184 protein-coding genes, 1 other RNA gene, 1 pseudogene and 2 other annotated features (2 of these 188 only partly in view) are annotated in these 230,686 nt (G+C 52.6%); of the genes and pseudogenes, 161 read left to right on the top strand and 25 right to left on the bottom strand.

Annotated elements, in window-relative coordinates:
* The 3 genes from AC0YNV_RS11755 to AC0YNV_RS11745 form a co-directional block, all read left to right on the top strand.
* A protein-coding gene (locus tag AC0YNV_RS11755) for a carbohydrate ABC transporter permease (RefSeq protein ID WP_379114043.1) crosses the window boundary here: on the top strand, positions 1 to 796 show its 3' portion. The gene continues 158 nt to the left of window position 1, outside the view; the window shows 796 of its 954 coding nt (coding positions 159–954); its start codon lies beyond the left edge, outside the window; the stop codon is at positions 794 to 796.
* 67 nt (positions 797 to 863) lie between these two features.
* Positions 864 to 2,462 (top strand): ABC transporter substrate-binding protein, encoded by a 1,599-nt coding sequence (locus AC0YNV_RS11750; protein ID WP_475768254.1) that lies wholly within the window; start codon positions 864 to 866, stop codon positions 2,460 to 2,462.
* 81 nt (positions 2,463 to 2,543) lie between these two features.
* Positions 2,544 to 3,455 (top strand): phytanoyl-CoA dioxygenase family protein, encoded by a 912-nt coding sequence (locus AC0YNV_RS11745; protein ID WP_475768253.1) that lies wholly within the window; start codon positions 2,544 to 2,546, stop codon positions 3,453 to 3,455.
* Between the two features lie 183 nt (positions 3,456 to 3,638).
* On the opposite strand, the gene AC0YNV_RS11740 is transcribed toward AC0YNV_RS11745, so the two are convergent.
* Positions 3,639 to 5,225 (bottom strand): MFS transporter, encoded by a 1,587-nt coding sequence (locus AC0YNV_RS11740; RefSeq protein WP_475768252.1) that lies wholly within the window; start codon positions 5,223 to 5,225, stop codon positions 3,639 to 3,641.
* The gene (locus tag AC0YNV_RS11735) at positions 5,222 to 5,647 is read right to left on the bottom strand and encodes an SRPBCC family protein (RefSeq protein ID WP_475768251.1); all 426 of its coding nucleotides are present in this window, start codon (positions 5,645 to 5,647) and stop codon (positions 5,222 to 5,224) included. Before AC0YNV_RS11735 ends, AC0YNV_RS11740 begins: the two co-directional genes overlap by 4 nt.
* 1,092 nt (positions 5,648 to 6,739) lie before the next feature.
* On the opposite strand from AC0YNV_RS11735, the gene AC0YNV_RS11730 reads away from it, so the two are divergent.
* Entirely contained in the window at positions 6,740 to 8,710 is a 1,971-nt protein-coding gene (locus tag AC0YNV_RS11730; RefSeq protein ID WP_475768250.1) for a 5'-nucleotidase C-terminal domain-containing protein, read from the top strand.
* 152 nt (positions 8,711 to 8,862) lie between these two features.
* On the opposite strand, the gene AC0YNV_RS11725 is transcribed toward AC0YNV_RS11730, so the two are convergent.
* Entirely contained in the window at positions 8,863 to 8,964 is a 102-nt protein-coding gene (locus tag AC0YNV_RS11725; RefSeq protein ID WP_475768422.1) for a CHRD domain-containing protein, read from the bottom strand.
* A gap of 499 nt (positions 8,965 to 9,463) precedes the next feature.
* Here AC0YNV_RS11725 and AC0YNV_RS11720 point away from each other — a divergent pair, with 499 nt between their 5' ends.
* On the top strand, positions 9,464 to 9,604 hold the full coding sequence (locus AC0YNV_RS11720; RefSeq protein WP_475768249.1) for a hypothetical protein: 141 nt from the start codon (positions 9,464 to 9,466) through the stop codon (positions 9,602 to 9,604).
* Between the two features lie 62 nt (positions 9,605 to 9,666).
* Positions 9,667 to 11,019: an esterase/lipase family protein gene (locus AC0YNV_RS11715; protein ID WP_475768248.1), complete on the top strand. Its 1,353-nt coding sequence runs from the start codon at positions 9,667 to 9,669 to the stop codon at positions 11,017 to 11,019.
* Between the two features lie 316 nt (positions 11,020 to 11,335).
* Here AC0YNV_RS11715 and AC0YNV_RS11710 read toward each other — a convergent pair whose 3' ends face one another.
* Entirely contained in the window at positions 11,336 to 11,896 is a 561-nt protein-coding gene (locus tag AC0YNV_RS11710) for a cupin domain-containing protein (RefSeq protein WP_475768247.1), read from the bottom strand.
* Positions 11,897 to 12,406: 510 nt separating this feature from the next.
* Here AC0YNV_RS11710 and AC0YNV_RS11705 point away from each other — a divergent pair.
* From AC0YNV_RS11705 to AC0YNV_RS11690, 4 genes are all read left to right on the top strand, one after another.
* A complete protein-coding gene (locus AC0YNV_RS11705; RefSeq protein WP_475768246.1) occupies positions 12,407 to 16,312 on the top strand; it encodes an S-layer homology domain-containing protein in 3,906 nt (1,301 codons plus the stop codon).
* Between the two features lie 34 nt (positions 16,313 to 16,346).
* Entirely contained in the window at positions 16,347 to 19,256 is a 2,910-nt protein-coding gene (locus tag AC0YNV_RS11700; RefSeq protein ID WP_475768245.1) for a golvesin C-terminal-like domain-containing protein, read from the top strand.
* A 64-nt stretch (positions 19,257 to 19,320) separates the two neighbouring features.
* Complete coding sequence (locus AC0YNV_RS11695; protein WP_475768244.1) at positions 19,321 to 20,313, top strand: SurA N-terminal domain-containing protein; 993 nt, start codon at positions 19,321 to 19,323, stop codon at positions 20,311 to 20,313.
* Positions 20,314 to 20,426: 113 nt separating this feature from the next.
* The gene (locus tag AC0YNV_RS11690) at positions 20,427 to 21,893 is read left to right on the top strand and encodes an RICIN domain-containing protein (RefSeq protein WP_475768243.1); all 1,467 of its coding nucleotides are present in this window, start codon (positions 20,427 to 20,429) and stop codon (positions 21,891 to 21,893) included.
* A 37-nt stretch (positions 21,894 to 21,930) separates the two neighbouring features.
* Here AC0YNV_RS11690 and AC0YNV_RS11685 read toward each other — a convergent pair whose 3' ends face one another.
* Positions 21,931 to 23,067 carry an ATP-binding protein gene (locus tag AC0YNV_RS11685; RefSeq protein ID WP_475768242.1) on the bottom strand — a complete coding sequence of 379 codons (1,137 nt, stop codon included), beginning with the start codon at positions 23,065 to 23,067 and terminating at the stop codon, positions 21,931 to 21,933.
* 651 nt (positions 23,068 to 23,718) lie between these two features.
* Between AC0YNV_RS11685 and AC0YNV_RS11680 the strand changes: the two genes are divergently transcribed.
* The 4 genes from AC0YNV_RS11680 (at position 23,719) to AC0YNV_RS11665 (ending at position 28,051) form a co-directional block, all read left to right on the top strand.
* A complete protein-coding gene (locus AC0YNV_RS11680; RefSeq protein ID WP_475768241.1) occupies positions 23,719 to 24,576 on the top strand; it encodes an AraC family transcriptional regulator in 858 nt (285 codons plus the stop codon).
* 257 nt (positions 24,577 to 24,833) lie between these two features.
* Complete coding sequence (locus AC0YNV_RS11675) at positions 24,834 to 26,177, top strand: ABC transporter substrate-binding protein (protein ID WP_475768240.1); 1,344 nt, start codon at positions 24,834 to 24,836, stop codon at positions 26,175 to 26,177.
* A 143-nt stretch (positions 26,178 to 26,320) separates the two neighbouring features.
* Positions 26,321 to 27,154: a carbohydrate ABC transporter permease gene (locus AC0YNV_RS11670; protein ID WP_475768239.1), complete on the top strand. Its 834-nt coding sequence runs from the start codon at positions 26,321 to 26,323 to the stop codon at positions 27,152 to 27,154.
* Between the two features lie 9 nt (positions 27,155 to 27,163).
* Positions 27,164 to 28,051, top strand: a complete 888-nt coding sequence (locus tag AC0YNV_RS11665) for a carbohydrate ABC transporter permease (protein ID WP_475768238.1) — start codon at positions 27,164 to 27,166, stop codon at positions 28,049 to 28,051.
* A gap of 142 nt (positions 28,052 to 28,193) precedes the next feature.
* Here the strand turns inward: AC0YNV_RS11665 and AC0YNV_RS11660 are convergent, their stop codons facing one another.
* The 5 genes from AC0YNV_RS11660 to AC0YNV_RS11640 all read right to left on the bottom strand — a co-directional run bounded on the left by AC0YNV_RS11660 (position 28,194) and on the right by AC0YNV_RS11640 (position 33,146).
* Positions 28,194 to 28,658 carry a RidA family protein gene (locus AC0YNV_RS11660; protein ID WP_475768237.1) on the bottom strand — a complete coding sequence of 155 codons (465 nt, stop codon included), beginning with the start codon at positions 28,656 to 28,658 and terminating at the stop codon, positions 28,194 to 28,196.
* Between the two features lie 20 nt (positions 28,659 to 28,678).
* Positions 28,679 to 30,289 carry an N-acyl-D-amino-acid deacylase family protein gene (locus AC0YNV_RS11655; RefSeq protein WP_475768236.1) on the bottom strand — a complete coding sequence of 537 codons (1,611 nt, stop codon included), beginning with the start codon at positions 30,287 to 30,289 and terminating at the stop codon, positions 28,679 to 28,681.
* Between the two features lie 32 nt (positions 30,290 to 30,321).
* On the bottom strand, positions 30,322 to 31,455 hold the full coding sequence (locus AC0YNV_RS11650; RefSeq protein WP_475768235.1) for an alanine racemase: 1,134 nt from the start codon (positions 31,453 to 31,455) through the stop codon (positions 30,322 to 30,324).
* On the bottom strand, positions 31,448 to 32,113 hold the full coding sequence (locus AC0YNV_RS11645) for a helix-turn-helix transcriptional regulator (RefSeq protein WP_475768234.1): 666 nt from the start codon (positions 32,111 to 32,113) through the stop codon (positions 31,448 to 31,450). The genes AC0YNV_RS11650 and AC0YNV_RS11645 overlap by 8 nt, the downstream gene beginning before the upstream one ends.
* 322 nt (positions 32,114 to 32,435) lie before the next feature.
* Complete coding sequence (locus tag AC0YNV_RS11640) at positions 32,436 to 33,146, bottom strand: FadR/GntR family transcriptional regulator (RefSeq protein ID WP_475768233.1); 711 nt, start codon at positions 33,144 to 33,146, stop codon at positions 32,436 to 32,438.
* Positions 33,147 to 33,329: 183 nt separating this feature from the next.
* On the opposite strand from AC0YNV_RS11640, the gene AC0YNV_RS11635 reads away from it, so the two are divergent.
* Both AC0YNV_RS11635 and AC0YNV_RS11630 read left to right on the top strand, forming a co-directional pair.
* Positions 33,330 to 34,187, top strand: a complete 858-nt coding sequence (locus tag AC0YNV_RS11635; protein ID WP_475768232.1) for an amidohydrolase family protein — start codon at positions 33,330 to 33,332, stop codon at positions 34,185 to 34,187.
* Positions 34,188 to 34,299: 112 nt separating this feature from the next.
* Positions 34,300 to 35,133, top strand: coding sequence for a sugar phosphate isomerase/epimerase family protein (locus tag AC0YNV_RS11630; RefSeq protein WP_475768231.1), 834 nt, complete (start codon positions 34,300 to 34,302; stop codon positions 35,131 to 35,133).
* 77 nt (positions 35,134 to 35,210) lie between these two features.
* Here AC0YNV_RS11630 and AC0YNV_RS11625 read toward each other — a convergent pair whose 3' ends face one another.
* A complete protein-coding gene (locus tag AC0YNV_RS11625) occupies positions 35,211 to 36,440 on the bottom strand; it encodes a hypothetical protein (protein ID WP_475768230.1) in 1,230 nt (409 codons plus the stop codon).
* 337 nt (positions 36,441 to 36,777) lie between these two features.
* On the opposite strand from AC0YNV_RS11625, the gene AC0YNV_RS11620 reads away from it, so the two are divergent.
* Both AC0YNV_RS11620 and AC0YNV_RS11615 read left to right on the top strand, forming a co-directional pair.
* On the top strand, positions 36,778 to 40,965 hold the full coding sequence (locus AC0YNV_RS11620; protein WP_475768229.1) for an immunoglobulin-like domain-containing protein: 4,188 nt from the start codon (positions 36,778 to 36,780) through the stop codon (positions 40,963 to 40,965).
* A 632-nt stretch (positions 40,966 to 41,597) separates the two neighbouring features.
* Positions 41,598 to 42,164, top strand: a complete 567-nt coding sequence (locus AC0YNV_RS11615) for a nitroreductase family protein (RefSeq protein ID WP_475768228.1) — start codon at positions 41,598 to 41,600, stop codon at positions 42,162 to 42,164.
* 246 nt (positions 42,165 to 42,410) lie between these two features.
* On the opposite strand, the gene AC0YNV_RS11610 is transcribed toward AC0YNV_RS11615, so the two are convergent.
* Complete coding sequence (locus tag AC0YNV_RS11610; RefSeq protein WP_475768227.1) at positions 42,411 to 45,584, bottom strand: beta-galactosidase; 3,174 nt, start codon at positions 45,582 to 45,584, stop codon at positions 42,411 to 42,413.
* A 144-nt stretch (positions 45,585 to 45,728) separates the two neighbouring features.
* Between AC0YNV_RS11610 and AC0YNV_RS11605 the strand changes: the two genes are divergently transcribed.
* From AC0YNV_RS11605 to leuS, 18 genes are all read left to right on the top strand, one after another.
* Entirely contained in the window at positions 45,729 to 46,856 is a 1,128-nt protein-coding gene (locus AC0YNV_RS11605; protein WP_475768226.1) for a LacI family DNA-binding transcriptional regulator, read from the top strand.
* A gap of 91 nt (positions 46,857 to 46,947) precedes the next feature.
* Positions 46,948 to 47,070 carry a hypothetical protein gene (locus tag AC0YNV_RS11600; protein WP_475768225.1) on the top strand — a complete coding sequence of 41 codons (123 nt, stop codon included), beginning with the start codon at positions 46,948 to 46,950 and terminating at the stop codon, positions 47,068 to 47,070.
* A gap of 305 nt (positions 47,071 to 47,375) precedes the next feature.
* The gene (gene spoVAC / locus AC0YNV_RS11595; protein WP_475768224.1) at positions 47,376 to 47,867 is read left to right on the top strand and encodes a stage V sporulation protein AC; all 492 of its coding nucleotides are present in this window, start codon (positions 47,376 to 47,378) and stop codon (positions 47,865 to 47,867) included.
* Between the two features lie 2 nt (positions 47,868 to 47,869).
* Entirely contained in the window at positions 47,870 to 48,880 is a 1,011-nt protein-coding gene (gene spoVAD / locus AC0YNV_RS11590) for a stage V sporulation protein AD (RefSeq protein WP_475768223.1), read from the top strand.
* A gap of 31 nt (positions 48,881 to 48,911) precedes the next feature.
* The gene (gene spoVAE, locus AC0YNV_RS11585) at positions 48,912 to 49,262 is read left to right on the top strand and encodes a stage V sporulation protein AE (protein WP_210037761.1); all 351 of its coding nucleotides are present in this window, start codon (positions 48,912 to 48,914) and stop codon (positions 49,260 to 49,262) included.
* Positions 49,263 to 49,581: 319 nt separating this feature from the next.
* Positions 49,582 to 50,538: an AAA family ATPase gene (locus AC0YNV_RS11580; RefSeq protein WP_475768222.1), complete on the top strand. Its 957-nt coding sequence runs from the start codon at positions 49,582 to 49,584 to the stop codon at positions 50,536 to 50,538.
* A 5-nt stretch (positions 50,539 to 50,543) separates the two neighbouring features.
* Entirely contained in the window at positions 50,544 to 51,806 is a 1,263-nt protein-coding gene (locus tag AC0YNV_RS11575; protein WP_475768221.1) for a DUF58 domain-containing protein, read from the top strand.
* The gene (locus AC0YNV_RS11570; RefSeq protein WP_475768220.1) at positions 51,803 to 54,028 is read left to right on the top strand and encodes a transglutaminase-like domain-containing protein; all 2,226 of its coding nucleotides are present in this window, start codon (positions 51,803 to 51,805) and stop codon (positions 54,026 to 54,028) included. Before AC0YNV_RS11575 ends, AC0YNV_RS11570 begins: the two co-directional genes overlap by 4 nt.
* Before the next feature lie 159 nt (positions 54,029 to 54,187).
* Positions 54,188 to 54,715, top strand: coding sequence for a YqeG family HAD IIIA-type phosphatase (locus AC0YNV_RS11565; protein WP_475768219.1), 528 nt, complete (start codon positions 54,188 to 54,190; stop codon positions 54,713 to 54,715).
* Positions 54,712 to 55,833 (top strand): ribosome biogenesis GTPase YqeH, encoded by a 1,122-nt coding sequence (gene yqeH / locus AC0YNV_RS11560; protein ID WP_475768218.1) that lies wholly within the window; start codon positions 54,712 to 54,714, stop codon positions 55,831 to 55,833. Before AC0YNV_RS11565 ends, yqeH begins: the two co-directional genes overlap by 4 nt.
* A gap of 19 nt (positions 55,834 to 55,852) precedes the next feature.
* A complete protein-coding gene (aroE, locus tag AC0YNV_RS11555; RefSeq protein ID WP_475768217.1) occupies positions 55,853 to 56,755 on the top strand; it encodes a shikimate dehydrogenase in 903 nt (300 codons plus the stop codon).
* A gap of 25 nt (positions 56,756 to 56,780) precedes the next feature.
* The gene (gene yhbY, locus AC0YNV_RS11550) at positions 56,781 to 57,080 is read left to right on the top strand and encodes a ribosome assembly RNA-binding protein YhbY (protein ID WP_210037755.1); all 300 of its coding nucleotides are present in this window, start codon (positions 56,781 to 56,783) and stop codon (positions 57,078 to 57,080) included.
* Between the two features lie 62 nt (positions 57,081 to 57,142).
* Positions 57,143 to 57,730: a nicotinate-nucleotide adenylyltransferase gene (gene nadD / locus AC0YNV_RS11545; protein ID WP_475768421.1), complete on the top strand. Its 588-nt coding sequence runs from the start codon at positions 57,143 to 57,145 to the stop codon at positions 57,728 to 57,730.
* On the top strand, positions 57,720 to 58,295 hold the full coding sequence (yqeK, locus tag AC0YNV_RS11540) for a bis(5'-nucleosyl)-tetraphosphatase (symmetrical) YqeK (protein WP_475768216.1): 576 nt from the start codon (positions 57,720 to 57,722) through the stop codon (positions 58,293 to 58,295). The genes nadD and yqeK overlap by 11 nt, the downstream gene beginning before the upstream one ends.
* Positions 58,292 to 58,639, top strand: coding sequence for a ribosome silencing factor (gene rsfS / locus AC0YNV_RS11535; RefSeq protein ID WP_210037753.1), 348 nt, complete (start codon positions 58,292 to 58,294; stop codon positions 58,637 to 58,639). Before yqeK ends, rsfS begins: the two co-directional genes overlap by 4 nt.
* Positions 58,636 to 59,538, top strand: a complete 903-nt coding sequence (locus AC0YNV_RS11530; protein WP_210037752.1) for a CvfB family protein — start codon at positions 58,636 to 58,638, stop codon at positions 59,536 to 59,538. The genes rsfS and AC0YNV_RS11530 overlap by 4 nt, the downstream gene beginning before the upstream one ends.
* Before the next feature lie 12 nt (positions 59,539 to 59,550).
* Complete coding sequence (locus tag AC0YNV_RS11525; RefSeq protein ID WP_475768215.1) at positions 59,551 to 60,324, top strand: class I SAM-dependent DNA methyltransferase; 774 nt, start codon at positions 59,551 to 59,553, stop codon at positions 60,322 to 60,324.
* Positions 60,325 to 60,390: 66 nt separating this feature from the next.
* Positions 60,391 to 60,633 (top strand) — a binding site (T-box leader).
* Between the two features lie 73 nt (positions 60,634 to 60,706).
* Positions 60,707 to 63,148 carry a leucine--tRNA ligase gene (leuS, locus tag AC0YNV_RS11520; RefSeq protein ID WP_475768214.1) on the top strand — a complete coding sequence of 814 codons (2,442 nt, stop codon included), beginning with the start codon at positions 60,707 to 60,709 and terminating at the stop codon, positions 63,146 to 63,148.
* 68 nt (positions 63,149 to 63,216) lie between these two features.
* Here leuS and comER read toward each other — a convergent pair whose 3' ends face one another.
* Positions 63,217 to 64,056: a late competence protein ComER gene (comER, locus tag AC0YNV_RS11515; protein ID WP_210037749.1), complete on the bottom strand. Its 840-nt coding sequence runs from the start codon at positions 64,054 to 64,056 to the stop codon at positions 63,217 to 63,219.
* Between the two features lie 128 nt (positions 64,057 to 64,184).
* On the opposite strand from comER, the gene AC0YNV_RS11510 reads away from it, so the two are divergent.
* The 13 genes from AC0YNV_RS11510 to holA all read left to right on the top strand — a co-directional run bounded on the left by AC0YNV_RS11510 (position 64,185) and on the right by holA (position 99,334).
* Entirely contained in the window at positions 64,185 to 64,844 is a 660-nt protein-coding gene (locus AC0YNV_RS11510) for a ComEA family DNA-binding protein (protein WP_475768213.1), read from the top strand.
* Between the two features lie 68 nt (positions 64,845 to 64,912).
* Positions 64,913 to 66,205, top strand: coding sequence for a homocysteine synthase (locus AC0YNV_RS11505; protein ID WP_475768212.1), 1,293 nt, complete (start codon positions 64,913 to 64,915; stop codon positions 66,203 to 66,205).
* A 35-nt stretch (positions 66,206 to 66,240) separates the two neighbouring features.
* Complete coding sequence (locus tag AC0YNV_RS11500; protein WP_475768211.1) at positions 66,241 to 66,771, top strand: deoxycytidylate deaminase; 531 nt, start codon at positions 66,241 to 66,243, stop codon at positions 66,769 to 66,771.
* Between the two features lie 101 nt (positions 66,772 to 66,872).
* Complete coding sequence (locus tag AC0YNV_RS11495; RefSeq protein ID WP_475768210.1) at positions 66,873 to 69,608, top strand: ComEC/Rec2 family competence protein; 2,736 nt, start codon at positions 66,873 to 66,875, stop codon at positions 69,606 to 69,608.
* 284 nt (positions 69,609 to 69,892) lie between these two features.
* Positions 69,893 to 71,020: a response regulator gene (locus AC0YNV_RS11490; protein ID WP_475768209.1), complete on the top strand. Its 1,128-nt coding sequence runs from the start codon at positions 69,893 to 69,895 to the stop codon at positions 71,018 to 71,020.
* Positions 71,021 to 71,175: 155 nt separating this feature from the next.
* A complete protein-coding gene (locus tag AC0YNV_RS11485; RefSeq protein WP_475768208.1) occupies positions 71,176 to 76,725 on the top strand; it encodes a hypothetical protein in 5,550 nt (1,849 codons plus the stop codon).
* Between the two features lie 112 nt (positions 76,726 to 76,837).
* A complete protein-coding gene (locus AC0YNV_RS11480) occupies positions 76,838 to 84,571 on the top strand; it encodes an S-layer homology domain-containing protein (protein WP_475768207.1) in 7,734 nt (2,577 codons plus the stop codon).
* A 117-nt stretch (positions 84,572 to 84,688) separates the two neighbouring features.
* Positions 84,689 to 94,075: a chitobiase/beta-hexosaminidase C-terminal domain-containing protein gene (locus AC0YNV_RS11475; protein ID WP_475768206.1), complete on the top strand. Its 9,387-nt coding sequence runs from the start codon at positions 84,689 to 84,691 to the stop codon at positions 94,073 to 94,075.
* Positions 94,076 to 94,100: 25 nt separating this feature from the next.
* A complete protein-coding gene (locus AC0YNV_RS11470; RefSeq protein ID WP_475768205.1) occupies positions 94,101 to 94,811 on the top strand; it encodes a S1 family peptidase in 711 nt (236 codons plus the stop codon).
* 321 nt (positions 94,812 to 95,132) lie between these two features.
* Positions 95,133 to 96,086 carry a D-2-hydroxyacid dehydrogenase gene (locus tag AC0YNV_RS11465; protein WP_475768204.1) on the top strand — a complete coding sequence of 318 codons (954 nt, stop codon included), beginning with the start codon at positions 95,133 to 95,135 and terminating at the stop codon, positions 96,084 to 96,086.
* A gap of 321 nt (positions 96,087 to 96,407) precedes the next feature.
* The gene (locus tag AC0YNV_RS11460) at positions 96,408 to 96,956 is read left to right on the top strand and encodes an RNA polymerase sigma factor (protein WP_210037738.1); all 549 of its coding nucleotides are present in this window, start codon (positions 96,408 to 96,410) and stop codon (positions 96,954 to 96,956) included.
* The gene (locus AC0YNV_RS11455) at positions 96,953 to 98,083 is read left to right on the top strand and encodes an anti-sigma factor family protein (RefSeq protein ID WP_475768203.1); all 1,131 of its coding nucleotides are present in this window, start codon (positions 96,953 to 96,955) and stop codon (positions 98,081 to 98,083) included. Before AC0YNV_RS11460 ends, AC0YNV_RS11455 begins: the two co-directional genes overlap by 4 nt.
* Before the next feature lie 228 nt (positions 98,084 to 98,311).
* Entirely contained in the window at positions 98,312 to 99,334 is a 1,023-nt protein-coding gene (holA, locus tag AC0YNV_RS11450; protein WP_475768202.1) for a DNA polymerase III subunit delta, read from the top strand.
* 140 nt (positions 99,335 to 99,474) lie between these two features.
* Here the strand turns inward: holA and rpsT are convergent, their stop codons facing one another.
* On the bottom strand, positions 99,475 to 99,747 hold the full coding sequence (gene rpsT / locus AC0YNV_RS11445) for a 30S ribosomal protein S20 (RefSeq protein ID WP_210037735.1): 273 nt from the start codon (positions 99,745 to 99,747) through the stop codon (positions 99,475 to 99,477).
* A 191-nt stretch (positions 99,748 to 99,938) separates the two neighbouring features.
* Between rpsT and gpr the strand changes: the two genes are divergently transcribed.
* The 18 genes from gpr (at position 99,939) to deoC (ending at position 118,204) form a co-directional block, all read left to right on the top strand.
* Entirely contained in the window at positions 99,939 to 100,943 is a 1,005-nt protein-coding gene (gpr, locus tag AC0YNV_RS11440; RefSeq protein ID WP_475768201.1) for a GPR endopeptidase, read from the top strand.
* Positions 100,944 to 101,138: 195 nt separating this feature from the next.
* Positions 101,139 to 102,488, top strand: a complete 1,350-nt coding sequence (gene spoIIP, locus AC0YNV_RS11435) for a stage II sporulation protein P (protein WP_475768200.1) — start codon at positions 101,139 to 101,141, stop codon at positions 102,486 to 102,488.
* Between the two features lie 29 nt (positions 102,489 to 102,517).
* Entirely contained in the window at positions 102,518 to 102,991 is a 474-nt protein-coding gene (locus AC0YNV_RS11430) for a hypothetical protein (protein ID WP_475768199.1), read from the top strand.
* A 67-nt stretch (positions 102,992 to 103,058) separates the two neighbouring features.
* Complete coding sequence (gene lepA, locus AC0YNV_RS11425) at positions 103,059 to 104,873, top strand: translation elongation factor 4 (RefSeq protein ID WP_475768198.1); 1,815 nt, start codon at positions 103,059 to 103,061, stop codon at positions 104,871 to 104,873.
* Positions 104,874 to 105,064: 191 nt separating this feature from the next.
* Positions 105,065 to 106,252 carry a radical SAM family heme chaperone HemW gene (hemW, locus tag AC0YNV_RS11420; RefSeq protein WP_475768197.1) on the top strand — a complete coding sequence of 396 codons (1,188 nt, stop codon included), beginning with the start codon at positions 105,065 to 105,067 and terminating at the stop codon, positions 106,250 to 106,252.
* A 227-nt stretch (positions 106,253 to 106,479) separates the two neighbouring features.
* Entirely contained in the window at positions 106,480 to 106,947 is a 468-nt protein-coding gene (locus tag AC0YNV_RS11415) for an N-acetyltransferase (RefSeq protein WP_475768196.1), read from the top strand.
* A 141-nt stretch (positions 106,948 to 107,088) separates the two neighbouring features.
* Complete coding sequence (gene hrcA / locus AC0YNV_RS11410) at positions 107,089 to 108,114, top strand: heat-inducible transcriptional repressor HrcA (protein WP_475768195.1); 1,026 nt, start codon at positions 107,089 to 107,091, stop codon at positions 108,112 to 108,114.
* A gap of 27 nt (positions 108,115 to 108,141) precedes the next feature.
* Positions 108,142 to 108,738, top strand: coding sequence for a nucleotide exchange factor GrpE (gene grpE, locus AC0YNV_RS11405; protein ID WP_475768194.1), 597 nt, complete (start codon positions 108,142 to 108,144; stop codon positions 108,736 to 108,738).
* 46 nt (positions 108,739 to 108,784) lie between these two features.
* Positions 108,785 to 110,629, top strand: a complete 1,845-nt coding sequence (gene dnaK, locus AC0YNV_RS11400) for a molecular chaperone DnaK (RefSeq protein ID WP_475768193.1) — start codon at positions 108,785 to 108,787, stop codon at positions 110,627 to 110,629.
* 253 nt (positions 110,630 to 110,882) lie between these two features.
* Complete coding sequence (gene dnaJ / locus AC0YNV_RS11395; RefSeq protein ID WP_475768192.1) at positions 110,883 to 112,010, top strand: molecular chaperone DnaJ; 1,128 nt, start codon at positions 110,883 to 110,885, stop codon at positions 112,008 to 112,010.
* Between the two features lie 111 nt (positions 112,011 to 112,121).
* Positions 112,122 to 112,277 (top strand): hypothetical protein, encoded by a 156-nt coding sequence (locus AC0YNV_RS11390; RefSeq protein WP_475768191.1) that lies wholly within the window; start codon positions 112,122 to 112,124, stop codon positions 112,275 to 112,277.
* Between the two features lie 10 nt (positions 112,278 to 112,287).
* Positions 112,288 to 112,482 carry a hypothetical protein gene (locus AC0YNV_RS11385; RefSeq protein ID WP_475768190.1) on the top strand — a complete coding sequence of 65 codons (195 nt, stop codon included), beginning with the start codon at positions 112,288 to 112,290 and terminating at the stop codon, positions 112,480 to 112,482.
* A gap of 188 nt (positions 112,483 to 112,670) precedes the next feature.
* Positions 112,671 to 113,654 (top strand): 50S ribosomal protein L11 methyltransferase, encoded by a 984-nt coding sequence (gene prmA, locus AC0YNV_RS11380; RefSeq protein ID WP_475768189.1) that lies wholly within the window; start codon positions 112,671 to 112,673, stop codon positions 113,652 to 113,654.
* Positions 113,655 to 113,728: 74 nt separating this feature from the next.
* Positions 113,729 to 114,448, top strand: coding sequence for a site-2 protease family protein (locus tag AC0YNV_RS11375; RefSeq protein WP_475768188.1), 720 nt, complete (start codon positions 113,729 to 113,731; stop codon positions 114,446 to 114,448).
* A 248-nt stretch (positions 114,449 to 114,696) separates the two neighbouring features.
* Positions 114,697 to 115,485, top strand: a complete 789-nt coding sequence (locus AC0YNV_RS11370) for a 16S rRNA (uracil(1498)-N(3))-methyltransferase (RefSeq protein ID WP_475768187.1) — start codon at positions 114,697 to 114,699, stop codon at positions 115,483 to 115,485.
* A gap of 4 nt (positions 115,486 to 115,489) precedes the next feature.
* The gene (mtaB, locus tag AC0YNV_RS11365; RefSeq protein WP_475768186.1) at positions 115,490 to 116,881 is read left to right on the top strand and encodes a tRNA (N(6)-L-threonylcarbamoyladenosine(37)-C(2))-methylthiotransferase MtaB; all 1,392 of its coding nucleotides are present in this window, start codon (positions 115,490 to 115,492) and stop codon (positions 116,879 to 116,881) included.
* Between the two features lie 161 nt (positions 116,882 to 117,042).
* The gene (locus AC0YNV_RS11360; protein WP_210037720.1) at positions 117,043 to 117,480 is read left to right on the top strand and encodes an NUDIX hydrolase; all 438 of its coding nucleotides are present in this window, start codon (positions 117,043 to 117,045) and stop codon (positions 117,478 to 117,480) included.
* On the top strand, positions 117,473 to 118,204 hold the full coding sequence (gene deoC, locus AC0YNV_RS11355; protein WP_475768185.1) for a deoxyribose-phosphate aldolase: 732 nt from the start codon (positions 117,473 to 117,475) through the stop codon (positions 118,202 to 118,204). Before AC0YNV_RS11360 ends, deoC begins: the two co-directional genes overlap by 8 nt.
* Here deoC and AC0YNV_RS11350 read toward each other — a convergent pair.
* Positions 118,131 to 119,135 carry a Na/Pi cotransporter family protein gene (locus tag AC0YNV_RS11350; protein ID WP_475768184.1) on the bottom strand — a complete coding sequence of 335 codons (1,005 nt, stop codon included), beginning with the start codon at positions 119,133 to 119,135 and terminating at the stop codon, positions 118,131 to 118,133. The two genes, deoC and AC0YNV_RS11350, sit on opposite strands and share 74 nt — an antisense overlap.
* 116 nt (positions 119,136 to 119,251) lie before the next feature.
* On the opposite strand from AC0YNV_RS11350, the gene AC0YNV_RS11345 reads away from it, so the two are divergent.
* From AC0YNV_RS11345 to AC0YNV_RS11320, 6 genes are all read left to right on the top strand, one after another.
* Entirely contained in the window at positions 119,252 to 120,667 is a 1,416-nt protein-coding gene (locus AC0YNV_RS11345) for a class I SAM-dependent rRNA methyltransferase (RefSeq protein ID WP_475768183.1), read from the top strand.
* A gap of 268 nt (positions 120,668 to 120,935) precedes the next feature.
* Complete coding sequence (gene addB / locus AC0YNV_RS11340; protein WP_475768182.1) at positions 120,936 to 124,514, top strand: helicase-exonuclease AddAB subunit AddB; 3,579 nt, start codon at positions 120,936 to 120,938, stop codon at positions 124,512 to 124,514.
* Positions 124,514 to 128,659, top strand: a complete 4,146-nt coding sequence (gene addA, locus AC0YNV_RS11335; RefSeq protein WP_475768181.1) for a helicase-exonuclease AddAB subunit AddA — start codon at positions 124,514 to 124,516, stop codon at positions 128,657 to 128,659. The genes addB and addA overlap by 1 nt, the downstream gene beginning before the upstream one ends.
* A 25-nt stretch (positions 128,660 to 128,684) precedes the next feature.
* Positions 128,685 to 129,911: a metallophosphoesterase family protein gene (locus AC0YNV_RS11330; RefSeq protein ID WP_475768180.1), complete on the top strand. Its 1,227-nt coding sequence runs from the start codon at positions 128,685 to 128,687 to the stop codon at positions 129,909 to 129,911.
* On the top strand, positions 129,908 to 133,399 hold the full coding sequence (locus AC0YNV_RS11325; RefSeq protein WP_475768179.1) for an AAA family ATPase: 3,492 nt from the start codon (positions 129,908 to 129,910) through the stop codon (positions 133,397 to 133,399). Before AC0YNV_RS11330 ends, AC0YNV_RS11325 begins: the two co-directional genes overlap by 4 nt.
* Positions 133,400 to 133,577: 178 nt before the next feature.
* On the top strand, positions 133,578 to 134,195 hold the full coding sequence (locus AC0YNV_RS11320; protein ID WP_475768178.1) for a hypothetical protein: 618 nt from the start codon (positions 133,578 to 133,580) through the stop codon (positions 134,193 to 134,195).
* A 153-nt stretch (positions 134,196 to 134,348) separates the two neighbouring features.
* Here AC0YNV_RS11320 and rpiA read toward each other — a convergent pair whose 3' ends face one another.
* Positions 134,349 to 135,011 carry a ribose-5-phosphate isomerase RpiA gene (rpiA, locus tag AC0YNV_RS11315; RefSeq protein WP_475768420.1) on the bottom strand — a complete coding sequence of 221 codons (663 nt, stop codon included), beginning with the start codon at positions 135,009 to 135,011 and terminating at the stop codon, positions 134,349 to 134,351.
* An 11-nt stretch (positions 135,012 to 135,022) separates the two neighbouring features.
* Positions 135,023 to 135,664 (bottom strand): hypothetical protein, encoded by a 642-nt coding sequence (locus AC0YNV_RS11310; protein WP_475768177.1) that lies wholly within the window; start codon positions 135,662 to 135,664, stop codon positions 135,023 to 135,025.
* 197 nt (positions 135,665 to 135,861) lie between these two features.
* Here AC0YNV_RS11310 and AC0YNV_RS11305 point away from each other — a divergent pair, with 197 nt between their 5' ends.
* The 28 genes from AC0YNV_RS11305 (at position 135,862) to rnpB (ending at position 161,621) form a co-directional block, all read left to right on the top strand.
* Positions 135,862 to 136,251 carry a hypothetical protein gene (locus AC0YNV_RS11305; protein WP_475768176.1) on the top strand — a complete coding sequence of 130 codons (390 nt, stop codon included), beginning with the start codon at positions 135,862 to 135,864 and terminating at the stop codon, positions 136,249 to 136,251.
* Between the two features lie 139 nt (positions 136,252 to 136,390).
* Positions 136,391 to 136,732: a histidine triad nucleotide-binding protein gene (locus tag AC0YNV_RS11300; protein ID WP_210037710.1), complete on the top strand. Its 342-nt coding sequence runs from the start codon at positions 136,391 to 136,393 to the stop codon at positions 136,730 to 136,732.
* Positions 136,733 to 136,894: 162 nt separating this feature from the next.
* On the top strand, positions 136,895 to 137,068 hold the full coding sequence (rpsU, locus tag AC0YNV_RS11295) for a 30S ribosomal protein S21 (RefSeq protein WP_188992903.1): 174 nt from the start codon (positions 136,895 to 136,897) through the stop codon (positions 137,066 to 137,068).
* A 16-nt stretch (positions 137,069 to 137,084) separates the two neighbouring features.
* A complete protein-coding gene (locus tag AC0YNV_RS11290) occupies positions 137,085 to 137,528 on the top strand; it encodes a GatB/YqeY domain-containing protein (RefSeq protein ID WP_475768175.1) in 444 nt (147 codons plus the stop codon).
* A 194-nt stretch (positions 137,529 to 137,722) separates the two neighbouring features.
* Entirely contained in the window at positions 137,723 to 139,075 is a 1,353-nt protein-coding gene (locus AC0YNV_RS11285; RefSeq protein ID WP_475768174.1) for an MATE family efflux transporter, read from the top strand.
* A 118-nt stretch (positions 139,076 to 139,193) separates the two neighbouring features.
* Entirely contained in the window at positions 139,194 to 140,579 is a 1,386-nt protein-coding gene (locus tag AC0YNV_RS11280; protein WP_475768173.1) for an NfeD family protein, read from the top strand.
* 17 nt (positions 140,580 to 140,596) lie between these two features.
* Entirely contained in the window at positions 140,597 to 141,592 is a 996-nt protein-coding gene (floA, locus tag AC0YNV_RS11275; protein WP_379114069.1) for a flotillin-like protein FloA, read from the top strand.
* Positions 141,593 to 141,646: 54 nt separating this feature from the next.
* Positions 141,647 to 142,153, top strand: coding sequence for a hypothetical protein (locus AC0YNV_RS11270; protein WP_475768172.1), 507 nt, complete (start codon positions 141,647 to 141,649; stop codon positions 142,151 to 142,153).
* Between the two features lie 179 nt (positions 142,154 to 142,332).
* Positions 142,333 to 142,611 carry a sporulation protein YqfC gene (gene yqfC, locus AC0YNV_RS11265; RefSeq protein WP_210037706.1) on the top strand — a complete coding sequence of 93 codons (279 nt, stop codon included), beginning with the start codon at positions 142,333 to 142,335 and terminating at the stop codon, positions 142,609 to 142,611.
* 31 nt (positions 142,612 to 142,642) lie between these two features.
* Positions 142,643 to 143,836 carry a sporulation protein YqfD gene (gene yqfD / locus AC0YNV_RS11260; protein ID WP_475768171.1) on the top strand — a complete coding sequence of 398 codons (1,194 nt, stop codon included), beginning with the start codon at positions 142,643 to 142,645 and terminating at the stop codon, positions 143,834 to 143,836.
* 6 nt (positions 143,837 to 143,842) lie between these two features.
* A complete protein-coding gene (locus AC0YNV_RS11255; RefSeq protein WP_210037704.1) occupies positions 143,843 to 144,814 on the top strand; it encodes a PhoH family protein in 972 nt (323 codons plus the stop codon).
* 124 nt (positions 144,815 to 144,938) lie between these two features.
* Complete coding sequence (locus tag AC0YNV_RS11250; protein ID WP_210037703.1) at positions 144,939 to 147,152, top strand: HD family phosphohydrolase; 2,214 nt, start codon at positions 144,939 to 144,941, stop codon at positions 147,150 to 147,152.
* Positions 147,149 to 147,646, top strand: coding sequence for an rRNA maturation RNase YbeY (gene ybeY, locus AC0YNV_RS11245; protein WP_475768170.1), 498 nt, complete (start codon positions 147,149 to 147,151; stop codon positions 147,644 to 147,646). The genes AC0YNV_RS11250 and ybeY overlap by 4 nt, the downstream gene beginning before the upstream one ends.
* Positions 147,646 to 148,008, top strand: a complete 363-nt coding sequence (locus AC0YNV_RS11240; RefSeq protein WP_475768169.1) for a diacylglycerol kinase — start codon at positions 147,646 to 147,648, stop codon at positions 148,006 to 148,008. Before ybeY ends, AC0YNV_RS11240 begins: the two co-directional genes overlap by 1 nt.
* Positions 148,009 to 148,033: 25 nt before the next feature.
* Entirely contained in the window at positions 148,034 to 148,459 is a 426-nt protein-coding gene (locus AC0YNV_RS11235) for a cytidine deaminase (protein ID WP_475768168.1), read from the top strand.
* Positions 148,460 to 148,486: 27 nt separating this feature from the next.
* Positions 148,487 to 149,404: a GTPase Era gene (era, locus tag AC0YNV_RS11230; protein WP_475768167.1), complete on the top strand. Its 918-nt coding sequence runs from the start codon at positions 148,487 to 148,489 to the stop codon at positions 149,402 to 149,404.
* A 125-nt stretch (positions 149,405 to 149,529) separates the two neighbouring features.
* A complete protein-coding gene (locus AC0YNV_RS11225) occupies positions 149,530 to 149,685 on the top strand; it encodes a YqzL family protein (RefSeq protein WP_475768166.1) in 156 nt (51 codons plus the stop codon).
* A gap of 34 nt (positions 149,686 to 149,719) precedes the next feature.
* Complete coding sequence (gene recO / locus AC0YNV_RS11220) at positions 149,720 to 150,466, top strand: DNA repair protein RecO (RefSeq protein ID WP_475768165.1); 747 nt, start codon at positions 149,720 to 149,722, stop codon at positions 150,464 to 150,466.
* Positions 150,467 to 150,799: 333 nt separating this feature from the next.
* Positions 150,800 to 151,687, top strand: coding sequence for a glycine--tRNA ligase subunit alpha (glyQ, locus tag AC0YNV_RS11215; RefSeq protein ID WP_475768164.1), 888 nt, complete (start codon positions 150,800 to 150,802; stop codon positions 151,685 to 151,687).
* A complete protein-coding gene (gene glyS / locus AC0YNV_RS11210) occupies positions 151,680 to 153,761 on the top strand; it encodes a glycine--tRNA ligase subunit beta (protein ID WP_475768163.1) in 2,082 nt (693 codons plus the stop codon). Before glyQ ends, glyS begins: the two co-directional genes overlap by 8 nt.
* Positions 153,762 to 153,821: 60 nt before the next feature.
* Complete coding sequence (locus AC0YNV_RS11205; protein WP_475768162.1) at positions 153,822 to 154,640, top strand: pyruvate, water dikinase regulatory protein; 819 nt, start codon at positions 153,822 to 153,824, stop codon at positions 154,638 to 154,640.
* 80 nt (positions 154,641 to 154,720) lie between these two features.
* Positions 154,721 to 155,188: a YaiI/YqxD family protein gene (locus AC0YNV_RS11200; RefSeq protein WP_379114071.1), complete on the top strand. Its 468-nt coding sequence runs from the start codon at positions 154,721 to 154,723 to the stop codon at positions 155,186 to 155,188.
* A 38-nt stretch (positions 155,189 to 155,226) separates the two neighbouring features.
* A complete protein-coding gene (gene dnaG / locus AC0YNV_RS11195) occupies positions 155,227 to 157,062 on the top strand; it encodes a DNA primase (protein WP_475768161.1) in 1,836 nt (611 codons plus the stop codon).
* Positions 157,063 to 157,095: 33 nt separating this feature from the next.
* On the top strand, positions 157,096 to 158,223 hold the full coding sequence (rpoD, locus tag AC0YNV_RS11190) for an RNA polymerase sigma factor RpoD (protein ID WP_210037692.1): 1,128 nt from the start codon (positions 157,096 to 157,098) through the stop codon (positions 158,221 to 158,223).
* A gap of 121 nt (positions 158,224 to 158,344) precedes the next feature.
* Positions 158,345 to 159,172: a hypothetical protein gene (locus AC0YNV_RS11185; protein WP_475768160.1), complete on the top strand. Its 828-nt coding sequence runs from the start codon at positions 158,345 to 158,347 to the stop codon at positions 159,170 to 159,172.
* Between the two features lies 1 nt (position 159,173).
* Positions 159,174 to 159,956, top strand: coding sequence for a tRNA (adenine(22)-N(1))-methyltransferase (locus tag AC0YNV_RS11180; protein ID WP_475768159.1), 783 nt, complete (start codon positions 159,174 to 159,176; stop codon positions 159,954 to 159,956).
* On the top strand, positions 159,932 to 161,053 hold the full coding sequence (locus AC0YNV_RS11175; RefSeq protein WP_475768158.1) for a Nif3-like dinuclear metal center hexameric protein: 1,122 nt from the start codon (positions 159,932 to 159,934) through the stop codon (positions 161,051 to 161,053). Before AC0YNV_RS11180 ends, AC0YNV_RS11175 begins: the two co-directional genes overlap by 25 nt.
* Before the next feature lie 131 nt (positions 161,054 to 161,184).
* Positions 161,185 to 161,621: RNase P RNA component class A (rnpB, locus tag AC0YNV_RS11170), an RNA gene on the top strand.
* A 91-nt stretch (positions 161,622 to 161,712) separates the two neighbouring features.
* On the opposite strand, the gene AC0YNV_RS11165 is transcribed toward rnpB, so the two are convergent.
* The gene (locus tag AC0YNV_RS11165) at positions 161,713 to 163,581 is read right to left on the bottom strand and encodes a S8 family peptidase (RefSeq protein WP_475768157.1); all 1,869 of its coding nucleotides are present in this window, start codon (positions 163,579 to 163,581) and stop codon (positions 161,713 to 161,715) included.
* Positions 163,582 to 163,771: 190 nt separating this feature from the next.
* Between AC0YNV_RS11165 and AC0YNV_RS11160 the strand changes: the two genes are divergently transcribed.
* From AC0YNV_RS11160 to thiI, 6 genes are all read left to right on the top strand, one after another.
* The gene (locus AC0YNV_RS11160) at positions 163,772 to 164,272 is read left to right on the top strand and encodes a YpuI family protein (protein WP_475768156.1); all 501 of its coding nucleotides are present in this window, start codon (positions 163,772 to 163,774) and stop codon (positions 164,270 to 164,272) included.
* Positions 164,273 to 164,325: 53 nt separating this feature from the next.
* Positions 164,326 to 164,538: a DUF1540 domain-containing protein gene (locus AC0YNV_RS11155; protein WP_210037686.1), complete on the top strand. Its 213-nt coding sequence runs from the start codon at positions 164,326 to 164,328 to the stop codon at positions 164,536 to 164,538.
* Between the two features lie 9 nt (positions 164,539 to 164,547).
* Complete coding sequence (locus AC0YNV_RS11150; RefSeq protein ID WP_475768155.1) at positions 164,548 to 164,934, top strand: DUF4190 domain-containing protein; 387 nt, start codon at positions 164,548 to 164,550, stop codon at positions 164,932 to 164,934.
* Positions 164,935 to 165,090: 156 nt separating this feature from the next.
* Complete coding sequence (locus AC0YNV_RS11145; RefSeq protein WP_475768154.1) at positions 165,091 to 165,804, top strand: lytic transglycosylase domain-containing protein; 714 nt, start codon at positions 165,091 to 165,093, stop codon at positions 165,802 to 165,804.
* A 119-nt stretch (positions 165,805 to 165,923) separates the two neighbouring features.
* Positions 165,924 to 167,087 (top strand): cysteine desulfurase family protein, encoded by a 1,164-nt coding sequence (locus AC0YNV_RS11140; protein ID WP_475768153.1) that lies wholly within the window; start codon positions 165,924 to 165,926, stop codon positions 167,085 to 167,087.
* Positions 167,084 to 168,304, top strand: coding sequence for a tRNA uracil 4-sulfurtransferase ThiI (gene thiI, locus AC0YNV_RS11135; protein ID WP_475768152.1), 1,221 nt, complete (start codon positions 167,084 to 167,086; stop codon positions 168,302 to 168,304). Before AC0YNV_RS11140 ends, thiI begins: the two co-directional genes overlap by 4 nt.
* A gap of 36 nt (positions 168,305 to 168,340) precedes the next feature.
* Here thiI and AC0YNV_RS11130 read toward each other — a convergent pair whose 3' ends face one another.
* Positions 168,341 to 169,045, bottom strand: a complete 705-nt coding sequence (locus AC0YNV_RS11130; protein ID WP_475768151.1) for a TerC family protein — start codon at positions 169,043 to 169,045, stop codon at positions 168,341 to 168,343.
* Positions 169,046 to 169,206: 161 nt separating this feature from the next.
* Between AC0YNV_RS11130 and AC0YNV_RS11125 the strand changes: the two genes are divergently transcribed.
* The 7 genes from AC0YNV_RS11125 to AC0YNV_RS11095 all read left to right on the top strand — a co-directional run bounded on the left by AC0YNV_RS11125 (position 169,207) and on the right by AC0YNV_RS11095 (position 174,722).
* Entirely contained in the window at positions 169,207 to 169,866 is a 660-nt protein-coding gene (locus AC0YNV_RS11125; protein ID WP_475768150.1) for a TerC family protein, read from the top strand.
* A 108-nt stretch (positions 169,867 to 169,974) separates the two neighbouring features.
* The gene (locus tag AC0YNV_RS11120) at positions 169,975 to 170,457 is read left to right on the top strand and encodes a hypothetical protein (protein ID WP_475768149.1); all 483 of its coding nucleotides are present in this window, start codon (positions 169,975 to 169,977) and stop codon (positions 170,455 to 170,457) included.
* Positions 170,458 to 170,526: 69 nt separating this feature from the next.
* On the top strand, positions 170,527 to 172,368 hold the full coding sequence (typA, locus tag AC0YNV_RS11115; protein WP_210037678.1) for a translational GTPase TypA: 1,842 nt from the start codon (positions 170,527 to 170,529) through the stop codon (positions 172,366 to 172,368).
* Positions 172,369 to 172,481: 113 nt separating this feature from the next.
* Positions 172,482 to 172,796 (top strand): YlaH-like family protein, encoded by a 315-nt coding sequence (locus AC0YNV_RS11110; RefSeq protein ID WP_475768148.1) that lies wholly within the window; start codon positions 172,482 to 172,484, stop codon positions 172,794 to 172,796.
* A 47-nt stretch (positions 172,797 to 172,843) separates the two neighbouring features.
* Positions 172,844 to 173,116: a hypothetical protein gene (locus AC0YNV_RS11105; RefSeq protein WP_210037676.1), complete on the top strand. Its 273-nt coding sequence runs from the start codon at positions 172,844 to 172,846 to the stop codon at positions 173,114 to 173,116.
* Positions 173,117 to 173,251: 135 nt separating this feature from the next.
* Positions 173,252 to 174,187, top strand: coding sequence for an LCP family protein (locus AC0YNV_RS11100; RefSeq protein ID WP_475768147.1), 936 nt, complete (start codon positions 173,252 to 173,254; stop codon positions 174,185 to 174,187).
* An 82-nt stretch (positions 174,188 to 174,269) separates the two neighbouring features.
* Positions 174,270 to 174,722 (top strand): pyridoxamine 5'-phosphate oxidase family protein, encoded by a 453-nt coding sequence (locus tag AC0YNV_RS11095; RefSeq protein ID WP_475768146.1) that lies wholly within the window; start codon positions 174,270 to 174,272, stop codon positions 174,720 to 174,722.
* A gap of 62 nt (positions 174,723 to 174,784) precedes the next feature.
* Here the strand turns inward: AC0YNV_RS11095 and AC0YNV_RS11090 are convergent, their stop codons facing one another.
* The gene (locus tag AC0YNV_RS11090; protein ID WP_475768145.1) at positions 174,785 to 175,330 is read right to left on the bottom strand and encodes a YhcN/YlaJ family sporulation lipoprotein; all 546 of its coding nucleotides are present in this window, start codon (positions 175,328 to 175,330) and stop codon (positions 174,785 to 174,787) included.
* Positions 175,331 to 175,442: 112 nt separating this feature from the next.
* Here AC0YNV_RS11090 and AC0YNV_RS11085 point away from each other — a divergent pair, with 112 nt between their 5' ends.
* Entirely contained in the window at positions 175,443 to 176,774 is a 1,332-nt protein-coding gene (locus AC0YNV_RS11085; RefSeq protein ID WP_210037672.1) for a PhoH family protein, read from the top strand.
* Between the two features lie 43 nt (positions 176,775 to 176,817).
* On the opposite strand, the gene AC0YNV_RS11080 is transcribed toward AC0YNV_RS11085, so the two are convergent.
* Positions 176,818 to 177,309, bottom strand: a complete 492-nt coding sequence (locus AC0YNV_RS11080; protein WP_475768144.1) for a hypothetical protein — start codon at positions 177,307 to 177,309, stop codon at positions 176,818 to 176,820.
* 127 nt (positions 177,310 to 177,436) lie between these two features.
* On the opposite strand from AC0YNV_RS11080, the gene AC0YNV_RS11075 reads away from it, so the two are divergent.
* The gene (locus AC0YNV_RS11075) at positions 177,437 to 178,714 is read left to right on the top strand and encodes a sugar ABC transporter substrate-binding protein (protein ID WP_475768143.1); all 1,278 of its coding nucleotides are present in this window, start codon (positions 177,437 to 177,439) and stop codon (positions 178,712 to 178,714) included.
* Positions 178,715 to 178,750: 36 nt separating this feature from the next.
* Here the strand turns inward: AC0YNV_RS11075 and AC0YNV_RS11070 are convergent, their stop codons facing one another.
* A complete protein-coding gene (locus tag AC0YNV_RS11070) occupies positions 178,751 to 179,839 on the bottom strand; it encodes a hypothetical protein (protein WP_475768142.1) in 1,089 nt (362 codons plus the stop codon).
* A 134-nt stretch (positions 179,840 to 179,973) separates the two neighbouring features.
* Between AC0YNV_RS11070 and AC0YNV_RS11065 the strand changes: the two genes are divergently transcribed.
* Entirely contained in the window at positions 179,974 to 181,158 is a 1,185-nt protein-coding gene (locus AC0YNV_RS11065; RefSeq protein WP_475768141.1) for a class I SAM-dependent methyltransferase, read from the top strand.
* Positions 181,159 to 181,245: 87 nt separating this feature from the next.
* On the opposite strand, the gene AC0YNV_RS11060 is transcribed toward AC0YNV_RS11065, so the two are convergent.
* Positions 181,246 to 181,482 carry a DUF2626 domain-containing protein gene (locus tag AC0YNV_RS11060; protein ID WP_210037667.1) on the bottom strand — a complete coding sequence of 79 codons (237 nt, stop codon included), beginning with the start codon at positions 181,480 to 181,482 and terminating at the stop codon, positions 181,246 to 181,248.
* Positions 181,483 to 181,752: 270 nt separating this feature from the next.
* On the opposite strand from AC0YNV_RS11060, the gene AC0YNV_RS11055 reads away from it, so the two are divergent.
* The 6 genes from AC0YNV_RS11055 to AC0YNV_RS11030 all read left to right on the top strand — a co-directional run bounded on the left by AC0YNV_RS11055 (position 181,753) and on the right by AC0YNV_RS11030 (position 188,931).
* Positions 181,753 to 182,400 carry an RsfA family transcriptional regulator gene (locus AC0YNV_RS11055; RefSeq protein ID WP_210037666.1) on the top strand — a complete coding sequence of 216 codons (648 nt, stop codon included), beginning with the start codon at positions 181,753 to 181,755 and terminating at the stop codon, positions 182,398 to 182,400.
* A 108-nt stretch (positions 182,401 to 182,508) separates the two neighbouring features.
* On the top strand, positions 182,509 to 183,462 hold the full coding sequence (locus tag AC0YNV_RS11050) for a ketopantoate reductase family protein (RefSeq protein WP_475768140.1): 954 nt from the start codon (positions 182,509 to 182,511) through the stop codon (positions 183,460 to 183,462).
* A 27-nt stretch (positions 183,463 to 183,489) separates the two neighbouring features.
* Entirely contained in the window at positions 183,490 to 183,879 is a 390-nt protein-coding gene (locus AC0YNV_RS11045) for a DUF3397 domain-containing protein (protein WP_379114073.1), read from the top strand.
* Between the two features lie 192 nt (positions 183,880 to 184,071).
* Positions 184,072 to 185,727, top strand: a complete 1,656-nt coding sequence (gene bshC / locus AC0YNV_RS11040; RefSeq protein ID WP_475768139.1) for a bacillithiol biosynthesis cysteine-adding enzyme BshC — start codon at positions 184,072 to 184,074, stop codon at positions 185,725 to 185,727.
* Positions 185,728 to 185,744: 17 nt separating this feature from the next.
* The gene (locus AC0YNV_RS11035) at positions 185,745 to 187,013 is read left to right on the top strand and encodes an adenosylhomocysteinase (protein WP_475768138.1); all 1,269 of its coding nucleotides are present in this window, start codon (positions 185,745 to 185,747) and stop codon (positions 187,011 to 187,013) included.
* Between the two features lie 844 nt (positions 187,014 to 187,857).
* Positions 187,858 to 188,931 carry a DUF4349 domain-containing protein gene (locus AC0YNV_RS11030; RefSeq protein WP_475768137.1) on the top strand — a complete coding sequence of 358 codons (1,074 nt, stop codon included), beginning with the start codon at positions 187,858 to 187,860 and terminating at the stop codon, positions 188,929 to 188,931.
* Between the two features lie 72 nt (positions 188,932 to 189,003).
* Here AC0YNV_RS11030 and AC0YNV_RS11025 read toward each other — a convergent pair whose 3' ends face one another.
* The gene (locus tag AC0YNV_RS11025; protein WP_210046582.1) at positions 189,004 to 189,249 is read right to left on the bottom strand and encodes a hypothetical protein; all 246 of its coding nucleotides are present in this window, start codon (positions 189,247 to 189,249) and stop codon (positions 189,004 to 189,006) included.
* A 238-nt stretch (positions 189,250 to 189,487) separates the two neighbouring features.
* Here AC0YNV_RS11025 and mraZ point away from each other — a divergent pair, with 238 nt between their 5' ends.
* From mraZ to AC0YNV_RS10865, 32 genes and pseudogenes are all read left to right on the top strand, one after another.
* On the top strand, positions 189,488 to 189,919 hold the full coding sequence (gene mraZ, locus AC0YNV_RS11020) for a division/cell wall cluster transcriptional repressor MraZ (RefSeq protein WP_475768136.1): 432 nt from the start codon (positions 189,488 to 189,490) through the stop codon (positions 189,917 to 189,919).
* Between the two features lie 72 nt (positions 189,920 to 189,991).
* Positions 189,992 to 190,924, top strand: a complete 933-nt coding sequence (gene rsmH / locus AC0YNV_RS11015) for a 16S rRNA (cytosine(1402)-N(4))-methyltransferase RsmH (RefSeq protein ID WP_210046581.1) — start codon at positions 189,992 to 189,994, stop codon at positions 190,922 to 190,924.
* A gap of 49 nt (positions 190,925 to 190,973) precedes the next feature.
* Positions 190,974 to 191,378: a septum formation initiator family protein gene (locus tag AC0YNV_RS11010; protein ID WP_210046580.1), complete on the top strand. Its 405-nt coding sequence runs from the start codon at positions 190,974 to 190,976 to the stop codon at positions 191,376 to 191,378.
* Between the two features lie 11 nt (positions 191,379 to 191,389).
* Entirely contained in the window at positions 191,390 to 193,585 is a 2,196-nt protein-coding gene (locus AC0YNV_RS11005) for a penicillin-binding transpeptidase domain-containing protein (protein ID WP_475768135.1), read from the top strand.
* A gap of 112 nt (positions 193,586 to 193,697) precedes the next feature.
* Positions 193,698 to 195,635, top strand: coding sequence for a stage V sporulation protein D (locus AC0YNV_RS11000; protein ID WP_210046578.1), 1,938 nt, complete (start codon positions 193,698 to 193,700; stop codon positions 195,633 to 195,635).
* A gap of 112 nt (positions 195,636 to 195,747) precedes the next feature.
* A complete protein-coding gene (locus AC0YNV_RS10995) occupies positions 195,748 to 197,235 on the top strand; it encodes a UDP-N-acetylmuramoyl-L-alanyl-D-glutamate--2,6-diaminopimelate ligase (RefSeq protein WP_475768134.1) in 1,488 nt (495 codons plus the stop codon).
* The gene (locus tag AC0YNV_RS10990) at positions 197,232 to 198,689 is read left to right on the top strand and encodes a UDP-N-acetylmuramoyl-tripeptide--D-alanyl-D-alanine ligase (RefSeq protein ID WP_475768133.1); all 1,458 of its coding nucleotides are present in this window, start codon (positions 197,232 to 197,234) and stop codon (positions 198,687 to 198,689) included. Before AC0YNV_RS10995 ends, AC0YNV_RS10990 begins: the two co-directional genes overlap by 4 nt.
* Before the next feature lie 12 nt (positions 198,690 to 198,701).
* Positions 198,702 to 199,658 carry a phospho-N-acetylmuramoyl-pentapeptide-transferase gene (mraY, locus tag AC0YNV_RS10985; protein WP_210046575.1) on the top strand — a complete coding sequence of 319 codons (957 nt, stop codon included), beginning with the start codon at positions 198,702 to 198,704 and terminating at the stop codon, positions 199,656 to 199,658.
* 507 nt (positions 199,659 to 200,165) lie between these two features.
* Positions 200,166 to 201,587 (top strand): UDP-N-acetylmuramoyl-L-alanine--D-glutamate ligase, encoded by a 1,422-nt coding sequence (gene murD, locus AC0YNV_RS10980; RefSeq protein ID WP_475768132.1) that lies wholly within the window; start codon positions 200,166 to 200,168, stop codon positions 201,585 to 201,587.
* Between the two features lie 45 nt (positions 201,588 to 201,632).
* Positions 201,633 to 202,730: a stage V sporulation protein E gene (gene spoVE / locus AC0YNV_RS10975; protein ID WP_475768131.1), complete on the top strand. Its 1,098-nt coding sequence runs from the start codon at positions 201,633 to 201,635 to the stop codon at positions 202,728 to 202,730.
* A gap of 7 nt (positions 202,731 to 202,737) precedes the next feature.
* Positions 202,738 to 203,847 carry an undecaprenyldiphospho-muramoylpentapeptide beta-N-acetylglucosaminyltransferase gene (gene murG / locus AC0YNV_RS10970; RefSeq protein WP_475768130.1) on the top strand — a complete coding sequence of 370 codons (1,110 nt, stop codon included), beginning with the start codon at positions 202,738 to 202,740 and terminating at the stop codon, positions 203,845 to 203,847.
* A 179-nt stretch (positions 203,848 to 204,026) separates the two neighbouring features.
* Positions 204,027 to 204,932, top strand: a complete 906-nt coding sequence (murB, locus tag AC0YNV_RS10965; protein WP_475768129.1) for a UDP-N-acetylmuramate dehydrogenase — start codon at positions 204,027 to 204,029, stop codon at positions 204,930 to 204,932.
* 15 nt (positions 204,933 to 204,947) lie between these two features.
* Positions 204,948 to 206,228 carry a UDP-N-acetylglucosamine 1-carboxyvinyltransferase gene (murA, locus tag AC0YNV_RS10960; RefSeq protein ID WP_475768128.1) on the top strand — a complete coding sequence of 427 codons (1,281 nt, stop codon included), beginning with the start codon at positions 204,948 to 204,950 and terminating at the stop codon, positions 206,226 to 206,228.
* Positions 206,229 to 206,315: 87 nt separating this feature from the next.
* Positions 206,316 to 207,080 (top strand): cell division protein FtsQ/DivIB, encoded by a 765-nt coding sequence (locus AC0YNV_RS10955; RefSeq protein ID WP_475768127.1) that lies wholly within the window; start codon positions 206,316 to 206,318, stop codon positions 207,078 to 207,080.
* Positions 207,081 to 207,325: 245 nt separating this feature from the next.
* The gene (ftsA, locus tag AC0YNV_RS10950) at positions 207,326 to 208,567 is read left to right on the top strand and encodes a cell division protein FtsA (protein WP_210046568.1); all 1,242 of its coding nucleotides are present in this window, start codon (positions 207,326 to 207,328) and stop codon (positions 208,565 to 208,567) included.
* Between the two features lie 17 nt (positions 208,568 to 208,584).
* Entirely contained in the window at positions 208,585 to 209,727 is a 1,143-nt protein-coding gene (ftsZ, locus tag AC0YNV_RS10945) for a cell division protein FtsZ (RefSeq protein WP_475768126.1), read from the top strand.
* A gap of 274 nt (positions 209,728 to 210,001) precedes the next feature.
* Complete coding sequence (spoIIGA, locus tag AC0YNV_RS10940; protein ID WP_475768419.1) at positions 210,002 to 210,952, top strand: sigma-E processing peptidase SpoIIGA; 951 nt, start codon at positions 210,002 to 210,004, stop codon at positions 210,950 to 210,952.
* Positions 210,931 to 211,653 carry an RNA polymerase sporulation sigma factor SigE gene (gene sigE / locus AC0YNV_RS10935; RefSeq protein ID WP_210046565.1) on the top strand — a complete coding sequence of 241 codons (723 nt, stop codon included), beginning with the start codon at positions 210,931 to 210,933 and terminating at the stop codon, positions 211,651 to 211,653. The genes spoIIGA and sigE overlap by 22 nt, the downstream gene beginning before the upstream one ends.
* Positions 211,654 to 212,072: 419 nt before the next feature.
* Positions 212,073 to 212,471 (top strand): GntR family transcriptional regulator, encoded by a 399-nt coding sequence (locus AC0YNV_RS10930; protein WP_475768125.1) that lies wholly within the window; start codon positions 212,073 to 212,075, stop codon positions 212,469 to 212,471.
* Positions 212,472 to 212,495: 24 nt separating this feature from the next.
* Positions 212,496 to 213,174 (top strand): annotated as a pseudogene (locus tag AC0YNV_RS10925) (ATP-binding cassette domain-containing protein).
* Positions 213,171 to 213,785 (top strand): hypothetical protein, encoded by a 615-nt coding sequence (locus AC0YNV_RS10920; protein ID WP_475768124.1) that lies wholly within the window; start codon positions 213,171 to 213,173, stop codon positions 213,783 to 213,785. The pseudogene AC0YNV_RS10925 and the gene AC0YNV_RS10920 overlap by 4 nt, the downstream one beginning before the upstream one ends.
* A 579-nt stretch (positions 213,786 to 214,364) precedes the next feature.
* Positions 214,365 to 214,700 (top strand): hypothetical protein, encoded by a 336-nt coding sequence (locus tag AC0YNV_RS10915; RefSeq protein WP_475768123.1) that lies wholly within the window; start codon positions 214,365 to 214,367, stop codon positions 214,698 to 214,700.
* Between the two features lie 156 nt (positions 214,701 to 214,856).
* A complete protein-coding gene (sigG, locus tag AC0YNV_RS10910) occupies positions 214,857 to 215,639 on the top strand; it encodes an RNA polymerase sporulation sigma factor SigG (RefSeq protein WP_188992832.1) in 783 nt (260 codons plus the stop codon).
* A 211-nt stretch (positions 215,640 to 215,850) separates the two neighbouring features.
* Positions 215,851 to 216,129 carry a PRC-barrel domain-containing protein gene (locus AC0YNV_RS10905; protein WP_210046560.1) on the top strand — a complete coding sequence of 93 codons (279 nt, stop codon included), beginning with the start codon at positions 215,851 to 215,853 and terminating at the stop codon, positions 216,127 to 216,129.
* 91 nt (positions 216,130 to 216,220) lie between these two features.
* Entirely contained in the window at positions 216,221 to 217,090 is an 870-nt protein-coding gene (gene pgeF / locus AC0YNV_RS10900) for a peptidoglycan editing factor PgeF (protein ID WP_475768122.1), read from the top strand.
* Entirely contained in the window at positions 217,087 to 217,809 is a 723-nt protein-coding gene (locus AC0YNV_RS10895) for a YggS family pyridoxal phosphate-dependent enzyme (RefSeq protein ID WP_475768121.1), read from the top strand. Before pgeF ends, AC0YNV_RS10895 begins: the two co-directional genes overlap by 4 nt.
* A 165-nt stretch (positions 217,810 to 217,974) precedes the next feature.
* Positions 217,975 to 218,427, top strand: coding sequence for a cell division protein SepF (locus tag AC0YNV_RS10890; RefSeq protein ID WP_210046558.1), 453 nt, complete (start codon positions 217,975 to 217,977; stop codon positions 218,425 to 218,427).
* A 34-nt stretch (positions 218,428 to 218,461) separates the two neighbouring features.
* Positions 218,462 to 218,707 (top strand): YggT family protein, encoded by a 246-nt coding sequence (locus AC0YNV_RS10885; protein ID WP_210046588.1) that lies wholly within the window; start codon positions 218,462 to 218,464, stop codon positions 218,705 to 218,707.
* Positions 218,704 to 219,486, top strand: coding sequence for a YlmH family RNA-binding protein (locus AC0YNV_RS10880; RefSeq protein ID WP_475768120.1), 783 nt, complete (start codon positions 218,704 to 218,706; stop codon positions 219,484 to 219,486). The genes AC0YNV_RS10885 and AC0YNV_RS10880 overlap by 4 nt, the downstream gene beginning before the upstream one ends.
* 141 nt (positions 219,487 to 219,627) lie before the next feature.
* Entirely contained in the window at positions 219,628 to 220,125 is a 498-nt protein-coding gene (locus AC0YNV_RS10875; RefSeq protein WP_210046556.1) for a DivIVA domain-containing protein, read from the top strand.
* A gap of 63 nt (positions 220,126 to 220,188) precedes the next feature.
* Positions 220,189 to 220,557 (top strand) — a binding site (T-box leader).
* 93 nt (positions 220,558 to 220,650) lie between these two features.
* Positions 220,651 to 223,746, top strand: a complete 3,096-nt coding sequence (ileS, locus tag AC0YNV_RS10870; RefSeq protein WP_475768119.1) for an isoleucine--tRNA ligase — start codon at positions 220,651 to 220,653, stop codon at positions 223,744 to 223,746.
* A gap of 198 nt (positions 223,747 to 223,944) precedes the next feature.
* Positions 223,945 to 224,229 (top strand): DUF5665 domain-containing protein, encoded by a 285-nt coding sequence (locus AC0YNV_RS10865; protein WP_379114353.1) that lies wholly within the window; start codon positions 223,945 to 223,947, stop codon positions 224,227 to 224,229.
* Between the two features lie 51 nt (positions 224,230 to 224,280).
* On the opposite strand, the gene AC0YNV_RS10860 is transcribed toward AC0YNV_RS10865, so the two are convergent.
* Positions 224,281 to 224,988: a TraR/DksA C4-type zinc finger protein gene (locus AC0YNV_RS10860; RefSeq protein WP_475768118.1), complete on the bottom strand. Its 708-nt coding sequence runs from the start codon at positions 224,986 to 224,988 to the stop codon at positions 224,281 to 224,283.
* A 185-nt stretch (positions 224,989 to 225,173) separates the two neighbouring features.
* Here AC0YNV_RS10860 and lspA point away from each other — a divergent pair, with 185 nt between their 5' ends.
* The 6 genes from lspA to AC0YNV_RS10830 form a co-directional block, all read left to right on the top strand.
* Positions 225,174 to 225,740 carry a signal peptidase II gene (lspA, locus tag AC0YNV_RS10855; RefSeq protein WP_475768418.1) on the top strand — a complete coding sequence of 189 codons (567 nt, stop codon included), beginning with the start codon at positions 225,174 to 225,176 and terminating at the stop codon, positions 225,738 to 225,740.
* Positions 225,706 to 226,659, top strand: coding sequence for an RluA family pseudouridine synthase (locus AC0YNV_RS10850; protein WP_475768117.1), 954 nt, complete (start codon positions 225,706 to 225,708; stop codon positions 226,657 to 226,659). Before lspA ends, AC0YNV_RS10850 begins: the two co-directional genes overlap by 35 nt.
* Positions 226,660 to 226,778: 119 nt before the next feature.
* A complete protein-coding gene (locus AC0YNV_RS10845) occupies positions 226,779 to 228,014 on the top strand; it encodes an LL-diaminopimelate aminotransferase (RefSeq protein WP_475768116.1) in 1,236 nt (411 codons plus the stop codon).
* Between the two features lie 281 nt (positions 228,015 to 228,295).
* Positions 228,296 to 228,862, top strand: coding sequence for a bifunctional pyr operon transcriptional regulator/uracil phosphoribosyltransferase PyrR (pyrR, locus tag AC0YNV_RS10840; RefSeq protein ID WP_475768417.1), 567 nt, complete (start codon positions 228,296 to 228,298; stop codon positions 228,860 to 228,862).
* An 18-nt stretch (positions 228,863 to 228,880) separates the two neighbouring features.
* Positions 228,881 to 229,780: an aspartate carbamoyltransferase catalytic subunit gene (locus AC0YNV_RS10835; protein ID WP_475768115.1), complete on the top strand. Its 900-nt coding sequence runs from the start codon at positions 228,881 to 228,883 to the stop codon at positions 229,778 to 229,780.
* A 52-nt stretch (positions 229,781 to 229,832) separates the two neighbouring features.
* Positions 229,833 to 230,686, top strand: partial view of a dihydroorotase gene (locus AC0YNV_RS10830; protein WP_475768114.1) — the 5' portion only. Its footprint extends 439 nt past the window's final position; only the first 854 of its 1,293 coding nucleotides appear in the window; its start codon is at positions 229,833 to 229,835; its stop codon lies beyond the right edge, outside the window.

Below are 230,686 nucleotides of genomic sequence, written 5' to 3'. Positions count from 1 at the left end.
CGTTTCGTTCTCTGATCAGAAGCAGGTGACGCTTCACGGCTACAACATTATTCCGAGGCAGTTCAGCCTGGATGCCTATTCTTATCTGCTGAACGATGCAACGCAAATCGTGCATGCCTATGGACTGTCTATCCTTGTCACGGTAATCGGGACGACACTTGGATTACTGATGACGGCGTTGTTCGCCTACCCGATCTCCAGACAGGATTTCGATTTCCGCACATTCTTCTCCTTCTTCCTCTTCTTTACGATGATCTTCGGAGGGGGACTCGTTCCCTGGTACATCGTGTTCACGAACTGGCTCGACATGAGAGACACGATATGGGCGCTGATCATTCCAGGCCTGCTGTTCAATGCCTTCTACGTGATCATCATGAGGACATTCTTCCAAACCTCCATCCACCCGTCGATCATCGAATCGGCCGGCATTGACGGGGCGGGAGAGCTTCGAATCTTCTTCCGGATCATTTTGCCGCTTTCCACGCCCGTAATGGCGACGATTGCGCTGTTTTATACGATCGGCTATTGGAACGACTGGTTTAATTCCCTGGTATTCATCCAGCAGGATAAACTGGTCAGCCTGCAGTACCTGATGTATAAAACGATGATGAACCTGCAGTTCCTGGTTTCGAACGCAGCGAATACCGGCAATGCGGGCGGAGCCATCGCCAAGCTCCCTGGTGAAACGGTGCGTATGGCGATGGCGATCATTGGTATGGGACCGATCGTACTGGCCTATCCGATATTCCAGAAGTATTTCGTCAAAGGGCTGACGATCGGGGCGGTCAAGGGATAAATGTTAATGATCGGCTGTATCCGGCTTTGCCGGTGAGCATAAATAACATCTACTAGGAGGATGAAACATGAACGCTTTGAAGAGGGTCAGGCTTACCGCTTTCGCATTAATGATTATGACCGTTTTGGTTCTCTCCGGGTGCGGCGGAAACAATGCCAACAACACGGCGCCGCCTGCGGACGATTCTAATGGAAGCGGGACCGAGCCGGCTGCGGCAAATGCAGCCAATGGCACCGATGCCGCAAACGCTCCTGCAGCAGCGGATTTGCCGGAGTATACGATTAAGATGTTCGTGCCGGGCGTACCACAAAAAGATATCGCGCTCATCAACGAGGAAGCCAGCAAATACTTGAAGGATAAAATCAATGCGAAGCTGGAAATGACCATTGTCGACTGGGGCAGCTGGCCGGACAAAATGAACCTGAAGTTCGCATCGAACGAAGCCTTCGATATTAACTGGGCAGCCTCATGGGATAACTACTTCTCGAGAGTCGAGAAAGGCTCGTACCTGCCGATTAACGATTTGATTGAAAAATACGGCCAGGACGCCAAGGCCATTCTTAATCCGGCCCTGCTCAAGGGCGGCTTGTACGACGGGAAAAACTATGGCCTGCCGGTTAATAAAGAAATCGCGTCCCAACGCGGCCTTCTTCTGAACAAGGCGCTTGTCGAGAAATATAAAATCGATATCAGCACCATCAAGACCTTGACCGACCTGGAGCCGTATCTGGACATCATCAAAAAGAACGAGCCGGGTATTACGCCTTATTTAATGAACAAAAGCGTCAATCCTATCGATAATACGGTCGCGTTCGGCAACGAAGCCGAACTAGTGCTGAACATGACGGATGGGGGCGCTGCGATCGACCGTGAAGCGGCAGGGGATGAGCTGAAGGTGTTTAATATTTACGCGGATCCCCGTTATAAAGAATCGCTTGAATTGATGCGCAAATGGTATCAGGCAGGCTATATTAACAAAGATGCAGCCACGCTTCAGGATTTCGACGGCGCAATCAAAGCCGGCCAATGGTTTGCCTTTACGGATCAGCTCAAGCCCGGCAAGGATGCGGAGAAGACCAATTCCCACGGCGTTCCGATGGTTCAGGTCGAGCTCACGCAGCCAATTATTTCAACCGGAGACGCGCTCGGTTCCATGATGACGATCTCTGCTACATCGAAGGATCCGGAGAGAGCCATGATGTTCCTGAACCTGCTCTATACCGACAAATACCTGGTCAATTTGCTCTCATTCGGGATCGAGGGCAAGCATTATGTCAAAAAATCAGACAACATCATTTCTTACCCGGAAGGAATAGACGGAACCACGTCGGGCTATAACCCGGGTACGCCATTCATGTTCGGAAATCAATTTAACGATTATCTGTTCGACAACGAAAATCCGGGAAAATGGAATGAGTTCGAGAGGTTCAATGGCGAAGCGGTAGAATCCAAGCTGCTGGGCTTCAATTTCAACATCGAACCGGTGAAAAACGAAATTTCCGCATTCCAGAATGCCGTGAAAGAATTCACGCCTGGTCTGCATACCGGCACGGTTGATCCGGAGGAAGTGCTTCCGAAATTCCTGGAAAAAATGAAATCGATCGGCATGGATAAGGTTTACGCGGAAGTGCAAAAGCAGTTGGATGAGTGGAAGGCATCCAAGTAAACTGGACGGAATAGCGGCCGGGCTAACGTGCAAATTGCGTTAGCCCTTCTTAAATCCAGGACAACAGGGAGACTGAAACCCATGAACAAAGTACTGATGGACTCACAAATTGAACAGTTTATGGAGCTTGGCTGGGTCAAAGTGGAGGAGGCATTCCCTACTGCGCTGGCGCTCGAATCGCAGGATTTCTTATGGGAGCAGTTAATAAGGTATGGCATCGATCGGGGTGATCCGGCAACATGGGATAAGCCGATCCTGTTTGTGCAGGAATCATTCCGCAGCCCGTCGTTCGACAGATGCAATTCGCAGCGGCTGGGCGGGGCTATCGAAGACTTGATCGGCGTCGGCCGATGGACGGAGAAGGTGCTTTGGAACGGCGACCCGAACCGGAATTACCCAACGTGGGGCTGGTGGCCGGTCAACTTCCGACTTGGAGGAGACAAAGAATGGGATGTGCCTGCGGCAGGCTGGCACTGGGACGGAGCGCATTTTCGCCATTACGTCGACGCATCGGAGCAGGGACTGCTCTGTTTATGCATATTTTCCGAGATTGGGAAGCACGGTGGCGGGACCTTGGTAGCGGAAGGATCGCATCAGGTCGTGGCCCGCTATTTGGCAAGCAAGACGGAGGGAGTCGAGTCGCAAGAGGGGATCGACGAGTGCAGCCTTCAGCATCCCTGGCTTGCCGCATTGACGGGTCAGGCCGGCGATGCTTTCCTGCCGGGGGAGGATCGGATTGGCAAGTTCATGGACCATGCATACATCGATGAGCACGGTACCCGTCTGAAGGTCATTGAAACGATTGCATCGCCGGGCGACGTTATTTTATGCCATCCGTTCCTGTATCACACCCCTTCGCAAAATCATAGCGGCATTACGCGGTTCATGTGCAATCGGACGACTCCATTGAAAGAGCGGATGAAGTTCGACCGAAACGATGGCACGGACTATTCACCTTTGGAAATCAGCGTCAAACGGGCCCTCAACCGATAAACATCGTAAAAAAGCACCCTCGCGGGTGTTTTTTTATTACAAGCAACGATTGTATTTTGATCGTTGCCAAGTTGCATGCATTCTGTGTGATGTTCAGGAAGAAGTCTGAGACACCGCGGCTGGGATTCGTTACCAATTCGTCAACGATTTTCGGTGGTTCGAATCTCTGACTATGCAGTGCAACTAACTTGATTCTTTGGCAGCACCTAATACTGTTTCTGGGATACTGCCGGTTTGGTTAGACGGAGTCTCCCCGATTGGTCGTACGTGCCGGAGCCGCGTCACGACAAGGATGATGATATCTAGCATAATAGCTCCGCTGGCTGCCGCAACAGCGTGCATCCCGCCGGTAAAAGCTTCGCGGGCGCCGGTGAGAAGTGCCGTACCGATCTGCTCGGGGAGGCCTTCCGCTACGGCCATGGCACCGGCCAAGCTGTCGCGGGATGCTTGTACTGCGGACGCCGGCAAGTCGGCAGGAATGGAGTCCGCGACTTGGTCGCGGTAAATGGCCGTGCTGATGCTGCCCAGGACCGCGATGCCCAGGGCGAAGGCGAATTCGCCACTGGTCTGCATCATGGCGGCCGCCGATCCCGCCTTCTCGGGCGGGGCCGAACCGATGATCAGGTCGCTTGAGAGGCTCGGCAGCGGGGCTGTGCCTAAGTTGAAGAAAATATATCCGATCACCAGAATCATGAGACCGGACTCAACTTGGGTCAGCAGCAGACAGCCAATTGTCGAGATCAAGAGACCCGTTCCGATAATGCGGGCTGGGCGGATTCGGCGCGCGATGAGCGGCGAGAGGAACATCCCGGCCATCGACGCAATTACACCGGGGAGCATGCACAACCCTGCCTGAAGCGGCGACAGCCCTTGCACGAATTGGAGGTACTGCGCGACGAAGAGCATGGTCGCGCCTGTCAGCGTGATGCCGAACATACCTCCCAGTGCGGCGCTGAAGCCGGGACTCGCGAACAGGCGAAGGTCCAGCAGGGGGTTCGTCAGCCTGCGCTGCCGCAATACGAACATAGTGCCAAGGACGGCACCCGTCAAAATGAACAGCAAAGGGACTATTTGCAGACCGTGCTTGGCGATTTCCTTGAGGCCGTATATGACCGGCAGGATGGAGCCCAGCGATAGCGCGACACTGGTCAAATCCAACCGACCGGGTTCAGGGTGACGGTACTCGGGCAGCAGCAGCGGCCCGGTTATGACCAGAAGCAACATGACCGGGACGCCAAGCAGGAATACCGCGCCCCACCAGAAGTGATCCAACATGATACCTCCGACTACCGGTCCAAGCGCCATGCCGCCCATGGAACACATTAACCATATGCCGACGGCTAGGGAGCGCTGCTTGTGGTCGCGAAACATGTTGCTTATCAAGGCCAGCGTAGATGGCGATACAGTCGCCCCGGCGATACCGAGTAATGCGCGTGCCAGAATAAGCATCTCAGCGCTTCGGGAGAATGCGGCCAATAACGAGGCTGCTACAAAGGCCATCCCGCCGTACAAAAGCAGTTTGCGGCGGCCGATCCGTTCACCCAGCGTGCCCATCGTGATCAAAAATCCTGCGAGCATGAAGCCGTAGATGTCGATGATCCACAACTGCCGGGCGCTGTCCGCGCCGAGATCGGCGCCAATGTGCGGCAGTGCGAGAATCATTACGGAAAGGTCGATCGAGACGAGAAGAGCGGGCAGGGCTAGTACCGCGAGCCCTGTCCATTCCCGAATGCCGGCATGCATCTCATTCCCATTCACAGCGTTCATCATTCGTTCTTCCACTGCTCGCCTAGCTTGTCCAACATAAATTTTGTCCCATGCTCGCGCTGTTCTGGCGTATCATGGCCATCGAAGAAGGCCCCTTGCTCGGTGTAGATGAGCTGTGCGCCGCTGCTCGCCGGCTTAATTTCCACCGTCGTCACGGAGACCGATATCCGTGTCTCTCCCTGGTCCAGGGTGTACGTATAAACGATACGACTGTTCTGAACGATCTCTTGATAGCCGGCGTCGAAAGTAAACGGGCCACTGCGGTTGATCTCCCGTCCGCCGACCCGGAAGTCGAACTCGTCGGCCTTCGGGTACCACTGGGCTTTAGCCGACGGGTCCGACCAAGCGGCGAATACCCGCTCCGGCGATGCGCTATAATTCCGCTCGATAACAAAGGTAGCGTACTTTACAGATCGTTCGTTCATAATTTATATTTCCTCCCTTGGTTGGCTCATTCGGAAGTTCACCGATGAAGTCTTGAACGGTCAACGCTTCATTATCCTGCATAAGGTTTGTTATGGCTGAAATGATTGCCGGCAACAACGGATTTGACCTGATACAGCGACAAGCCGAGCTTATTCAATGACAGAATATGCTGCAGGCGTGCAATATCGGATTCGTTGTTTCGACAAGTTCTTCATTTTCCACTTTCGTTTCATGATCATCCCCTTTTTTCGCGCGTGGTATTTACCGGTGTGTTTGATTATAAGACATTACGCTGCGTAAGCTTCAAGTGTTAAAATAAAGTTTCTGGAATAGACGGGAATCGAAGCCGGTTCGCATCTTCGGGTCTTCGGCTGCGACGCCACGATCGGTCATCTTCTTTTATTAACGCCGCATAGTCCGCAGCACTGTCCGAGCGCTCGCGCACTGCGCAGCCGTACGCTCAAGAAGGTGTTCTACGAAGAAAAAGGCGGCGAAAATAGTGTGTTCCTCGGCGCTCCGAGCGACATAGAAAAATAATTTTGTGTAGGAGGGCATGTCAAATTTAACGAAAAGCCATGTCAAAATCGCAGCACTGCGATCTTCCGCTTCATCAGAGGCCATCATTATGAGAAAAACTATTCATTCGATATTAAACCGGTTTCACTAAATGGCAAAAAAACTGGTATGGGAAATGAAGGAATATTCAAATTAACTTAATAAATCAGTAACATCACGATTATAAAACCGGTTTAATATGATTTTGTCTGATATTATCCACAAGTCATTATCAATACGATAGGAGGAGGTGACTTGATAACAATCAAGATGAGGCTAGAACTGGAGAGTTTCTAGAATACGGTTTCAAGCGTGTTCAGTCAAAACGTCCGGAATCTCTTGCGGGGAGAAGCATCCGGATACGAAAGCGCTTTATAACCATTAAACCGTGCGGCTGCAGCCATCGTGACTGAAGACTCATTATCGGTACTCAGGAAGGGTACCGAAGACTTCTGGCACGATATTTTCACTTAGCTGTAAACTTATACAGGAAAAAGCCTGCATTCTTCGGCTTCATAAGAAGGGATTGAGCGTACATGTCAAAACGTATTTTTCATTTTATATTATTGCTGTTAATTGCTACCGTTCTATTTGGTTGGGATGTACCGGTTCGGGCGGAATCGAAAATAGTGGATACCGTTTCTTTTTTGTATTTTAATGACGGACATGAAATCAGCCCCGTGTCAGATGATTTTGGAGACCGGGGCGGAGTTGCCCGGATCAAGACGCTGGTTGATAACGTCAAAAACGATAAAATCGTTGCATTCGGAGGAGACCTGGGCGGCGGTACTCTTTTCGGCGGAGTATTCAAAGGTTTTCCTATGGTTGAAGCCTTTAATGCGATTCCGATTGATCTGGCGAATTTCGGCCAGCATGATTTTGATGCAGGAACGGCGAATGCGCTCGAATTAATTAAGGCTTCCCGTTTCACTTGGATCTCGTCCAATCTTGTTGGCAAGGACGGGAAGCCTTTTGGCCAAGTACCGGAGTATAAAGTATTTGACAGACAGGGCATTCGAATAGGTGTCATTGGTTTGACCAGCGCCATGGATACGACAACCCAGGTCGAGAATGTCAGTCAGTTAAGCGTTATCGAGTCGGCCAAAAAAGCGGTTGGGATGATAAAACAAGTGGCGAAACCCGATCTCATCATTGCGCTGACCCAAGAACCGGTTATCGACGATAAATCCTTGCTTCAAGCCATTCCCGACATCAGGGTCGTTTTTACCGAGGAAGAAGCAGAAGAGAAGTCGTTCGTCCACGATGTCGACGGAGGGAAAAGGTTCATTTTCTCTCCCCAGGGAAACATGGGGTCAGTAATTCGATTGGACATTACCAAGGACTCCAATGGACAAGTGAAGCTGGCGCACGAGATAATGAAGGCGGACGAAACCGTCAAGGACGATGCGCCTTTGGCGGAAATGGCTAGAGAGTATCAATCCCGGCTGGATAAGGAATTGGGGAAAACGATTGCCGTAACGGAAACTGATCTGTCCTACGGGGACAACCATGAATCCCGTTTCCAGGAGACTGCCATCGGCGATTTGATCGCGGACGCCTACAAGGATTACTATAAAACCGACATCGCATTCGCAAACGGTGGCGGCATCCGCGCAAGCGCCCAAAAAGGAGATTTTACTTTAAAGGATGCCAAATCCATCTTGCCCTTCGGCAACAAAATCGTCGTGGCGGAGGTAAGTGGGGAAATGCTGCTCGCCGCCCTTGAGAATGGCGTTTCAGCAACGGAACAATTAGCAGGAGGCTTTCTGCAGGTCTCAGGCCTATCGTATTCGTATAGTCCCGATAAGCCAGTGGGACAGCGGATTGATAAAGCAGCGGTTAACGGTCTGCCCATAGACAAAGATACCCAATACAAGGTTGCAATGTCCAACTATATGTTCACGGGCGGCGACAAGTACACTATGTTTGGGGAAGCTAAAAGTATAGTAGCCGCAAATGAAGCTTTAACTGATGCGGAACTGCTTATCGCTTATGCGGAAAAGCTTGGCAAAATTAACATCAAAACCGACAACCGTATTCAGGTAAACGGGTTCGCAGATGTTACATACGGTCATTGGGCGGAAGAGGGCGTTTACGGATTGACTGGCAAAGGGCTCATGGAAGGTACAGCCGCAGGGCGTTTCGCACCCAGTGAAATCTTATCTCAAACGGAGTTTGCCGATCTTCTGAATAAAGCATTATCGATGGATTGCACAGCGGCATGGAATCAAGACGGCTTGAAGAGTCTGAATTCGGATTCGCCTCTGACCCGGGAAGAAATGGCCGTTATCATGAAATGGGTGTTGGAAGCCAAGGGCCAATCGGTTGCCAAAACGGAAACGACGGATTTTGCTGACAACGACCGGATATCGGAATGGGCTAAAGCTGCGGTCGCGGGTTTGGCCAAAGAAGGTCTTGTGACAGGAAGGTTGCAAAATTTGTTCGAGCCAAAGGAAGGCTTCACGCGTGCGGAAGCCGCCTATCTGCTATGGAGGTTGATTGAATAAAATAAGCCTAGGGTTGAAGGGCGTTATGGGAGGATGAGTCTCGTTAAGCGGTCTTGTGTCAAAAATTTGGGTGTTTAAGCGATTCTAGAATTGCAAAAAGCGCCGATCCATTGGAGAGGTGCTTTTTGGCATGTATGGAGAACAAGTAAGATTTACGAAAAAATTTGGCCGAGGATTTCTCCATCTGGATTTTGTATGGTGTGTACATTGACGTAGGCGCTGCCTCTTTCAAGTTCACGGACGAGATCACGGATTGTCTTTCCTTGAAGAGGACCGACTAAATCATTGCGACAGTGAGTTAACCATATACTTCGATTTCATAACTGGCAGCTCCTCTTTCCATTAAAGTAACTGGCAGTATACTGGAGCAATATTGGATGGACATCCTTTTTGCAATTAGTGATAAAGTTCTGTTGAAATATTGTTTATACCTATAGATGATATCTTTATTATATATTAGACCAATAATAGTCTGCAGCTGTATTATGTATTTATATTAAAGGTACGTACCGACGGAGCCTTGTCGAGAGACGAGAATCAACGTGTTGCGGATGTGGCAAACTCCGGGCTGCTGTTTGAGCTTGAGGACCGGATTGGATAGGTTGATATTGATGTCATCATCTATACGGGCTAAACGAATACTTAACCTTTTTCGACATTTGCTTCAATAGCATTCCATGCTCAAAGCAAGTAGTATAAAACATAGAGGACGAATTCTGCTTTCACTTTCCTGGTACAAGGGAGAGGCTGCTAATGACATTTTCAGGTCATTCCATTACGAATCCCCATAGCGGACAAAACATTCATTTCTATATTGACGGCAAGAGCCATATTTTAGAAGCAGGTGACAATCTGGATATTCCCGCAGGGGTGCCTCGTATGACAAGCAATTAATATTAAAATTTAGTCAGTTGCCGATCATACAGTTATAGATTCTGTTAAAATGGAGACCGTTTATGAAAAAACGACCAGTTGTCTTAATTCACGGTTACTCAAGTAAAGGCAACTCCTTTGAAACTTGGGTTAACAAGCTTTACAGCCGAGGATATGATAAGCAAACCATTCATGTGATCACCTATGAGACTCTAACTAACGAGGTGTCAATTCCCGACATTGCTGAAGGATTTGATCGAGCACTCCGTGAAAAAATTGGGTTAAATGGTGATGAAGAGTTCGATGCAATCGTTCATTCGACTGGGATGTTGGTCATCCGATCATGGCTTTCGGCATTTGTCAAACGGAGGGATCGTTTAAAACACCTTATCGGTTTAGCCCCAGCGAGCTTCGGGTCTCCTCTTGCCCACAAGGGTCGCAGTTGGTTGGGAGGTATTTTTGTTGGCCGAAAGGAACTGGGGCCAGACTTCCTGGAGGCAGGGAACCGCATCTTGGACAGCCTTGAGCTCGGTAGCCGTTTTTCGTGGGAATTGGCGGAGAAAGACTTGCTTGGAAACAAACCTTTTTACGGCCCCAATAACAATACGCCGTATGTCTTTATTTTCTGTGGAACAGAAGGATACCATGGCATAAAGAAGCTGGTTAGTGAGCCAGGTACAGACGGTACAGTCAGATGGGCGGGCTGCGCGTTAAATACGCGGAAGATCACCCTGGATCTAACAAGAAGCGGTGAGGAGAATGATCGGATTTTATTCTCGAATTGGAGCAATGTTGACATTCCGTTGATTCCCATCCAGGGAATTGACCATGGAACGATCATGAGTGAACCGTCGGACGAGCTTGTCGATTTCGTTCATCGAGCACTTGAGGTAGAGAGCGAGCAAGCACTAAACGAATGGTATGGCTATACTACAAGCCGAACCGGAAGCACGCTAGCTAATCTTGAGAAATGGCAGCAATTTGTGATCCGTGCTGTTGATGAACGAGGCGATCCGATTAATGACTATTACATCCGCCTTGAAGGTAGTCGCGAAAATGAAGAAGAACAGGAACTTCAGGCGTTTGACATGGACGTACATATTTATAGCAATGACCCCAGCCTACGGAGCTTTCATGTCAATCTGAGTGAATTAAAGGTTGAAACCCTAAAGAGTCTCCAACTGCGAATCATTGCATCTTCTGGAACTGCCATGGTTACCTACCGTGGATATGTCGGAGGAGCATCCGCGATCCCCGATTCAATTGATGAAGATGGTAATTGGCAAGCTTCTCTGAATCTATCCAGTTTGCTTAAAGATAGCAGGGTGAATTTTTTCCATCCGTACACAACTACACTCGTAGAAATACGGCTTAATCGAGAACCGCTTCCGCTTACTGGACCAAATAAAGTGTGTTGGTTCGACAAAATCCACTGAGTCGATGGAGGAATACCTCCGACAGTCTCGCAACCGTGATTGTCGGGTGATAATAACATGACTCACTAAATACCGTGGAAATCGCGGTATTTTTGTTTTATGGGATCATGCTCTTGTCAAGTTTCAATGACAATAACTTAATCCCATTCCCGACAAAACCCGAGAGAGAACGGAAAAGGAAGGCCAGAGGACGGTGCCTTTCAAGGTACCAGACGGTCAAATGGTAATTACTGCGTTCCCTTCGCCTGTTCGTTATAAAGCGCCAATCGCTCTACAAGATTTAGCTGTGAAATGACATATTCCTTGTTCCCCGATATCAAAACCGGTACCCGATCGCTTTGGCCAACCTCGCCAAGCCTCCCAATAATGCTTTTTGTACCCATTTGGGAGGTCCGGCGAGGTAACCGTCAATGCACTCCCAAGCGACCCCCAGCCACAACGGATTTCGAGGAATTCCTTTTGATGTCAGCTTGCCTTCGCACTCCAGCTTGTGAATCAGGACGAACATATTCCCGTGCAACCCCGGCGGGCGAATTTCATGAGTAGCTACCAGCTGGTGATCGCCGATATTCCAGAATTGATGAACCTGATTCGGATGAATCGTCAGTTGTCCGCCAGCCTCGAGAATGGTCTCCTTCCCATCCACAACGAATCGCATACGACCCTCCGCTACCAGGAACGATTCCGTAAGTACCGGGTGCCAGTGGGGGCCGTTCATTGCTCCCTGTTGCGTTACGCTATGTTCGATGATCAGAAAATCCCCCTTCTCGTCCGTTCCCTTTGCCAAAAAAGTGACAGTCCGACCATCGGGATGAACCAATGCTTTGCCTACTGTGATTTCCCTTTCCGCTAGCTTCCGTTCAGTGCTACCGCTCAATAGATTCCCTCCCTGTCACTTACTTATAAGGTTCAAACGTTATACCGCGCCCAGTAAAAAGTTCTATGGTCAGGATCAGGTTCCTGCCAGAGTCTAGCGAGTTTTCAAAAAAAATAAATGAAATGTCAAAAAGTGATTTGGACACACGAACGTGAGTTATGTACAGTGGAACGCGGAACTCTTTATCCTTAGGCAGAGCAAGTCGGTCCGAACACCGCTACCGTCATCGGAGCTTGGGAGCCAAACAAGGGAAATTGGAAAGATGTCACAAAAACGTTATGTCAATCATGTTACTGCATAGCGTGAAATTGTAAGCGCTCTTACAATTTAGAATGGATGCGCAGACATGTCAGGCTTCATTGACACATGGCGATACGCGGCTTTCTCCGAGTTGAACAAGAGGTTGTGGGAGGGATGGAAAGCGGGATATCCAAAAGGGTGGTTTACAAACAGCAGTTCTTTGAGCTTTACGAAGTGAAATTCATTTCAATACCGGGAGGAAAAATCTGGATGAGAAGCATGAAAACATTCGTCAAACTGATTTGCATCGTGGCATTGCTAACATTTCCGATCATGATGAAGCCGGCTGCAGCGGATGCGGATGCCGCCGATGCTGTTGAATTCGACAGCAATGGAAAATTCGTTGATGCATTGGATAATACCGATTATATGGTTTATCAATCGGGGATTTCGCAAACGGACGGCAGTATGACAGGTCCCGGAGAAGTGATATACAGTGCGGGAAGCAGTGATTTTCATTCGATTTCAATCGATACGACGTTTAATAAGTGGGCGCTGAATTATTCCGGTCATGACTTGGCGGTATATGAGACAGCGTATGACGCCGGCACAGACACGTTTGTCGATGGGAAGCAGGTTGTGATGGCCAGAGAGCTTAGTCCTGATCTCATGACCGGCAAGGATACCGTCAAAGCGACCTATATTTCCGGACCGATTACTCCGGGAACGAAATATTTGCGTGTCTTGCTGCCTCAAGCGGATTTCTTCGCGGATGTGCAGAATGCCGCCGATTATAAGGTTGACGGAATCACGCTGGAAAACAGTGCGGCGGCAGCGAAGACGGTTGATCTGACGATCGATAAACTTGCCGATTTCTCGCATTTTGCGAACGGAACGGATACAAGCAATTTAAGCATCAATGATTTAACGGCGGCAGTTAAAATATTGGATGCCCGTACATTTGCTTCCAACTATTTTATGGAAAGAGCGGATGGGACCAAAGCAGACTCATCCATGACTTATGCGTCTCCGGAAGGGAAAGAATTTCAGAGTGTTTATGTGGAAGGCTACTTTAATTTTGTTCCCTCGAAATTGTTCGAGGTTTGGATTTCAGAAGACGGCGTGAATTATACAAACGCTTCAGCAAGCAGCCATTATATAACGGTCCCCTTCCCGTATAACGGTGATTGGATCCCGACCGTGCTGAAGATAAGCGATTTGCCCGGAGGAACCCGGTATGTTCAGATCAGGCTTCCGGCATATACTTCCGGTGAGCTGTGGGGAATGAAGTACCCGAGAATGACCAGGCTCGTGCTTGGCTCTGGGGATCCAGGCGATGCGACCGATCCGACTGATCCAGACACCGGGAATCCGGTTGATCCGACCGGCCCGACAGATCCGGGAACCGGGAATCCAGGCGATCCTGCCGATCCGGGGACAGCCGATCCGAATGATCCGACCATACCCGCGGGCCCAAGCGGACCGGTCGGCGAGTATCCGGCTGAAACGGTCATCAGCTTTGCGGCAGCTCCCGTGGCAATCGACGGTGTTGTTGAAACTGGCGAGAATGGAAGCCTGACAGGAGATTGGCAGGGTGCGTTTTCCGAGAATATCGCAGGCCTGGTCGATGCCAACGGAGATGAGCACGGTGCGGATGTTTATTTGAAATATGACTATGACAATTTGTATGTAGGGGCCAAAATCAAAGATCCGACACCAATGAGAAATACCAACACCGGAAGCAATATCTGGAACGGGGACAATATGGAAATTTTCCTGGGTACGGATGATTTGGATTATGCCCTTTACCCGGACAAGAAACAGACGACAATTCCAAGCGACGTACAAATTGTGTTAAGCGGCGGTATAGACGATGGGCCCCAGTTTTATTTATACCAAAATGGCGTCTTTACCTACCCGAATATTACGATGGGCGTACATCAGGATGCAGATGGAAAAGGTTATACGATTGAGGCGGCCATTCCGCTCAGCGTACTCGGAATCGCCAATTCGTGGGATAGCAAGAAGGTAATTATGAACCCCGTATTGAATGACGGCGGGTATGATAAGCGGGGTCAATGGGGATGGACGACGAACGATGAAGCGTCCAAGAAGAGCAGAGGACAGTGGGGACTTGCGGCATTGGAGCCGGCAGACGCTCCGCAGGTTGAAATTTCCGCCAATGCTTCTGTTGAAATCAATACAAACGTGGTCACGGTTGCCGGTCAGACAGCCAATGTACAATCGCGGGACGTTACGATTCTGGTAACCGATGCGAATGAGAACATCGCCTACATCGACCAAACGCAGAGTGACGCGCAGGGCAATTACTCCTTTACTTTTCCGGTTAATACCGATGCTTTTGGCGCCGGAATTTATACGGCAACAGTCGGCGGGGAGGGAATCGTCCGCACGAATGCAGCCGCCTTTACTCTTGCTGCGGATACGGCAGCGCCTGCTGAAGTAACCAATATCGGAGTCAGCGCAGGCAATGGCAAGCTGGCCCTTACCTGGACGGATCCGGCGAATGCGGATTACGATTATGCGCTTGTCCGCGTGCTTGGACAATCCTCGGCACCTGTTATGGTAGCGAAAGGAGTGCAGCAGGTTGAAATCGGCAGCCTGACCAATGGCACTGAATATACCGCAGCCATTCAGACCGTGGATTTGTCGGGCAATATATCGCAAGGTATGGAAGCGAAGGGGACGCCTGTCATCCCGAGTACCCCAACGGCTGACACGGCAGCGCCTGCAGAAGTAACGAATACCGAAGTGAGCGCAGGCAGCGGCATGCTGACCCTTACCTGGACAGATCCGGCAGATGCGGATTACGATCATGCGGTGGTTCGCATGCAAGGTCAATCCGCTGCACCTGTCATCGTCACAAAAGGAGAACAACGGATTGAAATTGGCAGTCTGGCTAACGGCACCGAGTATACCGTTGCCATTCAGACAGTGGATTTGACCGGGAATATTTCACCAGGCATAGAAGTTAAGGGAACGCCTGTGAGTCCAAGTACACCATCAACAAGCTCCGGGAATGCATCCACTGCCCCTGAGACGGATAAGGATACCGTCATTGTTGATTTGAAGGACAAGAAGCCCGACCAGAATGGCCAGGTCACAGTAGAGCTGCCGAAGGACGCAGCAGTGTTGCAAATTGCCGCTGACCAGATTTCGATTGTGGGTAGCGGAGGGCTCCTCGTCAAAGCCGGGAATGCCGAGATTGCGATTCCGGCCGAAGTGCTGGCGGATGCTGCGAAGCTTGGCGATGGGAATGGTGCTTATATCGCCATTCATGTCGATCAGCACGCAAACGGCGATCAAACAGATGCAGCCGACAAGATGAGCTCGGACAATCTGAAGGTGAAACTGTTCGGCGACGGATTCAAGCTCCAGGTTTCGTTGGTGAACAAGGATGGAGTGTCCAAAGAATTGACTGGCTTCAGCAGGTCTGTAAGCATCGCAATGCCTGCTGCCGGCGGCGAATCGGATCCGGAGCTTCTCGGTGTTTATTTCTACAATGAACAAACGAAGCAGCTGGAGTATATAGGTGGACATATCGATGAAAACGGCCTGTTGACTTTCGATCTTGTGAAACCGGGCGTCTATCAGGCAGTGGAGTATGACAAATCATTCCTGGACGTACCTTCCGGTCATTGGGTAAACCGCGCTGTCAAGGTATTGTCGGCCAGGCATATTGTGAACGGTATGACTGAAAACGCCTTCAAGCCGAATCAGCAAATAACGAGAGCGGATTTTGCTGTGATGCTGGCGAATGTCCTGAGGCTCAAATCAGAGCAGCAAACAAGCTTTACGGATGTTGATCCGGGCAGCTATTATGCCGGCGCAGTTGCGGCTTTGTTCGAAGCGAAGCTGATCAGCGGACGCGGCGATAATCAATTCGATCCGACTGCGACCATTACGCGTGAGGAAATGATTTTGCTGATCGTTCATGCTTTTGAATTCAAAACAGGGAGTGCACTTGATACCGGCAGCGAACCATTTGCCGACAACTCGAGCATTTCCGTATGGGCTCAAGATGCAGTAAGCGCAGCGAAACAGGCAGGACTCATAAACGGCAGAGGAAGCAACGAGTTCGATCCGAAAGCCGGCAGCGCGCGTTCTGATACGGCGCAGCTCATCTACAACTTCTTGAAGCAAATGGAGCGCTAGCAAGGAAGTACGATTCGTTTTGGGAGGGTTACACATGAAGACTAACCAATTACTCAAGCCCATGCTCGTTATGGCTTTGGCCGCCATCTTGGCGGTCATGTCCATCACAAGCGGATTCGCAGGGAAACCGGCAGCGGCTGCAGGCAGCGGCACGATTTATTATGTGGATTCCGCAGCCGGAAACAACAGCAGCAGCGGTACGGACAAAAATTCACCTTGGAAAACGTTAAGCCATGTAAGCGAAAGCGCATCGTTATTCCGGCCAGGAGACCAGATATTGCTGAAAGCCGGCAGCGTCTGGAACGAACCGTTCGACGTCACCTTCTCCGGCTCTGACAATAACGGGATTACGATCGGCAAATACGGCGGAGACACTAAACCGGTCATTAACGGCGGTGGCGGAAATTATGCGGTACGTATTCAAAACCAGCAGAATGTGACGGTTCAGGATATTGAAATAACGAACTTCAACGCTAACGACTATGATGACTACAAAACGGACTATTACCGGCGTTCGGGCGTTTGGGTGCAGGCTTATCATAATGGTCCTATGAACAACATCCGGCTGGTAGGCCTTGATATCCACGACATTACGGGAATATCCGTGACAGGCGAGTCATGGGTTGAGGATACGGATGGCGAATCGGTCAATAAAAATTTCAATGCGGCCATAATGGTGAACGCATGGGAATGGGATGCCAATGTCCCGGCCGATAAGCATGGTTATTACAAAAATTTCACCGTGGAAAATTGCAATATCCACGATATCAAGACGATCGGTATCAATATGGACGGGTACATGAACGACCCGGATACGTACCATAAGAATGTCGTCATACGCGGCAATACCATTAACAAAACAGGATCCGACGGCATCATCATCGGCGTGGCCAATAATCCGCTTATTGAACACAACTCCGTTTACGATGTGGCCATCGATTCGGTGGACGGCAAATGGATCGCGGGCGTATGGGTCTGGAAAACAATCGGAGCAACGATCCAATATAACGAGGTTGCCCGTGTCCATTATCAGAACAGCTCGAACACAGATTCGAACGCTTTCGATGTGGATATCCAGGCGCAGGGCAATCATTTATTCCAATATAATTATTCCCACGACAATGCGGGCGGCTTCACGATGGACATGGGGCAGCTGCAGAACGGAACGACGACATACCGCTATAATATAAGCCAGAATGACGCTCATCACGGTTTTACGGGAAACACGCTGAATATTTCAGATCCTACTCTTTTCTACAATAACGTGATGTACAACGATAATGGAGATGGAATCGTAATCAAGGACAATTCCAAGGCTTCGTTTATCAACAATATTTTCTATACGTCCAAAGGCAATGCTCCATACCCGGCAGGGCCGAAGTTCTACAATAATGATTTCTACGGATCGGCGCCGCCAAGCCAGGGCGTGAACAATCTGACGGTTGATCCGAAGTTTGCCGATCCGGGCAAAAGCGGAGACGGAATGGCAATCGCTGCCGGATACAAGCTGCGGGCAGATTCGCCGCTCATCGGAGCGGGCAAAGCGATTGAAGGCAATGGCGGCAAGGACTTCCAGGGCAATCCGCTTTATAAGGGGTCTCCGGACATCGGAGCCTTTGAAGATCCGAACAGTACGATTTCCGATACGGCAGCGCCTGCGAAACCGTCGGGTCTTGCGGCAGCGGATAAGTCGGATACGGCAATAACACTGTCATGGGACTCGCTTGAAAACAATGTACCGCTCGATGGGGACATCTATGATGCTTCGACCGGTAAGAAGGTGGCATCTGTCATGATGAGCAACACGGCGGAATTGACGGGGCTTACCCCCGATACCAGCTATGCCTTCTATGTGGTTTCGAAGGATATGTCCGGCAATGCCTCGGCTGCCAGCGATCCGCTAACGGTCAAAACAACGATTCCCGCAATAATCGTTGATAATGCGGAAGCAAGCCTGACAGGAGCATGGGTACCGGGTAGCGCAAATGCCTCCTATCAGAACGACTATGTAACGATTGCGAAAGGAAGCGGCTCGAATACGGCAGCATGGACACCTGAGCTTGAAAAGGATGGCTACTACTCGGTTTATTACCAGCTGCCGAACGGATCGGCAAGCAGAGCAGCCAATGCTCCGTTCACGGTCAATTTCGATGGAGGCTCCAAAACGTATGCCGTGAATGAACGGCTTCCCGGAGGAAGCTGGGTACTGCTCGGAATCCATAAGTTCAAGGCCGGGACGACAGGAAATGTACGGCTGAGCGATAATGCCAATGGAGAAGTTGCGGCAGATGCGGTGAAGTTTCTGTTTAACGACGAATTTGGCACGGACAGCATAACCAGGGTAGCATTAACAACCGATAAGCTTCAGCTCAAGATCGGAGAAACGATGGGGCTCTCGGTTAAAGGAATGAATGGGGCGGGCAAAGCGCTGGATTTGATTTCCGAAGGCATGGCCGTTCAATTCACCAGCGACAATGCAGCCGTATCGATTTCCGGAGACGGCGTAATTACGGGAGTATCTCAAGGAACAGCAACGATTGGCGCGAGCGTTACGATCAACGGAGTCGCTTTTACAAGCAATCATGTGAAAGTTATCGTTGGACCGGGCTTCTCTGTCCAGGAGCCTTCCATTACGGACAGCAGCTGCTTGCCGCTCGCTTCATTCTCTTCGTTCGGACTGGTGACAGCTTCGACTTTTGCCGTTAATTCTACCGATAAACTGCAGAATGTCACATTAATTATGGCTGTGTATAACCGTAAGGGTCTGGTGAAAACCAGTATGCAAAATGTAGTTATCAAAAGCTATGACAACACAGAGCTGAATACCTCTCTGGTTATGCCGGAAGATGTATCCGGATGCTATTTGAAAGTGTTCGTATGGGATGGCAAAGATGAAATGCATCCTCTTGCGGCGCGAACCATTTATCCTGATTCTCTCAATTAAATCGATTCCTGGCGGCAGATTGAAAGAAAGCAATCCGCCGCCAGGAAAGGGGGAGGAGACCAGCATGTTAAGAAGCAACCGGCTTTACTTCCTTCTGATCCCCGTACTCGCCCTCTTGGCTTTTTTTCTATTGACCAACCATCAGCCGAAGCTTGCGGGAAGCTCTGTCGTTGCTGTCGTTAACGGCGAGCCGATCACGTACGGCGAGATGAAACAGGAAATGGACAGCCAGCGTGCGAGGGTGATCGGCACAAGCTCTGACGGGGAGGAACCATTGGAAAAATTAAAAAAAGAAGCATTATCAAACGCGGTTAACACGAAGGTTATGCAGATGACGGCTAAGGAAAAGGGCGTCGTTGCGGATATTTCCTACGAAGCCTTCTTAACAGGCCTGACCGCGGAAAATAAAAGAAGGGCGGCTGCGGTTAAAAGCAATCAAGCCGTCTTTGGACCCGAGCATTATGGCGAATCCGAATACTATCGTCTTATCCAATCCAATATAGCCGGGGAATTAAAAAAGATCTTGCAATCGGAGACGGTATTCTCCGATGAACAGCTGCAGCAATACTACGATTCCAATAAGGAACAATATAAGGTGCCGGACACGATCAGAATCAGAAAAGTTACCGTATCCGGCGTCGATGACGATGAGGGGAAAATTATGAAGGACATCCGTTCCAGGGTCGACAGCGGAATGAATATAGATGAGGCTTCCTCCGGCTACGGACAGTCCGCGCATGTTGAAGAACAGATTTTCGATGCCAAATCCGCACATAGCGACACCTTGGGCTATCCAATCTTGCTTTCAAAGGTACAGCCGCTGCTGCAGGGACAGCTTACGGGCGTATTTCAGGAAAACGGCAAGTATCTGTTTGCCCAATGTATAGAGCGGACGACCCCTGGCTACCTGGCATTCAAGGAGGTCAAGGAAGCGATTCGGAGTCATTTGGCAGGCCAGGTGTATGACCGGGAAATAGAGCGCCTGCTGCAGGATGCCAAGATTTCAATTAACGAGGACGTTTATGACCGCATTCGTGATCAAACGGTTCAGGGTTAATCGTGCATGATGGAGGGAGGTGACCGCACATGATTGATTTGTACAGCTCCGGTTAGTCGAATGATGTCAAATTGGCCCAAGATTCATACGAATACCCATTTAAAGGAGGCGTTATGATGAAGAAACGGTTTCTATCCTTTTTCTTATCTTTGGCTGTCATATGCTCTATTCTTTTCACATCCAATTTGACAACGGTAAGCGCGTCAGATCCCATCGTTTCCGGAAATGTCTATAAACTCATCAATCCGGCCAGCGGCAAAGCCCTGGACGTAAACGGGGCCGGGACGGCCAATGGAACCAATGTTCAAATCTACACCGACAACGGTTCCGTGTCGCAAAAGTGGCAAATCACCAGCAATGGGGACGGGATCTACAAGCTTGTCAATCCGAACAGCGGCAAAGCGCTCGACGTTAACGGCGAATTGACGGCTGATGGAACCAACGTTCAAATTTGGACCTCGAGCACGAGCGTGGCCCAGAAGTGGCAAATCACTAACAATGCCGACGGCTCTGTGAAGCTGATCAATCCGAACAGCGGCAAAGCGCTCGATGTAAACGGCGGGGGAACGGCCAATGGCACCAATGTTCAAATCTGGACCTCAAACACCTCGGCAGCGCAAAAGTGGCAGCTGGTCAATGTGACAGGTGCGGCGGAAACGATAGGAACAGGCAGTATGTCGGCGCCTGCGGTTGGCCCCGCACCTTCGTTCAGCGTGGGCGGAAGCGGGTTTGTTCTGGTTAAGAACTGGAATTTCGGCAGCAATGGCACAATTAAAAACATTTCGGATATGAACAGCGAGTTTTATTATCACGATCAATTCAATACGATCGGCAACGGCACGAATTACGGGGCCATAACGCTGGCCCCGGACGCGGCGAACGCGATTTCGGGTCAGCCGATCGAAGATCCGAACAACAAGGTCCGTCAGTTTACGACGGATTCCTTGAAAACGACCCTTGTTCCGTTAAACGGCGCCACGACGGTTTCCCCGACCCAGCATAATGTGGGCAACGGATCGTTCCAGCCGAAATTCACTTTGCCCGGCGGCGGTTCGCTGCTCGGCCGTGATATTCTGTGGGAGACCCGCGTCAAGTACGTTACGCCTAAATATTTCTGGTTTGCACTCTGGAACTCAGGAAACCAATGGGATGGCGGCGCAGAGCTGGATCTGCAGGAAAGCTTCGGCTACGATAATGGCGGCGGCAACACGAACTTCGACGGACGGTATTGGCATTCAGATCCTGTAGGCGGGACAGCCACGACAAATTATTCGAATTGGGGAACGGGAATGGCTTCTCATGGCATTACATCCTTTGATGCCACTCAATATCACACCTATACATTGGTCTATCGGGCGAATAACACCTACAGCCACTATATGGATGGTATCGAGATCCAGTCCGGCACGATCAATTGGACGCTCGGGGCCACTTCGAACGGAACGCCGATTGATTTCCATTTTTTGGTTGATGCGGGCTGGGGGCATACGGGAGTAGCGAGCGTGAATCATTCCATGCCCGCCTCCGAGCTCCTCGGCAAATATTACGAGTTTGATTACAGTCGTGTATATTTAAGATAAAACCGGCAGCGAGAACGAGACCTCACCAACCTTCCCTTCATACAGGGGAAGGTTTTTTTTCTAGCGGCTGGGCCAGGACAGGCAGTGTAATGGTAAATAACGTGCCTTCATTTACGATGCTTTTCACGGACAGCATGCCTCCGTGGTCCTGAATGATCTTGTAGCAGATGGACAGGCCAAGTCCGGTTCCCTCTTCTTTCGTCGTGTAGAAGGGATCAAATATTTTGGGAAGCTCGTCTTCAGGTATGCCTCTACCGGTATCCTGGAGTTCGATAACCGTAAATATCGGGTCCGTTCTTTTCACCTGGATATAAATATGACCCGGCTCGTCCATGGCTTCCAGAGCGTTTCGAACAAGATTGATCAGGACCTGCACGATCTTGTCCCGATCCATCATGACCAGGATGGTGTCATCCACGCTGTGAATACGGATGCTGTGTCCTTTCGAGAGAGTCTGCGATTCGGTTAAGTATTTGACTCTGTTCAGGCAGCCGGAGATGGTCTCCGGTTTCATATTGCTCATATGGGGCCGCGAGAATTGCAAAAATTCAGCCGTTAATTCATTCATTCTGGTTATTTCATTAGAGATGATATCCACCCATGGTTTAATGTTATACGACTGGGATTTCGATAAATCAATGAAGCCTTTAAGTGTTGTCAGCGGGTTCCTGATTTCATGAGCCATCCCGGCAGCAAGCTCACCTACCATTTTCAATTTCTCGTTTCTGAATAATTCCTCTTCGCGTTTCAGCCACAGCACTCTCTTGTTCTGAAAAAGACGATCCTCCGCTAATGAGATAATTTGCTGGGAGGACGAGCTCTCCTCGGGGAACATAGCCATGCTGTAGGTGATCTCGTAGCCAAGGCTCCGCGATTCCAATATCTCTCGTACCTCTCTTAAGGCATCTCCTGTTACCGGAATCGCCAGGGCGAAACGGTCTCCGGCATAACGCGAGATAGCCGCCGCATTTGAAAAGTAGGTTCGCAGGATAATGGATATCTTCGTCAATATCTCGTTGCCGCTGCTTATACTTTCTTTGTTGATGCTCTTAAAATCCTGAAAGTCCAATAACAGCAGGACAAAGCTTGCCTTCTTGTTTTCAACCAAATCGTTCACCGCGTTGATATAACCGTCATAATTGAGCAGCCCGGTCAGGGGGTCATGATTCGTCAAAAAGTTATTCCATTTTTGAAGACGTTTTTTCTCTGATTCAGATGCAAGAAGATACTGGATCACGAAGACGACCAATATGAAACCAATCAAATCATAGATGGAAACCAGGAGATTATATTCTGTCCACGGAAGGTAAGTCAGTCTTATGGAGGTATAAAGAAGTGAATATCCTACGGTGATGGATAAAGTATATTTAATATCCCGCCGGCTTCTGATTTCCAGAACAATCAAAATAAAGTACAGCAGCTGGCACCAATTGAGGTGGCTGCACCAATGAAAGAATGCGAGCGCTGTCACTTGTGAATACAGAACTGTTTTGGATTGATGATCAATGATCATGACAGATAAAAAAAGTACAGCAGAAAGAAGCAACAAGGCAGGGCTGGTTACTTTTCCCAAAATATAGGAGGATAACGTGAGTAAAGCAGTTAAAGCAGTTATCAATACATATCTGGCTTTTCTACTGAACATAGGACACTCCCAAAAGAAAGAATTCGATTCGAGTTCGACCAATCCAAAGCCCATTATATCCGATCCCAAATAAAATAAATGTCGAAATCGAGATGTTTTAAAGAATAATGGAATAATTGCCGGACAAGCCTGCATATCCATATGAAAAAGATTCACTGTCTAGTCGAAAGAGGTCCTTCTATGAAACCTATTTTCGAAAACAAGAACAATTATAATGACATTCCGATTGTTGTGACGACACAGCCAAATTTGAATAATTTGGCTCATTGGCATGCGGATGTGGAGTTTATCCTCGTCTTTGAAGGTCCCATCCAGATGGGCATCAATACCGAAAGCCGACTGCTTGAAGCAGGGGATATGGCGATTTGCATCAGCAATGACATTCATTACTTTGTGACGAAGAAATCCAGCTCGACATTGGTGATCAAATTCCTTCCGGAGCTGATCGACGGCAGCGGGTCATGGCAGAAGCATCATTTTGTGCCTCCCTTTATCCAAAAGAAGTTCGTAGACAAGAAAAACGGTCTGAAAAGCCGCGTCTATGAGGATATACTGGAGCTGTTCCGGGCATTGGTCCTTGAAAGGCAGCGGCAAAACGATTATTTTACGATCGTCATGAAAGGAAAGCTGCTTGAGCTTTGCGGCATGTTTCTGCGGCATTTGCCCAAGGAAGAAAGCGAATCCGCGCTGGCCCGAAGCTCCTCAGGCATCAGTCTTGTGCAAGCGGCTGTTGAATATATGGAACAAAACTATATGCGCAGCATATCCCTTGACGATATCTCGAAGACATTGAACGTCAGCCCCCACTATTTCTCGAGAATCTTCAATAAAACGATCGGCATGAATCTCAAGACCTATCAAAACCAGCTCAGGCTGAACAAAGCGGAGAGCATGATCCTCACGGAAAAAGCGGCAATAACGGACATTGCCTACGAGTGCGGCTTTAACAGTATCCGGACCTTTAACAGATGCTTCAGACTGGTAAAAGGATATACGCCGACGGATCTTCGCAAAACATCGTTTAGAGCTTCCCCCTGAGGGGAGCGGTGAAAAAACGGACTTACGCCAGGGGCAGCCAGCCCCTTTATTACTGTCCATGCACAAATAATGAGCAAAAAATGGCTATAAATCAGACAATGTGTGGCGAGCATTGATAATCGATCTCCCCTAATATAAGACGTGCAGACAAATAAAGGCAGGTGGTAATGTATCCGCTTACAAAATTTGACGGATCAAGGGGAGACAGCCCGATTCCAGGCTTCAGGGAAAAAGGTTAAAAGAGGAGGAACCTGTTTATGAAGAGAAATTGGCTTTTGACGCTCGCTTTCATACTGATCCTGGCTCTGGTTGCTGGCTGTGCAGGCAACGGGGGGAATGCCGGAGGAAGTTCTTCCGGTGAGGGAGCCACAGCGGATCAGCCTTTTGCAGGGCGGACATTAAGCTACTGGAGCCCGTTCAGCGGCGATTCCCAGCTTTGGGATAAGGAAAGAATCGCTGCTTTCACGAAAGAAACGGGAATCAAGGTGGACGTTCAGTTTATTGAACCGGATGGCGGGCTGTCGAACGGGAAGCTGCTGACAGCCATATCCGGAGGCACCGCACCCGATCTGGTGGAAACGAGCGCGCCGGCCAGAGGCTACAATTTTGCGGCGCAGGATTCTTTGATGCCCTGGGATGACTATCTCCCGGAAATCGGATTTGAGGACGGTTCGGTTATGCCTGGGTTCAAGGATCTGATGAAATACGACGGCAAGACTTATCTGGTGCCCCAGGATTCCAATGTTCTGCTTCTCTACTATAATACGAAGATGTTTGAGGAAGCGGGACTTGATCCGAACAAACCGCCCGCGACTTTAGCGGAACTTGACGAATATGCCGCGAAGCTGACGAAGGTGAGCGACGGGAAAATTGAACAGCTTGGATTTATTCCCTGGGTGGACAACGGCGGAGATGCGTTTACCTGGCTATGGATGTTCGGTTCCCCGATCTATGATCCGCCCGCCAAAAAGCTGGTGTTGTCGGATGACAAAAGTGTAGAAACCTTCAAATGGATGAACAGCTACGCACAAAAATACGATCCTGCCAAATTGAAGTCTTTTACATCCGGGTTCGGAGGCATGTTCTCGCCTGACCATCCTTTCATGACAGGCAAGATCGCCATGACCCTGACCGGCAACTGGTTCACCAACGCGCTCAAGATCTATGCCCCCGACGTCCAGTACAAAGTGGCGAAGATCCCGACGCCGCCGGGCGGCAGAGAAGGAGGATCGCCTCTGAATTCCAATGTATTCATGATACCGAAGGGCTCCAAGAACGTGGATCTTGCCGCGGAGTTCGTGAAGTTTGCGCTGAAGCCGGAAATCAACGGCAACAATTTCGATATCTGGAGATCCATACCGGTTACGGACGCGAAGTTTGACGAAGTCAGCTGGACCAAAAACAACGATGAGATCTACAAGGTTGAGCGCGAACTTGCGAATTCGCCGAATTCCGGCCATCCCGGACTTACGCCGGTATCCTCGCAGCTCGCGGATGAAATTGTCCAGCTCAGAGACAATGTGATCTATAACAATAAAGATCCGAAGCCTTTGCTCGAAGCTTTGCAGGATAAGCTGCAAAAGGAAATTGACAAGCAATAATACACCGCATGGAAACCTCCAGGCGGCCTTCCTGCCTGAAGGGAAGCAGCATCAATGAAGCCTGCCGGGTTCATTTCGGGCGTGCCTGCCTGAGATGAATCCGGCAAATCCAGGATGAAATTGGATTGGAGGTATGACTTCAATTGGGGAATATCGGGAGAAAAGCGGAATTATTGATTGTTTATGTATGTCTGATTCTTTTTGCGCTATGCTTCATTATTCCTTTCTTCTGGCTGATAGCGGAATCCCTCAAAGCTCCTTCCGAATTGTTCGAGGTGCCGACCAAATGGTGGCCGAAAACGCCGCAATGGGTTAATTTTTCCCTGGTTTTTACGTCATTTCCCTTCATGCTTTACCTGAAAAATACGATCATCATTCTGATTCCGAATATTATCGGTTCCGTCATATCCAACTCCCTGATCGCATACGGCTTTGCCAGACTGGACTGGAAGTACAGAGACCGTGTATTCGTATTGGTGCTGATCACGATGATTCTGCCGTTTCAGGTCACCATGATTCCGCTCTTTCTGATGTTTCAGCAGTTCAACTGGATCGGTACGTTTCTGCCTTTGATCGTTCCCAGCTTATTTGGCAATGCCTTCTTCATCTTTCTGCTGCGTCAATTTCTGCTCGGGATTCCGAAGGAATTATCGTACTCGGCCAAGATAGACGGCGCGAACGAGTTTCAAATTTATTGGAAAATTATTATGCCGCTCGCAAAGCCGGTTATCTCCACCGTGGTCATCTTTGCTTTCCTCGGGACATGGAATGACTTTATCGGCCCCTTGATTTTCTTGAGCGACAATAAATTATACACCTTATCGCTGGGCGCACAGCAGATCATGGGAACTTACGATCCCAAATGGAATATATTGATGGCTCTTGGCGTGACGATGACCCTGCCTGTACTGATCTTGTTCTTCCTGCTGCAGAAATATTTCATACAGGGTGTGGCCATGTCCGGAATCAAGGGTTAGGGGGAGACCATGAACAAAGGCCTGAATATCCGAAAAAGAGATTTCCGCAATGCCATGCTGTTCATTTCTCTGTGGATTATCGGCACGGCGGTATTTAAACTCTATCCGATTCTCATTTCGTTCTACTATTCGCTGACGGATTATTCCGTTGTGAATCCGCCGGAGTTTATCGGACTGGATAACTATACCGCTCTTTTCAATGATGCATTATTCTACAAGTCATTGACCAATACGCTGTATATGGTGGTCATCGGCACGTTCTTCACGACAATCATCGCGATCGCTCTGGCTATTATGCTGAACAACCGAAGGATCAAGGGGTTATCCTTTTTAAGAGTCATTTTCTTCATTCCTACTTTGGTGCCCGTGGTTATCGTGAGCATTCTGTGGATCTGGATTCTGCAGCCTGATAACGGGATTATCAATGTCATATTGGCTCAATTCGGGATCACCGGTCCCGGCTGGCTTGCCAGTCCGGTATGGGCCAAGCCGTCTTTCATTCTGATGATGATATGGGGCTCGGGCACCTCCATCATCATTTATCTGGCGGGGCTGCAGGAAATTCCGGATTCCTTGTACGAATCCGCCTCGATTGACGGAGCCGGTTTCTTCAGACGGACGATGTCCATTACGCTGCCGATCCTCTCGCCGGTCATCCTGTTCAATGTTGTCATGTCCGTCATCCACGTCTTTCAATGGTTCGCGGAGCCCTTGATTATGACGGCAGGCGGTCCAGATAATGCGACGCTGTTCTATTCGCTCAACCTGTACCGTGCGGCGTTCCAGTACTTCAAGATGGGGTATGCATCGGCGATGGCCTGGATTCTGCTGGTCATTGCAATGGCTATCATTCTGCTGCTGTTCAAGCTGAACAAGAAATATGGTCACTCCGAATAAAGAAAAAGCCTGCTCGCGCGAGCAGGTTTTTCTTAACCTTATCGTTTAAAAGGCCGGCGGCCGCCGGTTCTTCCTGTATAAAAATGTGTTCTGTACTTGTTCATGAAAGGACGGCGTTAGCCGCTGCTTCGTGCGGGGTATATTAATCCCGTACTTCCGCGATAATCTCGATTTCGACAGGCGTATGGAAAGGCAGGTCGCTTGTGCCGATAGCGGATCTTGCATGCTTGCCTCTCTCGCCAAATACATCAACCAGCAGATTGGATGCGCCGTTAATGACATAGGGCTGATCCGCGAAGCCGGGTGCGCTGTTGACAAAAGCTAGCATCTTGACGATTTTGACGACGCGGTCCAGGTCGCCCAGATAGCCTTTCATGACAGCCAGACAGTTGATGATCGTCTGGCGGGCGGCCTCCTGGCCCTGTTCAATGGTCAGATCCGTCCCCAGCTTGCCCTCGTACATCAGCTCGCCGTTGATCCGGCAGTCCTGGCCGGACAAATAAATCAGATTCCCCGTCTGATTGCAGGGAATATAAGTGAAACGCGGTTCTGGTGAAGGGGGGAGCACAATGCCAAGCTCAAGCAGACGCTGTTCGATGTTTGCCATTTTAACATACCTCCGTAATTTTAATGGGAATGATTGCAGCTGTGCTGTGCCCGGATGAATTGGCCTTCTCTGGCATGCGTATGCTGCTCACGGTCAAATGTCGGTTTGCCGTTCACGATAACCTGATTTATGCCGCCAGGGTACTGCCTGGGATTCTCAAAGGTGGCATGATCCTGAATCGTCTCCGGATCGAACACGGCCAGATCGGCCGCGTATCCGGGTACGATCAATCCGCGTTTGCCCAGCTTGAAGCGCTGGACAGGGAAAGACGTGAGCTTGCGTACCGCCTGCTCCAGCGTCAGAACCCGCTCTTCGCGCACGTATTTCGCGAATACCCGCGGAAATGTCCCGTAGAGCCGCGGATGAGGCTTGCCGGTTTCACAGGTCAAGCTGTCCGAGGCGATCAGCGACCGCTCATACCCGATAACCTGCTTGACATCATCGTCCGCCATATGGAAATAGACGATCGATATCCGTCCTTCTTCTTCAAGCAGCAGATCCAGCATGCAGTCCACCGGATGCTGGCCTCTCATTTCGCTTATCTCTTCGATATGCTTGCCTTCAAGCTCCCGGTTCTTGTCGGTATGTACGGCCGAGAGGTAGATGCTCTGCCAACCGGTTGAGCAGACGAGGTTATCCCAATCCTCCTGTTCGCTTCCCAACTCTTCCCGGATCCGTTTGCGCAATCCCGGGTCCCGGCAAACCTCAAGAGCGCTTGCTATACCGCCCTCTAGCGACCAGGGCGGAAGCACGGTCGTGAGTGACGTGGAGCCGGCGCTGTAAGGATATACATCGCAGGTGACGTCAAGGCCGCGGGCACGGGCCTGCTCGATCAGCTCCATGGCTTCCATGACCTTGCCCCAATTGCGTTTGCCCGCCGCTTTCAAATGGCTGATATGCAGGGAAACGCCTGTTTTCTCGGCGATCCAGATGACCTCCTTGACGGAAGGAATCAGATTGTTGCCTTCGCCGCGGATATGGGTCGAGAACAGACCGTTGTACTTGGGCAGAACGGAGCATAACTCGGCTATTTCTTCCTTGGATGTGTAGCTGCCGGGAGCATAGAGCAGTCCGATGGAGAAGCCGATCGCTCCTGCCTGAAGCCCTTCTTCCAGCAGCTTCTTCATAAGCTGCAGCTCCTGCGCCTTTGCATCGCGTTTGGCGAAGCCCATCACGGCAATGCGCAGCGCCCCATGCGCCACATATGTTGCCAGATTCTCGGAAGGGGAGGAATGGGCGAGCGTATCCATATACTGAGCCACGGTTTCCCACGGCCATTCCCATGAGGTTGAGCCCAGCACAGGCTGAACGTAGCTTTGCAGCAGCTCGGCATTCGGTCTGAACAGCGGGGCAGGGGCAAGCCCGCAGTTGCCGACCACCTCTGTCGTGACCCCCTGGCGGATTTTGATCTCGCTGAGCGGGTGATCCAGTATCATCAGATCGGAATGGCAGTGTCCGTCGATAAAGCCCGGTGAGATCACCTGCCGGTGAACATCGATCATCCTGTGCGCTTCCTGGTCAAGCTTTCCGATGGCGGCGATCAAGCCATCCTTGATTCCCACATCGCCCATATACCATGGATTGCCTGTGCCATCTACAATGCGGCCATTTTTCAAAATGAGATCAAGCATCTTTTAAGCCTCCTTATTTTGCGGATCTGACGCTATTCCAGCATTCCGCGCCCAAGCACGGCCATTTCCTCGAATTCCGGGCCGTTTTTAAAGAACACTTTATTATGCAGATTAACGGTGCTGCAAATATGGTTCGGGATAATCCTCAGCCGGCTGCCGATCTGAGGATTCGCCTTCTGCGCATCCGGTCCCAGGCGCAGCATGCCATGCTCCTCGGACAGCCGCTCCAGCACGGCATCATCCAGGCCTTCGACATGGCCGAAGCCCTGGAGCATAAGCGGCTCGACGCCGGGCTGCACATCGGTGGCAAATGTTTTGCTGCCGCCGTCAACGACGGCCAGATCAGCCGACGGCCTGCTGACGACTGTCACCCAGACGCTCCCGGCACAATCCTCAAGGCTGCATACGCCGAGGCGCGCCTGCATCCGGTCCTGGTACACATAGGTACCCGGCCGGATTTCGGTAACGCCCTTTACAGCTGCGGCGTACCTGCCTGTCGGCGTCGAGCCTACGCTCACATCGAGGATAGGGATGCCGCTTGCGCGCAGCCGCCCGGCCAAATCAGCCATCATGCGGCCTTCTTCCTCGCCTGCGGCCTGCAGATCAAGTGTTGGCTTCTGCTTGTGAATCGCTCCGCGGAAGGTGTAAATTCCCGTCAACCGCAGATGCTCCAGCTCATGAATACGGGCTGCCAGCTCCGGCGCCTGGTCGTACAGCACGCCGGTCCGCCGCAGACCGGTGTCGATTTCCAGTCTTACCTGCAGCGGATGCCCGCTGAGGCCGGCAGCTTCGTTCATCCGCTTGGCGCCCTCCAGGCTGTCCACGGCTGCGATCAGCGTGATCTGCCGGCTCAGCTGGATGGCGCGCCCGATTTTATCCGGCGTTACGAGAGGATAGGCAATGAAAATATTCGTGATCCCGTTTTGTGCCATGATCTCGGCCTCTGACACCTTTGCCACTGTTATGCCGACAGCTCCGGCATGCAGCTGCCGGTGAGCGACTTCGGGCAGCTTATGGGTTTTGGCGTGTGGCCGAAGCTGAACCCCGTGACTTCGGGCTGCTTCAGCCATAGCCTGAATATTGCGCTCCATAACGGCTTGTTCAATAACGATGCAAGGCGTCTGCGGCTGAATTGGCGACATGGACTTATCCGCTGACTCACTCATGCTGCTCCCCCTTTCCTTCCACTTGGGATTTGCTTTCTTCCAGATAGCTGTACAGCGTATATTTGGAAATGTTCAGATAGCCGCATATTTTCTCGCCGCTTTTCTTGACCAGAAAAGCGCCTTTCTGGTCCAATAGCTGAATCATCCTCATCTTGTCTTCCTTGGTCATGGCAGCCACCGGCCTGCCAACCTGCTCCTGCGCCTCCTGAAGCAGCGCGTCCAGAAGGTCGCTCACATTGCTGACGAACGATTCCTTCACATCGATTTGCTGTCCGCCGGTTGTTAATGAATCAAGCGTTCTTTTGGCGAGCATCAGATCCGTGACATCATAGTTGATGCAGATGGCGGCAATGATTTTGCCCTCGCGGTTCTTCTTGTAGATGGAAGTGGAGCGGAGGATGCGCCCATCCTTGGTTTGCGTCATGTAATTGAACCGGTTGCCGTTGACCTGACTGCCACGCAAAATCTCCAGTCCCAGATTCGTACCGGGATCGCCGATTTTTCTTCCGGTGATATGGCCGTTCTCAATGGCCACGATCGTGCTTTCGTAATCTCCGGTCAAATCATGCAGCACAACCTCGCATTGATCCCCGAATTGAGCGGCAATACCCTTGATCATATCGCTGTAAAATTCAAAGTCCTCGTGGATAGACTCCATCGTTCATCCCGGTCTCCTCCTGTAAAATATCCTTCTTTCGAAAATAGTAACACAAACCAAAATGATTTCAAACATAAATTTAGTTTGAATAACAAAAAGTTTGTTCTTGATAGTCGCCATACCTCACGAAGGACCGGGCGGAGCAAATGAAAAGGCAAGAGCACAGGCACCCATGATGCCTTCTCTTGCCTTTTGATGACCTTATAGCATGTATAAGTTTTATAAGTTTCACGCCTATAAATGTCTATGAGGTTTGAGGGAAGAAACGAACTGGGCCGCCAAAAGGACGGCGACAGCCGTTTCTTCTTAACGAGACGCAAGACTATGACTTCGCGATAATATTGTCATAGAAACGCCGTGAGTTCCGGAAGAACGCCTCGACCGATTCCTTCACGAGCGCCATATCCTTGGATTGGCAGGACTTCAAGAGAGCCGAGCGCATCTCCACGCTGTTCTCGATCGCGCCGGGAACCCGCAGCAGCCGCAGGCTGGTCTCCCGGCGGAGATGGATGATCGTCTGCATCAGCTTGGCATAGATGCGGTTGCCGCATATATCTCCCATATACAGATCGAAGGTATCCAGCCCGTCCAGAAAAACGGCGGGATCGGCTTTTTTAATGGATTTGGAGAGGGTCGTGAGGAGGCCCTGCAGGTAGGCGTAATCCTCTTCCTTGGCAAGCACGGCTGCAGCCAGATAGACCTCTGATTCTATGAGCTGCCTGGCGGCGTATACCTCATCCAGATTATGAATTTCGCTATGGAACAGCCAGATAATCGTTTCCGCGGGCAGGGGTACCATTTGCTCGTTAACGAAGCTGCCTTCGCCCGCTTTGATGGTAATCAGGCCGACCAGAGACAATGCCCGAAGAGCCTCGCGCACGCGGCCCCGCGTCACCTTGAATTTCTCGGCCAGATCTCTTTCGTTGGGCAGCTGCTCGCCGGGACGAAGCTGTCCGGTGGTGATAAGCCCTGCTATTTGCTCCATAATTTGCTCGGTTACGGTCACTTTCTTGACAGGATTCACTTCAAACATGCGGTAGCCTCCGATAGACCTGCTGGTGGAAATGTTCAGGGATAGGGTTATGGAGCCTACTATACAGAATTTTATTGAACTGCACAAGAACGTGTGATAAGGTCAATATTAGGTACTCTGGTACTACCAATAACCAACGGAATTAATGGACCCTAAACCCTTTAAAAAGGAGCGATTGCGGCAATGGAGCCACTCCCGGATAAGACGAAACCAAGGATTGACGCACATCAGCATTTTTGGAATTTGGAAAAGGTGGCCTACCCTTGGCTGAACGCAGGCTTTGGCCCGATTTACCGGACGATTGAAGCGCCGGAGCTTGAGCCGCTGCTGCGGGAGATCGGAATTGATCGAACCGTCATCGTTCAGGCAATGGACTCCTATGAGGATACGGATTATATGCTGGAGACGGCAGCGCAGTATGATTGGGTGGCAGGCGTGGTGGGCTGGGTTCCGCTGAACAAGCCCGATGAAGCTGCCAGGAGGCTGGAGCTGTATACCCGTAACCCGCTGTTCAAGGGGGTTCGCCACCTTATTCATGAAGAGAAGGATCCCGACTGGGTCGTACAGGATACGGTTGTTGAAGGGCTGAAGGTGCTTTCGGCATTCGGACTGACGTTCGATGTTGTAGCTGTGTTCCCGAACCATCTTAAGCATGTGCCGGCTCTTGCAGAGAAAGTCCCGGGTCTGAGAATGGTCATCGATCATCTGGCGAAGCCGCAGATCAAGGAACAGCGGATGGAGCCATGGGCTGGCGAGCTGAAAGCTGCTGCCGCATATCCGAATGTCTATGCCAAGGTATCCGGGCTTAACACCGCGGCTGCGGAGAACTGGTCGGCTTCCGATATCAAGCCCTATATTGATTATGCGATTGACTTGTTCGGGGCGGACCGCTTGATGTTCGGAAGCGACTGGCCGGTGGCGAATCTGGCAGGCGACTACGGCAGGGTATGGGCAGAGACTAATCTGGCGCTGCAGGACCGGCCGCAGGCCGAGAGGGACGCAATATTGGGAGGTACCGCTGTTTCCTTCTATAATCTGTAATCGGCCAGCGCAATTTTTCTTGGCGGTAGAGGTTGAAGCCTTCTATAAAACTGATATACTTATTGAGGATATAAGCAGCGCGATATTAATATCTTCATATGGAGGTGCAGGAATGCTTAGAGGTTTGACTTCTGCCGGTTTGGGAAAAGTGGAGAATGACGAACAGCTTATTAAATTGGCTTCGCAATACGGCTTTCAGGCTGTGGATGTGGATGCGCTGGGCCTGGTGGAACGTCATGGGGTTGAAGGCGCCCGCGAGCTGCTTAAGAGCCATAATGTTGTAATCGGTTCCATTGGACTTCCTGTGGACTGGAGAAACACGGATGAGAATTTTCAACAGGGATTGACGAAGCTGACACAAGCCGCTGCGGCCGCCGCATCACTGGGCTGTACAAACTGCTGTACGTATGTTCTCCCCGCCACGGATTACAAAGCAGCGCATTTCATGGCGCTGGCTACGCGCAGGATCCGTATCTGTGCGCAAATACTGGGCGCTTATGGTATCAGACTTGGTCTGGAGTTTGTCGGACCGCATCATCTGCGCACTGCATGGAAGAATCCGTTTATCTGGACCTTGCAGGAAACACTGGACTGGATTGATGCCATCGGCGAGCCGAATGTCGGCCTGCTCTTCGATTCTTACCACTGGTACACGAATGAGCTGACTGTTACGGATATTGAAGCGCTGCGCGCCGATCAGATCGTGCATGTCCATATTAATGACGCTCCGGATGTGCCGGTGTCGGAAGCGATGGATGGCGGACGGATCTATCCGGGCGAGGGTGTCATCGATTTGGGGGGCTTCCTGCGGGCGCTCCATAAAATCGGCTATCAGGGAGCGGTTTCCCAGGAAATCCTCGCCCCGGCGCCGATGGATTCGCCAGAGCAGCTTGCCAAGCGGTCTAAAGCCGGTTTTGACAAGGTGTTTCAGGCTGCGGATTTATAAGCATCAATTTATCCGTTAGCATTAAGTAAGCAATCAAGAGGGCGGGGGCATGACGCTCCCGCCTTCTTGGATGTTTTTTATTGAAGTTTAGCCACGCCAAACGCCATATGCTTCCAGAGGATAGCCTCTACTGCTTCCATTTGATGCGCTTCGCAATCGATAACAACAATAACCTCCGTACTTTTTCCTTTTATCGCTTGTGATTTTCTTTGATTAGATTTCTGTCGTTTTACTAGCAAATCGATCAGGACTCCAATCATGAAACCTGCTGCAGCCCCGATTAAACCCCATATAATTGGCCCCCAATGTAAAACAAATCCGATGGATGAGGCAATAACCGTCAGAGCTGTCGCGCATGCGGCACCAGTATCAATTAAGCTCGTACCGTCTGAGCGGTGGATGCTGTCCAGAAGTTTAGGTTTTTCTGCGGCTTTTTCCAAAGGAACCGCAAGTATGCTCCTTTTTTCAATTCCATGTTCTTCCAATGCCGTAAGCGCAAGCTCAAGATAGATGGAATGGTCAAAAGACGAAATGACCCGCATAGGACCATCCTTTCTTTTCTGATAATTGGATTTCAAAAACAGCTTCTGCTCTTTATCGAATACTTTGTTGTTTTCTACGGTGTTGGTGTAGGCGTCATATACAGCAAAGCCATAAATAGAGGGCATAAACAGGAGCCATTCGGGCTGCAAGACAGCGGTTGCTTTGCTGAATTCACCCATCAATGAATATTGCAGGCCTTCCAAAAAATGAGACATGTAAGCCGTGCTGATCCAGCCGGCGAGGACATAGAAGGCTGTGGCAATCCTGTGAATGTAAAGCTGTCCCATCCCTGGCATTAGAAGCGACCAAACAAATGCGGCCCAGGGAGTTCGTTTATCCAGATAGTTGATTTCCAGCCCGTTGATAATGAAGGATGGAAAATAGGCCTTTTCCCTATCCGCCAATGTGTAGTGGTGGTTTAAGTCAACCGTTGTCCGGTAACTGTCATAGATAGCAAATAAATACACCGGTGCATATAAGGACATCCATCTTACGTCAAGTATTTCCTTAGCCATGGCAAATTGGCCGGTAAAAGAAAATACCATCGCTTGATTGATTCCGGCTTTAAAATTGATTAATAATTCCCATCCGATCAAGACATAGCCCCTTAAATATTTGGACAAGAGGAGATGTCCAAAACCCGGAAAAGCCATGGACCACCATGCGATGACCCAAGGCGCCCGCAAATGAAGCTGTGTGGTTCCCAGCGAACTGACATAGGCAGTTTGACGACGAGGGTATTTGAAAACCGCTTTTTTAATCATATTTGCCTATCCCCGTTATCTTTTTCTAGCATTATTTACTTCTTTACAATCCATTAAACCTGTTGTGGGAAAAGGAAGCAATGGCCCGTCAATCGGAAAAATTATATTGTGATGCGCCGTAAGAAAATGATTGTAAACACCTGATTAGGTGTTACGATAGTATCGTGATAGCCCGCTCCTGAATCATTTATCCCACCTCAGAATCCCCCCCAACCTTAATACAGAATTAACTCTGATTCCCTACTTTGACAAAGCTTAATCAGCATGATCTGCATATGAATGGCGTGGAAGCCATTATGTCGAAAATTGATGTTGGAGAGGGAATGATCATGCAATCATGAAATCGATAAAAATAGGCAAGACATCCGCTGTTATTCTGCTTGCTGTCATGCAGTTTTGTTTTTTTGGTGCCGTTATCGCCGATTTCTCCCGGACGGCGCAAGCTGCCCCGACTCCTGCGCAGGCTGTTATGGTCGCTGCTGGAGATTCTCATTCATTAGCGCTGAAACTGGATGGTACCGTTGCTGCCTGGGGAGATAACAGCTTTGGTCAAACAACCGTGCCGGCGGGTCTGAACGGAGTGACCGCAATTGCCGCGGGATTGTTTCATTCGCTCGCGTTGAAAACGGACGGCACCGTCGTGGCCTGGGGGAATAATACTTACGGTCAAACGAATGTGCCGGCGGGGCTGAGCGGAGTGTCGGTGATCGCTGCGGGGGGTTCCCAATCGCTTGCTCTCAAGACAGACGGCACCGTCGTCGCTTGGGGAGACAACAGCTGCGGTCAAGCAACAGTGCCGGCAGACTTAAGCGGTGTGGTATCGATCGCCGTCGGAGGGCTGCATTCGCTTGCGCTCAAAACGGACGGCAGTGTCGTCGCCTGGGGAGATAACAATTTCGGCCAAACGGACATACCTCCGGACTTAAGCGGAGTCATATCGATCGCCGCAGGAGGAACCCATTCGCTTGCGCTCAAAGCGGATGGCACCGTTGTGGCCTGGGGAGCGGACAGTTTGGGTCAAACGGCTGTACCGTCCAATCTTGGCGGGACAGTCACGCTCACCGCAGGGAGAGTCTTTTCGCTTGCGCTCAAAACGGATGGCACAGTGGCGGCTTGGGGAGACAATGCGAATGGTCAATTGAACGCACCGGCGGATTTGTCTTTTCCTGACAAGGTGACCATGATCGCGGCAGGAAGCAGTCATTCGCTCGCATTGAAAGCGGACGGTACCGTCGCCGCCTGGGGATTGAATGCCAGCGGTCAGACTAATGTGTCTGCAGAGCTGTCTTCACCTGTGAAAAGGAGCAGGCTCGCAGCAGGATCCTACCACTCGCTCGCATTGAAGCCGGACGGTTCCGTTGTGGCCTGGGGAGATAATGAATATACCCAATCCACTGTACCGGATGGTCTGAATGGGGTGGTATCCGTCGCCGCGTCATCCAATTATTCGCTGGCGCTGAAAGCAGACGGCAGCATCAGGGTATGGGGATCCAGTTACTCTGACAACATACCGGCAGAACTGGCCCCGCCAGCTAAAAGTTATATGATAGCTGCGGGGGATTTCCATTCATTGGCGCTGAAGTCTGATGGCACCGTGGTCGCTTGGGGACTGGTTATTACAGAAGTACCGTCGGATTTGAAAGACGTCATATCGATTGCCGCAGGAAATGCATATTCGCTGGCACTGAAATCAGACGGCAAGGTTGTTGCCTGGGGCTATAATATGTACGGTCAAACAGATGTGCCGACGGGTCTGACAGATGTAGTGGCCGTTGCCGCAGGAAATTCCCACGCCATGGCGCTGAAATCAGACGGGACCGTCGCTTCTTGGGGACTAAATAATTATGGTCAAACGAGCATACCCGCGGGATTACAGGGCGTTATAGCGGTTGCTGCGGGAGTTGAGCATTCGCTCGCATTGAAATCGGATGGCACTGTAGCAGCCTGGGGCGGTGATGGCAGGGGTCAAACAGATGTGCCGGCAGGACTGAAGGGCGTCATTGCAATTGCCGCCGGCAGCTATCATTCGCTCGCATTGAAATCAGACGGCACTGTTGTTGTGTGGGGGGATGGCATAGCTGGTCAAACCGTTATTCCGGGTACGGGAGCGGCTTTGACGGCTTTAACGCTGCAGGAGGGCAATCTCAATCCGCCTTTCCAGACCGCAGTTGCCCAGTATACATACTCTTATATTGGAGCTTCCGTCGACAAAGTACATGTGGCAGCTGCTGTCAATATGCCGTCACAGGCGTCTCTCTATATCAATAACCGGCTGCAAGCCAGCGGCAGCGCAACCGCGGTAGAGGTGTCAGGACCATCGACGGTAATTCCGATCCGTATGGAACCTCTTCTGTTGCCAGGCAAAACGTATACAATCACGGTAATAAGAGATTCCGTGTACCCCGTTGTTCAATACGGTGAGAATGGAAGCTTGTCATCAGCAAAAACGGCCGCAACCCTGGTGACGGCAGCGGATGCGGAAAGCGGGCTGGACCCGGCCTCTCTGCAATACGTTTGGACGCAGAGCCCGGACGTGCCAGCCAGCGGGTGGACCTCTTTTGCGAGCGGGGATACGCTCATCCGGAACAGCGGAGACGGAAAATGGTATCTGCACATTCAGGCCAAAGACCTTGCCGGCAATCGTACCGACGAGGTATCGGATCCTTTTGTCCTGGACAATACTCCGCCGGTATTGACTCTAAATGGCAGCAATCCCATGAGCGTGCCGGTCGGGCATCCTTATGTTGAACCTGGTGCGATAGCTGAGGATAGGGTTGACGGGATTATTCCAGCAACCGCTATTGTAAAATCAGGACGCGTGGATACTGCAAGCATCGGCAATTATCAGATCCTGTATGAAGTAAGCGATCACGCGGGCAATCAGGCATCCGTGACACGCAATGTGAATGTATACGATGGAGACGCGCCTGCGGTCTATTTGAAGGGCCCGAATCCCATGGAAGCAGAAGTTTTCAGCACATTCACCGACCCTGGCGCAGCGGCGGTGGATCCTCAGGACGGAGCCCTTGAGCCAATCGTCACTGGAACGGTAAACACGCGGCAGCTGGGCACCTATACTCTCCTGTACAGTGCTGTCGACCAGGCCAATAATGCTGCGCCTACCGTGACGAGGTATGTGTATGTGAAGGATACATCGGCTCCCGTTATTACTTTAGAAGGGGATAGCGTGATGGTCGCGGGAGTCGGCAGCACCTATCAAGATCCTGGAGCAAGGGCTGAGGATTTGTATGAGGGAGATCTGTCTGCCTTGATCTCCATTCAGGGAGCGGTAGATTCCAGCCGACCCGGAACGTACAGCTTGAATTATAATGTCACGGATACGTCCAATAATGAAGCGCTCTTGGTGAGACGGTTGGTCTATGTCATACCTCCTCCCGTCATTACGCTGCTTGGTCAATCCGTAATTAAGCTGAAGGCGGGGGAGACCTTCACTGAACCTGGGGCTCTGGCGGCTGATGCCTACTACGGAGATATCTCGGACCGGATCACCGTCACCGGATCAGTAAATACACAAGCAGCCGGAACTTATATGCTGCGCTACAATGTTCAGGACCCGGCAGGAATAACGGCAGCTGAAGTTATACGAACCGTAACGGTTGAGAATCGAGTTTATTACAATTATCCGCCATCAATCGCTTCCGGCAATGCGGCATTGAAGGATATCAGCTTTGTCGTTGAAGGCAAGCAGCTTTTGTCATCTCCAGACGGGATGATCGAAACTACAGCAGAACAGATTGAGATTCACGCCTTGCCGGCAGATTCAGGAAGTACAATTTCCCTGCAAGGTGAAGCTCTGACAGGTCCCATAACCATTCAACTGTCCGAAGGCGATAATGTGCTTGTCATTTCGGTCAAAGCGCCGGATGGCACGGTGCAGTCCTACACCTACACCATTCATCGAACAGTCTACAAGGGAACCAACGAAGCATCATGCGCTTTTACGGATATCCATGGACATTGGGCAGCAGTACAAATCTGTGAGGCTGCATCGGCAGGAATCGCGCAAGGTGATCCTGATCTGAGGTTTCACGCCGATGACGCGGTAACCCGGGCAGAATTTGTAGTGATGCTTTATCGCATACTGGATGATTCAAGCTCGGAAACAACCGCCGAGTCAACCGCAGAGGTTTTTACGGATTCAGGCGATATCCCGGATTGGGCCCGGCAGGCTATTCATTATGGAGTCTCCCAAGGAATTGTGAAAGGGTACACCGATGGCGCCTTCCTGCCTAACCATACAATAAGCCGCAATGAACTGGCTGTCCTGGCTGCCCGATCGCTGCAATTGCAAATCGACATCTCCAGCCGCACATCATTTAGAGATGATTCCGATATTCCCATATGGGCAAAGCCCTATGTGCTGGCAAGTGTTCGGCAGGGGCTTCTTCAGGGCAGAAGCAGCAATCTGTTTATGCCCACTGACAAGACCACCCGCGCGGAGGCAGTGACCCTGCTTTTACGTATGCAGAAAGTCTTATCAGCTCTGTCGGCAGCTCCCTCGTAATGGCTGTTTAGAACAACCATTTATGGCTTTTTCGCATATTTCCGGTTTGCAGGGAGCCGACTCTAGTAGGCATATGCCATGGAGGGGCAAACGCACAGGCATGATACATGCCAGCCCCATACAATGCAGAGTAGTATAAAACGAAGGGAGTTTTGCAGGTGTCATACGGATATGGTAATCCAGTAGGCGGCGTAGGCGTAGGTAATTGTGGTCCGGTAGTAAGCCCAGTATCGACTGGATGCGGCGCAGGAATAGGCATTATCCTGGTACTTTTCATCTTGCTTGTCATCATCAGCCGTTCGATCCTTTTCTAGGAGAAACAGTGCTCCGGTAACGATATTCCACGCATAGAAATTAGCGCCAGCCCCTGTTCCGCAATATGTGGAACGGGGGCTTGTTTGCATATTGTTTCTTGGAAATAAAGAAGCACTGCTTTTTAGGAAGAGATTGGATGAGTGAATGCTGCCGAAGATCATGGCCGCTCTTAAAAGGAGGGCGAAATTGGTTCAATTTTAGATCCAATGGATTAATGAAGAGATATTTATTCCAATGTTCCGCTTCTGAAGGTTTACATAAAGCACTCAACTGCATTAGGATAAAGAGATCACATGGTACAAGAAGGAGAATCAGAAATGGATATTATTGAAGCGATTCATACCAGAAGAAGCATCGGCAGAGTGAAAGAAGATCCGATAGCCAAAGAACAGATCGAAACCATACTGGAGGCCGCTATTTGGGCGCCGAACCATAGATTGACGCAGCCTTGGCGGTTTTTTGTCATGTCGGGAGACGGCCGCAATCGGCTGGGGGACGCGTATGCGCGCATCGCTCTTGAAGCGGCGCAGGAGCCGGATTCGGAAGAGAACGTGAAGAAGGCGGAGTCCGCCAAGCAAAAAGCGTTCCGTTCCCCTGTCGTCATCGGGGTGGGAGTTGAGCCAAGCGACGCCAAGGGTGTGGTTGAGCTTGAGGAATACGGAGCGGTGTTTGCGGCTATCCAGAATATGCTCCTCGCTACCCACGCGCTGGGTCTGGGTGCGGTTTGGCGCACAGGCGACCCCTGCTTTCATCCCCTGATGAACGAGAGCTTCGGGATGCGCCCGCAGGACAAGATGCTTGGGTTCATTTTTCTGGGCGTACCGGATTTACAGCCGCAGGGACGACGGGAAAGCGCGGCGAGCAAGACAGAATGGATTGAGTAATTTTTCAGAAGAATAGGTACAGGAACAAATGACCCGAAAAAGGCGGGCTCTTGGAATAGAGCCGCTCTTCCGGGTCATTTGTTTTTCATATTGAGGTGTGGTTGTCATCCAGCGCGATGCCCCAGCGTGTGCCAGGAGCAACACTTTATTTTTACAAAGACGAGACTTGACGCTGTGCCAGCTGCTAATTTTACCTTCTATAAGATTCCCGAAGCGGACAAGCCACAAGCCGTGCCAATAACATAGTTAATTCTTCGTGTCGATCTGTACCTCTCGCGGGCGGTAGACAGTGGTAATCTGGCCGTTCAGGTTGGTCGCAAATAACACGGAGCGTTCCTGCTCCAGCGTAAAGGAGTAGCCTTTGCCGGATAAGGGATCACGCACCTCAATATCGGCATCCATGCCAAGCTCCGATACAAAAATATAAAGGGAGCCTTCCGCAAAGGCGAGCTTCCGTCCATATACGCCCGGCAGCTCACCGCCGCGCAGCCATTCGAGCTCTTTGTCCACGCCTGCAAGATTCAGCGCTTCATTGTACACGGCAACAAGCGGCTCAATCCGCTCGTTAAGCTCCAGCGGCAGCGGGCAGTAGAGGAGACGTCCGGCTCCAAGCTGGACATTATGGAGTTTGGCCGGTCCGCTCCATGCAGGATCGCTTTGTTTGTTGCTGTCGGCAATCCGGGCCCCGCCAAATGAGACCGGAAGAAGCGAGCCGCCAAGCTCCAGCAGCTCTTCACGCAGCAGATTGCTTGTCTGCGAGCTGTTCACCAGAGCGCCGAACTCATCTGGATGGCGACCGGCCGGCCGCCAGTATTCGTCGAGTCCGGCAGGGCCAGTGAAGAGCAGGGTGCCGCCGTTCGCACGAACATAAGCGGTGAGAGCATCCAACGCAGCTTGCGTGAAGTTATGCGGACTTGGCACGATGATAAGCTTGGGCTTGATCTCATCCAGCCGCTCCAGATGATATTCGCTAATGCCCAGAGCATGCACGTTCATCGCGTAGGATAAGGTCCTTACCAGCCGGGTTGTGGCATCATAAGACAGATTGCGGCTGGAGAAATCATTGGAGTAAGGGTAGACCAGCGCCACCTCTTCGAGTTTCCGGCCACGGAACAGATCGCGGATTTGTCCCATGAACGAGCCAAAATCATAGGAAACCGCCGCTTCCGGCTTTTCCGTTCCGTCTGCGCGAAGAGCGCCGATATGGGACTCATTGATATTGTTCATATAGAAATTGATATTCCAGATCCACTGCACAGCGCCGGCGCCGCCGGTCGAGAAGGCATAGGCGTATTTGCGCTCGAGAATATTGCGGAGCTCGGCTTCGCTGCGTTTGGCCCGGCCATCCGGGGTTTCCACGTACATGATGCCTGTCTCTTGAATAAGATTGGGCTTATCCGGCGCTTTGGCGAAAACACCGTCCCAGACCAGCGCGTCCATTTTCCACCAGGAGTGGACCGTCGTATAATCAACCTCTTCGGCATAGAAGAACGGAGACGGACGCTGCGCCCCAAGGCCCTCATCCTGGCCGACGGTGACCATCTGCCGGGGCTGAATGGAGCGGATGGTTTCAATCAGCTGGGCCGCCCAGCGGTTATGCATGTCCATCGTGAACAATGTATAGTCGAGCCATGGTCCGCCGCGCTTGGTCATAGTCTCGGTTGTTCCGAAATTGATCTCCTTCGGCTCAGGCAGCTTGACCGACTCGAAAGCGGGCAGCTCGGCTGGCGTCATGTTCCACCGTTCCTGAAGCAGCCGGATTGTACCATGGCGCTCGCGCAGCCATTCTATGAAATGGCTATGCTCGAAGGGATCGTGAGCGGAGCGGGGACCTTCGAAAATCCGCTTGGGATCGAACATCGATGGCTCATTAATCAGATCCCAATGCAAATGCCTGGACTGCGCATGGCGCGAGACGATCGCGGCAATGAAACGTTTCTGGGCTTCCACGCTGCGCGGATCCAGATAAGGGTTGACGCCTTCCCAGGTTTCCGGAGTGAAGGAGAAGAAGTTAAAGGTAACCTCCAGATCATGGCGCTTGGCAGTCAGAATAAACGCGTCTATAGCCCGCAGCACCTCCTCATATGGATGGCCGTCGACAAACATGATGCTGCGCCAGGCTGTCCATATGCCCGTACGGATCAGGTTGATTCCCGCCCGTTTCATCTGAGCCATATCGCGGTCCCATACGGCTGCGTTGGGCAAAAATAAATACTTGCGCGCAACATCGCTGGTCATATAGGTCATGCCGACAATAGGAAGCGGACGCCCGTCCTTGATAAAATAATCCCTGTCGCAGGTCAGGAAGTCGCCCGAAGCAAGCAGTTCCTGATCAAAGCCCCAGAACCCCTGGCGCAGAATCCGGCGCTCGCCGGATGGCGATACTGCTTCGCATTCAACCGCATAATACCCGGCTGCAAGCGTAATCGGCATAGGGATGCGCGCAATAGTCAGTTCGCGGCCAATGGCAACGGGTTGTTCCGTTTTCCAAATTTCTGTGAAGCGGTCGGACCCGTACTCAAATACCGGATTGGAATTTGCCGCAGCGCTTTCATTTGAGCGGAGCACACGAAGCTTGAAGGTCCATTCGGCCGTTTCGGCTTGATTATGCGGCTTGCGCGCCTCTTGGATCCGCTGGCCCTGGAGCATGAAGATGGCGCGTTCGCCAGGCTCATAGGAGCCGTAATTCGGCTTCAGCCACAGCTCGGTCACACCCTCAGCGGTGAATGCCGCCCATTTCGCAAGCGCATCTGTGCCGCCGTTCTCCCAGAAAGCGGTCTGCAGCGCCTGATTGATCAGCACCCAGCGCCCGCCGCTGAATATTCCCTTCGTATGCTCCAGCAGCACAGCCGGCGCCGCCAGTTCCCGGGCAAGACCATCGCCGCTAATTCCGCGGAGCAGCGGGTAGATATGGGCGTCCATAGGTCCGGCGGTGCCTCCCTCTGCAGGATGGTCATCCGAGCGGGTCACATGCAGGACAAGACCGAAAGTCGGCTCAAGAGTGAACAGCTTCACATTATCCGCAAATAGTGGAACATCGGCATTATGGGCCAGCTTTTCAATGCCGTCGACCGAAACAGACAGCACTTCATTAATATGCAGCTGCTGATGATAAGCGGTTTGCGCTGGTTCCTGCACCCACTCGCCGTTCTCCCGGTATACCGGTATTTTGAAAGGGGCTCCTCCGGCATGCAGCAGTCCTTTGCCTTGAGAGGCATGGCTGAAAATCGCTTTCCAGGCATCCTTGGGGAAATAAGCGCCGTGAATATGCACAAATGCATCGGCATCTGCCAGAGCTTCAGCCAATTGCCCGGCATCAGCCACGGCAAAAACCTCTTTCAGACGCGCAAGCTGCGATTCGCCGGGTCTCTGCCCTTCATAAGGAAATAATTCATCGTAAAAAAGTACAGTCTTGCTCATAAATGGTCACCATCCCGTTTCATCATTGTTATTAGAACAAAATTGTTAGCTTTGTTAGGTTGATCCCAACTCTGTTTGGCGCATACAATAGAGAGGAAGAGTCAAAAAGTCAACGCTTATATTTTTTGAAATGAGGTACCGAAGGTGGCCCAAAAGATATCCATGCAGCAAATAGCCGACCGTTTAGGTGTTTCCAAATATACGGTTTCTCAAGCATTATCGGGCAAACCGGGCGTGAGTGAAGCCACCCGGCGGGAAGTGACCGCGATGGCGGCGGCACTGGGTTACCGCATCCCCCCGCGCAATTCCAGGGAGCTGGATTCCCGCGTGGAGCAGACGGAGCAAGCCAATCAGAAGCAGCCCGCGGCAGCGAACGGGACCATACTGATCGGCATGAACGAGATCCATGCCAATGAGCCTTTGTTCTGGCAGCGGGTCAGAGAAGGCATTGCCGCAGGCTGCAGGGAGCATGGACTTCATCCGCACTATTTTATATTGGACAAGATTGTTGACCGTCCGGTTGATCTGACCGAGCTGGGAGAGCTCCGGATTGCCGGCGCCAGCGGATTTATTATTGCAGGCAAATGTCCCGCTTCGGTGCTGCTCCGGATAAGCCGGATTGGGCTGCCCATGGTGCTTGTCGACCATGAGGAAGCGGTTGTGGGGGCGGATGCGGTGCTGAACGACAATGTGGAGGCGGGACGGATGGCCTGCAGCCATTTGGCCACGCAGGGCTGCAAAACCATTGTTTTTATCGGACATGACCGTTTTGCCGTCAGCTTCCGGGAACGGTTCTGGGGCTGCCGGATCTCACTGGATGATCAGCAGAGACAGGGAATGAGGAAGCTGCCAAAAGGAGCAATGCAGGCTTCCTCACAATCACCAACTGGAGCAGGCATTCAACTGAAGAAGTGGACCATTCCTTACGGCGGATCTTCCTGGCAGCAGGTTCTGAACCGGCGAATTACGGCGGCAATCAGCAATAAAGAGCTGCCGGACGGGATTATTTGCGCCAACGATGATATTGCCCTTCATCTGCTGGAGCTGCTGCGTTTGCATGACATCAGCCTCCCTGATCAGTGCCGCGTGCTGGGAATTGATAATACCGCCGCAAGCCTGCAGGCTGCGGTGCCGTTAACGACGGTGGAGCTTGCGAAGGAACGGCTCGGGATGCGTGCGGTCGAGACCTTCATCCGCAGACGCCGGCACCCGGAAGCCCCCTATGAGAAGGTGATTCTCTCCGCCAGACTGATTGTCAGACACTCCGGCTGACTGTCCCGCATGTCTTGTCCGGAATCTTTATTGACGGCTAATGGAGCGGATAAGCTCCGGTTTGGGTGTTCTGTGCATAGGATAGAGTAAAATGTCTGTCTTAACAAAAAAGGAGTCTGTTATGCGGCAATCCAGACGAATTGTACTGCTGCTGGCGCTTGTCCTGTATGTCCTGCTTGTGCTTTTGCTGCTGTTCGCAATTTCTTTCTCATAGGCGCTGCATGCGATATTGGGAATAGCTGCCCTCCGGTTACGGCCGGAGAGTTTTACTAACCATATATTGTTTCACATCGGTCACCTGCTATAAGTTCAAAGGAAAGAACCGGCTGCGCCGCCAGAGGATGGCGCAGCCGGTTCTTGCTGTTTCCGGACCCTTTTTCTTGAAATATACTGGCATAACCTCTCCTGTCTTGACAAATACTACAAGCATCAGCGGCTGCTTCCTAACAGTGAAACGGATTGGATGGGAGTGCCGCCCGAGGTAAAGTGAAATACAGAAAAATGGTTACGGGGTGAACAATGACAACCAAGAGCGCAGAGAAAAGCAAATACAAAAAAATGACGATGTCCCCCCAGGAGTACCAGGCCTTTGCCAAGTCGCGCGAGCCGGCCCGGCCTGTTCTGAAAAATTGCTTGAAAGCATTTTTGGTGGGCGGCTGCTTATGTCTGATCGGTCAGGCGATTCAGGATTTCTTCGCTTATGCCTTCGACATGACACCGATTGAAGCAGGGAATCCAACGGTAGCCATCCTTATTTTGATCTCGGTTATCCTGACCTGCCTGGGTGTTTACGACAAGCTGGCACAGTGGGCTGGAGCTGGCTCCGCGGTCCCGGTTACCGGGTTCGCCAATTCCATGTGCTCGGCCGCGCTGGAGCACCGCAGCGAGGGCATGGTGCTGGGGGTAGGCGGGAATATGTTCAAAATTGCCGGCTCCGTTATCGTCTTTGGCACAGTCGCCGCTTTCTTCATCGGCATTATTTACTGGGTGTTCGGGATTGGAGGACACTGACCATGCTGCGAGGCAAGCAAACGTGGTGGTTTGACAAACGGCCGGTCATAATCGGTTCAGCCACAGTTGTCGGTCCCGATGAAGGGGATGGACCGCTGGCAGCAGACTTCGATCTGATTCATCCTGAGCTTGATATGCAGCAGAAAACTTGGGAGAAAGCGGAGCGCCTTCTGCTGGAGCAGGCTTCGGACTTTGCCCTGGAGCATGCAGGCATTGACAAGCAGCAGCTGCAGTTTTACGTCGGCGGCGATCTCATGAATCAAATCATCAGCAACAGCTTTGCCGCGCGGACCGTTGGAGCTCCCTATCTGGGGGTGTTCGGCGCCTGCTCCACCTCCATGGAATCGCTGGCCATCGCTTCATTGATCGTCAATTCCGGCTCCGGACAATATGTTCTGGCCGGCACCTGCAGCCATAACTGCACCGTCGAGAAGCAGTTCCGCTATCCCACGGAATACGGCTCGCAGAAACCGCCGACCGCCCAATATACCGTTACAGGCGCCGGAGCCGTGGTAGTGGCGGCCGAAGGGGAGGGGCCGGTAATCGAATGCGCCACAGTCGGCAAAATCGTCGATCTGGGCATTAAGGACCCGTTTAATATGGGAGCGGCCATGGCGCCTGCTGCGGTGGACACCATCCAGACCCATTTTAATGATACGGGCCGCGAGCCGGGCGATTATGATTTGATCGTTACTGGCGATCTGGCCTCGGTCGGATTTCCGATTGCCAGAGATCTGCTGAAGCGCGACGGAGTCCAGATGGAACAGACGGAATTCAATGATTGCGGCCTGATGATATATGACCTGGACAAGCAGCAGGTACAGGCTGGCGGAAGCGGGTGCGGGTGCTCCGCAGTCGTGACTTACGGCCATCTGCTGAAGCGCATGAAGCAGGGGGAGCTGCGCAGAATTCTCATGGTCGCCACCGGCGCGCTTTTGTCTCCCATTTCTTATCAGCAGGGGGAGAGCATTCCTTGCATCGCCCATGCCGTTTCAATCGAGCAGCCAAATTAACTTTAACATTCCGGAAGGAGCATAGATCATCATGATTTACTTGTGGGCGTTTATTATTGGAGGCGCAATATGCGTTATCGGACAGCTGATGTTTGATGTTGCCAAATTAACCCCGGCTCATACGATGGCGACACTGGTTGTCGTGGGTGCTGTAGTGGATGGCCTGGGCTGGTATGAGCCGCTCATTGATTTTGCCGGTGCGGGTGCGACTGTGCCTATAACTAGCTTCGGCAATGCGCTTGTGCACGGCGCGATTACAGAGCTTCACCGCGACGGATGGATCGGGGTGATTACCGGGATATTCGATGTGACGAGTGCGGGTATCTCTGCTGCGATCATCTTCTCTTTCCTCGCGGCGCTCGTGGCCAAGCCCAAGGGATAAATGGAAGAGACAGTTCAAAAATCTGTGTATTGGAGAGTCCCTGTGGGATTCTCCAATTTTTTTTGTTGGATATACAGCTATACGTTAGGATGTATCTTTTGTAAAATAATAACATGATGCATTTTTTATCAACAATCTTTAAAGTATTAGACAGGAATAACTTTTCTCTCATAAGCACGCTTGGAAGAAACTTGCTGCGCTTCCTAATGGGTACGCAACTAAATGCGGGAACTTCCGTATAAAGTTCGTACCGAGGCGTCTGCTGTTTCTTCTTCTATTTCCAATTCCGTTTCCATTTCATCATCCGGGAGGTTTTTCTATGGACAACCGTAGCGCTGACTTTACGTTATGCAATGAAATACGCCGCAATCTGGAAAATTGTATCCTGGGTAAAAAAGTAGAAATAGAACGTTTGATGGTGGCTCTGCTTGCTGGCGGGCATATTCTGCTTGAGGATGTGCCGGGCACCGGGAAAACCCAGCTTGTGAAAGCGCTCGCCAGAACGATCGGCGGCCATTTCAGGCGCATTCAATGCAACCCGGATTTGCTGCCGACCGATATTACAGGCGTCGCTATTTATCATCCTAGGGATGAAGCATTCATATTCCGGCCGGGTCCGGTGATGGCCAACCTCCTGCTCGTCGATGAGATCAACCGCGCGACGACAAAGACGCAGTCGGCCTTGCTTGAAGCCATGGAGGAGCGGCATGTGACGGTGGATGGCGAATCCTACGCCCTTCCGGTTCCTTTTGTCCTGATTGCTACCCAGAACCCGATAGAATTCGAAGGCACTTATACCCTTCCTGAGGCGCAGCTTGACCGTTTTATGATGAAGATTACGCTGGGTTATCCGGATGAAGCGACGGAGCGCCAGATGGTGCTCTCCCCGAACTCCTCTGCGCCTGCGGATTCCTTGTTCCCCATCGCCGATATCGAGCGTATCGCCCTCATAATGGGCAGCGTGAAGAAGGTGCATGTGGACGAGGCGGTAGCCGATTATCTGATCCGCATCGTGCGTGCAACCCGGGAGCATCAGGGCGTGCAGCTTGGCGCCAGCCCCCGCGCGGCGATTTCCCTGCTGGCTGCGGCCAAAGCCAACGCCTTCCTACAGGAACGGGATTATATCATTCCCGACGATATCAAGCAGCTTGCTTCGCCCGTACTGGCGCATCGGATGATGCTTCACACCGAATCGAGAGTGAATGGACTAACGGCGGAGGAAGTTATTGAGACAGTCGTTCGCGAAACGAACGTGCCCGTTCGGATGGAGCGATAACGCATATGCTGACAGCAAAAGCAACGATGTTCAGATGGCGGATGTTTGGCATCATCTATATCGGCGCCCTGCTGTTCCTGCTGTTTCAGGGCGGCAAAACATCCTTAATGCTCTTTTGTATCTTGAATGTACTGCTGCTTTATCTTGTGATGGGCAGGTGGAGCGGAATCGCTAATGTGACGGGCATGCGCCGTCTGTCCAATGCGGCGGGAGGCGTATCGCAATCCGAGCATACGCTGTCCGCGGGCGCAAGAATGGAAGTGCATATTTCCATCCGGGTTCCCGGCGTTTGGCCGATACCGTATATTCTGGTGCGCGACCGTCTTGTCCGCCAGAACGGCAGCTCGGTTCCGTTTGAAGCCTCGTTCGTGCCGAGCTACCGGAGAGCGGGGGAAATCACGTATACCACACCGCCGCTGGAGCGCGGCGTTTATCAGTTCGCGCCTACAGAGTGCTCGACCCGCGATATTTTCGGCTTGTTCGAGCATGTGGGTTCCTTTGAATCCTCCGTTCCCTTCAGCGTTTATCCGAGAATGGTATCCATCCGGCAGTGGCGTCAGCTCAAGCTGGGTGTAAAAGGACCCTATTCCACCTCTTCATCGCGTCTGTCGGCGAAGGAGACCACTCAGATCAACGGCGTCCGCGAATATATCTATGGCGACCGGCTCTCCCGTATTCACTGGAATGCTACGGCAAGAACCGGGCAATGGAAGTCGAAGGAGTTTGAACGCGAATCCCTGCCCAGAACCGTGTTTGTGCTGGACCGCTATTCAGGTTCATACGAGAACCAGGAGCAGTTCGAGACCGGCGTGTCCGTCATTGCTTCCCTGCTTGAATTCGGGTTTCGGCGGGCTACTGCAGTCGGTCTGGTATCCGCAGGGGAGAGTGTGGACAGCTTTGCGCCGCAATCGTCCTCGGATCACCGTCTGATGCTCATGAACCATCTCGTGAAGGTTCAGCCCGATGGAACGACTCCGTTATACCGGATGCTGAGACAGTCGTCGTCGTTGATCCCTGCGGGGTCTTTCGTGGTGATTGTAAGTCCGCAAGGCGGCGAAGAGGCGGTGCGTTCGATGGAATGGTTGAAGCGCAAGGGTACCGTGCCTGTATTGATCCATCTTAAGGGCTCGAGCAATGTTGTGGGGATAGGAGATTCCCTGGTCAAAGGCGCAGACTGGCTGCGGCTGCTGCAGCGGAGCGGCTACGCAGCGCATTCGCTTGGCGCTCTCCAGGAACTTCCCGGCGTCCTGGAAGGAGGGACCGCATGAATCCTTCCCGCGGATTTGTCAAATGGCTGACGGCCGATTTGTATTTGAAGCTGTCGGCTTTGTTTACCGGCATCATTATCTTTCAATGGATCAGCTGCCTGGGAGATTATTGGTGGGAAGAAACTTTCGCGGTCGTTAACGGGCTGCTCCTGACCACCTTTTTATTTGTCGCATTCCTTCCTTCAAAAATCATGTCAGGCCTGTTGCAGCTGCTTGCGATTTTGGTTCTCAATATTATATTTACGGATTTTCAGTGGGTCTCCTTTATCGGAGATAAACGAAAAGCAGCTGACTGGGCGGATTGGGCCGGTTCGCAGTTCGACCAGCTGTCGCCTATTTTGTGGATCAGCCTTGCAGTATGGGTGATCTTCCGGTTAATCCTTGTTTTCCGGATGAAGCGTATCGGCATTATTGGTATTGTCGGTTTGGCGCTTCTTTCCCTGACCATTATGGATTCATTATTTACGCCGATTTATTTGTGGGACGAGATCGCCTGGATCGTCTTTACGGGACTTGCCTGGCTTGTGGCCAGTCATTTTTCAGGCTTCAAGCAAAGCCATCCGGACAGCTGGCGCCATCTGCTGGATTACCCGCTCAGCCTGTTCCTGCCCGTCCTGCTTATTTTCGCGATCTTCATGGGCGCGGGGTTGTTCGTTCCGACAATCAAGCCGATTCTGACCGATCCCTATACAGCCTGGAAAGAGTCCAGAGGGGAAGCGGTTCCTTCTTTTGTGGGGGATAAGGGAGTCAGTTCCTCCGCACCGAAGAACACCGGCGACAGCCGCTCAGGCTACAGCCGCAATGATGATGAATTGGGCGGCGGCTTCAAATTCGATTATTCTCCCGTCATGACGGTTACTACCACCAAACGCAGCTATTGGCGCGGCGAAACGAAGGCTTTCTATAATGGAAGCGGCTGGGAGGAAGCGAGGGGAGAAAGACAGGAAGAATTGGTCGGCTCCATAGCGAAGGATGAGCAGCTGCAGCCGATCGGGCAGCCGGATTCCGTCCAGACGGACAAGGTGGAACAGACCTTCACCATGCTCCGCGATGACAAGTATCCCGTATTGTTTGGCGCGGGACCGATAGCAAGCGTGGTTTCCGTCAATGACGGCGAGGGCTCGCTGCCCCGTCTGAACTGGATGCCGCAGTCATGGGAGCTGAGATTACCCCAGAGGAATGCCAGCTATCCCAAAACCTACTCGATTGTCTCGGAAGTAACGCTGCTCGACGAACCGGCGCTGCGTGAGGGTAAGGCGGCCCGGGACGACAGCGAGATGAGTCCCATGTATACCCAGCTGCCTGAGGAGCTTCCGCAGCGTGTCCGGGATCTAGCGGCAACCATCACCAAGGATGCGTCAACGCCTTACGATAAAGCCAAGGCGATCGAGGCGTATCTGCAGCTGAACTATACGTATACGAATGAGCCTGATTTGACCAAGAAAGAGAGCAGCGATTTCGTGGATTCCTTTCTCTTTGAGTTACGGGAGGGCTATTGCGATTACTTCTCTACCGCGATGGCAGTGCTGACCCGCGCTTCCGGCATTCCGGCCAGATGGGTGAAAGGTTACGCTCCGGGGGCTATGGCGGTCGATCCCAGTATGATGGGGATGGAGGGCACACCGGGATTGGATCTTAATCCCGATGGCTCTGGCACCTATACGGTGCGCAATGCGGATGCCCATTCGTGGGTAGAGGTTTATTTTGACGGATACGGCTGGCTGCCATTCGAGCCGACGGCGGGCTTCCTGTATCCCTACCTGCTGCCTGAGGAAAAAGCGGCCCCGCTTCCCGAGGTTGAGCCCGAAGTACCTGCAGCCGTTGATGAGCCTGTGGCAGCGGAAAGCTTCAAAATGCCGGTCTGGGTCTACATTGCAGGCGCAGCCGTAATCGCTGCGTTGATCGTGCTTTTCCGTCTGCGTGCCATTCTTGCGGCTTTGCGCCGCTACCGCCGCGGTACGGGCACTATTAATGAGATGATTGTGAAAGAAACGAACCGATTGATCAAATACTGCCGTAAAAAAGGTCTTGACCGTCAGGCGAATGAAACGGTTCGTGAAACCATGACTCATTGGTCCGGGCGGTTGACCTTTCTGCAGTCCGAGTTCAAGGTTGTGCTGGGAACCTTTGAGAAAGCGATGTACAGCAGCCAGATGCTGACCCAGGAGGAAGCCGACCGTTTCGACAGCAATGTGAAGCTGATCCGTGAGCGTATCGGGTAAATAATGGATCAAATAACCGGACGGCATCGGCATGCCTTCCGGTTATTTGATTCTGCAAGGGGATGCCTGACGACGGCGGGCTGGAGAATCGTGCTTTGCAACAAATTCCCTTTGTATGGTATAGTTTTTCCTGATAGCGATAACAGGGGAGTCGAAAATATGTTTGAACGGCTGTTGCCGCATATGCGCGTCAATACCATTTACGATATCGATTTGCATGCCTTGAAGGAACAGGGCATTCTCGGGATCATAACCGATCTGGACAATACACTTGTTGGCGCCAAAGTGCCGCTCGCCACACCGGAGCTTGTCAAATGGCTTGATGTTGTGCGCGATTTGGGCTTTACGGTCGTCATCGTATCGAATAACCACCGCACCCGTGTCTCGAAATTCGCTGACCCGCTGCGCATTCCGTTTGTTCATGCCGCCCGCAAACCATCCAACAAGGCGTTTGTCAGAGCACTTACGGTAATGGAGCTGGCAGCCGAGCAAACGGCGGTCATTGGCGATCAGATGATGACAGATGTTCTCGGCGGCCGGCGGATGGGACTGTTCACGATTCTTGTCAGCCCGATATCGCCTGGCGATGAAGGGTTCATGACCCGGATCAACCGCAGGATCGAACGAGTGGCCCTGTCCCGTTTGCGCAAAAAAGGGCTGTGGCCCGAGGAGGAACGTAAGTCTTGACAAATGAGCAATTAGAGCTGGGCGCTTGTGCAGGCTGTGGAATCAAACTGCAAACGGATTCGGCCGACAAGCTTGGGTATATCCCGCAATCGGCGCTGGAGAGAGAGCCTTTAATCTGCCAGCGCTGCTTTCGTATCAAGAATTATAACGAGGCGGCTTCCGTCGCCATTGATCAGGACGACTTTCTAAGACTGCTCGGCGGTATTGCCGCAACCGACAGCCTGGTCGTTCATATTGTCGATTTATTTGACTTCGAAGGCAGTCTGATATCCGGGCTGCAGCGGTTTGTCGGCAATAATCCGGTGCTGCTTGTCGTCAATAAAGTGGATTTGCTGCCCAAAGGCATTAATATGAACAGACTGCTCAACTGGGTGCAAAGGCAAGCCAAGGCTCAGGGACTGCGGACAGTGGATATCGTTTTGTGCAGCGCGAAGCGCAACATCGGATTTGAACGTGTGGTTGAAGCGTTGGCCGAGCACCGCGGCGACCGGGATGTGTATGTCGTAGGCGCGACCAATGTCGGGAAATCCACGTTGATTAACCGGATCATCCGCGATTACAGCGATCTTGAGCGTGAGCTGACCACGTCCCGCTATCCGGGAACGACGCTTGATGCCGTGCATATTCCGCTTGATGACGGACATGACATCATTGATACTCCAGGCATCGTCTATAATCACCGGTTGACCGAAGTGGTTCCCCGCGGCGTGCTGCAGGCGCTGCTGCCGGACAAGCCGATCAAGCAGGTCGTTTATCAATTAAACGAACAGCAGACGCTGTTTATCGGGTCGCTGGCCCGATTTGATTTTGCCCAGGGTCCGAGACAATCGTTCACCTTGTACACCTCCAATGCGCTGCCGATTCACCGGACGAAGCTGGAGCGGGCCGATCAGCTGTTCGCCGATCATCGGGGAGAGATGCTCGCTCCGCCGACCAGAGAGCAGCTGGAGGAAATCCCGGCGTGGACACGGCATCGATTGACGATCAAACGCGGCTCCGATATGGATGTGGTAATCTCCGGTCTGGGCTGGATTCGTATCAATGATACGTCGGGAGCGATTCTCGATGTCTACGCCCCCAAAGGCATACGGGTTATGCTGCGAGAAGCGCTGATTTGAGAAGGAGTGGGCTAAGACAGTGAGTACAGCAGACAACTTTACGGGGATATCCGACCAGGCTGGAAATGTTGTGGACAGCCACACCAGCTTGTACAGTGTCATCGGCGATCCTATCCATCATTCCAAATCACCGGTCATGATGAACAGGGCCTTCCGGGAAACGGGCATTAACGGGATTTATACGGCTTTTCATATTAAGGACGCACAGCTGCCTGATTTTGTGGCTGGCGTGCGGGCGATGGGAATCAGAGGCGTGAATGTCACCATCCCTCACAAGCTTGCTGTCATGCCGCTGCTTGATGAGATTGACGAGAGCGCCCGGGCCATAGGGGCGGTAAATACAATCGTAAACCATGATGGCCGTCTTGTTGGCTACAATACCGACGGGATCGGATATGTCCGGTCCTTGAAGGAAGAAGCGGAGCCGAATTTGGCAGGGAAGCGGATACTGATCGTTGGCGCTGGCGGCGCGACAAGAGGGATCGTGTATGCCCTGGCCCGCGAAGGAGCGGCCAGCATTACGATCTCGAACCGCACGGTGCAGCGGGCGGAGGAGCTGGTCCTGGCCTTCGAAGGCCAAACAGACATTCTGCGGGCCATCGGCAGCGAAGCACTGCGGGAAGCATGCGGCGAAGCAGATATCATAATTAATACGACATCGCTCGGGATGCATCCGAAGATCGATGAGACGCCTGTCGATGCCAGCTGGCTTGTGCCCGGCGCCATCGCGAGCGATTTGATTTATAACCCGATGGCGACCCGCTTTCTGGCGGAGGCGAGGCAGCGGGGCTGCAGAATTCATGGGGGGCTCGGGATGTTTATCTATCAGGGGGCCTACGCCTTTGAATTCTGGACAGGCCGCAAGGCTCCTGTCGAGGCGATGCGTTCGGCCGTGCTTGATGCGTTCAGCGCGGGACGCTAATATGACGAAAGAAGGAACAATCAACATGCTTACAGGCAAACAGAAACGGCATTTGCGCGCACTTGCGCATCATTTGCAGCCCGTATTTCAGGTGGGCAAAGGCGGAATGAACGAAAATCTTGTCCGCCATGTGGAAGAAGCGATCGAGAAGCGCGAGCTACTCAAAATTTCAGTCCTGAACAATTCTGTCGAGGATCCAAAAGAAGTGGGCGAATGGCTGGCGGAGGAAGCGGAAGCGGAGCTCGTGCAGGTGATCGGCAAGACCATTGTTCTTTACAAGGAATCCAAAGACTATAAAACAATCGTACTGCCGAAAAACAGTTAATACGCGAACCTTGCGAGGGTCATAGGGATGGCGCATGGTAACGGAAGGGAGCGGACATCTTGATAAAAGTTGGTATAATGGGCGGAACATTCGATCCGATTCATTACGGGCATCTGCTCGCTGCGGAAACAGCGCGTGAGGCGTGCGGTCTTGACGAGGTATGGTTCATCCCTACTTTTCAGCCTCCGCTGAAAGACAATGAGCCGGGAGCAGAAGGGCCTTCCAGGCTTGAAATGGTATATCGGGCTATTGACTTTCAACCGCATTTCCGAGCCCTTGATATTGAGCTTGAGCGGGGCGGAACGAGCTATACCATTGATACGGTAGAGGCACTTCTGGAGCAGAATCCGGAGCGATCGTTCAGCATTATTATCGGATCGGATCGGATTAACGACCTTCCAAGCTGGCATCGTGCCAAGGAACTGGCGGAGCTGGTCAACTTCATCGGTGTGGAACGCCCGGGAGAAGCAATTGAGAAATCGCAGCTTCCGGATTACATTCTGGACCGGCTGCAAATAACGCAGATGCCGCTTATCGGACTTTCCTCGACGGATATCCGCAGGCGCAGGGCAGAAGGCTCATCCATCCGTTTCATGGTGCCGGAGAAGGTCCACTCTTTTATAAAAAGGAATGGTCTATATGAATCGTGATGACATGATAGCCGCTGTTCAGGCCGAGATGCCCGAGCGCCGCTGGAAGCATACGCTTGGCGTCATGGAGACATCCGTAGTGCTTGCCCGGCGCTTCGGGGAAGATCCGGAGCGGGCAGAGCTCGCCGCGATTTTGCATGATGTGGCGAAGTATTGGCAAACGTCGCGAATGGAAGCCATTATCCGCAAGGAGGGCCTTCCCCCCGATCTGCTCAAGTATGACAAAGAGCTGTGGCACGCGCCTGTTGGCGCCTACGTCGCCGAACATAACTTTGGCGTCACGGACCCCGAGGTGTTGGATGCTATTCGTTATCATACCTCGGGCCGGGAAGACATGACGCGGATGGACAAAATCGTCTGTCTGGCCGACTACATGGAGCCGGGAAGAGATTTTCCGGGAGTGGAGCGAATTCGCGAGCTGTCCGGACAGCATTTGGAGAAGGCGCTGATCGCCGGATTTGACTCCACCATCACTCATTTACTGGCCCAAGGGAAGCGGATTTACCCGCTCACCATAGCAGCACGCAACGATTTACTATTAAAAGCCAGGGAGGCTGAGCAATGACCATAAAACCAGAGAAACTTCTGCAGCTCGTAGTAGCAGCGGCCGAGGAGAAAAAAGCGCATCAGATCGTCGCTCTCAATTTGCAGAACATTTCGCTTGTGGCCGATTATTTTGTGATCTGCCACGGTAATTCGGATACGCAGGTACAGGCGATTACAACGGAAATACGCAAGCAGGCGGAGTCCAATGGCGCGCGTTTGCGCGGAATTGAGGGCATGGACTCGGGACGGTGGGTGCTCATCGATCTCGGAGATGTCGTTGTCCATGTTTTCCACCGGGAAGAACGTGAATATTACAATATTGAGCGGCTGTGGTCCGACGCGAAAGTTGTGGAGTTTGCATGAGTTTAATAGCCGGTACAATCCAGAAGTTCAGGGTGGCGCGCGAAGTGTCGCCCTACGGCTATTTTTTGAGCGATGGAGAATCGGAAGTGCTGCTTCACTATACCGAGCTTGTCGGTCACCGTCCGAAAGTGGACGATGAAGTTGAAGCCTTCATATTTTATGATACCGATGACCGGATCGCGGCAACGATGAAGCAGCCGTTCATTACGCTTGGCAAGGTCGCCCGTCTGGCGGTTGCGGATATCCATCCGCGTATCGGCGCTTTTCTGGAGATGGGACTCGGGCGGCAGCTGCTGCTTCCAATGTCCGAGCAGCCGGAGCTCAAGGAGCTGCGCCCCCAGCGCGGCGATGAAGTGCATGTGATCCTGGCCCATGACAAAATCGGCCGTCTCGTGGCAAAAGTGGCTTTTGAAGAAGAGCTTGCCGAGCTTGCTTTTTCCGCACCGGAGTCCTGGCGCAATACATGGGTGGAAGGCTTTGTCACCAAGACGCTGAAGATTGGTTCTTTTGTACTTATTGACGGCGGTGTTGTCGGTTTTGGCGTTATGGGCTTCATTCCTGCAGAGGAGCGGACCAAGCTGCTGCGGCTGGGCGAGCGTGTCCGGGCCAGAGTGACGTTCATCCGTGAAGACGGACGGGTCAATTTGTCGATGACTCCCCGCAAGGAAGTGGGCAGGCTGGAGGATTCGGAACGCATCCTTGCCTTTCTGCGGGAGCGGCCTGACGGCGCCATGCCGTATTCGGACGAAACATCGGCTGATATCATTAAACAGAAGTTTAATATAAGCAAGTCGGCTTTCAAGCGGGCGATTGGCAAGCTCATGAGGGAAGGGCTTGTTGTGCAGGACGGAAGCTGGACGACCCTGGTACAGGAAAAGCAGCCTGCAGAAGAAGAATAGAGGAGAGAAGCGATGCGTGCTTACCGGCAGTTTGCCACCGTTTACGACCGTCTCATGGAGGACATGCCCTATTCCGATTGGCTGCGGTTTGCAAGGGAGTGCTGGGACCGCTACGGCATCCCGCAAACCGTCGTCGATCTGGGCTGCGGCACGGGGAGTCTGGCGATTCCGCTCGCTCGCTCCGGTTTTCAGGTATTCGGTATCGATCTCTCGGCTGACATGCTCAGCATCGGGCGGAGCAAATGGGACGAAAGTCCGCAGCAGGCGATTCGGTCCTCTGCTGGCGCCATCCGCTGGCTGCAGCAGGATATGTGCAGCTGGGAGCTGCCGGAGCAGGTTGATGCCGTTATCTCCTTTTGCGACTGCATCAATTATTTGACGGAAATGGATTATGTGGAAGCCGCCTTCCGTGCCACCTATGAAGGACTTAAGCCCGGCGGCGTCTTTCTTTTCGATGTGCATCCGCCCAGGACTCTGCAGCGTTACGCGGATGAGCAGCCCTTCGTGCTTGATGACCGGGATATCGCCTACATCTGGACGAGCGATCTGGACAGCGAACGGGTGGAAATCGAGCATCATCTGACGATTTTTGTTCGTGAGTCGGATGAGCGGCCGTCCCATTACAACCGTTTTGAAGAGATTCATGTCCAGCGGGCTTATCAGCCGAAGTGGATTCTGGAGGCGCTGGCGAGAGCGGGGTTTGGCAGGGTGGAATCGTTCGCGGACTTTAGGCTGGCTGCGCCCGATGACCGTTCTGAGCGGCTCTTCTTCGCTGCGGTAAAATGAAGACTTATCCAGATGTGCTCTTGACATGCGTGGGGGTGCTTCTTTATAATCGAACTAATCATTTTAGGTTTGGCGTCGATAAGGAGCAGTAGTTTCCTTGAACTGGATTCAGAGAGCCGGCGGTTGGTGCAAGCCGGACCAGAGGGGTTATGAACTCGCCTTGGAGCCGCACGTGCAAGCAGGCATATTAGCTTATGGCCTGTCTAAGCGTGCCGTCCCGCCCGCGTTAAGGGTTCGAGTGAGCAGCGGCAAAGCATGCCTGTTGTTAACTAGGGTGGTACCACGGGAGATAATCCTCTCGTCCCTAGCGTTTACGCTGGGGGCGGGAGGTTTTTTTATGAAAAATATGCGAATAAGCAAATGAAACCGGGAGGCAATGGTAATGTCACAGGAACGTCCAGAGCAGCAAGGCTATAACCCACTGGTCATTGAGCCGAAATGGCAGATGTATTGGGATGAGCACAAGACTTTTCAAACGACTGAGGATCAGGGAAAACCGAAATTTTACGCGCTCGATATGTTTCCGTATCCATCCGGCTCAGGGCTGCATGTAGGCCATCCCGAAGGGTACACGGCTACCGATATCGTCTCCCGCTACAAACGGATGAAGGGCTATAATGTCCTCCACCCGATGGGCTGGGACGCGTTCGGACTGCCTGCGGAGCAGCATGCTCTGGATACGGGGGAGCATCCTCGGGAAATTACGGTCAAGAATATCAATAATTTCCGCAGACAAATCAAGTCGCTTGGCTTCTCGTATGATTGGGACCGCGAATTCAGCACCACCGATCCCGATTATTACAAATGGACGCAGTGGATATTCATTCAGCTGTTTAACAAGGGACTCGCTTATGTGGCGGAGGTTCCTGTTAACTGGTGTCCTGCGCTGGGCACAGTGCTTGCGAACGAAGAAGTCATCAACGGCCTGAGCGAACGGGGCAATCATCCCGTCATCCGCAAGCCGATGCGCCAATGGGTGCTGAAGATCACGGAATATGCGGAGAGGCTGCTTGAGGATCTGGAGGAACTGGACTGGACCGAAAGCATCAAGGACATGCAGCGCAACTGGATCGGCAAATCAAAGGGAGCAGAAGTGACCTTTGCCATCGATGGCTATGAGGAATCGCTGGTCGTGTTTACGACAAGGCCCGATACGCTTTTTGGCGCAACATACTGCGTGCTGGCGCCGGAGCACGAGCTTGTCGCTCAAATTACGACTGCGAAGCAGAAGGCTGCCGTGGAAGCTTACCAGGAGTCGGCCGCGCGCAAAAGCGATCTGGAACGCACAGATTTGGCCAAGGACAAAACGGGCGTATTTACAGGAGCCTATGCCATCAATCCGGTGAGCGGAGCCAAAACACCGATCTGGATCGCCGATTACGTTCTTGCTGGATACGGCACCGGGGCCATTATGGCAGTACCGGGCCATGATCAACGCGATTGGGAATTCGCCAAGCAGTTTGATCTGCCTATAGTGGAGGTTGTTCAGGGCGGGACGATCACCGGGGAAGCCTACGCCGGAGACGGTCCCCATGTGAATTCGCAATATTTGAACGGATTGAACAACGAAGAGGCTATCGCCCTGATGATCCGCAAGCTGGAGGAGAACGGCAAGGGCAAAGGCAAAATCACCTACCGCCTTCGCGACTGGCTGTTCAGCCGCCAGCGTTATTGGGGGGAGCCGATTCCGATTCTTCATCTGGAGGATGGCACGATGAAGCCGGTTCCGGATGATCAGCTGCCGTTGCTGCTGCCGGAAATCGATCAGATCAAGCCTTCCGGGACGGGCGAATCGCCTTTGGCGAATGTAACCGAATGGGTGGAGACGATTGATCCGGAAACGGGGATGAAGGCGCGCCGGGAAACCAATACGATGCCGCAATGGGCAGGCAGCTGCTGGTATTATCTGCGGTTTATTGATCCTCACAACCAGAATGAGCTTTGTTCCAAGGAGAAGCAGGCGCAGTGGCTGCCGGTGGATCTGTATATCGGCGGCGCGGAGCATGCCGTGCTTCATCTGCTTTATGCGCGCTTTTGGCATAAGGTGCTGTACGATCTGGGTATTGTGGATACGAAGGAGCCGTTCCATAAGCTGGTCAATCAAGGCATGATTCTTGGCATGAATAATGAGAAGATGAGCAAATCGCGGGGCAATGTCATCAATCCTGATGATATTGTCAATGAGTTCGGGGCAGATACGCTGCGGATGTATGAGATGTTCATGGGACCGCTTGAAGCTACGAAGCCATGGAATACCAACGGTGTGGAAGGGATGTATCGTTTCCTCAGCCGCGTATGGCGTATGGCGATCGGGGAAGACGGCGCTCTTCATGCGAAAATATCGGATGCAAAAACGTCGGATGCGTTCAAGCGCACCTGGCATCGCACGATCAAGAAGGTAACGGACGATTACGAGCATCTGCGCTTCAATACGGCGATCAGTCAACTGATGATATTCGTCAATGAGGCGTACAAGGCAGAATCGCTCCCCCGGGAAGCAGTCGAGCATTTTGTTCAGATGCTGTCTCCGCTCGCGCCGCATATCGCCGAAGAGCTGTGGTCAAAGCTGGGTCATACCGGTTCGGTCACTTATGTGGCTTGGCCAGCCTATGATGAGTCCTGGACGATTGATCAAGAGGTGGAAATTGTCGTACAGGTCAACGGAAAAATCCTCGATCGTCTCTCGATAGTGGCCGATACGGAGGAATCCGAGATGGAGAGCATCGCCAAGCAATCCGTTAAAGTGGCTGAGGCGCTTGAGGGCAAAACGATCCGCAAAGTAATTGCCGTCAAAGGCAAGCTTGTCAACATCGTAGCCAATTAAGGATCAGTCAAGGTAAGCAAAGCTGCCTGGTAAAAAGAGGTGAATGGCTTATTAACGCAAAGCATGCGTTATGGGCCATTCACCTCTTTGCCGTATAAGGAGAGAGCGACCCGCTCCAGATCTTCCTCGTATTTGGCATGTGTCGTCCGGATGACGGCATTGAATACACCGTCAAGCTCGCGGCTCAGCAGGGCAAGCGCCTGGGCGGTTATGCCGCCGGGAACGGCTACTCTTGCCTGAAGGGTTTCTGGCGACATGCCTCCTTCGGTGAGCAGCTGGCCGGTGCCATAGAGCATCGCGCTTGCCACAATCTCCGCCTCTTCCCGGGGGATTCCGGTTTCTTCAACCGCCGCGTTGATGAAGCTCTGCAGGACAAAGGCCATGAAGGCCGGACCGCAGCTGGAAATATCCGAGACGATCCGCGTATGCTTCTCATCAATGGCCAGAGGCGCGCTGATCATGGAGAAAAGGTTGTTCAGGCGGGCTTTATCCGCTTCATTCAGTCTATCGCCGTACATGCATAAGGTTGCGCCGCAGCATACATAATTCGTTATGCTGGGAATGACTTTCGCTATCTTGCAGGGGAGAGAATTTTCCAGCTGCTCAATCAGGACAGGGCTGGTAATCGAGATAACAATCTGGTCTTCCGACAGAATCCCGCGAATCTCCTCGATGACCCGTTTATATTCTAGCGGCTTGATGCACAAAAATATCAGATCCTGTCCGATGACGGCATCGCGGTTAAGGGGGACAGCGCGCAGGCCAAGGTGCCGGACGGCAAGCTTTTCCGCTTTGGCGAAGGTACGGTTGCTGGCGGTAATTTGTGACGGTTCAAGCGCGCCCGAACCGATAAACGAATCGATGAGCAAGCTTCCCATACTTCCGATTCCGATAAATCCAACATTCATCGTAACCCCTCCTTGGCACTTTGCTCTTACTACCCTATGCAAGGGGGCAAGGCCAACATAACCAAAAGTACGGCAAAGTTTTAGACATTATCGCCGGATAAATAAAGGACAGAGGTGACATCTACAATATGTACTCTGAAAAAAGAAGATCCGACTGGAATCGAAAATTTATGATGGCCGCCCTGCTTCTCCTGGGGGCCCTGCTGCTGGTCGCTGCGCTCTATCAGTCGGATTCCAGCGAGCCGCCAGGCTGGGTGGCTATGAACAGCCAGGTGAAAGAAGTGTTGAATCCGGCGGACAATGAGCCAGGACCTGCTGCGAAGGATAAGATAAAGAACGACGCTCCTGGCGCGGACCGGCAAAGCGGCGGGATGACGGTTCCAGCTTCAATAGATGCGGAAGAGGAGGGAGCCGCAAGCTCCACGGATGTCGCGGAGGACACCAAGATCTCAGGCGTAAGCAAGGCCAAGGAAGGAACCGGTGCCGGCTCGGAAGATATACCCTCAGACTCGGGGAAAGAGACAGACGCGAAGCAGGCGGCAGGAGGTGAGAAGGCTATCGAACCTCGGGGAGTCGGCCTGACCGAAGAGGGCAAAATCAACATTAATTTTGCTACGGCGCAGGAACTGGATGAGCTGCCCGGCATCGGGGAAGCCAAGGCGGGAACGATCGTTGCGGACAGGGAGAAGAATGGTCCGTTTCGCTCAGTTGACGATTTGCTCCGGGTCAAAGGAATCGGTCCCAAACTACTGGAAAAAATGAAACCTTCCATTGTTGTTGCGCCTTGATTGTGCGACAATGGGAAAAGCAGCGGCCAGAGCCGTTGCTGCTCAATTCCGGCGAGGAGGATTCTTACATGTCCGAACAACGCAAGCTTTCATTGGAAACGCTATCCGTCCACGGAGGCCAGGAAATCGATCCTGCGACCATGTCGCGGGCAGTACCGATTTATCAAACAACGTCTTATGGGTTCCGCGATACCGATCATGCTGCAGACTTGTTTGCGCTCAAGGAATTCGGCAATATCTACACCCGCATTATGAATCCGACAAGCGATGTGTTTGAGAAGCGTATTGCCGCTCTGGAAGGCGGGCCGGCCGCTCTAGCTGTCGCATCGGGTTCGGCGGCTATTACATATGCAATTCTGAACATAGCCGGCTCAGGAGATGAAATCGTTTCCGCGACCAGCTTGTACGGCGGGACTTATAATCTGTTTTCAACTACGCTTCCCAAGCTGGGCATCAAGGTCAATTTTGTCGATCCGCAGGATCCGAACAATTTCGAGGCCGCGATTACCGACAATACAAAAGCCCTTTTTGCGGAGAGCATTGGCAATCCGAAAGGTGATATTATTGATCTTGAAGCGGTCGCTGCCATTGCTCACAAGCATGGTATTCCGTTCATTGTCGACAACACGTTTCCAAGCCCGTTCTTGTGTCGTCCCCTTGAGCATGGCGCAGATATTGTGGTCCATTCCGCGACCAAGTTTATCGGAGGTCACGGGACGTCCATCGGCGGCGTCGTCGTGGATGGCGGTACCTTCGACTGGAAGGCAAGCGGAAAATTCCCCGGCTTGACCGAACCGGACCCCAGCTACCATGGCGTCATCTATACGGATGCCGTAGGGCCAATTGCATATATTATTAAAATGCGCGTCCAGCTGCTTCGCGATATGGGAGCTGCCATTTCGCCGTTCAACTCGTTCCTGCTGCTGCAGGGGCTGGAGACGCTGCATCTGCGGATGGAACGGCACAGCGCCAACGCTTTGGCTGTAGCTCAATTCCTCGAAGCTCACGATGCGGTGGAATGGGTCAACTATCCGGGGCTGCCGAGCCATGTCTCCTATGACCTTGGCCAGAAATATATGCCCAAAGGTCAAGGGGCGATCCTTACCTTCGGTATTAAAGGCGGGGCGGATGCCGGCAAAAAAGTGATTAATGCGGTATCGCTGTTCTCCCATTTGGCTAATGTGGGCGACTCGAAGTCGCTGATTATCCATCCGGCCAGCACAACCCATCAGCAGCTGTCGGAGAAGGAGCAGGAAGCGGCAGGCGTAGCGCCGGGAATGATCCGTCTTTCGATCGGAACTGAAGGCATCGACGATATTCTGCATGACCTGAGCCAGGCTTTGTCGGCCAGTCAGCAGTAGGATTAACAGGATAGGATAGGAGAGGAAAAATTACGATGGTTACGGATTCGCGCGAGAGCGCGCGCAAAGACTGGGATACTTACTTCATGGATATTGCCTACATGGTCTCCACGCGTTCACGTTGTTTGAGGCGGCATGTAGGGTCTGTGCTGGTGCAGGGGAAGAAGCTGCTCGGGACGGCATATAACGGAGCTCCCATGGGCGTGGCCGACTGTTCGGAGGCCGGCTGCATGATTGTGGAGGAGCTGGAGCTTCAAATTACGGACGGAGAAGAGCGGATGGTCAAAAAGCAGCGCTGTATCCGAACCATTCATGCGGAACAGAACCTGCTGCTCTTCACCGACCGGATCGACCGGGAAGGCTCTACCGTATATGTGACGGATCAGCCCTGCTGGACTTGTGCCAACATGCTTGCGAACAGCGGAATCAAGGAAATCGTCTACCATCGGAGTTACTTGAAGGACAGCGATAAAGTGATCGATCTGATGCGGCAAAAAGGCATTTTGTTCCGTGCATTGGCGGGATATGAGCCGCCGGAGCAGGCGAAGATGAATATCACATCCTGAGTATGGGATGCAATGAAGCATTTTGAGGAAGAACCTCTGTGAGCGCCTATTTGGGCGCTGCAGAGGTTCTTTTTTTTATTCGAAGGAAGGAGCGGCCCGAAATGAATATGAACAGTCGACCCTTGGTGTTTTTTACACTCTGCTGGGTACTTGGAAGTGCGGCTGGAGCAGGGCTGCTGTTTCCTGGCCTGCTGCTCGCAGGAGGGGCTCTTGCCGTCCTGCTGTTTGCACAGATACTGCTGCATCGTTCGACCTTGCTGCTGGCGGCCGCCTGCCTGATCGCCTTTGCCGGTGCAGCGGCAGAACGGGGTTGGTCGGACAAGCATAATGTCAGCGCGCTGCCATCACCCGATCAGGAGGCGGCGGCTCCCGGCACTTCCGCTGCGTACAGCGTGGAAGTCTCGGGAACGATTGTCTCGGCTGTCGAGGTGGACGGCGACCGCGCCCAATTTAAAACGCGCGTGCACGATGCCGCTGTGGCTGGCGAATCAGAGCCGCGCAATCTGAGCGAGCTTCTGCTTGTCAACGTCAAGCTTGCCGAGCAGCCGGATCAGGCCATTGCCGCGGGCTGGAGACGGGGGTCGCATATCGTGATCAATGGCGAAATCAGCGAGCCTGCTGCAGCGACCAATTTTGGCGGCTTCGATTACCGGAGCTATCTTCTCAGCCAGCGTATCCATTGGCTGCTTAAGGCAAACGGCATTTCATCCGTGCAAATAAGCCCCGGTCCGCGTCTGAGCAAGGCTTCTCTATTAAGTAGCATCGATGAGTTTCGCGGATCGCTCGGAAGCCGCATGGACGGGCTGTTCCCAGCGGATCAGGCCGGATATATGAAGGGACTGGTGCTGGGTATACGCGAGGACCTGGATCCGGAGCAGTTCCGGCAATTTTCCCAGCTGGGACTGACGCATATATTGGCGGTATCGGGTCTGCATGTAGCGGTATTCCTCTACGTCCTCGGGGGGATGCTGCGGCTGCTGCGATTGACCCGCGAGCGCATGCTGCTTATCATGATTGCCGCTGTCCCGTTCTATGTGCTTCTGGCGGGCGGCGCCCCCTCCATTATGCGGGCCGGAATCATGGCCATGCTGGGGTTGTTCGCGGCGCGGCTGAACAAGCTGAAGGACGGCCTGCACCTGTTGTCAGCCGCTGCGCTGCTGATGCTGGTTTGGGATCCCTATCTGCTTGAGGATGTTGGCTTTCAACTATCCTTTCTTGTTACAGCCGGACTCATTCTGGGCGTACAGCCTGTCAGGAAATTACTGCCCCGTGGCAAACGCTCGAAGGCGCTGTTTGATTTGATCGCTGTAACGGTGGTGGCCCAGGCTGTATCGTTTCCGCTCACTATCTATTATTTTAATCAGATCCACCTGCTTTCCTTGCTGGCAAACTTCATTCTGGTACCGTTCATCAGCTTCGTCGTTATGCCCCTTGGAGGCGCTGCGTTAGTTCTGGACAGTCTATGGCATGCAGGAGCAGCGTGGCTCGGTTCGGTTGCGTCAGTAGCCAACCGTTTGAGCTTTGGCGTTGTACTGCAGCTAAGCGGATTCCAGCAACTCCGCTTCATTATTGGTTCGCCGCCGTTTGGCTGGGTTCTTTATATGTACGCATCAATAGGATTGTGCCTGTCGTTGCTTCATCGTCGGGGCTTGCAGCCAATCTTCGGGAAGTCATCGGAGCAGCCTGACAACGATACCCAACCGATGGGCGGAAAGCAGTGGGTGGAAGAAGACGTTACCCAGCCTCTGGGTTCGCTTCTTCCGAACCGGGCGGAGGCTTCCCCTGGCGCATCGGGTTCCAGACAGCCTATCCAATCCACCGGTCGAATTATAATTCCCGTCCTGCTTTGCTTGGCGCTGATTGCTCCGATTCTGTGGGCCTATTATCCGAAATGGAACAATAACGATGCCTACGTCAGCTTTCTGGATGTGGGGCAGGGAGATTCTATTCTGATCCGGACAGCACATGGCAAGCATATTCTCATAGATGGAGGGGGATCGGTGAGCTTTCGGAAGAAGGGGGAGGAGTGGAAGGATCGCGACGATCCGTTCGAGGTAGGCCGCAAGGTCCTTGTTCCGCTGCTGCAAAAGCGCGGCGTGCAGCAGATAGATCTGCTGGTCATGACTCATCTGGACAGCGATCATATCAAGGGGCTGCGGGCTGTCGTAGACAATATTCCTGTCAAAGGGATGCTTTGGAACGGTACCTTCAAGCGCTCCGATGATGCGGTTTTCATGCTTGGCGCTGCCGTTGACAAGGGAATTCCGATGTACCGCAGCGAGGCCGGCCAAAGCTGGGAAATCGACGATGGAGCGACCATCTCCTTAATTGGAGGAAACAGGGATAGCGAATCCGACACTATTCCTCTGGTGGAGGAACAGAATGGGCAGAGCGTAGCGATGATCGTGGAGCTGTACGGAAGATCGTTTCTGCTGACCGGCGATGCCGATGCAGCGGAGGAGCGTGCGATTCTTGCCCGGATTTCTGAATCCGGGGGAGCTTTGCTCGAACAGCCGGCAAGCGCTGCTATCGGTGAACATGAAGAAAATCAAGCAATAAATAAAACAAAATCGAATGTCATCGACGTAATGAAAGTTTCCCATCACGGAAGTAAAACCTCTTCCACACCGGAGTGGCTTGCCTACTGGCAGCCTCATACTGCGGTCATTTCTGTCGGCAGGAACAATACGTATGGACATCCGAACGGCGAGGTCATGGAGCGTTTAACCGCTGCCGGAGCCGATGTGAAACGCACGGATCTGAGCGGCGAGATTGAGTATCGCATCACTGCGGACAGTCAGTTGTTCGCACGGCAGATGCTTGCTGGATGGCCTTAAAGGGAAATTATTTGGAGCCGTGTTTTTGGGCAATAGGAGGATATTGCCAATTATTGTCGAATAAATAAAGAAAAGCAGGCTCCGCGCAAGAACATTTCAAAAACCAGGTTAAGGATATGCCTGTAGATATTCATTAACCAGTGTCATCTGAAGATGCGCCTTAAGGCTGGACAGCTTATTGGATTCAATTTAATTGACCCGCGGGGCGGTGCAAAAATGCAGCCGTCTTTTTATGCGGTGCTTGCATATTGGGTGGAATTTCAAACTGAAAAGAGGCATCAATAATGTTAAGAGCAGTCATCGTGGATGATGAGCGACCGGCCATTCACCGCTTGCATCAAATACTCAATGTCCGGGAAGACGTGGAGATTGTCGGTGGATTTACCAAAGCCTCCGAAGCGCTCAAAGCATTTCCGGAGCTGAGGCCGGATGTGGCTTTTTTGGATATTGAAATGCCGGAAAGAAACGGTCTCGAACTGGCAGCGCTGCTGCTGGACATGCAGGAGGATCTGGAAATTATTTTTACCACAGCCTACAGCCAGTACGCCCTGGAGGCGTTCCGGGTCAATGCGATAGATTATTTGCTGAAGCCGGTCGATCCAGGCCTGCTCGAACGTACGATTCAGAGAATCTATAAGCGGAAGGAGAGGGGAAGCTCCCTGAACCGGGCGGCGGAGAGTGCACATGCGCGCATTCAATGCTTCGGCAGCTTCGCGGTGTTTGGAAGGAACGGGGAAACGGTCCGCTTCCCGACGATGAAGACGGAAGAGCTTCTTGCCTACTTTTTGACCCACCGCGACACGGATCTTTCCAAATGGGCGATATGCGAAGCCTTGTGGCCGGAGCAGGAACCGGAGAAGTCGGAGCAGAATTTGCACACTTCCGTATACCGGATGAAGAAGACCCTTCAGGAAAACGGTGTCCGCATCCATCTGGAATCAAGAAAAGGTGTGTATCGCTTTGAACTGCTTGATTCATGCGATTACAGGCAGTTGGTGGAACTCAGCAGCCAAAGCCTGACGCCGAGTGATCAGTCGCTGGATGATGCCGAGCGGATGCTGCTTCAATATCGCGGCACATTGTTCGGGGACAAGGATTACGCATGGTGCGAGTCGGAGAAGGAGCGTGTTCAGAAGATTTTCGCCGAGCTTGCCAAACAGCTGATCCGCATCTGGATGGACGCGAAAAACGTTGATCGTGCGCATGAACTGCTTCAATTCATGCTCGAACGGGTTCCATATGACGAGACGGCGCATGAATGGCTGCTGAGTATCTACGTTCTGCGAAAGGATCGAATTGCTTTCTTCACGCATTATAAAAAAATGGAGGATTGGCTGCTGAAGGAAGTGGGAATCGCCCCTTCCGCTTCGGTCAGAAAGCTTTATAAAAAAATAAAAACGGAAATGAAATAAACAGGCTCCGGGACGTGTGCGATGTACACGCTTCGGAGTCTGTTTGTTTTCGTTGGAACAACCAGTTTAATGTCGAAGCTTGTCAGCGTTTTGTGAGAATCCTGGAGTAATATAGGTAATTGGAATCAGATTTATAGCTGGGGGGTCATATGTTGATGTTGAATAGCCAAAAGTTGAGAAAATGGCTGGCGGTGACAGCGGTTTTTAGTCTGCTTTTCTCGCTGCTGCCGGTCTGGACTGCGCCGAAGGCGGAAGCCGCAGGCGATGATTTGGAGGTGACTTTTGGCGCAGGTACGCTTATCGGAAATTTATCGCATGAGGCGGATAATTCGTTTCTTAATTTTGCCAGTAATCAGCCGGGTTTCACCAAAAGTGACGGGATCAATATGGATCCTGCTAATGGGGATGTCTTCGTACATTCAGGAGAATCGGCCCAATTCATCATTAACGTAGCTGACAATCCTGCTCTAAAGGCAATTGCACAAAGCGGGCAGGCGCAAGCGATTGTGGGATGGGGCTCCCTTCACTGGACTGAAACATCAGGCGGCTGCGGCTTTTTGAGTCTTGAAAATTGCTTCCAGGGAACGAGAACGTGGATTTACGTGGACGGAACGGAAGTATTGTATGAAGAAGCATGGGACGGCGGGGTTTCGGCAAGAAGTGCTGTGGTGACGATAACTCCGACGACCGAGATTCGGATCGAGGTGAGCGGTGTCAGAGACGGCGTAGACGCTCCGTCGGGACCTAGAGGTTTATTTGTCAAGTTTCAGGATAAAGAACGTCCGGAGATGACGGATTACACGTTCACCGGCAATGGAGAGGAATGGCCCAACAACAAGATTAATCAGCAGGAGCTTTATGTCAAGAAGGGCGAAAATATTTCATTATCTTACAATTTCAGCGAGCCCGTACGCCCTACGACAGTCGTTGCGGCGAATGCGGATGCTTTTCTTAAGCATCCGCTGTTTGTCAATCCAGCCGGAACCGGTCTGCCGGCCTCAGGGCAAGCGCAGTATTCGACCAGCAAGACATACACGCAAAGTACTTTTTCAGCCAATCAAGGGGACCCGTATCAGTATTTCAAGTTTCCTCTTCATGACAGCATTGCGTATCAATATACGGGTACCCAGTACCATAACAGCGGCAATAATCCGCTTGAACCGAAAATTCTGATCGATCCGGACGACGATACGTCGGGAGATCCGCCGATAGACCAGCCTTTGGAGAAAAAGTTCAAGGATGCCGTGTTCGCAGACGCGGCCGGCAATGTGGCGGATATTTCGTTTCCCGGTACAGCCAACGGGGGCAGCAATAATTATCTGGACGGCAAAACAGTTGATCCGTTCGACTACAGCAAAGAAGGCTTCCGCGTCATAGTCGATGCGGTGCCGCCCAAGTACACGAAGGTGGGCAACGGCATACAGCCGCAAATTCTTACCGGCGTTAATCTTAATAATCATGATGCGTTCGATTTCACGCTGCAGCTCTCGGAGCCGGCCGTCGTGAACAGGCAATGGGACGTAACCAAGACGTTCCTGCTTTTGAATAACGGTATGAAAGCGACGTATACAGCAGGAGAAGGAACAGACAAGTGGACCTTCAGTCTCCAGATTCCGGACGGACAGGAAGTGGAAACACCGCTGCTCAAGGCGGTGGCCTTGACGAATGATAAGGCGCCGTTCAATCCCGCAACGAATGAACCGTCCGACACCAACGTGCTGTGGGATTATGCGGGTAATATGCTGATCCAGCCCATCAACTATGACGGCGTCTGGCCTGCGGATGTCAACGCCGATGACAGAGCCAATGTCAATTCGAAAATTGACTGGGCAGGATTGTCGATTGACAATACGCCGCCGGCGATCGGATATCATTTCGAGAACGGAGGAGCCGACAATCTGACGTACCGGAAGAACGGCAAGGTGACGATCGACGCTAACGATCCGCCGTTGATTGTGCCGGCGCTTGATCCCGTGCAGCCCGGAACGACCCGGCCGAGCAAGGGTATCTATCGTCCTTCGAATTTGACGGGATCGAATTCTCCGGCTGTCGGACTGGTCTATTATGCGTGGACGCGCAGCGAGACAGATCCCTTCAAAGACGCACCGGTTGAACCAATAATTGATCCATCCGATCCCGTATTTGATGATCCGTTCACAGCCGTCAAACGGTACGCCTTGTCTGGCAAACAGCCCAGAGAGGAGCTGTATCCGGGCAATGCGCAACTGGCGGAGCTTGATCTTGGCGTAGTCAACAACAAAACGAATCTGATCCCGCTTCCCCCGGAGGCGCTGACCGCCCCGAACAGCGGCGAATGGTATTTGCATGTCTGGACGGCGGATATGACCTGGGACTCGGCGAGAGAGCTGATGCAGGAAGAGAAGAAGGACAACTATATCCAGGACCATGCTCAAGAGTACAGCGACTGGCTGGACAAAGCGCCCGGCTCGGAGGCGGACAAAATCTTTTACGCCAACAACCAGGCGCTTGCGGCTGTCGGCAGCTATGGCGATCTGAGCGTCTGGCCCCTGGCCGACTTCAGAAATGACGATTCGAACTGGACGCATAATGTGACTGCCGTCAAGGTGGACAACCGTGCGCCGGATATTGCATTTGACGGCACCACCGGGAACGATACCTCTTCCGTTCAGGTCAAGGTGACGGTGAATGATCCCCACAGCGGAATCCAAACCAGCCAATATCAATGGGTGAAAGCAGGCGCTCAGCCTCAGGACATCGATTGGAAGGATCTCCCTGGCTCGGGAGGCAGGCTGACGCTGGCCACGTCGAATGACATTATTGAGGACGGCAGCTATGTCCTCTATGTGAAAGCATCGGATCATGCAGGCAACGGGCAGACCCTCATGAGCGAGACCGTGACGGTCAACTCCGCCAATGCCGTGACCGGCAGCTTCGATCCGGAGCCCGAAGCCAATGTGTACGTGAACAGCCAAGAGGTGCAGTTCCGTCTTGGCGGCTCGCTGCTGCAGCCCCTGAATGTTGCCTCTGCGACGTACTTGGACGATGAAGCCGGAAAGGGAGAGCAGACGGTCATTGACGCGACCTATTCGGATGGGGATGACGGAGCAGAGGATCAGACTTTAGCCGATCCGGCGGATGCTGCGGACGGCCCGCTTTTTGCCGGCTATGCCTTCAGCTCAAGTCCCGTTCATCCTGCCGATGACGGAGCGTTCGCGCCGCTAGCGGCTGTCGATCAAGCGGACGACGGCACTTTAAGCTATGTGATTCCGGCTGATCCGGCATTAAACGGAAAGCAGTATCTTTATATACTGGCGAAGATGGACCAGTCTGGTATGGAGAAGAAATACTACTTCTCCAAGGCCTATTATTTCGACAATCTGCCTCCGGAAGTGACGTTCAGCCGAACCGGCTCCGATTATCCGCGGCCCTCCCAGAGTGTGACGGTTGCGATCAATGAACTGTACACTCCGACAGGTGCAGGCGCGGCCTATCAATTTGTCAAGGACGGGGATGCGATACCGGATGAGAATTCGTCCGGATGGAAGGCATTGGATGGCGGAACGGCCGCTGTCGACAATCTGGGGCTGCAGCCGGGCGAAACGGCGCGTTACACGCTCTATGTCCTCGCCCGTGATGGAATCGGAAACGCCGGCATTACGCACACCGGCACATTCAATATATCCAGGGAGGCTGACGAAATTCCTCCGACCTCTGTGTCAGCAGGCTTGATCTACTTGTATGGCGACACGCTGGACGGCTACACCGCAATCGTGAAGCTGGGCCTTGGCGCAGAGGACAAAACGGGCTATGAATATTCCGTATCCCCGGACAATGGAGCCAGTTGGGTGAAATGGAGCCCTTACACGAATTTCGTCTCGTTGAAGGTGCCGACGGACAAGCTGGCGGCTCTGCAGCTCCAGGTCAAATTCCGCACGCCGGGCGGTATCGTCGGTGATCCGGTCAAGCTGGATACGTCGGGTGTCTCTACGCAGCAGCCGGTCTATGCATTGGCATCGCTGAGCACAACGCGGCCGGTGAAGCCAAGCGTAGGCGTCGACATTAACGTCACGGCTCCGCTTGGCATCAAAGTGGTGCCTGCGGCTGTGAATCCGTCCGCTCCGGTCCGGTCTGGCAATACATTCAAAGTCAACACAAGCGGCGTGTACGCCTTTGACCTTACCGACATTGCGGACGATACCCGTACGGGCACCTTGTATATTTCCGTCAGCAACATCGACGACATACTGCCTCATGGTGAGATTGAATATTTGAAGACAATTCCGACCAACGGCAATGTGACGGTTCAACTGGTCGACTTGTCCGAGCCGGCCAGAGTGCTCAATAACAACGGCAGGACGTCCTATACATTTACGGAGAACGGAAGCTTTACCTTCCAACTGATGGATGAGGCCGGCAACACCAATGACATTACGGCCAACGTTGAAAATATTCGTAAAGCGGTGCCGAAGGTCGAGGTCGTCCGCTCCTATACGTACGGGGAGAACGACAGCAAGAGCTACGGCACGATTAAGGACGGCAGCGGCAATGTGCTGTTTGCCTCCGGCGTCAACCTGACGGTGATCAAAGCAAGAGATGAGGCCGAGGATGTCATCGTGACTGCAGTGGACGGCAAGGATACGATCATGCTGCAGAAGAATGGTACGGTTTCCTTCATTGTCTCCGATCAGTACGGCAATACGGACGTCGTCAAAGAAGTGGTCGACAACATCATTCCGGACCCGCCGGCAGTTGATTCGATCACTTATACATTCGTGGATAACGCGGGCAATCCGCTGCCGCAAAATCAGATCAAGACCGTAAACGGCAAGCAGGCTGCCAGAGGGAATGTGAAGGTGACGCTAATTGGCAAAACGGCTTCTCCGAACCGGGTATTCCTCGGCATAGCTCCGACCAAAGCCGAAAACGGCAGCTATTCGAATGCCTTAAGCTCGGAGGACGGCAATTTCAGCTACTCGCGGACCTATTCCGCCAATGGAGTGACAACCGTTGCCCTGTCGGACATCGTAGGCAATGCGGTCAAGGTGCCTCTCGATATTCAGGGACTTGACAATACACCGCCGTCGATTGAACTGAATTTACCGGCTGTAGGCATCGTGAAGAAAAATCTGGATGCGCTTGGTCTGGTGAAGGACTCTGCTGCCGGCGGTTATATCGTTACCGCTGACAAGGCCAAGGAGCTGGGTCTCGGCGGATTCCTGGTGTCGGATAATCTGTCAGCGGAGGGCGCCATCCGCGTCATCGTCAGCGGACTGGATATGAGCAAGACGGGTGGCAGTCCGCAGCTTGTGACTTATACGGCTGTCGACGAAGTCGGCAACAAGGCGACCGCTACCCAATATGTGACGGTAGTCGAGGACGACGGCATGAGCATATTCGCCAACGGCCTGTTGATATCGGGTTCGTCCGCGACGACAGCCATTTTCGATCAGAGCACGCTTACGTTCAATATTACAAACTACAACGTTGTGAACGTTGGCGGACGCGATCAGGTCAATGAGAAAGGCACTTACGACCTGCTGTACCAGTCCGGATTGTACCGGGAAGGGCAGATGAAATATATCGCCACGGGCATTTCATACAGCGATTTGGTAAAAGGCAATTTCAAAGTGAGCTTCCCAAGTGCCGGCTGGTACACGATTATAGTCCGGAACCAGGAGCGGGAACGCGAGTTTGCGACCTTCTTCATCAGTAAGAAAGGCTAGCGCGAAGTCATATGGCTGATCGAAACAGATGCGGGCCTGAGTGGTGCCTCTTCCGGGGCGCCGCTTCCCGCGCGATACAAAAAAGAGACTTCACAAGAGGAGGCAGTTCGTTTTGAAGCTGTTTACCAAATTGCTTGCATGCGTGCTCGCGCTGCTGCTGTTCCTTTATTCGGGGAGCGGGATCTCGTCCGCTCTTGCGGAGGACATCAGCGCGCCCAAGGTGACGGAGCTGCAAAATGATTTTATTAAAATTACAGTCGACAATGCCTCCGGCCGGTTCGGCATCCGGACGGTGGACGGGCAGCCCATTCGCAAGAAGGACCAGAATGTAAGTCTGCTCTTTCAGGGTGATGATCCGGAAACTTCTTTTACGACCTTCAAGATTGACGGGACTCCTTATATATTCGGTAATCCATACAAATTCGGCATCGATTTCTTCTCTGAGACATCCAAGCCGAGCATTATCGAGAACAACGACGGCACCAAGCAGATTGAAACGGTCTGGACAATAAAAGGCGTTCAAATCAAACAGGTATTGATGCTGTATGCCGATCCATCCGACAAGCTCAATGCGGGCAACATCAACATCCGCTATGAGGTGCTTAACAACAGCGGTCATCAGGTGGAGCTGGGCACCCGCATCCTATTGGATACGATGGTGGGCGGCAATGACGGTCCCGCCTTCCAGATCGGCACGGCCTATGAGCAGCCGCTCACGGTCGAACGGGAACTGGTGCACAATCCGGAAGATAATGAACAGATTTCTCCGGAAGACAGAGCGTACTATAAACTTCCGCCGTATTGGGTTATGCGGGACAAGCTCGATCTGAGCAAGCCTACGGCGACTGACGTCATGGCCTACGGCTTCAACAACTTTGCCGAGCAGAACATCAATATTGTGGACAGGATGCAGGTCGGACATTGGAACGGTCTTGCCAATACGAAGTGGGATTATACTCCGGATGGCAATCTGGATTATACGACGGATACGAATGACTACGGAACTGCCGACTCCGCCGTAGCTTTCTATTGGGATCCGAATGTGATCGCCGACAAGGCGTCGCAATCGTTCGAAACCGTCTACGGTCTGGGCGAGCTTGTCGCTCCGGACAAGGTATTCTCCATCCGTTATCTGGATACGCCGCTGCAGCTGGCTACGAATGACGACGACAGCGCATATGTAAATGAAGGCGTCTTCGATATCAACGCGGAAGTGGAGAATCTGCCCGCGTTCAATATGGAACAATCGCAAATCGAGGTCATCATGGAACTTGACGACGGACTTGATTTCGTCAAGCTGGACGATCAGGGCAAAGTGGTGACAAACACGGACGGCAGCGCCCAGACGGAGCAGGGGCGCAGCAAGAAGCTGACCTTCAAGAAGACGGCCACGCCGGCGGAAGCGGAGCAGGGCATTATTCCGAAATACAAGCCTGGCGATACGGTAACCGCCACCTTCAAGGTGAAAGCCAAAGGCAAGCCCTGGCCGACAACCAGACAATACATGCTGACGGCTAGCAGTCCGGAAACGGATAAGACGCTTGCCGGGGAAGAAGACCAGGGCATCAAAGCGCAGTATGAGTCCAACAAAGCCAGCTTCATTCTGCTGCCGGCTGTCGGGGACGCGGTGCCGACAACGGCCTACGGCCTCTCCCCCAAAGAGAACTACGCAAGCGATGTGAAATATATTACGGTCAATATGACGAATATCGACGCGTATAATACCGGCAATGACTCGGCCGAACCGAACTTTGACCTGTTCCTGGAGAATGCGGCCAGCGGAGAGCGCTACAAGGTGCCGGTCAAAAGCTCGGTCATTCTGCAGCCGACGGACGACGGCTTCTCCGGCGATATGCGCATCACGTACCGGGGCGGCGATCAGGTAGACGACAATGGCGTGGCTATCGAGGACAAGAGCGGCCTCGGACCGGATCTGCCGCTTGGCGAATACCGGGTCCAAATTGACTACAAAGGCGACACCGGAGGCAATGCGGATATCGCTTCAATGTACAGCGTCTCGACGAAGCAGACATTTATTGTCACGGACAATGACGCGACCCGGATCCGGGAAGCGCAGCTCATGGCTGTCTACAAGCAAACGGTCGACTTAAGCTCCGTCCCCCTATCCATGGGTCAGGAGCAATTGGATGAGCTTAACGAGGCTTATCCGACGAATAAGTTTAAGAACCCCGGGGATCCGTTCAACGCTGTCCAGGCTTATACAACGGCGATGGGATTCCTGAAAATTGCGAGCCAAGCGGTGGATTCGGGCTTCGATATGGGTCCGTTTCTGGACACGGATTCATTGGCGGAGCTGCCGGCCTACGAATACAAGCTGTTTGATTCCGAGGAGGAATTCGAGGAATTCTTCGATTCGGAGGAGCATCCCGACCGTGAAATGCTTGTCAGCATCCGTGGAATGATCAAGGAGTCCGGCGGAAGCGACGACAAGCAGGTCGTGGTGGACACGAAGACCGAGCCGGCGATTATCAATGACGCCGTCGCCTACCAGGGCAAGGATATGGTGTTCGTGCGCGGCAAGCTGGATGCTTTTAATCTGTCCGGTCTTGCGGGCTATAATGACATGCCTTTCTTCGACACCTTGTTTGTAAAGGGAGATGGCACGCTCAGCGTGGCCAGCAGCGGTTTCGTGTTCCATAAGGGAGAATGGACGCTGGACTTCTATAACGGCTTCGAGAAATCCTTGGGCGACGGCTATTCACTTTTCCCTGAGGATTATCCGCAAAGCGGCGGCAATCCGATGGACTTAAGTCTGAACGGCGGCCTGCAGTGGGCGTCGGGAGCGCTTGGCGACCAGATCAATCCGCTGCGGCAGGTGACGGTCCCGCTCGTATATTTCAACAAGCACAGCCTGTTCGCAGTGCCGGGGTTTTCGTTTAGCGGGTTCGGCATCAAGTTTAACGACTTCGTGCTCAGACAGGGCGGCGTATCTTTCGGCGGGAGCATTTCCCTGAGCTTTATCAATGCCGAGGTTCGCAACGTTATCTTCAACGACAAAGGTTTTGTCGGAATCGATGCGGCGCTCAAGTTCAATCTCAATGAAGGAATTGGATTGATCGAGCCGGAGGACTCCGATGAGGAGGAAACCAGTGAAGCCGAGGATCCTGACGCGCCCGGAAACCCTGGTACGCCAGAAAATCCGGATACACCCGGAAGTCCAGGCGGTGGCGGGGGCAAAGAAGAAGAGGAAGAACCGGGCAGCCCTAGCGGCGAAATCGATATCGTGCATTTTGTACAGCCTGTGGAGGATGTATCGAATCAATACGGCATAAAATTCGACGCCCAATTGAAAAGCATGACGGAAATTTCCGCGGAACTCTCCTTCAAGCAGGTGGCAGACGGCCGCATCTTGCCCGATGTCATTGCATTCGGAACAACGCTGCCGGCGCCGGGCATTCCGATTGCCGGGGCGCTGAATTTGACTGCGCTGCGGGGAGCGGTGCGTGAACTGGCCGATACGATCGCGGGAGGAACGAAGGATGATCCGTTCCCGCTTACGCTGCAAGCCGGCGTAGGTTTGCGATTCGGGGTTGCGCCGGCTTACTTCTTCGGCGATATCGACATGACCTTGAAGCGTACGGGCATTAAGCTGGAAGGCACCATGGATTTTTCCGCGGTGGCCGAGCCCGAAGACGACCAGTTGATCAAGATGCTGACCATGGCGCTGATTGAAGCCCAGTGGACGAGTCCATGGTTCGTGCATATGGCGGCGGAAGTGGACATCGGCGGCTGGAATCTGATTGTGGGCAAGGTCGGGATTTTTGTCGGACAAAATCTCGAGAAGCACCGGATCGACTTCGAAGGCTATATCGGTGCCAAGGTACAGATACCCGAGGATGTGCCTGTTGTCGGCGGGATGCCGCTGTCAAGCGTATTCTTCGGTCTCAATAACGACAAGATCTGGGGCAGCATCGGTATCTTGTTTATTTCCCTGGGGATTACGTACTACTGGGGCGGCGGTGTCGAATTCGGCACCTCGGGTGAACAGCTTCCCGACGGCTTTGCCGATCTGCTGATCAATGATCCCGAGCGCGGACCGCGCCTGCTTGTTATCGGGCAGGGGATGAAGACGGTCGCAACCTCCTGGGTGGATGCCGAGAAAGAGACGCAGCAGATCACCTACCGGGACATTTCCGAAGGCGTACAGCTGCTGGATAACGGGTCGATGGACATCGGCGTCGGCGGGATTACGGTATCCAATAACGGACGCATTCACGAAATTCCGATGAGCGGCGTGAGCGGAAACGCCATTATCGAAATGGAGTATACCGATAAGGAAATGCCAGGCTTTACACTGAAGGACCCGAGCGGCAAGGCGTATCCGGTGGTTTTCGACAACACGAATACGAATCCTGACGCGAACGCCTTTACCCAGTATATTTCTGCGGCTTCGTCCAGCGACAAGGTGGATCACCGGAAGGCCTATATCATTCTTCCCGAGGATAAGGTCAAGAATGGCGGGAGCTGGACGCTTACCGCGCAATCGCCGGTCGAAACCCGTCTGATTAATGTACCGACGGTTCCGCAGCTGAAGCAGGTGAACCTGACGCAAAGCGGAGCAGACATGAATAAATTTACGGCAAGCTGGACTGTGGACAACGCCGAGACGGGCGACACGGTGGACCTCTATTTAACGGAGAATGCCGTATCCTCGAACACGGCCAAGCTGGCCAACGGGCAGGAGGTGCTCGATCCGGGCGATCCGGGAATGCTGATTGCCAAAGGACTGCCGGTTGGCAATAACGGCGGCAAGTCCGGCTCCGCGACAAGCGGCAAAACGGACATCGACGTCACCAAGGTGAACATGCTGGGCGGCGAGGAGGATATCCGCGGGCTGCTGCAGCAGGGCGATTATTACCTGCGTGCCGAGCTCAAGTCGGCATCCACCTTCGGCACCAAATCGTCGCCGGAGAAGATCAGTATCGTCGATCCGCTTGCGCCAAGCAAAGTAACCGATGTGGAGATCAAGCCTGCGGGCGATGGATACTTCTCGCTGTCTTTCAAGCCGGCGGCGAAGAAAGCCGGTCAGGAATCGTTCGAGCATGATTATGTGATCACTGCGCTGCAGGATCAGAACGGCAGCCTTGCGCCATATCTGAATTTTGGCGACATTCTGCTTACCGGCCAGGAGCTGGCCGATCACTGGAATGCGTCAACCGGTAAATACGAGGGCATTCTGCTCGGCGGCTGGTCCGCGACGACAACAGACAATACTGTCGATCAAAGCAGTCTGGAAGGCAAGGCACTGGATCCACAAGATGTTCAATACTCCGGATTGCAGGTCGGACAGAAATATGTAATCGGCGTCGAGGCCGTAGTCAAGCCTGACAAGGAAACGGACAAAAATGAAAACTATCATTATGCCGAGAGGGTCGACAGTGTGAATACGCTGCTTCCGGCGCCGGTCAAGCCGAAGCTCGAGCAAACCAAGGATTTCTCGGCGCCGACCGCCAGAATTGACATCACGACGAAAAATACGGCACAGCAGAGCATTGAGCTGTACTCCGATCTGCCGAATGTCGAAGTAGAGGCGATCAACGATGGCAAATCCGTCGGCAAGGTTGCGCTGCAAAAGGATGGCGAGGGCAGTCATGGGGTGCTGCAGCTTGATCCGTTCACAACGGACGGCACATATGCGGTTGAGTTGCGTGTGACCAACACGAAGACGCAGGACAGCTCCGTCAAGATGCTGTACCTGACCGTGGATACGATCGCTCCGATTTTGTATCTGAACGAGCCGATCACCGGAGACAGAACGATAGACGGAAAAATCCGTTTCTCCGGCCAGACGACCAAGGGTGACGCGCTGGAGGTGCTGGACGGCACGAACACTACTCCTCTTACCGTAGCAGAGGACGGCAAATTCTCAGGAGAAGTAGCTGTCAGCTCGGATGCTCCAACGGTAGAGCTGACGGTACAGGCTCACGACAAAGCGGGGAACTACAATCAAGCGGTCGTTGAAGTGACGAACGACAAATTCCAGGCTCCGACAGAGATCTCCATCCAGAAGGCGGGAGCGCAGCCGGGCGAGCGGGAGCTTGGCTTGAAGCCGGGCGACAAGCAGAAGCTGCAGGTCGTGCTGTGCATGCCGGAGGGCGAAGCAGCGGAAGGCAAGCCGTCATGCAAGGAGGTTACGGCCGCAAGCGATCGGGTCCGCTATACCCTTTTGCAGGGCGATTCGGTGACCTTGGCCGATGACGGAACGATCACTGCGGAAGAAACGGGGGCGAGCCTGATTCAGGCAAGCTACGAACTGGCTGACGGCGTCACGCTTGAAGCGATGCAGGCTGTTTCCGTGGAAGTGCCTGAACCGACGGGGCTCGGTCATTTGGAAGCTTCAACGTCTCCAATCGCTTTTGAGAGCGCCTTGACCGAAGTCAAGATAGACAATCCGGGAGAAATGCTTGGCTATCAGCTGGTTTACAACGTATTCTCGCAATCGGAGACTGCGAGGCAACCATCATTGAATGAGGATCTGAGCGATTGGGGCTTCCTTCCTGAAGACGGAGTGGTTGCTGCCCAGCCGGGCAATATCATAGTGGTGGCGAAGCGGACCTCTTCGGACAAAAAGGCCGTGGCGGCTTCAGCTAAGCTTACCGCCCAGGTATGGCAATCGGTAGGCGGATTTTTCGGCGGAGCGGGGGCTCCGGCCGTAGGTCCGAAAGATCCGGCACTCAGCCTGAACGACCAGCCGTTTGACGCGCAGCGGACAGACGACGGCAGGCTGACCGCCCGGATTACGACCAAGGATATAACAGACGATACGTCGGATATCCGGATTGTATCCAGGGATTCATCATTGAAGGGCTATACTTTCCAATTCGAGAAGGCGCTCGTGCAGCAGGCGGCGGATAAGGGACGGCAGATCATCATCGATGTTCCGGCAGGCCGCCTGACGCTGACGCCCGATATGCTGGCGGGAATGGACCAGGATCTGGAGGTTTCCATCGATCCGAACGATGCTGCTGCGCTTAAAGCGCTGGAACAAATTGCGGATGACTCGGATGCCTCCATGCTCGGATCAGGAGAAGGGATTTCGATCCGTACGAATCTTCCAGCAGCCAACTGGCATTCTTACGCCGCCGCCCGCATCGCGGTGCCGGGTGCAATCAAGCCTGAGGATATAACGGCGGTCATGCTGAGAAGCCCGGACGGGGCATGGACCACGCTGCCGTGGAAGCTGGAGCGGTCCGGCAATCAGGCCTATGTGAACGTGCAATTGACCGGAAGCGGCAGTCTGGTGTTCATGCGGAAAAGCGCATCGTTCACCGATGTGAAGGCCGGCTCATGGGCCAGGCAGTCGATTGATCAGGCAGCGTCCAAAATGTTTGTGATGGGCAGAGGCGCTGGGCGTTTCGAACCGGACAGCAATATTACGCGGGCGGAGTATCCGACGCTGCTGCTTAGGGCCGCAGGCATGATGAATAAACAAGCGGGGGCATCCTTTGCCGATGTCTGGAAGCAGGACTGGTATTACCAAAGCGTAGCCATTGCCGCGCAAATGGGTATTGTCACCGGAATGGGCGACGGTTCATATGGTCCGGGCGCGACCATTTCGAGGATTGAGGCGATGACCATGGCGGGCAGACTGTTGAACGCGCTCGGCCGCGGCGGCGATCTTACAGAGGAGAAAGCTGCGCAATTGCTCGGCACATTCGCGGACGGTCCATCCATTCCCGAGTGGGCCAAGCTGTCAGCAGCGCTTTGTATTCAGGAAGGCATCATTCTGGGCGAGAATCAACAAATCAACCCAACGGATAGATTGACACGGGCGCAGGCTGCGGCAATTGTGATGCGGCTCGATGCCCTGATAACCGGAAAATAATGACAGGCAGCACCGGCAACCGCTCGAACAGGTTGCCGGCTCCTTGCTGTTAAGAAGAGGGAACGTACAGGATGTCCGCTTTCAGGCGGGGCTTAACAAATTGAGGCGGTGACTTAAATGGCTGTAAAGCCGGGAACAAGAAGGTTTGCAATTGGATTGGCGTTGTTATTGGTGCTGGCCGGATTGGCCGGATGGAAGGCTTTCACGGCACAGGCAGGGGCGGAGTACTGGACGGATTATGCTGACACCGGCTGGTATGATCCGGACTATGCGACCTTTACGATTGATACGCCGGCAAAGCTTGCCGGTATTGCGAAGCTGGTCAATGGCGGATTGAGCGACGACGGTTACTCCATTGACGGTTTTAACGGCAGGGTGCTGGAGATCGCGGGCGATCTGAATGTATCCGCCTATACGTGGGTGCCAATCGGCACAGCGGATCATCCTTTCAGAGGAACGCTTATTGCAGCTGGCGGTGTTGTCAAGACAATCAGCGGGATGACGGTGGACAATGCCGAGTACGCGGGCTTCATTGGAAACATGGATGCCGCGACGGTAGGCGGATTAACGTTCACGGGCGGCGGCATCAATCTGACTTCCGTTACGCAAGCCGTCTATGCCGGCACGGCAGTCGGCAAAATGACGAACAACAGCACATTATACGATATCAATATTGCAACCGATATGCAGATATCGGTCGCTACGGTAACCGGCGTGACTTATGCCGGAGGCATCGTGGGCCAGAGTGAAGGCGTGGTCTCCAACGTGGAGAATCACGCCGCAGTCACCGCGTCCGGAGGGGATGTGTATGCCGGAGGAGTTGCAGGGCAAGTTTACGGGACCGGCCTGGAGCTCAAGAAAGTGTGGAATTACGGCATGGTTAACGCATCTTCCTCCGGCAATGAGGCGTACGCAGGAGGGATTGTCGGATATGCGCCCGTATCTGTCAACATGGGCGACGACAATACGACAATTCTGAATGCGGGCGCTGTGTCGTCCAGCGGCGGGCTGCGCAATTATGCCGGAGGCATCGTGGGCAGAGCAAGCTGGACGGCGAGCTTCTCGGAGGATACAGCAAACAGCGGGGCGGTGAGTATTTCAGCTCCATCGGCAAGCGGCTCTTACGCGGGCGGGCTGGCCGGTTCGCTGGATAGTTTGCTGGTTGGGCGCACCCATGCGTTTGCCTTCAACAATACGGGAGCCGTGACAAATAACGGAGGCTCCAACGTATACACGGGCGGAGTTGCCGGTTACATCGAGGGCGCTTTGGCCTGGGGCGAAAATCTTGCAAACAGTGCGGGCGTCACTGCGTCCGGAATGAGTCAGGTATACAGCGGCGGGCTGTTCGGCTCTGTGACGGGCGAGCTGAGCTTGTCGGGAACTGCCGTAAACGCCGGAGCCATCTCGGTATCCGGAGGAGCGCAGCCGGTTGGACCGGACAACGCATATACCGGCGGTCTGACCGGTTATGCCGGAAGCCGGCTTCTCTTCAACAATCCGGCTGAAAATGCTTATGCGAACAATGGGGCGATTACCGTAATCGGAGGGACGGGCGTGTACACGGGAGGCATTTCGTCCAACCGCGCTTATGCCAGAGCCCCGGGCGGGGGAATCACCGAAAACAGTGATAACGTGAGCAGCGCCGTCAATATTGCCGTTGCCGGTAATACCGGGCTGTACACGGGCGGATTCATCGGCATCGTGCAGGATGGAGTCGATAAAACAGTCTATAATGCAGCGTTTTCCGGGGGGATTACCGTCACAGCGGCAGCTTCCGACCAGACGAATCCCGTCAGTACAGGAGGGATTGTTGGTTACTTCGCCGATGGGGGCGGCATCGGGGCTCTGAGTCAGGATTCCTTCAGCGGCACGATCGTATCAACTGGCGGCGGAGCCGGTACGTATACGGGGGGAATTGCCGGCTACATGAACGGCGGCGCGATAAATAATGCGGCTTCCGGCAATAAGGCGGGCAGCTATGCCGCTATTACGGCTGATGGCGTTATTGGAGCGGTAGCCGGCCATATGGAAGGCACCGTCAATACCGCAGCGGTCAAGTATTTCAGCGGGACGGTGACAACCCATGACGGCTTCATTGGCGGAATAGCGGGTGCCGCCGGAGGCGTGATTACCGGAGCATCGGTTGGCGACGAAGCTGCAGCTGGCAGCGACAGCGTCAAGCTCGCTGCTGCAAACGGCATTGACCGGATGACCGCCGGCGGGGTAATCGGCCATAATACAGGTTCGCTTGCCATTACGGACAGCGGGGTCACCCGAATTGGCTTGCTCAGCGAGGCCGGAAGAAGCGGCTACTTTCTGGGGGCTGTCGCGGGCAGTCTGACTTCCGATGCGCATATCGGTACGGACGTGACGCCGGTTGCCGTTAAGCAGGTAGACATTCAGGTGAAGGCATCCGACAGCTTCGTTGGCGGCGCCGTAGGCAGGAATCAATCAGCCGATGTCTATCTGGATGCGGAGAATCTGAATATCGATGTTCCGGCATCCGGAGTCAAGGCTGGGGGAATTGCCGGCCTTCAGAATACCGTCGGGCTGGGTGATCAGGCGGGCAATAGCGATGCGTTAACGGTGCGGAACCTGACGGTATCGGCAGCAGGAGACGCGCTTGAGATCGGCGGACTTTTCGGAGAGAATGCCGCGGATACGCCTAAGGGGTTGGCGGACCATATCACAATTATCGCATTGGGATCAGACAACGAGCTTGGAGGAATTGCCGGCCGCAATACGGGCACCATCACCAATGTTCAGGTGAATGCCCTGCAGATTGAGTCGGGCGGAGAGCAGGTCGAAGCCGGTGGAATCGCCGGCCATTCACAGACGCCGGGCGGCCAGACGGATTTGGCCGGCATCCACCATGTTCGGGTTCTGGCAGGCGAGGAAGCGCTGATTAAGGCAACCGGCGTCAAGGCCATCATTGGAGGGATTGTCGGATCGGCGCAAAATACCGAAATCAGCGATTTCCAGGTGAACGGCGAGCTGCCTGATTACGCGATGATAACCGCCGAAGGCACCAACGCGCAGGCCGGAGGAATTGCCGGCCGCAGCGAGAACGGAGCCATCATTGGAGACGGAGAACTGACGAATGCGGACAATCTGGTCATTACCGGCACGACCTCGGCAGCTTCCTCCGTACTTGGCGGCCTTGTCGGAACCAATAACAAGACCAGGCTGGATCAGGTTTTTTCCGGCTCCGTCAATCTCATTGTGAGCAGTCCAGGCACAACAGTCGGCGGCATGGCCGGTTATAACCTCGCTACCGACGAGGCTGTCCTTGCAGACAATAATACGGCAGCGCTCAGCATCAAGGTGAATGATACCGGGATCTCCGCCATAGTCGGCGGAATCGTCGGCGTCAATGATAAGCGGGGCACAGATCCGGAGAACGATCCGGTTCACGCGGTCAGCACTATCCAGAACAGCCGCATGGTCGGCACAATATGGGTCAATGCGCCGGATTCGGTGACCGGCGGCATGGTTGGAGAGAATCGCAGCCTGATCGCCAACGCCAGCATTTCCGATAAAATCTCGGTTTCCTCCATTGGGGAATCCGGGATATTGGGCGGGATAGCCGGGGTGAATGCGGAGGGCGGAACCCTTTACTACACCTATTCCAACGCCAATCTTACGCTAAAAGGAAAGGATGCTTTCGCCGGCGGATTATCCGGCGAGAACCGGGGCGGCGTTATCGCCTCCTATGTCGATATCGATGTAACAGGAGATGCATACGGAACGAATGGCCATTCCGTTTATTTGGGCGGCCTGATCGGCCGGAACAGCGGAACGGTGGATAAATCCTATTCAGTATCCAAAGTAACGGCCAACGGCAGCTACACGATTGTCGGGGGGCTCGTTGGGGCGCATGCGGCCGGGATCATCAGCAACTCCTATACAGCAGGGGAAGTTGCGGCGAATGCCGATCATTCTTACGCCGGGGGGCTGGTAGGCAGATTGACGGACGGTACGGTCGAGACCGCTTATTCGGCAAGCCGGGTCACGGCAGGCGGCGGCGCGCTTGCGGGAGGTTTTGCAGGGCGCTATGACAATGCCAGCAAGGAACTGCTTTACAGGACGTATTATGTGAAGGATGTCGACAACGACATCAACGGGGATTTGCCGGATTTTGCCGAAGGCAACTATATCTGGCTGAATGTTTATGCACGGCTCAGCACCATCCTGTCAACCACGCTGCAAAACAGGGATTACTTTCCCGCGTTGTCCGGATGGGATTTTGACAGCACGTGGAGATACGGCTCGATGAATGCCGCGTACCAGTATCCGGAGTTGGTCCGTACAGCCAATACCGGAGGAGGAGCAGGCGGCGGGAACGATGTTAATGCCAATATCAACTGGTATTTGCGTGATACGGGAGCGATCAGCTTCGAGCTTAGGACCGAGGCGGAGCTGGCGGGACTGGCAGCGGTTGTGAACGGTACGATTCCAGGTGTCGCGCCGTTCTCATTCGAAGACCGCACAATCAGGATGCTGAACCCGATTCATATCCAGTCGAATCAATGGGTGCCGATCGGCATTGATGAAGACCATCCTTTCAATGGAACCTTTGACGGGGACAGCCAATTGATCGACGGGCTCAGCGCGCCGACCGATGATCAGTATGCCGGTTTGTTCGGCGTCATCGGAGAACAAGGCAAGGTGCGGAAGGTCATCCTCGAGCCATTGTCCGTGTCCGGTGAGCAATTTACAGGAGCGCTCGCGGGTCTGAATAGGGGCGAGGTCTCCGATGTGGAGATCAGGCTGTTGAACGGCACCGAAATCAGCGGCGGCACGGTCGGCGGCATTCTCGGCAAAAACACGGGAACGCTGGCACGACTCTCGCTTCGTATGGAAGGCGGCAGCCGGATCGAAGCCGTTGGAGCGAATTCGGTCGCCGGAGGATTGATTGGCGATAATTCCGCTGCGGTCACACCGGAGACGGTCAGCTTTACGCTTGTTGACGGCAGTGTGGGCAGCGGTGCAGAGAATGCGGTCATCGGCGGAATGATCGGGAAACAAGCCGGGGATGTAATCGGCATGGAATGGGATATGTCCGCGAACTTCCGCATCTCGTCGACAGGCGCAGGGGACACGCTTGGCGGAATGATCGGAGAGCATATATCCGGCAAAGCCGACAAGTTGTCACTTGCCTTGAAGAATGGCAGTCTGGAAGCGCTGGGCGCGGGATCCGTGCTCGGCGGCTTGATCGGCCAGTCGGCTGCCGATAGTCCAATCTCGAATATAACGCTGACCGGCATGCAGGACGGTCCGCAGTTGAAGGGCAGCGGCACCGTAGGCGGTATCGTTGGAGTCAAGAACGGCAAGGGCAGCCAGACCTATGATCTGGATCATGTCCAAGTCAGCGGTCTGACGCTTGCCGCTGACGGCGGGAACGCCCAGGTTACTGTGGGCGGGATTGCGGGCAGGCTTGCCAATGCCGCGGCGCGGCAGATTGAGGCGAGCGGCACGATCCGTGCTGCCGGAGACGGGGTTACGGCTGGCGGAATTGTCGGGCGGTCTGACGATTCGCTGCTGGACCAAGCGGATGCGCAGATGGCAATAGACGCAGCCGCGCAAACGGGCGGATCGGCGATCGGCGGCGCTGCCGGAATATTAGCGGCGAGCAATCCCGACAGGAGTCTTGATTTCGGCAAGGCTGCACCTTTTTATCCGGGGCTTTACAATACTTCCGTATCCGGAATCAGTATTGCGGCGAATGGAACGGATCAGCAAGCGGATTTGTTCGTGGGCGGCATCGTCGGCAGGAATGAGACTGCCTCCATTTATTATTCTCAGTCAAGGGCCTCTCTTGATGTCACCGGCGGCAAAAAGGCTGTCGTTGGCGGTATCGCGGGCTTCAGCGACGGCATCATTGTCAATGCTGCTGCCGGCAGCAAGATCGGTGCGGATTCCAGCAACGTCTATGAGGTTGGCGGGGCGGTCGGTCAGGCTGCAGGCGGTGAGATTCATTATGTGCGCGCTGTGTCAAAGGCAGGAGAGAAAATCACTATCGGCAGCGCCGTCACCAAACCGGGAATGGTGCCGTCGACATATGTTGGCGGATTGATCGGAATGGGCGACGACACCGCAATTACGGATTCATATGCCGATCTTCCTGTCGAAGCATTTTGCGATAATCCGGACACGACCATTTATGCAGGCGGCTTTGCCGGCCTTCTTGGCGGAGAGGGCTCAGGCTCGGGGACTGTAGACCGGGCTTACGCCAAGGGAGATACAAAAGTCCAGGGGATTACCGGTTCTTATGCCGGCGGTTTTGCGGGTTACGTAGACCGTTATACCATCATTGGCGCTTATGCGGACGGCGAGGTGGCCAATACCGGTTTTGATACGCAAAGCGGCGGCTTTGCCGGGGTTGTCGAGCGGAATGCGATCATCAGGCAAGCCTACGCCGTACAGGAACGGGTAGCGACGATAGGCGTCAATCACCCTGCAAGATCCTATGCAGGCGGCTTTGCCGGTTACAACGACGGCATAATCGAAGATGCTTTTGCCCGCGTACCGGCCTTTACGGTGGATGCGGAAGGAGCGAACGTCTTCAGCGGGGGATTCATTGGCTACAACTTCCGGAACGGGAAGGTGACATCCTCTGATTATCTGAGCACGCTGAACGGGGTTGGACGTAATCTGGGCACGGCAGAGGTAAATAAGGCGGATAAGGACCTTGCCGGCTCGTACGGTTATGAAAACTGGAATTTTGACCTCGAAGCCTCTTTCCTGAGCGGGTCGCAGCCCGCTGATTTCAAAATTCTCAACGCGGAGCAATTGAATGCCGCTGTGAGACTGTACAATGACGAAACCGCGCTTGCCTATTTCAGGCTGTTTAACCGGACAGCGACCGTCAAACCGGAGATGACCAAGCTTTCGCTTGGCGCGGACATTGTCATGGACGGTCATGACTGGGTGCCGTTTGGCATTTTTGACGGGCAGTTCGACGGACAAGGCAAATCAATTGCCGGCCTGACGGGAACGGCGGAGGGACGGTCCGCTTACGGCTTCGCAGCCGAGAACAACGGAACCATCGCCAATGTAAGCTTTGTCGATGGGAGTATCACAGGCGGTGAAAATACCGGACTTGTGGCCGGGATCAACCATGCGGGAGCGACGATCAGCGGAATCAAAGCGGGAGGAGCGGTCAAAGGCTCCGATCGCACCGGCGGTATAGCCGGTACAAATGCAGGCAATATGACCGGGATCGAGCTGACGTCCATGTCGGTGAGCGGCTCCGATTATACCGGTGGTATAGCCGGTACAAATGCAGGCAATATGACCGGGATCAAGCTGTCATCCATGTCGGTGAGCGGCTCCGAATATACCGGCGGTGCAGCCGGAACGAATGAAGGCAACATGACCGGGATCGAGCTGTCATCCATGTCGGTGAGCGGCGCCGATTATACCGGAGGCCTTGCCGGCATGAACAAAGGCATGATTGAAGACGCGGCTGTGAACGCGACGCTTGCGGCTGCGGGAGAGTTTGCAGGAGGAATCGCCGGTTCCAATGAGGGAACGATCAGCCAGGCTTATTCAAGCGGAAGCATGAACGGGCATTCCGCAGCTGTCTTAACGCGCGGGGGAATTGCCGGCTCCAACCTGATAACCGGTGAAATCAGCGAATCATTCTCGTATATGGATATCGCTGCTCAGGCCGAACAAGCCGCGGTTGGCGGCATTGCAGGCGTGAACAGCGGGACGATCCATGATGTCTACTATTCGGGACATGCCGCTGCGGAGGGCTCTACCCGGTCGCAGGCAGGCGGTATTGCCGGATATGCGGCTGAAGGCGTCATTCGCGATTCCTTGAGTGTCGGTGAAGTTACCGCTGTTACCGGCGGCAGGATTGTGCCGGGCAAGAGCGATTTCGGCGGCATTGCCGGCCGGAAGGAAGCGGCAGCTGTCATTGCCGGCACCGCCTTCAACAAGCAGATGCTGAAGGCCAATACGGCTTATTATGACGCCGATGGGAAGCGGGTTTCAGGAGGCGCGGCGGAAAGTGCGGGTATGACGTCCAAGGAGCTTGCGGGCGGAAGCTTGCCGGCCAAGCTCAACGCAGGAGTCTGGAGAGGCGTTCCGGGCTTCTTCCCTCAACTTGCGGCATTCCATGCAAGCGATGCATCCAAACTCAGTACGGCGGCTGTCATTCTTGACGGGCAGGATACGATTAACAGTATCCGGAACGGCTTTGGACTCACCCAAGGTGATGAAATGACCTGGAGCGCCGATCCGAAAGAAATTTCGCTTCAGCCTGTTTCAGGCTCTCTGGAGGGATCTTTGACATCAGGCAGCGCAGTTTTAACGGTCACCCTGGATGGAGCTGCCAGAAGCTTCATGCTTAATGCTCCAGCACCGAGATTTGCCGAATCGGCCCAAGCGCCGACGGCGGATTCCGAGTCCGAAACATTCACGGACAAAGCAGCGGTTAGTCTGAGCACAGTTGAACCGGCGGGAACTATTTATTACACACTGGACGGCAGTGAGCCTGACGGACGATCACGTCTATACACCGGGCCAATCGTCTTGATGGACACGACGACCATCAAAGCGGTCACGATTGCCGAGGATAAGGAAGACAGCGAGGTTTTCTCCGGAACCTGGACGAAGAAGGAGTCCGGCGGCTGGTTTGTGTTCTTCCCGCCACCGGCTCCGCAGCCGGCTGTTACCGCCAGCATCGGTTCTAAAAAGGTGCAAATGGACGGCAAGACGGCTGTCACTATGGCCAGAAACAGCAAATTGACGCTATCTGTGCCGGAGGGTCAAATGATTTATTACACGACCGATGGAAGCAGCCCGACGAAAGACAGCAAGCTGTACAAGGGTGATATTCTGATTACGAAGAATATGACGATCAAGTTCATTACCGATTCTGATGATAAGGTCATCACGATTAACTGCGTGGTTGAGAATGCGAAATACGAATTGAAAAGCGATGCAAAAGATGTGAAATATATTTCGGGCTACAACAGCCGCCAATTTAAGCCGGACACGGCGCTCACCCGGTATGAGATTACCGAAATCCTCTCACAGCTGCTGGACAAGGAGGATGTTACGGTTGCAAATGTGTTCAGCGACGTAGACCGCAGCAAGGAAGATCTTGTCGCATTCTTTACATCGGCGGGCATTCTGTCCGGATATCCGGATACCACCTTCCGCGGGAAAAACGGTCTGACGAGAGCGGAATTTGTTGTTATTTTATCGAGAGTACTGAACCTGAATGTCAGCCAGGGAGGGAAGTCGGAGTTTTCCGACGCGACCAGCCATTGGGCGAAAAATTACATCGCAGCGTTCGCCAAGGCCGGTTATATCCAGGGCTTCCCGGACGGAACCTTCAAGCCTGACAGCAAGCTCACAAGAGCTCAGGCGGTTGTGCTGATCAACAATATCATTGGAAGAGGGAAGCAGCAGACCGCAGGGCCTAAATACGATGATGTGCCTTCCAGACACTGGGCCTATTCAGCGATTATGTCGGCCGTCAAGGAGTAGAACAAAGGGGAAAGGGCGATAAGAGATGAAACGGAAACTGCTGGCCTTGTTCTTATTCTTTTCGTTATTGGCCGGCATCGGCTTCTATACGGACACTCAACCCGACCGGAAGGTTTACGGGGACACACCTGTGAGCTATAATGCGCAGGAAATCTATGCAAACACTCAAGATGCGGTGTTCTATATCCGCGCCTTGGGCAAGAATGGCGTATTGAAGAATACCGGTACCGGCGTTATGATTTCCCCGGACGGAACTGCAGCGACAGCGTACCATGTCGTAGCCGATGCGGACAAGCTGGAGGGAATCTTCAACGACGGACGCATAGTGACGGGTATCAAGGTGCTTCGCTATGACGAATTGACGGATGCGGCGGTTCTGAAATTGCCGCTCCCGGCCGGCAAGGAAGCGGCTTACGCCGCACTTGAGATCAGGAATCCGGCTGTATTGCAGGGGGAAAAAGTATTTGCGATCGGTTACCCGCTGAAGCAGACGCCGATTATTACAGAAGGCGTTGTCAATTCTCCGGCCGCGAAGATCAACGGGAGATCTGTCATTCTGACTTCCGCCCAGGTCGTCAGCGGAATGTCCGGCGGACCTTTGATCGATCAATATGGCCGGTTGGCCGGAATTCTGTCGGGGTCGCTCCGGACAATGGACGCTATTCATCTGGTGGTGGGTACTGCAGACTTGCGCAGCCTTCTGCAAGCGCAGGCCAAACCGGCAGCGGTCAAGTAAGATAGGACAGGTTTGCTTCAGGAGAAACAGCAGTAGATGCCGCACGGCCCCATGGCTGTGCGGTTCTTTTATTTGGCAGAGAAAGGAATTCGGCGACTCAATAATCGGGCCGCCAGATCAAAAATCGCACGCCGCTCTATTATTTGACAGCTCTCAGCAGGCAATGGTACGATTTGGTTAACTATTATTTCTTCCGGTAGAAATGAAGAAAGGCAGGGGCTATGGATCAGACCGAGAAGGAGCTGGTTCAGGAGTCTCTTTTTTTATGAAGTCCCGAACGGTCAGTTTTTCTATTCGCTTGAAGAGAGAGGTGGAGCATACATGGGGAAAATCGTTGTCGTTCATCCGCTTGAACCGAGGTTTGCCGATCAAATAAGGGAAGCCGCTCCGGGATGGGAGCTTATCGAAGGCCATGACAGAGCATTCGCTGCACAGCATCTGCCTGATGCTGAAATTGTTTTGGGCTGGAATTCGTTGGTGGAAAAGCTTGTCGTCTCGGGTCCTTCTCATTTGAAATGGGTACAGAACTGGGGGGCTGGCGTCGAACGTCTGCCGCTGGGTAAATTCAGGGAGCTCGGTATTGCTTTAACAAACGCAAGCGGCGTCCATCCGAATCCGATATCGGAAACGATTTTTGCCATGCTGCTGTCCTTCACCCGCCATCTCCACACAGCTATCCGAAATCAAACCAGGAGCAGCTGGATGAACACGGGCGAGATGGGGGAGGCTCATGGGCGTACGATGGGAATTTTGGGCGTAGGCGCCATTGGACTTGAGACGGCAAAGCTGGCTAAAGCCTTTAACATGAAAGTGCTGGGGGTCCGCAGATCCGGCCTTCCGGAGCAGTGGGTCGACCGGATGTACGGCAGCGAGGGGCTGCTTGAGGTATTGGAGCAAAGCGACTATATCGTTAACTGCCTGCCTCATACGCGGGAAACGGAACACATCCTCGGCAAAGAACAGTTCGCGGCGATGAAGAATACGGCTTTCTACATTAATATAGGCCGGGGCAAAACGACAGATACCGAGGCATTGCTTGACGCTCTGCGAAACAAGAAACTTGCCGGAGCGGGCCTTGATGTATTCGAGCAGGAGCCGCTGCCGGCCGATCATCCCTTCTGGACGATGGACAATGTTATTGTAACCCCTCATCATGCAGGCAGTACCAATTTTTATACGGAACGCGTCATTGCGATATTTATTGAAAATTTGAAGCAGTATGTGCAGGGCATTCAGCCTGCTGCAAGTGTTGTTGATTTAAGCAATGAATATTAACCCGTTTCCGTTTCATTAATCTTACGGAAAAAGAGTTAAGATTCATCTTGCAGGCAAGAGCCGCAAAAACGTGCGTTGATGCATGGTTTTGCGGCTCTTATTTTTATTTATGGCCAAGAGAGTGTTTACACCTGCAAAATATCCTAATTTAGGCTCATCCCGCAAGGCTATACGGCACTTTGCTTTTCTGATATTCTTAAAATCAGTGCAAATCGTTCTTATGATAATAATTCTAAAATTTGTTTAAAGATTTAATGATTGAATAATGCAACATTATCAACTTCCTTTACGTCTAAAGGTTGCAAGAGAGGGGGATCCTCCGTGGTAGAGCCCGGCCTAATTAAAGCGGCCCAAGCCGGCGATGGCGACGCTCTTATATCTCTATTGCGAGAGATTGAAAATCATGTTTACCGGACAGCCTACTATATATTAAACAACGAGCAGGATGCGATGGATGCGGCCCAGGAGGCGCTTATCCGCGTTTATACCAAAATTGGATCCTACGAGGAGAAGGCGCAGTTCAAAACATGGGTGCAGCGGATTGTAACAAATATTTGTATCGACAAGTTCAGACGCAACAAACCAACTGTGTCGATCGAGGAACACGAAATGGTGTTTTCCGATTCGCATTCCGTTGAAGAGGAAGTGCTGTCCAGTTATGCGGTGCAGGATATCCGCAGAGCTATAGACAAGCTTCCGGAGCATCATCGGGCAGTTGTGGTTTTAAGGTACTTACAGGATTTTTCTTACAATGAAATTGCCGATTCTTTAGACCTGCCACTAAATACAGTCAAATCCTATTTATTCCGGGCAAGACAGCAGCTGCAAACGTACCTCCATGATTATCAGAAAGGTGGTGTCCGAGGATGAATTGTCAAGAGGTGATGGAATATATGCAACGAGAGCTGGATGGGGACCTTGATGATCGGGAAACCGAAATCTTGATGACTCATACGCGGCATTGCCCCGAATGCACAGCGGTGTTCGAAAAATTAAAGCTGCTATCCGCCGGACTCGATAATCTTCCCAAGGTAACCCCGAGCTACAGCCTGGTTGATGCGATTATGCCCAGACTGCTTGAGCTGCAGACCGTTCAAAGCGCCGAGCTTGCAGCTGATCCTTCTCAGGATGAGGAACAAGAAGCGCCTGCACCAAGACGCGTGCAGGGCGGCCGATCGCAGGAGAGACGCAAAAGCCGGTTTTCGACACGTATTATGGGAGGCGTTATTGCCGCAGGAATCGTGGTCGGCCTGATCTTCATCACGAATCCGTTTGAGGGCACCAATAGCCTGAACGATTCGGCGAACTCCGGTACGATGACCGCTGATACTTCATCAGCCGATACGGCGAGCCGCAAAACGACTGTGGATGAGAGCGCTCAAGAGAGCAACACGCCCAAGGCAGATGATGAAGTGCGTGTATCCGGCAACAATGCCGATGCGAAAGACAATGCCGCAAATAGTCAAGCAGGCGGGGGGTCTAGCGATTCGCCCCCGATCGCAAATAATATGCAAACCCAGGAGAACCCGGCATCCAAGGATATCGCAGGAACAGGTTCGCCGGCGGACGGAGAGGACGGAGCCGCACCATCCAATGATCCCGGTAATAGCCAGGGACAGTCACTGTATAGTGAATCGGGCAGCGGAAATGCCGGGGGAGCGGCGGATGCGCCCGCAGACCCGCCGGCTCCGACGGCAGACATGCAGGCCCCGGAAGGCGAGGATACGCTTCGTAATCAGATTCTCTCTTCACAGGATCCGCAAGCCCTCTCGCCTGACAAACTTTACAACGCGGCTGTGGTCGATAAAGTATTGAAAATCTTTAACACAGCTGATAATGAGATGATTTTTCAAGGAGCAAAAAGGGATGGCATCGCCAACCTGAAATGGTCTTCGGACAGCAAGACAATCACATATGAGTCGACTGCCGCCGACGGCAAGAAGCAGGAGTATGTCGTCGATCTGGCAGCCTCGTCCGAGAAGCTCAAGACCAATTAATTGCTGCCGAATCTGCACACATGGTGTGATGTTAGCGTATAATGCAGGATACGACAACCGTCACAGTGCGGAACCTTAACGTCGTATGACCATCCACAGACGGTACCATGGGCCGACCGACCTGCGGATGTTTATATAGATGTTTAGGGACAAAGGGGTGAAGTCGCAGATGACTTCATCCCTTTGTTGCTGTTGCTTCTTCCAAGTATACATAGGGAGTGAACAGAAATGGATGTCAAAGAGGCGATGAAGCAGTGGAAATCCGGTCAATTTTCTTCGGTTTACGTGATCTATGGGAAGGACAGATACCGGATGGGGCAGTTTATCGGGGTGCTGACGGAGCTGCTGCTGCCGCGAGATGAGCGTGAGCTTGGCATTGTCAAATTTGATACCTCGGAGACTTCAATTGAAGAAGCCGTCGCTGAAGCGGATACGCTGCCGTTCTTTGCTTCCCGCAAGCTTGTCATTATCCGGGATCAGTCCGTGCTGGCAGCGGCGCAGGGCAAGGAAGGCAAGATTGAGCATAAGACCGAGCGGCTGCTCGCTTATTTGCAGCAGCCCTGCGAAAGCAGCGTGGTGGTATTCCAGGTGATGGCTGAGAAGCTGGATGAGCGGCGCAAGGTCGTAAAGCTGCTGAAGGAACAAAATGCGCTTATTCCATTTCAGGAGCTGCAGGAGAGCGAGCTGCAGCAGTGGACGATCAAGCGGGCAGAGGAGCAGGGCCGGATTCTGAAGAAGGAAGCGGCGGAGCTGCTCCTTGCCCGAGCCGGAACGAATATGCAGCAGCTTGCCCATGAAGTGGACAAGCTTTGTCTTCATGCGGGACCAGGAGGAACCATTGATGTAAGCGAGGTGGAGACGCTGATCGCTTCTACGGTGGAGGAGGATGTATTTGCCCTCATCGATGCCATGGCCACGCTGAAGGTGGATAAAGCGCTCAAGCTCTACGGCGAGCTGCTGCTCCGCAAGGAGGAGCCGATCAAGATTGCGGCGCTCATTGCCCGCCAGCTTCGCATTATGCTGCAGATCAAGGAGCTTGCCCAGCATCAGTATTCTCCCCAGCAGATGGCCGGACAGCTGGGACTCCACCCTTACGCGGTCAAGCTTGCCGCCGAGAAGGCCAGGATTTTCTCAGTCAAGTCGCTTGGCGGCCATCTGGATCGACTGGCAGAGCTGGATTATAAGATGAAAACGGGGAAGATCGAAAAAACGCTGGGTCTCGAATTATTCCTGCTGTCGCTGACCGCATAAGGAAACAGCCCGCGAAAAAATCCCTGCCGACGGAATTATGCGGTGAGCAGGGATTTTGCTTTTTAGGAGCTGTAGGTATCTATTCAGGTACACAAAAAGAAACTAACCTTGCCGGCAAGGTTAGTTTCTTTTTGTGTGTATTAGGCTTGAGCCGAAAGAGCGTTAAGCTTTTTCGCCAGACGAGACTTTTTGCGGGAAGCCGCATTTTTATGAATCAGACCTTTAGTAACCGCTTTGTCGAGCTTTTTTGTAGCTAGTTGAAGAGCTGCTTTGGCAGCATCCACATCAGTAGCGACAACAGCTAGATCAGCAGCTTTAACGGCCGTGCGGAGCGCGGATTTTTGCGAAGCGTTCAAAGCGCGACGTCTCTCGCTTGTTTTAACGCGTTTCACAGCTGATTTAATGTTTGGCATTGCATTCACCTCCTGTAAAAAAAGAAACCCCTTGTTAACAACACAACTTGAAATATTTTACCACGCACATGCCCAAAAAGCAATACTGTCCGGATGGAGCAAAGCAACAGCAATTCCCTTCTTATCCGCATAATTCGCACCCTTCAACCGCAAACTAAGGAAAACGATTCTGGAGGGAGCGCACAGATACGATGGGAGATCTTGATCTGCAGCAGTTTAATACGACCATTGACTTGGCCTTGGAGGCCAAGGAACATGCGGAAGCGGGCGGAAACGGACCCATTCCGGGGGTTCTGACCGATACCACGGAGGATGACGGAATTACGATCACAAGACTGGAAATCACCACTGAGGAAGGCTCGGCGGCGCTTGGCAAAATGATGGGTCATTACGTCACCTTCGAAGTCCCGGATCTGCGCAAGCAGGACACTGCGCTGCAGGATCGCGTTGCCACCAAATTTGCTCAGGAATTCGCGGGATTTCTGGACCGTATCGGCATTGGCAAGTCCGCCAATGTGCTCATCGTAGGACTGGGCAACTGGAACGTAACGCCGGATGCACTTGGTCCCCTGGTAGTGGAGAATTCCCTTGTAACCCGCCATTATTATGAGCTTATGCCCGAACAGGTGGCTCCCGGCTACCGCTGCGTCAGCGCCGTGGCGCCCGGAGTGCTGGGCGTAACGGGCATTGAATCGAGCGATATCGTACAGGGTATCATCGACCGCTCCAAGCCGGATCTTATCATTGCGATCGATGCGCTGGCATCCAAAGCGCTGGACCGCGTGAACACCACTATTCAGATCGCTGATACCGGCGTCCATCCCGGCTCCGGGATCGGCAACAAGCGCCGCGGGCTGACCAAGGAAATTTTGGGCGTTCCCGTAATAGCGATAGGAGTGCCGACTGTTGTGTATGCGTCTACCATCGTCAACAATACCATCGAGCTCATGCGCAATCATATCAAGGCGCAGAATGGAAATACGGACAAGATCTTCGGCTTGATCAATCAGATGCCTGAGAATGAACGTCTCCAGCTTGTGCGTGAAGCGCTTGGACCGCTTGGCTACGATCTGCTCGTGACTCCCAAGGAGATTGACCAGTTTATTGAGGATATTGCCAATATTGTTGCCAGCGGGCTGAATGCCGCTCTTCATGAAGCGGTGGATAAAAGCAATGTCGCCGCCTATACGCACTGACTTACCGGACATAATCCCTGCTGTCTGACTGCAGGGACTTTTTGCGTTGTTCAATCTTTCTTTCAGCCTATCAAACTAGTAACTTCTGAATCATTCTTGTCTTACTCTACCAAATTCCGGTTCTATGAAATGTTTTCCTCTCATATGGTGATAGTGGGCTGTTGACGAAGATTTTACTTGGGAGGAACTAAACCTATGAGACGAGTTATTGTAACGTGGAATCTGGGAAGAGGCAGCATGCGGCTTCGCAATCTGCTTGTTGCCGGCCGAACATTCGCCATATTGTCTATTGGATCGATGATTCTCGTGATTGTTATCGGAATTGGCGCAATTGTGCAGGCGAAGACGGCCAAGTCGCCGGTTTCTTCCATGAAAGGGTTCGCTGCAGCTGTTTCAAGCGGAACTTTTGCGGATATGCTTGCAATGGAAATGCCAGGCAGCGATCAAGGGACGAATACTTCCACCATATCAGGCAGGCAGATGAGCTCCTTCCTGGTGCGTCTGCTGACTGATGTTAATCCTTCCGATCCGAAAAGCCTGCTTGCCTCCGAATATCCCGGCATGAACGGCGATGATGCTGTCCTGCTTAGAGGCGGATCAAGCGCGGATACAGCCGTGGAGCCGGAGGACCATGAGCCGCTGCCGGAGGGAGGGCAGTCAGCGGTGGATGACGGGCACCGGGTGGATGAATCAGGCCGCCCTGATCCGGGGCCGGATGAAGACTTGACAGCGGACCCCGACCCGGGAAGCGGCGGGACGGTTGATTCAGACAGCGGCAGCGAGACCGCGGGGAACGGGCAGGCAGCGCCGGACAGCGGTGGAACGTCTGGACAGAGCGGAAGCGGGGAAGATGGCCAGGTCAGCGGGGACAACAGCGCGCAGCCTACAACGGGAGGACGGAATGTCGTTTTTATCTATCATTCGCACAGCCGCGAATCCTGGTTTCCCGAGGTGAAAAGCACCAAGACTGCGGAATCCTCTACAACCAACATCACGCTGCTTGGCAAGCGTCTTGCGGATAAGCTTCAGGCGAATGGTATTGGCGCTCTTCATTCATCAGAAGATTACGTGACAGCGATTAAAAATTACAATTGGGCCCTATCCTATAAATATTCGAAAAAAACGGTGACCGAGGCGTTGGCCGTCAATAAGGATTTGAAATTTTTCTTTGACATCCACAGGGACTCCCAGCACCGCAAAGAAACCACGACAACCATCGGCGGAAAATCCTACGCCCAGGTATTTTTTATCATCGGCCACGCGAATCCCGACTGGCGGAAGAATGAAGCGTTCGCAGGCGAAATTCACGAAGCCTTGGAAAGCCGCTATCCCGGCATATCAAGGGGGATCTGGGGCAAAACGACGGCAAGCGGAAACGGGGAATATAACCAGTCGGTTTCCCCTGACAGTGTATTGATCGAAGTTGGCGGTGTCGACAACACGCTGGAGGAATCTTACCGGACGATCGATGCGCTAGCCAAGGTGATCACCGAAATATATTGGAATGCGGAGAAGGTCAACACGAACCTGGGTGCAGGACTGTAAGGATATGAAAAAGATAAGGGGGAGTCGATATGCGCAGTCATTCTCTGAAAATGGTCGTGGTTGGCGGTGTCGTGGCTCTGGTTGTGATGTTCGGCATTGATATCGCGTCAAGCGGAATCGAGCGCATCAACGGGCCGCTGACGACGGAGGAAGCGCTGCCGGTTTATCCGGATCCGGCAGCGGAAGATGAAGGATATTCCAACCCAGCTGGCCCTGCTGACTCTGTGGATGGAGGATCTGCCGCGTCAGGCGGCCCACGGCGGATTATTGACGCCCAGCACGGCAGAGAGACAGACTGGGTGAAGCTTGAGGAGCAGCGCCAGCTTGAGGCGCAGAGACGGCTGCAGGCGGCTTATGAGAACGAGCGGCTGCCAGGCGTTCCCGAGCTGACGAGCGATTCGGGCGTGAACAAGCTGGCTGACGGAACAGCCGGGATGCTGCAATCCGTCTCGAGCAAGGGGATTCGAATGATCGTTTCGTTTTTTGAATCCGTTACCGATTGATGACACACCCCCGAACTGATATAATAATAAGAATGATTAGCAATTAGGCATTTTGTGGGGGTTAGGCATGGCGGACGTACGTGACCGACAAAAGAAGATTCGAAATTTTTCAATCATTGCTCATATCGATCATGGCAAATCGACCTTGGCGGACCGGATATTGGAATATACCGGCGCTTTGACCTCCAGGGAGATGCAGGCCCAGGTGCTTGACCAGATGGATTTGGAGCGGGAACGCGGGATTACCATTAAATTGCAGGCTGTTCGTCTGGGCTACAAGGCAGATGACGGCGAAGAATACATCTTGAATTTGATCGATACGCCGGGACACGTCGATTTTACATACGAGGTATCCCGCAGTCTGGCGGCATGCGAGGGCGCGCTGCTCGTGGTCGATGCAGCACAGGGTATTGAAGCGCAGACGCTGGCAAACGTGTATCTGGCGCTTGACAACAACCTTGAGATCGTACCGGTTATCAACAAGATTGATTTGCCCAGCGCTGAGCCGGAACGGGTTAAGCAGGAGATCGAGGATGTAATCGGCCTTGATACGAGCGATGCGGTATTGGCCTCGGCCAAGTCGGGAATCGGAATCAAGGAGATATTGGAGCAGGTGGTCAAGAAGATGCCTTCGCCAAACGGCGAACCGGATAATCCGCTCAAAGCGTTGATATTCGATTCCCACTATGATGCTTACAAAGGCGTAATCGTCTATGTCCGTGTCGTTGACGGCAGCATCAAGGCAGGCAACAAAATCCGCTTCATGGCTACCGGCGCCGAGTTTGAAGTTATTGAAGTGGGCGCATTCATGCCGCGTATGGCGATCGTATCGGAGCTTGCTGTAGGCGATGTCGGATTCATTGTCGCCGGTATCAAGAATGTGAAGGACACCCGGGTCGGCGACACGGTTACCGATGCGAAGAAGCCGGCGCTCGAGCCGCTTCCGGGCTACCGCCGGATCAATCCCATGGTATTCTGCGGGTTGTACCCGATCGAAACACAGGATTACAATGATCTGCGGGATGCGCTGGAGAAGCTGGAGCTTAATGATGCTTCCCTGCGCTATGAGGCGGAGTCGTCAACAGCGCTTGGTTTCGGCTTCCGCTGCGGCTTCCTGGGCTTGCTGCACATGGAGATTATTCAGGAGCGGATCGAGCGGGAATTCAATATTCCGTTGATTACGACGGCTCCGAGCGTTGTGTACCGCGTAACGCTGACCGACGGATCGGTGATCGAGATCGACAACCCGTCCAATTTACCTGAGATCGGCAAAATCGATTTCGTGGAAGAGCCGTATGTCAAGGCGGCCATTATTGTGCCAAACGATTATGTCGGCGCCATCATGGAGCTGTGCCAGAACAAACGCGGCGAGTTCATCAATATGGAATATTTGGACACCAACCGCGTGACCATCAGTTATAACGTGCCGCTGTCGGAAATCGTTTATGATTTCTTCGACCAGCTCAAATCGAGCACGAAGGGCTACGCATCCTTTGATTATGAACTGTCGGGCTACCGTCAATCCAAACTGGTCAAAATGGAGATCATGCTTAATAATGAGCAGGTTGACGCATTGTCTGTCATTGTACACCGCGACCGCGCCTATAACCGCGGACGGGTAATATGCGAGAAGCTGAAAGAGCTTATTCCGCGCCAAATGTTCGAGGTGCCGATTCAGGCATCCATCGGTACAAAGGTCATTGCCCGAGAGACCGTCAAGGCCATGCGCAAAAACGTTCTTGCCAAGTGCTACGGCGGCGACATCAGCCGGAAGCGCAAGCTGCTGGAGAAGCAGAAGGAAGGCAAGAAGCGGATGAAGCAGGTAGGCAGTGTGGAAGTGCCGCAGGAAGCCTTTATGGCTGTCCTCAAGATCGATGATTAATCCGGCTTGCGGTTCAGTCACGGGAGAGCAGATGAGAGGGAGCCAAGTGCTCCCTTTTCGACTTATAGAGCAATTATTTTGACTGCCCGGGAAGCAGGCGGAAGGTTAGGGGCTGCTTTCCGAAATCACGGCTGTGGTTAAGGTACAAGGCTGCTTACGCAAGGGCCGGGTTTTAATTGGAGGTAATCTAAATGTTGAACATTGCGCCGAACGCGCTTTATATTCATATCCCTTTCTGCACAAACAAATGCTTTTACTGCGATTTCAACTCCTACGTGCTTAAAGGACAGCCCGTCGATGATTATCTGACTGCGCTTGAACACGAGATGGAGCTGACTGCCGCGGCGCTGCCGCCGCAGGAAATCCGCACGGTTTTTGTCGGCGGCGGAACGCCAACCGTGCTTAATCCGGTCCAGATGGAACGTTTTCTGTCCTCTGTGAAACGGCATTTTCCGCTGCATGGCGATCTTGAGTTCACCATGGAGGCCAATCCTGGGACAACCGATCCCGACAAGCTGGCTGCTATGCGGGCGGGCGGCGTCAACCGCATCAGCTTTGGCGTGCAATCCTTCGACAATGGCTTGCTGGAGCGGATCGGACGGATTCATAATGTGGAGGATGTATACCGCAGCATCGAGAATGCGCGCGCTGCCGGCTTTGACAACCTGTCCATCGACCTGATGTTCGGTCTGCCCGGGCAGACGGTGCAGCTGCTCTCTGAGAGCGTAGACCGTGCGCTGGCGCTTGAGCTGCCGCATTATTCGCTGTATGGCCTGAAGGTGGAGGAGAATACGCTGTTTCATGCCATGTACGAGCGCAACGAGCTGCCGCTTCCTCCGGAGGATGATGAGCTGGCGATGTATATGCTGCTTATCGAGAAGCTGAAGGGTGCGGGTTTTCATCATTATGAGATCAGCAATTTTGCCAAGCCGGGCTTCGAGAGCAGGCATAATACAACCTACTGGCGCAACGAGCTCTATTACGGACTGGGTGCCGGCGCCCATGGTTATGCCCGCGGCGAGCGGCATATGAATATTAAAGGGGTACAGCCATATATCGATGCTGCGGGCGTCAGATTGCCGCGTCTCGAAACGAACAGAGTCAGCGATTATGAGGCGATGGAAGACTTTATGATGGTTGGGCTTCGTTTGCTGGAGGGTGTGAGCGAATCTGATTTTGCGGCTCAATTCCCCGGCCGTACCATTGCAGCAGAATTCGGACCGGAGCTTGCGCCGCTGCTTGAGAACGGACTGCTGGAAATAACCGGAGCAGCAGCCGGCAGCCCTCAGGGATATAAGCTTTCCGGCAAAGGATTGCCGCTGGGCAATGAAGTTTTTGCCGCATTTATAGGAACAAAGGATGAGGCTGTAGTCGATTGACCCTGCAATTTGCTCAGGGTAGGTGATCATTGATTTTTTGAAAGCCGGCAGGAAGGCACCATCACTGGTGTCTTTTTGCTATTTAACGATCCTTTTATCATAGACTCTGTATAGAAATTTCCCGGCGGGAAGATGTCCATAAATTTTTCTTGTACAGTTATGCGTAGTAGTGTATATTTATTCGTATTATCCGATTTAATGGAACACCCGGGTGGAGGCGAAAAGCGATGCAAGCACAAGCGGTATGCAGAAAGGCAACTATGGAAGACGCAGGCACATTGGCTGATCTGATTGCGGGTTATGCCCAGAAGGGGATCATGCTGCCGCGCTCGAAAGAGGTGCTGCAGCGTCAGATTGATACTTTTATAGTCGCAGAGGTGGACGGGGAAGTGGTGGGCTGCGGATCGCTCTGCAAGCTCGGAACGGATCTCGTGGAGATACGTTCACTCGGCATCTCCGAAGGCTATAAGGGGCTCGGTATTGGAAGCAAGCTTGTAGACTTCCTTATTGAAGAAGCCAGAAATCAGCACATCACCAAAGTCATGGCACTGACGTATGAAGTCACCTTCTTCCAGAAAAACGGCTTCAAAATCGTGGATAAAGAAATTTTTCCCGAAAAAGTATGGAAAGACTGTGTACATTGCGCCAAGCAGCATGCTTGCGATGAAATAGCAGTCCTGAAAATGCTGAACTGACTTGACAATAGGCAAGTTGGTTTGGTATTTTTGTATTAATGATTAGCACTCAACGATAACGAGTGCTAACGAGGTTGAGAAATTGCATTCAACAATGGCAATAACATCGTTTTGCTCTGCAAAACCACAGGAGGTGCTGCGATGCTTACAGAGCGGCAAAGAATGATACTTAGCGCAATAATTGATGATTACATTCGTTCTGCAGAACCTGTAGGCTCCCGCAGTATTTCCAAACGCGGCGATGTCGGCTACAGTCCTGCTACGATTCGCAACGAGATGGCCGATCTGGAAGAGCTCGGATTTTTGGAGCAGCCCCATACATCGGCTGGCCGTATCCCTTCTACCAAGGGCTATCGTTATTACGTTGACCATCTCGTCAGGCTGGGCGAGGTCAATGAACAGGATTTAAGCACAGTGCGCTCGTTTTTTGCGGAAAAAATGAACCAAATGGAAGAAATCATCCAGCATGCTGCGATGATCCTTTCCAATCTGACGAATTATACGTCTATTGTTCTGGGACCGGAGACGTTTACGAATTCGCTCAAACATTTTCAGCTCGTTCCGCTCAGCTCGGATACGGCAGTTGCAATTGTTGTGACGAATACCGGACATGTCGAGAACCGGACGGTTTCGCTTCCTGCTGATATGAGCATGGAAGAGATGGAGCATGCGGTTAATGTTTTGAACCATAAGCTTATCGGTGTGCCGATTTCGCGGCTGAAATCCAGGATTTACTCGGAGGTCGGGCAGGAGCTCGGCCGTTATGTGGATGGATGTGAGCGGCTGCTGGGCATTCTAGACGAAGCGCTGATGAACGATGAAGACAACCGCGTTTTTCTTAGCGGGACGACCAACATGCTGACGCAGCCGGAGTTCAAGGATGTTGACAAGGTGAAGACGCTGCTTGATCTGTTCGAGCAGACTCCCACCCTGATGCGGATGTTCACGGCTTTGCCAAGCGGCATTCAAGTCAGGATTGGTACTGAAAACGCACATGAAGCGATTAACAACTGCAGTTTGATCACGGCGAACTATTCCGTTGACGGCCAGTCGCTTGGAACGATCGGCATTCTTGGTCCTACCCGGATGGATTACGGGAAAGTGATCAGCTTGATCGATATTTTGTCCAAGGACATGGCCGTGCTTCTCGGTCGCTGGTATAAGTAAAGCATATTTAAGGAGGTGAAGCGGCCCGTGAGTGTGAATGAACAACATACTGATGAAGATCATAAACATGAAGTGACTGGCGCTTCGGAAGAGAAATTGGATACTCAGGAGCAGGCAGAGGCTGAAGATGCGGCAGAAGCCGAAACAGTCGATTCTGTTGAAGAAACGCAGGCAGATCCGCGATATGAGGAGCTTCAGAAGCAGGTGGAAGAGCATCAGCAGCGTTATCTGCGGGCTCAAGCGGATTTTGATAATTTCCGCCGCCGGACGATTAAGGAGAAGGAAGAGCTTGGCGCGTATGCTTCCATGAAGCTGATCGGGCAGCTGCTGCCCGTTGTCGACAACTTCGGCCGTGCCATTGAAGCCGGACAAGGCGGCGGTGACGTGGAGTCGTTCGCTAAAGGCGTGGACATGATCTTCCGTCAATTTCAGCAGGTTCTGGAGCAGGAAGGCCTGAAACCGATGGAAGTCGTCGGCGAACCCTTCAATCCGGAATTCCATCAGGCGATTATGCAGGTGGAATCGGAAGAGCATGAAGAAGGCATTATTGTCGAAGAAGTCCAAAAAGGATATATACTGAAGGATAAAGTGCTGCGTCCCGCTATGGTTAAAGTAAGCAGTTAGGACAACAGCTGACTATAAAACATAACAATTTAGGAGGATTTCTATTATGAGTAAAGTCATTGGTATCGACCTTGGAACCACAAATTCCTGCGTAGCCGTTATGGAAGGCGGCGAGGCTGTCGTTATTCCAAATCCGGAAGGCAACCGTACAACCCCTTCGGTTGTCGGCTTCAAGAAAGACGGAGAACGTGTTGTGGGCGAGGCTGCAAAGCGTCAATCCATCACCAACCCTGACCGTACAATCAGCTCCATCAAACGCCATATTGGCACAAATCACAAAGAAACGGTTGATAGCAAAGATTACTCGCCCCAAGAGATTTCGGCTATCATCCTGCAGAAGCTGAAATCCGATGCCGAAGCTTACCTCGGCCAATCTGTCAGCCAAGCCGTTATCACGGTGCCAGCCTATTTCAATGACAGCCAGCGTCAAGCTACGAAGGATGCAGGTAAAATCGCCGGTCTTGAAGTGCTCCGCATCATCAATGAGCCAACCGCAGCCGCTCTTGCCTACGGTCTTGAGAAAACTGAAGATCACACCATTCTCGTTTATGACCTTGGCGGCGGTACGTTCGACGTATCCATCCTTGAATTGGGCGATGGCTTCTTCGAGGTTAAAGCGACAAGCGGAGACAACCATTTGGGCGGAGATGACTTCGACCAGGTCATCATTGATTATCTGGTATCGGAATTCAAAAAAGAGCAGGGCGTGGATCTTTCCAAAGATAAAGCAGCTGTGCAGCGTCTGAAAGATGCGGCGGAAAAAGCGAAAAAAGAGCTTTCCGGTACAGTAGCTTCATCCATTTCGCTCCCGTTTATTACGATGGCGGACGGCGTTCCCCAGCATTTGGAGATGAACCTGACCCGCGCCAAATTCGATGAGCTTTCTTCCGCTCTTGTTGAGCGCACGCTCGGCCCAACCCGTCAAGCCTTGAAGGATGCCGGAATGAGCGCAAGCGACATCGATAAAGTCGTGCTTGTCGGCGGTTCGACACGTATTCCTGCGGTACAGGAAGCAATCAAAAAACTGATCGGCAAAGAGCCGCATAAAGGCGTTAATCCGGATGAGGTTGTTGCCCTCGGCGCTGCCGTTCAAGCCGGCGTACTGACAGGCGATGTGAAAGACGTTGTCCTCCTCGACGTTACCCCATTGTCATTGGGTATCGAAACGGCAGGCGGCGTGTTTACCAAAATGATCGACCGCAACACGACCATTCCGACCAGCAAATCACAAGTATACTCGACCTACGCGGATAACCAGCCTAGCGTTGAGATCCATGTCCTGCAGGGCGAACGGGAAATGGCGGCAGGCAATAAAACGCTGGGACGCTTCACACTTGGCGATATTCCTCTTGCGCCGCGCGGCGTACCGCAAATCGAGGTTACTTTTGACATTGACGCCAACGGTATCGTTAACGTATCCGCTTTGGATAAAGGCACAGGCAAAAGCCAAAAAATTACGATCACTTCTTCTAGCGGTTTGTCCGACGAAGAAATTGAGCGCATGATGAAGGATGCCGAGCTGAACGCGGATGAAGACCGCAAACGCCGCGAGCTTGTCGAAGCGAAGAACAATGCGGACCAGCTTGTTTATTCCGTTGACAAAACGATCAAGGATCTGGGCGATAAAGTAGATGCCGGCGAGATTGAGAAAGCAAACGAAGCCAAAGAGAAAGTGAAAACGGCGATCGCAGGCGACAATCTTGAAGAGATTACCGCAGCTGCCGAAGCCTTGACGGAAATTGTTCAGCAGCTGTCCGTGAAGCTGTATGAGCAGGCTGCTCAGGCCGAGCAGGGCGCTGAAGGCCCTCAAGCCGATGCTGCCGGCGTGGATAGAGGCAAAGACAATGTCGTAGATGCCGACTATGAAGTCGTCGACGACAAAAAATCTTAAGACATTAAGCGGAGCGCCATCCGAGCCGGACGGCGCAGCCTTTTCTTCCTGAAACGAACTTTCCCGCCAATTGGCGGCGACAGCCGTTTCTTTCTTGTATCAGAAAAAGTATAATCTTCATGAGTATACTTTTCTGATATTTTTGTGTGGGATGCTGCGCCGCAAAACGCGGCGCAGCGTTTCTTCTTGTCCATCTTCTAACGGACGGGAACGGCTAGCGCCATAGGGGAATACGAAAGACGAGGTGACGGATTTGGCAAGCAAGCGTGATTATTATGAAGTACTCGGCGTCGCGAAGAATGCCGGGGAGGAAGAAATCAAGAAAGCGTACCGGAAGCTTGCACGTCAATATCATCCTGACGTGAACAAGGAGCCGGATGCGGAAAGCAAGTTCAAGGAAATGAAAGAAGCTTATGATGTTCTGAGCGACGGCAACAAAAAAGCCGCTTATGACCAATACGGTCATGTCGATCCGAACCAGGGCTTTGGCGGAGGCGGCGGCTTCGGCGGCGATGCTGGCGGCTTTGGCGATATCTTTGATATGTTCTTTGGCGGAGGCGGCGGCCGCCGCGATCCTAACGCTCCGCAGCGCGGCAATGACCTGCAGTATACGATGACCATCGAATTTAAAGAAGCGGTATTCGGCAAAGAAACGGAAATTACGATTCCGCGCACAGAAACCTGCGATACATGTACCGGCAGCGGCGCCAAACCGGGAACCAAGCCGGAAACCTGTTCGGTTTGTAAAGGTTCGGGGCAGCAGGAAGTGGTTCAAAATACGCCTTTCGGCCGTATGGTGAACCGTCGCGCATGTACGAACTGCAGTGGCACGGGACGCATCATCAAAGAAAAATGCACCACGTGTCACGGAGCAGGCAAAGTTAAGCGCCAGCGCAAAATTAATATCAAGATTCCCGCAGGCGTGGATGACGGCGCGCAAATCCGCATGACCGGGGAAGGCGAAGGCGGAACACGCGGAGGCCCGTCCGGGGATTTATATATCGTAATCCGGGTGAAAGCCCATGATTTCTTCGAACGCGAGAACGACGATATTTATTGCGAGGTACCGCTCACTTTTGTCCAGGCGGCACTGGGTGACGAGATCGAAATTCCGACTCTTACCGAGAAGGTGAAGCTCAAGGTGCCTTCGGGTACGCAAACAGGCACCTACTTCCGTCTGAAAGGCAAAGGGGTTCCACGCTTGCGCGGGTATGGCCAGGGCGATCAGCATGTAAAAGTGACGATCGTGACTCCGACCAACCTGAGTGACGAGCAAAAGGAACTGCTCCGCCAGTTCGGTGGAGGCAGCGAAGGAACAAGCCAAGAGGATCACCATGAAACGATTTTTGAGCGGATGAAGAAGGCGTTTCGGGGGGAATAGCATTCGTTCTCTGAAGAGCCCTGGAACCTGTCAGGAATAGATGGTCCTGCAATCGGTTATGCTACTCAATTGACGGGAGAATATCCTAAGCATTTGAGGAGGCATGCAGCAATGGCGAATGAAACAAACAAGACTGATGATTGCGTCGTTATTTTGCCTGTCGGCAGTGAAGAGGATACTGAATTTGCCGAGACTGTGGATGACAATCATAATCATGAAGTCCGGAAGCGCGCAGCAGATCAATCCGCGCAGTCCGTGCACGAATGAAGGTTACGATATGACCTCCAGAATAGTCGCTGTGTTTCAGGATGGAAGCAGAACCCGCGAGGCTCAGCTGAAGCTGCAGGCGCTCAGAGTGACTGCGGTTGAAGGCGAAGCGGACGGATCCATGCTTACTGCAATGGTTGAGGATGATTTGGTGGACCGTGCGCTGTATCTTATTCGTCAAACGGGTGGAACGACAGAGCTTTGAAGGAACCTGAAGAGGGCTGTGTGCTTCTGGATCGGTATCACCGATTCGGGCTCGCAGTCCTTTTTTTGATGCCTTGCGGGTGCCGGTAGCAGGAAAAATTTAACGTCAGTGGAAGCTTTTTTGTGCAAGCGGGATTTCTGGTGTAAAATAGACGGGCAAAGGTTTTATACATAGGAGGGCGTACGGCTGTGAAATGGTATGAATTGACGATCTCAACAACGGAGCAAGCGATTGAGATGATCACTAATTTTTTGCATGAGATGGATGCAGACGGCGTATCGATTGAAGAATCGGGTACGCTTAACAAGCAGCGGGACACCTCATTGGGACAATGGTATGAGACTCCGCTGAACGATATTCCCGAGGGCCAGGCCATCATAAAAGGATATTTCCCCGAAGCGACGGACATGGCTGCGCTGGAGGCGAATGTAAGGCCGCGGATTGATCAGCTGCGCGAGTTTGGCATTGATGCCGGCGACTATCTAATATCCACGGTCATCGTGGATGAGGAAGATTGGGCCACAGCCTGGAAGCAGTATTTTAAACCGATTCAGGTATCGCCGCGTCTGACAATTAAACCGACCTGGGAAGAGTACCACACTGCGCCGGGCGAGGAAATTATTGAGCTTGATCCCGGCATGGCCTTTGGTACCGGAACACATCCCACTACCGCACTGTGTCTGAGGACGCTTGAATCCGTGATCCGCGGAGGCGAAGAAATCATTGATGTGGGAACCGGCTCCGGCATTCTCGCGATCGGCGCAGTGCGGCTGGGAGCCAAACGGGTGCTTGCGCTCGATCTGGATCCGGTTGCGGTCTCCTCCGCAACGGAGAATGTCAAGCTGAACAAACTGGAATCAACTATACAGGTACAGCTAAGCGATCTGCTGGGTGTAGTTCAGACCAGTGCCGCTTCCGGCTCTGCCGCGTCCATCGTTAATGTAACGCTGCCTGTTGATCTGGTGGTTGCCAACATTCTGGCAGAAATTATTTTGCTGTTCGTCGACGATGTTTATGCTGCTTTAAAGCCGGGTGGAATCTACATAGCCTCAGGTATTTTCAAAAATAAGGAAGATGTCGTGGAAGAGGGACTGCAGAAGTCCGGCTTCATCGTCACCGATCGTCAGCGGGACCAGGACTGGATCGCTTTCGTTGCACGAAAGCCGCAATAGCAAGAAGCGTTTGAAAAACAAAGCTTATGCTTACGAAGTGAGTTTTCCTTCGGAAAATTCTTAGGAGGTCCATTGTGTCCAATTTTCTTTGGTATCCCATTGAGGATTTACCCTTTATTTTTATTGTGATCATGATTGCTTTTACCGTACATGAGTTTGCCCATGCTTACAGCGCTTATAAATTTGGCGACCGCACGGCTTACGATGCGGGACGAGTGACGCTTAATCCGCGTGTCCACATCGATATTTTCGGGATGATTCTATTGCTGATCGCCGGATTCGGCTGGGCGAGGCCTGTACCGGTCAATCGCAGTAAGTTCAAGAATCCGAGACTGATGGGGATTGTGGTCTCTGCAGTGGGGCCGCTGAGCAATCTGGTTACCGCGGCGCTTGGCATTTTACTGCTGTATGTATTGAATCAAACGGGCCTGATGGACGTAGGCTCGATCGGCGTGCACAGGGCGATTATTCATTTTTTGTATTATCTGATCACGATTAACCTTATGCTGTTCATCTTCAACCTGATTCCGATTCCTCCGCTTGACGGCTATCGGATCATTCAAGACCTCGTTCCTTTGAAGGTCAGATTCAAAATGGACCAGAACGTCCATTGGGGCATGTTTGTTTTTTTGCTGATCATCTTTATTCCGCAGCTCCGGGCAGTTACGCTGGATCCGTTGTTTTCCCAATCAAGCAGTATCATTGAAGGCCTGCAGAATTTCTATGAGCTGTTCTTCAGTCCGGTCAGCTGGCAAAGCTTTATTCTGGATTTCCTTGGTTACACGAGAACGTAATTCCAGACTTTGCCGCACTCTTCCCGTGCCATGACCAAAAACAGGGAGGCTCTGGCGCGGCTGATCTAAAACGTGTATGATAAAGGTTGGAGTTTTTTTGAATTATCGGCAGGGTTGGTTATGTTCTCTATCTTTGCTGGTTTTTCTTGAGGGAAGAATACTGCTCGCCGCAAGCCGGTGCAGCTCCTTTCTTTTTATGCTCCGTCTTTGTTGTTTCAACAATCGATAACGAAGGGTTTCTGAATAGCATGCAGCGATATTTTGTAGCGCCGGAGCAGCTTGCCGGCGACGAATTGGTATATCTGACCGGCGAGGATGCCCATCATGCCCTGCGTGTCATGCGAATGAAGCCGGGCGATGAGTTTATTGTCAGCGATGGCGCCGAGCGTACGGCAAGAGCGGTTATCCGCACGGCGGAGGCAGGACGGGTGGAAGCGGCTGTTGCGGAATGGCTTCCGATGAACGGTGAGCCGGCATGGTCCGTTACGATAGCGCAAAGCTTGCCGAAGGGCGATAAGATGGAGCTGGTCATTCAGAAAGGAACGGAAATCGGCGCAGCTGCCTTTATACCGTTCCAATCGCAGCGGATTATCGTCCAATATGATGAGAAGAAAGAAACGAAGCGTCTGGAGCGCTGGAGCAAAATAGCCAAGGAAGCGGCAGAGCAGGCTCACCGCAGCCGCATCCCGGAAGTGAAGGCGGTATTATCCTGGCGCCAGCTGATGCATGAGCTCAGCCATTATGATTTGGTGCTGTTTTGCTATGAGAAGGAGAGCGGATCGGCAGGCGCAGGACTGCGCGATGCGATTCGTTCTTTTGAAGAAAGCGGCAGGATGGTGGACAGGAAATCAACCCGGATTAGCGTACTGCTGATTGTCGGCCCTGAGGGCGGATTTACACAGCGGGAAGCCGAGGAGGCGGAAGCGGCTGGCGCCGTTATCGTAGGGCTCGGCAAACGCATTCTGCGTACCGAGACAGCGGCGATGGTAGGCCTGGCCTGCCTGATGTACGAATCCGGAGAAATGGGAGGCGAATAACGACATGCCGTCGGTTGCATTTTATACATTGGGCTGTAAAGTAAACTTCTATGATACGGAAGCGATCTGGCAGCTGTTCAAGAATGAAGGCTATGAGCAGGTTGATTTTGAGACGACGACTGCTGATGTCTATTTGATTAATACGTGCACGGTAACCAATACGGGCGACAAGAAGAGCCGCCAGATTATCCGGCGTGCAATCCGGCGTAATCCGGATGCTGTAATTGCCGTGACAGGCTGTTACGCTCAGACATCTCCGGCTGAGATTCTGGCTATTGAAGGCGTCGATCTGGTAATCGGCACGCAGGGCAGGGACAAATTACTGGACCATGTCCGTGAAATCCAGGCCGACCGCAGACCGGTCAACGCCGTCCGCAATATTATGAAAACGCGCGAGTTCGAAGAGCTGGATGTTCCTGACTTTGCCGACCGTACACGTGCCTTTCTGAAAATCCAGGAGGGCTGCAATAACTTCTGCACCTTCTGTATTATTCCCTGGTCCCGCGGGCTCTCCCGCAGCCGCGACCCCGAGAGCGTGCTTAATCAGGCACGTCAGCTGGTGGCTGCCGGATACAAGGAAATCGTTCTGACCGGCATTCATACCGGCGGGTACGGCGATGATATGGAAAATTACCGGTTATCGGATCTGCTTTGGGATTTGGACAAGATCGAAGGACTTGAGCGCATCCGCATCAGCTCCATTGAAGCAAGCCAAATCGATGATGCCATGATCGACGTGCTTAACCGTTCATCCAAAATGTGCCGCCATCTTCATGTTCCTCTCCAGGCAGGCGATGATACCGTGCTCAAGCGCATGCGCCGCAAATATACGGTTGAAGAATTTGCCGAGAAGATCCGTCTTCTGCATCAGGCTATGCCCGGTGTGGCAATTACGACAGATGTGATTGTCGGCTTCCCGGGGGAAACCGAGGAAATGTTCGAGAATGGCTACCGCCTGATGGAAGAGCTGAAGTTCTCGGAAATGCATGTGTTCCCTTATTCCAGAAGAACGGGTACGCCTGCGGCCCGGATGGAGGAACAGGTGGATGAAGAGATTAAGAATGAGCGTGTCCACAAGCTGATTGATCTTTCGGAGCAAATGCAGCTTGAATACGCCAGGAAATATGTCGGCGAGGTACTGGATGTCATTCCCGAGCGCGATTACAAGGGTGCACCTGGAACGGGACGCGTTATGGGCTACACGGACAACTACCTGCAGGTTGTATTCGAAGGTTCGGAGCTGCTTATCGGCCAGCTGTGCCGGGTAAAAATCACTGAGGCTGGTGTTAACGAATGCTTTGGTCAGCTTGTCCGTGTTCTGGAAACCAATGAAGCTCCGGTATCGAAACAGCTGGATTCCGAAATTGCCGCCCTGCCTGAAGCCTTAAGAGCTTAGGCGGAGCGTTTCATTCATATTTTAAAATTGCGAGGATTCTTATCCGCCCTGAAGTATGGGGCTGCGAAGAGAATCCTTGCTCTACATAGGTCACAGCACCAGGCCGAAGGCATTCATGCGCCTTAAGGTGAGGCCACCTGAATAGCGGAGGGGAAGCGTATATGAAAGAAATTTCGGCAGGAGGCGTTGTATTTCGCCGTATTGACGGCGGGCTGCAAATCCAATTAATTCAGGACCGTTACGGCAAAATCTCGCTTCCCAAGGGAAAAATGGAGCCTGGTGAGACAGTCGAACAAACGGCTCTGCGTGAAATCGTAGAGGAAACGGGAATGGAAGGCGTTATAATCGCTCCCATCGACCAAATTAAGTATAAGTACAATCACGAGACCAAAGGCTCTGTGGATAAAGAGGTGCATTATTACCTCGTTGAAGCGGTTGGAGGCAAGCTGCAGGCCCAGGTGGAGGAAATCCGCGGGGTTGAATGGTTTGAGCCTTCCGAGGCCTGGCGCCGTCAGCGTCAATCAGGCTATAACAACAATGATCGTATATTGTCGGGAGCGCTTAAGCTGCTCGGCCTGGAGGTGCGCGGAAATGGTTGAAGTTTGGACGCCGGATTCATCGCTGGCCCGTTTTATTGATCACACCCTGCTGAAGCCGTCCGCTTCGGAACAGGATATTTTGCAGCTGTGCAAGGAAGCCATCGCCTACAAGTTTTACAGCGTTTGCGTGCATGGATCATGGGTTGCATTTTGCCGGAAGCAGCTTGCCGGAAGCGATGTCGCGATCAGCGCCGTTTGCGGTTTTCCTCTGGGAGCGATGGCGACGAAGGTAAAAGTGTTCGAAGCCGTCAATGCGGTTGAGGATGGGGCCAGGGAGATCGATATGGTGCTGTCAATCGGAGCAGTCCTGGAGGGGCGCTTGGATAGCGTATCCAGAGATATCGCTGCTGTGGTGAAAGCGGTGGAAAACCGGGCGATCGTCAAAGTTATTCTGGAAACGGGATTTCTGGATGACCGGCAAAAAGTCGAAGCTTCACTTGCAGCCGAAGCTGCTGGCGCCCATTATGTGAAAACCTCGACCGGGTTCGGTCCGGGAGGAGCAACGGAAGCGGATATCAAGCTGATGCGGGCATCCGTTGCAGCCGGTACCGGAGTCAAGGCCTCCGGCGGTATCCGTGACAGGGATACGGCGATCCTGATGCTGCGCAGCGGGGCGAACAGGCTCGGAACGAGTGCGGGAATCGCGATTGTCAGTCCGGAGTCAACCGCTTCAGCGCCGGGTGATAGCAGAGCGGAAGGGCAATCAGGGAGCTCATTATATTAAAAATCGTTTGAGCGTGGGCGATTTGTGACGCCGGGGACGCGCTCATCCAGGCGGATACTGCCTGCAGCTCCGCGACAAACGGGGCGAATAGCGCAGCGCCGCCAACATTCAGGGCGGTATGGGACCATGCGACAAAACGGCCGGATTTGGTGCCGCCAAGCGACGCAAGAAGGGCTGTTACACAGGTGCCCACATTCGCGCCAATTACAACGGCAATCCCGATTTCAACGGGCATCGCGCCAACGGATGTAAGACCCATAATAATACCGATGACGGCGGCGCTGCTGTGCACTGCCGCTGTTAATACGAACCCGGCTGCCAGCCCCCAGAGTACACTGTCCTCCGCGCGGTTCAGAAAAGTGCTGAACAAGCCGCTTGTTTGAACGGCCGGGGCAATGGACTGCATCACGCTGATCCCGATCAGCAGGAGAGCAAAACCGGCTATAATCACGGCGGCGCTACGGACAGGTTGAAACCAGCGATGTCCGGCTGCCCCTCCTGTGTTGGTGGAGTAGTTGGCCGTTCGAAATGGCATGAGCTTCATTTCTCCGATCAGCGCCGTCACCAGCCAAAGTCCGCATGCCGCAGCAAGCAGGGGCCAAGCCAGGCGGTTAATGTTCAGTCCGATCAGCTCTGTTGTCAGGCAGGTTCCGATATTGGTGCCAAGAATAATGCCGAGCGTGCGCGGGAAAGTGAGCAGACCGGCATTGACAAGTCCCATCGACATGACTGTGACGGCCGTGCTGCTTTGCAGAACGGCCGTTGCTGCTGTTCCGACGGCAAGACCATGCAGCGGCGTCGCTGTTGATCGCTGCAGCACGAGGTGCAGATGCTTGCCGACCGAGCGCTGGAGAGCGAGCTCCATCGCTTTCATACCCAGCATGAACAAGGCAAAACCAAGCAGCATAGGCGCAATAATGGAGTGAATCATGAAGGCAGAACTCCTTTTACGTTCATATAATAAAAGACCGGCTGTTGTATCGATACATATGCGTAAAAACGGACAACCATGACAAGCAATGACCATTTGAAGGGCGGAAGCAGGATATGAAACACCCCAAAGCAATACTGCTGCGTGATCGCAAAAAAAGAGTAGAGCAGGGCCATCCCTGGGTTTATGCCAGTGAAATTGACCGCATGGAAGGCGAGGCTCTTCCCGGGGATTTGGTAGATCTTCACAGCCACCAGGGGCGGTATCTGGCCACGGGTTATTGGAATCCCCAGTCGCAAATTACAGTAAGAATTGTTTCCTATCAACCGATTGAAGCCATGGATGAAGATTTTTTCCGTGAACGCTTCGAGCAGTGCGCGCTGCACCGCAGCCGGTTCGTACTGGATCATGATTGCCGCCTTGTTTATGGCGAAGCGGACAGGCTGCCAGGGCTGATTGTCGACCGTTTTGGCGATGTGCTGGTGGTGCAGCTGCTGACGCTTGGCATGGATGCCCGGCGGGAGGCCATTACGGCCGCCTTGGCTGCTGTTTTCACGCCGAAGGGCATATATGAGCGCAGCGATGTATCGGTTCGCGCGCTTGAGGGTCTGGAAGAGAGGACAGGAGTCATCTACGGGGAATGCCCGCGCATCGTGGATATTCATGAGAATGGACTGCTGCTTGAGGTGGACATCATCGAGGGGCAGAAAACCGGCTATTTCTTCGACCAGCGTGAGAACCGCTCATCCATCGCTCCCCTCATGAAGGGCTGGGGATGGCGCAGCGGCATCAAGCTTGAAGAGCGATCACCCGATGAAGCATCCGATGACACGGGAGCATTGGCGGATCTGCAGGAGAGCACACGGGTTCCCGTCAATGCGAACGGTAAAGCCGTTACTTTCCCTTATTGGGACGGGGCTACCGTTCTGGAATGCTTCGCCCATACGGGCAGCTTCACACTGCATGCCTGTCAATACGGAGCCAAGAAAGTGACATGTCTCGATGTATCCTCCCATGCTATCGAGACTGCCCGCCGCAATACGGCCCGCAATGGCTTCGAGGACCGGGTGGAATTTGTGGTCGCCGATGCCTTCGAATATTTGCGGTCGCAGGTGAAAGGGCTGGATGAGCGGGCGGAGCGCGGGAGGGCCGGACTTGCGGCTGGCGGTAAAACGCCGGATACCTCCAAGCCGATGGGGAACGCAGGCCGGACATGGGACGTCGTTATTCTCGATCCACCCGCGTTCGCCAAATCCAAGAGCGCCGTTCCGGGAGCGATCCGCGGCTATAAAGATATCAATTTGCATGGGATGAAGCTGGTGAACGAAGGAGGCTACCTCGTGACGGCCAGCTGTTCCTACCATATGCGCCCGGATTTATTTCTCGAGACGGTCCAGTCGGCTGCCGTCGATGCGGGCAAGCAGCTGCGGCTGATCGAATGGCGGGCTGCCGGCAAGGACCACCCCCAAATTCTGGGAGTTAGCGAAGGCCACTATTTAAAGTTCGCTATTTTTGAAGTCCGCAGCCGCTAGACTGCAAGTCGAATAAGGTCCAAGGTAAGTCGTCTTCTGCAGCGCTGGTCTACGCTGTCTGGGACGGCTTTTTGGCTTGGATGCCTCCAGGCAAGACAGGCAGCTGTGGATACGCCTTATCAGGAGGGGATAACTGTCTTAATTTCCGATGCTTTCATAAGATGCATGATTTACCTAATGAATTGCGAACAAATGTTTGCTTTTTTGGATGAAAACAAGATACAGGTATGATAGAATAATAGAATCGAAACGGCGAAGGGGTGAGCGTATGGCGCTCCGATTGGTAATAGGAAGATCGGGAACCGGCAAGACCCGGTTCTGTCTGGATGAGATACGCAATCAGGTGCTGGAGCAGCCGGGCGGTCCGCCGCTTGTAATGCTCGTGCCGGAGCAGGCTACTTTTCAAACCGAATATGCCCTGCTGAGAGAGTCACAGCTGAGCGGGACGATACGGGCCCAGGTGCTCAGCTTCAGGAGGCTGGCTTTCCGCGTTATGCAGGAGACAGGCGGAACAGCCCTCGTTCCAATCAGCGAGAACGGCAAGAACATGCTGCTGTACAAAATCGTGCATCGGCTTCACGATGACCTGCAGTTATATCAGGGAAGCGAGTCGCAGCCCGGGTTTATCGAACGGCTTGGCGATCTGATGACGGAATGGAAGCGGTACGGGATAGAACCGGAAGATATTGAAACATTCCTGTCGGAGGGCGGTTATGGGAGCAGTAATCAGCTGCTTAGCCGCAAGCTTCACGATCTGAAGCTGATTGGCGGGCAGCTGGTCAAGGAACTGACCGGTTTATACATAGATGCTGAAGATTATTTATCCTGGCTGATTCGAGGCTTCCACGAAGCGCCTTCGATGCGCCAGACGCATATATGGGTGGATGGCTTTCACGGCTTTACCCCCAAGGAATTCGAAGCGCTTGAAGCTCTGATGCGGCAAGCTGAAGAGATCACAGTAACACTCACGCTTGACCGGTTATATGGGGCAGGGGAACAACCTCATGAGCTGGATATGTTCCGCTCCACTGCCGAGACCTTCCTGAAGCTGCGTGAGCTGGCGCTTGCCAATAATGTTCCGGTGGCAAAGCCGGTGGTTCTGAATGACGGGACGCCCTGGCGTTACCGCAGCAGTCCGATGCTGGCGCATCTGGAAGGGCATTACAATGACCGCGCTCCGCTGAAGCTCACGCAGGAGCAGCTGGATGGCGTCGGGCTGACGCTTCACAGCGCCGTTCACCGGCGCGCCGAGGTGGAGGCTGTGGCCCGCGATATTTTCCGCAAAACGCAGGACGAAGGGCTCCGCTACAGGGATCTCGCCGTCATGGTGCGAAATGCGCCGGACTATAATGATTACATAACGGCCGTGTTTGCCGATTACGGAATCCCTTATTTTCTTGACCAAAAGGATGCCGCACTGCATCATCCTCTTGTGGAATTTATTCGCTCTGCTTTGGAAATTGCCGCTCATGGCTGGAGATACGAGGCGGTATTCCGCTGCATCAAAACGGAGCTTCTCATGCCTGACGACTGTAGACTGACACGGGAATCCTTCGACATTCTGGAGAACTACGCTCTGGCTGCAGGCATTGACGGTAACCGCTGGTTGACCCGCAGCCAGTGGAAGCCCTTGATGAGAGATACGCTTGATGGCGATCCTGCGGAGGCCCGTGAACCGGATATCCGCCTGCTGGAGGCTGTTCTTGCCGCGCGGGAAGCCGTAGTGACGCCGCTCCACAAGTTTACTAGGTCTCTGAAGAAGGCGGGCAGCGTCAGGCAGATGTGCGAGGCCTTGTATCAGCTTCTTATGGGAATTGATGCTCCTGACCAACTGGAGCGCTGGAGCCGCAAAGCGGCAGCTGAAGGGAAAACCCAAATTGCCCGTGAGCACCGGCAGCTGTGGGACGGAGTTATGAATATACTGGATCAGCTGACAGAAATGACAGGGGACGAGTCTATGAAGGTCCCCCTGTTCGCGGGTATGGTCGAAACAGGTCTTGAGAGTCTCAAGCTTGCTGCAGTCCCGCCGGCGCTGGATCAGGTGCTGGTCGGGAATATAGACCGTACCCGTTCGGGAAGGGTGCGCGGTTGTTATGTGCTGGGAGCCAACGATGGAGTAATGCCGCATAGAATTCAGGAGGATGGCGTGCTTACTGAGCAGGAACGGGAGACGTTGGGAAGCGGAGGGCTTCAGATGGCGCCGGGAGTCCGCAGGAGACTGCTTGACGAGCGTTTTCTGATTTACAACGCATTAACGAGCGCAAGCCGTTATTTGTGGATCAGCTGGCCGGTAGCGGATGAAGAAGGGAAAAGTCTTCATCCCTCCGAAATTATGCGCCATATGAAGCAGCTTTTTCCAGGGATACAGGAGAAGGGGATAGCCGCCGAGCCTGCTGCCGGGATGGAAGAGGAGGAGCAGCTGTCTTTCATTTCCCATCCGGAGCGGACGCTCTCATATGTCATCAATCAGCTGCGCGCATGGCGTCAAGGTACGGACATCGCACCGGCATGGTGGGAAGCCTTCAACTGGTTTGCTGTCCGGCCACGCTGGCAGGACAAGCTGGGACGGCTTGTGCGTTCGCTGGAATATACGAATTTCGTGCCTTCCCTGTCGCTGGCCACCGCCGATCAGCTTTATGGAACATTGCTTAAGGGCAGTGTGTCCAGAATGGAACGGTTTGTTTCCTGTCCGTTCCAGCATTTTGCCATCCATGGGCTAAGACTGCGTGAGAGGGAGTTGTTCCAGCTTGGAGCGCCGGATATCGGGCAGCTGTTCCACGCTGCCCTCAGCAGGCTTGCACTGTCACTTGGGGAGAGATGGGGCATGCTCGGTGCGGAGCAAATCCGGGCTGAGTCCGCCATCGTTGTTGAAGAATTGGCCATGCGTCTTCAATCGCAGATTCTGCTGAGCAGCAGCCGGCACCGTTATGTCGCGCGCAAATTAAAAGATATAGTCGGCCAAGCCGCCGTTATTCTGGGCGAGCATGCGCGGCGCGCGCAGTTCCAGCCGGTTGGGCTCGAAATTGACTTTGGTCCGGATGGTCCCCTGCCTCCGGTAACGATTCCATTGGCCAATGGCCGCATGCTTGAGATGTCCGGCCGGATTGACCGGGTTGATGCGGCCCAAACCGATGAAGGCCTGCTGCTGCGTGTGATTGATTACAAGTCTGGCGCTACGCAGCTGCGCCTCGAGGAGGTCGCTTACGGGCTGGCGCTGCAAATGCTGACCTATCTGGATGTCCTGCTCAGCGCTGCGCCGGAGTGGCTGGGGCAGCCGGCGAAGCCCGCAGGCGTGCTTTATTTTCATGTGCATAATCCGCTTATATCATCCTCCAATGTGCTCAGCAGCAATAAGGCCGGTGCAGAACGTCTGAAGCGGTTCAAGCTTAAGGGGCTGGTGCTGGCTGATGAAACAACGGCCAGAATGATGGATGGCGCGCTGGAATCCGGCTATTCGGAGCTGCTTCCTGTGGCGCTCAAGCGGGACGGCGGTTTTTACAGCAGCTCCTCAGTCGTTTCGCATGAACAGTGGGATACGCTGCGGCATTCCGTACGCAGGACGCTGCGCCGGATCGGAGACCGGATCTCCGCCGGCGATGTGGCAATTGCGCCCTACCGGCTTGGCGCCAAGACGCCTTGTCAATTTTGTGCCTACAAACCGGTTTGCCAATTTGATCCGCTCATTGAAGGCAATGCCTTCTCCAAGCTGCACAAACCGGGAAAGGACGAGGTCTGGCAGCTGCTTGCCGCAGCTGAAGAGGAAGATGGCCCTCACGGCTTGGATCTGATTCAGGTACTGAATAAGAACGGCTTCACTGATATGGATGAGAAAGGGGGACAAGGGTAGTGGCTGGATTAACCGTGCCAGGAAAGCCTGAGGGCAGCATCTGGACAGATGACCAATGGAAGGCGATTGTAAACGGAGGCTCCAATGTCCTTGTGGCTGCAGCTGCAGGATCAGGTAAAACGGCAGTGCTTGTTGAGCGGATTATCCGCAAGATTTCGGATGATACCGATGTCGACCGGCTGTTAGTTGCCACTTTTACAAAAGCGGCTGCGGCCGAGATGAAGGAGCGTATCCGGATGGCGCTCGAGAAGGAGCTGGAGCGGCAGCCGGGCTCCGATCATTTGAAGCGCCAGCTGGCGCTGATGAGCCGGGCTTCGATTACAACGCTGCACTCCTTCTGTCTGGATGCGATTCGCCGATATTATCCGCTAATAGGTCTTGACCCCGGATTTCGCATCGCCAATGAAACCGAGGCCGAGCTGCTGCGGATGGATGTATTGGACTCCATCTTCGAAGAGAACTATCTGCAGGCCGAGGAAAGCGAGAGCGATTTTCTGCGTCTCGTGGACCGGTTTGGGGGCGAGCGCGGAGATGAGCCGCTCTATGCGCTGGTACTCCAGCTGTACAATTTCGGGCACAGCCACCCCTGGCCGGATGTATGGCTGAGAGAGACGGCTGCGGCATTCCAGGTAGCGGATGCGGCCGAGCTTGGACGAAGCGAATGGGTCAGCAGCATCGCAAGTGTTGTTATCCTGGCGCTGGAGGGAGCCGGGAGCCTGCTTCAGCAAGCGCTGGATCTGACACGGCTTCCCATGGGACCCGATCATTATGCGGTGACGCTTGAGGATGATCTGGCGCTTGTCCGCAATTTGAACGCCCATACCCGCGAGCTGCCGTGGGAGCGGTGGTATGAGGTATTCGCTGAGGTTGGTTTCGGCAAGTTAAAGAGCCGGCGGGGCGATGACTTCGACAAGGGTCTTCAGGAACAGGTCAAGGAGATCCGGGACATGGCCAAATCGATTATTTCGGACATGACCGACCAGCTGTTTGTGCGCTCCGCGGATGATTTTGCAGCTGAGCTGCGGGAGCTTGCGCCGGTTATGCATACGTTGGCCGAGCTTGTGATTGACTTCGGCAGCCGGTTTGAGGAAGCGAAGCGCGAGAAGGGGCTCATCGATTTCGGGGATATGGAGCATTACTGCCTGCGTATTCTCCGTGATCCCGCCTCTACGCCCGAGCTGTCCGTCCCTTCGGCGGCAGCCCTTGAATATCAGCGTCAGTTCGATGAAATTCTGCTGGATGAATATCAGGACACCAATATGGTGCAGGAAGCCATCGTTTCTTTGCTGGCGCGGCCCGGAGCGGGCAACCGGTTCATGGTGGGCGATGTGAAGCAGAGCATTTACCGGTTCCGTCTGGCGGAGCCGAATCTCTTCCTGCAAAAGTATAAATCCTATTCATCCTCGATTGTTGAAGAAACGGGCTCTTATGCTGCAGCCGGTGTCCGGATTGACCTGGCACGAAATTTCCGCAGCAGGTCTGAGGTTGTGGACGGCGTGAATGGTGTTTTTCGGTCCATCATGCGCGAAAAAGTCGCGGAAATGGACTATGACGAGCGGGCTGAGCTTGTTTGCGGAGCGGATTTTCCGCCTGCAGCTGAAGGCGGCCCGGCGGAGCGATACGATGTTGAATTCGCGCTGATCGACAAGGGGGGAGGCAGCGGCGTCAAGGATGGCGAGCCTGCGTTCGCCAGTGACGAGAGCGAAGACGGGCCAGACTCCGCTTCGCCATCCGGCGAAGAGGCGCTTGATCTGCAAACCGTTCAGCTCGAGGCCCGCTACATCGCGGCCCAAATCGCCAAGCTCAAGGGACTTGATTCCGCGCTTGGAGGCGGTGGAGCCCCATTTGAAGTTTATGACGGAAAACGCCGGCGGAAGCGTGTATTGGCCTGGCGCGATATTGTCATTCTGCTGCGCGCGGACAAGCAGTGGGCGCCGGTAATTATAGAGGAGCTGCAGTCCAGCGGCATACCTGCATATGCGGAACTAAGCACGGGATATTTTGAGGCGACGGAAGTCGAGACCATGCTCTCGCTGCTGCGCGTTATCGATAACCCGTACCAGGATATACCGCTTGCCGGCGCGCTTCGCTCTCCCATATTTGGACTGACAGCCGAGGAATTGGCGCAAATCCGCATTGTCGGAGGGCGCGCTTCCTATTATGATGCCGTAAAAAAAGCAGCCGGCGCTTCGCTCATCGAGGAAACGACCCGCATCAAGCTGGCTGATTTTCTCACGCGTTTGGAGCGCTGGCGGGAAGAGTCCAGGCGGGGGGCGCTGTCCGAACTGCTGTGGAATATCTTCCGGGAGACGGGATATTACGATCTGGTTGGCGGAATGCCCGGAGGTGTGCAGAGGCAGGCCAATTTGCGGGCTCTGCATGACAGGACGCGGCAATATGAGGCCACAACATTAAGGGGGTTATTCCGTTTCCTGCGTTTTATCGACCGGATGCGGGAGAATGGGGGCGATCTGGGTACGGCCCGGGCCATTGGCGAACAGGAGGATGTTGTCCGGATCATGTCCATTCACAAAAGCAAGGGACTGGAATTCCCCGTCGTCTTTGTCGCAGGACTTGGCAAGCTGTTTAACCGGCAGGACCTGAACGGAACGTTTCTGATGCATAAGCAGCTTGGCTTCGGGCCGCGCTTTATTGATACAGAGCTGCGGGTGAGTTACCCCACACTGCCCTATCTGGCGATTCGGGAGCGGATGCGGATGGAGACGCTGGCCGAGGAAATGCGCATTCTGTACGTGGCGCTTACCCGTCCCAAGGAGAAAATGTTCCTGATCGGTACGGTATCCGATGCTGCGAAGCAGCTGCTGCGCTGGCAGACTTCGCTTGATAGGGAAGGGCGGATTCCGGATTACCACCTTTCGCAGGCCAAAAGATTCATAGATTGGCTTGGACCGCTGGCCATACAGGAAGGAGTCCCCATTACGGTCGAGGTGGCTGGTGGAGCTTCACCTTATAACGTTACTGATGTAATCAACGAAGTGGAAGAGCGGACGGATTTTGGATTGGATGCTGAAGCGGACGCCGGTGAATCCGCGGCTAGCTATACGGTACAGCAGACGAGCCGGGCAACAGGCAGAGCCTGGAGGACAGGCGTTGTCCCTGCGGCTTTGTTCAGGCTGGAAGCAGCAGCAGCCGTAGAGACGGATGAAGCGGCAGAAGCGGAATTCGCAGAGCGGATGCAGGCAGTCCAGGCGCTTGTGCCAATTCCGGAATCGCCTGCGGCAGCGACCGAAATCGAGCGCCGTCTGGCATGGACTTACCCGCATTATGCGGCAACCGTGATTGCGGCCAAAACATCGGTTACCGAGATGAAGAGGATGCATGCCGAAGCGGCGGCAGATGAGAATGCCGCTGTCGTACTGCTGCCTGAGCAGGCCGGATTACCTCCGGACGCGGAAGCATCCACTCTGTGGAACGTTGGGGATTCGGAACTGTCCGGTGCTCCGGCGGAGAAGGATGATCACGGGCAGGATGCTCCATTGGCTGCAGACGAACGAACAGCTTCACGTGGCAGGGAGTTTACAGCCCAGCCGGCAGAAAATTTCTCAGGCGGGGAATATACCTTCCGGCTGCGCCGGCCTAAATTCATGGAAGAGAAGGCGTTGACCGCTGCGGAGCGCGGGACGGTCAGTCATTTGGTCATGCAGCATATTCCCCTTGATGCAGCGGTGGATGAAGGCGTTATCCGGGATACCGTCGCGGTTCTGCAGGAAAAAAAAATGCTTTCAGCCGAGCAGGCAAGTGCTGTTGATACGGCCCAGATTGCTGCATTCTTCGCAAGCGAAATCGGTCAAACGCTGCTTGCGGCAAGCTGGGTCCGCCGGGAAACGCCCTTCAGCTGTACGTTTCCGGCTTCCCGCATCTATCATCGCGAAGCGGGAGCTGTTGGCGATGAGCCGATTCTGATTCAAGGGATCGTCGATTGTATGTTCGATGACGGGAATGGTCTTGTGCTCCTCGATTACAAAACTGACAAAATTTATATGAAGCAGTGGAGCGCTGCCGCTGAGAGGCATCGTTTCCAGCTGTCGCTCTATGCGGAAGCGATCGGCCGTATTCTCGACAGGCCTGTCATGGCCTGTTATGTGTTTTTCTTTGACGGGGGACAAGCTGTACAGCTGTTTTAACATAGCGGGAAGGAGGAATTTTACCATGCGTATATTACATACTGCTGATTGGCATTTCGGACGCTCGCTGGAAGGACGCAGCCGATTGGATGAACAGGCGGCTTTCGTGGATGAACTGGCCGCCCTCGTCAAAGCAGAAGATATTGATCTTGTCCTGCTTGCCGGGGATGTGTACGATTCAGTCAATCCGCCGGCAGCGGCCGAGCAGCTGTTTTATGAGGCGCTGTCCAGGCTCGCGGACGGGGGCAGCAGAACGGTTGCTGTTATCGCCGGCAATCACGATCACCCGGAGCGGGTAGCGGCTTCTTCACCGCTTGCCGCCCGCAGCGGCATCAGGCTTGTCGGCCTGCCCTCGGACCGGCCGCTTGCGGTCGATGTTGTCCGCACGGGCGAGAGAGCTGTTATCGCTGCTCTACCATACCCTTCGGAATCGCGTTTGAGAGAGCTGCTCAGCGAGGAAACGGATGAAGCGCTGCTGCGCACCGCTTATTCGGAGCGGGTAGGACGGCTCATGAGGAAATTAGGGGAGAGCTTCACGCCGGACACTGTCAATTTGGCGATGAGCCATATTTATGTGTTGGGCGGCTTGGAGACGGATTCGGAGAGACCGATTCAAATCGGCGGCGCCTATACCGTCGATCCCTCGTCGCTGCGGGTTGGCGCCCAGTACGTGGCGCTTGGCCATCTGCACCGCCCGCAGCGGGTTGACGGCGACGAGACGATGCGCTACAGCGGATCCCCTCTGGCATACAGCTTCTCCGAGGCCGGGCAGGCCAAGTCGGTCATGGTCTTCGACGCATCTCCGGGCAAACAGATTGAGCCGCAGGAGATGCTGCTCAGCAGCGGACGTCCGCTCGTAAACTGGACGGCGAAGGGCGGCTTGTCCGATGTGCATGGATGGCTGGAAGAGGGCCGCGATGCGCGGGCATGGATCAATCTGGACATTTGGATGAAGGAAGCGATGACGGCTGCCGACATCCAGCAGCTGCGCCGCCTGCATGACGGGCTTATACATATTCGTCCGATTTATCCCGAAATGATGTCTTCTTCTGAAGGAGACACCCGCTTGCGCGAGCAGCTGCCGGCAGAGGAGCTGTTCCGGCGTTTTTTTGCCCGCCAGAGCGCAGGGGCGGAGCCGGATGCGGAGACGGTAAGGATGTTTCTGGAACTGGTGGCAGAGGACGATGATCCTTCCACGAGAGCGGATGCCGAGGCTGCAGCGGGACGGGCAGAATGGGAGGATGAAGGATGAAACCGATAGGGCTTCGATTAAGCGGACTACAGAGCTACCGACAGACGCAGGTTGTCGACTTCGAGCGTCTGTGCGAAGCAGGGGTATTTGGGATATTTGGCTCCACAGGAAGCGGCAAATCGAGCATCCTAGATGCGGTCACATTAGCTTTATACGGCAAGGTTGAACGGGCAGCTAACGGTACCCAGGGCATTTTGAATCAGGAGGAGAAGCAGCTTTCCGTTGCTTTTACCTTCGAGCTTGCCGGCGGAGGAGAGAAAAAGCGCTACCGCGTGGAAAGGCAGTTCAAACGGAGCGGGGATGTTTCGGTGAGCAGCACGCTGAGCCGCTTTGTGGAGATCACGGATGCCGGTGATATCGTGATTGCCGACAAACTGGCTGATGTTACGCGCTGCGTGGAAGAGCGCATCGGCCTCAACATGCAGGATTTTACCCGCGCCGTCGTTCTGCCGCAGGGCAAATTCGCTGAGTTTCTGTCGCTTGCCGGGAAGGACCGGCGATCCATGCTGCAGCGGCTGTTCCGTCTGGAGCGGTTCGGCGACGGGCTGTCGCTGAAGCTGAGCCAGCGGATGAAAGCGGCGGAGACCGCGCTGGGAGAAGCCGCAGCCGAGCAGCTGGGGCTAGGCGATGCTTCTGCCGCTGCAGTATCTGCGGCAGCGGAGCGTCACCGCGAAGCGGCCGCGGCGGCTGCGGCGGCGCGGACAGCGCTTGCCGAAGCGGAGCGGCTCTATGCGGAGCGGCTGCATGTACGCGAGCGGGTGGAGGCGCTGCGCGCGAAGGAGGCGCAGCAGGCGCAGCTGCTGGCCGACGCGCCGCGCATTGCGGGGCTCGAGCGCGAGCTGCAGCGCCTGGCGGCGGCGGAGCGGCTGATGCCCGCGCTCGCAGCCGCGGAAGCGGCCGAAGCGGCGCTTCGCGCCGCCGCTTCGCGCCGCGAAGCCGCCGGGCTGGCGCATGCCGCCCGGCTGGCAGAGGCGGCGTCGGCCGCCGCCGCATGGACCGCGGCGGCCGACGCCGCAGAGGCTTCCGAGCCGCGCCTTGCTCTGCGGCTCGATCAGCTCGCGCAAGCGCAGCGGCTTGAAGGCGAAGCCGCCGCGCTTGCGACAAGCATCGCCGCCGGCGAGCGCCGCAGTGCGGACGCCGCTGAGCGGCAGCGCAGCTTTGGCGAGCAGGCCGCCAAAGCGCAGGACAAGCTCGGCCGTGCCGTTGCAAAGCAGAGCGAGCTCAAGGCCGAGCTCCGGGCCGCCGAGCTTACTGCCGCCGAGCGCGAGCAGCGCGGAGCGCTGGCTAAGCGGCTGCAGCAGCTGGACGCGCTGCGCGAACAGCTGGAAGCGGCGCAGCAGGAAGCCGCTTCAGCAGCCCGTCAGCTTGCCGAAGCGCAAGCTGCGCTGGCGGCTGCAGAAGCGGAACAAGCGGAGGCAGCAGCCGTCTTGAACGACCGCCTCTCCGCGCTGAGCCCGATGCTCGCCGGGCTGCGCCAGCTTGCATCACAGCTGCAGCAGCTCAGCGACAGGCTTCCTGGCTGGATTCTTCGTGTCCGCCAGGAGCAGTCGGAGCAGCGGAGGCAGCAGCTTGCCGCGCAGCTTGCTGAAGAATTGAAAGCAGGAGAAGCCTGTCCGGTATGCGGCTCCTGCGATCATCCGTCCCTGCACGGCATAAGGGAAGCCTCCGTCTCTGACAATTCCCAAGGGGATGCTGCTCCTTGGGAAGACCTGCAGCAGCGGGTGCAGACACAGCTGATACGCGTTACGCCGCTGCTTGGCAAAGTGGAGTCCGCCCAGGAGCGCTTGCTGGAGCTTGGCTCAACGTCTTCCGTTAACGATCGGCCAGAAGCGGGGGCGCATCATTCGTTAGCCCGGGATTTATCCATGCTGGAGGCGGCGGTTTCAGTCGACCGAGCCGAGGCGATACCCGATTCCCGGAATCCGGAGCTAATCAGCGAGGATGCCCTGGATATCATGCAGAGGGCTTTGAGCGATGCTGCTGAGACATACGCCTTGCATAGCAGCGGATTTTCATCGATGGAACCTGGACTTGGCGCAGCACGCTCCCGATTCAGCGACAGCCAGCGCCGCTGCGGTCTGGAGGCTGGGGAGCTGGGATCACGTGCCAGAATCGATCAGACAGCCGGGGACAAAGCAAGCGAACGCACTGATCTCATGAACCGGGAGCTGGCTTTGTGGCAGGGGCAGTTTGGCAGCAATCTGCTTCCGGAGCAGGCTCACGCCGCTTTGGACAACTACGAGCGCAGGGATAATGCCGCTCATGAGCTGCGCAGCAGAGTGGAGCGGAGCGTCGAGTTTATCGATGCGACAACCAGACAGATCGCCGAAGATGAGAAGCAGGCCGGAGCTGCCCAACTGGAGCTTGTGGAGCAAAAAGCGAAGCTTGGGCATCTGTCTCAGCAGCTGGAGAGAATTCAGACCCAGCTCAAGGAGTGGACAAGTGGGCGGGCCGCCGACGCACTTATTGCGGAGGCTGAGCGGGAGCTTGCGGATGTCCGCAGCTTGCTCAGGCAAAGCAAGGAGAAGCATGAAGCAGCACAGGCTGCGCTGCAAGCTGCTGCGGAGCAGAGAAGCGCCTCTTCCGAAGGGGAAAGCTCCGCCATCAAACGCCGTCAGGAAACCGAAGAGATTTGGGGACTTGCGCTTGCGCAATCCCCGTTCGATACGGCCGAAGAGGCCGCTTCCCTCAAGCCGCTGCTCGGTCAGCAGAATAGCCTTGCGGAACAGATTGCCCGTTTCCGGGAGTCCGAGCAGCAGCTTGCCGCCCAGACCGGGCTGCTGCGGGATCAACTGCAGGGCCGCAGCATTACGGACGAGGAATGGGAGCAGTGCGCTGCCGCACTCCAGCAGGCCCGCGTCAACAACGAAGCCATGCTGCAGCTGACGGCGAAGGCAGAGCGTGACTGGGACGAGCTGAAGGCCAAGCAGGAGCGCTGGCAGCAGCTGGAGGTCAGGCGGGCCGAGATGGACCTTCTCTGCGGGCGGTTGAAATCGCTGCAAACCCTGTTTCGCGGCAATACCTTTGTGGAATATGTAGCCGAGGAGCAGCTGGTCCAGGTATGCCGCGCCGCTTCGGAACGTCTAGGCTTCCTGACCAAGCAAAGATATGCGCTAGAGGTTGATTCGGGAGGCGGTTTTGTCATCCGCGATGATGCGAACGGAGGCTTGCGGCGTCCTGTCTCCACCTTGTCCGGCGGCGAAACATTTCTGGCCTCGCTTGCACTGGCCCTCGCATTGTCCAGCCAGATTCAGCTTCGCGGCAAATATCCCCTGCAGTTCTTTTTCCTGGATGAGGGCTTTGGCACCTTGGATCCGGAACTGCTGGAAACGGTTATTACCGCACTGGAAAAGCTTCATAACGAGACGCTGTCCGTCGGCGTGATCAGCCATGTTCCCGAGCTTCGGGCGCGCCTGCCGCGCAGATTGATTGTCACGGCGGCGGATTCATCCGGCCGGGGCAGCAGCGTGGAGCTGGAAACGATGTGACCGCCAGGCGGTCATTTAAACCTGCCGGCTGAGCCTATTTCGGCAATAATTGCTCACATTTGCTTCCGGTTTCGACTTGCATTGCAAGCGGGAACATTGTAACGTAAATGAAGATATAGCAGGAATGAACACCCCAAAGCGCTGTGCCGCTGATCAACGTCTGTTTGGAGGAATCTTCGTGGAGGAGCATCAACCGAAACGGCCTATATTCACACCTATTGTCCTTTTAATGCTCGTAATCAGTCTGATCGGCAACGTTTTTTTCGTCACCAAGCTGATACAGCATGACAAAGATGATCGTGTCAGCCGGGGCATGAGCATCATTAATGCCGGCAATCAGGCGAAGCTGCATGTGGATGCCGTTCAAGCGAATGTTCAAAAGCTGCTGGATAATGATGCGACCGACAACCGGATTTCAACCAAAACGGCTTTGCAGGCTGCCTTCAAGCAGGCTCAAAGCCTGATTATATTGCTGGACCAGGCTGGTGCGGCGAGCAAGGAGCCTTTTGCCTTCAAGAACCGCAATGCGCAAACCTTCTTGTCACAGGTCGAGCAGTCCACCACGATGATCGGTAATCATGAAGGAACGCTCACCGAAGCGGAACGAAGCTATCTTCAGCAGCTGGAGAGCTGGTATACGCAATTGAAAACAACCATAGCCTCCTTTGATGAGGACACCTTATCGGAAACCTCGGCGCAGACCATTCTGATCAACCCCAAATGGGTGGATATGAGCAGGAAGCTGCTGGATATCATGAACGAGCCGGCAAGCGTCATGTACCAGTCAGGCAGTTAAAAGATCAAAATTATCGCACCTGCCAGCATCAAAAATCAAAGAGCCTGCATTCCTCGCCAGGAATGCAGGCTCTTTGATTACGCTCCGAACGGTTTCTTCAAATTCGCACCGCGCGCTGGGAGCTGCGTGCGGTGCGAAAACCTGCCCTGCCTGCTAGAGCTCTCTTACCGTCCCGTCATTTTGTCCGATAATCACCCGATCCGCCATGTGGATAAACAGCCCGTTTATGACCACACCCGGAATTCCGTTGATTTCATCATGAAGCTGCTGCGGCTGTTCAATCGCGCCAAACTGGCAATCTATAATATAGTTCCCGTTATCGGTGACGAAAGGCTGGTCGTTCACAGTCCGGAGCTTCAGCGGACAGCCGAATTTGGCAAGCTTTTTCATGGTGAGGGAGCTGCCGAAAACAGTAACCTCCACCGGCAGGGGAAAAGTGCCGAGCCGGTTCACAAGCTTGCTTTCATCGGCAATAATAATCAGCTTGCCGCTGGATGCGGCTACGATTTTTTCGCGGAGCAGGGCGCCGCCGCCGCCCTTGATGAGATTCAGCTCACCATCAACCTCGTCGGCTCCGTCAATTGTAATATCAATTCCGTCAATCTCTTCAAAAGCGACGAGAGGAATCCCAAGCTCTCGCGCCAATTGCTCCGATTGTCTTGAAGTTGCCACTGCCCGCACAAGAAGGCCTTCCTTGACGCGTTCTCCGATTTTCCGAATGGCCCAGTAAGCCGTTGAGCCTGTACCCAGTCCGACTACCATCCCATCTTTTATATACGTTACGGCATGCTCTGCGGCGATTCGTTTGCTTTCCATCATCTCACCTGCTATTTCCTGGAATAGGTATACAAATTAAATCCGGTGTATTCTGCGGTGAAGCCAGCTGCAAGCTTGTCCAGGCCTGTTTTGCTAATCTCCAGCGAAAACCTTGCGGAGGGCCCTGCCTCAGGTTCTATCTTATATTTTACCCCATTTATATCAATTTTGTTACCGCTTTGATCCAAAAAGGCCCACGGCACATCAGGTGCTGCAGGGGAAAACGCGCCGTTCCCGTGGATTTCGGCTGTATACAAAAATTCCCCTTCTTCTTTCTTAAGCTCGGGTATGGCTTTCATGCTGAAAATCACGGCGTCCGCTTCGCTCCGGATCTTCTCCAGCACGAAGAGGGTTTGGTGATCGTACCCGACCGGAACGTTCAGCGTCCTCGATTCCTGATACTCTGTCTTCAGCCACTCCGGTTTGAATTCCAGCCTGGTGGAGTCTGCCGTATTTGCCTGCGTCAACTGATACCCATCCTGTGTCACGATACGGTGGAGCAAGCTGTCATCCCGGTAATAATCATATACTTTGTAGCCGGCGAACGCCGCGGCCCCAATGAGGAGAATAAACATAATCGTTCGGGTTCGTGCCTTCAATGAATTTCCGCCCTTCTTAATAATGCCCTGCTGTTCATGATCCTTTTGCTGCAAGTATACCTCCCAAGTCAATCCTCTGCCAACCCTTGTCACAGAGCTTTCTATTGAGGTGTATATTGCGGTTCATCTGCTGCCGGGCGCTTTACGCTTTGTCATTGCTGAGTAGTCATCTGCCCATTTTTGGGCGCCATAGGCGCCAAACGCCCATAGCCGAATAGGATAAAAGGAGAATGAAGGAGGCTGGATCAAGCATGGAAAAAAAGGTTACAACAATGCCTATTGCAACAATGCCTGTTAACCAAAAGCCTATGGCTCAAATGCCGACTGCAACCGCACCGGTCACACAGCCGATGGAAAAACATGAAATGAAAAAATGGTGTAAGGATCATAAGAACCGTTATGTCCTGGCCCACACCAAGGATGGTTGGTGCTGTGACGGATTTGTGGAGCATATCGATGATGAGATGGTGTATCTCGCAGTTCCTCATTGTGACAATCAGTACGATCCGCGGGGGTTTTTCCCGTATCCGCCGCTTTACCCGCCGCTCTATCCATATCCGTATTACCCGCGCCGCCGTTTCTACCGTCAAGCATTTCCGCTTGCTGCGCTGTTGGGACTCTCGCTGCTTCCTTTTTTTTAAATCGCCGGCCATCCATAAGCTCAAACCAAGACCGGCGCCGGTGGCACCGGTCTATCATTTCTTCCTTCCGTTGGACGGGAATGGCTTTTTTCGTTATTATGGATAAATAAAGAATGCTTTTGGACAGGAGGCAGCGGAAATGGACTGTTTATTTTGCAAAATTATTGATGGTGATATCCCTTCGAAGAAGGTGTTCGAGAATGAGCGCATATTGGCTTTTCACGATATTCAGCCGGCTGCGCCCGTACATATTCTCATCATTCCGAAGAAGCACATACCGACGATGAACGATGTTCAGGATGAGGACAATGCGCTGATTGCTGAGCTGTTCGCAGCAGCCCGGCAAATCGCCAAGGAGCACAATATTGACGAGTCGGGATACCGGCTGGTAAATAACTGCAACGCCGAGGGGGGCCAGGTTGTGTATCATCTGCACCTGCATCTTCTGGGTGGACACCAGATGAAATCGCTCGCCGGTTGAATCACGGAATACATGGATGTACAGCAGTTGCGCATTTTATAGTAAAAGAAGGAAATTAGCTGGTCCTTTCAAGTTGACACTGACTTTGGTTATACCATATAATTAAATGTGATGAACCGTGTGATCTTTCTTAGACGGTCTGCTCGGAGGGAGGGAAAACTGGTGTCTGAAACAAAAGTTCGCAAAAACGAGACAATCGATGCTGCACTCCGCCGCTTCAAGAAGACTATCGCTAAAGATGGTGTCCTTGCCGAGGTTAAGAAACGCAAGCATTATGAGAAGCCTAGTGTTAAACGCAAACTGAAGTCCGAGGCTGCGCGTAAGAGAAAGTTTTAGGAGGATCCTTCCACTAATGAACCTTAGCGAACGATTGAACGATGATATGAAGCAAGCCATGAGAGGTCAAGAGAAGTTCAAGCTCTCCACGATTCGCATGATTCGTGCTTCCATCAAGAATCTGGAAATTGACTTAAAGCGACCGCTTGATGATAATGAAGTGCTTGATATCCTAAGTCGTGAGATCAAACAACGTAAAGATTCCCTCCAAGAATTCGAAAAAGCCGGCCGCGATGATCTTGCAAAAGACGTCGCCGCAGAAATTGAAATTATTAGTGTGTACCTGCCTCAGCAGCTGACCGAAGATGAAATCAAAGAAATTGTTCAGCAGACCATAGCGGAAACCGGTGCTTCATCGAAAGCCGATATGGGCAAAGTTATGAGCGCCCTCATGCCCAAGACCAAAGGGCGTGCTGATGGTAAACTAGTAAACACATATGTGCAGCAATTTCTGCAATAACATAGGCTGACAGCCAGACACTCCCTGCAAAGGGGGTGTTTTTTCATGAACTGCCCGTGTTTGTCTCATTGAAAGCGGGCAGTTTTCTTTTGTTTCCCGTTATTCGGAGCTATTGACACATCCTACAGACTGCTCCAGAATAGGGGCTAATAGATGGGAAATGAGGAACACTGGGAAATGAGGAACACTTTACTATGCTGCGTAACTGGCTTCAAATCCTGTTGATTGCCATACCCTCTCTTGTCACCTTCGCCACCCAGACCGTGACAGGAACCATTAACCTGATTATGGTGGGTCAGCTGGGCTTTGTAATAATCGCAATTGTTGGCGTTTCCAATATTATTATGTATAATGCATTTGCCATTTTTTCCGGTATCGGCCATACGGTCAGTTATCTGGTCGCACAGAATTACGGCTCCAACGATATGCGCAAAGGCCTGCAGCGGACATATCTGGCTATGTACATGTGCATATTTTTCGCGGTTGTTATATTCGTAACGGGCTGGCTAGCTGCTGACGATATTTTGCGCTGGACCGGGGGATCGGAGGAATTGGTCCAACAAGGCGGTTATTATCTGGAGCTGCGTTTCTATGCCATGTCCTTCGGCATTATTAATTTTGCCTTCCACGGCTTTCTGCGCGGAATCGGATCGACCACCATGTCCATGATTGTGTCGCTGATATCCAACTTATTGATGATTTTTCTGACGTACGTTCTCACATTTGGCCACTGGGGTTTTCCGCATCTGGGCTTGACCGGCGCAGGCCTCGCCGTGCTCATTGGTGAAGCGGTCCAGCTGTTCATTTGTGTATACATCTTTTTCTTTATTTTGCATAAACGTTACCAAACCCGCAGCCGTCTTGCTGCTTTCTCGTTTGAATGGCCGGAAATAAAACTGATCGCCCAGGAGAGCGGCAAGCTGGGCATGCAGGAATTCTCGCTCAGCGTATCCATGTTCATCTTCACCGCCTTCGTAGCCAGATTGGGCGACCACGCGCTTGCTGCCAATGAAGTGGCGCTGAATGTGATGTCCTTCGGCTTTATGCCAGCCTTTGCCTTCGGAGCGACGGCAACAATTCTGGTAGGGCAAAGCGTGGGCAGAGGAATGGCTCTGATTGGACGCCGGGCTGGAACAGATACCGCTATTCTGGGTACCATGTTCATCATTGCGCTTGGCACGGTGGAGCTGGTGTTTGCCGAGCAGATTGCCCACTTGTATTCCAAGGACCCCGGAGTTTATGAGCTGGCGGCGTTTCTGATCAAGGTGTCCGCCTACCTGCAAATTTTTGATGGCCTGCTTAATTTCTATGCAGGCGGATTGCGGGGAATCGGCGATACCACTTTTCTCATGCGCATCTCATTTTTTCTCAGCTGGTTTTTCTTTGTGCCGGTTGCTTACTTGTTTATCTTTGTTTTTCATTGGGGCAGCCTGGGAGCCTGGATCGCGCTCTACTCCTTCCTCACGGTGTTCGGCACGTCGGTCATGCTGCGTTTTTACCGTACGGACTGGACTTCAGTCAGGCTTAAAGAGGCCTCCCACGGATAATACTTGGAACGGGGGCACTGTCAGACCGTATGAAGGATTACGATTGCGGCAGATTTTGACGCGGAGAGAAATGGCGTCAGCTTCTTCTTGGTTACAGTAAGGAGAGGAGGGTCAACTATTGAAATGGTTTAGACGGCTGATAGCCAGAGGGACGCTTTCTGTTGTTGTTGGGCTTATCTTTATGAATCTGTTTGGCGCTATGGTTCCCGCTGCATTTGCGGCCGATAGCGATACCGGCGGGGGGAAGATAGGCTCCACTGTTTATGTGATTCCGGCTGAACAGCCAATCGAATCAGGGCTTGAGAAATTCCTCAAGCGTGCTTACAAGGAAGCGGAAGAAGCCGGCGCTGAGCGTATTGTGCTCGTTATTGACACCCTTGGCGGCAGCGTTGTCAGCGCAGAGGGAATTGGCGATCTCGTTCGTACCAGCAAGGTTCCGACGACAGCATTGGTTCACGGGAGGGCGGTATCCGCAGGTACTTACATTGCCCTGAATGCCGATGAGCTTGTGATGGAGCCTAATAGTGTGATCGGCTCGGCGGCGGTTGTGGACGGAACGGGCACATTGATTGACAATCCGAAAACAGTCGCCTACTGGACGCAAAAAATGAGAGCAGCCGCCGAAATAAACGGCCGCGATCCCAATTTGGCAACCGCGATGGTCAACCCGAATGTGACGCTGGAGATTAAGCCGCTTGGACGCACGGTCGAGAAAGGCGAACTGCTGGCCTTGTCCGCCGCCGATGCGGTGAAAGTGGGCTATGCCGATTATACGGCAAGCTCCGTCGATGAGGTGCTGGCGCATCTGGGCATCGAGCAGCCCAATCTGGTGGAGGTCAAAGCCAGCGTAATGGAGCGGATTTCGCAATTTCTGACCCAGCCCGCCATCATGACGCTGCTGCTCGTTATCGGCATAGCAGGTGTAGCGATTGAACTGATCGTTCCCGGCTTTGGCATCCCTGGACTGATCGGGCTGGCCGGCTTCGGACTTTATTTCTTCGGTCATTACATCACGGGCTTTGCCGGAATGGAAGAAATTATTCTGTTTGTAATCGGAGTTGTGCTGCTCATTGCCGAGGTGTTTGTGTCAAGCTTCGGAATACTGGGAATACTGGGATCAGCATCGCTTATTGCAGGGGTTGTGCTTGCCGCGCCCAGCCCGAAAGCAGCCTTTCTGTCCCTGTTCGTCGCTCTGCTTGCGGCAGGAGTAATCGTCTTTATCATTGCCAAACGCTTTGCTCACAAAGGGGTATGGAACCGGTTTATTCTCAGTGAAAGCCTGACGACGGAGCAGGGATATGTCTCAACGGCCGATAAAGCGTTATATCTCGGCATGCGTGGACGCTCCGTTACGCCGCTGCGGCCTGCCGGTACGGCGATTATCGGCGAACAGCGGGTCGACGTTGTAACGCAGGGAGAATTTATCGCGGCAAATGCGGAAATTCAAGTCATTAAAGTTGAAGGAACGCGTGTCGTTGTGCAGCAGTTGAACGAAAACATTTAAACCATGGAGGGGAAATTATGGAGCTGGATCCAACCGTTACCATTATAATTATCGTCGTACTGGCTATTATCGTGCTTTCCGTATTTTTGAGTTTCTTCCCGATTATGCTTTGGATTGCCGCGCTGTCCTCGGGCGTTCGGGTCGGAATCATTACGCTTGTGGCCATGCGCCTGCGGCGAGTCGTACCAAGCCGGATCGTCAATCCTCTGATCAAAGCGACCAAAGCGGGGCTTGGGCTGAACATTAACCAGCTGGAGAGCCACTTTCTGGCAGGCGGTAATGTAGACCGCGTTGTCAATGCCCTGATTGCCGCTCACCGTGCGAATATCGAGCTGGTGTTTGAACGCGCGGCGGCAATTGATCTGGCAGGACGCGATGTGCTTCAGGCGGTGCAAATGAGCGTCAACCCCCGTGTAATTGAAACGCCGATCGTAGCTGCTGTTGCCAAAAACGGAATTGAAGTCAAGGTTAAAGCGCGTGTTACAGTGCGAGCCAATATCGAACGCCTTGTCGGCGGCGCCGGCGAAGAAACGATTATTGCCCGCGTCGGTGAGGGAATCGTAACGACAGTCGGTTCTTCCGGCTCTCATAAGGATGTTCTTGAGAATCCGGATCTGATTTCCCGTACTGTGCTTGGCAAGGGGCTTGATGCCGGCACGGCATTTGAGATTCTGTCCATTGATATCGCGGACGTGGATGTAGGCAAAAACATTGGAGCCCATCTGCAAACCGAGCAGGCGGAAGCCGACAAAAGAATCGCCCAGGCCAAAGCCGAAGAACGGCGTGCAATGGCTGTTGCTCATGAGCAGGAGATGAAGGCCCGTGTCGTAGAAATGCGCGCGCTTGTCGTTGAGTCGGAGTCACAGGTGCCGATTGCGATGGCTGAAGCGCTCAGAGGCGGCAAGCTTGGCGTGATGGACTATATGAATTTGAAAAACATTGAGGCCGACACGCAAATGCGCGGTTCAATCGGCAACCAGGAATCCAACCAGCCGGATAAAGAGGATAAATAGATTTTTATTAACCCGCATAAACAGTCCTCGTAAAGGATTGCAGGAGGTGATGCAGTGAATGACCTGATTCAATTTATTTTGAAAAACTTCTTTATTGTCATTATTGTGGTCGGGTTTCTCTTCTCCCTGATCAATAAAGCCAGAAAGGGCAATCCGCAGGGGAATCGGATGCCCGACTTTGGAAGCGGCCCGGCGGCGCCCCGCAGTCACAGGAGCCTCGAGCACCAACAGCGGCAGTTTGGCCAGCCTGTGAATCAACCGGATCAGCCTGCTCGCTACGATAGCGGTAACCGGTCAGAGGACGGAGAAGGGGTTAGTCTGGAATATGAAGAACCTGTTTTTGAGGAGCCTTTGTATGACGAACCCCCGAAGGTCAGGATCACCGAGAGAACTTCGCCGTTTCAGCGCAGACCGCTTGCGCAGGCGCACATCTCTGAGCCATCCGCTGCTCGAAAAGGCGGCTTATTGCGTAATTTGGATAAGAATGAACTCCGGCGTGCGGTCGTTCTTGCCGAGGTTCTCGTTCCACCGCGCTCCAAGCGGCCCCACCGCCGTCCCTGATCGATTTTCGTGACAATATTAGCTTGCTATAATCAAAACGCTTAAGAAGCCTTCAGGCCACTGGAAAGTGGTTGCTGAGGGCTTCTTTGCTTTTTCAGTCTCATCTGCATCGGTATCCTCATATTTCAGCGGTTTCCAGCATACGTTGGTACAGTATGGGAAGGGGGCTTGTTGTCCGCATGCGCCGCATAAACCGCAAACTGCGTAAAATGGCTGCCGATTTGCTCGATTTACCGCAGGATGTCGTATTCGATTTGCCCCGTTTGACGATGATTGGCGATCGTCAGCTCTATATTGAAAACCACCGCGGCGTGCTCCATTTCTCCAGCGATAGTCTGCGCCTCGCGCTCAGCAAAGGGGAGCTGGAAGTGACGGGAGAGGGTCTGATTATCAGGACCATTTGGACCGAAGAAGTCTTCGTGGAAGGGAAAATCAAACATATTCAAATCAAGGAATGACGATAAATGGATCGTAAAGGGGGAAGAAAGGATGAATGCTTCATGGCTTCAATGGCTGCGGGGAATTGTGACGGTCTGCATCAGAGGAGAGTCCTTGGAATTGCTTGTCAACCGCGCGTTGGCGAGCGGACTTGAGCTGTGGTCCATCCGCCGGACAAGCAGCGGGGAACTGATTTGCGATTTAACCGTCAATGACTTCTTTCGCCTTCGACCGCTTCTCAAGGAGACAAGCTCCCGGGTCCATGTCGAGTCCCGCAGGGGGCTCCCCTTCTGGCTTGTCAAGCTGGAGAAAAGGCTGTTTTTCGGCGCAGGTCTTCTCATTTTTTTTATTGGCATGTACATTTTATCTTCGTTGATCTGGACCATCGATATTAAAGGGAACGACCGCTTGTCCGAAGAGCAGATTTTGCAGGCAGCCAAGCAGGAAGGGCTTTATCCGTTCCAATGGTCTTTTCGACTTGAAAAGTCGGACGTGCTGTCCAAGAAGCTGACGCAGAAGCTGCCTGGAGCAGCCTGGATCGGTGTGGAAAAGCAGGGAACGAAGATTACGATCCAGGTGGTGGAGACAACTATCCCCGAAAAGCAGGAGCTGCTCAGTCCCCGCCATCTTGTGGCCTCGGCCGATGCCGTTGTGACTGAAATTCTGGCCGATACCGGAAGGCCTGTCGTGAAACGGAATACGAAGGTCAAGAAAGGCGACGTTCTGATCTCCGGAATCTATGGGGATGAAGCTCATACACGCACGGTAGTGGCTAAGGGAATCGTTAAAGGTCTGGTCTGGCATGAATATATGATTGTCTCACCGATGCAGCAGAAAATGAAAACCTACACAGGGGAGAGTATTACCCGCTGGTATGGGGTAGCGTGGGGACGCGCTCTTCGGGTCAGCGGCTTTGGAAAGGTTCCCTATGATCAATTTGAGACCGAAAGACATCTAGAGCAGGCCTCCTGGCGTTCCCTGAAGATGCCGCTCGGCCGGATGAAGGAGACCATCCGGGAGGTCCGCGTGGATGAACAGACGCTCACGCAGCAGGAGGCAAGAGAGGCGGGACTGCTTCAGGCCAAAGCCGATTTATTGACCAAAGCAGGGGCGGGATCGAAGATCCGCGCCGAAAACATTTTGCATGAAAAGGCGGACAATGGTAAAGTTTATATGAAAGTGCTTTTTGAGGTGGAACAGTCGATCGTAGCTGAAAGACCGTTAGTTCATATACAAGGAGATTGAGCATTTTTGCCAAATGAAACCAAGATTATCAAAATCCCGCTCGCGAGCGCGGCGGAAGGACTTGCGCTCTTTGGACCGCAGGACAAATTTCTGAAACTGATCGAGCAGCAGACGGAAGCGGATATTATGTCCCGCGACGCCGAAATCATGATCTCCGGGCCTCTTGCCGAGGTAGAGTCCATGGAACAGCTTTTTACCGTGCTGCAGCAATTGTTCCGTGGAGGGTATACGCCATCGGAACGCGATATCATGTATGCGCTCGATTTGGCAAAGACGCTGCAGGCTGACCAGCTGCTGGATTTATTCAAAGCGGAGCTTACCTCCACATTCCGCGGCAAACCGATTCGCGTCAAGACGATAGGGCAGCGCCACTACGTGAAGATGATCAAGAAAATGGACGTCGTATTCGGCATCGGTCCTGCCGGGACAGGCAAAACGTATTTGGCGGTTGTGCTGGCGGTTGCGGCATTGAAGGAAGGCTCCGTCAAGCGGATCATATTGACCCGCCCGGCGGTAGAAGCCGGTGAGAACCTTGGCTTCCTGCCAGGCGATTTGCAGGAGAAGGTAGACCCTTATTTGCGCCCTCTCTATGACGCGCTGCATGACGTACTGGGTCCGGATCAAACGGTGAAAGCTTTTGAACGGGGCTTGATCGAGGTTGCGCCGCTTGCCTATATGCGCGGCCGTACGCTTGATGATTCATTCATAATTCTTGACGAAGCGCAGAACACGACTCCGGAACAGATGAAAATGTTTCTGACCCGGCTTGGTTTCGGCTCCAAAATGGTTGTGACCGGCGATGTCACGCAAATCGATTTGCCCCGCGGCAAACGTTCCGGACTTAATGAAGCACAGCGTATCTTGCAAAATATTGACGAGATAGGCTTCGTGCATTTCTCTGAACAGGATGTCGTCCGTCATTCGCTGGTTCAAAAAATCATTGTGGCTTACAACATGGATGCCGATAATCAGGGCTAAATGGCGTCAGGCCAGCATAGAACGTAGATTACCCGGGTGTACGGTTTTATCATACCCAGCATGGACGGCCCCGCAGTTGAAGCAACCCTATGGGGTGGTCGCAGCACGAGGGGGGACATAATACGTGCAGTTTTCATGGAGTGGTTGGAAGCAGAGCGCAGCGGTTCGATGGATCTTGCTGTTTTTATTTGTTTTGTTGTTTTATATCACTCTAGCTCCTTATTTGCTTCCCAAAACCTACGATATTCAAGAAGGCAAACGGATGGAACGTGACGTTGTAGCGCCTGCGCAAATCAAGGATGATAAGGCAAGGATCAAGGCGCAGGAGGAAGCAGCGGATCGCGTGGAACCGATTTATTCCATTGTCGCGATGCGCAGCGAGCAGCTGCTGGAGCAGATCTTTGCCCGTATGGAGCAGTTGAATCAGGATGATCAGGTTACGACGGATAATAAAGTGACCATCTACAGGACGGAAATTCCGCAGCTCTATAGCGATTATGTCGACGAGTTCGTACGCAGCAATACAGGCAAGGATGCCTATAACGACACCCTGCTGCAGGAGATGGCAACGACAGTCAAGAATCAGGAATACCGTATTCCGGAGGAAACGTACTACAAGCTGCCGCAGCTTACCGTTGTGCAGATTGCCGATATGCAGCAGGTGGGGCTTACCATCGTCCGCAAGCTGATGAGCGATCCGCTGCGGGAAGCGGAGACGGCCCGCACGAAGGTGGCGGAGCTTGTGAACGCAAGCTCGCTGAGCGAGCGCAAAACAAGGGAGATCGTTCAGGAGCTGGCTCGATTCGCCATTATGCCGAACAAATTTCTCGATAGCGAGGCAACGAGCGAAGCGAAGGTAGCGGCGAAAGAAAACACGCCGGAGGTCGTCATTAATCAAGGGGATATCATCGTCCATAAGGGAGAGATGGTCACCCAGGAGTTATACGACCGGCTCTCATCGTTCAATCTGCTGCAGGACAAAAAATCCTATTGGCCGCAGCTCGGCCTGCTGCTGCTTTCTTTGTTATTCCTTTTGTTTATTTACAGCTTTCTGGACAAATCATCGGGCCTTAATACCGCAAATGTGCGATACAATAATGCCCAGCTTGCGATGCTGCTGCTTATTTTTATCCTGAATTTGCTGATTATGCGGATCGTCGAGCTGACGCAGACCGATACCATTTCCTATGTCGGATATTTGGCGCCGACAGCAATGGGAGCGATGCTCATTACGCTGCTGCTGGATGTTCAGCTCGCGGTTGTCTGCTCGTTTCTGTTCGCTATTGCCGGCAGTATCTTATTCAACGTCGATTCCAACCGTATCTTTGATTTTAATTATGGATTTATGACAACGGTTGTCTCATTTGCCGCTATTTTTGCCATTCATCGGGCGAGCCAGCGGTCTACGATATTAAAGGCAGGCATTATGGTCAGCCTGTTCGGATCTGCTTCCGTGCTTGCGTTGATTCTGCTTGGGGGCGAGCTGCCGGAGAAGACGGAAATGGTCACCACGATTGCGTTTGCTTTTGCCGGAGGGCTGCTGACGGCGATTCTGGTTATCGGCTTGATGCCTTTTTTCGAGATTACCTTCGGCATCTTGTCCGCGCTTAAGCTTGTGGAGCTGTCGAATCCCAATCATCCGCTGCTGCGCAAGCTGCTGACGGAGACGCCGGGTACGTACCATCACAGCGTAATGGTCGGCAATCTGTCCGAAGCGGCTGCCGAAGCCATTGGCGCCAACGGACTGCTGTGCCGGGTCGGCTCCTATTATCATGATATCGGCAAGACCAAACGGCCCAGTTATTTTATCGAAAATCAGAGCAATATCGAGAATCCGCATGATTCCATCGATCCGAAGCTGAGCAAATCGATTATTATCGCGCATGCCCGCGATGGCGTGGAGATGCTGAAGAACCATAACATTCCCAAACCGATCCGGGATATTGCGGAGCAGCATCATGGAACGACGTTCCTGCAGTACTTTTACCACAAAGCATGGAAGCAGGCTGAAGCGGCCGGGGAAGAGACGGATTTCACCGAGGATGACTTCAGGTATCCCGGACCAAAGGCGCAATCGAAGGAAGCCGCCATTGTCGGCATCGCGGATTGCATCGAAGCCGCTGTCCGGAGTTTGCGGAGTCCTACCATGGAGCAGGTGGAATCGATGATCAACAAAATCATTAAAAACCGCCTGGATGACGGCCAGTTTAATGAATGCGATTTGACTCTCAAGGAGCTTGATCAAATCGCGCAGACTTTGAAGGAATCCGTTATCGGTATCTTCCATTCGCGGATCGAATATCCCGAAGACAGTAAACCAAAGGAGCGGCTGGCATGAGTTTGCGCTTGGAATGGAATAATGAACAGAATAAAGTTGAAATACCCGAAGCGTTTCTGGGACGCCTGGAGGAGCTGCTTCTGCTTGCCGCGGAAGCGGAAGGGCTGACAGAAGGCGAGGTAACTCTTTCATTTGTCGATGATGAAGAAATTCATCAGTTAAATCGGGAATACAGAGGCATCGACCGGCCGACGGATGTGTTGTCCTTTGCCATGCAGGAACATACCGACGAAGAGCTGGATATTATTTATGATGTTGAGGAAGAGGATGTTCCTTTGCCGCTGGACGGCATGCTTGGCGATATCATTATCTCCGCCGAGCGGGCGAAGCTGCAAAGTCTGGAGTACGGTCATTCGCTGGAGCGGGAGCTTGGGTTTCTGTTTGTGCATGGATTCCTGCATTTGATCGGTTATGATCATCAGGACGAACCGAGCGAGGCAATTATGACGAAAAAGCAGGAAGACGTCCTCCGGCAGGCTGGTCTGCACCGTTAATGCGCAGGTTCATTCAGAGCTGTAAATTTGCAGTGGCTGGCATCCGTCTGGCCCTGGACACGCAGCTTCACATGCGTATTCATATAATCGCCGCTCTTATTGCCACGGCAGCAGGCTTCATTTTCAGGATTACGCAAATGGAATGGGCTGTGCTGGTGCTTGTGATGGGGGTTGTCATTTGTGCCGAGATGCTGAACACTGCGATCGAGAGCGTCGTGGATCTGGCAAGCCCGGCGATTCACCCGCTGGCCAAAGCGGCGAAGGATACAGCTTCGGGGGCTGTACTGGTTGCGGCTATTGCGGCCGTCATTATCGGATTGATCATCTTCTGCCCGCATATATGGGATATGGTCTACCATTAGCTAAAGTGAAGAAGGAGGTAATGGGATGGAGGTATCAAATGAGCCGCTCTCCGCGGACTGGGAGCGGCTTCTGGAGCAGGCATTGGAAGCAAGGAGCCGCGCTTATATACCGTATTCCGGCTTTGCCGTAGGAGCGGCTCTGCTGGATAAGGACGGTAATGTATATCTGGGCTGCAATGTCGAAAATGCAGCCTACGGTCCGACGAATTGCGCGGAACGGACCGCATTGTTCCGGGCGATTGCCGACGGGCGGAGCCCAGGCGAGTTTACAGCGATTGCTGTTATTGGAGATACAATGCTTCCCATCACGCCCTGCGGGGTGTGCAGACAAGTGCTGGTTGAGCTTTGCAAGCCGGACATGCCCGTCATTATGGCAAACCTGACAGGCGGCCGATCTGTAATGACGGTCGAAGAGCTGCTGCCGGGAGCATTTTCGTTAAGGAAAGGCTAAGTTTGGAAGGGGATCGAATAGTCTATTATGAATCACACACCATCCGGTAAAAAAGAAAAATACCATTCCGGCTTCGTAGCGATTGTCGGCCGGCCGAACGTTGGAAAGTCGACGCTCATGAACGAAGTCATCGGCCAGAAAATCGCAATAATGTCGGACAAGCCGCAGACAACACGCAATAAAATTCATGGCGTATATACCAAAGACAATTCGCAAATTGTATTTCTCGATACGCCCGGAATACACAAGCCGCAGTCGAAGCTTGGAAATTATATGAATAAATCCGCTGTCGGCACCTTGGGCGAAGTGGACGCCGCAATGTTCCTGATTGATGCTTCCGAAGGTCTTGGGGGCGGAGACCGTTATATTATCGAGCAGCTTAAACTTGTCAAAACGCCGATTTTTCTGGTGATGAACAAAATCGATAAAATTCATCCCGAAGCGCTGCTGCCTCTGATCGCCACCTACAAGGAGCTGCATGATTTTGCCGAGATCATTCCGATCTCCGCGCTGCAGGGCAATAACATCGATACGCTGCTGAGTGTGCTGACCCGTTATCTGCCCGAAGGGCCGCAATATTACCCGGCAGATCAGGTGACGGATCATCCGGAGCAGTTCGTCTGCGCAGAGCTGATCCGGGAGAAAATCCTCCATCAAACTCGGGAAGAAGTGCCGCATTCCATCGCGGTGTCGATTGAGGATATGAAGGTGCAGGACAACGGGGTTGTCTACATCGGAGCAGTTATTTTCGTCGAGCGCGATTCGCAGAAGGGAATCGTCATTGGCAAGCAGGGTGCGCTGCTCAAGGAAGTGGGCAGGCTGGCAAGACGCGATATCGAGCTGCTGCTTGGCTCACGGGTGTTCCTGGAGCTGTGGGTCAAGGTCAAGAAGGATTGGCGCAATCAGGAACGAGTCCTGAAGGATCTGGGTTACAAAAACGAATAAAACGGCTTGTCCACATTTCCTGCCGTAGCGCATAATGCCCGTTATTTGTCTGGCATAGGACATCCCCATTCATCGCATCCTAACTGTTGAGAACCATTTCGGATAGAGCGGAAGGGATGATACGAATGCGAGACTTTTCGTGGAAGTATTTTGCGCTGACCGGGGATGTGGACGCTTTTCTGCTTTATAAAGACGTGGATCAATTGAGCAAATCCGATGAGCCGGGCGCTGATGAAGAAACGCAGCTGGTATCCGATATGGAGAGTGCTCCTTCCATATGATGCGTCTTTACATGCGAGTAAGGGGAGAACCGCGATGCAGTACCGGGTTGAAGGCATTGTCATCCGTAGTATGGATTATGGGGAAGGCGGCAAAATCATTACGATTCTTACTCCTTCCTACGGCAAAGCGGCAATTCTTGTCCGCGGCGCCAAAAAAGCGAAGAGCCGTCACGGGTCGCTGACTCAGCTGTTTACCCATGGGGAATATCTTTATTACCGCAATAGCGGGCTTGGTACGCTGACGCATGGTGAGATTATTGAATCTCACCATGTTTTGCGTGAAGGGCTGGAATTGACCGCCTATGCGGCTTATGCTGTCGAGCTGACAGACCGGACGACCAACGATGAAGATGCAAGCGGATACTTGTTTATGCAGCTCCTGGCTTGCCTGCGCGCTTTGGCCGACGGCAAAGACGGTCCAACGATTATTCAGTTATACGAGATGAAAATTCTTGAGGCATCCGGGTATGCTCCCATGTTCGATGAATGTGTATCCTGCGGGAATGTCGTAGGTCCGATGGTTCTTAGCGCCCGATCAGGCGGCGTTCTTTGCAACCGCTGCCGCTACAAGGATACTTCCGCAATGCCGCTCAGCGAGACCGCGCACAAATTGCTGAAGCTGTTCCGTAGAATGGATCTGACGCGGCTTGGGAATATCCAGGTCAAGGATGAAACAAAAGCCCAGCTTAAGCAGGCGATGCGGCTGCTAATCGACACCCATATTAATATTCCGCTCAAATCCCGTGCATTTCTTGATCAAATGGATAAATATCCCCTTTAACAGCTTGACATACCAGCGGTGAATAGCTAAGATATACTATTAGAATAGGAACGATGATGAAGAAAGTAGTCGATGGACAGTCGTCAGCGGCAGCGAACCAGGGACAGTGAAAGCCTGGGCGGACGAATCGGCGAAAGGCACTTCGGAGTTCGGATGAACGTGAAAAGCGGATTTCCTGTATGTGCCAACACACATTGGGAGATCAAGTAGGGTGGAACCGCGGGAGATCAGCTCTCGTCCCTATGTCTGAGCTTTGTCAGACATAGGGACGAGAGCTTTTTATATCGTTTTGGCCATGTCTGAATTTGAATAATAAAGGAGAGAGGTCGGCAGATGAATTTTCAAAACATGATTTTGACGCTTCAGCAGTTTTGGGCGGAGCAAAACTGTATTCTCGTTCAGCCTTATGACGTGGAGAAGGGTGCAGGCACCATGAATCCGATGACTTTTCTGCGCACAATCGGACCGGAGCCCTGGAATGTCGCTTATGTGGAGCCTTCCAGACGTCCTGCGGATGGCCGCTACGGCGAGAATCCGAACCGCCTCTATCAGCATCACCAGTTCCAGGTGATTCTCAAGCCCTCGCCCGACAATATTCAGGAGCTGTATCTCGAGAGCCTGAAGCGGCTTGGCGTTGATCCGCTTCATCATGATATCCGGTTTGTTGAGGACAACTGGGAAGCGCCGACGCTTGGCGCATGGGGACTTGGATGGGAAGTTTGGCTCGATGGTATGGAAATTACGCAGTTTACGTACTTCCAGCAGGTTGGCGGTATCGACGTGAATCCGGTCGCTGTGGAAATTACCTACGGGATGGAGCGTCTGGCTTCCTATATTCAGGATAAGGAAAATGTGTTTGATCTGGAATGGGTTGCAGGCGTTACGTACGGAGATGTATTTCTGCAGCCGGAATTCGAGCATTCCAAATATACGTTCGAAACCTCGGATGCCGCGATGCTTTTCTCGTTGTTCAATATGTACGAGGAAGAAGCGAAGAAAACGATGGAGCACAAGCTTGTTTTCCCGGCGTATGATTATGTGCTCAAATGCTCCCATGCATTCAATTTGCTGGATGCCCGCGGGGCAATCAGCGTGACGGAGCGCACAGGCTATATTATGCGGGTCCGCAATCTGGCGCGCGCCTGCGCAGCCACGTATCTGGAGGAGCGCGAGCGGCTCGGCTTCCCGCTATTGAAGAAAGAGGTGAGCGCGAATGGCTAAGGATTTGCTGCTGGAAATCGGGCTCGAAGAGGTTCCTGCACGTTTTGTACGGGGAGCGATGAACCAGCTGAAGGAAAAGACGGTCAAGTGGCTGGATACCGCCCGCATCGCCCATGGTGAGGTGGAAGCTTATGCCACGCCGCGCCGGATCGCCGTGCTGGTCCGGGATGTGGAAGAAAAGCAGGCGGATGTCAGCGAAGAAGTGAAAGGTCCTTCCCGTAAAATCGCACTCGACGACCAAGGGGCCTGGAGCAAAGCGGCTCTTGGATTTGCCCGCAGCCAGGGCGTTGAACCGGAGGCCTTCTATTTCAAGGAGCTTGGCGGAGTAGAGTATATCTATGCCAACAAAAGCAGCATCGGCACGGTTACCTTTGATGTTCTGCCAGAGGGCCTCACGAGCCTGATTACTTCCATGTCTTTTCCCAAAAACATGCGTTGGGGCAGCCACGAGCTGAAATTTGTCCGCCCGATCAAATGGCTTCTCGCCTTATTCGGGGAAACGGTCATACCAATTGAAATCACGGATGTTCAGAGCGGAACGATCACCAGAGGTCACCGCTTCCTGGGAGGAGAAACCTCAGTCACTTCCCCATCGTATTATGTGGAACGATTGCGCGAGCAGCAGGTCGTTGTCAATGCAGCTGAACGTGAACAGCTGATTCTGGATCAGATCCATGCGCTGGCTGCCGAAAAAAACTGGAAAATCGACGTGAAGGCAGATTTGCTGGAGGAAGTTGTGTTTCTTGTCGAATATCCGAATGTGCTGTTCGGAACCTTCGATGAAGCATTCCTGAAGATCCCGCAGGAGGTTCTGATTACTTCGATGCGTGAACATCAGCGTTATTTTCCGGTGCTGGATGAGCAGGGCAAACTGCTTCCTTTCTTCGTTACCGTCCGCAATGGCGATCGTACCTCTATCGAGCAGGTAGCCAAAGGCAATGAAAAGGTTCTAAGAGCGCGTCTGTCCGACGCCAGATTCTTCTATGCCGAAGATCAGAAGATTCCAATCTCCGATTCTCTGCAAAAGCTTGCGAAGATTGTTTACCACGAGGAGCTGGGAATGGTATCGGATAAGGTTGGCCGCATTCAGGCAACGGCGGCCAAGCTGGCAAGCGCCCTTGATCTTGATCCGCAGACCGTGGACGACATTGCGCGCACTGCGGAGATCTGCAAGTTTGATTTGGTCACTCAGATGGTATACGAGTTTCCGGAGCTGCAGGGTGTGATGGGTGAGGATTATGCCCGCAAGGCAGGGGAGCGGGAGGCGGTTGCAGTCGCCATCAATGAACATTACCAGCCGCGTTTTGCCGGTGACCGTGCCCCAGGCTCCCTGATAGGTGCGATTGTGAGCCTGGCTGACAAAATCGACACGATTGTCGGCTGCTTCTCCATCGGCATTATTCCCACAGGATCCCAGGATCCCTATGCTCTGCGCCGCCAGGCAGCGGGCATTATCCAGATTATTCTGGCGCATGGATTGAAGCTGCCCCTGGACGGATTATTCGATCTCTCGTTGGAGGTGCACAGCGGGAAGCCAATGAAACGCGAAGCCGCAGATATTCGAAAAGACCTTTATGAGTTCTTCGCGCTGCGGGTGAAAAATGTGCTCTCCGAGCAGGGCATCCGTTATGATGTTGTCGATGCGGTTATGGCTGCAGGGTATAATGATTTGCGCCAGACGGTCAACAGAGCCGCTGCTGTGACAGCCTTCGCTGCCGGCGAGCGGCGTGATGAATTCAAGCTGGCGGTCGATGCTCTGAACAGGGTGAGCAACCTTGCCTCTAAAGCTGCGTCTAAGGATGTGGCGCCTTCCCTCTTTGCGGATGAAGCTGAAGGTGAATTGCACGCCGCATGGCAGGCCGTAAGCGAAAGCATTGCGGAATGTATTAATAATGATGATGCTGCAGGTGCGATCGCCAAGCTCGCGGGATTAAAGGAACCGATCACTGCGTACTTTGACCGCGTTATGGTTATGGCTGAAGATGAAGCCGTCCGTGCAAACCGCTTGGCGCTATTGGCTCTTATCGCCGACGGAGCGGGTACAGTTGCAGATTTATCCAGACTTGTTTGGTAATAAACGGTGGCTCGGCCTGCACAGCCATCATATTCATTAGCATTTAAGGAGGGGACCAACATGACAACCGGGCTTCATCCTGATGTGATTATTTATGTGGTTTCGGATTCCGCCGGCGATACCGGCGAACTGGTTGTGCGTGCGGCGGTTGCCCAGTTCCATCCCATTTACGCGGATATACGCCGGGCCCCTTTTGTTCAGGATGAGTCCGCTGTAGAACGGATGGTGCTGCAGGCCAAAGAGCATAATGCGATTATTTTGTACACGCTTGTGATTCCTAAGCTTCGTGACGTGCTGAGCAAGTTTTCGCTGGAGCATTCCGTCGTGGCGATTGATCTGCTGGGTTCGCTGATCGGCAGCCTGGAGCTGAAGACCAACCGTCCCTCCCGCAAGGAGCCGGGGCTGAATCATGTGCTGGACGAGGATTATTTCCGCAAGGTGGAGGCTGTTGAGTTCGCCGTCAAGTATGACGATATGCGCGACACGACCGGGATTATCAAGGCGGACATCGTGCTTGTCGGCGTTTCCCGAACCTCCAAAACTCCGCTGTCGATGTACCTGGCACACAAGAAATTCAAAGTAGCCAACGTGCCGCTGATGCCGGAGCTCAAGCCGCCCGACGAGCTGTTTCGGATCCCCAAGGGGAAAATAGTGGGACTGACGATTGATGTCCATTATTTGAACGTCATCCGCAAGGAACGCCTTAAGGCTCTTGGCTTGCCGGATAGTGCGGCGTATGCGACGACAGCACGAATTGAGCAGGAGCTTGCTTACGCTGCGGATATTATGAAGCGAATCGGCTGCGTGGTAATCGATGTTTCGCATCGGGCGGTGGAGGAAACGGCAAGTTTAATCATGGAATGTATTCCTTCCAGCTGATTTTTCTTGCAGGATTCTTTTATCTTTTGCCGTATATAACATAGTACAGAATTATTCCAGGGATGCGGTGATGCATAAACGTGGCGAATACCCCTACAATTGTGGTGGATGCCGATGCCTGCCCGGTCAAGCGCGAAATCGTCGAGGTAGCGCGGAATATGTCCGTTCCCGTGCTGATGGTTGCTTCGTACGACCATCGTCTGGAGCCGGGGGCAGGCATTCAGATTGTTCAGGTGGATAAAGGCGATCAATCTGTCGATTTGTATATCGCCAATCATGTCGCACGGGGAGATATCGTCGTTACGCAGGACTTCGGGCTTGCGACGATCGTGCTGGCCAAAGGGGCAATTGCGCTGTCGAATCGGGGGCAGCAGTATGATGACAGCAATATTGATTATCTCATGGAGCGCAGACATGAGCTTGCGAAGCGTCGAAGAAGCGGCGGCAAGACCAAAGGGCCGAAGGCCATGACAAGCGAGGATCGGATCCGTTTTCAGCAAAAGCTGACAAAAGTTTTACGAACCCGGCAGGAGAATGGTGAATCTTAGCGAATATTTAAACATGTTTAGGATGAAGGTGGGGATATATGGCGTTCGCTAAAATACCTGATTCCGTCATAGAAGCGGTGCTGCGGCATCACGATATCGTCGAGACGGTTGGGAAATACGTTAACCTCTCAAAACAAGGCAAATATATGAAAGGGTTATGCCCTTTTCATTCAGAGAAGACCCCTTCGTTCACCGTTACGCCCGAGAAACAGATTTTCTACTGCTACGGGTGCGGCAAAGGCGGCAATGCTGTAAAATTCATCGAGGAAATCGAAAACTATTCGTTTCCTGAAGCGGTCCGCGTTATGGCGGAGGAGGCCGGTATCCCGGTAACGTGGACAGGGAATTCCGACGGTTTCGACTCAGTCGAATCGGGTGAACGGGATAAGCTGATTGAAGCGCATGAGCTTACCGGAAAGCTTTATCATTACCTGCTGATGAATACGTCTCATGGCCAGCCCGCTTTGGAGTATTTGCGCTCGCGCGGAGTAACGGACAAGCAGATCGACCAATTCCTGATCGGTTACGCGCCGCCGGAATGGGATACCTTGGTGCGTTTTCTGGACAAGCGGGAATTCAAACTGGATCTGATGGAAAAGGGCGGCCTCCTGATTGCCAAGCAGGATGGAAGCGGATATATCGACCGGTTTCGGGACCGGATTATGTTTCCAATCCGTAATGGCGAAGGCAAGGCAATTGCGCTGGCAGGGCGGATACTTGGCGAAGGGCAGCCCAAATACCTGAATTCGCCCGAAACCATGCTGTTCAACAAAAGCCGCAGCCTGTACAATTTCAATCAATCCAGGGCGGCCATGCGGAAGAGCCGGCGCGCCGTATTGTTCGAAGGCTACATGGATGTGGTCAAAGCATGGACCGCCGGAGTCAATAACGGTGTGGCCACGATGGGTACTTCTCTGACAGAGAGCCATGCCATGATTCTTCAGCGGAATGTGGATGATGTACTGCTTTGTTACGACGGCGACAGCGCCGGACAAGCTGCAGTCGTGAAGACCATTCCACTGCTGGAAAAGGCAGGTCTGCGCGTGCAGGTGGCCATGCTGCCCAAAGGCATGGACCCCGATGAGTTTATTGAAAAGAACGGGGCGCAGGCATTTATCAGGGAGACGATTGAACACCCCGTTTCCGTCACGAAATTTAAACTAATATATGCGAAGAAAAACCATATACTCCTAGAAGAAGAAGGACAGAAGAACTATATGCTCGAAGCTGTCGGCATTATTGCCGAGCTTGATTCTCCCACCGAGCGTGAGTTTTATCTAAAAGATCTGTCCCGTGAATTCGATATATCTTTAGAGGCGCTCAAACAAGACTGCTTCCAGCATAGACAGCAGCACCAGAAATTGAAGCCGCAAAGGGATAATAACGACAATTCGTGGAATAATGGTAGGAATGAAATCCGTCGTATGCCTTCTTCGCCGCCTGTGCTGCCTGCCTATCAGGTAGCGGAACGCAGACTTCTGGCCCGCATGCTGCAGGACAGTGAAACGGCGCAAACGGTGCACGGCCAGCTCGGAGAAGCATTTAACGTTGAGGATCACGCAGCGCTTGCTGCTTACTTATATGCTTATTATGCACAAGGTCATGATCCGGATATTAGCCGATTTATCGCTTCGCTTCAGGACGACCGTCTTGAGAGGACGGCCGCTTCAATCTTAATGATGGACGATGATTTTCCGTTCGACGAGCAGCTGCTCGCTCACTATATTATGGAAATTCTCAAAGTGCCCAGATTTCGTGGAATCGAGCATAAGAAAGAGGAAATGGTGCAGGCGGAACGATCCGGCGACATGTTGTTGGCGGCTCGAATTGCAAGTGAGATTATAGCCCTAGAGAGACAGCTTAAAGGACAGTAGGATGATCGTTTCTAGGGAGGAGGGAGTCGGAATATGGCGAATGATCAACATACTGAATTGGATATCGAACAGAAGCTGGAGATTGTCAAAGAGCAGCTGATTGAACACGGTAAAAAAAGATCCTCCTTAACCTATAAAGAGATCATGGAGAAGCTTTCACCGTTTGATCAGGATCCGGAGCAAATTGATGAATTTTTCGAACAGCTCGATGATATCGGAATTGAAGTGTTGAATGAGAATGATGATCTTCCAACAAGCAGAGAACGTGAAGATCAGGAGAGAGAACCGGATGAATTTAATTTTGACGATGATCTGGCGCTCCCGCCCGGTATCAAAATCAATGACCCCGTCCGGATGTACTTGAAGGAGATCGGACGAGTTCCGCTTTTGTCCGCGGATGATGAGGTTGAGCTGGCCAAACGGATCGAGAATGGCGATGAGGAAGCAAAACGCAGGCTTGCCGAGGCCAACCTCCGGCTCGTAGTCAGTATTGCCAAGCGGTATGTGGGACGCGGAATGCTATTTCTCGACCTGATTCAGGAAGGGAATATGGGCCTGATCAAAGCCGTTGAAAAGTTTGATCATACCAAGGGCTACAAATTCAGCACGTACGCAACCTGGTGGATTCGCCAAGCGATAACAAGAGCCATCGCCGACCAGGCCAGAACAATCCGGATTCCGGTTCATATGGTGGAGACGATCAACAAGCTGGTAAGGGTCTCCCGTCAGCTTCTGCAGGAGCTCGGCCGTGAGCCAAGTCCAGAGGAAATAGCGGCGGAGATGGATCTCAGTACGGAGAAGGTCCGGGAAATTATGAAAATTGCCCAGGAGCCGGTATCGCTGGAGACGCCGATCGGTGAAGAAGACGATTCCCATCTGGGAGATTTTATCGAGGACCAGGAAGCACTTGCACCGGCGGATGCGGCCGCATACGAGCTGCTCAAGGAGCAATTGGAAGATGTGCTGGATACATTGACCGAACGCGAGGAGAATGTGCTCCGTCTGCGTTTTGGACTGGATGATGGACGGACCCGGACCCTTGAGGAAGTGGGCAAGGTGTTTGGCGTCACGCGGGAGCGGATTCGTCAGATCGAAGCCAAAGCGCTGCGCAAGCTGAGACATCCGAGCCGCAGCAAGCGGTTGAAGGATTTTCTCGAATAAGGATGAAGACGAGGACCTTTCTGCTGCGGCAGCAAAGGTCTTTTTTTCTTAAGAATTACCGCATCATGATGAACTCGCGACAGGTTTGAGAAATTGCTGCCCGAAAGGAGCGAGGATCAACATGGATCAGGAGCGCCGCAAAACGATTGTAAAAGAAATTGAACACTGGCAGCGAAGCAAGCTGCTCCCGGAGCAATATTGCGATTTCCTGCTTAATTTATATGTGGAAGAGGGAGCGGCCCGCACGCCTTCGACAATTACCGGTAAAGCGGCCCAGGCGGTATCCAAGGCTTCATGGAAGCAATGGTTCCTTACATTTGGAATTTTTTCCTTGATTTGTTTTGTTGTTCTTTATTTTAGCTTTTTTCATCCTTTATTGCAAATTGGCATATCCTTGTCGGCAGTGCTTGTTCTTCTTCTGTATGGCCAGCGTTATCGCCGGAAAAATGAATCCGCCGGCTTGGGACTCATCGGAATAGGCATGCTGCTGATGCTCGGCGCCGGGATCTATATGCTGCAGCTGCATGAGCTGCAAGCCTGGGGCTGGAAGGCGGGGTTGCTTGCTTTCTGCTCGCTTGTATGGATCGTTTTTGGGATTGGCGTGCGAATTCCGCTCCTTCATCTATGCGGCTGGGTCGCTTCTTTTCTCGTTTATGCCTGGCTGCTCTCCAATACTTTCGATTCTCCAAAATGGTATGAAATTCAGCTTTTCTGGCTTCCGGCGTCATTTGTATTCGGTTGGTGCAGCTGGTTTTTTCATCGCTGGTCAAGGCCCGTGGCGGCTATTTTATTTGTGGCGGGAGCACTTATCTGGTTTATGCCGGAATTGTATTCCGCCGTATTTGCCAAGGAACAAATTTGGCTGCAGCTGCAGCTTATCACCAAAATCATTGCAGGGGGCTTGCTCCTCTTCAGCTTAAGAAAACAGTGGATTGCGTGGGTTGCTTAACATGATAAAATTATCCAAACGACTGCAAACGATAGCAGATCGTGTCAGCGCGGACGCTCGGGCAGCCGATATCGGCTCTGACCATGCCCTCCTTCCGGTATATCTGGTGCAGAGCGGCAAATGCCCGTCGGCAATTGCCGGGGAACTGAATACCGGACCATTTCTGGCGGCGCAGAAGGGTGCTGCTGAAGCCGGATTGACCGGGGCAATCGATGTCCGTCAAGGAGACGGGTTGTCGGTCCTCTTGCCGGGAGAAGCGGATACAGTCATCCTTGCGGGCATGGGAGGAAGCCTGATGTCCGATATTCTGGAAGCGGGCTGGAGAGATGGCCGCCTGGACGGCGTGCGGGAGCTGGTTCTTCAGCCGAATGTGGGAGAGGATCTGGTGCGCCGCTGGCTCGTACGCCGCGATTATGTTCTTCAGAGTGAGACGATAATGGAAGAAGACGGCCGTATTTATGAAATACTGTATGCCCTCGCCGGTGAGAATAAAGAGGCGGCAGAGGCGTGGAACACCCGCTTGTACGATGCTTCTGAGCTTCCTCTTCAAATGTCTGCAGGCTATCGCAGTGAATGGCTGTACCGGATGGGACCGTATTTGCTGCAAGAAGGCGATGAACTCTTGAAGAAGAAGTGGCGGATGGAGCTTGGAAAGCTCGAGCGGATCCGTAATCAGCTGGCTTTGTCGACGCTCAGCGAATCCAGGGAGAAAGAAGCGGCTCTTGGAGATGAAATGCAGCAAATGGAGGAGGTGCTTCAATGTTTGCCCATGGTCAAACCGTAATACAATTAATGGAGCAGCTGGCACCCAAGCATTTGGCCGTCGAGAATGATAAAATCGGCCTGCAGCTGGGTACGCTGCAGAAGGAAATAAGCAAGGTGCTGGTTGCTCTTGACGTGACCGATGAGGTGGTTGATGAGGCAATCGCCTCAGGCGCCGGGTTGATCATTGCCCATCATGCCATCATATATAGACCGCTGGCGAAGCTTGACACCTCAACGCCGGCCGGCAGACTTTATGAGAAGCTGATCAAGCATGATATTGCCGTGTATATCGCTCATACCAATCTTGATTCGGCTGAAGGCGGCATCAATGACTGGATGGCCGATCTGGTTGGTATTGCCCAAGAGGGCAGAGCAAGTCTGGAAATTGTCCATACCGACAAGCTGTTTAAGCTTGTTGTTTTTGTCCCTGCACCGCATGAGGATGCCGTTCTGCAGGCGATCTGGAACGCGGGAGCCGGAGAGACGGGAAATTACAGCTGCAGCAGCTTTAAGGTGGAAGGGACGGGAACTTTCCTGCCTGGAGCGCAGGCGCAGCCCTTCATAGGAAAGCATGGCCAGCTCGAGCAGGTACCTGAAGTAAGAGTGGAGACAATTGTTCCGCAAAGCCTGCAGCGGAAGGTTGTTCAGGCGATGATTAAAGCGCATCCGTACGAGGAGGTCGCTTATGACCTGTATCCGCTTGAAATCAATGGGCCTTCTTATGGACTGGGACGTGTCGGGAAGCTGCCGGAACCTGTAAAGCTGATTGAACTCGCTGAGCTGGTTAAACAGGTGTTTGATGTGCCTGCGGTCAGAGTGGTGGGCGATCCGGATACGGTTGTCCGCAAAGCGGCTGTTCTTGGCGGCTCCGGGGGCAGATATGTGAAACACGCCCAGTTCGCCGGAGCGGATGTGCTTATTACTGGAGATATTGATTATCATACTGCTCATGACGCTCTGGTGGCAGGCCTGTGCATTATTGATCCGGGACATAATATTGAGAAAATCATGAAGCCGAGGGTGGCGCAGTGGCTGACCCATGAGCTGATTAAACGTAAATATAAAACGGTCGCGGCCGCCTCCCAGGTAGAGACGGAACCTTTCCGGTTCATTTAAATTTAAAACTTTACCTCCAGGCTTGGAGCAGGAAACTCGGATTATCAAGAAATTTTGAAGAAATATGAAAACATGGAGCCGTTTTCGCCTTGAGCTTTTGACCGCTTCTTAGTATACTAGCTAGATGACGGAAAGTTTGACAGACAATCGCTGGCAGCTGTGAGGCTGCGAGAGGAAAGTCCGGGCTCCGTAGGGCGAAGATGCTGGATAACGTCCAGTCGGCGCGAGCCGAAGGATAGTGCCACAGAAATGGACCGCCGATGGCTGGCTTTGCGTCAGCACAGGCAAGGGTGGAACCGTGGTGTAAGAGACCACGAGGACCGTTGGTGACAACGGTGCTGGTAAACCCCATCTGGAGCAAGACCGAGAGAACGCGGCAGTACAAGCTTGCACCTGCTTTTGCAGAGGCATCTCATACTGCACCCTTGCCCGGGGAGCGTTCGGGTTGGTTGCTTGAGCCGATCAGCAATGGTAGGCCTAGATAGATGATTGTCGCTTCGAAAGTGGGAGGGTCGTTCCCGTTTGGACCACATGGAGTACAGAACCCGGCTTACGGCAAGCTTTCCGCAACGATTCAAATCCACCATTAAAATTAAAAACTGTTCCTTTTGCACCTTTGTCTTTCAAGGAGCAATCGGAACAGTTTTTTCGTTTGATGCTTATTTTTTGGCAGCTGTCAGATGGGACTCGTATTTGCTCTTGATCTTCGCAAGCCGCTGTTCCACCTGCTGCTCAAACTGCTGCAGCGATAACTTCGATTGATTCGCCATTTCCAATGCCTGGACGATATCGATCTGTCCATAGCCGAAGTAATTGTCTTTGCCTTTGTCACCCAGGTCGGTTGCGGATTTGCGCATGATATCCATCACCTCGACATTGGTCAGATCGGGATTGATGGAGCGGATCAGACCCGCCAATGCGGCAACATGGGGACTGGCCATCGATGTTCCTGACAGTGCTGCATACTGACTGCCGGGATACGTGCTCGCGATGCTTGCTCCCGGTGCTGCAACATCGATGTAATCGCCAAAGTTGGAGAAGGACGACCGGGAACCGTCGGCATCCGTGGAAGCCACGCCGAACACCTCCGGGTAAGCCGCAGGATATCCCGGACGATCGGTATTATCATTGCCGCTTGCCGCGACCAGAACCACATCATGGTCATAGGCATATTTGACGGCATCATGGAGGAATTCCGCCTCAGCATAGTTGCCAAGGCTCATATTGATGACTTTGGCCCCGTTGTCCGTCGCCCAGATGATTCCCTGCGCCACCGTATAGGTAGAGCCGGCTCCGCTGGAATCCAGAACCTTGACAGGCATTAATTTGTTATACCAGGATAAGCCGGCTACGCCTTCGCCGTTATTCACGTTGGCGGCAATAATGCCGGCAACATGCGTACCGTGTCCGACATCGTCTTCAGGCGGATCATCTTCGCTGACGAGATTGATGCCATCCACCGTTTTCCCCTGAAGATCGGGATGATCGGCTTGAACGCCGGTATCCAATATGGCGACGAGCACACGCTCGCTGCCTTTGGAGAGCGTCCAGCCTTTCTCCGTTTCAATCGATGGTAAATTCCACTGATACTGCGAGTACAGCGCATCGTTAGGAATGATTGGCGCAATTTCGTTGGTCATATACAAGTAATGGGGTTCGACATACTCCGGCTGCCATGTTCTTTTAAAATACTCCATCATGCTTTCGGCATCCATTAGTTTGGAACGGAAAATAAAGGTATGGGCCAGTTTTTTTACTGAAATGGCACCAATATCCGTTTTCATCCGATCCAAATCATGCCTCGTGGGCGGATGACTGAATTTCACGACGACTTCATTAATATGATAATGACTGGCGTTGCCATTATCCTCACCCTGCTCAACCGTCATATCGGTAGTCGTATTGGGAATAACGGACTCGATCTTGTAATGCCCCTCCGCCGGATAAGGCACAATTCTTAAATTGCGTTTCTGATGCCGCTCGACCTCTGTGATGACATCCTGGAGTATGACGCCGATAATGCCGTCGCCCCGGCGGCGATGGTCCGGTACGGCTACGATGGCATAGCGGTGTCCATGCAGCTTCAGGGATGTGGATGTATAATCCTTGCCCTGCCGGAGACTGGCCTTGGCGGCTGCCAAATGCGTTTGAAGCATTTTGTTTGCATCCTGCGGTTTTTTGCCATGGGTCATCGTTTTACCGTTGTGAATCCAGACGAGATACACCATTTGCTTGTGCTTCTTCATCATGTCTGCCATATTGACGGGACCCGGGTCTCCAATTGAATGGCTCATCATCATTTTATGGAGGTTCCTTGAACATTCCCTGGTGCACATTAAAGCCGTTGCTTCCATATCCCGGTTTATGGTTTTCATCTTGATCGCATGCTCCCGTGATGCGGACGTTGCTTTCACCGGAGCCTGAATTTTGCCGGGCTGCTGTTTAGGCGCACCGAACCAGGGGGATAAAGGAATTAATAATGCCGCGGCGGCAAGCACCGCGAACCAGCCGATCCATTTGCGTCGCATATTAATGGCTGCCTCCTCGAATTTGCTGTATTCACGAGCCTCAATGAAGCTCCCTGCCTTTAGAATTCGGTGGAATGAATGAAAATATACGGTCGAGGACGTCAAACGGCAGTACCATCTGCATGCATTTTGTGGTACGATGTTGATGGTCTAAGTATTGTTTTGGAGAACGAAAGGGGATCTACCGATCATGCCATCGACAAACGTGAAATCGCTGAGCGAATCGACAAGGGACAAGTTAAAACTCGCCATCGGTCAATTGGAGCTGTTCCTTAACCAGCATGCGCTTCCGCAGCTTGCAAGTGAAGATCAGGATAACGAAGCGGAGCTTTTCTATAAAGGATTGCTGTCTGACCTAAGGCATTTGCTTGTTTTTTCGGAAGTAGCTTACGAGAAACTGGGAGTTGCTCTCAGACGGCCGAATTTTGATGATGATTTTGCCGCACGGGTTCTTTATGAAGTGTACCACCAATGCGTAAACGCATTTTTCTACCCTAAAAATGAATGTTATTCCGAAGACGGACGTTATGCCTATACGGGCCAGGATGCGATCCGATTCCGCAAGAAACCGGTTCGCGATGCCCGCGACACCGTGCTTTCGGTATCGAAGGTGTATGAGGAGCTCCGTGACGACTTGTCTTATTATGAGAGCGACTACATGACCCAGCGCCGTATGCAAGGGCAAAAATAAGGCAGGCATAAGTCACCCCCGGTGCGGGCAAATTGATACCGGGGGTGATTTTTATGCCAAAAGGCGTAAGCTGCAGCGTTGCAAACTGTTCCTTCTGGGGGCAGGGCAACCAATGCAATGCCGATCAAATCATGATCGACATCGACAGTCATGCACACACCAATCTTGATTCCGAATTTGCCGGAGAACATTTTCAGGCAAGCCACCAAGATAATGCCACCGAATCGGCGTCCACCTGCTGCCACACATTCAAACCAAAGGAGTGAGGCTAAGCTATGGAACAACATTCGGAGCATGAATCGCATGATGAGAGCCATAAACATCATAGTTACGGACATGATCATCATCCTTACAATGAGGAAATGTCCGCAGAGCTTGCTGTACCTCCACAGGCTTATCAGACGGATCACACGAAGGAGCATGTCGAAGAAGCAGTTGAGCAAACACGTTCAGCAGGCCAAGCCGCAGGCTGGGCAGCTCTTGTTCTATCCGTATTATCCTGGTTTGTGTGGCCTTTGCTTCTTGGAGCTACAGGAATTGTCGTCGGTTTTATCGCCTACCGGCAGGATGCCAGAGGTCTTGGCCTGTGGTCCATGATTCTCGGACTGATTTCTGTTATTGCTTATCTGGTGATTATCCCGCTTTATTATTCCATTACCTAAATGATTCAGGACCGGCGAAATTGGATTCGCCGGTTTTTACATATCTTGTAATTTTAATACGGCATAGGACTATTGTCTTACTGGCGATTCTTTCTGAAACCATGTAAAATAGATGCAAAAGCTGTCATTTTATGCAATGTACCCAACTGGAGGCCAATGATGAGCATAGATCCGCGTATTATGAAAACACTGCTCCAGCTGCAATGGATGCCTAGTCTTGATTTTACGGGAAGCAGCAGTCCCAATATCCTATCCCCTGGCAGTCAGGAAGACCCTTCCTTGTTCGATACGCTATTATCCCAAATGCTGTCCGGGAGCGGCAGTTCCTTGCAGGAGGATTCAGGATTGCAGGCATTAAACGATGAACTGGCTTCCATAACGACTTTATTCAAACAGCCGCTGCCTTTCTATAATGAACCGGATCTGTCCATGGATAACCCGACTCCAACATTATTTGATCCCTATATAAACGAAGCCTCGGCCAAATACGGGGTTGACCCTTCGCTTGTCAAAGCTGTTATTGATACAGAGTCCGCCTTCAATCCGAATTCCGTGTCCAGCGCCGGCGCGAAAGGCCTTATGCAGCTGATGGATGGAACTGCCCGCGGGCTGGGAGTTGAGAATTCATTTGACCCTCAGCAAAATATCGAGGGCGGCACACGTTATCTCGCTTATCTGCTGGGAAAATACGGCGGCAGCGAGCAGGCGGCTTTGGCAGCGTATAATGCCGGTCCCGGACGTGTCGACCGCGCCGGTATTGCAAGCAATGAGGATTTTGCGCAGAAGCTTGGCGCTCTGCCTGCGGAGACACAGCGTTATGTGGGCAAGGTATTGGCGGCTTTGGAACAATACAGCCCGTCCAATTTCTAATTGAAGCCGAAGATCTTAAGCCTTGAATAGATCGCGAAGAATATCGTGCGCAGAATTTCGCGCCGGCATTCTATCGTTGATCTTTTTATTTTGTGCATATGAAGAAAGGAGAGTGGAGCATGTATTATTTTGACCACTGCGCTTCCACCCCGCCGCATGAGGAAGTGATTCGTACAATGGCCGAGGTGATGGCGAAGCATTATGCCAACCCTTCATCCCTGCACCGGAGCGGTGTGGAAGCCGGCCATTTGCTGGAGCGGTCCAGGAGCGCCATTGCCGGATTATTTGGAACAGAGGCGATGGAATGGGTTTTTACCTCGGGCGGGACGGAGAGCAACAATCTGGCTATTCAAGGCGCAGCCAGAGCGAATGCGCATAAGGGCAAGCATATTATTACAACAGCCATCGAGCATCCATCTGTTTATGAAACCTGCAAGCAGCTGGAGCGTGAAGGATTCCGGATCAGCTTCCTGCCTGTTTCAAGGAACGGGATTGTGAGCCTTGAAGACGTGGAAGCTCATTTAACCGACGAGACGATACTTGTTACCATTATGCATGTGAATAATGAGGTCGGCTCCATTCAGCCGGTCCACCAAATCGGCCGGATGCTCAAAGATCGGCGCCGCGGGATTGTTTTTCATGTGGATGGGGTTCAAAGCGTGGGCAAGCTGCCCATCGATCTGCGGAGCGATAGCATTGATTTGTTCAGCGCTTCCGCGCATAAAGTGAGAGGGCCAAGAGGCGCAGGCCTTTTATATATACGGAGTGGCGTCAAGCTGCATGCTCTGCTTGCAGGCGGGGATCAGGAATTCGGGATGCGCTCAGGCACGGAGAATGTGGCGGCCATTGTTGCATCTGCCAAAGCGTTTCGCATGGCTATGGAGAGCCAGCCGGAACGGTATGAGCGGATGACAGCCTTGAGGCGACTGCTAACAGAAGCAATCGCTCAAATTCCGGAGCTTGTTCTCAATGGAGGGGAGCAGGAGGATATGGCCCCGCATATTGTCAGCTTCTCTTATCCCGGAATGAAGCCGGAGGTATTTATTCATTTGCTGGAGAAGCATAAAATCGCGGCGTCGACCAAATCGGCATGCTCGTCCAAAGACAATAAGCCAAGCCGTGTGCTGGAAGCCATGGGAGTGGGCCAGGCGAGAGCATCGAGCGGCATTCGCGTGAGCTTCGGCGATGAGCATGGTAATCGTGAACTCGAATGGCTTTGCAGCATGCTAGAGACGGTTGTGAAGAAGTTGAAGCCGCTGGAGAGGAAGGAAATACGTTCATGACACCAGACATCATCCTGATTCGCTTCGGCGAGCATACGATAAAAGGACGCAACCGGAGCCAGTTTGAGAAACGCATGCTCCAGCAGGTGAGAGGCGTGCTCGCTCCCTACAGCAGGGCAGCGATCACCCGCAGCTACGGGCGGATTTACGTTGCCTTGAATGGAGAGCCATATGCTGCCATAGCTGAACGGTTGAAGGATATATTCGGTATCGGTTCCTTCAGTCCGGTCAGACGGGTCGAAAATATATTGGAAACCATCCAGGCGGCATCGCTTGACGCCATGCTTTCTCTTTCCCGGGAACCCGCCACATTCAAGGTGTCGGTACGCCGCGTGGAGAAATCCTTTCCGCATGATTCCCAGCAGATGAACCAGCTGGTAGGGGCTCATGTGCTGAGGGCCATGCCGCGCCTCAAGGTTAACGTCAGGGAACCGGAGGTGGAGCTTCGCGTCGAAATCCAGCCCGAGGGCACTTATATTTTCAGCGAGGTTGTGGAAGCTGCCGGCGGTTATCCATTTGCCAGCAACGGCAAAGCCATGCTGCTGCTCTCAGGCGGTATTGACAGCCCGGTCGCAGGTTATTTATCCATGCGCAAGGGGCTGGAAATCGAAGCGGTTCATTTTCACAGCTATCCCTTTACGAGCGAGCAGGCCAAGGAAAAAGTAATTGAGCTGACGAGACGGTTATCCCATTACAGCGGTGCTCCGATAAAGCTGCATCTCGTCTCGTTCACAGAGATCCAGACGGCATTCGCCCAGGCCAAGCAGGATAATCTCATTATCACGCTTATGCGCCGTTCGATGCTTCGCATCGCCCAAATGCTCGCCGTTCAGTCGGGCGCACTCGGAATTGTTACCGGCGACAGCCTGGGCCAGGTGGCCAGCCAGACGCTGAGCAGCATGAATGTAATCGGACGAAGCGCCGAACTTCCGCTGCTGCGTCCGCTTATTATGATGGACAAAGAAGATATTATCCGGATCGCGAAGCGAATCGGCACGTATGAGACCTCGATTCTTCCCTTTGAGGATTGCTGCACCTTGTTTCTGCCGAAATCACCGAGCACCAATCCAAATTTAAATGTAGTCAGCAAGGTGGAGTCTTTTGTACCGGAGCTTGAGGAGATGATTGCGCAGGCGGTTTCGGAGGTGGAGACGCTGGAGATATCGCCGGATGACAAGCTTGGGGCGCAGGCCGCCGGCGACGACGATTGGTTTTAAGCGGGATCGCATATAAAGAAAAAGCAGGGAGCCCGGTCAAGCTTGGGCTTCCCTGCTTTTTTCATTGGAAATTTTGCGGCTTCTTGCAGTGTTTTTCCAAAGGCCTGCGACGATGATGACGACCACGACCAATATGAGGAAGGACCATTCGAACAGCGCGCTGCTCTCAAACACCTGGCTGATCTTGGTTTCATGCGTGATCATTTTTGCTGCTGTGTAGGCGAGAACGCCTGAGCCCAGATAGATGATCCATGGAAACCGTTCGATGATTTTGATAAACAGGGTGCTTCCCCAAACAACCACCGGAACACTGATTAAAAGGCCGAGTATGACGAGGGTTATATTGCCGTGCGCTGCGCCTGCGACTGCGATAACATTGTCTATCCCCATCGCGGCGTCGGCAATGATGATGGTTCGTATGGACTGCCAAAGATTATTGCCTGCCTGGATATCCCCATGATTGTTCTCGTCCACCAGCAGCTTGTAGGCAATCCACAGCAGCAGGATTCCTCCTGTTAGCATGAGCCACGGTATATCCAGCAAATAAACGACCAATATGGTGGCTAATGCCCGGATGCCGACCGCTCCTACCGTTCCCCAGATGACGGCTTTCTTTTGTTGTAATTTAGGTAATTTGCGGGCGGCAAGCCCGATTACAATGGCATTATCCCCTGCAAGAATGAGGTCAATGAATACGATAGTAAGCAAGGCTGAAAAAAATTCAAACGAAAAGAAATCCATCCTCTTGTCCTCTCCCTTCCAACCGTTACCTGATTTTTTAGTATATACGTGCAAGCTCTAGGTTCGATTCATAATTATTTTCTAACATAAGAAGCCCTGCCGGGACATACCGTTTCATAAAGAGGCTCGTATTACAGATAGCATGTGAGAGGTGGCAGGGAATGGACAGCCTGTGGGTCTTTGTTCAAATCATCTTCATTAATATACTGCTCAGCGGCGACAATGCCGTCGTCATCGCCCTTGCCAGCCAGCAGCTGCCCCCGGAGCAGAGGCGCAAGGCGGTATGGTGGGGAGCGGCTGCGGCTATAGGCTTGCGGTGTCTGCTGACTCTGGTGGCCATTACGCTGCTGCAAATACCTTATCTCCAGGCATTGGGCGCTTTGCTGCTCTTCTTGATTGCCGTCAAGCTGGTGATGGATGCGGCGTCTCCTGCCGAGCAGTCCCATCAAATTCGCAAACCCGGCTCCCTTGCGGGAGCGATCCGTACCATTGTGGTCGCCGATTTTATTATGAGTCTGGATAATGTGCTTGCCATTGCAGCCGTTGCCGAAGGCGAGCCTATAATGATTATGCTGGGAATCGGACTCAGTATCCCTATCATTATTTGGGGAAGCCAACTGCTCGGCAATCTGTTGAAGCGCTATCCGCCGCTGGTTTATGCGGGAGGCGGATTGCTCGGCTACGCCGCAGGGGAGATGCTTGTACATGATCCCGGGCTTGCCGGATTGGGGCTTCACAGCTTCCCTACCATGCAGCAGGCGCTGCCGATTTTATGTGTTCCATTTGTCATAATTATCGCGCTGCTCCGTCTGAAAAGATGAAGCAGTGTTTTTTTTGTGTGGATTTTAGTCTGTTGCACTGGTTTTTTGCTGTCCGTTCCAGTACACTATAGTAATGATAAAAAGTGTCGAGAGAAAGGAACTTTGGGCATGTCGAAAAATCAATACACCGTCGGTTTTCTTTTTTTATTCGCCGGCGCTGTAATTCTGCTCGGGAAGCTTGGCCTGTTTGCGTTTATCGGGACGAACTTCTGGCCGCTTTTCGTGCTGATCCCAGGCATATTGCTGCACGTGCTGTTTTTCGGCAGATTGCTTCCCACATTTGTGCTTGTGCCTGGGGCGATATTGTCGATAAGCGCCTTAATTTTTTTCTTTTGTATTGCATTCGGGTGGAGCAATATGCAGTACTTATGGCCTTTGTTTATTTTTGGGGCTGCGGTCGGGTTGTACGAATTCCATCTGTTTGAAATGGCCCATCCCAAATTTCCATTGACGCTTGCTATAACTCTTGCGTTGATTGCCGCATCTTTTTTCGTAATCATGGTATTCTGGGGCTGGGGGTTGTATATTGTTGCGGCAGGTCTTATTGCGATCGGCGCCTGGCTGGTAGCCGGGAGAAAGACCCGCTGGTAAGTGTGTGTGCGCAAGTGACGGTTGGATTATAATAAAGATAAACTAAACAAAGTGGAGTGGATACTGAACATGCAAGCCAGAGAAAATTTACGCAATATCGCGATTATCGCACACGTTGACCATGGGAAAACGACTCTCGTCGACAAACTGCTTCAACAATCCGGTACGTTCCGGGACAATGAAGCCGTACAGGAGCGGGCCATGGACTCCAATGATTTGGAACGGGAACGCGGAATTACCATCCTTGCCAAAAATACAGCGATCAACTATAAGGATTATTTGATCAATATCGTAGATACGCCGGGACATGCCGACTTTGGCGGCGAAGTTGAACGGATTATGAAAATGGTTGACGGCGTGCTGCTGGTCGTCGATGCGTTCGAAGGCTGTATGCCGCAGACGAAATTCGTGCTCCGCAAAGCGCTTGAAAGCAACTTGACGCCGATTGTCGTATTGAATAAAATCGACCGTCCCAACGCCAGCCCTTCCGATGTGGTTGACGAGGTGCTCGATCTGTTTATCGAACTCGGCGCAAGCGACGAGCAGCTTGACTTTCCGGTTGTTTATGCATCCGCATTGATGGGGACTTCCAGCCTGAATGTGGATAAACAGGATGAGAATATGCAGGCTTTGTACGAAACGATCATCGAACATATTCCATCTCCGACAGAGAGCGTGGATGAATCGCTGCAGTTTCTCGTTACCCTGCTGGACTACAATGAATATTTGGGCCGTATCGCTGTCGGCCGTGTGAACCGCGGCAAGATCCGCCAGGGTCAATCCGTAGCTGTCATTAACCGCGAAGGCGTGGTGAAGCAGGCGCGTATCGAGAAGCTGTTCGGCTTCCAGGGCTTGAAGCGCATCGAGGTTGAAGAAGCCGGAGCGGGCGATATCGTGGCGATCGCCGGCATCCGTGAGATCAATATCGGGGAAACCATCGCAGACCCTGCGAACCCTGAAGCTTTGCCGGTGCTTAAGATCGATGAGCCTACCCTGCAGATGACCTTTCTGGTCAACAACAGCCCGTTTGCGGGTCGTGAAGGAAAATGGGTAACCTCGCGTAAACTCCGTGAGAGACTGTTTAAAGAGCTTGAGACTGATGTTGCCCTGCGCGTCGATGAAACGGACAGCCCGGATGCCTTTGTCGTATCCGGACGCGGAGAGCTTCACCTGGGCATATTGATCGAAAATATGCGTCGTGAAGGCTTTGAAATGCAGGTGTCCAAGCCGGAAGTTATCGTGAAGGAAATCGATGGCAAGAAAATGGAGCCATACGAGCGCCTGCTGATCGATGTACCGGAAGAAAGCACAGGCTCGGTCATGGAGAGCCTTGGTGCACGCAAAGCGGAAATGGTCAATATGATTAATAATGGAACAGGCCAGGTACGTCTGGAATTCATCATTCCTGCTCGCGGGCTTATTGGTTACCGGACGAACTTCCTGACACTGACTCGCGGCTATGGCATCATGAATCATGCCTTTGATAATTACGGCCAATTCGTCGGCACTTCGGTTGGCGGACGTCATCAAGGGGTTCTGGTTGCCAGCGAGAATGGCGTATCCACATTTTACGGCATGTTTGGTGTCGAGGACCGCGGAGTGCTGTTCCTCGAACCGGGGACTGAAGTCTATGAAGGCATGATTGTAGGCGAGCATAATCGCGACAGCGATATTATCGTCAACATTTGTAAGGAGAAACAGCTGAACAATATTCGTACCGCCTCCAAGGATGATACGGTTCGCTTGAAAACACCGGTATTGTTCTCGCTGGAGCAGGCACTTGAATATTTGAATGACGATGAGTATTGCGAAGTAACGCCAAAATCCATTCGTCTGCGCAAGAAGATTTTGAATAAGAGCGAACGTGAGCGTGCCGATAAGCAGCGCAGAACAGCACAATCGGGCGTATAATCCATTATTTCACGAGCTCTTTCATGGCAGGGTGGCGGACCGACTTCGGTTCGATTACCCTGCCGTTTTCATTAGAAACCTATAACGTAGAATAAGAAGGAGGAGGCTGCAGGATGCAAAACTGGTTTCACAGCCATCCCGTTATTACGTATATTATCATCTTGTGCTTGGTTATCTATATCTTCAATTCAGTGTTCCGGGTACAGCGGCTGCCCATTATCAAGGAAATTCTGGTTCATCTCGTCATGGCTGCCGGCGCATTCGTATTGTTCGTATTCCAAATCGACAAGCTGCCGATTATTCAATGTATGTCGGTTGCCGTGATTATGATGCTGATGCTGCGCGGGCGCCAGCTTTACGACAAGTGGAAAGGCAAGGGATCGAGCTCCGAACCTCCCGCCGATCCAAGCAATAAGCCGACCCGTTAACCGGCACAGGCAAATAATCCATTTGATGAACAGGAGGTGGCAGCATCATGCGGTTTGAAGACGCCCTGTTTAACTGGCTGCAAATTCAGCTCGTTGCTGAAGGAAGACCCCATGATGGCGCCGCTCTGGATACGCGTGATTTTTTTCTGCAAATCCTGACGGAGGACCATCATGTCACACAGATCGTTATCGACAAGGTTGATGACACGATGATTCATGTCCGCTATGAGAAGGAAGGGCGCAGTAAAGTCCAGATGATCCCTCGTGAAGCGGGTGAACAGCTGCTCAATGACATCAAGGAAAACCCGAAATATAACTGATTGAAGGTGGAAGCGATGAGTAAGTCCTCTATGCCGCCGAGATCGACTTCGCGAGGTTCCAGGAAATCGGACGGGCCTCAAGGATCCGGAGGCAACAAAAAACCAAAAAAGCGTGTTTATTGGATGCGGCGCATCATGGTTGTCATCCTGCTCGTATTGATAGCGATTGCCGGCTACCTCTACTGGCTGTATAAAGATACGCTTGGCAGCATTACAACGGATGCCGATCCTTCTGTGGAAGTGCCTGCGTCAGAATCCGTTAAAGTGAAACCGGTCACCTTTTTGCTGCTGGGCTTCGATACCCGTAAGGAAACAGGAAGTCTGAACACGGACGTGATGATGATCGCCACATTCAATCCGAACACGAAGAAATCGACGGTCGTTTCCATCCCGCGGGATTCGGAAATCGATCTGGATGGTTATAGAGTCCGGAAAGCCAATGGTTATTATGCGGCATTCCTGTCCAGTGCCAAGAAAGATGGCCTCGAGCAGAAGGATGCGGAGAAAAAGGCGAAACAAGGGATGCGCGAAATGTTCGGCGAATTTTTTGATATACCTATCGATTATACGGCCACGATCAACTTCGAGGGCTTTGCCGATGTAGTCGATGCACTCGGCGGTATTCAGGTCGATGTGGATATGGATATGCATTACGTGGATAATGCGGATGGCACGAACATAGACTTGTCTAAGGGCGTCCAGGTGCTAAACGGCAAGCAGGCTCTGGATTTTGTCCGTTACCGCAAATCCAATGACGGCAAGAATATGTCCAGCGACTTTGACCGCAACAAACGTGAAAGTCAGGTATTGGGAGAGATTGCCGATAAACTGAAGTCGTTCTCCGGGGTGACCAAAATCGGAGGCGTGATTAAAGCGGTAGGCGATAATATGCGTATGGATGTTCCTTCCGCCGAGGTGCAGAACATGCTTAAGACCTATTTCGGGATGGGCCGCGACGATATTGAGTTTATTCCGCTGACGGGTGTCTGGAAAAGCCCATATGTCCATCTGGACGAAGCAAAGCTTGCTGAAGCCAAAGCGGCTCTGAAGTCAAAACTGGCGGCGGAATGACGGGTGGTAAGAGCGTTCATGGCTATGTTATAATGGACGCATCGGGCGCAATCTTGACTATTTGAGCAAGGAGGTTATGCGGATGACCGAAACCGTTACTGCGCTCTCTGAATCATTGTTCCAACAATTGCAAAACGAACCATTCGCACTTCTCCACACGATTGATGCGGAAGCCGGTTCTCCGACCTCCAGCGCAGTTTCATGGATTTATCCAGTGAATGAATCCACGCTCCGGTTTGCCATTGACGGGCGTTCCCGGCTGGCTATGAATATGTTGTCCAAAGCCGACGTTAGCGTCACTGTGTTCGTGCCCGGGAGTATCCAGACCATATACGGCACAGCCCGTCTGGTCAAGGATTCACTAGATGAGGTTCCTTTCAAGCTGGTCTGCTTCGATATTGAAATCGGGTATATCCGTGATGCGATGTTCTATGGATCGCGCTTGTCCGCCATGCCGGGGTATGAGAAAACCTACGATAAACGAGCTGCGGATAAACTGGATCGACAGGTGTTTGCCGCCATGAAAAAAGCCTAGTGTAAAGCTGCTAGGCTTTTTGTGTCTTTGTTTGGCGTCTCGCTTTTAGGCGATCAGCTCTTTTACAAATTTTTCTGGAGCTTGGGTTGGTTCGGATTGCCATGCTCCATATTTCTTGGCTGCGTGTCCCGCGGCATCTGCGGCACGATGCGTCCGATAATATCGGACATCTCTTCCGCAAAGCCCTGAAGGGGCCGACCCTGCCTGATATCGGTGCCCATTTCGTTCAATCGGTGGGTTAAATCCATATCTGCCGTGACAGCCGCATCTATGCCGTAGGGATCCTTGCGTAAAGCTTCCGCAACCGCATATTTGATCGTTCCAACACGGGAACGGTCCAGCTTGCCATCCACATCGATTCCAACTACCGCCGTATTATTAAACACGACGCAGTGCGCACCTTTCACACCCGGAACTTGGTTTGCCAAGGCTTCCAGATGGGCTGCGACCTGCTTTGGACTGCTGATGGGCTCTTTGTGCGGGGTGGTCTGCTGCACACGTACACCTTTAGTATTCTGTGGAGAGGGTGATGTCTCATTGCGAGCAACAGTTCCACAGCCTGTTGCGAGCAAGCAAAGAATCATAGCCGATGCTAGCCACTTACTCATTATCGCCACCTGCCTTTCATCATTCACATTTCATTCGAGCATAGTTTGCCCCATTCAGGTATCGCGCTATGTATGCCTTGGTTACGAAATTCCAACGCCAGGAGGGCTCACGATGAAAAAAATATTCGTGCTCGACACTAATGTGCTACTGCATGATCCACAAGCATTCTTCGCATTTGATGACAATGAAGTGATTATTCCCGCGGTGGTGTTGGAAGAAATAGATTCGAAAAAAAGACTGGCCGACGAATTGGGCCGAAACGCGCGTTCCATCTCACGGATTCTGGATCAAATGCGCGAGAAAGGCCGGCTGCATGAGGGAATCAAGCTTGATAACGGCGGACTCCTCAAGGTAGAGCTGAATCATCGGAGCTTCGTCCGTGTGCAGGAAATGTTCGGCGAAATGTCTAACGATAACCGCATACTGGCGGTGGCCCTGAATTATCAGATGGAGGAAGAAAACAAAGGGGAAAAAAGACCGGTTGTTATTGTAAGCAAGGATGTGCTGGTCAGGATCAAAGCGGATGTGCTGGGACTCTCCGCACAGGATTATTTGTCCGACCGGGTAGTATCGCCATCGGAGGAGTATGCCGGGTATTTGACGATATTCGTTCATCCCAGCGTCATCGACGAATTTTACACGTACCGTTTCCTGACGATCAAAAATATGCAGCTGGGCACCAGGCTCCATCCCAATGAATTCGTTATTCTAAGAGATGAGATGGGCACTTCGAAGTCTGCGCTGCTCAAGGTTACGCAGGATGGGGCGAGACTGGAGCCGCTATATTTGAGCAATGATCCGGTGTGGGGCATCACGGCCCGCAACGCGCAGCAGAGGATGGCGCTGGAGCTGCTATTATGCGATGATATTCCGCTGGTCACATTGACGGGAAAAGCCGGAACAGGTAAGACGCTGCTGGCCTTGGCAGCAGGGCTGATGAAGGTGGAGGATGAGCACAAGTACAAAAAGCTCCTGATCGCAAGACCTGTTGTTCCGATGGGGAAGGATATCGGCTATTTGCCGGGAGAAAAAGAGGAGAAGCTGCGTCCGTGGATGCAGCCCATCTATGATAATCTGGAGTTTCTGTTCGATACCAAAAAATCCGGCGATATCGACAAAATTTTGATGGGGCTGGGCAGTATCCAGGTTGAGGCGCTCACCTATATCCGCGGCCGTTCTATTCCGGGACAGTTCATTATTATCGACGAGGCCCAGAATTTGACCAGGCATGAGGTCAAGACCATTGTCTCCCGTGTCGGTGAGGGCAGTAAGATCGTCCTTATGGGGGATCCCGAGCAGATTGACCATCCCTATCTGGATTCTATCAGCAACGGGCTGACCCATATTGTGGAGACATTCAAGCAGGAGAACATAAGCGGCCACATGACGCTTGAGAAAGGCGAACGGTCAAGGCTGGCCCAATTGGCCGCCGATTTGCTGTAAGGCCTCTGCAGAGCCGGCAGAGCGGCAGGATGAGACGACGGACTTACAGCAGAAGATCTGTCCTGCAGCGGTAAGCGCGGGCAATGCCCTCAATAAGCTCGATTTGTTCACGGTCGACAGCCAGCAGCTGTCGGCCTTCTTTATGCTGCTTTGCGGCGCTGTGTTCTTCGCACTGCTCAAGAGCTTGCGCAAGCTCCGAGTCGCCGCCGCCGGAGGACAGTTCCATAACCGCCGCAAGATGCAAATCCAGATAACGGCTGCCGGAGCGGGTCCGGACCCCGTAATCTTCAAATTTCCGCTCATTCACTTCCCAGCTCTCTTCAAGCGCCAACCAAATTCCCCTGTCCGTTTCCACGCGGTAATGCTGGACAAAATTCTCAATCTCCGCCGCTTCTGCCTCACTGGATACGAATAATAGGGTTTTGTCGCGGTCAAGCAGGGTGACTGTATTGGCAATGCCCTTCACGATCTGCGCGTAATAACCGGGCAGCTTATCCCCGGGCAGATGAAGCTCTACGCTATGGATGACATTCATCAAATGTAAATCTCCTTCCAGCATTGTGACAATCTATAGGCGACAACACGCCGCTTTATTGCTAAACTATAGGTAAGTATACGGTTTGGTCTGACTTGAAGTCAAAGGTGACTGAGGGAGGGAAAAGGTGTCTCGCAGGAAACTGGTTGTACTGCTGCTGGGCATATGCACGATATGCGCAGCTCTGCTTGTTCCGATGATTGGCAAACCCGGCTCGCCAAACACGATTTCCGGAGGATTGCCTTCAGAGGAGCAGCCGTTAACGGTTGACAATGGTAGCGAGGATGTGGCGACCGTTCGCATAGCCGTCTCCATGAGTGAGACGGAGTTTCAGTATTGGCAGAAGAGCGAAGAGAACTTCGAGAGCAGGTTCCCGCAAATCAGGGTCGACTTGGCGAATTTTCCCGGACCTGATGCATATGCCAAGTGGAAGGAAGCGGCCCATGGCGGAGAGCCCTTCGATATCATGCTGCTGGACAACAACCGCGTTCGCGAGTTTGCGGTTCAGGGCTATCTGCTGCCTGCTGATGATATTTATACGGGAGATTCCCTTGCGGATCAATTGGAAGCGTTAACAGATACGTTGAAATGGAACGGCTCCATGTGGGGAGTCGCGCTGGATATCAACCCTATGCTGATCGTGTGGCAAACGGAGCTGTTGAAGCAAGCGGGTATGAATGAGCCTCCTGAGAATTGGGAGTCTTTCGTGAAGGGATATAATGGTCTGCAGGCCGCGTCACCTAAGGTGGAACCGGTTAGTCTTGCGATGTCTGATCCCCGGCAGATGCTGGCATGGCTTGGTATGTTCGATTCCAATGCGGAGGATGCAGCCAATCTTCATCCAATGAACGCAGAGATGAAGGAGCAGCTCCGGTTTCTCGGCCCTTTCAGCAAGCCGCAGACGGAACAGGGTGCCGAATCAGGCAAGAATACCGTTCCGGACAAATTGAAAAGCGGCGAACTGCTCTCGGCTGTTATGCCCTGGTCGGAATACAGGAGCATGATGTTGTCCAATAATGGATCTGTAAGCGCTGGTCCGCAGCGAAGTCCGCTGAGCTGGATCGGAGGCAGAAGCTTTGTATTATCCGCGCAATCGCTGTGGCCGGATCAGGCGCGTTTGTGGATCAATGAAATGGTGATAAAAAGCTCGCAGCTTGACCGCTATGAAACGTTCGGCAGGCTGCCGGCAAGAAAATCGGCTTATGCAGGTGAATTTGAATCTGACAGCATGGCGAAGAAACCGCCTTATTGGGTGCTCAGTTTATTCAAAAGCAAGGTCTTCATTCCGGATCCTTCATGGTCCGAGCGTTGGGAGCGCTGGACAAGTCTCTGGGAGACGGACGACCGGCAGCCTTTTGAAGCGCTGGACATGGAGAAAATGATTGAGAACTGGAATGGATCATAAAGATATAAAGAAGCGGCGCAACATGCGCCGCTTCTTTTACAGATTGACAGCCAGCTTGACGATCAGCTTCCCATCTTCGATCGATACGGATTTGGCCTTAAGGAAAGAAACAATCCGCTGAGGATAGAAGCCCAGATCGAATTCTTTCTCCAGCGATTGTCTGGTTGTATCCGGAAGAACAAGACCGTTGAATACCAGTTCGTTTACATGGAACAAGATGGCCGTTCCTTCATCCGTTTCCTCCACCGTATAGCGCCCTGTGAGCTTAACCTCAAGTCCGTCGCGTTTGCCTGTTACGATAACGGCGTCGTTAGTGAAGGCAAATGCAAAATTATTGAACATTTCATTTTGCTCCCGCAAAAAAGCGTTCAGCTTATCCTCCGGTATCGAGAGCGTATAGTTGAAGCCGTCAATCTCCAGTAAATTATTATTGTTCTGTACCCAGTCCGGCATATTTTTCATCGCTTTGGATAATGCGCTGAAATATTTTCTGACCTCAAGCAGGCCGACGTTCTGCCAGAAATCAGTCAGCTCCGATATCATCTGCCGCAGCTTTTCTTCGTCGGACCGGCCGCTCAGGCTGCTGTCAATATCTTTGGAAAGAGCGGAGACGCGGTCGCGCTGTTCTTTCAAGCGGACTTCCACTTCAGCAAGCTGCTTGGATTCGCGGTCCAACTGCTGAATGCCCTTCTGAATGCCATTATACTGCTGCTTATATTCATTCAATGTCACCTTGTCATGAGAGAAAATAAAGTTGAAATAGTCCAGCATTGTCAGTAAATCCGCAAGATTTCCCGATTTCAGCAGCGCAGTCATCAGAATATCGCGTTCCCCAGTGTAATAGGCTCGCAGGACAGCTCCGGCTTCCTCTCTCTGTTTATCCATGATCAGCTCCTGTGTCTGAAGCGAGGAACGGGATTGATCAAGCTGGCCAGCAATCGCTTTCTGCTGCTCGGCTATCCGGGTGATCTCCTTGTCCAATTCCACGACGGAGAGGCTCTTTTCCATAATGCGTCTTACTTCTTCATCCTCCGGCGACTGGGCGAGAACAGGGTAAACCGTCAGCCAAATGGCGAGGGCGCTGGCGGCGAAAGCCAGAAGCCCACGGCGTTTCGTTGCTCTCAAGAATAAAGCTCCCCCTTTATGATTTTCAAGCGGCCGTACGAAATCAGGATTTTATCATGAACTAATATATGCGGTATAATTTTCTATTATATCTTGAAAAGGCTAATTTGTCCTTGACATGGAGGTAGGCGTAAGTGAATGAATCAGAGCCGTTGAGAGTCCGGATTGCTGAGCGGATTGAACGGAATGGCACGCAAGGAAGGCTGTACAACAAACATAGAGGTGGAGAACATACGCTTCGCTGCCTGTCTTTTTATGACTATATGGATATGTGTTTATATGATGAGATGGGCGGATACTATCGTTCGGGCGAGGTGCGCGTTGGCAAAACGGGAGACTTCTACACAAGCTCGCATCTGGGGTCCGTGATGGGTGACAAGCTTGCGGAATTTATTGCCGGGCTTGCGGAATCCTTTGGGAAAGAAGCCAATGCGGCCGAGTGGGGAGCGGGAACCGGCAGATTGTCCCGGCAGCTGCTGGCTGCCTGGAAACGGACCGGACATATGCCGCTTGGAATGATGCACTACACGGTTGTTGATGCCAACCCGGTACATCTGGCCGCTGCGCAAAGCCTGCTGGAGCCGGACCGCGAGGGGCTTGGCAGTATGCGGTTTATGTCCCCGGCAGAAGCAGAGGCTGCCGATTGGCGATCAGGGCCGCTCATTGTCGTCGCCAACGAGCTGCTCGATGCCTTCCCCGTTCATCGGGTTGTCAAGCTGGATGGCCGCTTATGGGAGCTCGGCGTCGCCAGCACCGGTGGAGGCAGCATCTCTTTCTGGCCGCAGGAGGCAGCTTTTCAATACGCCTGTATACCGCTGACCGACCCTGACATCGAAAAGTCTCTGAGTCTCGACGGGGTGGAGCTGCAGGAGGGACAGGAAGCGGAAGTCAATCTTGCTGCGGAACGGTGGATCGCTGCGATGGCCGGGATCATCCGGCAGGGAGCGATGATTCTGATTGACTACGGACATGAGGCGAAAGAGCTTTATGCGCCGCATCGAATGAACGGAACGCTGCATTGCTATAAGGATCATATCGCGCATGAGGACCCGTTTGTCTCTATCGGCGAGCAGGATATAACCTCCCATGTGAATTTTACCGCTTGTATGCGGGCCGCCAAAGCCTCTGGCTGGCAAATCAGTTATTACGATACACAAAAGCGCTTTCTGGTGGATCAGGGTGTGCTTGACGACCTCATTGCGCATGACGGGCGAAATCCGTTCGGCGATGAATCCAGGCGCAATCGGGCCATTGCGCAGCTTCTTTTAGGAAACGGGATGAGTGAGACATTCAAGGTACTGGTGCTGCGCAAGGAATAACGGCAGGAACGGAAAAAAGGCTGCTGAACGAAGAGGGATTTCTTCGTTCGGCAGCCTTTTGCTTATTTGTTGTCACGAAAGGATGTATTAGAAAGGGTTGCCCATTACGAATACGGTCCAATACGTAAAGCCGACGAATGAGATAAACATATAACCCCAGAACATCAGCAGGTAGGTTTTTTCAGAAAAGTTCAGATAGCCTAACAGGACAAACACGACCGTTTGGATAAAGAACAACAACGCCATCTCGTTCATATCCCCGGCAAACGCCATCAGCGCAATGACCAACGTCCAAAAGCCGAGCACCCGAAACATACGTGCCATGATTTCATCCCCCTCTCGCAAGTACAAGACCCGATTTCTATTGCCCATTATATCGTTTTGGGAAACCGCTGTAAACCAGTGACCGGTGACGAATTGGCAAACTTTACGACCTTTTGGTGATGCATGTTATTTAGTTTGTGACAATTCGGAGTAAAACATGTATGAGCTTTCGAAAAAATGGATATACAATTTAGTATCCGATAGATTCTATGAACTCTACCAAGCGCATAGAGATAAAGTAAGCGCCTAATGTTAGGAGGTTTTCGTTGCATGACAGCAGTCAGACAAGATGCGTGGAGCCCGGATGACGATCTCATCCTCGCCGAGGTAACCCTGCGTCACATTCGCGAAGGCAGCACACAACTGGCCGCTTTCGAAGAAGTGGGTGAACGGATCGCCCGAACTTCCGCCGCATGTGGATTTCGATGGAACAGTTGTGTCCGCAAGCGTTATGAAGAAGCTATACAAATCGCGAAACAGCAGCGTCAAAAACGGAACTATATGAAAAAACAAACGTTTGTGGCGGCTCCTCATGTTTCTTCGATTGCCGTTATCGATGGGGAAGAACGCACGTACAAAAGTGAACCGCTGACGGAAGAGTCGTTATCCATCGATATGGTCATTCGTTTCCTTCGTCAATGGAAAGGGACTTATCAAGAGCTCACAAGACAGATCAAAACGCTTGAACGGGATGTCCGTGACAAGGATGAAGAGCTGTACACGCTTCGTGAGCAGAATCAGAAGCTTTCGCTTGAAGTGAACAGCGCGCAAACGGATTACCGTACCGTCAACGATGACTACAAAACGCTGATCCAGATTATGGATCGGGCGCGCAGGCTCACGGTGTTGACGGAGGAAGACGAATCAAAGCCGCGGTTCAAAATGGATGCAAACGGTAATCTTGAGCGTATTGAGTAACAAATTAAATACTTGCAAATGAAGAAATCTCGCCCATCCGAGCAGGAATGGCGGGATTTTTTGCTTTTCGCATGCTACGATACAGATACTACTAGGATGTGGCGAAGGATGATGAGAATGCAAATCATAATCGTTGGAGCCGGATCGCTTGGACTGATGTACGCAGCGCGGCTCGCCGGATCGGGCGCTGAGGTTATGCTTGCCGCACGCGGGGAAAAGCAAGCCGCGTCACTACGTGACGGCGGTATTTGCCTCGAAGAGGCCGGTCTGCAGAGCAGACGATATCCTGTCATGGCCGCCGGGCTAGACAAGGCAGGGGCCGGCATGCAGCCTGGGGCAGACGACTGGATTTGGCTGACGGTCAAGCAATCGCATCTGACTGACGCGTTTATGGACAAACTCAGGCTGTCCGGTTTATTGGCACGGGGGGCATCCCTGCTAACTTTGCAGAATGGCATTGGACATATGGAAAGACTGCAGTCGTATTTTCCGGACAATCCGCTCTATGCCGCCGTTACGACAGAAGGCGCCCTGCGTATAGCGGATACCCGGGTTCGTTACACCGGACACGGCGTCTTTACCTTTGGCAAATGGCCAAAAGCCGCGGAAGATGGGGACAAAACGCAAAAAATGTTGCTTGAAACGCTGCATGCGGCAGGAATTGAGGCGGAACTGTCGAATGACATGGGTAATCGGATTTATCAGAAATTGTTAATCAATGCGGTTATTAATCCGCTTACGGCCATACATGGCATCCCTAACGGAATATTGGCAGAGGACCCGGGGTTAAGACAAGAAATGGCGGATCTGCATGCGGAGAGCGAGAAAATCCTGCTTGCTGCAGGCATGACGGCGGCTGGAGATTCCTGGGGACGGCTGCTGCAGGTTTGCAGGCAAACCGCAAATAACGAATCATCCATGCTGGGTGATGTAAAAGCGGGTCGCTTAACGGAAATCGACTGGATCAACGGAGGAATTTCCTCGCTTGCCAAGCGGTATGGCCTGCTTTCTCCATTAAATGATGCTGTAACGAACGCAGTTAAATCGTTATCCAAGAGCTAATGGCGAGAGGAGTCGGCCGTTATACAATTGCTTTGGGAAAGTATCAAAAATGTCTATGCCTCGCTGGCTGTGATTCCGATCGTGCCTTTTATTCTGATTTATTTCGGATATGCGGCAATCAGCGGCGACCGCAAACGGGCTTTCCGATTGGCGATGGATATAACCACAGCCCTGCTGATCGGCTGCGTGGCTGTTTTGTTCAATCGGATCTTTCACAGCAACTTTGGCTTATACGGGATTTTATTGATTCTGCTGCTTGGCGGAGGTCTGCTCGGAAATGTGCAGTATCAATCGAAGGGCGTCCTTGATGTCCGGCGGATCGGCAGAGCTGTCTGGCGGCTTGGTTTTTTTTTGATGGCTATTTTATATGTTTTGCTGATGTGTATTGGCATGGGCAAAAGCCTTTTCGCCGCATAAATGACCGCTATCGATGTCTATACATAAAAAGCTCCATCGTCTTCCTCGGCAGAGGAGGCGATTTTCTTTTTGACGGTCAGCTTTACGTTGTGTACAATGAGGGAAAATGCTTTCTTTTTTATAGCAGCTTAGCAAGAACAATACAACTTCATAATTCATGATGATGAAATAGAGGGAAGGTTGAGACTGTACATGGAGATCGAATCGGTACAGCTGCCTTTCGGTCAGCCGTTAACCGAACAATATGTGAAACGGACAAATCCGAAAGTGGAGAGTATATTTGGCAGTCACCCCGCAGATGACAGAGCATGGACGGATAGGCTCCGCCAGTTGAAGGAACACACGTCAAGGCGCATCCCGGCCGATCGTTTGGCGGCTATGCTGGAGCGCTATAATACAAGAGTAAACGGACATCGTTCCGTTATCAGCAATATTCAGGCCATTGCAAATGGGGCGCCGGTAGTTGTAGGGGGACAGCAGGCCGGATTATGGACCGGACCGCTTCTGGTGATACATAAGGCTGTCACCATAATTGCAGCTGCCAGAGAAGCTTCCCTTCTAACCGGAGAAACCGTAATTCCTGTCTTCTGGATTGCAGGCGAGGATCATGATTGGGATGAAGCCAATCATGCCATTATTCATGGCGACGCTGGAATTAATAAAATCGCCATCGACCGCCCCTTGGGCTCGCGAACTTCCGTCAGCCGTACGGAGCTGACCCGGGAGGCTTTTCTTGAGGCTGTTGAGCAGTTGAAAAGCTCCTTGCCGGATACCGGCTTCAAGCCGGATCTTATAGCACGTCTAACCGGATTTGCCGAACAATCCCGGACCATGTCCGATTTGTTTGCATTGACAATGGGCTGGTTGTTCGGGGATCAGGGTCTGGTGCTGCTTGATTCGGATGATCCGGCGCTTCGGGAGCTGGAGGCTCCGATGTTCCAGATGATCATCGAGCGTAATGATGAGCTGGAGCAGGCTTATTTAACGGGAGCCGAAGTGGTGCGCGGGCTGGGATTTGAACCGCAGGCCGATGTGCAGGAAGGAAGCGCCAACCTGTTCCTCTTCCTTGATCCGCAGGATGAGAACGGCGCCGGCATTCCGGAACGGACTCTTTTGTACAAGCGCGAGGGAAGATTCGAGAACCGGAAAGGCACATTCTCGTGCTCGCGCGAGGAGCTGATGACCATTGCGGTTAATGCGCCGAGCAGGCTCAGCAATAATGTATTGACGCGCCCGGTCATGCAGGATTATGTGCTGCCGGTGCTGGCAACTGTGCTTGGCGCAGGGGAAATCGCATATTGGGCGCTGACAGCCCCCGCATTCCGCATGCTTGACATGCAAATGCCGATTATTATGCCCCGTATGTCGTTTACCCTGGTTGAGGGAACAATTGCGAAGCATATGATAAAATATGATTTAACCTTTGACGATGTGGCTTTCCGCTTCCCGGAGAGGAAGGAAACCTGGCTGAAAGAGCAGGATGATGTCGACATCGATGGCCGTTTTGCAGAAGCCAAGCGTTACTTTGCCGAGATGTACGATCCCTTATTGGACACAATTGGCTCCATTGAAACAGGGCTGTCCTTATTGGGTGAAGTCAACAAGCGGCGTATTACAGCGCAGATCGAATATTTGGAGAAACGGACTAAAGAGGCGCATGCCAGGCGGTTTGAAACCGTGACCAGACAATTGGACCGGATTGCCACAGCCCTTTGGCCTGCCGGACAGCCGCAGGAACGGGTCGTGAATATCTCCGTATATTGGAACCTGTACGGCCGAAGCTGGCTGGACCGCCTGCTTGAACTGCCGCTTGACCGCTGTGGCGGACACCGCATGATTTATATATAGAGAGGGAGCTGGAATAATTGACTGTAGATTCCAAAAAAGCAAGCATTGTCACTGACCTGTCGCTGGCACCGGAAGGACATTTGAAGATTGATTGGGTAGCGGCTCATATGCCGGTGCTGAACCGGATCCGCGAGCAATTCGAGAAAGAACAGCCATTCAAGGGGCTTAAAGTCTCGATTTCGCTTCATCTTGAAGCGAAGACGGCCTATCTGGCAAAGGTTGTTCAGGCGGGCGGCGCTGAAGTCACCATAACGGGCAGCAACCCGTTGTCCACACAGGATGATGTATGTGCTGCTTTGGTGGAAGATGGCATTACGGTATTCGCCAAATACAATCCGGATCCCAAAGAGTATAAAGAACTGATGATCAAGGCGCTGGAAACCAAGCCTGATCTCATTATTGATGACGGCGGCGATCTTGTATCGATTCTCCATGCCGAGCGTCCTGATTTGATGGAAAATGTGCGCGGCGGCGCGGAAGAAACGACAACGGGTATTCTGCGGCTGAAAGCGATGGAAAAGGACAGCTCGCTGAAATTCCCGGTTGTAGCGGTGAATGATGCATTTTGTAAATATTTGTTTGACAATCGTTATGGCACAGGACAGTCGGTATGGGATGGCATCAACCGTACCACCAACCTGGTCGCTGCAGGCAAAACGGCTGTTGTTGTCGGTTATGGCTGGTGCGGCAAGGGCGTAGCTATGCGTGCCAAGGGATTAGGCGCTAATGTAGTTGTAACCGAGATCGATCCGATCCGTGCGGTTGAAGCCTACATGGACGGTTTCACGGTTCTGCCGATGATTGAAGCGGCCAAAGTCGGCGATATTTTCGTCACCGTTACGGGCAATCGGGACGTCATTCGCGGCGAGCATTACGAAGTGATGAAGAACGGTGCAATTCTGTCGAATGCCGGTCATTTCGATATCGAGGTCAACAAACCGGAGCTTGAGGCTTTAACGGCAAGCAAACGCGTCGTAAGACGGAATATCGAAGAATTCAAATTAAAAGACGGCCGCAGCATTTACCTTCTGGCGGAAGGACGACTGGTCAACCTGGCAGCAGGGGACGGACATCCGGCGGAAATCATGGATATGACTTTCGCCTTGCAGGCGATTTCGCTTAAATATGTAAATGACAACTATCAAACAATCAGCGCTAAAGTGGTTAATGTTCCTTACGAGCTGGATCAACGGGTTGCCGAATACAAGCTGGCTGCCATGGGTATGGCGATCGACAAGCTCACAGACGAGCAAAGAGCCTACCAGGAAAGCTGGACCGAGCATTAAGCAATAACTAATCGCTAACAATTAAGCTAGTGTTCCCCCAAAAAACCGTTTGAGCAGGATTCCAAAAGAATCCGCACAAACGGTTTTTTGCGTTCCACCAGGCACAAACCAGCTAGGCCCGCCTCATTCCCGCTAACGTTATTCAAAAAATCATAGGCCCAGAGCGGCCAACAAGGGCGCGCAAAAAGTAAAACTGTGTCCCAAAAGGACGAAAACGAATCCGGGCACATACCAGCTAGGTTCCGTCTCAATGACACAAACGTTATCCCATTCGGGTGTCCAGAGGGCGGAGCCCTTAGGGTCCCCCTCTGGGGGATTTAGGGGGACTACCCCCACTCATTGCCATCAATGTTATCCAAAAATCATAGGCCCAGAGCGGCCAACCAGGTGCGAAAAAAGTAAAAGTGTGTCCCAAAGGGACGAAAACGAATCCGGGCACATATCAGCTAGGTCCCGTCTCATTGGCACAAACGTTATCCCAATTCGGGTGTCCAGAGGGCGGAGCCCTCGGGGTCCCCCTCTGGGGGATTTAGGGGGCACACCACCAGCAAAGCCCCACCTAATTTCTGCTAACAGAGAGGCCAATCAGGCGCACAAAAAGTAAAAGTGTGTCCCAAAGGGACGAAAACGAATCCGGGCACATATCAGCTAGGTCCCGTCTCATTGGCTCAAACGTTATCCAATTCGGGTGTCCAGAGGGCGGAGCCCTCGGGGTCCCCCTCTGGGGGATTTAGGGGGAATCCTGAGGATTTAGGAGGGGAATCCCCATGCAACATAACCCAACTGATTCCCGTCTAGAAAACATACACAAAAAAATCCACAATTTTCTAAAGGGGGAATCGACATGAACATCATGAACGCTGCAAAGCATCACCATCGCAAATGGTTGAAATTGTACATCACAGCCGTAATCTCGGCGATCCTGCTCATTGCGGCAGGCTGCTCATCCAGCAGCTCCAACATGAATAGCGGAAATTCAGGAAATAGGCAAACGAGCAATGCTTCAAGTATGCAAAATCAATCGGCGCAATCTTCCGAGGCAGCAACGGAGCAGGCAGTTCCGGCAGCCGACAGCGGTATGAGTGCAACTACCGCTTCCGGAACGCCGGTGAACAACACGGCAGAAGCGGAGACGGGAATGTCCACAGGCACAGACATAGATGCCGACGGATTCAGCCGCAAGCTGATTTACCATGCGAATATCACGATGGAAGTGAGCGACTATGGCCAGTCGCAGACGGAGCTGAAAAATATTATCCATTTGTCAGGGGGCTATATTCTGGAGTTTGGCGACCAGAAATCCGCAAATGAGCTGGGTGGCACCTACACGATCAAGGTTCCCGCTTCAGGCTTCCAATCCTTTCTCAGTCAGCTTGAGAAGCTGAAGCATCTGGATTATCAAAGCAGCATGAAGGGCACAGATGTGACCGAGGAGTATGTGGATCTGGAAGCCAGACTGAAATCCCGGCAGGTGGTCGAAGCCAGATTGCTTGCGTTTATGGACAAAGCCACACAGGCGGATGATCTGTTGAAGTATTCCAATCAGCTTAGCGAGGTGCAGCTGGAGATCGAAAGAATCAAAGGGAGAACGCGTTATCTGGATCAAAATGTGTCGTTCTCCACCATTGAGCTGAGGATATATCAAAATGCCGGATTCTCTGATTCGGCCCAGCAAGCAAAACCACCCTTATTGGACCGTTCGCTGGATGCCATGAAGGCCAGTACTTCGTTCATCAATCATTTTGTTCAAGGACTATTTGTTGTTATAGCGGGGGCACTGCCAATTATAGCAATAGCTCTGGTGATCGGTGTTCCGGGATATTTCATCTATCGAAGAAAAAGCAGAAGCAGGCTGCAGCCGGTAGAGTCAGGCGGAATAAAGCCGAATGAAACGGAAGAACAGGAAAAGCAGGATTGAAATATTAAATACCTTTATATTTCTGGCATGAGCTGCATCAAAGCCTTCTGGGCTTAAGATGACAGCTCATTTTTATTGGACCAGTGTTTTATCACCCACATGCCGCAGGGCATTGCGGATCGCGGCGGCTTTGGCGAGACGCTGGCGCTCATCCTCGCTGGAAACAACGAACTGCGGCATTTGATAAAGTTCGATAAGCGCTTCTTTGCTGGCTTCTGCCGCATCGTAGTCATTGCCCAGGAGATAATGGGCTACCTGGTAGCATAGCTGTTCGACCGGGCGTAACAGCTCGATTTTTAGATCGGCGGTAGGAATCATGGCTTCAGTCGGACGCTCCTTTTATCCAAAATAGTAAACAGAAGTCGGGCTCGATAGCTCTAGCTTACACGAAGCTTGTTGTTAAAAGGTTTCAAAAGTGTAACAAGATTAATCACATAAATTATTCTTAATAATTGCATGCAAAAGGAGGATTTCAATTTCAGGTGGCGAATAGATCAACATTAGTGGTGAAAAGTGGGGCAAAGTGGCGGGCTTGAACCAAGGGGGTGAAGCGGCCGTGTTTATGGGGGAGTTCCAGCATAGCATTGATGACAAAGGCCGTATCATTATTCCAGTCAAGTTCCGTGAAGGCCTCGGCGAGCAATTCATCATTACGCGTGGTCTGGACAACTGTTTATTCGTATACCCGATGAGCGAGTGGGGCATATTGGAGCAAAAGCTGAAGTCGCTGCCTCTCATGAAATCGGACGCCAGGGCGTTTTCCCGGTTTTTCTTCTCGGGAGCGACTGAATGCGAGCTCGATAAACAGGGAAGGGTAAATGTACCCAATACATTATGTGAGTATGCGAAGTTCAACAAAGAATGCGTCGTGATCGGAGTTTCGAACCGGGTGGAAATCTGGAGCAAATCGATTTGGGAGGGCTACTTTCAGCAATCGGAAGAGTCATTCAATGAAATTGCGGAGAAGCTTGTTGATTTTAATTTTTAGCATGATTTTTTTTAGAACGCGGGCCCATGCCGTTTGACGGCAAAGGTACCTTTGAGCCGGGAGGGCTGCAGCTTGTTTCAACATATAACGGTGCTCAAAGAAGAAGCGGTTGAAGGTTTGGCAATCAAGCAGAATGGCATCTATGTCGATTGTACGCTCGGTGGTGCCGGCCACAGTGAAAGCATTGCATCCAAGCTTGGGGAGGGCGGACGTCTTATTGCGCTCGATCAGGATGAATGGGCGCATGATAACGCGAAGATCCGTCTTGCTCCATACCTCGATAAGGTAACGCTGGTCAAACGGAATTTTCGCGATCTGGAGCAGGTTCTGCAGGAACTGAATATTGACGGGGTTGATGGTGTCTTGTTCGATTTGGGCGTGTCCAGTCCGCAGCTTGATGAAGCGGAGCGTGGATTCAGCTATAACCATGATGCTCCGCTCGATATGAGAATGGATCGTCAGGGCGATCTGACAGCAGGAGAAATTGTGAATACCTGGGATGAACGGGAAATCTCCAGAATCATTTCGACCTATGGGGAGGAGCGGTTTGCCAGGTCAATTGCCCGCAAGTTCATCCAGGCCCGGGAACTGAAGCCAATTGAGAATACGGGAGAGCTTGTCGAGCTGATCAAATCCGGCATACCTGCAGCAACAAGGCGGACCGGGCCGCATCCGGCCAAACGGACTTTCCAGGCACTGCGCATCGCGGTGAACGATGAACTGGGAGCGGAAGAATCAGCATTGGAACAAACCATTAATGTTTTGAAATCCGGAGGAAGAGCTTCGGTTATTACCTTTCATTCCCTCGAAGACAGAATTTGCAAGCAGATGTTCGCGAAATATGTGGAGACCTGCACATGCCCGCCGGACTTTCCGATTTGTGTATGCGGGCGCAGCGGCCGGCTGAAGCTGGTTAACCGCAAACCGATTGTGCCGGGCGAACAAGAGCTTGAACAGAATCCCAGAGCGCGGTCGGCAAAACTCCGGATTGCCGAGAAATTATAATTCAGAGCGTTAAATCAGGCAAAAAGATAGGACAATAGGGAGGAACAAAATGGCTTACGTAAACGGCAATCTTGCACTTCAACCGAAACGCAAACCGGACCCTAAGCAGCAGTACCGCGAGACGAAGAAAGTTCAGATTAAACGGAAATCCATGCCAGTGCAAGAAAAGCTGCTTTATCTGTTCACGATTATTGTTTGTGTCATTGTTGCGGGGGTCATTATTTTCCGTTACGCGCAAATCTATGAAATGGATAAGAAAATCAAAGATATGACGCGAGATTATACGACGATGCAGGTAGAGATGAAAGAGCTCAAGAAACAGGTGGAAACACTGAAAAATCCCGAGACCATTCAGGATCAGGCCAAGATGCAGGGTATGGTCGAGGATCCTAACGAACCGATCAAGGTGAGAACAGGGAGTAAAGAGACAGAAACCGCAATGAATAAGGAATAAGGTGATCAGCTATGACAAAAAGGATAAAACTGCGTACGCTGCTGGTCGGAGGGTTGATTACCCTCTTTTTTGTTGTTCTCGTAGGCCGAATCTATTGGGTCCAGGTTGTCAAGGCCGATTACTGGGCGGATAAAGCCCGGGATGTCTGGTCCAGATCGGAGAAGCTGGTTCCAACCAGGGGAACCATCTCCGACAGGGATGGTAATGTCCTGGCGATGGATGTGCTGGCTTACAACGTCTCGGTTAATCCGAAGCTTATCAACAAGCTCAAACTGGAAGACCAGATTGTAAGCAAGCTTCACACGATTCTGGGAACATCGGAAAGCGACCTTCAGGAGATTGTAACCGCGAAGAACGATAAGGGAGAGTTTTATGTCAACCGCGAAGTACGCCAGAAAGGCTGGCAGGTGGATAAGGAAGTCAAGGATCGGATTGAGAAATATAGAGACGAATTGATGAAGCAGACCAAAGAGCCGGATATCGGCATTTATTTGACAGAGGATAAGAAGCGGTATTATCCGAAGAACAATATGGCTTCCCATATCGTCGGTTATATGAACAACCAAGGCGTGCCTGTTATGGGGCTTGAGAAATCGCTGGACACGGAATTAAGCGGCAAGGAAGGCGAGATTGTTTATGAAAAGGACGGCAATGGCGTCATTCTGGAGGATGGGACGGTCAAATTCAATCCTTCCGTGGATGGCAAGAATGTCAAGCTGACCATTGATTCGGATATTCAGTATTATGTCGAAGAGGCGCTCAGGGAAGCTTGGAATGAATTTCATCCGAAAAGCATGACGGCGATCGCCGTAGATCCGCAAACGATGGACATTTTGGGGATGGCGAACCTGCCGGACTTTAACCCTAACGAATATGGAAAGGCGCAGCCGTCGGATTTCTATAACAGCGCGATTAGAGCTCTTTATGAGCCCGGTTCGACATTCAAAATCGTAACGCTGGCGGGGGCCGTTCAGGAAGGACTGTTTGATCCCAATGATCATTATATGTCCGGATCGATTCAGGTAGGAAAGCAGCAGGTTAACGATATCAAACGTGGCGGCTGGGGCGATATTACGTATCTGGAAGGACTCAAGCGATCCAGTAACGTGGCTTTCGTCAAGCTTGGTTATGAGAAACTCAAAGCGGACCGCCTGATGGATTATATCAAGAAGTTTGGATTCAATGAGAAAACGAATATCGAACTGCCGGGTGAAGCGGCTGGCTCCATTACCATTAATCCGAATATCGCAAGGGATGTCGCAAATGCTTCATTCGGTCAGGGGAAGGTGCAGGTTACGCCGATTCAGCAGGTTACGGCCGTTGCTGCCATCGCGAACGGAGGCAAGCTGATGCAGCCGCATCTGATCAAGGAAATCGATGATCCGGTGGCCAAAACATCTGTCGTTACGAAGCCGAAGGTCGTTCGTGAGGTGATTTCCGATAAGTCCGCGGAACTGGTGGGCGGATATTTGGAGCAGGTCGTCTCTGACCAAGAGATTGGCACAGGGAGAAACGCCTACATCGAAGGCTACCGCATAGCAGGCAAGACAGGGACAGCCCAGAAGGTTGTAAACGGTGCATATTCCAGTGATCAATATGTCGTATCTTTCATTGGTTACGCACCGGTGGAAAAGCCCAGAATCGCTGTGTATGTGGTAGCCGATGCGCCGGAAGACAAGCTGCTGGGCGGCGGGGCGGTTGCGGCGCCGGTTTTCAAAAAAATAGTGCTGCAAAGTCTGCGCCATATGGGCGTCAGTCCGACAGTTGAGCCTGCCAAGGAATCCGCAGCGAAGGACTTGACCGTCACACTGCCGGAGCTGACCAATCTTACTCTCGATCAGGCCAAGGCACAGCTTACCTCGCGTTCGCTTACACCCGAGGTCATCGGCAAGGGCAATAAAATTTTGCAGCAAATTCCAAAAGCAAATTCAGCGGTCAATCCCACGCAGCGTGTTTATTTGATCACGGAGAACCGGAGCGAGCTCGCGATTCCGAATATGAGCGGTCTGTCCCTGCGCGACGCAATGGAAATCTGCACACTGCTGCAAATCAAATGTGTGACTGAGGGACAAGGTTTTGTCACCTCGCAGACACTTGCCCAGCTGAAAGGCGAGAAGGTCTTGAAGCTCACATTGGCTCCTCCCGCAGACCAGACATCAACAGAGGACGGGGACGCGGAAAAGCAGGAGGAAGACAAGAAAGAGTAAGCTGCCGGTAAAGGATAGCTTGTTCTAACCCCTTTTTAAACCGAATAGGCTTGGATTAGGAAACGGATGTGCGTATGTTCCCGTTTTACGTGCTATTCGGAGGGGATTGCAGGTGAAAATTTCGAATGTTACCGTAAGGCGGCGCTTATTTATCGCGCTGATCATCGCTGTCGCTTCTTTTGCGCTCCTTATAGGCAGGCTCGCTTACGTGCAATTGTGGAAGGGCGAGGAGCTCGCGTCAAAAGCGGAAAACTCCTGGCGGAGGGAAATTCCGTTCTCGGCCAAGCGGGGGGAAATATGGGACCGAAACGGAACCAAGCTTGCGTATAATATAAGCTCGCCGACGATTATGGCGATTCCCGCCCAGATCAAGGATGCGCAGAAGACGGCAGCAGAGCTTGCGAGAGTGCTCGACATGACGGAAGACGCCGTACTGACGACCATTACGAAAAAACAGTTGATCGTCCGTATCCAGCCCGGAGGCCGGAAAATCACAACGGACAAGGCCCAATTAATACGCGATTTGGCACTGCCGGGCGTTGTTGTGGCGGAGGATAACAAACGTTATTATCCCATGGGCAGCTTTGCTTCGCATGTGCTGGGCTTTACCGGGATCGACAATCAGGGCTTGACCGGTATTGAAGCGCAGTACAATGACATGCTTTCCGGAATCAACGGGAATATTTCATTTCTCTCTGACGCGAAAGGCCGGCAAATGCCGGGCTCTGCTGATTCTTATCTGAAGCCCAAGGATGGTCTGAATCTGGAACTGACCCTCGATAAGCAAATTCAGTCCATTATGGAACGCGAGCTGGATCAGGCCATGGTTAAGTTCCAGGCGGACGACATCATGGCGATTGCGATGGACCCGAGTACGGGAGAAATTCTTGGAATGGCTAGCCGTCCTACGTACGAGCCGGATAAATATCGTGATGTTGATCCACAGGTGTACAACCGGAATTTGCCCATTTGGATGACCTATGAGCCGGGTTCGACATTCAAGATTATTACGCTTTCCGCTGCGCTTGAAGAAGGCAAGGTAAACTTAACCAATGATCACTTCTATGATCCAGGGTTCGTGGAAGTCGGCGGAGCCCGCTTGCGCTGCTGGAAGAAGGGCGGTCACGGCTCACAGACGTTTCTGGAGGTTGTGCAAAATTCATGCAATCCCGGTTTTGTCGCGCTGGGCAACCGGCTTGGCAAAGATAAATTGTTTCAGTATATCAAGGACTTTGGCTTCGGCACCAAGACCGGCATTGACCTCGGCGGCGAAGAGAACGGGATCATGTTCAAGATGAGCCAGGTCGGCCCGGTGGAGCTGGCGACAACCGCCTTCGGCCAAGGGGTCTCCGTAACGCCGATCCAGCAGATTACGGCGGTCTCGGCGGCAGTCAACGGCGGAACGCTGTACAAGCCGCATGTTGCCAAAGCCTGGATCAACCCGGAAACCGGTGAAACGGTCGAAACGGTGGAGCCGGAGGCCGTGCGGCAGGTGATCTCGGAGAAAACCAGCCAGCAGGTAAGGGAGGCGCTGGAGAGCGTGGTGGCCAAAGGAACGGGGCGCAATGCTTTTCTGGATGGCTACAGGGTTGGCGGTAAAACCGGTACGGCGCAGAAAGTTATCAATGGCCGATACTCGCCCAATGAGCATATCGTGTCCTTCATCGGCTTCGCACCTGCGGACGATCCCAAGATTGTCGTGTATGTGGCGGTCGACAATCCGCAGGGCATTCAGTTTGGCGGCGTCGTTGCCGCCCCTATTGTGCATAACATCCTTGCGGATGCCCTGCCCTATATGGGAATTGAGCCTCGTAAGAAGCAGATCGAGCGGGATTACAAATATGGCGAAACGCCAATCGTTACGGTTCCGAATCTTGTAGGCAAGACGGTATCCGATATTTACGAGGATATGAATATGAATTTCAATCTGACGTCAGCCGGCAGCGGAGACACCGTAATCAGGCAGGCACCGGCTGCAGGATCACGGGTGGAGCGGGGCTCGACGATCCGCATTTATTTGGCCAAGGATGATGAAAGCAATCATCCTTGACTATACTGGGAAGAGAATGTATAACAGGTACGGGTAAAACGTCAGCAAGAATAATAGAACCTATTACAGGGCCGGGACATGATCAAAAAGGCCGGGGTGGAGGAACTGACCCATGCGTTTGGAACAAATAGCCGAATTGCTGCTTACAGCACGATTTATTGGCGATAAGAACACAAAAATCAACGGAATCCAAATCGATTCCCGCAAAGTATCGGCAGGCGACTTGTTTATCTGCCTGCCGGGCCACACGCAGGATGGTCATGACTTTGCGCCCCAGGCGATGGAACGTGGGGCATCAGCGCTTGTGGTGGACCGGGAGCTGCCGATCGGCATTCCGCAAATTCTCGTCAAGGACTGTCGTCTCGCGATGGCTGTCATTGCCGATATATATTTTGAACAGCCCAGCCACAAATTGAAGCTGATCGGCGTAACGGGAACGAACGGGAAAACAACAACGACTTATTTGATTGAACGCATTCTGGCTGATGCAGGCTTCAGCCCGGGTGTGATCGGAACGGTAGAAATGCGCTATGGCGGCCGATCCTATCCAATGTCGGGCACGACGCCCGAGGCGCTGGAGCTTCAGCGCAGCCTGGCCGGAATGGTGGAGTCAGGAAGCAATTACTGCGTCATGGAGGCATCCTCGCATGCGCTGGAGCAGGGGCGTGTAAAGGGCTGCCGTTACCGGACGGCAATATTTACCAACCTCACGCAGGATCATTTGGATTATCATTATACAATGGAGCGTTACGCTGCAGCCAAGGAGCTGTTGTTCTCCCGGCTCGGCAACGAGTATGCCAATTCTCAGGGCGACCGAACATTTGCGGTGTTGAATGCCGATGATGAGGCTTCTGAGGGATTTGCCAAAGCTACGGCCGCTGAAGTCATTACCTATGGTGTGGATCAGGAAGCAGATATTCGCGCAACCCATGTACGGATTACCGCGCATGGAACGTCCTTTCATGTGAACACCTTCAAGGGAGAAGCGGATATTACGCTGCAAATGACCGGGAAGTTCAACGTTTATAATGCTTTGGCCGCAATAGGCGCGGCATTGATCGAAGAGGTTCCGCTTGCGCAGATCAAAGCAAGTCTGGAGAGCCTGCCGGGAGTTCCGGGAAGAGTCGAGGCAGTTAATGCCGGCCAGCCATTCGCCGTCATTGTCGATTACGCGCATACGCCCGATGGCCTGGAAAACGTATTGGCAGCGGTCAAAGAGGTGGCCTCAGGAAGAATTATCTGCGTGTTTGGCTGCGGCGGCGACCGAGACCGGACGAAACGTCCGCTTATGGGTTCGATTGCCGGCCGTTACGCCGATTATGCTATCGTCACCTCCGATAATCCGCGCACCGAGGATCCGGCGCAAATCCTGAAGGATATTGAAGTCGGGCTCATCGGGGACGGGGTGTCCGGAGACCGTTACGAGCTGCTGGCGGACCGTCATGCGGCGATCCAAAAAGCGGTTGATATGGCCAGCCCCGACGATGTAATATTGATTGCGGGGAAAGGTCATGAGACGTATCAGATCATCGGGGATCAGACGCACGACTTTGATGATCGCGTTGTGGCCAAAGAAGCGATAAGGAGTCTCAGACTGTGATAAAACGAACGTTAGGCGCCATTGCCGACATGTGCGGTGGAACGTTGACAAACAACCGGTTTGGCGAAATTGCCATAACCGGCGTAACCAGGGATTCACGAGATGTTCAGCCTGGCCAGCTTTATATTCCGCTCGCCGGCTATAACTTTGACGGACATGATTTTGCCGGCAACGCTCTTGCTGGCGGGGCTGCTGCGCTGATCTGGCAGTCCAACCGGTCGATACCGGAGGCGCTGATTGACGAGCCTCTGCTACTGGTGGACGACCCGCTTACCGCTCTGCAGCGATTAGCCGCTTCCTACCGGGAAGAGCTGAATTTGCGCGTTGTCGGGATAACGGGAAGCAACGGCAAGACCACAACCAAGGATATGGTAGCCTCCGTGTTATCAGGCGTCTTCCGGGTACATAAAACCGAAGGCAATCTGAACAATCATATCGGGCTGCCGATTACCGTCCTGCAGCTGGATGAATCGGTTGATGTGGTCGTGCTGGAAATGGGAATGAGCGGTTTTGGCGAAATCGAGCTGCTCACCTGCATAGCCAAGCCGGATATCGTTGTCATTACCAATATCGGGGATGCGCATCTGCTGCAGCTCGGGTCGCGGGAAGGCATTGCGAAGGCCAAGCTGGAAATAGTCGCAGGGCTTCGGGAAGGCGGACTGCTCCTGTTCAACGGCGATGAGCCTTTGCTGCATGCTGGAGTAGAAGCACTGAATCTGCCTGATACGCTCAGGAGGCAGACCTTTGGTTTGGGGCAAGGCAATGACTGGAACGCCGTCCATGTCGAGGTGGACGCGATATCCTCCGCTTTTGACGTCAATGGACTGGAATCTTTCAACCGCTTGTCGCTCCCGGTTCCCGGACATCATAACGTGTCCAATGCGCTGGCAGCGGTAGCCGTAGGCAGAGCCCTTGGCATTCCGGCGGAGAAAATCCGCGAGGGCTTCGAAGGATTGCGGTTGACGGGGATGCGTATTGAACCGGTGCGGGCATACAACGGGGCAATGGTGCTTAATGATGCTTATAATGCCAATCCGACGGCGGTCCGCGCAGCGGTCGATCTGGTGGCGCAGCTGACAGGTTACCGGCGCAAATGGCTGGTTCTCGGGGATATGCTGGAGCTTGGCGCACAGGATGCGGAGCTTCACGCCGATATTGGCGATTACATCACCCCATACAAGGCGGATCGCTTGCTGACCTATGGAGCGCTATCCCGCCACACGGCCTCCGCAGCTTCCAAATCATTTGAGAAAAATGCGGGAGCGGAAGAGAGCAGCGGGACGCTGAGCGATCCTTCATCTTTGCAAACCGAAGCGCCGGTGGTCGCTTTTGAAGATAAAGAGCAGTTGATCGAGTGCCTTCGCGCCTCATTGACACCGGAGGATCTTGTATTAGTGAAAGGCTCACGAGGCATGCGTATGGAAGAAATCGTCCACGCGCTGCAGCGTGTATGATGAGGTGACAACATGGACATCAAGGTCATCCTGCTGTCAATTGGCGCTTCTTTTCTCCTTGCGGTTTTGCTCGGACCTTTGTTCATCCCGCTGCTTAGACGGCTTAAATTCGGCCAGCAGATCCGGACGGACGGGCCGCAGAGCCATCTGAAGAAGAAAGGCACGCCGACTATGGGCGGCATCATCATTATGCTGGCGTTGCTGCTCAGCTTTTTGAAATTTTCAGAGATTACACCGGAATTTTGGGTACTACTTATTGCATCGCTGGGTTTCGGACTTATCGGATTTCTTGATGATTATATTAAAATCGTATTCAAGCGATCACTGGGCTTAACCGCTAAGCAAAAGCTGATCGGCCAGCTCATCTTTTCCATTATAATCTGTGTCCTGCTCTATCAAATGAATCACAGCACCGTCGTGGGCATTCCCAGTACAACGATACAATTTGATTTCGGCTGGTTCTATTATCCGTTTGTCGTCATCATGCTCTTCGGCACCACCAACGCCGTCAACTTCACCGATGGCGTCGACGGATTGCTGGCAGGCACAGGCGCGATTGCCTTCGCCGCCTTTACCATCCTGGCTCTGCATGCAAGCGAGCATGAATCGGCAATCTTCTCAGCCGCCATGATCGGCGCCCTGCTGGGCTTCCTGATCTTCAATGCCCATCCGGCCAAAGTCTTCATGGGCGACACCGGTTCATTGGGCATTGGCGGCGGCATGGCGGCAGTTGCGATCTTGACGAAAACGGAAATTCTGCTCGTCCTTATCGGAGGGGTATTCGTCATCGAAATGCTCTCGGTGATCCTGCAGGTCGCCTCATTCAAGCTTCGCGGCAAGCGAATCTTCAAGATGAGCCCGATCCATCATCACTTCGAGCTATCGGGCTGGGGCGAATGGCGCGTCGTCACGTCCTTCTGGTTCGTATCGCTCATCCTGGCAGCTATCGGCCTCGTTCTGGGCCGATAAAAAAGTCCCGCTAAGGGACAAGGCGCCTCAAGCGCCGAGCCCTTAAAAGTCCCGCAGGGACAAGGCGCCTCAGGTGCCGAGCCCTTAAAAGTCCCGCAGGGACAAGGCGCCTCAGGTGCCGAGCCCTTAAAAGTCCCGCAGGGACAAGGCGCCCCAGGCGCCGAGCCTTTAAAAGTCCCGCCAAGGGACAAGGTGCCAAAGGCGCCGACAATCGCCCCGAAGAGGGCGACCAGCTCCAAAAGTAAAAGCGTGTCCAAAGGACGAAAGCGATCCAACGACCAAACAACCGCACTAACCGTCTCATTGACCCAAACGTTATTCTAGACGAAGTCATCCTGGTACCCAGGGAGCATCAAAAGTAAAGCGTGTCCCTAGGGACGAAAGCGAGCACACCAAATAACATTAACGAGGGCGCTACTCTGCAACTCGGACGTTATCCCATTCCGGGTGTCCAGAGGGCCGGGGCCCTTGGGGTCCCCCTCAGGGGGATTTAGGGGGGAATCCACATTGTACCAAGGCAAAAAAATAGTCATACTGGGGCTCGCCAAAAGCGGCGTCAGCGTTGCGAAGCTGTTCCACAGGCTGGGCGCAAAGGTGATTGTCAACGACCAGAAGAAACGCGAATTGTGCCCCGAAGCGGATGAATTGGACGCTTTGGGTATTTCTGTTATTTGCGGCAGCCACCCGGATGATCTCATTACCGGGGATACCGCGCTGGTAGTCAAAAACCCGGGTATTCCCTACAGCGCGCCGCCGGTCAAGCGGGCGCTCGCGCTGGGATTGAAAGTGGTCACGGAAGTGGAGATCGCCTACCAACTTTCGGATGCGCCGATTATCGGCATTACCGGCTCCAACGGCAAGACCACCACGACAACGTGGATCGGGGATATGCTGGAGGCTGCCGACCTTGCGCCGATCGTGGCGGGCAATATCGGCACACCGCTTTGCGAAGCGGCGCAAACCGCTACGGGCAACAATTGGCTGGTGGCCGAGCTCAGCAGCTTTCAACTCAAAGGCACGCAGCATTTTCGTCCGCGCGTGTCCGTACTGTTGAATGTGGTCGAGACCCATCTGGATTATCACGGGGACATGGAGGATTATGTCCAGTCGAAGGCCAAGCTGTTTGCCAATCAAACGGAGCAGGATACCGCTGTCATCAACATGGACGATCCCGTTTGCCGCCAGCTTGTCAGCGAGGGCAGGATTAAGGCGCATATCATTCCTTTTGCGGTTTCTCAAAGCCTGCCTTATGGGCTGTTCATTGAGCCGCCCTTCCCGGAAGAGCTGTCCGCGCCGCCTGATGGGCTGGATAGGGAGATCATCTGGATCGACCGGGAAGAAGCAAGACATGTCGTCTTGCCCGTTCACGAACTGGGCATTCCGGGAAGGCATAACGCAGCCGACGCACTTGCCGCGATTGGAGCCTCGCTGGCTGCAGGCGCACCGCTTGAAGCGCTCAGAGCTCCGCTGAGGGAGTTCAGCGGGGTTGAGCACCGCCTGGAGTTTGTCTGTGAGAGCGGTGGCATACGCTACTACAACAACTCTAAAGCGACCAATCCGGCAGCAACGATCAATGCACTGCGCTCGTTCCCCCCGCGGATTGTACTGATTGCGGGAGGACTTGACCGGGGTTCGGATTATATGGAGCTGCTGCCGCATATCAAGGATCAGGTCAAGGCGGTCGTGACGCTTGGAGAGACACGCGGGAAGATTGCTGCGGTTGCCGAGCTGGCAGGTTTAGCGTGGATCAAAACAGTCGAACCTGAAGAGGACGCCGAAGCGACGCTGCAGCAAGCCGTGCGCGAAGCCGCCTCCTTTGCAGAGCCGGGAGATATCGTTCTACTCTCGCCCGCCTGCGCCAGCTGGGACATGTTCAAGTCTTACGAAGAGCGGGGGCGCATTTTTAAACAATCGGTGCATACCTTGTAAGTAGGGGGCTTGTCCCTACTTACGCATGCAAGAGGTGTTTGTGCTATGGTAAAAGCCCGGTCCGCCCCGGATGTATGGATGATCGTATCGATATCGTGTATTCTCGCCATCGGCCTTGTGATGGTATACAGTGCAAGCGCAGTACTGGCATTCCATGAGTTCGGCGACAAATTCTATTACGTCAAGCGCCAGTCCATCTTTGCTGCGCTGGGTATTGCGTCCCTGCTGGTAACGATGAACGCTGACTATGGAATATGGAAGAAATGGTCCCGGCCCGCTCTGTTTATCTGCTTTGGCCTGCTGGTCATTGTATTGATTCCCGGAATCGGGGTTGTCCGCGGGGGAGCCAGAAGCTGGCTCGGCATCAGCTCGCTCGGCATCCAGCCCTCGGAATTCATGAAGCTGGCCATGGTGATCTTCCTGGCCAAGCTGTTATCCGAGAAGCAGCAGACCGTCACCTTGTTTACCAAGGGACTGCTGCCACCGCTCGGTATTCTCGGCGCAGCCTTTGCGCTGATTATGCTGCAGCCGGATCTGGGAACCGGCGCTGTTATGGTAGGCGCTTCCCTGCTGGTCATCTACACCTCGGGCGCGCGTATGGCGCATCTGGGCTCGCTTGCCATGATTGGCGTTGCCGGATTTGTTGGGCTGATTCTTGCGGCGCCTTACCGGATGCAGCGCATCACCGCCTTCATGGACCCATGGGCCGATCCGCTTGGCGCAGGCTATCAGATCATTCAATCCCTCTATGCCATCGGACCTGGGGGACTTGTCGGACTTGGGCTTGGGATGAGCCGTCAGAAATTTAATTATTTGCCCGAACCGCAAACCGACTTTATCTTCTCTATCGTTTCGGAGGAGCTGGGCTTCATCGGCGGCGGTACGATTATTATTCTCTTTGCCATCCTGCTGTGGCGCGGTATGCGGGCGGCGATCTCAGCTCCTGATACGTTTGGCAGCCTGCTTGCGGTGGGCATTGTCGGGATTGTCGCCGTACAGGTGTTTATCAATATTGGCGTCGTCATTGGTATGCTGCCGGTGACGGGAATTACACTGCCGCTTGTCAGCTATGGCGGTTCATCGCTGACACTGTTGCTTACGGCGCTCGGCATTTTACTTAATATATCCCGTTATTCGAGGTGAACATGTCATGCGTATCGTATTGACCGGCGGCGGAACAGGCGGCCATATTTATCCGGCGCTTGCGATCGGCAGGCAGGTGAAGGAAGAAGCTCCGGATTCATCGATATTATATATCGGATCTCCCAAAGGACTGGAGAGCCGGATTGTGCCTGCACAGGGGATCGCGTTTGAACCTGTGGAGATCACGGGCTTCAGGCGCAAGCTGTCTTTGGACAATGTGAAAACCATCATGCGTTTTCTAAGAGGCGTAAGGCGCTCCAAGCAGCTCCTGCGGGAATTCAAACCTGATGTAGTGGTGGGTACAGGAGGATATGTATGCGGACCGGTCGTCTATGCGGCCGCCAAGCTTGGCATTCCAACGCTTATCCATGAGCAGAATGCCGTATCCGGCTTGACCAACCAGTTTTTAACCCGGTATGCGGATTGCGTAGCTGTCAGCTTCAAGGACTCGTTGTCCCAGTTCAAGCGCTCGAAGCATGCTGTCTATACAGGCAATCCTTGTGCGACTCATGTGGTTCGCGCAAGCAGGGATAACGGATTCAAATCGCTGGGACTGCCTACCGGCAGCCAGATCGTACTGATGGTCGGGGGCAGCAGAGGCGCGAAAGCGATGAATGACGCGATGGTGGACATGGCAGGAATGGTTATGCGAATGCCCAAGGTTCATTTTGTATTTGTGACTGGAGAAAGCTACTATGAAAGCACGATGAAGAGAATGAAGGATGCACAGCAGGGGCAGCCTGCCAATCTTCATGTGCGGCCGTATTTGCATAATATGCCAGAGGTGCTGGCTGCGTCCAAGCTGATTGTCAGCCGTTCGGGAGCTTCATCGCTCGCGGAAATCACAGCTTTGGGAGTTCCTTCTATTTTAATACCGTCTCCGAATGTCACGAATAACCATCAGGAAGCGAATGCGAGAAGCCTCGCGGATGCAGGAGCCGCTGAGATGATTCTCGAACGGGACTTAAGCGGCAGCAAATTGTTCGAGCGCATAACAAGGCTGATCGGCGCCGAAGAGCTGTTGACCAAAATGGGGCTTGCGGCACTGACGCTCGGCATGCCGCAATCGGCATCCCTCATCGGACAAGAAATTAAGAGATTAACGGACAAACCGTAGAGCATCATGGGCGATTGTCACACTCATGCGCGGGAAGGCATAGAATACCCTATAATCGTGACCGTCACCTGGCGGGGCCCGTATCTGCAACCGAAAATCAGCAGGGAGGGCAGCCTGGCTGGGAGAAGCATGCCCCGCATTCGACAATCGCTAATAGCAAAAAGGAGGTACGGGCAAGGATGGAGCAATTGTTAGCGGAATTACAACAAATCGATTCAGGCAGCGTGAGATCTGGCGAACCGCTTTCCGGATATACAACCTGGAAAATCGGAGGTCCGGCAGACATCTTGGTTATTCCGCAAAATAAAGAGCAGCTGGTGTCCGTGGTGCGTTTGCTCCGCAAACAAGGAGTGCCTTGGACCAACCTCGGACGCGGCTCCAATTTGCTGGTAAGCGATAAGGGAATCCGGGGCGTTGTGATCCAGCCGGGCGAAGGATTCGATTATGCACGATTTGATGGCACGCTCGTTCATGCGGGCGCGGCTTATTCCTTCATCAAGCTGTCTGTCATGACAGGCAAGGAAGGATTGACCGGTCTGGAGTTTGCAGGGGGAATTCCAGGTTCGGTCGGCGGAGCGGTGTACATGAATGCCGGTGCCCACGGGTCGGATGTGTCACGTATATTCAAATCGGCCGACATTGTACTGGAAACAGGAGAATTGGTACACTGCGATTCAGGTCAAATGGGTTTTTCCTATCGTCATTCCTTTCTTCATGAGCAGCCCGGAATCGTGGTTAATGCGACATTTGAGCTTGAACGCGGCGACCGTAGAGAGATCGCGTCCACGATGTCCGCTTACAAGGAGCGCCGACTGCGCACGCAGCCGCTAAAGTCGGCTACTGCAGGCAGCGTGTTCCGCAATCCGCCGAATGATTTTGCCGCGAGGCTGATCGAAGAAGCGGGGCTCAAGGGGATGCGAAGCGGAGATGCCGAAGTGTCGACGCAGCACGCCAATTTTATTGTGAATACCGGTCAAGCGAAGGCCGAAGACGTCCTCACCCTCATGACAACTATTCGCAGCACCGTTAAAGACCGATTCGGAGTCGATTTGGTGCCGGAAGTACTGGTGGTGGGTGAGCGGTAATTCGGAGGTGATACATTGGACAAATTGGTGATTGAAGGCGGGAAACCTCTCTCAGGAACCATAGTTATCCAAGGAGCGAAAAATGCCGCTTTGCCGATTTTGGCTGCCAGTCTGCTAGTAGAAGGAAAAGTGACGATCGATCATGTGCCAAAGCTTCTTGATATCGACGTCATGCTGAACATTTTACGCGAGCTCGGCTGCCGGGCGGAACATGTGGATGAAACGGTTATGCTTGATACAACATTCGCACATTCCTCGCATGTCCCGGAAGCTCTTATGCGTCAAATGCGCTCCTCCATCTTTTTGATGGGGCCGCTTCTAGCACGATTTGGCAAAGCAACGATTTATCAGCCAGGCGGCTGCGCGATCGGGGAACGAAAGATTGATTTGCATTTGAGAGGTCTTATGGCGCTTGGAGCACAAATAGAAGAAGAAGGCAGCCGCATTGTTTGCTTCGCGGACCGGCTGAAGGGCGCTGAAGTCCATCTTGATTTTCCAAGCGTGGGCGCAACAGAAAATATTATGATGGCTGCAGTACTGGCGGAAGGGTTTACGACTATCAGCAATGCTGCCCGTGAACCGGAAATTCAGGACCTGCAGCGGTTCTTGTGCGCACTGGGCGCCAAGATCATCGGAGCCGGAACCGACACCATAACGATTGAAGGTGTACAGAAGCTTGTTCCATGCCGGTATCAGGTCATCCCGGACAGGATCGTTACAGGAACCGTCATGGTTGCCGCAGCGGCCACCAGGGGCCAGGTCACGCTGCACAACACGCAGCCATCCCATCTCACCTCGCTCATTCACGTGCTTCGCCGGGCAGGTGTTCAAATATCGGTGGACGGTGATATAATCAAAGTTGGCAGTGCGAGCCGGAGCAAGTCTATCGACCGGATTGTCACTTCTCCTTATCCGGCGTTTCCAACGGATTTGCAGTCGCAAATTATGGTGCTGCTGTCGCTCGCCGACGGGGTAAGCGTCATGAAGGAAACGATTTTTGAAGGCCGCTTCAAGCATGTCGACGAGCTCTCGCGTATGGGGGCGGACATCAGGGTCGACTTGAATTCCGCATTCATTCGGGGTGTTCCAAGGCTTTACGGGGCTACGGTGGAAGCGACTGATTTGCGTGCGGGAGCCGCACTGGTTATCGCAGGGCTCGCCGCCCAAGGCAGAACAGTCGTGGAGCAGGTACACCACATTGATAGGGGTTATGACCGGATTGAGACGATGCTTTCCCGATTGGGCGCGCGAATCTCTCGGCTGTCTCCGGTTCCCAAGAAAGAGATTGTCTCTTAAATTAACCATTGCTGGATGAAGCGCTATACAGACCGTGAACGGCAGCCTCTTTGCCGTTTATCGTCTGTTCGAAAGAAGGGACAAGTCATGGCAGACAAGATGCCCGTGCTGAGGGAACCTGTCCGAAGACGCCGGGGCGGCAAAAAGCTGCTGGCAGTGCTCTTTTTGCTCTTTATAGTTATATTATGCGTGTTGTTTTTTAATTCGAATATCAGTAAAATTTCTTCCGTCGTGGTGGAAGGACAGAAGTTTACGAGAGCGGCGGATGTTCAGAAGGCTGCGGGCATCAGTGTGGGCGACGCCTTTTTGGGTACATCGACCAATACCATTGAAGCACGGGTAAAGAAGCTCGCTCCGGTTGAGACGGTGGAAGTAACCAAATCATTTCCCGGCACCGTCAAAATTGTGGTTCACGAGTTTCCGGGTGTCGCATTCCAACTGTCGGACCAAGGCGTGCTGACCGCTCTGTTATCCAATGGGACAAGCGTTCCGACGGGGAGCGACATCATCGTGGACAAGCCTATCCTGTCCGGCTGGAAAGCCGATGACCCGGTCAAGGCGCAGTTGTGCAAGCAGCTTGCCGAGCTATCCGCCCAGTCGCTGTCCGATTTTTCGGAAATCATCCCTACGCCTTCAAATGCGTATCCGGACCGCATCAAGATTTATACGCGCACACGTTTTGAGGTCATTACCGCGGTTTCGCTGCTCCCCGGGAAGGTGCCGGCGCTTAATGCCGTTATCGAGACGCAGGAGCCGGGACTTATCACGATGCTGCTTGCAGATACTTATACATCATTTACCCCTGACGAGGGGGGAAATAAGGACGCCGATCAAAAAGACACTACTCAATAGGGTCAAAGAGTGTTAGAATTTTAATTATGCATCTTTTTGCCTCTCTCCGATTATTTTTTCATTAGAATTGCGGAAGCAGCGCAGCGGCTGCGGCGCTGGAAATATTAACATACACCGAAAAAGTTGTTGAAAAAAGAGGGAAAATAGGCCCAACGTTGAATAAGTAGAAATGCACTTGGAGACTGGACCTGATACGGTTTCTATATACTGGAATCTATAACATTTTGAAACGGAGGTGCCACGGGTTGAGCAGCAACGACATCATCGTTAGTTTGGACATCGGTACATCCAAAGTTCGTGCTATTATTGGCGAAGTAAGTAATGGAGCCATTAATATTATTGGAGTTGGATCTGCCGACTCGGAAGGAATACGAAAAGGGGCCATCGTTGATATTGACCAAACCGTGCAATCCATTCGTAATGCAGTGGATCATGCGGAACGCATGGTGGGCATTCAAATAAGCGACGTATATGTCGGTATACAAGGCAATCATATTTCACTCCAAACCAATCATGGCGTAGTGGCCGTATCGAACGAAGACAGGGAAATCGGCGAAGAGGATATCGAGCGGGTGCTGCAGGCGGCGAAAGTTGTTGCCCTTCCGCCCGAACGGGAAATTATCAATCTAGTTCCAAAGCAGTACCTGGTTGACGGACTTGAAGGAATTTCGGATCCGCGGGGTATGATCGGCGTAAGGCTTGAAGTTGAGGCAACCGTCGTAACCGGCGCCAAGACAGCCATCCATAATCTGGTGCGCTGTGTGGAGAAGGCGAATCTGCGGATTGCCGGCGTCATTCTCATGTCGCTGGCCTCGGGGCAGATGGCGCTAACCAAAGACGAGAAAATGATGGGGACCGTGCTCGCTGACATCGGAGCCGGTTCTTGCACAATTGCGATTTTTGATCAAGGCAGCATAGTTGCAACCTCCACACTTCCTATCGGTGGCGAATATGTCACTAGCGATATCTCCTACGGACTACGTACCCAAACCGAACAAGCGGAGAAAATCAAGCAGAAATTCGGCTGCGCATTGATTCAGGATGCGGCTGAAGATCAGAAGTTCAAGGTTATGCGTATGGGAAGCAATGTCGAGAAGGAATTCTCGCAGGTCGATCTGGCCAATATTATCGAGCCCCGCATGCAGGAGATTTTCCATCTCATGCGCCAGGAAGTCATCCGTTTGGGATTTGGGGACAAAGTAAATGGTTATGTATTGACAGGAGGCACTGTGATCATGCCCGGAACACTTCCACTTGCGCAGAGCGAGCTGGAATCAACGGTCAGGATCGCTGTCCCCGATTTCATCGGTGTAAGGGATCCCTCTTTTACAAGCGGTGTTGGAATGATTCAATATGTTTCCAAATATATGAGAAACCGGATTTCTTCGGCTCCGAAGAAGAGTGCTGGACGTAAAGCAAGCGCTCCTTCGTCTACTAAACCCGGATTGTTTGAAAGATTGAAAAATATGTTTAGTGAATTCATTTGATCGGGGGAACTAATAGAATGTTGGAATTCGATTTCGATATGGAACAACTGGCCCAGATTAAGGTCATTGGCGTTGGCGGCGGTGGCAGCAATGCCGTCAACCGGATGATTGAGAATGGCGTCAAGGGTGTTGAATTTATTACGGTCAATACGGACGCGCAAGCGCTCCATATGGCCAGATCCGAGCAGAAGCTGCAAATCGGGGACAAGCTGACCCGGGGTCTTGGAGCTGGCGCGAACCCGGAGGTTGGCAAGAAAGCTGCCGAAGAGTCACGCGAAGTGGTAGCAAATGCGCTTAAAGGGGCGGATATGGTATTCGTCACAGCCGGCATGGGTGGTGGTACCGGCACGGGAGCCGCACCAGTCATTGCAGAGATCGCCCGCGAATGCGGCGCTCTGACCGTCGGCGTCGTTACACGCCCCTTCACATTTGAAGGACGCAAGCGCTCCGGACAAGCCGAGCTTGGGATTGAATCGCTCAAGGAAAAGGTTGATACGCTGATCGTCATTCCGAATGACCGCTTGCTTGAAATCGTCGACAAGAAAACCCCGATGCTGGAAGCCTTCCGTGAAGCGGATAATGTACTGAAGCAGGCGGTGCAGGGTATTTCGGACCTGATCGCCGTACCGGGGCTTATCAATCTCGACTTTGCCGACGTGAAGACGATCATGACGGAACGCGGCTCGGCCTTGATGGGCATCGGTGCTGCGACCGGCGAGAACCGTGCGGCTGAAGCAGCCCGCAAAGCGATTCAAAGTCCTTTGCTGGAGACGTCGATAGACGGGGCGCGCGGTATCATCATGAATATTACCGGCGGTTCCAATTTGTCTCTCTATGAAGTCAATGAAGCTGCAGAAATTGTTATCTCCGCGTCGGACCCTGAAGTGAACATGATTTTCGGGGCCAGCATTGATGAGAATTTGAAGGAAGAAATCAAAGTAACCGTTATCGCTACCGGTTTTGAGCACCGCAGCAACCCGGCTCTGCGCCAAATGCCCGGTCAACAGGCCGCAGACAAGAGCGCGCAGGGAACGCCGGCAGCTTCGGATAACCGTTCACAGCCCGCTGCGCCTGGCCCCAAGCCTTTTGGCAGCCCGACCTCAAGCGATCAACTGGATATCCCGGCCTTTCTTCGCAACCGCCGGAATAACGACAGATAACAACCAGCTTTATCAACCGCTCTTCCATCTATGGGAGGGCGGTTTTTTGTATGTTCAGGAGATAATCCCCTCACAGGGCTATCTCTTAGACCCGACACATCGACAAAAAAAGATCGCTGCTGACGGCATGTTTAGACAGACATTGTAATAGGATTTAAATATACTAGACACAAGCCGCTTGAGCCTTGCGAACGCAAATGCAGAAGCAGGCGGATAGTGGAAGTACGGCAGGAAGGTGAATGTGCTGGATGCAGTTTATATCGATGTTTATTTTATGATTAACCTGCTAATAGACGGTTCTGCCCTGTTGATGACCGCTTGGGTCCGGAGCATTCGCGCCAAATGGTGGCGGGTTGCGCTTGCAGCTCTCATCGGATCGCTTTATGCGGTAATGATTATTTTTCCTCCTCTTTCATTTATGTTTACGCTTATTGTGAAATTCGCTTTGTCGCTCATTATGCTTCTTGTTGCGTTTGGTTTTCCCAGCATTCAGCATTTCGCCCGGCATATCGGAGCCTTCTATGGGGTGAACTTTGCAGCGGCAGGGGCAGTGCTTGGACTGCATTACTTGTTTATGAATGGTTCCGCACCTTTGTGGAATTCCATGATTAACGGTAATTTTCAGCTGAAATTAGGGCTGGTGTTTCTGTTTTGCGTCATTTGTGCGGGTTATTATATTTTTCGCTCGATCATGATCCAGCGCCGGGAACGCGATCTTGTTCATAGTCATCTTGCGGAGGTGAACATAACGATAGGAGATGACAAGCGTTCATGTACGGGACTTATTGATACGGGCAACCAACTGTATGAACCCATGACCCGCACGCCGGTAATGGTTATGGAGGCTTCCCTGTGGCAGGATGTTCTGCCTCCCGCGTGGATGAAGCAAATTCGGGAAGCGCAGGTCGATAAACTGCTAGCCAATATGGACGATGAACCATTTGTCTGGCGGGATCGATTACGGCTTGTGCCATACCGCGGAGTCAATGGCGGTGCTCAGTTCATGCTTGCCGTCAAGCCCGACCTGGTCGTCGTTGTAAGGGAAGGGGAGACCTTCGAAACACGTAAAGTGCTGATCGGCTTGGATGCCGGCAAATTAGTCGCAGATGGGGCGTACCAGGCGATTCTCCATCCGTCAATGCTGCAAAATCGAACCGTCACGATTGATCCAGTTCACAGTTCTTCGAGAAGGGATGGAGCGGCATGCTCGTCAAATGGAAACTGATCCTGCAGTTATATTATTATCGGATTTTATTTTTATTCGGTCTCAAGAGCGAGGAAATTTATTATATCGGCGGAAGTGAGGCGCTGCCCCCTCCCCTGACAAGGGAAGAAGAAGAATTTTTGCTGGGCAAGCTGCCTTCCGGTGATACGGCCATACGCGCTATGCTGATCGAACGCAATTTGCGACTTGTCGTATATATTGCCCGCAAGTTTGAGAATACGGGCATTCATATTGAGGATCTGGTATCCATCGGAGCGATCGGGCTGATCAAAGCCGTCAATACCTTTGATCCGGAGAAAAAAATCAAGCTGGCCACCTATGCCTCACGTTGTATAGAGAATGAAATTCTGATGTATTTGCGGCGAAACAGCAAGACGCGCACAGAGGTTTCCTTCGACGAACCGCTGAATATCGATTGGGATGGCAATGAGCTTCTGCTCTCGGATGTGCTCGGCACAGAAAATGATACGATCTATCGCAATATTGAAGAGCAGGTTGACCGCAAGCTGCTGCATAAGGCGCTTGATAAGCTGACAGAGCGGGAACGGATTATTATGGAGCTGCGCTTCGGACTGGCCGACGGCGAGGAGAAAACCCAGAAGGATGTAGCCGATCTGCTCGGGATATCGCAGTCCTATATCTCCAGGCTGGAGAAACGGATTATAAAGCGTCTGCGCAAGGAATTCAACAAAATGGTTTAGATGTAGAGCCCTCCCTAAATCCCTCCATAGGAGGGGACCCCAGAGGGGGCCGCCCTTCTGGACTCCCAGAATGGGAAACGAGAGAGGGACACACAAGCTTGCTAGAAACGTATGTGCAAAGCTCGTTTTCGTCCCTGCGGGACACACTCCAATTTTGGCGCTCCCGTGCTGCCTGTACCCCTGGCGGGGCTGGCATAACGCTTGCCGGGATAGAGGCGGCGGAGAGATTCAGCTGTGCCTGTCCTCGTTTTCGTCCATGAGGGGGACACACTTTAACTTCAGAATTATTGCCCGCAAGAGCCGCTTAGTCGGCTCTTTTTTGTTTTTATTTAACAATTGACATCAAAGGTGTATTATTCGAATAGTACACTTATGGTGTATGAACTACATAGTACACACACTGGTAGAGAGAGGTTGATATGAACGTGGACGACGGGCAAATCAACATGAGATTTAACAATCGCGATCCAGTCTACCTGCAGGTTGTCCGTTACTTCAAGGAGGGACTGGCAGCTGGCAGGCTTTCCGCAGGAGATGTCATTCCTTCACGCAGGGAAATTGCCGGCCTCCTCAAGATCAATCCTAATACGGCGCAAAAAGCATACAAGGAAATGGAGGAGCAGGGCTTGATCATAACCGAAGGAAATTCCCCGAGCCGAATCGCAAGCAATGAACAACTGATTGGCTCTATCCGGGATGAGCTTATTCAGGAGGCTGCGGCCGCCTTTATCGATTCTATCAAAAACATCGACGTGCCCGTTGAGGAACTGTTGAATGTTGTAAGAAAGCAGTATCTGAAAGGACGTCTAACGGAATAAAAGGAGGTGCCCGAAAATGATTGAATTGCAGAAGTGACAAAGAAATATGGACGCAAGAAAGTGCTGAACGGGGTATCCTTTACAGCCGAAAAAAATGAAATCACCTGTTTAATCGGCATTAACGGAGTCGGAAAATCAACTGTACTCAAAGCCATTATGGGGCTGACGCCTATCAACAAAGGTCATATATATATTGATGAACAGCCTGTTCATCATTGGCATTATGAGAGGATCACTTTTGTTCCTGATACAATCACGATGCCCGGGAGCATGACGATTAAGGCCTGCATGCGTTTCATGGCGGATTCCTACAACAATTGGAATCAGTCCCGGGCCAATGAGCTGCTGATTTTCTTCAAGCTGAAGGCGGAGGATAAAGTTGCCGAGCTATCCAAAGGAAATGCGGCGAAGCTTAATCTGCTGCTGGGACTGGCCGTCGATTCCGATTATATTCTGATGGATGAGCCGTTCTCGGGTATCGATGTGTTCAGCAGGGAACAGATTGCCTCGGTCTTTACCAGCCAGTTAATCGAGGATCGCGGCGTTATTATCACCACCCATGAAATCAATGACATGGAGCATCTGCTGGATAAAGTCGTTTCTGGATCAGGGCGCGGTTTTAAAATCGTTCAACTGCGAGGAAATGCGGCAGGAGCAAGGAAAATCCGTCATGGACGTGATGAGGGAGGTGTATCAGACATGAACCGATATTTGAAGCTGGTTCATATGGGGCTTGGCCGCTTCAGTAACATTTATTTCAGTTTATTTGCGCTTATCCTGCTGGTGCAGATGGGGGGAGTGTGGATGAAAACGCAGGATATCATTCAAATGGCCGGGAAGAGGCTCAATGGCGGCCTCGATGCTTATTTGGAATATACAGCTCAGGCAGGCAAAGCAAACTTCGCGGATGTGATGTCGAACAGTCTGTTCTTTATGGCTCCTGTCTTTCTAAGCGCCTCGGTACTGCTGCTCTATATATTTCTGATCTGGTATCGCGACTGGCTGTTCAAGCAACCTTTTATTTATCGGCTTCTAATGCTTCCGACGCAGCGGTATCATCTGTATTTCTCCAAGTTAAGTGCCATTCTTATCATGTTTCTGGGGCTGGTTGCTTTCCAGCTGCTGCTGCTGCCGCTGGAAATCGGCTTGTTTCAATCCCTTGTGCCTGCAGAATTGAGAGAGACGATTTCGACCGGAGACTTCATCCGTTCTCAATTTATGCTTCAAATTCTGCTGCCCTCAAGCTTCATGTCCTTCGTGATTTATTATGGAGCGGGCCTGCTTGCGGTGAGCGTGATTTCACGGCGGTTCTGATCGAACGGAGCTATCGGCTGAAGGGGCTTGCAGTCGGTATTTTATATGTGGCACTCTCGGTATTCATCGTGACTTGTCCAATTCTTATCCCTTTTCTGATGTGGAACACTATCATTGAAAATTATTTGTACCCTATGGAAATCTTTATCCTCGAGCTGATATTGGGCTTGATCGTCGGTGTTATTTCAATTTGCACAGGCTTATTTCTAATCAAAAGAAAAGTGGCGGTTTGACCGGGGGAGGATTACAAAAAATGAAAAGGTACGGGCTGTCAGCCGCACTTCTTGCACTGATCATTATTAGTATCGGGACTTATTACGTGCAGGCCTCATCCGGCAGCGGGCTTCCCCAGTACAGATTGACGAAGCTCAGCGGCGACGGGAAGGAGGCGGCACATATTCAATTGGATGGTTACTATGGCTCCGGAATCATTTCCGAACCCTTAAATATCGGCATACAGGGAAGTGATTATGAAACCAATAAGGGCTTCCTGGACCAGTTTTCCTTTCGTCCAAGCCCCTGGAGCCATTTTAATTCGGTCCTTGCCGGGCATCGTCAGTTTCTGAACAGGAGAATTCCATGTCGTTTACCACTGCCGGGAACCAACTTGTACGCGCAAGCGGCAGCAGCTTGGGGCTCCATATTGCCATATACAGTCTCGACGATAAGAAAATAGCGAGCGATAAGCTCATCACCTTCAAGGAGCTCGGAGGGCAGTCGATAGACCGCCTTGTTCTGCAGCAGAATAAGCTGTACGCCTTAATTGAAATTAGCGGAAAGCCGGGTCTTGCGGTAGTGGATTGGAAAAGCGGAGCTGTCTTGTATCAAGGCGCTGTAAGCGTGGAGGGGACTCCGGAGGAGCGCGAAATTTTGCTGAGCCGGCTGACTGTAATAAATCTGATTCCTTCCCAGTAATTTAAAAAAGGCTGCAGCCCTTGGCAGCTCAGGCATTGACATTCGGTTGACCGCTGATGAAGCAAATCCGGCTGCATTCCGTTTCTTGTTTCGGGAATAAATTGGAGGACCGAGGAGATACTGTAGATTAATGTTTCTCCTTGGGAGGTAATCACGTTGACCCGAAACAAAGTCGAGATTTGTGGTGTGGATACCGCAAAACTACCTGTACTTACCAACGTCGAAATGCGGGAACTTTTCACGGCTTTGCAAACACAGAATGAATGGGCAGCAAGAGAGAAATTGGTCAACGGCAACCTGAGGCTGGTACTCAGTGTGATTCAGCGGTTTAACAATCGCGGCGAATTCGTTGATGATTTATTTCAAGTCGGCTGCATCGGTCTCATGAAGGCCATCGACAATTTTGACCTTGGTCAGAATGTCAAGTTTTCAACCTATGCTGTACCGATGATCATCGGAGAAATCCGTCGTTACTTACGGGATAACAACCCGATTCGCGTATCGCGAAGCCTGCGGGATATCGCCTACAAGGCGCTGCAGGTGCGGGATACCTTGACGAATCAGAATTCAAGGGAACCGACAATAATGGAAATTTCCGAGGCGCTCAATGTGCCGAAGGAAGAAGTGGTTTTTGCCCTTGATGCTATTCAGGATCCGGTATCCTTATTCGAACCGATCTATCACGACGGGGGCGACCCGATTTATGTGATGGACCAAATCAGCGACGACAAGAACAAGGATGTATCGTGGATCGAAGAAATTGCGCTGCGGGAAGCGATGCACAAGCTTAACGAACGGGAAAAAATGATCTTATCGATGCGGTTTTTCGAAGGAAAGACCCAGATGGAGGTAGCCGATGAAATCGGTATCTCGCAGGCCCAGGTTTCACGTCTTGAGAAATCGGCCATCCAGCAAATGCAAAAGCATGTAAAAACCTGAAACGGCGCGCTATCGCGCCGTTTTTCTTATGCCCTCCCAAAAGCTTGGTCGAAGGGCTTAACCGCAGGGAGGCAAGCAGCAAGTGGACAGGAAGTTTTTAATGGGAATCAGGACATTTTAACTATATCGTACATATAGTAATAGTAAAGGCAGGAGCGGAAAGAAGCTGCTGATGCACGCAAAACCTCTGCGGAAACGTGGTGAGTACCGATTGAAAATATCCGATTTTCAAACGAAGGATGTCATTAATATCGTCGATGGCCGCAAGCTGGGTCAAGTGAGCGATTTGGAGCTGGATCTGCGGCAGGGGCGAATCGATTCGATTGTCGTGCCGAGCTATACCCGATTTTTCGGGTTGTTCGGCGGCGGCGGAACGGATGTTGTGATCCCTTGGCGCAATATTGTGAAAATCGGCACGGATGTAGTGCTTGTACGGATCGATGATACGAAGGTGCACAAGAATGAAGACGAGGAACAAGGAGCAAGGTAGGTTTCAAAGGGCGCTTCTTCGGCTTGGGCGGGCGGATAACACCGCTCGCATGAGCCGCTGCCCCTATGGTAAACTGGTAGCGGGGTGAGCGATGATGATGGAAGCATTCAAACGTGAAGATACAGCGAAGGGGCCTTCGCTTTTTTTATTGCCGCAATGGGCGGAGCAGTATGCCGGTTTGACGGCCGGTTTCACCAGCAGGCTGGGCGGGACAAGCAGCAAGCCATGGACATCGCTGAACTGTGGACTGCATGTAGGCGATGAAACGGCGGCAGTGGTCAACAACCGGGCGCTGCTTGCAGATGCCCTGGATTGGCCTTTTGACAGCTGGACATGTGCGGAACAGGTTCATGGCAATCATATCCACCGGGTAACGTCAATAGATAGGGGAAAAGGACGTTTAAGCCGGGAGACAGCGATTGCCGATGCGGATGCGCTTGTAACAAACCAGAAGGATATTTTGTTGACCTCCTTTTATGCAGACTGTGTGCCGCTGTATTTTTTTGCTCCCAAGCAGGGGGTAATCGCGCTGGCTCATGCCGGCTGGAAGGGCACGGTGCTGGAGATTGCGCGGCATACCGTACGGGCCATGGCGGATGGCTACGGCTGCGCTGCAGAGGATATCAGGGCGGCGATTGGTCCGTCCATCGGAAGCTGCTGTTATGAAGTTGATGAGACCGTGCTTCGGCGCATTGAACCGTTGGTTGACGAATTCGGTCCGGAGTTCCGGGCCAATCCGGAGCTGTGGATGCAGCCGACGGAAAATGGCCGGGCACGGATCAACTTGAAAGAAATCAACCGACAGATTATGATAAAAGCAGGAATTTTGCCGATGGCTATCGAATTATCTGAGTGGTGTACCGGCTGCAATACCGAACTCTTCTATTCTCATCGTATGGAAGGAGGAGCAACTGGGCGCATGGTCAGCTGGATTGGCATGAGAGGTGAACGGTTAATATGACCTTGTCGGAACGGATTGAAACGGTGGAGCAGCGGCTGGCCGAGGCTTGCGGGCGCAGCGGCAGAAGCCGGGAGGATATTGAGCTTATTGCAGTAACCAAATATGTTGGCGTAGAACAGACTGCTGATGTGCTCCGGCAGGGGCTTAACCATCTGGGCGAAAATCGCTGGCAGGATGCCGCTGCCAAATGGAATGCGATCAGCGGGGAAGGAAGCGGCTCCAGGCTCCCGGATCTTCCGGAGGGACAAGCCCGATGGCATTTTATCGGATCACTGCAGACCAATAAAGTGAAAGAAGTCGTAGGGAAATTTAACTATATACATTCGCTTGATCGTTCTTCACTGGCGCAAGCCATTGAAAATCGGGCGCAGCAGCTTGGAATCATCGTACCCTGTTTCATTCAGGTGAACGTATCAGGCGAGGATAGCAAGCATGGCTTGGCTCCCGAGCAGCTTCCCATGTTTGCGCGAGAGCTTGCAGATCTGCCCCATATTGAGCCCGTTGGGCTTATGACCATGGCCCCGCTTGACGCGGAAGCGGAGCAGGCCCGTCCGGTTTTTCGCGGGCTGCGTCAGCTGCGGGATGAATTAAATGCTTTGGCATTGCTTCGTCAGCCCGTGAATGGGTTATCTATGGGCATGTCCAATGATTTTGAAGTGGCTGTTGAAGAAGGAGCCACATGGCTTCGATTAGGGACGGTACTAGTCGGCAAAAGCTGACACAACGGTCATAGCTATGCCTTCCGAAGTGAGTTTCTGGCTTGCTTTGGAGTGATCCATGAGAAGTATCACCAGAAACTCAGTAACGCTTTCGAAGTGAGTTTCTGGCTTGCTTCGGAGTAATCCGCGAGAAGTATTACCAGAAACTCTTAGGAGGAATGGATAATGAGTGTTATGAATAAATTCATGAGTTTTCTTGGGCTGCAGGAGGAAGAAGAAATCGTCGAACGTGAAAGAATTGAGCATCATGAGGAGCAAGAGGTTGAAACTTCTCCATTCGAAGCACGTAAACAATCTACAAAAGGCAATAATGTAGTTAGCATCCATTCGCAAAAAAATGTGCGCGTCATTCTGAATGAACCCCGTTCTTATGACGAAGCCCAGGAAATTGCCGATCATCTGCGCTCACGGCGCGCAGTCGTTGTCAATCTGCAGCGGGTGCGTACGGATCTGGCTGTGCGGATTGTTGACTTTCTGAGCGGAACCATCTACGCTCTGAATGGAAGCATTTCGAAGCTTGGACCGAATATTTTTCTTTGCACGCCGGATACGGTTGAAATCCAGGGAACGATTACGGATATGCTGGCAGAAGAGAACGAATACAAAAAGACGAGGTGACCTTTAGTTGGACTGGAATGTAACGAGCATTGTCATGAATCTTTATACGATCTACAACTTTTTGATTATTGGCTACATTCTTTTGTCATGGCTCCCAAGCGCGCGCGAAAGCTTTATCGGCGTGCTGCTGGCTAAGATCGTAGAACCTTATTTGACGCCATTCAGACGGATTATTCCTCCCATTGGCGGAATGCTCGACATTTCCCCCATCGTTGCCTTGTTTGCACTCCGGTTTGTGGCATATGGGATTATCGCGATTCTCAACATGATTTTCCAATGAAGCCAGAAATCTATGTGCATTTCCATCCTGATGAGCGTGCTTTTGTCGATCGGGCCTCGGAGTGGGTCGAACGGGCAGCATTTGGCCATGAGATGAAACGCACGGACTTCCTCGATCCCAGACAGGTTGATATTCTAATGAGTTTGGCTAACCGCCAAATGGACATACAGGTTAAGCTGATGGGCGGATATGAGCAGGCGGAGCGCCGGCGTGCTCTTATCGCGCCGGATTACCGGATACTGGATGATGAGCCTGAAGGTATAGCCTTGATTCAGATTACGGCCGGCACCGGAGGGCATCTTCAGCTCGATCACGGGGATTACCTTGGCGCGCTGCTCGGGCTTGGAATCAAGCGGGACCGGGTAGGGGATCTTCACATTCACCCCGAATTCTGCCATTGTCTCGTTGAAGAGGAAATTGCCGACTATGTGAACATTCATTTGCGTCAAGTTCACCGGGTTCACGTCCTGACGGACATTGTTCCGTTAACCGGTCTGCAAGCAGCGGCTCCGGTGCTGGAGGAACAGAACCTATCGGTGGCTTCTTTGCGTCTGGACGGGATTGCAAGCGATGTTTACCGGGTCAGCCGGTCCAAAATCGTGGATCCCATTCGCGCAGGACGCTGCCGGGTCAACTGGCGTGCGGAAGAAGATCCTTCAGCGATGCTTAAAGAAGGGGATGTCGTTTCTTTTCAGGGCCTGGGCCGATTTAAAGTCCTTAGCGTCGAAGGTGTTACGAAGAAAGGCAGAGTTCGGGTGAAAATCGGCAAATTTATATAGTACCTTGCAGGATTTTAGCCCGATATGTCGAATGTAAACAGGCAGACCCGAACTAATTGTGCGGGGCATGGGACTTTGGTTTTGATTTTGCCCTGAATTGTTTTCGTTCTTCGACTCTTCATACTCTTGGGAGGTGCGCCAATGCCGCTTACGCCATTGGACATACATAATAAAGAATTCGGAAGACGTCTTCGCGGTTACGACGAAGATGAAGTAAACGAGTTTCTCGATCAGGTCATCAAAGACTATGAGGCGCTTATTCGGGAAAACAAAGAATTGCAAAACCAGGCGTTGTCGCTTCAGGAGAAGCTGAACCATTTCTCCAATATCGAAGAAACGCTTAGTAAAACGATCATCGTCGCACAGGAAGCGGCTGATGATGTAAAAAGCAACTCCAAGAAGGAAGCTCAGCTGATTGTTAAGGAAGCGGAGAAGAATGCTGACCGGATCATTAATGAAGCTCTCTCCAAATCACGGAAGGTTGCGCTTGAAGTCGAGGAGCTCAAACAACAGGCTTCCATCTACCGCGCCCGTTTCCGTTCGCTGGTCGAAGCGCAGCTTGAGCTGCTGAGCCATAATGGCTGGGATTCGCTTGAAGGCAGAGACCGCTTACCCAATGAAGTGATCAATAATTCCTAGGCACGCACTCGCTGCTCTTGACAAACACGCTGGACTGGCGTATAAATGTGAATAATTAATCAACCAAATTCATTGACGAGAACGAGTAGACCATGCGTTTGCCCCCAGAGAATCCGATGATTGCTGTGAATCGGTGCGCAGAACGTGGTTGAAGATCATCTCCGAGAAGCTGCGCTGAATGCCCAAGTGGATAAATTGCTGACAAGACCAGATGTGCGAACAGCATCATTCTCCTCTTGCAAGCTGAACTTGCACTAAGCGCTGCCGGACTCCCCCCGTTACAAGGAATACGGATTTCTTAAAATCCGTAACAAGTGTCAAGCATGTAAGTGTGAGAAAGACAATGCCCGGCAAGGAAGCGGCATGTTGGATTCACTTTTATCATTATGCTTGGAACAAGGGTGGTAGCGCGAGCAGGTCCTCGTCCCTTTCCAGGGGATGGGGCTTTTTTTGTTGTCACAGCAGTCAGATTTTTCGTATGGTCTTTCAATGAATGTTTCAAATAAGAAAGGGGATCTGTATAGCATGCAGCGCGTAGATGTAAAGGAACGTGCAAGAGCCCGCGATATCCGGGTACTGGGCAGATGGAAAGCAGAACAGACATTTGAGCAATCGATTGAAAATCGTAATGGGAAACCTAATTTTGTATTTTACGAAGGTCCGCCGACCGCCAATGGCAAGCCGCATATCGGCCATGTGCTTGGACGGGTAATCAAGGATTTTGTTTGCCGCTACAAGACAATGTCCGGATACCGTGTTGTGCGCAAAGCTGGCTGGGATACGCACGGATTGCCTGTCGAGCTTGGGGTGGAGAAGCAGCTGGGCATCTCCGGCAAGCAGGAAATCGAGAAATACGGCATCGAAGCCTTTGTCAAAAAATGCAAGGACAGCGTCTTTGAGTATGAACGGCAGTGGCGTGATCTGACGGAAGCGATCGGCTATTGGACCGATATGGACAAGCCTTATATTACGCTGGACAACAACTACATTGAGAGCGTATGGCATATTTTATCCACGATTCATGGCAAAGGGCTGCTGTACCGCGGTCACCGGGTCAGCCCTTACTGCCCGTGCTGCCAGACAACGCTCAGCTCTCACGAGGTTGCCCAGGGCTATGAGGATGTGAAGGATCTCAGCGCAACGGTGAAATTCAAGCTGAGCGATTCCGGCGCCTATGTGCTGGCATGGACGACAACCCCTTGGACCCTTCCGGCGAATGTAGCGCTTGCCGTCAATCCGAAGCTGGACTATGTCCGGGTGAGAAAAGAAGGGGAGCTGTATATCGTCGCAGCGGGCCTTGTGGAAAGTGTAATGAAAAGCGGATATGAAATCGAGTCCACTGTAAAAGGGGCTGATCTGCTCGGCTTGAAATATGAGCCTCCATTCCGCTACGCCGCGCTGGATAACGGGCACTTCGTCATTCCTGGTGACTTTGTCAGCGATACGAGCGGTACAGGTATTGTTCATATTGCGCCGGCCCATGGTGAGGACGACTACAAAGTGGTCCGCCAAAATGGCGTCAGCTTCCTGAATGTGGTGGACAATGCCGGCCGCTATATGGACATGGTGACTGATCTGGCAGGCCGCTTCGTAAAAGATTGCGATGTCGATATTGTCAAGATGCTCAGCGAGCAGGGATTGCTGTTCTCCAAGGAGCGGTACGAACACAGCTATCCGTTCTGCTGGCGCTGCAAATCGCCGCTTATCTACTATGCAACAGAGAGCTGGTTCATTGAAACGACGTCGGTGAAGGAACAGTTGATCGCCAATAACAACAAGGTGGACTGGTATCCGGGGCATATCCGGGAAGGCCGGTTCGGCAAGTTCCTTGAGGATCTCGTCGACTGGAACATCAGCCGTAACCGTTACTGGGGAACGCCGCTTAATGTTTGGGTTTGCGACAGCTGCGGGGGACAGCATGCGCCTGGAAGCAGGGCGGATCTGGTTGCGCGTTCGGTAGAACCCATCTCTCCCGACATTGAACTGCACAAGCCCTATGTGGATGAAGTTAAGCTGAACTGTCCGCATTGCGAAGGCGGTGTGATGACCAGGACGTCTGAGGTTATCGATGTCTGGTTCGACAGCGGTTCGATGCCGTTCGCGCAGCAGCATTATCCGTTTGAGAATGAGGCGGCATTTGCGGATCAATACCCGGCAGATATTATTTGCGAGGGCATTGACCAGACGCGCGGCTGGTTCTTCAGCCTGCTGGCCGTATCAACGCTCTATAACGGCAAAGCTCCGTACAAGGCGGTTATTTCAACCGGACATGTGCTTGACGAGAACGGGCAGAAAATGTCCAAGTCCAAAGGGAATGTCATTGACCCGTGGGAAATCCTCGATGAATATGGAGCCGATGCGTTCCGCTGGGCATTATTGTCTGACAGCGCGCCATGGAACAGCAAACGCTTCTCGCGGGGGATCGTTGGCGAAGCCAAATCGAAAGTAATGGACACTATCGTCAATACTCATGCGTTTTTTGCCTTGTATGCGTCGATTGACGGATATGAGCCTTCCAAGCATCCATACCGGGAATCTTCAGGAAAGCTGGACCGCTGGATTGTGTCGAGGTTGAACAGCTTGATCAAGCAGGTGGAGAAGGGGCTTGAGGTGAATGATTTTCTCAACCCGGCCAAAGCCATAGAGGTCTTCGTCGATGAATTAAGCAACTGGTATATCCGCCGTTCCCGCGACCGGTTCTGGGGAAGCGGCCTGACGGATGACAAGCTGGATGCCTACGGGACGCTGCGGCATGTGCTGCTCACGCTGTCGCAGCTTATTGCCCCTTATGCGCCAATTCTCGCGGAAGACATCTACGGCAACCTGGGAGGCGGTACGGAAAGCGTTCATTTGGCCGATTACCCAAAAGCCGATGACTCCGCAATCGATGAAACCTTGGAGCGTGATATGGAGACCGCCCGTCAGATTGTCGAGCTTGCGCGCAATGTTCGGAACGAAACGGGGATTAAGACCCGTCAGCCGTTGTCCGAGCTCATTATCGCATTGGATCGAGAATTCGATCTAACAGCGTATGAAGACATCATCAAGGACGAAATCAATATCAAGACTATTGCAATTGCGAGCGGCGACAGCGGGTTTGTGGATTTCACCTTTAAGCTGAACCTGAAGGTTGCGGGTAAAAAATACGGCAAACTGGTAGGGGGCATTCAAGCCTATCTGAAGCAGCTGACGCCGGAGCAGACTCAAGCGGCGGTGCAAAGCGGGGAGCTTGTCTATCCCTCCTCCGAAGGTGAAACGTTGACTCTTGCACTCGATGAGCTGCTGGTTGAGAAACAGGCCAAGGCGGGCTTTGCATCCGCTTCGGGTTATCAGCTGACGGTGGCGATTAATACCGACATTACACCTGCGCTCGAACAGGAAGGCTTGGTCCGCGAAGTCATCCGTGCAGTTCAGGATACACGCAAGAAGCTGGATTTGCCGATTGAGAAGCGGGTTCATCTGACGCTTGACGTGGATGCCGAGCTAACGGCGGCGTTGAAGGCATTCGAATCTGTTCTGATGGAGAATGTGCTGCTGAGCGGAGTCGATTATGGAAGCGGCGAGGGAATGGAGCGGCTGAAGCTCGGCGAGAAAGAAATTGGAATTTTAATCGGCGGTTAGGGGCATCATAACCGGTGAATAACCGCATATGACTTAACGTTCATGCGAATGCTGCCGGCGAAGCGGCAAATGCCGCTTCGCCGGCAGCATCTGCATGGGCGTTTTTTTACTTGTTGCCTTGCTTATCAACTACCACGATCATACGGAGGGTTCAATATGACCGAGGAAACAAAAAGCTTGAACGCCATCCAGCATTCGATGGAAATATTGGACCGCCGGCTGGAGAAAGTCGCCGTGGATATGGAACGTTCGCAAATGGCGGATTACGTGCTGCTTCTTAATCGGCCGCTTTCCCTGATATGGCGCAATTTATTGGCCGGCATATTCCGCGGTGTCGGCATCGCGCTGGGATTTTCCATTTTTGCGGCGACGATTATTTATATCCTGCAGTTCCTTGGCGCCCTGAACCTGCCGATTGTCGGTGACTATATCGCTGATATTGTACGGATCGTCCAGCATCAGCTCGAAGGCAAGGTTTATTGACCTATCGAACCGCAAGTTCGTTTCCAGTTCTGTACATAAGGTTTAAGGCAGCTATTCCAGTCCGCTGTCTCCTTCATTGTTTTTCAGATAATCGTAATATTCCCGGTTTCGCACCACGCTGACGACTTTTCCGGTAATATCGGTAGCCAGAAAGCTCTCCAGCGGCTCTACATAACCGTCTGGTTCGCCCGCTTCAATACCCATTTCATCATAGGACTCGACGTCGCGGTTTTCGGACATGGCCGGAGAGTCGGAGTTTCCCCACTGCTCCACGATTTGCCAGGCGTCTTCCCCGTCAAAGCCATTGTACCCCTCATGCTCATCCATGCTGGAATGCCCGAAGGCAGGCGTGAGCACCTGCTCTTCTATGGGTCTGCGTTCTGATATCTCCTGCCTGGGCGAATGCTCCACACAATATAAGGTATCGGGCAGCGCCTGCAGCCGTTGATAAGGTATCGCTTCGCCGCACACCAGACAGCTGCCGTAAACGCCATTATCCATAGCCGTCAATGCCGCTTCAATCCGTTCCAGCCGAAGCTCCTCCTGCTCCAGGAGCGCCGTATCCTTGCCACGCTCATAGATTTCGCTTGCCACATCGCCGGGATGGTTATCGATCATCGACAATTCTCCGGTTTCATCCCGCTGGGAGTCGGCATGACCGTAATGGTCGCTGTCGTCAAGCCGCCGGGCAGTTTCATTCTTCTCCGCTTCCAGTTGGCCTCGCAGCATATTCAACTGATTCATCGTCAATGTATTCACGATTGCAGCCCCTCTTTTCCATTTGTATAGCTGTGCAGGATTGCCTTTAGCTTTCGCTGATATGACTGATTTTAGAGGTGGGCATCGCTGGGGCATTTGGCAAACGGGGGCAGGCGGGACCAATGAAGGATTCGCTGGTGGCAAATAGGTGGAATATGCTACAATGTTTGGGACAAGGGGGCATGATGTTTTTGAGATTATATTATTATTGGATCGCTTTATTCGTCTTTGTGATTGATTGGGTTACCAAACGGCTAATCGAGAATAATCTTGTAATCGGTGAAAGAATCAATGTGCTCGGCGACGGCTTTTTTATTATCACCTCCCTCCGCAACGAAGGAGCGGCATTTGGCATCCTCCAGCAGCAGCAGATATTGTTTCTCTGCATCACTCTGGTGGTTGTGGCCGGAATAGTCTGGTATCTCCAGAAGAACCGTCAGTCCGGCAAGCCCTTGTTACTGGTGGGCCTTGGCATGGTGCTTGGCGGGGCAGTAGGCAACTTCCTCGACCGTGCGCTTTATGGCCATGTAGTCGACTTTTTGCAATTTACCTTTGGTCATTACATCTTTCCGATATTTAACTTGGCTGACTCGGGTATCGTATGCGGGGTTGCGCTGATTTTGCTGGATGCCATTTTATCCATGAAGAATGAGAACGGAGATTCGAATGAACATAAAGAGCCTATCGAACAGGACAGACAGGATGGACAAGACGGACATGACAGCAAACAAGAGCATCAACCCATTCAATGATGAGCCGCTTGAGTTCACGGTTGACGAGAGTCAGACAGGACAGCGGCTTGATAAATATGTAACAGAAAGCCTTGAAGAAGGACTGGCATCACGCACGCAGGTGCAGGAATGGATCAGGACCGGTGCGATTCAGGTGAACGGACGGACGGTTAAAGCCAATCACAAGATTACAGCCGACGAGCATATCGCCATTGTCATTCCTGAACCGGAGCAAGCCGTAATCGATTCCGAGGATATCCCGCTTGAAATTGCCTATGAGGACAGCGATGTCATCGTGATCAACAAACCGCGCGGGATGGTCGTGCATCCGGCGCCAGGCCACTATTCGGGGACTCTCGTTAACGCGCTTATGTTTCACTGTACCGATTTGTCCGGCATCAACGGCGTTCTTCGTCCAGGCATCGTACATCGTATAGATAAAGACACCTCCGGGCTGATTATGGCGGCCAAAAATGATATGGCCCACGCTTCACTCGCAGCCCAGCTGAAGGACCATACCGTGACGCGCAAATATATCGCGCTCGTTCACGGCAAAGTGCCGCATGAGCATGGCACCATCGATGCCCCGATCGGGCGGGATCCGCAGGACCGCAAGCTGTTTACGGTCACCCAGAAGGGCAGCAAGCATGCGGTTACGCATTTTGCAGTCCTGGAGAGATTGGGCGAGGACTTTACTTTGCTGGAGCTGCAGCTGGAAACCGGCCGTACGCATCAGATCCGCGTTCATCTCAAATACATCGGCTACCCGCTGGCCGGGGATCCCATGTACGGACGCAACAAGACGATTGCACTCAAAGGGCAAGCGCTGCATGCGGCCGTTCTGGGCTTTACGCATCCCCGTTCCGGAGAGTATCTGGAGTTTTCTGCTCCTATTCCAGAGGACATTGAACATGAATTGATGATATTGCGGCAGCGTTAATGGTGAAAAGTGCAAACTTTTCACTATTTTCTTTATTATGTTTGTTCTGTCTGTAGGCTATGATGATAGCAATTCATACTATGCCGCGAACGGCCATAGAAAGGTGAGATTAAAGTCAGATGACACAAATTAACCACAACTATACGCAGCTGCAGGGCAGCTACCTGTTTTCCGAGATTGCCAAACGCCGCACCAAATTCACCCAGGAGAATCCGAATGCGCAAATTATCAGCCTGGGTATCGGCGATGTTACCCGCGGTTTGCCTGATGCTGTCGTGAAAGCCATGCACAAAGCCGTGGACGAGCTGGCTAGCCCCGATGCATTCCGCGGGTACGGTCCGGAGCAAGGATATGATTTTCTGATTCAGGCCATTATTGAGAATGACTACAAAGCGCGGGGCATCGATATCGCAACCAATGAAGTGTTTGTAAGCGATGGTTCCAAATGCGATGTAGGCAACATCCAGGAGATTTTCAGCCAGGATGCAGTAGTCGCGGTACAGGATCCGGTATATCCGGTCTACGTGGACACCAATGTCATGGCAGGCCGTTCGGGTCAATTCAATAAAGAAAAAAACCAGTACGAGAACATTGTTTATCTGCCATGCAGCTCAGAGAATGACTTTACTCCAAGCCTGCCTGACCGCAAAGTGGATTTGATCTACTTGTGCTATCCCAACAATCCGACGGGTATGACGCTGAGCAAGGAAGAGCTGAAGCGCTGGGTGGATTATGCCAGAGCGAACAACTGCATCATCCTGTATGATTCCGCCTATGAAGCGTTTATTCAGGAAGAGGATGTACCGCACAGCATTTATGAGATCGAAGGGGCGAAGGAAGTAGCCATCGAATTCCGCAGCTTTTCCAAAACAGCAGGCTTCACCGGCGTCCGCTGCGCCTACACGATTGTTCCGCGCGAACTGAAGGCCAAAGATGCAGACGGCAATACGCTGCTCGTCAATGATCTGTGGAACCGCCGCCACACAACGAAATTCAACGGCGTATCCTATGTGACCCAGCGCGGGGCAGAGGCGATCTACAGCCCTGAAGGCAAACAGCAAATTGCCGCCACCATCGATTATTACATGACCAATGCCCGTATCATCCGTGACGGACTGGCTTCGCTTGGCCTGGAAGTATTCGGCGGCGTCAATGCCCCTTATATCTGGCTCAAAACACCAAACGGCATGGACTCATGGGCATTCTTCGATAAATTGCTGTCCGAGGCCAACATTGTGGGAACTCCTGGCGTAGGCTTCGGCCAAAGCGGACAAGGCTACTTCCGTCTAACCGCTTTCGGCAGCCGCGAGAATACCGAGAAAGCCGTTGAACGCATTACGAAGCTCAGCCTGTAACAACTCTCATGTAAGGTATTGACATCATTTGTCGAACGTGGGATAATTCCTTTAATGAACAGTAGTACCTTTAATTCAGTCCAGAGAGGCTGTCAAGGTATCGTGAATAATGGAATGTTCCTCATGCAACCCGGACAAGAACCGCTGGCGGCTTTTTGCGCGCAGACGGCTCTTGTCGGAAAGAGAAGGGAACATTCATTTGAACGACTCCTTGCGACGGCCGCAAGGAGTTTTTTATTGTGACCGATCATCGCTTGGAGTCAGGGAGGCGGATGAAGCGTATGGATGGGCAGCACCGCATCATTATGGACGAAACTGCGATCCGCCGTGCTCTCACGCGTATCGCCCACGAAATCGTGGAAAAGAACAAGGGCATTGATAACTGTGTACTCGTCGGCATTCGTACACGCGGCATTTATCTGGCGCAGCGAATCGCCGAGCAAATCCGCGAGATCGAAGGCCTCCCTGTAGAGGTGAAGGGAATCGACATTACCCTGTACCGCGATGACAGAGGAACCGGCGGAAGGTCGGGTTCCGGCTCAGAGCAGTCAGCTTCATCCTTGGAGGTAAGCAAAGACGACAATGTCATCAGTGTGCAGGACAAGCGGATTATTTTGTTCGACGATGTGCTGTATACGGGCCGTACGATCAGAGCTGCAATGGATGCATTGATGGATTGCGGTAGGCCCCAGACGATTCAACTGGCGGTGCTGGTGGACAGGGGACATCGCGAGCTGCCGATCCGGCCTGATTATGTGGGCAAGAACGTGCCGACCTCCAAGCAGGAACAGATTCAGGTCTCGCTTCAAGAAGTGGATCATGAAGATAAAGTGACCATTATCCATTAAAGGGGGCAGGCTATAAGCATGAATGAAACGATAGTAAAACAGCGCAGTTTGCTGGGATTGAAGGATATGCCGCAGGAGGAAATAACCGAACTGCTGGAACGCGCCGCTTATTGGGAAGCCCAGCCCGACAAGCTAACCCCTGTGCTCCAGGGTAAATTTGTGGCCAATATGTTTTTTGAGAACAGCACCCGCACGAGATTCTCGTTCGAGGTCGCCCAGAAGCGTCTGGGAGCTGAAGTGCTGAACTTCTCAGCAGCGGTATCCAGTGTGCAAAAAGGCGAATCGATCTACGATACGGTGCGCACGCTTGAATCCATGGGGATTGATGCCGGGATCATCCGTCTGAAGCCGATCGGAGTGCTGGCGGAGCTGGCAACCCGAATCAAGGTGCCGCTGATTAACGCCGGGGACGGAAATAACGAGCACCCTACACAGGCGCTGCTCGATCTTTATACGATTCGCAAGGAGTTCGGTGAATTAAAGGGATTGACCGTTTCCATTATAGGCGATGTTCTGCACAGCCGGGTTGCCCGGTCCAACCTGTGGGCAATGAAGAAGCTTGGGATGAACGTACGGTTTTGCGCCCCGCCAGGCATGGCAGCTTCCGAGCTCGACGTTCAATATGTCACGATCGAAGAAGCGTTGAAGTCCGATGTGGTGATGATGCTTCGCGTGCAGCTGGAACGCCATGAGAACGGCGTGTTCCAAACAGCCGGGGAATATCGGGAGCAGTACGGGCTGACCGTAGAGCGGGCTGCGTCAATCGCGGATCACGCCATCATCATGCATCCGGCTCCGATCAACCGCGATGTGGAAATCGACGATGTACTGGTGGAGCATCCGAAGTCGCGGATTTTCCAGCAAATGCAGAACGGCGTAGCGGTCCGGATGGCCGTTATCGAGCGGGCGCTCGCTTAAGGAGCGGCTAATCAGATCGCATGCAAATGCCAAAAAGGAGAATTGAATAAATATGAGGTCCTTATGGATAGTAAACGGTCAAATATGGAATGAGAATAAAGAGCAGCTGGAAACCAGACATGTGAAGATTGAGAATGGCCTGATTGCCGCTATCGAAGACGGCGCAGCAGGGATTCCGGATACAGCTGGATATGAAGTTGTGGATGCGGCAGGAAAGCTGGTTTCCGCAGGATTGATCGACATGCACGTTCATCTGCGCGATCCCGGTTTTGAACATAAAGAAGATATCGCAACAGGCACCAGGTCTGCTGCCAAAGGCGGTTTCACAACGATTGCCTGTATGCCCAACACCCGGCCGGTTACCGACACGCCGGAAACCGTCAGGTACATTCTGGACAAGGCTGCAGCTGAAGGCGTCGTTAAGGTGCTGCCTTATGCGGCTATAACCAAGAACGAGCTTGGCCGCGAGCTGACCGATTTTTCAGCGCTGAAGGAAGCTGGCGCAGTTGGCTTCACCGATGACGGCGTGGGCGTTCAGAATGCGCAAATGATGAAAAACGCCATGGCGCTGGCAGCTTCCATGGACATGCCGGTTATTGCCCACTGCGAAGACGACTCACTCGTTGAAGGCCTGTTCGTCTCCGAGGGCAAATTCGCTGAACGCAGTGGCTTGAAAGGCATTCCCAACGAATCGGAGGCCATCCATGTCGGACGGGACGTTTTGCTGGCGGAATCGACAGGCGTCCACTATCATGTCTGCCATGTAAGCACCGAGCAATCGGTTCGTCTGATCCGGCTCGCCAAGCAGGTCGGGATTAAAGTAACTGCCGAGGTATGCCCCCATCACCTGGTTCTCTCGGACGAGGACATTCCGGGGATGGATGCCAATTGGAAAATGAACCCTCC

This window comes from Paenibacillus sp. JT31N11, assembly GCF_056269285.1.
The sequence above is the reverse complement of the archived record's forward strand: the minus strand, read 5'-3'. Positions and strand labels throughout refer to the sequence as shown.

Coding starts and splice junctions, on each gene's coding strand:
- AC0YNV_RS11655 (WP_475768236.1), bottom strand. CDS start 30,289: ATGCTTGATCTCATTTTGAAAAATGGCCGCATTGTAGATGGCACAGGC.
- AC0YNV_RS11690 (WP_475768243.1), top strand. CDS start 20,427: ATGATGAAGAAACGGTTTCTATCCTTTTTCTTATCTTTGGCTGTCATA.
- hemW (WP_475768197.1), top strand. CDS start 105,065: ATGTTGAACATTGCGCCGAACGCGCTTTATATTCATATCCCTTTCTGC.
- AC0YNV_RS11345 (WP_475768183.1), top strand. CDS start 119,252: ATGAAACACCCCAAAGCAATACTGCTGCGTGATCGCAAAAAAAGAGTA.
- AC0YNV_RS11055 (WP_210037666.1), top strand. CDS start 181,753: ATGACAGCAGTCAGACAAGATGCGTGGAGCCCGGATGACGATCTCATC.
- AC0YNV_RS11465 (WP_475768204.1), top strand. CDS start 95,133: ATGGGGAAAATCGTTGTCGTTCATCCGCTTGAACCGAGGTTTGCCGAT.
- AC0YNV_RS11650 (WP_475768235.1), bottom strand. CDS start 31,455: ATGAGTGAGTCAGCGGATAAGTCCATGTCGCCAATTCAGCCGCAGACG.
- AC0YNV_RS11570 (WP_475768220.1), top strand. CDS start 51,803: ATGAATCCTTCCCGCGGATTTGTCAAATGGCTGACGGCCGATTTGTAT.
- AC0YNV_RS10920 (WP_475768124.1), top strand. CDS start 213,171: ATGAACCGATATTTGAAGCTGGTTCATATGGGGCTTGGCCGCTTCAGT.
- AC0YNV_RS11565 (WP_475768219.1), top strand. CDS start 54,188: ATGTTTGAACGGCTGTTGCCGCATATGCGCGTCAATACCATTTACGAT.
- AC0YNV_RS11185 (WP_475768160.1), top strand. CDS start 158,345: ATGGATCAGGAGCGCCGCAAAACGATTGTAAAAGAAATTGAACACTGG.
- era (WP_475768167.1), top strand. CDS start 148,487: ATGAATCACACACCATCCGGTAAAAAAGAAAAATACCATTCCGGCTTC.
- AC0YNV_RS11695 (WP_475768244.1), top strand. CDS start 19,321: ATGTTAAGAAGCAACCGGCTTTACTTCCTTCTGATCCCCGTACTCGCC.
- leuS (WP_475768214.1), top strand. CDS start 60,707: ATGTCACAGGAACGTCCAGAGCAGCAAGGCTATAACCCACTGGTCATT.
- AC0YNV_RS11130 (WP_475768151.1), bottom strand. CDS start 169,045: ATGGATTTCTTTTCGTTTGAATTTTTTTCAGCCTTGCTTACTATCGTA.
- AC0YNV_RS11085 (WP_210037672.1), top strand. CDS start 175,443: ATGAAAAAAATATTCGTGCTCGACACTAATGTGCTACTGCATGATCCA.
- pgeF (WP_475768122.1), top strand. CDS start 216,221: ATGATGATGGAAGCATTCAAACGTGAAGATACAGCGAAGGGGCCTTCG.
- yqfD (WP_475768171.1), top strand. CDS start 142,643: ATGAATGCTTCATGGCTTCAATGGCTGCGGGGAATTGTGACGGTCTGC.
- AC0YNV_RS11155 (WP_210037686.1), top strand. CDS start 164,326: ATGCCAAAAGGCGTAAGCTGCAGCGTTGCAAACTGTTCCTTCTGGGGG.
- AC0YNV_RS10885 (WP_210046588.1), top strand. CDS start 218,462: ATGAATCTTTATACGATCTACAACTTTTTGATTATTGGCTACATTCTT.
- AC0YNV_RS11330 (WP_475768180.1), top strand. CDS start 128,685: ATGCGTATATTACATACTGCTGATTGGCATTTCGGACGCTCGCTGGAA.
- AC0YNV_RS11050 (WP_475768140.1), top strand. CDS start 182,509: ATGATGAGAATGCAAATCATAATCGTTGGAGCCGGATCGCTTGGACTG.
- AC0YNV_RS11030 (WP_475768137.1), top strand. CDS start 187,858: ATGAACATCATGAACGCTGCAAAGCATCACCATCGCAAATGGTTGAAA.
- AC0YNV_RS11125 (WP_475768150.1), top strand. CDS start 169,207: ATGGACAGCCTGTGGGTCTTTGTTCAAATCATCTTCATTAATATACTG.
- AC0YNV_RS11730 (WP_475768250.1), top strand. CDS start 6,740: ATGTCAAAACGTATTTTTCATTTTATATTATTGCTGTTAATTGCTACC.
- AC0YNV_RS11490 (WP_475768209.1), top strand. CDS start 69,893: ATGTTAAGAGCAGTCATCGTGGATGATGAGCGACCGGCCATTCACCGC.
- AC0YNV_RS11720 (WP_475768249.1), top strand. CDS start 9,464: ATGACATTTTCAGGTCATTCCATTACGAATCCCCATAGCGGACAAAAC.
- AC0YNV_RS10955 (WP_475768127.1), top strand. CDS start 206,316: ATGGCAGACAAGATGCCCGTGCTGAGGGAACCTGTCCGAAGACGCCGG.
- AC0YNV_RS11575 (WP_475768221.1), top strand. CDS start 50,544: ATGCTGACAGCAAAAGCAACGATGTTCAGATGGCGGATGTTTGGCATC.
- AC0YNV_RS11100 (WP_475768147.1), top strand. CDS start 173,252: ATGGTTGTCATCCTGCTCGTATTGATAGCGATTGCCGGCTACCTCTAC.
- rpsT (WP_210037735.1), bottom strand. CDS start 99,747: ATGCCAAACATTAAATCAGCTGTGAAACGCGTTAAAACAAGCGAGAGA.
- AC0YNV_RS11240 (WP_475768169.1), top strand. CDS start 147,646: ATGCGCAGGTTCATTCAGAGCTGTAAATTTGCAGTGGCTGGCATCCGT.
- AC0YNV_RS11390 (WP_475768191.1), top strand. CDS start 112,122: ATGGCGAATGAAACAAACAAGACTGATGATTGCGTCGTTATTTTGCCT.
- AC0YNV_RS11165 (WP_475768157.1), bottom strand. CDS start 163,581: ATGCGACGCAAATGGATCGGCTGGTTCGCGGTGCTTGCCGCCGCGGCA.
- addB (WP_475768182.1), top strand. CDS start 120,936: ATGGCGCTCCGATTGGTAATAGGAAGATCGGGAACCGGCAAGACCCGG.
- AC0YNV_RS11615 (WP_475768228.1), top strand. CDS start 41,598: ATGGATATTATTGAAGCGATTCATACCAGAAGAAGCATCGGCAGAGTG.
- hrcA (WP_475768195.1), top strand. CDS start 107,089: ATGCTTACAGAGCGGCAAAGAATGATACTTAGCGCAATAATTGATGAT.
- AC0YNV_RS11740 (WP_475768252.1), bottom strand. CDS start 5,225: ATGATGAACGCTGTGAATGGGAATGAGATGCATGCCGGCATTCGGGAA.
- AC0YNV_RS11625 (WP_475768230.1), bottom strand. CDS start 36,440: ATGATTAAAAAAGCGGTTTTCAAATACCCTCGTCGTCAAACTGCCTAT.
- ftsZ (WP_475768126.1), top strand. CDS start 208,585: ATGTTGGAATTCGATTTCGATATGGAACAACTGGCCCAGATTAAGGTC.
- AC0YNV_RS11470 (WP_475768205.1), top strand. CDS start 94,101: ATGAAACGGAAACTGCTGGCCTTGTTCTTATTCTTTTCGTTATTGGCC.
- AC0YNV_RS11430 (WP_475768199.1), top strand. CDS start 102,518: ATGCGCAGTCATTCTCTGAAAATGGTCGTGGTTGGCGGTGTCGTGGCT.
- typA (WP_210037678.1), top strand. CDS start 170,527: ATGCAAGCCAGAGAAAATTTACGCAATATCGCGATTATCGCACACGTT.
- AC0YNV_RS11700 (WP_475768245.1), top strand. CDS start 16,347: ATGAAGACTAACCAATTACTCAAGCCCATGCTCGTTATGGCTTTGGCC.
- AC0YNV_RS10915 (WP_475768123.1), top strand. CDS start 214,365: ATGTCGTTTACCACTGCCGGGAACCAACTTGTACGCGCAAGCGGCAGC.
- AC0YNV_RS10890 (WP_210046558.1), top strand. CDS start 217,975: ATGAGTGTTATGAATAAATTCATGAGTTTTCTTGGGCTGCAGGAGGAA.
- AC0YNV_RS11675 (WP_475768240.1), top strand. CDS start 24,834: ATGAAGAGAAATTGGCTTTTGACGCTCGCTTTCATACTGATCCTGGCT.
- AC0YNV_RS11630 (WP_475768231.1), top strand. CDS start 34,300: ATGCTTAGAGGTTTGACTTCTGCCGGTTTGGGAAAAGTGGAGAATGAC.
- recO (WP_475768165.1), top strand. CDS start 149,720: ATGCAGTACCGGGTTGAAGGCATTGTCATCCGTAGTATGGATTATGGG.
- deoC (WP_475768185.1), top strand. CDS start 117,473: ATGGTTGAAGTTTGGACGCCGGATTCATCGCTGGCCCGTTTTATTGAT.
- AC0YNV_RS11665 (WP_475768238.1), top strand. CDS start 27,164: ATGAACAAAGGCCTGAATATCCGAAAAAGAGATTTCCGCAATGCCATG.
- yqfC (WP_210037706.1), top strand. CDS start 142,333: ATGCGCCGCATAAACCGCAAACTGCGTAAAATGGCTGCCGATTTGCTC.
- AC0YNV_RS11745 (WP_475768253.1), top strand. CDS start 2,544: ATGAACAAAGTACTGATGGACTCACAAATTGAACAGTTTATGGAGCTT.
- spoIIGA (WP_475768419.1), top strand. CDS start 210,002: ATGATTAACCTGCTAATAGACGGTTCTGCCCTGTTGATGACCGCTTGG.
- glyS (WP_475768163.1), top strand. CDS start 151,680: ATGGCTAAGGATTTGCTGCTGGAAATCGGGCTCGAAGAGGTTCCTGCA.
- AC0YNV_RS11120 (WP_475768149.1), top strand. CDS start 169,975: ATGTCGAAAAATCAATACACCGTCGGTTTTCTTTTTTTATTCGCCGGC.
- AC0YNV_RS11160 (WP_475768156.1), top strand. CDS start 163,772: ATGCCATCGACAAACGTGAAATCGCTGAGCGAATCGACAAGGGACAAG.
- rpiA (WP_475768420.1), bottom strand. CDS start 135,011: ATGGAAAGCAAACGAATCGCCGCAGAGCATGCCGTAACGTATATAAAA.
- spoIIP (WP_475768200.1), top strand. CDS start 101,139: ATGAGACGAGTTATTGTAACGTGGAATCTGGGAAGAGGCAGCATGCGG.
- AC0YNV_RS10895 (WP_475768121.1), top strand. CDS start 217,087: ATGACCTTGTCGGAACGGATTGAAACGGTGGAGCAGCGGCTGGCCGAG.
- AC0YNV_RS11640 (WP_475768233.1), bottom strand. CDS start 33,146: ATGTTTGAAGTGAATCCTGTCAAGAAAGTGACCGTAACCGAGCAAATT.
- comER (WP_210037749.1), bottom strand. CDS start 64,056: ATGAATGTTGGATTTATCGGAATCGGAAGTATGGGAAGCTTGCTCATC.
- AC0YNV_RS11635 (WP_475768232.1), top strand. CDS start 33,330: ATGGAGCCACTCCCGGATAAGACGAAACCAAGGATTGACGCACATCAG.
- AC0YNV_RS11485 (WP_475768208.1), top strand. CDS start 71,176: ATGTTGAATAGCCAAAAGTTGAGAAAATGGCTGGCGGTGACAGCGGTT.
- AC0YNV_RS11360 (WP_210037720.1), top strand. CDS start 117,043: ATGAAAGAAATTTCGGCAGGAGGCGTTGTATTTCGCCGTATTGACGGC.
- AC0YNV_RS11370 (WP_475768187.1), top strand. CDS start 114,697: ATGCAGCGATATTTTGTAGCGCCGGAGCAGCTTGCCGGCGACGAATTG.
- AC0YNV_RS11505 (WP_475768212.1), top strand. CDS start 64,913: ATGTCCGAACAACGCAAGCTTTCATTGGAAACGCTATCCGTCCACGGA.
- AC0YNV_RS11105 (WP_210037676.1), top strand. CDS start 172,844: ATGCGGTTTGAAGACGCCCTGTTTAACTGGCTGCAAATTCAGCTCGTT.
- spoVAE (WP_210037761.1), top strand. CDS start 48,912: ATGATTTACTTGTGGGCGTTTATTATTGGAGGCGCAATATGCGTTATC.
- lspA (WP_475768418.1), top strand. CDS start 225,174: ATGTTTTTGAGATTATATTATTATTGGATCGCTTTATTCGTCTTTGTG.
- AC0YNV_RS11600 (WP_475768225.1), top strand. CDS start 46,948: ATGTCTGTCTTAACAAAAAAGGAGTCTGTTATGCGGCAATCCAGACGA.
- AC0YNV_RS11750 (WP_475768254.1), top strand. CDS start 864: ATGAACGCTTTGAAGAGGGTCAGGCTTACCGCTTTCGCATTAATGATT.
- AC0YNV_RS11025 (WP_210046582.1), bottom strand. CDS start 189,249: ATGATTCCTACCGCCGATCTAAAAATCGAGCTGTTACGCCCGGTCGAA.
- AC0YNV_RS11510 (WP_475768213.1), top strand. CDS start 64,185: ATGTACTCTGAAAAAAGAAGATCCGACTGGAATCGAAAATTTATGATG.
- AC0YNV_RS11715 (WP_475768248.1), top strand. CDS start 9,667: ATGAAAAAACGACCAGTTGTCTTAATTCACGGTTACTCAAGTAAAGGC.
- AC0YNV_RS10995 (WP_475768134.1), top strand. CDS start 195,748: ATGCGTTTGGAACAAATAGCCGAATTGCTGCTTACAGCACGATTTATT.
- AC0YNV_RS11620 (WP_475768229.1), top strand. CDS start 36,778: ATGAAATCGATAAAAATAGGCAAGACATCCGCTGTTATTCTGCTTGCT.
- murB (WP_475768129.1), top strand. CDS start 204,027: ATGGAGCAATTGTTAGCGGAATTACAACAAATCGATTCAGGCAGCGTG.
- AC0YNV_RS11325 (WP_475768179.1), top strand. CDS start 129,908: ATGAAACCGATAGGGCTTCGATTAAGCGGACTACAGAGCTACCGACAG.
- AC0YNV_RS11140 (WP_475768153.1), top strand. CDS start 165,924: ATGTATTATTTTGACCACTGCGCTTCCACCCCGCCGCATGAGGAAGTG.
- AC0YNV_RS11080 (WP_475768144.1), bottom strand. CDS start 177,309: ATGAATGTCATCCATAGCGTAGAGCTTCATCTGCCCGGGGATAAGCTG.
- AC0YNV_RS11530 (WP_210037752.1), top strand. CDS start 58,636: ATGAGTTTAATAGCCGGTACAATCCAGAAGTTCAGGGTGGCGCGCGAA.
- AC0YNV_RS10930 (WP_475768125.1), top strand. CDS start 212,073: ATGAACGTGGACGACGGGCAAATCAACATGAGATTTAACAATCGCGAT.
- AC0YNV_RS11300 (WP_210037710.1), top strand. CDS start 136,391: ATGGACTGTTTATTTTGCAAAATTATTGATGGTGATATCCCTTCGAAG.
- AC0YNV_RS11525 (WP_475768215.1), top strand. CDS start 59,551: ATGCGTGCTTACCGGCAGTTTGCCACCGTTTACGACCGTCTCATGGAG.
- AC0YNV_RS11290 (WP_475768175.1), top strand. CDS start 137,085: ATGAACCTTAGCGAACGATTGAACGATGATATGAAGCAAGCCATGAGA.
- AC0YNV_RS11150 (WP_475768155.1), top strand. CDS start 164,548: ATGGAACAACATTCGGAGCATGAATCGCATGATGAGAGCCATAAACAT.
- AC0YNV_RS11205 (WP_475768162.1), top strand. CDS start 153,822: ATGACAACCGGGCTTCATCCTGATGTGATTATTTATGTGGTTTCGGAT.
- mraY (WP_210046575.1), top strand. CDS start 198,702: ATGGACATCAAGGTCATCCTGCTGTCAATTGGCGCTTCTTTTCTCCTT.
- lepA (WP_475768198.1), top strand. CDS start 103,059: ATGGCGGACGTACGTGACCGACAAAAGAAGATTCGAAATTTTTCAATC.
- AC0YNV_RS10875 (WP_210046556.1), top strand. CDS start 219,628: ATGCCGCTTACGCCATTGGACATACATAATAAAGAATTCGGAAGACGT.
- AC0YNV_RS11385 (WP_475768190.1), top strand. CDS start 112,288: ATGACCTCCAGAATAGTCGCTGTGTTTCAGGATGGAAGCAGAACCCGC.
- AC0YNV_RS11495 (WP_475768210.1), top strand. CDS start 66,873: ATGAATATGAACAGTCGACCCTTGGTGTTTTTTACACTCTGCTGGGTA.
- AC0YNV_RS11005 (WP_475768135.1), top strand. CDS start 191,390: ATGACAAAAAGGATAAAACTGCGTACGCTGCTGGTCGGAGGGTTGATT.
- AC0YNV_RS10845 (WP_475768116.1), top strand. CDS start 226,779: ATGACACAAATTAACCACAACTATACGCAGCTGCAGGGCAGCTACCTG.
- bshC (WP_475768139.1), top strand. CDS start 184,072: ATGGAGATCGAATCGGTACAGCTGCCTTTCGGTCAGCCGTTAACCGAA.
- ybeY (WP_475768170.1), top strand. CDS start 147,149: ATGAGTTTGCGCTTGGAATGGAATAATGAACAGAATAAAGTTGAAATA.
- AC0YNV_RS11060 (WP_210037667.1), bottom strand. CDS start 181,482: ATGGCACGTATGTTTCGGGTGCTCGGCTTTTGGACGTTGGTCATTGCG.
- dnaK (WP_475768193.1), top strand. CDS start 108,785: ATGAGTAAAGTCATTGGTATCGACCTTGGAACCACAAATTCCTGCGTA.
- AC0YNV_RS11225 (WP_475768166.1), top strand. CDS start 149,530: ATGCGAGACTTTTCGTGGAAGTATTTTGCGCTGACCGGGGATGTGGAC.
- rsfS (WP_210037753.1), top strand. CDS start 58,292: ATGACCATAAAACCAGAGAAACTTCTGCAGCTCGTAGTAGCAGCGGCC.
- spoVE (WP_475768131.1), top strand. CDS start 201,633: ATGGTAAAAGCCCGGTCCGCCCCGGATGTATGGATGATCGTATCGATA.
- thiI (WP_475768152.1), top strand. CDS start 167,084: ATGACACCAGACATCATCCTGATTCGCTTCGGCGAGCATACGATAAAA.
- AC0YNV_RS11305 (WP_475768176.1), top strand. CDS start 135,862: ATGGAAAAAAAGGTTACAACAATGCCTATTGCAACAATGCCTGTTAAC.
- AC0YNV_RS11455 (WP_475768203.1), top strand. CDS start 96,953: ATGAATTGTCAAGAGGTGATGGAATATATGCAACGAGAGCTGGATGGG.
- yqeK (WP_475768216.1), top strand. CDS start 57,720: ATGAATCGTGATGACATGATAGCCGCTGTTCAGGCCGAGATGCCCGAG.
- glyQ (WP_475768164.1), top strand. CDS start 150,800: ATGAATTTTCAAAACATGATTTTGACGCTTCAGCAGTTTTGGGCGGAG.
- AC0YNV_RS11235 (WP_475768168.1), top strand. CDS start 148,034: ATGGAGGTATCAAATGAGCCGCTCTCCGCGGACTGGGAGCGGCTTCTG.
- AC0YNV_RS11660 (WP_475768237.1), bottom strand. CDS start 28,658: ATGGCAAACATCGAACAGCGTCTGCTTGAGCTTGGCATTGTGCTCCCC.
- AC0YNV_RS10865 (WP_379114353.1), top strand. CDS start 223,945: ATGGAAATATTGGACCGCCGGCTGGAGAAAGTCGCCGTGGATATGGAA.
- floA (WP_379114069.1), top strand. CDS start 140,597: ATGGAGCTGGATCCAACCGTTACCATTATAATTATCGTCGTACTGGCT.
- AC0YNV_RS10835 (WP_475768115.1), top strand. CDS start 228,881: ATGAATGAAACGATAGTAAAACAGCGCAGTTTGCTGGGATTGAAGGAT.
- AC0YNV_RS11110 (WP_475768148.1), top strand. CDS start 172,482: ATGCAAAACTGGTTTCACAGCCATCCCGTTATTACGTATATTATCATC.
- AC0YNV_RS11350 (WP_475768184.1), bottom strand. CDS start 119,135: ATGATTCACTCCATTATTGCGCCTATGCTGCTTGGTTTTGCCTTGTTC.
- AC0YNV_RS10880 (WP_475768120.1), top strand. CDS start 218,704: ATGAAGCCAGAAATCTATGTGCATTTCCATCCTGATGAGCGTGCTTTT.
- pyrR (WP_475768417.1), top strand. CDS start 228,296: ATGGATGGGCAGCACCGCATCATTATGGACGAAACTGCGATCCGCCGT.
- AC0YNV_RS11285 (WP_475768174.1), top strand. CDS start 137,723: ATGCTGCGTAACTGGCTTCAAATCCTGTTGATTGCCATACCCTCTCTT.
- AC0YNV_RS11705 (WP_475768246.1), top strand. CDS start 12,407: ATGAGAAGCATGAAAACATTCGTCAAACTGATTTGCATCGTGGCATTG.
- AC0YNV_RS11095 (WP_475768146.1), top strand. CDS start 174,270: ATGACCGAAACCGTTACTGCGCTCTCTGAATCATTGTTCCAACAATTG.
- AC0YNV_RS11735 (WP_475768251.1), bottom strand. CDS start 5,647: ATGAACGAACGATCTGTAAAGTACGCTACCTTTGTTATCGAGCGGAAT.
- gpr (WP_475768201.1), top strand. CDS start 99,939: ATGGGAGATCTTGATCTGCAGCAGTTTAATACGACCATTGACTTGGCC.
- AC0YNV_RS11680 (WP_475768241.1), top strand. CDS start 23,719: ATGAAACCTATTTTCGAAAACAAGAACAATTATAATGACATTCCGATT.
- AC0YNV_RS11580 (WP_475768222.1), top strand. CDS start 49,582: ATGGACAACCGTAGCGCTGACTTTACGTTATGCAATGAAATACGCCGC.
- spoVAD (WP_475768223.1), top strand. CDS start 47,870: ATGCTGCGAGGCAAGCAAACGTGGTGGTTTGACAAACGGCCGGTCATA.
- yhbY (WP_210037755.1), top strand. CDS start 56,781: ATGCTTACAGGCAAACAGAAACGGCATTTGCGCGCACTTGCGCATCAT.
- AC0YNV_RS11645 (WP_475768234.1), bottom strand. CDS start 32,113: ATGGAGTCTATCCACGAGGACTTTGAATTTTACAGCGATATGATCAAG.
- AC0YNV_RS11500 (WP_475768211.1), top strand. CDS start 66,241: ATGGTTACGGATTCGCGCGAGAGCGCGCGCAAAGACTGGGATACTTAC.
- AC0YNV_RS11180 (WP_475768159.1), top strand. CDS start 159,174: ATGATAAAATTATCCAAACGACTGCAAACGATAGCAGATCGTGTCAGC.
- AC0YNV_RS11145 (WP_475768154.1), top strand. CDS start 165,091: ATGATGAGCATAGATCCGCGTATTATGAAAACACTGCTCCAGCTGCAA.
- AC0YNV_RS11010 (WP_210046580.1), top strand. CDS start 190,974: ATGGCTTACGTAAACGGCAATCTTGCACTTCAACCGAAACGCAAACCG.
- sigE (WP_210046565.1), top strand. CDS start 210,931: ATGCTCGTCAAATGGAAACTGATCCTGCAGTTATATTATTATCGGATT.
- AC0YNV_RS11415 (WP_475768196.1), top strand. CDS start 106,480: ATGCAAGCACAAGCGGTATGCAGAAAGGCAACTATGGAAGACGCAGGC.
- AC0YNV_RS11175 (WP_475768158.1), top strand. CDS start 159,932: ATGTTTGCCCATGGTCAAACCGTAATACAATTAATGGAGCAGCTGGCA.
- holA (WP_475768202.1), top strand. CDS start 98,312: ATGGATGTCAAAGAGGCGATGAAGCAGTGGAAATCCGGTCAATTTTCT.
- rpoD (WP_210037692.1), top strand. CDS start 157,096: ATGGCGAATGATCAACATACTGAATTGGATATCGAACAGAAGCTGGAG.
- AC0YNV_RS11610 (WP_475768227.1), bottom strand. CDS start 45,584: ATGAGCAAGACTGTACTTTTTTACGATGAATTATTTCCTTATGAAGGG.
- AC0YNV_RS10850 (WP_475768117.1), top strand. CDS start 225,706: ATGACAGCAAACAAGAGCATCAACCCATTCAATGATGAGCCGCTTGAG.
- mtaB (WP_475768186.1), top strand. CDS start 115,490: ATGCCGTCGGTTGCATTTTATACATTGGGCTGTAAAGTAAACTTCTAT.
- ileS (WP_475768119.1), top strand. CDS start 220,651: ATGCAGCGCGTAGATGTAAAGGAACGTGCAAGAGCCCGCGATATCCGG.
- spoVAC (WP_475768224.1), top strand. CDS start 47,376: ATGACAACCAAGAGCGCAGAGAAAAGCAAATACAAAAAAATGACGATG.
- dnaG (WP_475768161.1), top strand. CDS start 155,227: ATGGCGTTCGCTAAAATACCTGATTCCGTCATAGAAGCGGTGCTGCGG.
- AC0YNV_RS11090 (WP_475768145.1), bottom strand. CDS start 175,330: ATGAGTAAGTGGCTAGCATCGGCTATGATTCTTTGCTTGCTCGCAACA.
- murG (WP_475768130.1), top strand. CDS start 202,738: ATGCGTATCGTATTGACCGGCGGCGGAACAGGCGGCCATATTTATCCG.
- AC0YNV_RS11475 (WP_475768206.1), top strand. CDS start 84,689: ATGGCTGTAAAGCCGGGAACAAGAAGGTTTGCAATTGGATTGGCGTTG.